General features: G+C 67.7%; 158 protein-coding genes, 2 tRNA genes and 4 pseudogenes (1 of these 164 running past the window's edge). 107 read left to right on the forward strand and 57 right to left on the reverse strand.

The window, feature by feature from the left end; genetic code table 11:
- Positions 1 to 678, reverse strand: partial view of a phosphoserine transaminase gene (gene serC, locus ABFT43_RS04135; protein WP_347959095.1) — the 5' portion only. 468 nt of this gene lie to the left of the window's left edge; the window shows 678 of its 1146 coding nt (coding positions 1–678); it begins with the start codon at positions 676 to 678; its stop codon lies off the left edge, out of view.
- Between the two features lie 267 nt (positions 679 to 945).
- On the opposite strand from serC, the gene ABFT43_RS04140 reads away from it, so the two are divergent.
- Positions 946 to 2364, forward strand: a complete 1419-nt coding sequence (locus ABFT43_RS04140) for an alpha/beta hydrolase (RefSeq protein WP_347959096.1) — start codon at positions 946 to 948, stop codon at positions 2362 to 2364.
- Positions 2365 to 2478: 114 nt separating this feature from the next.
- Here the strand turns inward: ABFT43_RS04140 and ABFT43_RS04145 are convergent, their stop codons facing one another.
- The 8 genes from ABFT43_RS04145 to ABFT43_RS04180 all read right to left on the reverse strand — a co-directional run bounded on the left by ABFT43_RS04145 (position 2479) and on the right by ABFT43_RS04180 (position 11491).
- Positions 2479 to 2664, reverse strand: coding sequence for a hypothetical protein (locus tag ABFT43_RS04145; RefSeq protein ID WP_347959097.1), 186 nt, complete (start codon positions 2662 to 2664; stop codon positions 2479 to 2481).
- 627 nt (positions 2665 to 3291) lie between these two features.
- On the reverse strand, positions 3292 to 4200 hold the full coding sequence (locus ABFT43_RS04150; RefSeq protein ID WP_347959098.1) for a hypothetical protein: 909 nt from the start codon (positions 4198 to 4200) through the stop codon (positions 3292 to 3294).
- Positions 4197 to 6617, reverse strand: coding sequence for a TPR repeat region-containing protein (locus ABFT43_RS04155; RefSeq protein WP_347959099.1), 2421 nt, complete (start codon positions 6615 to 6617; stop codon positions 4197 to 4199). The genes ABFT43_RS04150 and ABFT43_RS04155 overlap by 4 nt, the downstream gene beginning before the upstream one ends.
- Complete coding sequence (locus ABFT43_RS04160; protein ID WP_347959100.1) at positions 6614 to 6934, reverse strand: invasin; 321 nt, start codon at positions 6932 to 6934, stop codon at positions 6614 to 6616. The genes ABFT43_RS04155 and ABFT43_RS04160 overlap by 4 nt, the downstream gene beginning before the upstream one ends.
- Before the next feature lie 102 nt (positions 6935 to 7036).
- Complete coding sequence (locus ABFT43_RS04165) at positions 7037 to 7393, reverse strand: DUF6054 family protein (RefSeq protein WP_347959101.1); 357 nt, start codon at positions 7391 to 7393, stop codon at positions 7037 to 7039.
- 172 nt (positions 7394 to 7565) lie between these two features.
- The gene (locus tag ABFT43_RS04170; RefSeq protein WP_347959102.1) at positions 7566 to 8462 is read right to left on the reverse strand and encodes a hypothetical protein; all 897 of its coding nucleotides are present in this window, start codon (positions 8460 to 8462) and stop codon (positions 7566 to 7568) included.
- A 563-nt stretch (positions 8463 to 9025) separates the two neighbouring features.
- Positions 9026 to 9370, reverse strand: a complete 345-nt coding sequence (locus ABFT43_RS04175; RefSeq protein ID WP_347959103.1) for a DUF6054 family protein — start codon at positions 9368 to 9370, stop codon at positions 9026 to 9028.
- A gap of 993 nt (positions 9371 to 10363) precedes the next feature.
- Positions 10364 to 11491 (reverse strand): citrate synthase 2, encoded by a 1128-nt coding sequence (locus tag ABFT43_RS04180; RefSeq protein WP_347959104.1) that lies wholly within the window; start codon positions 11489 to 11491, stop codon positions 10364 to 10366.
- A 125-nt stretch (positions 11492 to 11616) separates the two neighbouring features.
- Between ABFT43_RS04180 and pdxH the strand changes: the two genes are divergently transcribed.
- Complete coding sequence (pdxH, locus tag ABFT43_RS04185) at positions 11617 to 12351, forward strand: pyridoxamine 5'-phosphate oxidase (RefSeq protein ID WP_347959105.1); 735 nt, start codon at positions 11617 to 11619, stop codon at positions 12349 to 12351.
- Between the two features lie 57 nt (positions 12352 to 12408).
- Here the strand turns inward: pdxH and ABFT43_RS04190 are convergent, their stop codons facing one another.
- A complete protein-coding gene (locus tag ABFT43_RS04190) occupies positions 12409 to 12870 on the reverse strand; it encodes a hypothetical protein (RefSeq protein ID WP_347959106.1) in 462 nt (153 codons plus the stop codon).
- 133 nt (positions 12871 to 13003) lie between these two features.
- Here ABFT43_RS04190 and ABFT43_RS04195 point away from each other — a divergent pair, with 133 nt between their 5' ends.
- Both ABFT43_RS04195 and ABFT43_RS04200 read left to right on the forward strand, forming a co-directional pair.
- A complete protein-coding gene (locus ABFT43_RS04195; protein WP_347959107.1) occupies positions 13004 to 14272 on the forward strand; it encodes an MFS transporter in 1269 nt (422 codons plus the stop codon).
- Between the two features lie 45 nt (positions 14273 to 14317).
- Positions 14318 to 15406 carry an isopenicillin N synthase family dioxygenase gene (locus ABFT43_RS04200; protein ID WP_347959108.1) on the forward strand — a complete coding sequence of 363 codons (1089 nt, stop codon included), beginning with the start codon at positions 14318 to 14320 and terminating at the stop codon, positions 15404 to 15406.
- Positions 15407 to 15434: 28 nt separating this feature from the next.
- On the opposite strand, the gene ABFT43_RS04205 is transcribed toward ABFT43_RS04200, so the two are convergent.
- Genes ABFT43_RS04205 through ABFT43_RS04230 form a run of 6 tightly spaced genes read right to left on the reverse strand, consistent with a single transcriptional unit; the run spans position 15435 to position 19259 of the window.
- Positions 15435 to 16559, reverse strand: a complete 1125-nt coding sequence (locus ABFT43_RS04205) for an oxygenase MpaB family protein (protein WP_347959109.1) — start codon at positions 16557 to 16559, stop codon at positions 15435 to 15437.
- 48 nt (positions 16560 to 16607) lie between these two features.
- Positions 16608 to 16877, reverse strand: coding sequence for a DUF4235 domain-containing protein (locus ABFT43_RS04210; RefSeq protein ID WP_347959110.1), 270 nt, complete (start codon positions 16875 to 16877; stop codon positions 16608 to 16610).
- A 28-nt stretch (positions 16878 to 16905) separates the two neighbouring features.
- Positions 16906 to 17163 carry a DUF3618 domain-containing protein gene (locus ABFT43_RS04215; RefSeq protein ID WP_347959111.1) on the reverse strand — a complete coding sequence of 86 codons (258 nt, stop codon included), beginning with the start codon at positions 17161 to 17163 and terminating at the stop codon, positions 16906 to 16908.
- Positions 17164 to 17559 carry a phage holin family protein gene (locus tag ABFT43_RS04220; RefSeq protein ID WP_347959112.1) on the reverse strand — a complete coding sequence of 132 codons (396 nt, stop codon included), beginning with the start codon at positions 17557 to 17559 and terminating at the stop codon, positions 17164 to 17166.
- Between the two features lie 60 nt (positions 17560 to 17619).
- The gene (locus tag ABFT43_RS04225) at positions 17620 to 18492 is read right to left on the reverse strand and encodes a 5-oxoprolinase subunit C family protein (RefSeq protein ID WP_347959113.1); all 873 of its coding nucleotides are present in this window, start codon (positions 18490 to 18492) and stop codon (positions 17620 to 17622) included.
- Positions 18489 to 19259, reverse strand: a complete 771-nt coding sequence (locus ABFT43_RS04230; RefSeq protein WP_347959114.1) for a 5-oxoprolinase subunit B family protein — start codon at positions 19257 to 19259, stop codon at positions 18489 to 18491. Before ABFT43_RS04230 ends, ABFT43_RS04225 begins: the two co-directional genes overlap by 4 nt.
- A gap of 76 nt (positions 19260 to 19335) precedes the next feature.
- Between ABFT43_RS04230 and ABFT43_RS04235 the strand changes: the two genes are divergently transcribed.
- The 4 genes from ABFT43_RS04235 to ABFT43_RS04250 all read left to right on the forward strand — a co-directional run bounded on the left by ABFT43_RS04235 (position 19336) and on the right by ABFT43_RS04250 (position 23420).
- Complete coding sequence (locus ABFT43_RS04235) at positions 19336 to 20286, forward strand: carbohydrate kinase family protein (RefSeq protein ID WP_347959115.1); 951 nt, start codon at positions 19336 to 19338, stop codon at positions 20284 to 20286.
- Positions 20287 to 20345: 59 nt separating this feature from the next.
- The gene (locus tag ABFT43_RS04240; protein ID WP_347959116.1) at positions 20346 to 21671 is read left to right on the forward strand and encodes a citrate synthase; all 1326 of its coding nucleotides are present in this window, start codon (positions 20346 to 20348) and stop codon (positions 21669 to 21671) included.
- A gap of 70 nt (positions 21672 to 21741) precedes the next feature.
- Positions 21742 to 22110 carry an FKBP-type peptidyl-prolyl cis-trans isomerase gene (locus ABFT43_RS04245; protein ID WP_347959117.1) on the forward strand — a complete coding sequence of 123 codons (369 nt, stop codon included), beginning with the start codon at positions 21742 to 21744 and terminating at the stop codon, positions 22108 to 22110.
- A gap of 14 nt (positions 22111 to 22124) precedes the next feature.
- Positions 22125 to 23420: a cryptochrome/photolyase family protein gene (locus ABFT43_RS04250; protein ID WP_347959118.1), complete on the forward strand. Its 1296-nt coding sequence runs from the start codon at positions 22125 to 22127 to the stop codon at positions 23418 to 23420.
- Positions 23421 to 23463: 43 nt separating this feature from the next.
- Here the strand turns inward: ABFT43_RS04250 and ABFT43_RS04255 are convergent, their stop codons facing one another.
- From ABFT43_RS04255 to ABFT43_RS04275, 5 genes are all read right to left on the reverse strand, one after another.
- Entirely contained in the window at positions 23464 to 24675 is a 1212-nt protein-coding gene (locus ABFT43_RS04255) for an ABC transporter permease (RefSeq protein WP_347959119.1), read from the reverse strand.
- A complete protein-coding gene (locus tag ABFT43_RS04260; protein ID WP_347959120.1) occupies positions 24672 to 25568 on the reverse strand; it encodes an ABC transporter ATP-binding protein in 897 nt (298 codons plus the stop codon). Before ABFT43_RS04260 ends, ABFT43_RS04255 begins: the two co-directional genes overlap by 4 nt.
- A complete protein-coding gene (locus ABFT43_RS04265; protein WP_347959121.1) occupies positions 25565 to 26182 on the reverse strand; it encodes a hypothetical protein in 618 nt (205 codons plus the stop codon). The genes ABFT43_RS04260 and ABFT43_RS04265 overlap by 4 nt, the downstream gene beginning before the upstream one ends.
- Positions 26179 to 26508, reverse strand: a complete 330-nt coding sequence (locus tag ABFT43_RS04270; RefSeq protein WP_347959122.1) for a helix-turn-helix transcriptional regulator — start codon at positions 26506 to 26508, stop codon at positions 26179 to 26181. Before ABFT43_RS04270 ends, ABFT43_RS04265 begins: the two co-directional genes overlap by 4 nt.
- 152 nt (positions 26509 to 26660) lie before the next feature.
- Positions 26661 to 27809 (reverse strand): NAD(P)-binding domain-containing protein, encoded by a 1149-nt coding sequence (locus tag ABFT43_RS04275; protein ID WP_347959123.1) that lies wholly within the window; start codon positions 27807 to 27809, stop codon positions 26661 to 26663.
- A 54-nt stretch (positions 27810 to 27863) separates the two neighbouring features.
- On the opposite strand from ABFT43_RS04275, the gene ABFT43_RS04280 reads away from it, so the two are divergent.
- On the forward strand, positions 27864 to 28595 hold the full coding sequence (locus ABFT43_RS04280) for an enoyl-CoA hydratase (protein WP_347959124.1): 732 nt from the start codon (positions 27864 to 27866) through the stop codon (positions 28593 to 28595).
- Between the two features lie 171 nt (positions 28596 to 28766).
- Positions 28767 to 29885: an XdhC family protein gene (locus tag ABFT43_RS04285; RefSeq protein ID WP_347959125.1), complete on the forward strand. Its 1119-nt coding sequence runs from the start codon at positions 28767 to 28769 to the stop codon at positions 29883 to 29885.
- A 75-nt stretch (positions 29886 to 29960) separates the two neighbouring features.
- On the opposite strand, the gene ABFT43_RS04290 is transcribed toward ABFT43_RS04285, so the two are convergent.
- Genes ABFT43_RS04290 through ABFT43_RS04300 form a run of 3 tightly spaced genes read right to left on the reverse strand, consistent with a single transcriptional unit; the run spans position 29961 to position 33182 of the window.
- Entirely contained in the window at positions 29961 to 31283 is a 1323-nt protein-coding gene (locus ABFT43_RS04290; RefSeq protein ID WP_347959271.1) for a D-arabinono-1,4-lactone oxidase, read from the reverse strand.
- Positions 31284 to 31291: 8 nt separating this feature from the next.
- Complete coding sequence (locus tag ABFT43_RS04295) at positions 31292 to 32584, reverse strand: type III PLP-dependent enzyme domain-containing protein (protein ID WP_347959126.1); 1293 nt, start codon at positions 32582 to 32584, stop codon at positions 31292 to 31294.
- On the reverse strand, positions 32568 to 33182 hold the full coding sequence (locus ABFT43_RS04300; RefSeq protein ID WP_347959272.1) for a TetR/AcrR family transcriptional regulator: 615 nt from the start codon (positions 33180 to 33182) through the stop codon (positions 32568 to 32570). The genes ABFT43_RS04295 and ABFT43_RS04300 overlap by 17 nt, the downstream gene beginning before the upstream one ends.
- Before the next feature lie 245 nt (positions 33183 to 33427).
- Between ABFT43_RS04300 and ABFT43_RS04305 the strand changes: the two genes are divergently transcribed.
- The 3 genes from ABFT43_RS04305 to ABFT43_RS04315 all read left to right on the forward strand — a co-directional run bounded on the left by ABFT43_RS04305 (position 33428) and on the right by ABFT43_RS04315 (position 37401).
- The gene (locus ABFT43_RS04305; protein ID WP_347959127.1) at positions 33428 to 34609 is read left to right on the forward strand and encodes an MBL fold metallo-hydrolase; all 1182 of its coding nucleotides are present in this window, start codon (positions 33428 to 33430) and stop codon (positions 34607 to 34609) included.
- Complete coding sequence (locus ABFT43_RS04310) at positions 34606 to 37104, forward strand: HAD-IC family P-type ATPase (protein WP_347959128.1); 2499 nt, start codon at positions 34606 to 34608, stop codon at positions 37102 to 37104. Before ABFT43_RS04305 ends, ABFT43_RS04310 begins: the two co-directional genes overlap by 4 nt.
- Before the next feature lie 72 nt (positions 37105 to 37176).
- Positions 37177 to 37401 carry an antitoxin gene (locus ABFT43_RS04315; RefSeq protein ID WP_347959129.1) on the forward strand — a complete coding sequence of 75 codons (225 nt, stop codon included), beginning with the start codon at positions 37177 to 37179 and terminating at the stop codon, positions 37399 to 37401.
- Between the two features lie 7 nt (positions 37402 to 37408).
- On the opposite strand, the gene ABFT43_RS04320 is transcribed toward ABFT43_RS04315, so the two are convergent.
- Positions 37409 to 38065 carry a DNA-3-methyladenine glycosylase gene (locus tag ABFT43_RS04320; protein WP_347959130.1) on the reverse strand — a complete coding sequence of 219 codons (657 nt, stop codon included), beginning with the start codon at positions 38063 to 38065 and terminating at the stop codon, positions 37409 to 37411.
- Between ABFT43_RS04320 and ABFT43_RS04325 the strand changes: the two genes are divergently transcribed.
- The 7 genes and pseudogenes from ABFT43_RS04325 to ABFT43_RS04360 all read left to right on the forward strand — a co-directional run bounded on the left by ABFT43_RS04325 (position 38043) and on the right by ABFT43_RS04360 (position 44847).
- A complete protein-coding gene (locus ABFT43_RS04325; protein ID WP_347959131.1) occupies positions 38043 to 38480 on the forward strand; it encodes a type II toxin-antitoxin system Rv0910 family toxin in 438 nt (145 codons plus the stop codon). The two genes, ABFT43_RS04320 and ABFT43_RS04325, sit on opposite strands and share 23 nt — an antisense overlap.
- Positions 38481 to 38591: 111 nt before the next feature.
- Entirely contained in the window at positions 38592 to 40610 is a 2019-nt protein-coding gene (locus ABFT43_RS04330; protein WP_347959132.1) for a substrate-binding domain-containing protein, read from the forward strand.
- 54 nt (positions 40611 to 40664) lie between these two features.
- Positions 40665 to 41228 carry an FMN-binding protein gene (locus ABFT43_RS04335; protein WP_457590094.1) on the forward strand — a complete coding sequence of 188 codons (564 nt, stop codon included), beginning with the start codon at positions 40665 to 40667 and terminating at the stop codon, positions 41226 to 41228.
- A gap of 22 nt (positions 41229 to 41250) precedes the next feature.
- Positions 41251 to 42138: an FAD:protein FMN transferase gene (locus ABFT43_RS04340; protein ID WP_347959134.1), complete on the forward strand. Its 888-nt coding sequence runs from the start codon at positions 41251 to 41253 to the stop codon at positions 42136 to 42138.
- A pseudogene (locus tag ABFT43_RS04345) lies at positions 42135 to 43702 on the forward strand (RnfABCDGE type electron transport complex subunit D). The gene ABFT43_RS04340 and the pseudogene ABFT43_RS04345 overlap by 4 nt, the downstream one beginning before the upstream one ends.
- A gap of 7 nt (positions 43703 to 43709) precedes the next feature.
- Positions 43710 to 44258 (forward strand): molybdenum cofactor biosysynthesis protein, encoded by a 549-nt coding sequence (locus ABFT43_RS04350; protein WP_347959135.1) that lies wholly within the window; start codon positions 43710 to 43712, stop codon positions 44256 to 44258.
- A gap of 385 nt (positions 44259 to 44643) precedes the next feature.
- Positions 44644 to 44847, forward strand: a complete 204-nt coding sequence (locus ABFT43_RS04360) for a hypothetical protein (protein ID WP_347959136.1) — start codon at positions 44644 to 44646, stop codon at positions 44845 to 44847.
- A 208-nt stretch (positions 44848 to 45055) separates the two neighbouring features.
- Here ABFT43_RS04360 and ABFT43_RS04365 read toward each other — a convergent pair whose 3' ends face one another.
- Positions 45056 to 45943 (reverse strand): proline dehydrogenase family protein, encoded by an 888-nt coding sequence (locus ABFT43_RS04365; protein WP_347959273.1) that lies wholly within the window; start codon positions 45941 to 45943, stop codon positions 45056 to 45058.
- Between the two features lie 61 nt (positions 45944 to 46004).
- Positions 46005 to 47651: an L-glutamate gamma-semialdehyde dehydrogenase gene (pruA, locus tag ABFT43_RS04370; protein WP_347959137.1), complete on the reverse strand. Its 1647-nt coding sequence runs from the start codon at positions 47649 to 47651 to the stop codon at positions 46005 to 46007.
- Between the two features lie 74 nt (positions 47652 to 47725).
- Between pruA and ABFT43_RS04375 the strand changes: the two genes are divergently transcribed.
- Positions 47726 to 49333 (forward strand): PucR family transcriptional regulator, encoded by a 1608-nt coding sequence (locus ABFT43_RS04375; RefSeq protein ID WP_347959138.1) that lies wholly within the window; start codon positions 47726 to 47728, stop codon positions 49331 to 49333.
- Positions 49334 to 49398: 65 nt separating this feature from the next.
- On the opposite strand, the gene ABFT43_RS04380 is transcribed toward ABFT43_RS04375, so the two are convergent.
- Together ABFT43_RS04380 and ABFT43_RS04385 are read right to left on the reverse strand one after the other, a co-directional pair.
- Positions 49399 to 51570, reverse strand: a complete 2172-nt coding sequence (locus ABFT43_RS04380; protein ID WP_347959139.1) for a glutamine synthetase III family protein — start codon at positions 51568 to 51570, stop codon at positions 49399 to 49401.
- A gap of 151 nt (positions 51571 to 51721) precedes the next feature.
- Positions 51722 to 52738: a LysR family transcriptional regulator gene (locus ABFT43_RS04385; RefSeq protein WP_347959140.1), complete on the reverse strand. Its 1017-nt coding sequence runs from the start codon at positions 52736 to 52738 to the stop codon at positions 51722 to 51724.
- 11 nt (positions 52739 to 52749) lie between these two features.
- Here ABFT43_RS04385 and ABFT43_RS04390 point away from each other — a divergent pair, with 11 nt between their 5' ends.
- Positions 52750 to 53526, forward strand: coding sequence for an SDR family oxidoreductase (locus tag ABFT43_RS04390; RefSeq protein WP_347959141.1), 777 nt, complete (start codon positions 52750 to 52752; stop codon positions 53524 to 53526).
- A 26-nt stretch (positions 53527 to 53552) separates the two neighbouring features.
- Positions 53553 to 53873: a nuclear transport factor 2 family protein gene (locus tag ABFT43_RS04395; RefSeq protein ID WP_347959274.1), complete on the forward strand. Its 321-nt coding sequence runs from the start codon at positions 53553 to 53555 to the stop codon at positions 53871 to 53873.
- Between the two features lie 62 nt (positions 53874 to 53935).
- Here ABFT43_RS04395 and ABFT43_RS04400 read toward each other — a convergent pair whose 3' ends face one another.
- Entirely contained in the window at positions 53936 to 55321 is a 1386-nt protein-coding gene (locus ABFT43_RS04400) for an MFS transporter (protein WP_347959142.1), read from the reverse strand.
- A gap of 147 nt (positions 55322 to 55468) precedes the next feature.
- Between ABFT43_RS04400 and ABFT43_RS04405 the strand changes: the two genes are divergently transcribed.
- A complete protein-coding gene (locus tag ABFT43_RS04405) occupies positions 55469 to 55912 on the forward strand; it encodes an SRPBCC family protein (RefSeq protein ID WP_347959143.1) in 444 nt (147 codons plus the stop codon).
- 81 nt (positions 55913 to 55993) lie between these two features.
- Here the strand turns inward: ABFT43_RS04405 and ABFT43_RS04410 are convergent, their stop codons facing one another.
- On the reverse strand, positions 55994 to 56686 hold the full coding sequence (locus ABFT43_RS04410; RefSeq protein ID WP_347959144.1) for a TetR/AcrR family transcriptional regulator: 693 nt from the start codon (positions 56684 to 56686) through the stop codon (positions 55994 to 55996).
- A 147-nt stretch (positions 56687 to 56833) separates the two neighbouring features.
- Here ABFT43_RS04410 and ABFT43_RS04415 point away from each other — a divergent pair, with 147 nt between their 5' ends.
- Positions 56834 to 58057, forward strand: a complete 1224-nt coding sequence (locus ABFT43_RS04415; protein ID WP_347959145.1) for an oxygenase MpaB family protein — start codon at positions 56834 to 56836, stop codon at positions 58055 to 58057.
- A gap of 9 nt (positions 58058 to 58066) precedes the next feature.
- Here ABFT43_RS04415 and ABFT43_RS04420 read toward each other — a convergent pair whose 3' ends face one another.
- A complete protein-coding gene (locus ABFT43_RS04420) occupies positions 58067 to 59449 on the reverse strand; it encodes an acyltransferase (RefSeq protein WP_347959275.1) in 1383 nt (460 codons plus the stop codon).
- Positions 59450 to 59826: 377 nt separating this feature from the next.
- Between ABFT43_RS04420 and ABFT43_RS04425 the strand changes: the two genes are divergently transcribed.
- Positions 59827 to 59902 (forward strand) — tRNA-Arg (locus ABFT43_RS04425).
- Positions 59903 to 59953: 51 nt separating this feature from the next.
- On the opposite strand, the gene ABFT43_RS04430 is transcribed toward ABFT43_RS04425, so the two are convergent.
- A complete protein-coding gene (locus ABFT43_RS04430) occupies positions 59954 to 60916 on the reverse strand; it encodes a GlxA family transcriptional regulator (protein ID WP_347959146.1) in 963 nt (320 codons plus the stop codon).
- Between the two features lie 82 nt (positions 60917 to 60998).
- Here ABFT43_RS04430 and ABFT43_RS04435 point away from each other — a divergent pair, with 82 nt between their 5' ends.
- Genes ABFT43_RS04435 through cobF form a run of 3 tightly spaced genes read left to right on the forward strand, consistent with a single transcriptional unit; the run spans position 60999 to position 62827 of the window.
- A complete protein-coding gene (locus ABFT43_RS04435) occupies positions 60999 to 61214 on the forward strand; it encodes a hypothetical protein (protein ID WP_347959147.1) in 216 nt (71 codons plus the stop codon).
- A gap of 45 nt (positions 61215 to 61259) precedes the next feature.
- Entirely contained in the window at positions 61260 to 62069 is an 810-nt protein-coding gene (locus ABFT43_RS04440) for an SDR family oxidoreductase (protein WP_347959148.1), read from the forward strand.
- A 2-nt stretch (positions 62070 to 62071) separates the two neighbouring features.
- Positions 62072 to 62827, forward strand: coding sequence for a precorrin-6A synthase (deacetylating) (gene cobF, locus ABFT43_RS04445; RefSeq protein ID WP_347959149.1), 756 nt, complete (start codon positions 62072 to 62074; stop codon positions 62825 to 62827).
- Positions 62828 to 62903: 76 nt separating this feature from the next.
- Here the strand turns inward: cobF and ABFT43_RS04450 are convergent, their stop codons facing one another.
- Both ABFT43_RS04450 and ABFT43_RS04455 read right to left on the reverse strand, forming a co-directional pair.
- Positions 62904 to 63653: an ABC transporter permease gene (locus ABFT43_RS04450; RefSeq protein WP_347959150.1), complete on the reverse strand. Its 750-nt coding sequence runs from the start codon at positions 63651 to 63653 to the stop codon at positions 62904 to 62906.
- Positions 63654 to 63663: 10 nt separating this feature from the next.
- Positions 63664 to 64404: a 3'(2'),5'-bisphosphate nucleotidase CysQ gene (locus tag ABFT43_RS04455; RefSeq protein WP_347959151.1), complete on the reverse strand. Its 741-nt coding sequence runs from the start codon at positions 64402 to 64404 to the stop codon at positions 63664 to 63666.
- A gap of 25 nt (positions 64405 to 64429) precedes the next feature.
- Here ABFT43_RS04455 and ABFT43_RS04460 point away from each other — a divergent pair, with 25 nt between their 5' ends.
- From ABFT43_RS04460 to ABFT43_RS04480, 5 genes are all read left to right on the forward strand, one after another.
- On the forward strand, positions 64430 to 65320 hold the full coding sequence (locus ABFT43_RS04460; RefSeq protein WP_347959152.1) for a DNA-formamidopyrimidine glycosylase family protein: 891 nt from the start codon (positions 64430 to 64432) through the stop codon (positions 65318 to 65320).
- Between the two features lie 40 nt (positions 65321 to 65360).
- Positions 65361 to 66104, forward strand: coding sequence for an SDR family oxidoreductase (locus ABFT43_RS04465; RefSeq protein ID WP_347959153.1), 744 nt, complete (start codon positions 65361 to 65363; stop codon positions 66102 to 66104).
- A gap of 80 nt (positions 66105 to 66184) precedes the next feature.
- The gene (locus ABFT43_RS04470; RefSeq protein WP_347959154.1) at positions 66185 to 66724 is read left to right on the forward strand and encodes a hypothetical protein; all 540 of its coding nucleotides are present in this window, start codon (positions 66185 to 66187) and stop codon (positions 66722 to 66724) included.
- Positions 66725 to 66744: 20 nt separating this feature from the next.
- A complete protein-coding gene (locus ABFT43_RS04475; RefSeq protein WP_347959155.1) occupies positions 66745 to 67278 on the forward strand; it encodes a hypothetical protein in 534 nt (177 codons plus the stop codon).
- Between the two features lie 218 nt (positions 67279 to 67496).
- Positions 67497 to 68336 carry a Mesocentin gene (locus tag ABFT43_RS04480; protein WP_347959156.1) on the forward strand — a complete coding sequence of 280 codons (840 nt, stop codon included), beginning with the start codon at positions 67497 to 67499 and terminating at the stop codon, positions 68334 to 68336.
- An 89-nt stretch (positions 68337 to 68425) separates the two neighbouring features.
- Here the strand turns inward: ABFT43_RS04480 and pgi are convergent, their stop codons facing one another.
- The 3 genes from pgi to ABFT43_RS04495 form a co-directional block, all read right to left on the reverse strand.
- Positions 68426 to 70123 carry a glucose-6-phosphate isomerase gene (gene pgi, locus ABFT43_RS04485; RefSeq protein WP_347959157.1) on the reverse strand — a complete coding sequence of 566 codons (1698 nt, stop codon included), beginning with the start codon at positions 70121 to 70123 and terminating at the stop codon, positions 68426 to 68428.
- A gap of 84 nt (positions 70124 to 70207) precedes the next feature.
- Positions 70208 to 70567, reverse strand: coding sequence for a chorismate mutase (locus ABFT43_RS04490; protein WP_347959158.1), 360 nt, complete (start codon positions 70565 to 70567; stop codon positions 70208 to 70210).
- A gap of 91 nt (positions 70568 to 70658) precedes the next feature.
- Complete coding sequence (locus ABFT43_RS04495; protein WP_347959159.1) at positions 70659 to 71516, reverse strand: PASTA domain-containing protein; 858 nt, start codon at positions 71514 to 71516, stop codon at positions 70659 to 70661.
- Between the two features lie 245 nt (positions 71517 to 71761).
- Between ABFT43_RS04495 and ABFT43_RS04500 the strand changes: the two genes are divergently transcribed.
- Positions 71762 to 73555: a hypothetical protein gene (locus tag ABFT43_RS04500; RefSeq protein ID WP_347959160.1), complete on the forward strand. Its 1794-nt coding sequence runs from the start codon at positions 71762 to 71764 to the stop codon at positions 73553 to 73555.
- Positions 73556 to 73573: 18 nt separating this feature from the next.
- On the opposite strand, the gene ABFT43_RS04505 is transcribed toward ABFT43_RS04500, so the two are convergent.
- Positions 73574 to 75130 (reverse strand): hypothetical protein, encoded by a 1557-nt coding sequence (locus tag ABFT43_RS04505; protein WP_347959161.1) that lies wholly within the window; start codon positions 75128 to 75130, stop codon positions 73574 to 73576.
- Between the two features lie 210 nt (positions 75131 to 75340).
- On the opposite strand from ABFT43_RS04505, the gene ABFT43_RS04510 reads away from it, so the two are divergent.
- Positions 75341 to 77854: a UvrD-helicase domain-containing protein gene (locus ABFT43_RS04510; protein WP_347959162.1), complete on the forward strand. Its 2514-nt coding sequence runs from the start codon at positions 75341 to 75343 to the stop codon at positions 77852 to 77854.
- 127 nt (positions 77855 to 77981) lie between these two features.
- On the opposite strand, the gene ABFT43_RS04515 is transcribed toward ABFT43_RS04510, so the two are convergent.
- Positions 77982 to 79127 (reverse strand): M23 family metallopeptidase, encoded by a 1146-nt coding sequence (locus ABFT43_RS04515; protein ID WP_347959163.1) that lies wholly within the window; start codon positions 79125 to 79127, stop codon positions 77982 to 77984.
- 446 nt (positions 79128 to 79573) lie between these two features.
- Between ABFT43_RS04515 and sucC the strand changes: the two genes are divergently transcribed.
- Positions 79574 to 80737 (forward strand): ADP-forming succinate--CoA ligase subunit beta, encoded by a 1164-nt coding sequence (gene sucC, locus ABFT43_RS04520; RefSeq protein WP_006898841.1) that lies wholly within the window; start codon positions 79574 to 79576, stop codon positions 80735 to 80737.
- 13 nt (positions 80738 to 80750) lie between these two features.
- Positions 80751 to 81653, forward strand: a complete 903-nt coding sequence (gene sucD / locus ABFT43_RS04525) for a succinate--CoA ligase subunit alpha (protein ID WP_347959164.1) — start codon at positions 80751 to 80753, stop codon at positions 81651 to 81653.
- 112 nt (positions 81654 to 81765) lie between these two features.
- Here sucD and ABFT43_RS04530 read toward each other — a convergent pair whose 3' ends face one another.
- Positions 81766 to 82839, reverse strand: coding sequence for a GmrSD restriction endonuclease domain-containing protein (locus ABFT43_RS04530; RefSeq protein ID WP_347959165.1), 1074 nt, complete (start codon positions 82837 to 82839; stop codon positions 81766 to 81768).
- A gap of 69 nt (positions 82840 to 82908) precedes the next feature.
- Positions 82909 to 83823, reverse strand: a complete 915-nt coding sequence (locus tag ABFT43_RS04535) for a phosphatase PAP2 family protein (RefSeq protein WP_347959166.1) — start codon at positions 83821 to 83823, stop codon at positions 82909 to 82911.
- 74 nt (positions 83824 to 83897) lie between these two features.
- Between ABFT43_RS04535 and ABFT43_RS04540 the strand changes: the two genes are divergently transcribed.
- The 7 genes from ABFT43_RS04540 (at position 83898) to ABFT43_RS04570 (ending at position 89753) form a co-directional block, all read left to right on the forward strand.
- The gene (locus tag ABFT43_RS04540) at positions 83898 to 85190 is read left to right on the forward strand and encodes a glycosyltransferase 87 family protein (RefSeq protein WP_347959167.1); all 1293 of its coding nucleotides are present in this window, start codon (positions 83898 to 83900) and stop codon (positions 85188 to 85190) included.
- 39 nt (positions 85191 to 85229) lie between these two features.
- Entirely contained in the window at positions 85230 to 85928 is a 699-nt protein-coding gene (locus ABFT43_RS04545; RefSeq protein ID WP_347959276.1) for a hypothetical protein, read from the forward strand.
- A complete protein-coding gene (locus ABFT43_RS04550) occupies positions 85925 to 86377 on the forward strand; it encodes an RDD family protein (RefSeq protein ID WP_347959168.1) in 453 nt (150 codons plus the stop codon). Before ABFT43_RS04545 ends, ABFT43_RS04550 begins: the two co-directional genes overlap by 4 nt.
- Before the next feature lie 140 nt (positions 86378 to 86517).
- Positions 86518 to 87987 (forward strand): carboxyl transferase domain-containing protein, encoded by a 1470-nt coding sequence (locus ABFT43_RS04555; RefSeq protein WP_347959169.1) that lies wholly within the window; start codon positions 86518 to 86520, stop codon positions 87985 to 87987.
- On the forward strand, positions 87984 to 88385 hold the full coding sequence (locus ABFT43_RS04560; protein WP_347959170.1) for an NUDIX hydrolase: 402 nt from the start codon (positions 87984 to 87986) through the stop codon (positions 88383 to 88385). The genes ABFT43_RS04555 and ABFT43_RS04560 overlap by 4 nt, the downstream gene beginning before the upstream one ends.
- Before the next feature lie 58 nt (positions 88386 to 88443).
- Entirely contained in the window at positions 88444 to 89070 is a 627-nt protein-coding gene (locus ABFT43_RS04565; RefSeq protein ID WP_347959171.1) for a nitroreductase family protein, read from the forward strand.
- 41 nt (positions 89071 to 89111) lie between these two features.
- On the forward strand, positions 89112 to 89753 hold the full coding sequence (locus ABFT43_RS04570; protein WP_347959172.1) for a TetR/AcrR family transcriptional regulator: 642 nt from the start codon (positions 89112 to 89114) through the stop codon (positions 89751 to 89753).
- Between the two features lie 16 nt (positions 89754 to 89769).
- On the opposite strand, the gene ABFT43_RS04575 is transcribed toward ABFT43_RS04570, so the two are convergent.
- Positions 89770 to 91413, reverse strand: a complete 1644-nt coding sequence (locus tag ABFT43_RS04575; RefSeq protein ID WP_347959173.1) for a class I adenylate-forming enzyme family protein — start codon at positions 91411 to 91413, stop codon at positions 89770 to 89772.
- A gap of 97 nt (positions 91414 to 91510) precedes the next feature.
- Between ABFT43_RS04575 and ABFT43_RS04580 the strand changes: the two genes are divergently transcribed.
- The 8 genes from ABFT43_RS04580 to ABFT43_RS04615 all read left to right on the forward strand — a co-directional run bounded on the left by ABFT43_RS04580 (position 91511) and on the right by ABFT43_RS04615 (position 101236).
- Complete coding sequence (locus tag ABFT43_RS04580) at positions 91511 to 92350, forward strand: TetR family transcriptional regulator (protein ID WP_347959174.1); 840 nt, start codon at positions 91511 to 91513, stop codon at positions 92348 to 92350.
- Positions 92351 to 92630: 280 nt separating this feature from the next.
- The gene (locus ABFT43_RS04585) at positions 92631 to 93605 is read left to right on the forward strand and encodes a cyclase family protein (protein WP_347959175.1); all 975 of its coding nucleotides are present in this window, start codon (positions 92631 to 92633) and stop codon (positions 93603 to 93605) included.
- Positions 93606 to 93626: 21 nt separating this feature from the next.
- Complete coding sequence (locus tag ABFT43_RS04590) at positions 93627 to 95288, forward strand: class I adenylate-forming enzyme family protein (protein ID WP_347959176.1); 1662 nt, start codon at positions 93627 to 93629, stop codon at positions 95286 to 95288.
- 96 nt (positions 95289 to 95384) lie between these two features.
- Positions 95385 to 96620, forward strand: a complete 1236-nt coding sequence (locus ABFT43_RS04595) for an acyl-CoA dehydrogenase family protein (protein ID WP_347959277.1) — start codon at positions 95385 to 95387, stop codon at positions 96618 to 96620.
- A gap of 94 nt (positions 96621 to 96714) precedes the next feature.
- Entirely contained in the window at positions 96715 to 97401 is a 687-nt protein-coding gene (locus ABFT43_RS04600) for a DUF5336 domain-containing protein (protein ID WP_347959177.1), read from the forward strand.
- The gene (locus ABFT43_RS04605) at positions 97382 to 98218 is read left to right on the forward strand and encodes a class I SAM-dependent methyltransferase (protein ID WP_347959178.1); all 837 of its coding nucleotides are present in this window, start codon (positions 97382 to 97384) and stop codon (positions 98216 to 98218) included. Before ABFT43_RS04600 ends, ABFT43_RS04605 begins: the two co-directional genes overlap by 20 nt.
- A gap of 153 nt (positions 98219 to 98371) precedes the next feature.
- Positions 98372 to 100336 (forward strand): NAD(P)/FAD-dependent oxidoreductase, encoded by a 1965-nt coding sequence (locus ABFT43_RS04610; protein ID WP_347959179.1) that lies wholly within the window; start codon positions 98372 to 98374, stop codon positions 100334 to 100336.
- A gap of 45 nt (positions 100337 to 100381) precedes the next feature.
- Positions 100382 to 101236 carry a VOC family protein gene (locus tag ABFT43_RS04615; RefSeq protein ID WP_347959180.1) on the forward strand — a complete coding sequence of 285 codons (855 nt, stop codon included), beginning with the start codon at positions 100382 to 100384 and terminating at the stop codon, positions 101234 to 101236.
- A 59-nt stretch (positions 101237 to 101295) separates the two neighbouring features.
- Here the strand turns inward: ABFT43_RS04615 and ABFT43_RS04620 are convergent, their stop codons facing one another.
- Positions 101296 to 104859 (reverse strand): indolepyruvate ferredoxin oxidoreductase family protein, encoded by a 3564-nt coding sequence (locus ABFT43_RS04620; RefSeq protein ID WP_347959181.1) that lies wholly within the window; start codon positions 104857 to 104859, stop codon positions 101296 to 101298.
- A 236-nt stretch (positions 104860 to 105095) separates the two neighbouring features.
- Between ABFT43_RS04620 and ABFT43_RS04625 the strand changes: the two genes are divergently transcribed.
- The 22 genes and pseudogenes from ABFT43_RS04625 to ABFT43_RS04730 all read left to right on the forward strand — a co-directional run bounded on the left by ABFT43_RS04625 (position 105096) and on the right by ABFT43_RS04730 (position 131468).
- Positions 105096 to 106676, forward strand: coding sequence for a carboxyl transferase domain-containing protein (locus ABFT43_RS04625; RefSeq protein ID WP_347959182.1), 1581 nt, complete (start codon positions 105096 to 105098; stop codon positions 106674 to 106676).
- 89 nt (positions 106677 to 106765) lie between these two features.
- Positions 106766 to 108787 (forward strand): acetyl/propionyl/methylcrotonyl-CoA carboxylase subunit alpha, encoded by a 2022-nt coding sequence (locus ABFT43_RS04630; RefSeq protein WP_347959183.1) that lies wholly within the window; start codon positions 106766 to 106768, stop codon positions 108785 to 108787.
- Positions 108788 to 108803: 16 nt separating this feature from the next.
- Positions 108804 to 109949, forward strand: coding sequence for an acyl-CoA dehydrogenase family protein (locus ABFT43_RS04635; protein ID WP_347959184.1), 1146 nt, complete (start codon positions 108804 to 108806; stop codon positions 109947 to 109949).
- Positions 109946 to 110464 carry a MaoC family dehydratase gene (locus ABFT43_RS04640; protein WP_347959185.1) on the forward strand — a complete coding sequence of 173 codons (519 nt, stop codon included), beginning with the start codon at positions 109946 to 109948 and terminating at the stop codon, positions 110462 to 110464. The genes ABFT43_RS04635 and ABFT43_RS04640 overlap by 4 nt, the downstream gene beginning before the upstream one ends.
- A 5-nt stretch (positions 110465 to 110469) precedes the next feature.
- On the forward strand, positions 110470 to 111381 hold the full coding sequence (locus ABFT43_RS04645; RefSeq protein WP_347959186.1) for an HpcH/HpaI aldolase/citrate lyase family protein: 912 nt from the start codon (positions 110470 to 110472) through the stop codon (positions 111379 to 111381).
- A gap of 127 nt (positions 111382 to 111508) precedes the next feature.
- A complete protein-coding gene (locus ABFT43_RS04650) occupies positions 111509 to 113164 on the forward strand; it encodes an AMP-binding protein (RefSeq protein WP_347959187.1) in 1656 nt (551 codons plus the stop codon).
- Positions 113161 to 115167: an acetoacetate--CoA ligase gene (locus tag ABFT43_RS04655; RefSeq protein ID WP_347959188.1), complete on the forward strand. Its 2007-nt coding sequence runs from the start codon at positions 113161 to 113163 to the stop codon at positions 115165 to 115167. Before ABFT43_RS04650 ends, ABFT43_RS04655 begins: the two co-directional genes overlap by 4 nt.
- Positions 115168 to 115464: 297 nt before the next feature.
- The gene (locus ABFT43_RS04660; protein ID WP_347959189.1) at positions 115465 to 116487 is read left to right on the forward strand and encodes a DUF5336 domain-containing protein; all 1023 of its coding nucleotides are present in this window, start codon (positions 115465 to 115467) and stop codon (positions 116485 to 116487) included.
- Positions 116488 to 116849: 362 nt separating this feature from the next.
- The gene (locus ABFT43_RS04665; RefSeq protein ID WP_347959190.1) at positions 116850 to 118520 is read left to right on the forward strand and encodes a cell division protein PerM; all 1671 of its coding nucleotides are present in this window, start codon (positions 116850 to 116852) and stop codon (positions 118518 to 118520) included.
- 80 nt (positions 118521 to 118600) lie between these two features.
- Positions 118601 to 119224, forward strand: a complete 624-nt coding sequence (gene purN / locus ABFT43_RS04670) for a phosphoribosylglycinamide formyltransferase (protein ID WP_347959191.1) — start codon at positions 118601 to 118603, stop codon at positions 119222 to 119224.
- On the forward strand, positions 119221 to 120792 hold the full coding sequence (purH, locus tag ABFT43_RS04675) for a bifunctional phosphoribosylaminoimidazolecarboxamide formyltransferase/IMP cyclohydrolase (RefSeq protein WP_347959192.1): 1572 nt from the start codon (positions 119221 to 119223) through the stop codon (positions 120790 to 120792). The genes purN and purH overlap by 4 nt, the downstream gene beginning before the upstream one ends.
- Entirely contained in the window at positions 120779 to 121522 is a 744-nt protein-coding gene (locus ABFT43_RS04680) for a sulfite exporter TauE/SafE family protein (protein WP_347959278.1), read from the forward strand. The genes purH and ABFT43_RS04680 overlap by 14 nt, the downstream gene beginning before the upstream one ends.
- Before the next feature lie 19 nt (positions 121523 to 121541).
- Positions 121542 to 122168, forward strand: coding sequence for a hypothetical protein (locus ABFT43_RS04685; protein ID WP_347959193.1), 627 nt, complete (start codon positions 121542 to 121544; stop codon positions 122166 to 122168).
- A gap of 147 nt (positions 122169 to 122315) precedes the next feature.
- On the forward strand, positions 122316 to 123185 hold the full coding sequence (locus ABFT43_RS04690; RefSeq protein WP_347959194.1) for an ABC transporter permease: 870 nt from the start codon (positions 122316 to 122318) through the stop codon (positions 123183 to 123185).
- Positions 123186 to 123191: 6 nt separating this feature from the next.
- Positions 123192 to 124244: a taurine ABC transporter substrate-binding protein gene (locus ABFT43_RS04695; protein WP_347959195.1), complete on the forward strand. Its 1053-nt coding sequence runs from the start codon at positions 123192 to 123194 to the stop codon at positions 124242 to 124244.
- The gene (locus tag ABFT43_RS04700; RefSeq protein ID WP_347959196.1) at positions 124225 to 125058 is read left to right on the forward strand and encodes an ABC transporter ATP-binding protein; all 834 of its coding nucleotides are present in this window, start codon (positions 124225 to 124227) and stop codon (positions 125056 to 125058) included. The genes ABFT43_RS04695 and ABFT43_RS04700 overlap by 20 nt, the downstream gene beginning before the upstream one ends.
- 274 nt (positions 125059 to 125332) lie before the next feature.
- On the forward strand, positions 125333 to 126250 hold the full coding sequence (locus tag ABFT43_RS04705; RefSeq protein ID WP_347959197.1) for a TauD/TfdA dioxygenase family protein: 918 nt from the start codon (positions 125333 to 125335) through the stop codon (positions 126248 to 126250).
- Positions 126251 to 126401: 151 nt separating this feature from the next.
- The gene (locus ABFT43_RS04710; RefSeq protein ID WP_347959198.1) at positions 126402 to 126782 is read left to right on the forward strand and encodes an ArsR/SmtB family transcription factor; all 381 of its coding nucleotides are present in this window, start codon (positions 126402 to 126404) and stop codon (positions 126780 to 126782) included.
- The gene (locus tag ABFT43_RS04715) at positions 126779 to 127273 is read left to right on the forward strand and encodes an SRPBCC domain-containing protein (RefSeq protein WP_347959199.1); all 495 of its coding nucleotides are present in this window, start codon (positions 126779 to 126781) and stop codon (positions 127271 to 127273) included. Before ABFT43_RS04710 ends, ABFT43_RS04715 begins: the two co-directional genes overlap by 4 nt.
- A gap of 4 nt (positions 127274 to 127277) precedes the next feature.
- Positions 127278 to 127850, forward strand: a pseudogene (locus ABFT43_RS04720) (maleylpyruvate isomerase N-terminal domain-containing protein).
- 140 nt (positions 127851 to 127990) lie between these two features.
- Positions 127991 to 129436: a sigma 54-interacting transcriptional regulator gene (locus tag ABFT43_RS04725; protein ID WP_347959200.1), complete on the forward strand. Its 1446-nt coding sequence runs from the start codon at positions 127991 to 127993 to the stop codon at positions 129434 to 129436.
- A 37-nt stretch (positions 129437 to 129473) separates the two neighbouring features.
- The gene (locus tag ABFT43_RS04730; RefSeq protein ID WP_347959201.1) at positions 129474 to 131468 is read left to right on the forward strand and encodes a vWA domain-containing protein; all 1995 of its coding nucleotides are present in this window, start codon (positions 129474 to 129476) and stop codon (positions 131466 to 131468) included.
- A gap of 34 nt (positions 131469 to 131502) precedes the next feature.
- On the opposite strand, the gene ABFT43_RS04735 is transcribed toward ABFT43_RS04730, so the two are convergent.
- Entirely contained in the window at positions 131503 to 132180 is a 678-nt protein-coding gene (locus ABFT43_RS04735) for a hypothetical protein (RefSeq protein ID WP_347959202.1), read from the reverse strand.
- Between the two features lie 169 nt (positions 132181 to 132349).
- Between ABFT43_RS04735 and ABFT43_RS04740 the strand changes: the two genes are divergently transcribed.
- Positions 132350 to 132994 (forward strand): DUF1707 SHOCT-like domain-containing protein, encoded by a 645-nt coding sequence (locus tag ABFT43_RS04740; protein ID WP_222113758.1) that lies wholly within the window; start codon positions 132350 to 132352, stop codon positions 132992 to 132994.
- 61 nt (positions 132995 to 133055) lie between these two features.
- Here ABFT43_RS04740 and ABFT43_RS04745 read toward each other — a convergent pair whose 3' ends face one another.
- A complete protein-coding gene (locus ABFT43_RS04745) occupies positions 133056 to 133991 on the reverse strand; it encodes an AEC family transporter (RefSeq protein WP_109237187.1) in 936 nt (311 codons plus the stop codon).
- A 60-nt stretch (positions 133992 to 134051) separates the two neighbouring features.
- Between ABFT43_RS04745 and ABFT43_RS04750 the strand changes: the two genes are divergently transcribed.
- A complete protein-coding gene (locus ABFT43_RS04750) occupies positions 134052 to 134753 on the forward strand; it encodes a DUF4190 domain-containing protein (protein WP_051997147.1) in 702 nt (233 codons plus the stop codon).
- 196 nt (positions 134754 to 134949) lie between these two features.
- Here the strand turns inward: ABFT43_RS04750 and ABFT43_RS04755 are convergent, their stop codons facing one another.
- A complete protein-coding gene (locus ABFT43_RS04755; RefSeq protein ID WP_230824639.1) occupies positions 134950 to 135120 on the reverse strand; it encodes a hypothetical protein in 171 nt (56 codons plus the stop codon).
- A 367-nt stretch (positions 135121 to 135487) separates the two neighbouring features.
- Here ABFT43_RS04755 and ABFT43_RS04760 point away from each other — a divergent pair, with 367 nt between their 5' ends.
- From ABFT43_RS04760 to ABFT43_RS04775, 4 genes are all read left to right on the forward strand, one after another.
- Positions 135488 to 135805, forward strand: a complete 318-nt coding sequence (locus tag ABFT43_RS04760; protein ID WP_230824640.1) for a DUF4190 domain-containing protein — start codon at positions 135488 to 135490, stop codon at positions 135803 to 135805.
- A 185-nt stretch (positions 135806 to 135990) separates the two neighbouring features.
- On the forward strand, positions 135991 to 136164 hold the full coding sequence (rpmF, locus tag ABFT43_RS04765; protein ID WP_006898886.1) for a 50S ribosomal protein L32: 174 nt from the start codon (positions 135991 to 135993) through the stop codon (positions 136162 to 136164).
- A 140-nt stretch (positions 136165 to 136304) separates the two neighbouring features.
- Positions 136305 to 136913: a trimeric intracellular cation channel family protein gene (locus tag ABFT43_RS04770; protein ID WP_347959203.1), complete on the forward strand. Its 609-nt coding sequence runs from the start codon at positions 136305 to 136307 to the stop codon at positions 136911 to 136913.
- 122 nt (positions 136914 to 137035) lie between these two features.
- Positions 137036 to 137962 (forward strand): hypothetical protein, encoded by a 927-nt coding sequence (locus ABFT43_RS04775; RefSeq protein ID WP_131735374.1) that lies wholly within the window; start codon positions 137036 to 137038, stop codon positions 137960 to 137962.
- A gap of 78 nt (positions 137963 to 138040) precedes the next feature.
- Here the strand turns inward: ABFT43_RS04775 and ABFT43_RS04780 are convergent, their stop codons facing one another.
- Positions 138041 to 138811 carry an SDR family oxidoreductase gene (locus ABFT43_RS04780; protein ID WP_347959204.1) on the reverse strand — a complete coding sequence of 257 codons (771 nt, stop codon included), beginning with the start codon at positions 138809 to 138811 and terminating at the stop codon, positions 138041 to 138043.
- 192 nt (positions 138812 to 139003) lie between these two features.
- Here ABFT43_RS04780 and ABFT43_RS04785 point away from each other — a divergent pair, with 192 nt between their 5' ends.
- From ABFT43_RS04785 to ABFT43_RS04795, 3 genes are read left to right on the forward strand one after another with little or no spacing between them, the layout of a single operon-like run.
- Entirely contained in the window at positions 139004 to 139927 is a 924-nt protein-coding gene (locus tag ABFT43_RS04785) for an AurF N-oxygenase family protein (protein WP_347959205.1), read from the forward strand.
- Complete coding sequence (locus tag ABFT43_RS04790) at positions 139927 to 141519, forward strand: FAD-dependent oxidoreductase (RefSeq protein WP_347959206.1); 1593 nt, start codon at positions 139927 to 139929, stop codon at positions 141517 to 141519. Before ABFT43_RS04785 ends, ABFT43_RS04790 begins: the two co-directional genes overlap by 1 nt.
- 55 nt (positions 141520 to 141574) lie before the next feature.
- A complete protein-coding gene (locus ABFT43_RS04795; RefSeq protein WP_347959207.1) occupies positions 141575 to 141919 on the forward strand; it encodes a DUF2834 domain-containing protein in 345 nt (114 codons plus the stop codon).
- A gap of 92 nt (positions 141920 to 142011) precedes the next feature.
- Here ABFT43_RS04795 and ABFT43_RS04800 read toward each other — a convergent pair whose 3' ends face one another.
- On the reverse strand, positions 142012 to 146184 hold the full coding sequence (locus ABFT43_RS04800; RefSeq protein ID WP_347959279.1) for a bifunctional nitrate reductase/sulfite reductase flavoprotein subunit alpha: 4173 nt from the start codon (positions 146182 to 146184) through the stop codon (positions 142012 to 142014).
- A gap of 252 nt (positions 146185 to 146436) precedes the next feature.
- Here ABFT43_RS04800 and ABFT43_RS04805 point away from each other — a divergent pair, with 252 nt between their 5' ends.
- From ABFT43_RS04805 to ABFT43_RS04835, 7 genes are all read left to right on the forward strand, one after another.
- On the forward strand, positions 146437 to 147123 hold the full coding sequence (locus ABFT43_RS04805; protein WP_347959208.1) for a response regulator transcription factor: 687 nt from the start codon (positions 146437 to 146439) through the stop codon (positions 147121 to 147123).
- A 14-nt stretch (positions 147124 to 147137) separates the two neighbouring features.
- Positions 147138 to 148658 carry a sensor histidine kinase gene (locus ABFT43_RS04810; protein WP_347959209.1) on the forward strand — a complete coding sequence of 507 codons (1521 nt, stop codon included), beginning with the start codon at positions 147138 to 147140 and terminating at the stop codon, positions 148656 to 148658.
- Positions 148659 to 148859: 201 nt separating this feature from the next.
- On the forward strand, positions 148860 to 150344 hold the full coding sequence (locus ABFT43_RS04815) for a S1C family serine protease (protein ID WP_347959210.1): 1485 nt from the start codon (positions 148860 to 148862) through the stop codon (positions 150342 to 150344).
- Between the two features lie 97 nt (positions 150345 to 150441).
- Entirely contained in the window at positions 150442 to 151110 is a 669-nt protein-coding gene (locus ABFT43_RS04820; protein WP_006898898.1) for a MogA/MoaB family molybdenum cofactor biosynthesis protein, read from the forward strand.
- 691 nt (positions 151111 to 151801) lie between these two features.
- Positions 151802 to 152449, forward strand: coding sequence for an MspA family porin (locus ABFT43_RS04825; RefSeq protein ID WP_347959211.1), 648 nt, complete (start codon positions 151802 to 151804; stop codon positions 152447 to 152449).
- Positions 152450 to 152519: 70 nt separating this feature from the next.
- A complete protein-coding gene (locus ABFT43_RS04830; protein WP_347959212.1) occupies positions 152520 to 153251 on the forward strand; it encodes an MspA family porin in 732 nt (243 codons plus the stop codon).
- A gap of 224 nt (positions 153252 to 153475) precedes the next feature.
- The gene (locus ABFT43_RS04835; RefSeq protein ID WP_347959213.1) at positions 153476 to 155182 is read left to right on the forward strand and encodes an ABC transporter ATP-binding protein; all 1707 of its coding nucleotides are present in this window, start codon (positions 153476 to 153478) and stop codon (positions 155180 to 155182) included.
- Between the two features lie 96 nt (positions 155183 to 155278).
- Here the strand turns inward: ABFT43_RS04835 and ABFT43_RS04840 are convergent, their stop codons facing one another.
- The 4 genes and pseudogenes from ABFT43_RS04840 to ABFT43_RS04855 form a co-directional block, all read right to left on the reverse strand.
- Positions 155279 to 155407, reverse strand: coding sequence for a hypothetical protein (locus ABFT43_RS04840; protein ID WP_258307039.1), 129 nt, complete (start codon positions 155405 to 155407; stop codon positions 155279 to 155281).
- 133 nt (positions 155408 to 155540) lie between these two features.
- Positions 155541 to 155987 (reverse strand): annotated as a pseudogene (locus ABFT43_RS04845) (large conductance mechanosensitive channel protein MscL); the annotation flags it as partial.
- Positions 155988 to 156636: 649 nt separating this feature from the next.
- Positions 156637 to 157428: a large conductance mechanosensitive channel protein MscL gene (mscL, locus tag ABFT43_RS04850; protein ID WP_222114246.1), complete on the reverse strand. Its 792-nt coding sequence runs from the start codon at positions 157426 to 157428 to the stop codon at positions 156637 to 156639.
- Between the two features lie 280 nt (positions 157429 to 157708).
- Positions 157709 to 158380 carry an SAF domain-containing protein gene (locus ABFT43_RS04855; RefSeq protein ID WP_347959214.1) on the reverse strand — a complete coding sequence of 224 codons (672 nt, stop codon included), beginning with the start codon at positions 158378 to 158380 and terminating at the stop codon, positions 157709 to 157711.
- Positions 158381 to 158635: 255 nt separating this feature from the next.
- Here ABFT43_RS04855 and nhaA point away from each other — a divergent pair, with 255 nt between their 5' ends.
- Complete coding sequence (gene nhaA / locus ABFT43_RS04860) at positions 158636 to 159907, forward strand: Na+/H+ antiporter NhaA (protein ID WP_260870757.1); 1272 nt, start codon at positions 158636 to 158638, stop codon at positions 159905 to 159907.
- Between the two features lie 81 nt (positions 159908 to 159988).
- Here nhaA and ABFT43_RS04865 read toward each other — a convergent pair whose 3' ends face one another.
- Positions 159989 to 161542: an alanine/glycine:cation symporter family protein gene (locus ABFT43_RS04865; RefSeq protein ID WP_347959215.1), complete on the reverse strand. Its 1554-nt coding sequence runs from the start codon at positions 161540 to 161542 to the stop codon at positions 159989 to 159991.
- A 225-nt stretch (positions 161543 to 161767) separates the two neighbouring features.
- Here ABFT43_RS04865 and ABFT43_RS04870 point away from each other — a divergent pair, with 225 nt between their 5' ends.
- Positions 161768 to 162073 (forward strand): FmdB family zinc ribbon protein, encoded by a 306-nt coding sequence (locus tag ABFT43_RS04870; RefSeq protein WP_168705368.1) that lies wholly within the window; start codon positions 161768 to 161770, stop codon positions 162071 to 162073.
- 72 nt (positions 162074 to 162145) lie between these two features.
- On the opposite strand, the gene ABFT43_RS04875 is transcribed toward ABFT43_RS04870, so the two are convergent.
- Positions 162146 to 162778, reverse strand: coding sequence for a 5-formyltetrahydrofolate cyclo-ligase (locus ABFT43_RS04875; protein ID WP_006898909.1), 633 nt, complete (start codon positions 162776 to 162778; stop codon positions 162146 to 162148).
- 153 nt (positions 162779 to 162931) lie between these two features.
- Here ABFT43_RS04875 and ABFT43_RS04880 point away from each other — a divergent pair, with 153 nt between their 5' ends.
- The 5 genes from ABFT43_RS04880 to sepX all read left to right on the forward strand — a co-directional run bounded on the left by ABFT43_RS04880 (position 162932) and on the right by sepX (position 168243).
- Entirely contained in the window at positions 162932 to 163876 is a 945-nt protein-coding gene (locus ABFT43_RS04880) for a UTP--glucose-1-phosphate uridylyltransferase (RefSeq protein WP_006898910.1), read from the forward strand.
- Between the two features lie 119 nt (positions 163877 to 163995).
- On the forward strand, positions 163996 to 165300 hold the full coding sequence (gene glp / locus ABFT43_RS04885) for a molybdotransferase-like divisome protein Glp (RefSeq protein ID WP_347959216.1): 1305 nt from the start codon (positions 163996 to 163998) through the stop codon (positions 165298 to 165300).
- Between the two features lie 124 nt (positions 165301 to 165424).
- Positions 165425 to 166081, forward strand: a complete 657-nt coding sequence (locus tag ABFT43_RS04890; RefSeq protein WP_109237172.1) for a GNAT family N-acetyltransferase — start codon at positions 165425 to 165427, stop codon at positions 166079 to 166081.
- 67 nt (positions 166082 to 166148) lie between these two features.
- Positions 166149 to 166799, forward strand: coding sequence for an SIMPL domain-containing protein (locus ABFT43_RS04895; RefSeq protein ID WP_347959217.1), 651 nt, complete (start codon positions 166149 to 166151; stop codon positions 166797 to 166799).
- A gap of 148 nt (positions 166800 to 166947) precedes the next feature.
- Positions 166948 to 168243 carry a divisome protein SepX/GlpR gene (gene sepX / locus ABFT43_RS04900; protein ID WP_347959218.1) on the forward strand — a complete coding sequence of 432 codons (1296 nt, stop codon included), beginning with the start codon at positions 166948 to 166950 and terminating at the stop codon, positions 168241 to 168243.
- A gap of 7 nt (positions 168244 to 168250) precedes the next feature.
- On the opposite strand, the gene ABFT43_RS04905 is transcribed toward sepX, so the two are convergent.
- Positions 168251 to 168997 carry a hypothetical protein gene (locus tag ABFT43_RS04905; RefSeq protein WP_131735094.1) on the reverse strand — a complete coding sequence of 249 codons (747 nt, stop codon included), beginning with the start codon at positions 168995 to 168997 and terminating at the stop codon, positions 168251 to 168253.
- Between the two features lie 90 nt (positions 168998 to 169087).
- Between ABFT43_RS04905 and ABFT43_RS04910 the strand changes: the two genes are divergently transcribed.
- A tRNA-Ala gene (locus ABFT43_RS04910) sits at positions 169088 to 169163 on the forward strand.
- Between the two features lie 199 nt (positions 169164 to 169362).
- Positions 169363 to 169842 (forward strand): hypothetical protein, encoded by a 480-nt coding sequence (locus ABFT43_RS04915; RefSeq protein WP_347959219.1) that lies wholly within the window; start codon positions 169363 to 169365, stop codon positions 169840 to 169842.
- 540 nt (positions 169843 to 170382) lie between these two features.
- On the opposite strand, the pseudogene ABFT43_RS22675 reads toward ABFT43_RS04915, so the two are convergent.
- Positions 170383 to 170724 (reverse strand): annotated as a pseudogene (locus ABFT43_RS22675) (ATP-binding protein); the annotation flags it as partial.
- A gap of 142 nt (positions 170725 to 170866) precedes the next feature.
- Between ABFT43_RS22675 and ABFT43_RS04920 the strand changes: the two are divergent.
- From ABFT43_RS04920 to ABFT43_RS04950, 7 genes are all read left to right on the forward strand, one after another.
- A complete protein-coding gene (locus tag ABFT43_RS04920; protein ID WP_347959220.1) occupies positions 170867 to 171067 on the forward strand; it encodes a helix-turn-helix domain-containing protein in 201 nt (66 codons plus the stop codon).
- Between the two features lie 89 nt (positions 171068 to 171156).
- Positions 171157 to 174753, forward strand: a complete 3597-nt coding sequence (locus tag ABFT43_RS04925) for a helicase-related protein (RefSeq protein WP_347959221.1) — start codon at positions 171157 to 171159, stop codon at positions 174751 to 174753.
- Positions 174750 to 177590 carry a DUF1156 domain-containing protein gene (locus ABFT43_RS04930; RefSeq protein ID WP_347959222.1) on the forward strand — a complete coding sequence of 947 codons (2841 nt, stop codon included), beginning with the start codon at positions 174750 to 174752 and terminating at the stop codon, positions 177588 to 177590. Before ABFT43_RS04925 ends, ABFT43_RS04930 begins: the two co-directional genes overlap by 4 nt.
- 3 nt (positions 177591 to 177593) lie before the next feature.
- Complete coding sequence (locus tag ABFT43_RS04935) at positions 177594 to 178712, forward strand: PDDEXK nuclease domain-containing protein (RefSeq protein WP_347959223.1); 1119 nt, start codon at positions 177594 to 177596, stop codon at positions 178710 to 178712.
- 61 nt (positions 178713 to 178773) lie between these two features.
- Complete coding sequence (locus ABFT43_RS04940) at positions 178774 to 182175, forward strand: Swt1 family HEPN domain-containing protein (RefSeq protein WP_347959224.1); 3402 nt, start codon at positions 178774 to 178776, stop codon at positions 182173 to 182175.
- A gap of 8 nt (positions 182176 to 182183) precedes the next feature.
- On the forward strand, positions 182184 to 183575 hold the full coding sequence (locus ABFT43_RS04945; RefSeq protein ID WP_347959225.1) for a Shedu immune nuclease family protein: 1392 nt from the start codon (positions 182184 to 182186) through the stop codon (positions 183573 to 183575).
- Between the two features lie 5 nt (positions 183576 to 183580).
- Positions 183581 to 184645 carry a DUF3644 domain-containing protein gene (locus ABFT43_RS04950; RefSeq protein ID WP_347959226.1) on the forward strand — a complete coding sequence of 355 codons (1065 nt, stop codon included), beginning with the start codon at positions 183581 to 183583 and terminating at the stop codon, positions 184643 to 184645.
- Positions 184646 to 185155: the final 510 nt, after the last annotated feature.

Below are 185155 nucleotides of genomic sequence, written 5' to 3' on the forward strand. Positions count from 1 at the left end.
GATGCGGGCCAGGGCGCGCGGGCTCATGATCGCGACCCACAGGCCGCCGTCGGAGGCGAAGCACTTCTGCGGCGCGAAGTAGTAGACGTCGGCGTCGGCGATGTCGACCGGCAGACCGCCCGCGCCCGACGTGGCGTCGATCGCGATCAGCGCGTCGTCGGAACCGGCGGGCCGCACGACGGGCACGGCGACACCGGTCGAGGTCTCGTTGTGCGCCCAGCCGATGAGGTCGCAGCCCCCGAAGTCCTCGGCGGTGAGGGCCGACGGATCGGGCGCGGTGCCCGGCTCGGTGGAGATGACGGCCGGCGAATCGAGGAACGGGGCCTTCTTGCTGACCGTCGCGAACTTCGACGAGAACTCGCCGTAGGTCAGGTGTAGCGAACGCTGCTTGATCAGGCCGAACGCGGCGGCGTCCCAGAAGGCGGTGGTGCCACCGTTGGAGATGACGACCTCGTAGCCCTCGGGCAGGGAGAACAGGTTGGCCAGACCCTCACGGATCGAACCGACGACGTTCTTCACCGGTGCCTGCCGGTGGCTGGTGCCGAACACCTTGGCTCCGGTGTCGACGAGGGACTGCAGCTGCTCGGGGCGCACCTTCGACGGTCCGCAACCGAAGCGGCCGTCCGACGGCAGCAGGTCGGCGGGCAAGGTGATAGATGCGGTCGCGGTATCGCTCATGGGCTTGATTCTAGGGATGTGGCGGACGCCACCCTGGGGCGACCTCGCGTTTCCGGCTCTGCCGAGCCGCGCGCGGCACACGTTCGGACGAAAATCGGGACCGATGTGATCGGAAATTTCGGTTCCGCCCGAATGATCGCGAATCGACAGGCATGCTCAGCACGATTCCGACAATGCGCTTTGGGTCTCGATTCTGTAAGGTTTGCGAATCATTGGGCAGCCCTGCGTGGGATCTCTGCTTTCTCCCCTCCCCCGGAAGGTTCGTTGATGGGTCTGGTTCTCGACCGGAGGGCGCCTGGGCGCCACTTGGCCGCGATCTCTGCATCGGTTGTCTGTGCCGCAACGGCGGGTCTGCTCGGCACCGCGCCCGCGCATGCCGTCGATCCCGATCGGCTGCGCGACGACGCAGGCTGCGTCTGGCGCAACGACGAGGAGCGCGCACGCAACATCCAGACGTGCACCTTCGAGTCGGACTCGCTCGGCCGCGAGGTGACTGTTCAGGTGCGTCCGTCGGACAACAAGCCGGGCGAGGCGGAGCAGGGCGTCTACTTCCTCGACGGCCTGGGCTCGAATCCGGAATACAGCACCTGGACCAATCCCGACGCCGGCCTCGACAAGTACGGGCCCGACGTCAATCTGGTGCTGCCCACCGGCGGCGCCGGGGAGTGGTCGACCAACTGGCAGAAGCCGCCGACCGGTCAGAAGGCCGCGCCGCAGTGGAAGACCTTCATCGGTGAGGAACTGCCGGACTACATCAGGGCCAACTTCGACGTCGAGTCGTCGAACAACGCGATCGTCGGCGTCTCGATGTCGGCGGGACCGGCGATGATCATCGCGCTGGACAACCCGGACGTCTACAGCGTCGTGCGTGCGTACTCGGGCTATTTCCCCACCGACAACCCGCTGGGTTGGATGGCGATCCCGTCGATCCAGAAGATGCGCGCCGACATCGAGAACGGCGAGACGGCGATGTGGGGCAAGCCGCAGAGCCCGGGCAACCAGTGGCGCGACAACGACGTGACCAAGCGTCTCGGCGAGTTCGGCGACTCCGGGCAGGTCGTCATCGTGTCGTCGGGTACCGGCATCCCCACGCCGCTCGAACTGCGCCGGGCCGGCGAGGTGTTCCAGGAGGAGCTGGAGGCGAATCCGAACAAGGCGCCGAAGCTGGTGCAGGATGCCGCCACGGCGCTCACCCTCGGTATCGCCCTCGAGGCCGGAGCCTTCGCGTCGACGGTTGCATTGCAGGCTGCCGCAACGAGTCTCGGTGTCCCGATCACCTTCGAGTACCGCAACGGCGGCCATAACTGGTATGCGTGGGGCGCCGACGCGCCGCAGGACGCCGGGGAGGTCGAGCGCGCACTGAAGAAGACCGGTCGGCACGCGAAGCCCGAGTCCGGGGATACCCCGGTGCGGGCCGGTCGGCACGCGAAGGCGGGCCGGCATGCGAAGATCGAGTCCGGCGCCGCGGGGCCGGCACCGGCGGGCGGAGTCGTCGCCGGTCGGCATGCGAAGGCGGAGGTGCCCGCGCCGCCGACCGCAGGCGAGAACGCGCCGGTGAGGGTGGACGGTGGCGCGACCCCGGCGCAGCAGTCGGTGCAGATCGAGGCGCCCGGCATGAAGGCCGACGCGCCGGCCCCGAATCTGCTCGACCCGTCGACCTGGCGCCTGCCGACCCTCCCGCACTGAGCGGACGCTCGCTGCGCCCGCGCGACCCGAGCATCCGCAGAATCGCGGGTCCGCCGACGGAATCGCGAGTTCTGACTCGCGATTCCGTGGGTGAGCCCGCGATCTGGTTGGCGCTCAGAAGTATTCGGCCTCGCGCAAGGTGTCGACGATCAGCCTGCGGAACCTGAACGGCTCGTTCAGGCCGTCCCAGGTCCACCGCACGACGATGCGCCTGGTGCGTCGGATCGCGTCCTCGCGTCGCTTCTCGGCGAAGACCGTCTCCGACGCAGACGATCCGAACTGCCCGGAATACTCGACCACCCCTCGAACTTGCCGACGAACCGGTCGTCCCAGCAGAAATCGCAGCGCGCGATGAAGCGGCCCGCGGCGTCGAGTACGGTGACCTGAAGGTCGGGAGCAGGTAGTCCGAGAGTGATCATCCTTGCACGACTGAGGGATTCGCCGACACTTTCCGTCCGGCCGTTGGCGATGGCGAGGGTGTGGCGCCGTCGTGCAACGCCCTTCATGCGGGTCGCCGACCTGGTGATTCTGGGGAGATCGGAAGCGTCGACCCCGAGTCGTAGTCCGCTGTCGAGAACGGCCACGGCCTGCTCGAACGTGCTGAGTCGAGCGATGTCGGGCGACCGTGCGGGCGGGTGTCGTGACGCGGACACCATCGATCACGGTGACGTGCTGGTCACCGTGCCGTCTGCCTGACGTCGCGCCAGGTGGTCGGCCCCGAGAGCGGCAGTGAGTTCGGAGCATCGCAAGACCGGGTTGTCGAAGGCCATGGCCCGATGGTGCCCGGATTCGGGGTCCGTTGGGCCGCAGAGGGTGTGGTTGTGGACGGCTCACTCCCCATCCACAGCGCCCGACCGGCCTCCGAACTCGCGGTTCGGCGGAAAATCGCGCGTTGTAGCTCGCGCTTCTCAGGTCGACGATGCGACTTCAGGGGATGGGTTCGGGCCAGAGTGGGTACTGGGGGAGTGTTGGGAATCCTTCGGGGCCGAGGGCTTTCGGTGTGAGTTCTCTGAGGGTGTCGTCGGGATTGTACGGGGTTTGCCCGGCGAAGGCCGGGATACGGGTGAGTGCCTCGGCGGCCCACCTGTTGCAGGTCGGGTCACTGATCATCGGTGTGGCCGGTGGTTTCGTGGTGGGCAGTTGAAATGGGGGGAACACCCAGGGGTAGAACACGTTGTATCGGGGTTCGCGGGTGCCCGTACCGGGTTGGGCGACGCGTGCGGCGTCGGCGCGTGGGTCGGCGACGTCGGCGGGTTTCTGTGCGACGATCTGTTTTCCTCTGGTCCCGTTGAGGACGTCGAACTCGGGGGTGCCGTCCAGGTGTGGGTGATCCGGATCGAGTCGCGCCCTGCCACTGCGGGTCTCGCACACGTGTGCAGAGATCGAGGTTTCTGTCGCCTCGATCGAGGCTATGTGCGCGTGGATGGTTCCCTGAAACGCATTGCCGCTTGGTAGTGGCCTGGGGTATGGGCGAACGCAATTGGCGGATGAGGTGATATCTGCATCGAGTGCGGCTTTTTCGGCACCGGGGTACACGGCGTTGGCGCCATATGGTGAGAGTGCACACGACTCGACCTGGGCGCGGATGATCTCTGCCGCACGAGAATGTAGATCGATACCGTCCTCGGCGGACCACACGAACGTGAAGGTGCCGGCTTCGGCGGGGATTCGGTAGTCGGACTGAACCAATACTGATTGGCTAGAACTGGCGGGGTGGTTCGACGCACGTGAGCTTTCCTGGTCAGCCTGGTCGGTGAGGCCGGTGCTACATGCGGGGATCGCGGCGAAGGTAACAAGCCCAGCAAGGACTGCTGCTCTGCCTTGCAGGATTGTCATTCGGTCTCCTGCAAGATTTTGTCTTGGTAGTCGTCCTTGTCTGTTGGGTTGAAGTGAAGGATTCCTTGCCCAATTCCCGCGGTAGTCCCGCTGTTGGTGTCGGCAACGAGTTGGTCATGCCGATGGAACCTCAGGTGCCTCGTGATATCGCTATAGATCTGTCCGGTATTGCCGTTATGTTCTGCCAGGATGGTTGGTAGCGGTTTCAGCTCTCCGTCCTCTCCATACCAGTTTTCGCGATCTGAAATCGGAGGCAGCTCGGAGCCTGCGAGTACACCATAGTAGAAGTGGAGTTTGTGCTCAGTAGAGCTTTCGACGGGGTAATTCAGGTTCACTGGAAGTTCCCCGGTGGGTTCAGGTGGCAGGAGCCATGGCGTGAGAGCGGTTCCGGCAGCGCCAGCGGCGACCCAGTAAGGGTTCGGAATAGCTGTTGCTGCGGCAGACGCCGACGAAACGATGTTTCGTATCCTGGTGTCGGCAGCATTGCGGTCCTGAGCGGCCTGGCTATGGTCGCCTTGAAGGTCGAATTCAGCCCCATGAAGCCCCGCTCTTCCGAGGGCTTGCAGATTTTCACTCAGTTCCGCTAGCGCGTGCGTGTCATTGAATTCTATTTTCATGCTTCCCGCCCCAGCGCGTGCGCCATTGGCGATCGATTGTTCGAGAATGTCTCGGTACAGCCTCGCGCCGGCTCCAACTTCGCCGTTGGGATCGGCTTCTGAGGGCTCGACGAAGGTGTTGTCGCTCGCGATCAGGGTGAACAGTCGTGCCGCCCGAGCCTGCTTCTCATCGTCGTGGTAGTCGAACGAGAGCCCTGGGTGTCCGTGCTCTGACGGGATACCGCCGGCGAGGATGTTGAGGTAGGGCTTGGCAGCCCTTCTCAGCGCATCAGCCAACTCTGGATTGATCTTTCCTATGGCGTCGTCGTTTCGGTTGGCGTCCATCAATGCTGCGAAGTTGTTGTCGCCGTCGGACGACTCGGTGGTTGTTGTGTAGTCGAAGAGACCTTTGAAGGCCCGGTCGGCCAGCTCTACTTTGGACGGGTCATCGGAACGCCCGTACTCGCCAACCCAATCCATCAACTTGCCTACCGACTCTCCGTCGTCCGTCCATTCGTACGTGAACAGGCGCCGGAGTGTCTCGTCCCGGTCATAGTTCGAGAGAGCGGTCCCGTCGGTGTACTCGCCGGAAAGCACCGCGGCAGAAGACAAGTGATTCCGTGCACCGACGTCGAACAGCTTCTCGATTGTGTTGTGGTAGCGCGCCAAGGAGGCGTCGCGGTTGTTGGGATCCCATTGCTCGGGATTCCTTGGATCGATGAATGCTGCGTCAGGGTACCGTGTGCCGTCGCCGTTTCGTGCGCTGATGGTTGCCGACTTGCGTTGTAGATCGGCGCCGAACCGCTCCCCGGCCGGCATCCCTCCAGTGCCGTCGTTCAATAGGCGTGCCATCCACACCGACGTTGGTGCATCCTTGGCGCTCCCCGAGCTTGGATCCCGGGCCCATTCGCGGAGCCAAGAAGGCAGGTACTCGTATCCGCTGTTGCGCCCGACATTTTCGTTGGAGAGAGTCAGGATTCCGCGCCCGATCGCCGACGACCAGGCATCTCCCTGCGGAGTCCCCATGTCTTTGAACTTGTCGTCGAGGTTGAGGAGCTGGTCGCCTGACAGGTTCTTGAAGAACATGTGAAGATACTCTTGAGCGCCTTGTGGCACATCGGAGAGCTTTTCCCCGTCGAGGAGGCGGCGGATCTGATCCTCTGTCAATCCTGCCGCTCGTAGGTTGTTGCCGACGAATTCGGCTTCCGAGTCGGTCCAACCGTCCTCACCGAGCAGAGCGTCGCGACGACCGTCCTGCGCACTGAGCGTTAGCTTCGCGGGTGCGGCTGTTGCGATCGCGGAGATCGCGACGCTGATTGCCGAAGCATGGTCGGAAACCACGGCGTAGAGTTCGTCGGCTTTCGACTTGACGAAGCCGGCGTTCGAGCGCTCCCTCTCGGCTATCTGTGCCGGTGTCAGGTTCTCGTCCTCTCCTCCTGATCCGGGACGGTACTTCATCGTCCACGCGGGATCATCGTCACTGACCAAGTAGCAGCGCTGAAGACTGGCAGCGAACAACGCGCCAGATACGACCTCTCTGTACGAATAGATCTCTTTGCCTGCCTTTTTCAAGGCTGTTTCCAGATCCTCGATTGCGGCAGAAACCTTCTTAGCCCATTCGTACTGATCGTTGGCACGAGCGTTCGCGGCCGACCGCGAAAGTCCCCGCCATGAGCTCAGCGGCAACCCGTCGACGGTTTGAGCAGCCGCTACCGAGTTGCTCCGAATCGCGTCGACGAGGAGCTTGACTGACACTTGCGTCAGGTCGAGCGGTCGCCAGGAGTCGATGACCCGCTTCGTAAGCGGGCCGGATCCGGTCATCGCGATTCCTCGATGGCTGGTAGCTGAGAGAGGTTGCGGATCTTCGCAGCGCTTTCCTCGTCGGCTTCGACAGCGATGGCACGTGCAGCTCGAATAGCAGACGCCAGTGTCTCCCATTGACCAGACACAGCGGTACGTGCTTGTTTCAGTTTGTCTGTGGCGTCGACGGTCACAACGGTAAGGAGCGAGTTCGGCATCGCGTCGGCGACTTGGGAAGTAATGTCTGAGGCGCCCGTGGACTCGATGAAATGAGACATGCCTTCCAACGCGCCCGCCACGGCGTCCATCGCCCCCGCGTTCACTGCGAAATCAGTCAACTGTTCCCCCGGCGTAGTTCCTTTGCGGTTTACTCCGAGCGCCACTCTACGAGGTCCGTGGTCTCTGGCCGCTTCGGTGTCCCCAGCTCAGGCCGATCGGTTTCACTCCTCAACACCCTGCCCGCCCCGCCACCTTCTCCACCCCTCGACGAAACGGTCCGGGAGCGCTTGCTTGCCGAGCGTGTTGATCTTCCAGAAGATCGCCTGGCTGCCGCCGGAGGTGATCGCGCAGAGGCTCGGGTGGTCACCGCGTCCGACCAGCGTCACGGTGAGGCTCAGCCGGTTGCTCCCGGCCGTGTTGTAGCGCTCGTACACGTGGGTGGCGCATCGGACGTCGCCGGCGTGGAACTCGGTGCCGTCCTCGAAGCTCGCCGATGCGCTGCCGGTGATGATCCCGAAGCGGATCGAGCGCAGCACCTCGTCGAAGTCGCCGGTGAAGGTGCGCTCGTACTCAGCCATCGAATCCCCGAAGGCCGCTTGACGACGTCACGCTATCGCGTCGATGTATATGGCGGGCACGGGCTCCGAGAATCGCGGTTCACCCGCAGAATCGCGATCTCCAGACGCATCCATCCCGTCAGGCTGTTCGTGAGACACCTGCCGGGGTGGGGAGAGGGGACCGCACGGTGTTTCAGTGTCGAGGTGGTTCGGGCCAGAGTGGGTACTGGGGGAGTGTTGGGAATCCTTCGGGGCCGAGGGCTTTCGGTGTGAGTTCTCTGAGGGTGTCGTCGGGATTGTACGGGGTTTGCCCGGCGAAGGCCGGGATACGGGTGAGTGCCTCGGCGGCCCACCTGTTGCAGGTCGGGTCACTGATCATCGGTGTGGCCGGTGGTTTCGTGGTGGGCAGTTGAAATGGGGGGAACACCCAGGGGTAGAACACGTTGTATCGGGGTTCGCGGGTGCCCGTACCGGGTTGGGCGACGCGTGCGGCGTCGGCGCGTGGGTCGGCGACGTCGGCGGGTTTCTGTGCGACGATCTGTTTTCCTCTGGTCCCGTTGAGGACGTCGAACTCGGGGGTGCCGTCCAGGTGTGGGTGATCCGGATCGAGTCGCGCCCTGCCACTGCGGGTCTCGCACACGTGTGCAGAGATCGAGGTTTCTGTCGCCTCGATCGAGGCTATGTGCGCGTGGATGGTTCCCTGAAACGCATTGCCGCTTGGTAGTGGCCTGGGGTATGGGCGAACGCAATTGGCGGATGAGGTGATATCTGCATCGAGTGCGGCTTTTTCGGCACCGGGGTACACGGCGTTGGCGCCATATGGTGAGAGTGCACACGACTCGACCTGGGCGCGGATGATCTCTGCCGCACGAGAATGTAGATCGATACCGTCCTCGGCGGACCACACGAACGTGAAGGTGCCGGCTTCGGCGGGGATTCGGTAGTCGGCAGGTACACGAACGGTTGGGTTTGTGGTGGTATGGGTGGCCGTTCCCAGGTTTGCGTCGCCGGCCGGGGATGGGCCGCATGCGGCGACAAAGGCAGCGACGAGAGCGCCCACTGCGGCTGCACGGATTCGCAGCTCTGTCATTCTGCCTCCTGCACACTCACTCCGGGTTGGCGTTCGCCTCTTCGTCGGGTCACCCGCTCACCGTAGGTCGACGTCGTCTCCCCGAAAAGTCCGGTCGTTGACGACACGCTAGCGCGTCCCGACGATCCGGCCGATTCGGAGTCCACAGGATCGCGGGCCAACCTGACGCGGCAAGACTCGCGAACGAGGAGTTGAGGACACGGAGGCCAGGTGCGGGCCGAAATGGGTACCGCAAGATCGTCCGAAACCTCGCTCGCCGCACGACTTCAACCGGGTACCCGCCCGTCTCGAACGGCGTCTGTCCAGAGAAGGCCGGGACCTGCCCGATCCTGGTCGCTGCCCACATCCTGCAGGCCTCTTGGGAAGGGAAGCTGCGGTGGCTTGGGGTTCGATAAGCCATCGCGACGAACTTCCGCAGAGAGAATGCTCTGGGTCCTCGTCGTGCTCGGAGATGGGGTCACCGGCTCAGTTCGGGTCCGTGTGCCACGCACGACATGACGATGATTCTGACGATGATCGCCATGGATCGCAGCGTCGGACCCTGATGCTGAGGAGAGTTCTTCTCATTTTGGCCGAGCCACCTTCTCCACCACCTCGACGAACCTGTCCAGGAACGCCTGCTCGCCGAGCGTGTTGATCTTCCAGAAGATCGCCTGGCTACCGCCAGAGGTGATCGCGCAGAGGCTCAGGTGGTCACCGCGACCGACCAGCGTCACGGTGAGGGTCAGCCGGTTGCTCCCGACCGTGCTGTAGCGCTCGTACACGTGGGTGGCGCATCGGACGTCGCCGGCGTGGAATTCGGTGCCGTCCTCGAAGCTCGCCGATGCGCTGCCGGTGATGATCCCGAAGTGGATCGCGCGCAGCACCTCGTCGAAATCGCCGGTGAGGGTGCGCTCGTACTTCGCCATGGAGTCTCCGACCTCGGTTGCCGACGTGTCACGGTATCCCGCTGACAATGAGCTGTCGATCGGCCCACCACGGGGGGCGGCTTCCCTAGGATGCGCTACTCGGAACCAGCATCTCTGGGCCGAAGGGCGGCACGAGCGGCTACGGTGCCGGCCAGGGCGGGTTCTGGGGAAGGATCGGGAAGAGCTCGGGCCGAAGTGGGTCGGCGCTCACAGTCAGCGTTTGGTCACTGATCTGCTGCTCCGCGTAAGCCGGGTGACTGCGTGCGATCTCGCGACCCTTGCGAAGGCATACTTGCAGCCGTGGGTCCCTGTGGACACTGCGGTGGATCACGTTCCAAGGCGCGAAAGCGTCGTATCGAGGAGCTCGGTCGACAGCGTTCTCATACCGATCCGTGACTGTGTCCTCTCTCGGATCAGTGCTGGCCGGGCGTCGAGTTGCGTCAACGGAGAAACCGAGGCCTCCCACGTACCCGCCGGCACGCGGGTCGTCGATCGCGCGAAGGAGCCCGAACTCATATTCGCAACCGACGGCATGGATCTCGGTGGCTGAGGATTCCAACGCGACCAGATGGATGTACTTCGTCCCGGTCTTGACCGTGAGATTCGAGATGGCTCCGGAGAACGTATGGGCCCCGGGAACACCTCGAGCGTTCTTTGCTGCCTGTTCGGCCCCGGGATAGTTTCTGGACGGCGGTACGCTGAGAATCGTCCCTGCTTCTGCGGTTGCTCGTACAACCTCGGCCGCTCGCGAAAGCAGATCGATGCCGGGTTCTGCTGACCAGACGACGTTGAAATTGCCGACGAGATCGCTCGGGAAACGGTAATCAGCAGCGGTGTCATGTTGATGGTGGCGCAACAGAATCTGATGGCGGTGCATTGGTATGCGAAGTCGGTTGGTCCTCCAGAGGTGAGCATGCGACACACGCTGTCGCCAGAAACCCGATGACTATTCTGCGAGCCCTGACCAGGCGCGCGCTCCCGCCGTACAAAACCCTAGAGTCCCGGCTTCACCACGTCGCCCCAGCCCTCGACGTCCTCGGGACGGCGCGGGGCCGGGCCGGTGTAGATCGCGGCCGGGCGGACCAGCTTGCCCAGGCGCTTCTGCTCCAGGATGTGCGCGCACCAGCCGGCGGTCCGGCCACATGTGAACATCGCGGGCATCATGTGCGGTGGGACCTCGGCGAAGTCCAGGATCACCGCGGCCCAGAACTCGACATTGGTCTCGATCGCGCGGTCGGGACGACGCTCACGCAACTCGGTCAGCGCGGCCTGCTCGAGCGCGGCGGCCACCTCGTAACGTGGCACACCGAGTTCCTGCGCAGTGCGTCGAAGCACCCGGGCCCGCGGGTCCTCCGCGCGGTACACGCGGTGGCCGAAGCCCATGAGCTTCTCCTTGCGGTCGAGGATGCCCTTCACCAATCCGCGTGCGTCACCAGTCTTTTCGACCTCCTCGATCATCGGTAGCACACGTGCCGGGGCACCGCCGTGCAGCGGTCCCGACATCGCGCCGATCGCACCCGACAGACACGCCGCCACGTCCGCGCCGGTCGATGCGATGACCCGCGCGGTGAACGTCGATGCGTTCATCCCGTGCTCGGCCGCGCTCACCCAGTAGGCGTCGATGGCCGCGACGTGCTTGGGATCGGGATCGCCCTTCCACCGGGTCATGAACCGCTCGGTGACGGTCGAACACTCGTCGATGACGTGCTGCGGCACCGCGGGCTGATGGATTCCGCGCGCCGACTGCGCGACATAGGACAACGCCATCACCGACGCCCGTGCGAGATTCTCCCGGGCGGTGGCGTCGTCGATGTCGAGCAACGGCTCGTAACCCCAGATCGGGGCGAGCATCGCCAGCGCGGCCTGCACGTCGACTCGGACGTCACCGGTGTGGATGGGCAGCGGGAACGGTTCGGCCGGCGGCAGTCCGTTGCCGAAGCGGCCGTCGACGAGCAGCGCCCACACATCGGCGAAGGTCACCTTGTTCTCGACCAGGTCCTCGATGTCGACGCCGCGATACCGCAGGTTGCCGCCGTTCTTGTCGGGCTCGGCGATCTCGGTGGTGAACGCCACCACGCCTTCGAGACCTGGGACGAAATCCTCGGGAACCGCGTTGGCCATGGCAACCACCTCACTGACAACCGTGTCGTGCAATTGTGTGCGTCGATCCAGATCGAACTGTAGATCAGCGCCGCGTTCGGCGTTGTGCCAGGGAGTGACAATGTCACCGGAGTAAATTCACGATCGTGTTGGACAAACCTCGGGACCCGATCGATCTGCCGAACATGCGTGTCGGTTATGGCGGTGGAATCCCACCGAACATCGGCGAGGGAGATCGTGCCGCCGGGGCCGACGGCATCCGGGAGAACCTCGACCCCAGTTGGATGCGCGGAGACCCGCCTTGGCTCGACCTGTTCGAGGTGTGGCTGCGCGAAGCCCTCGAGGCGCGCATCCCAGAACCCAACGCGATGGTGCTCGGCACCGCCGACGCCCGGGGCCGGCCGTCCACCCGGTCGGTTCTCTGCAAGGGGGTCGACGCCGGCGGCGTCGTGTTCTTCACCGGGTACAACTCCGACAAGGGCCGTCACCTCGCGGAGAATCCCTATGCGTCCGTGACGTTCCCGTGGATCGCGCTCGAACGCCAGGTCCACTTCCGCGGCCCGGTCGAACACGTCAGTCGGGAAGAGACCCAGGCGTATTGGGAGCTTCGCCCCCGCGGTTCACAGATCTCGGCAGCGGCATCGGATCAGTCCCGCCCGATCGGCACCCGCCTCGACCTCGAGCGCAGGGCCGCCGACGTCGCCGCCAGGTTCGGCGGGTTCGACGCCGGCGAGGAGATCCCGTGCCCGCCGGACTGGGGCGGCTACCGAATCCTGCCGGAGGAGGTCGAGTTCTGGCAGGGCCGCGCGAACCGGCTGCACAACCGGGTTCGGCTCACCCATGTCGACCACGAATGGCGGATCGAGCGGTTGCAGCCCTAGTTCGGCGATGGGCCGCGGAGGGCGAGACGTCTCGGGGCCGGGTGAGCGCCGGACGCGTCAGATGTGGAAGTCGACGCGCCCGGTGTCGATGGTGTCCATGCCGCACACCGCCTGGGCGAAGATCGGCGCCCGGTACACGTGGTGCCGAACGCGCACTCCGTTGACCCAGATCGAGCAGCCCGCGTAGCCGCCCCACGACGTGATGCCGGCTCCGATCTGCTGGTCCTTGCGCTGCGAGGTGAAGCCGACCGTCCGCGACCACACCCGCGTCCTCCGGTTGTGGTCGTGCAGTTTCATCCCGGGCCTGACCGGGTTGGAGCCGGCGGCCATCCGGTTGTTTCCGTCGACCCAGAAATAGCTGTACGTGTCCTGCTGATCCGAGACGAACTGGATGGTGATCCGGTCACCCGCCGTGGGCTTGCGCGGGCCGGCCTGCGCGCCTCCCACAGCGAGAGAACTCAGTCCCAGGACGACGGCCAGCGCCGTCGCCGCAACCGTCAGCCACCGTCGAACACCCATCACGCAAGTCCCCCTGTCGAGCGCTGTGCCGGGCGGTCGCCACGGCGCAGGTCACCATAGCCGCAGCCGACGACCGCGCACGCGAACCCATCCACGGGCGAGTGACGGCCGTCACGGCCATAACATCGTGGGGATGGCCCGCTTCCTCGCCGACACGACGCCGCTGCGCAACCACTACTTCCGGCGGCTGTGGCTGGCGAACATCATCACCGTCATCGGCGCCCAGCTCACCATCGTGGCGGTGCCCGCGCAGATCTACGAGGTCACCGGCAGCTCCGCATACGTCGGTCTGACAGGCGTTTTCGGGCTGGTGCCGCTCGTCGTGTTCGGACTGTGGGGCGGAGCTCTCGCCGACGTCTTCGACCGTCGGACACTTCTCGTCGTCACCACGGTGGGCCTCATCGTCTGTAGCGCACTGTTCTGGGCACAGGCTGCCGCGGGTGGCGACAACGTGTGGATCATCCTGGTCCTCTTCGCGATTCAGCAGGCGTTCTTCGCGGTGAACCAGCCGACGCGAACCGCGGTGCTGCCGCGCCTGCTCGACGCCAAGGATCTCCCGGCGGCGTTGTCGCTCAACATGACCGTCATGCAGGCCGGAGCCATCGCGGGCCCCCTCGTCGGTGGTGCGCTCATCCCGGTCCTCGGGTACTCGTGGCTCTACTTCGCCGACACGCTCTTCCTGCTCCCGACCCTCATCGCGGTCATCGGGTTGCCGTCGCTGCGCCCCGAGTCCGATGCCGCGCCGAAGGTCGCGGGCCTCCGCTCGGTCATCGAGGGCCTGCGCTACCTGACCGGCCACAAGATTCTCATGGCGTCCTTCCTCGTCGACCTCATCGCCATGATCTTCGGCATGCCGCGCGCCCTGTTCCCGCAGATGGCGCACGAGAACTTCGGCGGCCCGGAGGGCGGCGGTATCGCCTTCGCGTTGCTGTTCACCGCGATCTCGGCCGGCGCGGTGGTCGGCGGCGTATTCTCCGGCTGGGTGTCCCGCGTCGAGCGGCAGGGCCTGGCGGTCGTCGTCTGCATCCTCATCTGGGGCGTCGCGATCACCGGAACCGGTGTCGCCGTTTCGTTCGCCGACGGCACCGCGATGCCGATGCTCGTCGTCGCGGTGGTGCTGCTGATGATCGGCGGCGCCGCCGACATGGCATCGGCGGCCTTCCGCCAGACCATCCTGCTCGCCGCCGCCAACGACGAGGTGCGCGGACGCCTCCAGGGCGTGTTCATCGTGGTCGTCGCTGGTGGCCCGCGCATCGCCGACGTCGCCCACGGCACCGCCGCCGCCTCGATCGGGGTGGCCGCCGCGACCGCGTACGGCGGCGTCGCCGTGGTGATCGCGACGATCGTCGCGGCGCTGGTGATCCCCACCTTCGTGCAGTACCGCGCAGGTCAGCGCACCTAGACACATTCCGCGTGCAGCCAGCGGATTCGACGATTCGGTGTCACCATGGGTGCCATGACCGCCGCCTCAACCGGCTTTCATGTGCCGATCATCGACATCTCGCCGTATGTGCGCAACGGCGATCCGGCCGACAAGGCGGTCGTGGCGGCCCAGGTCGACGACGCCGCGAGCTCGGTCGGGTTCATGCAGATCGTCGGGCACGAGATCCCGTCGGCGGTGATCGAGGAGTTCACCGCGGTGATGGACGAGTTCTTCGCCCTGCCCCTCGAGGTCAAGAAGGCGTACTGCAGGCCCCAGGAGATCAATCGCGGTTACGCGCCCCCGAAGTCGGAGTCGCTGTCCCTCTCGCCGGGAAGCGAGGCCGCCGACCGGTTGAACGATTTCTTCGAGGCGTTCGACGTCGGCGTCGAGGCCGGTGAATACCCCGAACTCGACCTTCCCGAGGAGCACTACGCCCGCAACACCTGGCCGGACATCGAGCACTTCCAGGCCGCGGTGTCGGCCTACTTCACCGAGGCCCGGCGCGTCGCGCACACCCTGACCCGCATCTTCGCCGACGCCCTCGATCTACCCGCCGACTTCTTCGAGGGCTTCACCGACCACTCCCTCGACGTCCTACGGATGAACAACTACGCGCTGCCGCCCGGCGCGGCCGAGCTCGGGGATGGGAACGACGGGGAGCTCACCGGGATGGGGGAGCACACCGACGACGGGATCGTCACCGTCCTGTGGGCCGACCAGGTCAAGGGCCTGCAGGTCCTCGACAAGGAAGGTCGGTGGCACGACGTCACGCCCGCCGACGGCGCGCTGCTGATCAACCTCGGCGACCTGATGGCGCGCTGGACCAACGAACGCTGGATGTCGACACTGCACCGGGTGAAACCGCCGGTCGTCAACGGCACCGTCGAACGTCGACGTTCCGCCGCCTACTTCCACGACGGCAACATCGATGCCCGGATCTCGACCCTGCCGTCGTGTGTCGGTGCGGGAAGCCGGTATTCACCGATCACCGTCGGTGAGCACATCGGCGCCAAGCTCGCCGGCGCACGAGCGGGACGGCCGAATCCGCACGGTCGACGGGAGGCCGATCGGGTCCGTCAGGTGATGCGCCGCGGGGGAATGGGCCAGCAGTGACGACGCCGGGATCGTCCCGGCGTCGTGATCACTTGTCCGAGGTGAGCATGCCCGGATACGTGGCACGACGCGCCGCGGTCACCGGACAGTAGTGCATCGGGTTGTCGCGCTCGCTCTCCGGCGGCAGATTGCGCTTCGGGGTGTGCACGATCGGCGCGTCGATCGGCACCTTCCCGTTCACGCGATCCCACGCATCGCGCGGGCGCGGGTGGCGCAGATAGCGTTTCGGCACCAACTTGTGCATGACGACGTTGATGACCTTGCCCAGCAGGCGGAACCGGCGCTCGTCCTTGTCGGTCCACTTCAGGCCGAGGATCTCGCGGATCGGCTCGTCGTAGAAGCCGGTGGTCAGCCACATGAACAGCTTCTGGTTCTGCGGCACCAGGTATCTGTCCCAGATCTTCTTCGGGATGAAGCGAAGGAACGGGGGCGGCGGCAGCTGGGTGATGTCGAGCACCGTCCGCACCGACACATGGTCGCGAAGGACGTTGCGGCACATGTAATCCCAGTACTCGAGGAAGTCCTCGTAGGTCTCCGGGACGGGCCGCATCGACACGCCGTACTGCGCGTACCAGGCCTTGGACTCCTCGAACAACTGGCGCTTCTGGTCCTCGGTGAGGAAGGGGCCGAAGCGCTCACAGAGGCGGACGTTGCCGTACCAGAACGTGGCGTGCGCCCAATAGAAGACGTCCGGATCCAAGGCGTGATACCGCGACCCGTCCTCCATGACGCCCTTGACGTTCCGGCGATAGTCGCGGACCTCGAGGCCGGTCCGGGCGCCGGGGATCACCGAGTCGAACACGACGCCGCTGATCGGATACAGCGACCGCATCAGTCGTTGCCACCGCTCGCCGAAGAAGTCGGAATGATCCCACACGGCCGCACCGAGCTTGGGGTGCATGTTCTGGATCGAACCCGCCCACAGGCCCTGGAACATGCCGGTCCAGGTGCCCCAGATCTGCCAGGTCAGGGAATCCGGACCGAGTGGTTCGTACTCGTGCGCGGCCTTGACGCCCGTGCCGCCGAGCTCGGACTCGTCCTCGGAGTACTCGGCCGGGGCCGCGCCGACGGGGCAGTCGCCGTGGCCGGCGTGGGCCGGGGTTCCGGCATGTGCGGGACAGGCGCCCTGGGTGTCGTCCAGTAGCTCGGTCATGAGACGAAACTCTAGGTTTCGTCTCATCGGTGTGTCAACCGTCACGCATCAGGACGGGTCCTCGTGGGTGACGGCCTTGAAGCCGCGGGCGCCGGCGCGATCGACGGCCGCTTTCACGAGCCCGAAGATCAATCCCTGCAGGGCGGCCGCGGCGAGCACCTCGACGTTGCTGCGCTGCAGGTCCTTGGGGTCGGGTGCGTCGGGGTCGTCGGAGATCCGCTTCCAGATCTGGCCGAACACGGCGCCGGCGGCGACACCTCCCAGCACGCTCGTGGCGAGGGACAGCGGCTTGTAGACGGTCTTGGACACGGCGCTCATACGGGATCTCCTGTCGAGGGGGTGGGCTTCAGCGGCGTCGCCGTGCGACGACGATCGCGGCGGTGCCGACGACCGCGGCCACCGCGACACCGAACAGCGCGGTGCGGTTCTCGGCGGCCTTCGTCTTCGCCGAGCGCGCGGTCTCCGACGCCGCTGCGTTCACGCGCGCGGGGACGTCGAGCTTCGCGGCCAGCGCGTCGACGGTCTCGGCGAGTTCCTCGCGCTGCTGCTCGATGGGTGGGGGTGTCGCGGCGTCGTCGCGGCCGGGTTGCGTCTCGTCGTTCATCTACAGGTGCTCCTTCACGGTCGCGACGTCGCGCTGGACGCTCTCGACGGTGTGCTCGGGTGCGGGTGGGGCCGCCGATTTCGCGCGTTGCGCGCCGATCGCCGCGGCCGCGCCGCCGATGACGAGCAGGGCCGCGCCGACGATCACCGCCGCGAGCCAGGCCGGAACCGCGTTCGCCAGGCCCAGCACTGCGGCCGCGACCAGCGTGCCGAGCCCGAACAGCACCAGCAGGGTACCTGCGCCGGAGATGCCGGCACCGACTCCGATCCGGGTGCCCTTGTCCTTCATCTCCGCCACCGCGTGCTGGAGTTCGGTCTTCACCAGCGTCGCGGTCTGATGCTGCAGACGTTCGACGAGCTGGACGGTCGACAGGTCGTTCACTGACGGTTCGGTCACGTCTCGTACCTCCACATCGGGGACACGAGCCGCGTTCCCGAGGGGTGAGGGTCCCAAACGTCACCGCTTCCGGAACCGGATCTCCGTTCCCGGAACCAGTTGCGCCGCCAGATCGACCGATCCCGCGGTCAGCACCGCCACCACCGGGTATCCGCCGGTGACCGGGTGGTCGGCGAGGAACAGCACCGGCCTTCCGCTCGGCGGGACCTGTACCGACCCGTGTGCCACGCCCTCCGAGCGCAGCTCGCCCGCGTCGGGTCGATGACTCAGCAGCGGGTGCGACGAACCCACGGGCCGGTCGGTGCGCACGCCGACACGGTTGCTGTCGGCGCCGACGACCCACGTTCCCGCACACAGGTCTTCGGGATTGACGAGGTGATCCACCCGTGGGCCTTCGTGGATCTCCAGTTCGACGACCCGCGGGTGCCGCGTGTTCGGCGGGGCGGACTGGGTGGGCGGCCAATCCGCGCTATCTGTTCCGACCGGCAGGGTGGTGTGCACCGTCAATGGTGCAGGTCCCAGCCCCGACAACGTGTCCGTCGACCGCGACCCCAGCACCGGCGCGACATCGAATCCGCCACGAACGGCCACGTAGTTCCGCAGTCCCCATCGTGGTGGGTCGACCGACAACTCGTCGCCAAAGTGCAGCACGACCGCCGCGTCGAGGCCGACCGGGGCGCCGTTGACGCGCACCACGGCGTCGGCGCCGGTCACCACTGTCAGCAGTTCACCGTCGGCGCGCACCCGCAGCCCACCCAGCGTGGTCTCGATCGTCGCCGCCGATTCGCGGTTCCCCACAAGACGATTCGCCAACCGCAGTGCACCGCGGTCGGCGCCACCCGAACCCGGTACGCCGAGATGCGCATACCCGGGGCGGCCGAGGTCCTGGATCGTCGCGAGCGGACCGGTCGCGAGAACGGTCACCGACGTCATCGGGTCGCCGACCCCGAGTCCGCCGTGTCGGCATCCGCCGACCCCGAGTCCGCCGTGTCGGCATCCGCCGACCCCGAGTCCGCCGTGTCGGCGTCCGTTGACCCGGTACCTGTCGTGCCGGCTTCCACGAAGCGCACCACCCGGCCCGCGGACAGCAGGGCAGGAGGCTGCGCGTCCTCGTTCCACAGCCGAACGTCGGTGCGTCCCAACAGCTGCCAGCCGCCGGGGCTCGCCTTCGGGTAGACGGCGCTGTATCCGGCCGCGATCGCGACCGCGCCGGCCGGGACCCGTGTGCGTGCCTCCGCGCGGCGCCCCACCCGCTCGAACGGATGCGGCGACGCGTCGTCGGCCACCAGATAGCCGAAACCCGGTGCGAAACCCATGAACTGGACCCGCCACCGCGTCCCGCGGTGCAGGTCGATCACCTCCCGTGGTGAGATGCCCAGCGTGGCAGCGACATCGGAGAGGTCCTCGCCGTCGTAGACCACCGGGATCACGATCTCGTCGGCCTCCGCGTCGAACCGTCGCCCGCCGGAGGCCCGGCGCCGCAGCGCCCGCCGTATGCCCAGCTCGTCGACGCCGCACCCCGGTCCGGCCTGCACCAGCAGTGTGTGGGCGCTCGGGACCAGGTCGGTGATGTCGGAGAGTTCGCCGCGGTCGACGGCATCGCGCAGGGCGGCCGTGGCATCGAGGACGGCGGCCGACGGGGACTCGTCGGCCGAGAAGTCGAGCACGACCGCGTCGGGTCCCGCCGGCAACTCGCGCATGAGAAGAATCTACCGCCGTGGGGCCGTGACCCCGGATCGGGACAGGCAGCGCCGGTCGGGTGGCAGACTGATGCCCATGAGAGAGATCGTCGTGTGCGGCGAGGCACTCGTCGACGTCGTGCAACAGAAGCAGACGCCGGAGGCCGTGATCGACGGAACGCTCGCTCCGTTACAGCCGGTACTCGGCGGTGGTCCGTTCAACGTGGCGATCACTTTGGGACGCTTGGGTAGTGCCGTCTCATTGTTGTCCGCGATCTCCACCGACACCTACGGTGACGCGATCATCCGCGCACTGCAGGCCGCGGGCGTCGGCACCGCGCTGCTCCAGCGTCGGTCCGAGCCCACCTCGCTGGCCCTCGCGACCATCGCCGACGACGGGTCGGCACGCTACAGCTTTTATGTGGAGGGAACCGCGGACCGGAACGTCGACGATCCGGGAACGCTCCCGCCGACCGTCCGCGCGGTGACCTTCGGGACCCTCTCGCTCGTGCTCGAACCCGGTGCGAGCGTCTACGAGGACCTGATGAGGCGCTGCCACGACGAGGAGCGCCTCGTCGTGCTGGACCCGAACATCCGCTCGGCCGTGATCGCCGACGCCGACGCCTACCGGGAGCGTTTCCGCAGGTGGATGCCGTTCGTGGATGTACTCAAGCTCTCCGACGAGGACGCCGCCTGGCTGGGTCGAGGGCCCGGTGGCAGCACGGTCGGGGACTGGCTGGCCGACGGGGTCGCCGCGGTGATCACGACCGCCGGTTCGGCCGGGATCACGGTGACCACCGCCGACGAGGAGGTCACGGTACCGGCGCGCGGTGTCGAGGTCGCCGATACGATCGGTGCCGGCGACAGCGTCCTGGGCGGCCTCGTGCACCAGCTCGATCGGCTGGGAGCGCTGTCACCGAGTTCGGTTCGCTCACTGAGGATTAACCAATGGCGTGAGGTTGCCGAATTCGCAGCTCAGGTGGCTGCGATCACGGTCTCGCGCCCCGGTGCCGACCCTCCTTGGGCGGGCGAGCTGAGAAACGACTAGTTTGTACCTGTGTGTCCTACCGGACACTGAAAAAACTCTGATCTGAATAAGGGGTTCGTGTGTCTGCTGAAACAGTCCCAGCCGACCAGGCGTCCGACACGGCCTCAGCGACCTTCACCTACCCCGGTGGAAAGCTGGAGCTCCCGATCCTGAAGGCCACCGAGGGGACAGACTCGGTCGCTCTCGGCAAGTTCCTTGCCGAGACCAACCTCACCACCTTCGACGGTGGGTTCATGAACACCGCGTCGACCAAGTCGGCCATCACCTACATCGATGGTGAGAAGGGCATCCTCCGTTACCGGGGCATCCCCATCGAGCAGCTGGCGGAGAAGTCGACCTTCATCGAGGTGAGCTACCTGCTCATCTACGGTGAGCTCCCGACCCCGGCTCAGCTCGAGGACTTCACCACCAAGATCCAGCGGCACACGCTGCTGCACGAGGATCTCAAGCGCTTCTTCGACGGCTTTCCCCGCAACGCGCACCCGATGCCGGTGCTGTCGAGCGCGGTCAACGCCCTGTCGGCCTACTACCAGGACTCGCTCGATCCCAAGGACGACGAGCAGGTCGAGCTGTCGACCATCCGCCTGCTGGCGAAGCTGCCGACCATCGCCGCCTACGCCTACAAGAAGTCGGCCGGCCAGCCGTTCCTGTACCCGGACAACTCGCTGAGCCTGGTCGAGAACTTCCTGCGCATGACCTTCGGCTTCCCGGCCGAGCCCTACGAGGTCAACCCGGACGTCGCCAAGGCCCTCGACATGCTGTTCATCCTGCATGCCGATCACGAGCAGAACTGCTCGACCTCGACCGTCCGCCTGGTCGGCTCGTCGCAGGCGAACCTGTTCACCTCGATCTCGGGCGGCATCAACGCCTTGTGGGGCCCGCTGCACGGCGGCGCCAACCAGGCGGTTCTCGAGATGCTCGACGCCATCAAGGCCGACGGCGGCGACACCAAGAAGTTCATGGAGCGCGTCAAGAACAAGGAAGACGGCGTCAAGCTCATGGGCTTCGGCCACCGCGTCTACAAGAACTACGATCCGCGCGCCGCGATCGTGAAGAAGACCGCGGACCAGGTCCTCGAGACCCTCGGTGTCCAGGACGACCTGCTCGACATCGCCAAGGGCCTCGAAGAGGTCGCCCTCAACGACGACTACTTCATCGAGCGCAAGCTGTACCCGAACGTGGACTTCTACACCGGTGTCATCTACCGTGCGATGGGCTTCCCGACGCGCATGTTCACCGTGCTGTTCGCGTTGGGCCGCCTTCCGGGCTGGATCGCGCACTGGCGTGAGATGCACGAGGACCCGACCACCAAGATCGGCCGTCCGCGTCAGCTCTACACCGGTTACACCGAGCGCGACTACGTGCCGATGAGCGAGCGAGCCTGACCGTTCGCCTGTGTTCTCGGCTCGACCCGCCCGGAACATCGACTGACCGCCGACTCAAAGGAGAGTCTTAGTGACCAGCACTGAAAAGCCAGAGGTCGAGTTCCAGGCGGGTCCGCCGCCTACCGAGCTGACCGTCACCGACCTGGTCGTGGGTGAGGGTGCCGAAGCCGTGCGCGGCGGCATCGTCGACGTCCATTACGTGGGTGTCGACTACGAGACCGGCGAGGAGTTCGACTCGTCGTGGGATCGCGGCCAGTCGGCCAACTTCCCGCTGGACCGGCTCATCCCGGGCTGGCAGGAGGGCATCCCTGGCATGAAGGTCGGCGGCCGCCGTCAGCTCACGGTCCCGCCGGAGCTGGCCTACGGCCCCGCAGGCGCCGGCCATCGCCTCTCGGGACGGACCCTCGTGTTCGTGATCGACCTGCTCGGAGTGGGCTGACGGCCACCTGCCTGGTGTGGCTCAGGCGCGACCTGCGCCTGAGCGACCTACCGGCGCTGCAAGCGGCCAGAGGGACCGACGATTCGTCGGTCCTTCTCTGCTTTGTGGTGGACCCGCGCCTGGAGCGGTCGGCCGGGGAGCGGCGGCTGGCGTTCCTGTTCGAGTCGCTGGCCGAGGTCGAGCAGAAGCTCGACGGTCGGCTGCTCGTCGTGCGGGGCCGCCCCGAGGAGGAGGTGCCGCGGCTGGCGCGGATCGTCGACGCCGAGGCCGTGCACATCTCGGAGGACTTCACCCCGTTCGGCCGACGCCGCGACGAGGCGGTCGCCGACGCGCTGGGCGACATCCCACTGGTGGCGACCGGATCGCCTTATCTGGTGTCGCCCGGCCGCGTCACCAAGGACAACGGCGAACCGTACAAGGTGTTCACGCCGTACCACCGCCGCTGGCGCGACCACGGCTGGCGCAGACCCGCCGATTCCACGCTCTCGGAATCGGCGGTCGTCGATCCGTCCGACCTGGGGAGAACGGGCCGCATCAGGGTTCCGAAGGCGCCGGTCGGGTTGTCGTTCCCCGCGGGGGAGGACGCCGCGCTCGCACGGTGGGCGGAGTTCGTCGACAACGGTCTCGCCGATTACGACGAGACGCGCAACGATCCCGCCGCCGACGCGACCAGCCGGATGTCGGCGTACCTGAAGTACGGCAACATCCACCCCCGCACGCTCGCCGCGGATCTCGGCAGGGGCAGGGGAGCTCAGGCGTACCTGCGTGAACTCGCCTTCCGCGACTTCTATGCGGATGTCCTCTACCACTGGCCGCACAGCTTGTGGCACAACTGGAATCGGCAGTTCGACGACATCGAACTCGACACCGACGACGCGGCGCGCACACGCTTCGAGGCATGGAAGGCCGGCCGGACCGGTTTCCCGCTGGTGGACGCCGGGATGCGGCAACTCGACGAAACCGGCTGGATGCACAACCGGGTGCGGATGGTCACCGCGTCGTTCCTGGTGAAGGACCTGCACCTGCCGTGGTGGTGGGGTGCGGAGTACTTCCTGGAGCAACTCGTCGACGGTGACATGGCCTCGAACAATCACGGCTGGCAGTGGGCCGCGGGCACGGGAACCGATGCGGCGCCGTACTTCCGGGTGTTCAATCCGGAGGCGCAGGCCGAGAAGTTCGACCCGAAGGGTGAATACGTCCGCCGCTGGGTCGGCGATGTCGAGGCCGACGACTACCCGGCCCCGATCGTCGACCACAAGGCCGAGCGAGAAGAGGCGTTGCGGAGATTCGGTCAGATCCGCGATTCGTAGAGGAAGCGCGCGCCATGCGCCCACCTCCTCTACGAATCCGTTGTCACCTGGCCAGCTTCACGACCTCGCCCCAGCCGATCCGCGACCCGGTCCGCAGGATCGACCGCTGGTAGATCCGCGCGGTCACCCACGTCGCCGCGGCGGTCGCGAGGCCCATCAGCACGAAAGTGATCACGATCTGCACGATGTTCGTGTCGCCGGTCGCGATGCGGATCGGCATGAGCGCGGCGCTGAACGGCGGAACCCAGCTGAGCGTCTCGATCAGCGTCGAATTCAGCGCCTGCACACCGAAGATGCCCGCGTAGAGGACCGCGAGAGACAGCACGGTCAGCGGCGCCGACGACGAACTGAGCTCCTCCTGCCGCGAGACGATCGCGCCCGTCGCCGCGTAGAGCGACGCGAAGAACAGGAAGCCGAGCACGAACCACGCCAGCGACGCCGCGAACATGCCGACGGCCGCGCCGGGCACGGTGAGGATTCCGGTCGCCATCCCCGCGATCATCGCGGTCGCGCCGAGCAGCACCACCTGCCCCAGCACGACGGCGCCGATGCCGAGGATCTTGCCCCACATCAGGTGGAGGGGCTTGATCGTCGCGAGCAGCAACTCGACGACGCGGGAGGTCTTCTCCTCGACGACACCCACGGCGACCATGGTGCCGCCCATGGTGATCGCGAGCATCAGCAGGACGAACCCGACCATCGCGATCACGACTCGCTGGCCCTCGTCCGGGCGAGCGGCGTCGAGCTGGGTCACCGTGACGTCGACCGGGGGCAGGGACGCGACGTCGATCCCGCGCTCGGCGAGCGCGCGGGACAACCCGTCCTGGGCCACCGCCGTGCGGATCGGCCCCTCGACGGCGGGGTCGACACCGTCCTTGCCGATGATCACGTAGGAGTCGGTCGCCTCGCCGGGCACCAGTGCTGCCGCGACATCGCCGTCGGCGACGCGCTGGCGCGCTTCGGCAACAGTGTCCACGGATTCGATGTCGATACGGGTCCCGGCCGAATCGGCCACGGAGACGATGGATTCCGCCACCGACTGCGGTTGCGCCAGGACGGCGACCCTTTCGGCGGAGTCGCCGCCGGTGACGATCTTGATGATGATCGCGCCGGCGATCAGCACGACCATCAGCAGCCCGGTGCTGATCAGGAACGACCTCGTCTTCACGCGGGTGGTGATCTCGCGTTCGGCGACGAGCCGGATTGCCTGTGATGCGCTCGCGGCGGGGACGGTCGGTGTGTGCAGGGCGGTCATGCCGACACCACCTCTCGGAACAGTTCGGTCAGGGATGGGGCAGATGTGGCGAACCGGTGGACGGGGCCGTGTTCGAGGGCGGCCGCGAGGATCTGCTGGTCGTCGGCAGCCTCCGGGTCGATGAGAAGACGTGTGCTCTCGCCGTATTCGACGCCGCGCACACCGGGCAGGTTGTCCGCCCAGGCGATGTCGGTGCGCGGTCCGGCGATCTCGAGGGTGACGCCGCTGCGGGTGCGCAGGTCGTCGACGGTGCCGAGCGCACGCATCTCGCCCCGGGCGATGATCCCCACCCGATCACAGATCCGCTGGACGAGGTCGAGCTGATGGGACGAGAAGATCACCGGGACGCCCTCGGCCGCCTTCTCTTTCAGCACGTCGCTCATCACGTCGACGGCGACCGGGTCGAGGCCGGAGAACGGCTCGTCGAGTACGAGGACCTCCGGATCGTGCACGAGTGCGGCGGCGAGCTGGACACGCTGCTGGTTGCCGAGGCTGAGGTCGGCGACGTCGTCGTCGAAGCGGGAACCCACGCCGAGTCGATCGGTCCAGCGCCGTGCCGATTCCTCGGCGCTCGCGGTGGCCATGCCGTGGAGACGCGCGAGGAACGTGAGTTGTTCTCCCACTCTCATCTTCGGATAGAGGCCGCGTTCCTCGGGCATGTACCCGATCCGGCGTCGGAGGTCGAGGTCGATGTGGCGGTCGCCCAACCGGACTTCGCCCGCGTCGGCGGCGAGCACGCCGAGGATGATGCGCATCGTCGTCGATTTGCCGGCGCCGTTGCTGCCGACGAAACCGAAGATCTCCCCGGGATTGACGTGAAAGGTCATGTCCCGCAATGCGACCAGGTCCCCATAGCGCTTGTGGAGACCGTCGACGATCAATGGTGCGTTCATGGTTCGCGCTCCTCTCGGACGGCGTCGGCGGTGGTCGGTGAATCGTCGAACTCGTAGTCCTCGGGGTCGGGGGCGGACATCCACCAGGCGACGAGCATCGTCGGAACGCAGGCCGCGGTGAGGACGAGTGAGATGAGCAGGATCGCCGATCCGTAGACCCAGTCTCCCGGGACCTCGTCCTGCGTGCTCATGGCGATGAGGACCGCATAGGGGACGAACATCGTGACGTAGAGGACGAAGAACCCGAACGACCGCGCCGAATTCCGTTGTGCCAACTGGATCTCGTCGAGCGCGGTGACCGGTGCATCGGCGACCGACCCGGTGACGATGCGTAACGCCCCGAGGGTGAGCAGGACGGCGACGAGACCCAGGCCGAACGGCAGGATGAACCAGTTCGATCCGACGAAGGCGAGAGTCGAGCCGGCGATCACGACCGCGAGCGAGCACAGCAGCGCGATCACCAGGCGCCGGAAGGAGCGCTGGTTGCGCCACGACGTCAGCCGATGGGCGTGCCTGGCGTTGAATGCCTGGTGCCGACGACCCCGCCAATCCTCGTAGCGACGCCAGATCTGTGGTTTCGCTTCCTCCGGGAACGCCGAGTTCGGGTCGTTCATCGTTCACCTCCGTCGTCACTGGTGTCTGCGCCGGTGATTGATGCGTCGTCACCGGATACCCGTCGGTCGCGCCGATACAACTCCGCCGACATCGCGCCGAACGGCGTCCGGCTGAACACGGCCTCGACCGGCAGGTCGAAGACGTCGCAGATCCGGAACGCGAGGTCGAGGCTGGGGTAGTTGTCGCCCCGCTCGAGGGCGCCGACGGTCTGCACGTTGATGCCGACGAGTTTCGCGAGGTCGGCCCGTGACATCCCCCGTTCGGCGCGCAGGACGCCGATGCGGTTGTAGATGGGGAGCTTTTCCCCACGCCGTATTGGACTCACCTCACCCAGTGTTGGGAAAACACAACACTTTGTCAAAACACGGCTACGGGCCTGGTGTCACGAGATGTCGCCCGCGACACCAATCCGGCGCTGTGACCTCGGCTGATCTCGGTCACACGGATCGATGATGTCGGGCGCCTGCGCTTCGGTCGCTACCGAACCCCGAGCAGCTCCGCCGCCACCCGGGCGGCCTCGCGTCCGGCACGGTTGGCGCCGATCGTCGACGCAGAGGGGCCGTACCCCAGCAGCTGGACCCGCGGGTCCGCGTCGACGACGGTCGCAAGGCGTCCGGTCATGACGATCCCGCCGCCGGGGCCGCGCAGTCGCAGGGGAGCGAGGTGGTCGAGCGCGGAACGGAACCCGGTGTTCCAGAAGATCACGTCCACGTCGAGGCGTTCGGGGCCCTCGCCGTCGACGGTGCAGTCCCAGCACACGCCGGTCTCGGTGATGCGGGTGAACATCGGACGCCACTTCAGGATGCCGTCCCGCTGGGCGGCCGCGATCGTGGGCGTGAGCGCGAGCCCGGTCACCGACACCACCGATGTCGGGGGCAGGCCGGCGCGCACACGGCGTTCGACGCGGGCGACGGCCTCGCGCCCCTGCTCCGGCGTGAACGGCTCCGGGTTGAAGACCGGCTCGCGCCGCGAACACCAGAACGTCTCGACGCCCGGCGCCTGCCGTGCGATCTCGATGAGCAGCTGAATGGCCGAGATACCGGCGCCGACGACGAGGACACGCTTCCCGGCGAACTCGGCGGGCGTCTTGTAGTCGTGGGTGTGCAGTTGCCGGCCGCGGAAGTCTGCGGCCCCGGGGATGTGCGGGATGAACGGGCGGTCCCAGGTGCCGGTGGCATTGATGATGACATTCGCGGTGACGCTGCGGCCGTCGGCGAGCTCGGCGCGGAACCCGTCGCCGTCGCGGCGGACCGCGCGCACATGCACCGGTCGGTGCACGTTGAGTCCGAACTTCTCCTCGTAACGCCCGAAGTACTCGGGGACGGCGGTCGCGGCGGGGAGGTGGTCGCAGTTGAGCCCGAGCGCGTCGATGATTCCCCATCCCGGCAGGTCGTGCACCCGGTTCGCGGTGGCCAGGGTCAGCGTCGGCCACCGGAACTGCCACGCCCCGCCGGGCCCGGGCGCATGGTCGAGGACCTGGTAGCGCTCACCGAGATCGAAGCGGTGCAGGAAATACGCCGCCGACAGCGCGGCCTGTCCGCCACCGATGACCAGGACGTCCGAGTGGTCTTCGACCGCGGGTGGGGACGGGGTGGCGCCGGGTGCCGGAGAAGCGGTGTTCTGCACGTCACCACCCTGTCATGTCTGCCGGGGATCGGTGGATCGGTAGGCTTTGCCACCATGATTCACTCCACCACCGACGGCGCCGTCGTCACCATCGAGCTGGACCGGGTCGAGAAGCGCAACGCCCTCGACGAGGAGATGCTGACGGGCCTGGCCGACGCCTTCGAGACGGCGGTCGCCGACGGGGCACGCGCCATCGTGGTAACCGGACGCGGCACGGTGTTCAGCGCCGGCGCCGACCTGTCCGGTCCGGTCTACGACCCCGGCTTCCTCGAGAAGCTCGTCGGGACGCTGGAGCGGATCGAGCGCACGCCGGTGCCGGTCATCGCCGCACTGAACGGCGCGGCCATCGGCGGCGGGGTCCAGCTCGCCATGGCCGCCGACCTGCGCGTGATGGCGCCGGACGCGATCGCCGCCATCCCCGCCGCGAAAATCGGTGTGGCCGTGGACGAATGGACCATCCGCCGACTGGTGTCGCTGGTCGGCGCGGGGCAGGCCCGCGGCATGCTCATCGGTTGCGAACCGCTGAATGCAGACCGCGCCCACGCCCTGGGCTTCGCCAACCGCATCGGCGATCTCGCCGACGCCCAGCACTGGGCCGCGACCATCTCCGAACTCGCGCCGCTCACGTTGCAGCATTACAAGCTCGTCCTCAACGGCGACGGTGCCCGCGACCCCGCCCCCGCGGACCGTGTCGCCGCCATGCGCCGCGCCTGGGAGAGCGACGACATGGCCGAGGGCCGGGCAGCGCGCCAGGAGAAGCGTGCGCCCCGGTTCCTCGGGCACTGAGTTTCGGAAAACGCCGAGTTCCGGAAAAACGCCGAGTTCCGGACAGACGTCGGGTCCCGGAAACGCTGAGTTGCGGGAAGGGCTGGGGTCCGGGAAGGCCGGGTCCCGAAAGCACTGGGTCCCGGGGTCGCTGAGCAGCGGGTCCGGCCTCCCGCGTGCACACTGGAGTGCATGCGCGACATCTTGCCGGACCTCGTCGGACTCCTGGGCGGGGCCGGCGCGCGCCCGGTGGTGTTGTGCCGGGTCGTCGCGACCTCCGGCTCCGCGCCGCGCGGGGTCGGGGCGGCGATGCTCGTGACCTCCGACGGCGCGGTGATGGGCTCGGTGTCGGGCGGCTGCGTCGAGGGCGCGCTCGTACACACCGCGCGGCAGGTCCTCGACGACGGTGTCGCGGTCGTCGAGACGTTCGGGATCGACGATCCGGGCGATCCGGTGCCGGGCCTGACGTGTGGTGGTCGGATCGCTGTCCTCGTCGAACGGGTCGAACCCGTCGAGGAACGTCTCGCGCAGCTGCGTCGTCTCGGAGACGCCCTCCGCGCCGACGAGCCGGTCGCGCTCGCGACGACCCTCACGGAGCGGCCCGACTGGTACCTCGCCACCTCGGTCGCGCATCCGCCATGGCGTCGCCTCGACCGCGACGTCGCCGACCTGCTCGCCGTCGGACGAAGCGGCATCATCGGCGTCGACGACTGCGAGACAACCGATCCGGCGGCCACCGCCGAGGACCGTCCCCGCACCTTCGTGCAGACCTTCGCACCCGCCGCACGTCTGGTCCTGGTGGGCGCCAACGACTTCGTACGCTCCCTGAGCTCCCTCGGTGCCACCCTCGGCCTGCGGGTCACCGTCGTCGACGCCCGGCCGGTGTTCGCGACCCGCGAGCGGTTCCCCGACGCCGACGAGGTGATCGTCGACTGGCCGGATCGCTATCTGGCCGAACAGATCCGGGACGGGCGCATCGGCCCGACGACGGCGCTCTGCGTGTTGACCCACGACGCCAAGTTCGACGTCCCGACCCTGCGAACCGCCTTGCGGTCCGGCACTTTCGGGTTCATCGGCGCACTGGGTTCGCGGCGGACGGTCGCCGACCGCAACCGCCGTCTACGCGAGGAGGGCGTCGACGAGCGGCAACTCGCTCGGCTGCGGTCGCCGCTCGGTCTCGACCTGGGCGCGCATTCGCCGGCGGAGGTCGCGGTGTCGATCGCGGCGCAGATCGTCGCGGAGCGCCATCGCGCGAGCGCGATGCCGCTGCACGCGACCGATGGTCCGATCCATCAGCGACGGAATCCATAGCTGCACGTCGCGCTCAGCGCGACATCGAGCTGCACGTCGCGCTCAGCGCGACATCGAGCTGTGATTCCGCGCGCCTCAGTCGCCCAGTACTCGCCGCAGGTACTCGTTCGCGAACACTCGCGCAGGATCGAAACGGTCACGTACCGCGCGGAACTCGTCGAAGCGCGGGTACACGCTGCGCAGGTAGTCGGCGTCGCGGGTGTGCATCTTTCCCCAGTGCGGGCGTCCGCCGACCGCGGTCATGATCGCCTCGACGTCGGCGAAGTAGGCATCTGAGTCGGCCGGGTCGTCGCGGTGATAGCGGTGGACGGCGATGTACCCGCTGGTGCGGCCCGACGCCGTGGACAGCATGAGATCGTCGGCGGCCGCGGCGCGCACCTCGATCGGGAAGCTGACGTGGTACCGGCGCCGGTCCAGCATGGCCCGGATCTCGCGCAGGGTGTCGGGGATGTCCTCGAGCGGGATCGCGTACTCCATCTCGCGGAACCGCACATCCCGGTTCGAGACGAACACCTTCGTCGACTCGTCGGTCATCTCCCGCGGCGAGAGGCAGCGGCCGGCGACGGAATTGATCGTCGGAACCAGACCGGGTGCGCGTCTGCCGATCTCGCACAGCAGCCGGAACACCTTGTTGCTCAGTAGTTCGTCGTCGACGTAGCGGCGGATCCTCGACGGACCGGTGACCTCCGCGTCCGCGGGCAGCCGGGTGTTGGTCTTCGTCAGCGCGCAATCGGTGTGCGGGAACAGGTAGAACTCGTGGTGATCGGCCTCGGCGACCTGCTCGAGGAATCCGGCGATCGCCTCCGACGCCGACGCAGGGCCCTCGACGGCGTGCAGCTTGAAGTCGTCGACGCATTCGACGGTGATCTCGACGACGACGCCGAGCGCGCCGAGACCCAGTGCCGCGGCGGGGAAGTCGGGATCACCGGGTTCGACGTTGACGACCTCGCCCGCGCCGTTCACCAGCCTCACCCCGGCGATCTGGGTGGCGATGCCGCCGAAGGCCAGACCGGTGCCGTGGGTTCCGGTGGACGTCGCGCCCGCGATGGTCTGCCGGTCGACGTCACCGAGGTTGGCCATCGCCAGCCCGTGCGGCTTCAGCAGGCCCGGGATCTCGTACAGATGCGTGCCGGCCCGCAGCGTGACGCGCTTGCCGTCTACGCCGACGAGTCCACGCAGATTCGACAGCTCGAGCTGCACGTCGTCGGCGACGGCGATGGGGGAGAAGCTGTGTCCGGCGCCGACGGTCTTGACCGTGCCGCCACGCTCGACGGTCTCACGGACGATGTGCGCGACCTCGTCGGCACTCGACGGGGACAGCGTCCGGCTCGGCGTGGAGCTCGCGGTACCGCCCCAGTTCCGCCACCGGTCCGCCGGATCCGCCGTCGTCGCGCTCACAGGCCCGCTCACAGGAAGCACTTCTCCTCACCCCGGTATGTCGGAACGACCTCGGTCACGACCGCGCGCCCGGTGTCGTCGCGATCGATCACGGCGACCTGCCGCGCCCGCTCGCAGACCTCACCGGACTTGGTGTGCCGGAACCATACTCGATCGCCGACCGCGATGCCGGACGCGGCGGCGCCGCGCAGCGGGGTCTGCACCTCGCCGGCGGCCTCGGTGCCGATGTAGCCCAGACCGCTGGGCCACACCGGCTTCGGCAGCCGGTCCTCGGCCGGCGGACCCGAGGCGATCCATCCGCCGCCGGCGCAGGTGACGATGTCGCGCGCGGGGCGTCGCACCACGTCGAGCCCGAATGCCAGCGCCGGCGCGGGCCGAAAGTGCGCGTAACCGTCGAACAGGTGGCCGCCGAAGAGGCCGCTGCCCGCCGCGATGTCGGTCACCGACCGGTCGCGGGCGGTCTCCTCCAGCGACCCGGTGCCGCCGCCGTCGACGAACTCGAGGTCGGCGAGTTGCCGCAGCTCATCGATGATCTTCCCGCGCCGGCGACGCAACTCGGCCATCGACCGCCGCTGCATCAGCGAGACGACGGCGTTCATCGCCGCCTTGCCCGGCACGCCGTTTGCGACCCCGGCCACCTGTGCCTCGTACGACATGACGCCGACCAGTTCGAAACCGTCACGCGCGACGACCGTCCGGGCGAGCTCGAGGACGTCGCGCCGCGAGTGCACCGGCGACCGGCGTACCCCGATGTGGACACGACCGCCGAGTAGTCGATAGGACGCATCGAGGTCGATCGCGACGCGGACGGGGCGCCGGGATGCGGGTGGGGCGACGACATCGACGATATCGAGTTGATCCGAGGAATCCACCAGGAGCGTCACCCGCGACGTGGCGACCTCGTCGGACACGAACGCGCGCAACGCGTCCCGCCGCACCGTCGGATATCCGATCAGGATGTCGGGGATGTCGGTGGTGGTCGCCAACCAGTGCGCTTCGGCCAGGTCGTAGGCCAGCACACCGTGGAAGCCCGGGCGAGTCGCGAGATCGGCGATGACCGACCGCACGCGCAGCGACTTGCTCGCGATCCGGATCGGGACCCCGGAGGCCCGGCGCAGCAGGTCGGCGGCATTGTGTTCGAGCGCCGCGCGGTCGAGCGCGAGCACCGGGGCGTCGAGCCCGGCCTCGCGTACCGCCTGATCGATCGTCGCCCAGTACCCCTCGGGGTCGCGTACCCACAGGCCATCGCCGCGTGGATCGGCGGACGGGGCGTGGGTTCGACGGTCAGTCGAACGTGACATAGGTGGCCAGCTGATCGGCGACGGCCTCGATCAGCGAGTTGATCACCGACTCGTCCCCGGTGCTGAGATGGACCAGCGTGATGGAGTTGGTGGCGGCGATGACGAACGGTCCGAGCTCCTCCACCGGCCGGGTCCAGGAGACGGGGGCGCTGTCGGACACAGCTTTCAGTCCGGTCGCGGCGATCCGGTACAGGTGCTCGTACATGGATCGGCCCACGTCCTGCAGCTCCGGGTGGTTGTGCGCGTAGATCCCGAGCGCGATCGCGGCCTGCATCCGGCCCGGATCGGCCTTGAGCAGGTCGTAGAACGCGTGGAACTGTCGCTCCATGTTCTTCTTGATCAGGTCGAGCGTGGGGGTGGTGCCGTAGTCGGCGGCGGGGAGCACCGCGTGGAGCATGCGTTCGATGTCGACGGGAACCGCCTGTTCCATCACGGCGCACAACAGGGCAGTACGGCTTTCGAACGCGTAGTGGAAACTCGCGAGCGGCATCCCGGCGTGAGCGCAGATGCGGCGGGTGGTGGCACCCTCAACACCGTGATCGGCGATCACGCGGTACGCCGACTCGATGAGCGCACTACGACGCTGTTCGACGGACATCCGAGGCACGGGGGTCTACCTTTTCGGACGACATGCGCCGGCGCATGTGCGATGGACGGTTTCGCCGCAGCTTATCAGCGACATCAGGGGCATCTGCCCGGTTCACGCCCGAAAAGCCGGGCACCGTTCACCCGGCTCGTCATCGGGCCTGCGGGTCGATCTCACAACGGGCGTCCGAGGATGTGAGGGGACGGCGCCGATCGACGCCGCGCTTGCCGACCTTTGCCGAACGAACCCACTAGTGTGTGATCGTGACCTCGAACGCCGGACGAACCACCACGGACGCGACCTCGCGGGTACTCGGGAGGGTGACGTCGGCGGGCGCGATGATGGCCGACCTGGTCGTCGAGCGTCTCGCCGCGGGCGGCGTGACCCCCGCGCGTGCGGTCGGCGCGAGCAGAGAAGAGATCGCCCCACACATCCGGCGCTCGCCGTATCAGCGCGACGGGGTCTTCGACAATCCCGAACCGCAGAGTTCCGTGGACCCGGACCTCGCGGTTCTCTCCGACATGGCCCGACGCCCCGGCCGCCCGCGACGCCCTGTAATGGTCACGACGCCGCAGTTCGGCGCCCCGGCGCCGCTGTCGGTCACCTGGCTCGGTCACGCCACCGCGGTCATCGACATCGACGGCGCCCGCATCATCACCGACCCGGTCCTGAGCCGCCGGTGCTCCCCGAGCCAACTCGTCGGCCCGGCGCGCATGCATCCGGCGCCGATCGCCGCGCGCCGGTTGCCGCCCATCGACGTGGTACTCATCAGCCATGACCACTACGACCACCTCGACATGGACACCGTCATCACCCTGGCGGCCACCCAGCCCGACGCGGTGTTCGTGACGACGATCGGCGTCGGCGCACACCTCATCGCGTGGGGCATCCCCGAAGACCGCATCCGCCAGGCCGACTGGTGGGAGGACCTCGTCGTCAGCACGCCCGTCGGCGATCTCCGCCTCACCTGCGGACCGGCCCGGCACTTCTCCGGGCGATGGCTGGCGCGCAACCTCACCCAGTGGGGCAGCTGGGCCGTCGAAGGGCGTACCCACAAGGTCTTCTTCTCCGGCGACACCGGCCACACCGAACGTTTCGAGGACCTCGGCGCGAAGCTCGGCCCGTTCGACCTGACCCTCGTCGCCGTCGGCGCCTACGACGAGATGTGGCCCGACATCCACATCAACCCGGAGGAGGCGCTGTCGGTGCACCGGATGGTGTCGCCCGGCGCCGGGGCCGACTCGGTGATGATCCCGATCCACTGGGGGACGTTCAACCTCGCCCGCCACCCGTGGGGTGAGCCCGTCGCGCGGCTGCTGGCCTCCAGGCGCCACGGGGACCCGACTGTGCTGGTTCCGCAGCCCGGTGGTTCGATCGACCTCGAACACCGCACCGGAACCGGTGTGGCGCATCCGAGTTGGTGGGAGGTTTCGGCGTGAGCACCACGGCGGAGACGGTCGATCCCGGGCTGTCCGCGCAGGAGGTCGCCCAACGGGTCGCCGAGGGCAAGGTCAACACCCTGCCCGCGAAGTCGGGCCGCACCGTCGCCGACATCGTCCGCGCCAACGTCTTCACGCGCATCAACGCGATCCTGGGCATCCTGTTCGCGATCGTCGCGTTCACCGGGTCGTTCATCAACGGCCTGTTCGGCCTGCTCATCATCGCGAACTCGGGCATCGGCATCATCCAGGAGGTGCGCGCCAAGCGCACCCTCGACAAGCTCGCCATCGTCGGCCAGACCCGCCCGCGGGTGCGCCGCGAGGGCAAGGTCACCGAGATCGCGCCCGACGAGGTCGTGCTCGACGACATCATCGAGATCGGCGCCGGCGACCAGATCGTCGTCGACGGCGAGATCATCGAGGCCACCGCCCTCGACGTCGACGAGTCGCTGCTCACCGGTGAGGCCGACCCCATCGACAAGGATCCCGGCGACCCGGTGTTGTCCGGCAGCTTCGTCGTCGCCGGTGGCGGCGCCTACCGCGCCACCAAGGTCGGCGCCGACGCCTACGCCGCCCAGCTGGCCGCCGAGGCGTCGAAGTTCACCCTGGTCTCCTCCGAACTGCGCTCGGGCATCGACCAGATCCTCAAGGTCATCACGTGGCTGCTCATCCCGGCCGGCATCCTGACCATCGTCAACCAGCTGTTCATCAGCGAGAACGGCCTCAAGCAGGCCCTGCTCGGCATGGTCGCCGCACTCGTCCCGATGGTCCCCGAGGGCCTGGTGCTGATGACCTCGATCGCCTTCGCAGTCGGTGTGGTCCGCCTCGGCGCGCGGCAGTGCCTGGTCAACGAGCTCCCGGCGATCGAGGGCCTCGCCCGGGTCGACGTCGTGTGCGCCGACAAGACCGGCACGCTCACCGAGAACGGCATGCGCCTGTCCGAACTCCGCCTCGTCGGCGACGTGCCGGAGGAGACCGCCGCGCAGGTGCTCGCCGCGCTGGCCGCGCACGATCCGCGCCCGAACGCCAGCATGCTCGCGATCGCCGAGGCATACCCGTCGCCGCCGTCGTGGTCGGTGTCGGCGATCAAGCCGTTCACCTCGGCCACCAAGTGGAGCGGCATGTCGTTCACCGACGACGCCGGCAGCGATGCGGGCAACTGGATCGTCGGCGCCCCAGACGTGCTGCTCGACCCCGCCGGCGACACCGCGCAGCTCGCCTCCGACATCGGTGCCACCGGCCTGCGCGTGCTGCTGCTCGCCCGCACCGACGTCCCCGTCGACACCGAACCCGACCCCGGGGCGGTGGCACCGGGCGCGGTCGCCCCGGTCGCCCTGGTCGTCCTCGAACAGCGGGTGCGTCCCGACGCCCGCGACACCCTCGAGTTCTTCGAGCACCAGAACGTCGCGGTCAAGGTGATCTCCGGCGACAACGCCCGCTCGGTCGGCGCGGTCGCCGAATCCCTGGGACTCGGATCCGTCGACACGTCCGTCGACGCCCGCGAACTGCCCAGCGACACCGACGAACTCGCCGAGGTCGTGGAACACGGCGTCACCTTCGGCCGGGTGCGTCCGGACCAGAAGCGCGCCATGGTCAAGGCGTTGCAGTCGCGCGAGCACACGGTGGCGATGACCGGCGACGGCGTGAACGACGTTCTCGCGCTCAAGGATTCCGACATCGGGGTGGCCATGGGCTCGGGGAGCTCGGCGGCTCGCTCGGTGGCGCAGATCGTGTTGCTGGACAACAAGTTCGCCACCCTCCCGTATGTGGTCGGGGAGGGGCGCCGCGTCATCGGCAACATCGAACGCGTCTCCAACCTGTTCCTCACCAAGACCGTGTACGCGGTGCTGCTGGCGCTGTTCGTCGGTGTCGGCGGTGTGCTGGGCAAGCTGCTCGGCACCGAGCCGCTGAGCTACCCGTTCCAGCCGATCCACGTGACGATCTCGGCGTGGTTCACCATCGGCATCCCGGCGTTCATCCTGTCGCTGGCGCCCAACAACGAACGCGCCCGCCGCGGCTTCGTGCGGCGCGTGCTGCTGACCGCCGTGCCCAACGGCATCATCGTCGGCCTGTGCACCTTCGTCACCTACGTCATCGTCAACCCGGGCGGCCCCGGCGTGGAGGTCGGCGGTGACAGCGTCAACCTGTCGCCGGAGCAGACCCAGGCGGCCACCGCGTCGTTGATGACGCTGATCGCGGTCGCGGTCTACGTGCTCGCCGTCGTCGCCCGCCCCTACACCTGGTGGAAGGTGCTGCTCCTGGCCGTCTCCGCCGGCGCCTACGTGCTGATCTTCGCGTGGCCGTTCACCCAGGACCTGTTCGAACTCGACTCGTCCAACTGGGCCATGAACTCGGTGGCGCTGGTCTCGGCGGCGATCGGCATCGTGCTGGTGGAGGTGGTCTCGAGACTCGCCCCGCGCTGGATCGCCGCGCACGATCCGCACCATGTGCACCCGGCCGATGCCGAGTCGGCCACCGCGCCGACGGCTGCCTGAAACCGCATCTCACACGGCTAGACTCTCCGCGGGTGGCCGGAAGAAGTCCGGCCCGTCGACTCAGGAGACGTCATGGATCTCAAGGGACTCGTCAACAAGGCGCGCGACACGCTGCGCAGCAACCCGGATCTGATCGAGAAGGGCGGCGACGCCATCGACAAGGCCACCGGCAACAAGTACGCCCAGCATGTCGACAAGGCGCAGGACGCCGTTCGCAAGGCCGTCGGTGCCGAAGACAAGAAGGCCGAAGACCACAAGGCCCAAGCCGAGCAGCCGGAAGAGAAGAAGGACCAATAGCCGGTTGTCACCTACCGGCGCGCGGATGGCGCCGGTAGGACGACACCGTCGGGTGGCCGTCGACGAAGAAGCGCCACTGCCGGTCGGCGGCGAGTCGGACCCCCACGCGCGGTCCGGCGACCACCCTCAGGGCGTCCGGTCCGCGGCGCGTGGCGTCGAGCCGGACCGGGGCGGCGGGATCGGTCAGGTCGGTGTCGAGATCGGCCATCGTGATCCCCAGCGCGCGGCACAGGTTTCCGGGCCCACTGGCCAGACGGGCATCCGGCACCGGTGTCGACCGCGCCGCTCCGCGACGCTCCCGCGCGAGTTCCACACCATCGACGATCTCCCCGGCCCGCAGCAGGATCGCCGCTGCGGGGCCGATACCCTGCACGACGACGTTGGCGCAGTGATGGCCGTGAATCCGGTAGACGTACAGCCGTCCCGGCGGTCCGTACATGATCTCCGACCGCGCGGTCCGCGTGTAGGCGTGCGACGCCGGGTCGTCTGGACCGGCGTAGGCCTCGACCTCGGTGAGCATGATGGTCACCCCGTGACCCGTCAGGTGGGCGCCGAGCAGATCGCGGGCCTGGTCCGTGACCGCAGTGGAACGCGTCACCGGTTCCGTGGCGCCGGTCACGGGGACACTAGGCTCTTGGTCCATGGCGAAGACGAGTGACTCCATCGAGGTTGATCTGTCACCGGAAGATACCTGGGCCGCGGCGAGCGACCTGTCCCGGTATTCGGAATGGCTGGTGATCCACGAGGTGTGGCGCAGCCCGATCCCGGCGCCCGAGGATCTGCGCAAGGGCGTCGAGATCTCATCGATCGTCAAGGTCAAAGGCACCCGCGTGCGGTTCGACTGGGTCATCGAGAAGTTCGAACCCGTGTCGCACGTCCGTCTCAAGGGCAACGGAAAGGGCGGGGTGAAGGCGAAGCTCGACCTGGGCATCTCTCCCACGTCGCGGGGATCGGAAGTAACCTTCACTGTTGATCTGGGTGGACTGCCACTCATCGGGCCGGTGGGCAAGACCGCGGTGCTGGCCGTTTCGGGGGATCTGCGTAAATCGCTGGAGCGGTTTCGAGAGGTCTTTGCATGACGCTGCGCGTCATCGAGGTCTGCGGCTGACGCCTGCGTCGGCGGGGCCTCCCGGATGACGCGTGGCACGGCGGTGTGAGCACACCGCCGCACGAGGGGAACGAGAGTATCTATGGGGCGTCACAGCTCAGACGGCGATCGCGCCGGCAACGAGTGGAACCGGTCGGAGAAGAACCCGGCCCGCGACACCGGCGGATTCGGTGCTGCACCTGGCGGGCCCGGCCGCCGAGCCGCACGAGGCGACACCGGAGGCTTTAGGGCTCCGGGTGACAGTGGCGGGTTCCGTGCGCCGTCGGAAGACAGCGGTCGGCAGCCCACGGCCGGCGACACCGGTCCCCGGCCTCGTGCGGGTGACGCCGTCCGCCGTCCGGTTGAGGGTGACCCCGGACCGTCCGGCACCTCGTCGAACCGCCCCGCCGGAAGCGACTCGGGCGGCTTCCGTGCCGCGGGCGACTCGGGCGGTTTCCGTGCCGCGGGCGACTCGGGCGGCTTCCGTGCCGCCCCGAACGCCGGCGACGACGACTTCGGCTTCGATCACCGCGAGCCGCCCAGCGGCCGCAGCGGCGCGTGGCTGTGGGGGATCGCGGCGCTGGTCCTGGTCGCCGCGCTCGTCGCGGGCCTCGTGATCTGGCAGACGAGTTCGTCGGGTTGCGGTGACCGCGTGAAGGTGGCCGTCGCGTCCGACGCCGCGATGACCAACCCGCTACGCGAGGTCGCCCGACAGGCGTCGGCGGACTCCTGCTACGACTTCGACGTCCAGACCGCGGCAGGCGCCGACATGCCGGGGCTGATGACGCAGGGTGCGGCCGCCCCGGACCTGTGGGTCGCCGACTCCCAGGTTCAGGCTCGGCGCGTCACCACGCAGGTTCGCCGTGAACTCGACCTGGTCTCGCCGTCGATCGCGTCGACCCCGGCGGTCGTCGCCGGCACCGACGTCCCCGAGTTGCAGACCTGGGTCGACGTCATGAAGCTGCCCAACCTGCGAACCGGCAGCCCCGTCGACACCAGCACCGGCGACGCCCCGATCATCGGCGCGCTCGCCGCCGTCGACGCCGGTGAACTCTCCGAGGAGGAGTTCACCGAGGCGATGACGGTTCTGGCGATCCAGCAGAACAACGCGCGTCTCGCCAACGACAGCGAGGGCGCCCGGCTCAACCTCGCCAATCAGGAGGGCGTGCCGGTGGTCACCACCGAGCAGCAGTACGAGCTGTTCGTTCGCACTCACCCCGGCTCGCAGCTGAAGTCGGCCGTCCCGGCGTCGGGCACCGTGACGCTCGACTACCCGCTCGTGAACACCGCGTCCGCGGCGAAGCAGGAGGCCGCCGCCGAGGCAGGTGCGGCGCTGGCCGCCGCCCTCGACAGCGACGCGGGACGGAAGGCGTTGGCCGACGCGGGCTACCGCGATCCGGAGGGTAACGGCGTCGGTGAGCCGGTGAAGCGGCTCGAGTTGCGCGACCCCGCCTCGGTGGACAAGGCGCTGCGTCAGTGGCAGGTTCTCGGCGTGCCGATCCGCACCCTCGTCGTGCAGGACACCTCCGGATCGATGGAGGCCGCCGCGGGTGGCTCGACCCGAGCGGAACTGCTCATCGAGGCGTCGAAGACCGGTCTCAAGTTGTTCCCGAACAACACGATGGTCGGCGGCTGGGCGTTCTCCGTCGACAAGGGCGGCAACGGCCAGGACTGGGTGGAGATGGAGCCCATCAAGCGACTCGACGCCCCGTCGGGTCGCGGGACGCACCGTGACGCGTTGGTCAAGGCCGTCGAGACGGGCCTGTCCGATCTCGGCGGCGGCACCGGCCTGTACGACACGACGCTGGCGGCGTTCAAGCAGGTCCAGGAGACCTACGATCCGAACTACTCCAACAGCGTCATCGTGATGACCGACGGTCAGAACGAGGACCCGGACAGCATCAGCCTGCAGGAGTTGCTGGCCGAGTTGAAGCGACTCGAGGACCCGGCCCGTCCGGTCCTGGTCCTCACCATCGGCATCTCCGACGACGCGGACACCGACGCGCTCAAGCAGATCGCCGATGCGACCGGCGGCACCACCTACGTCGCGAAGACGCCTGCCGACATTCGCAACGTCTTCGTCGACGCCATCCAGGCACGCGTGGCGGCCGCGGGACGCTGACGCGCGGGCCGCGCCCGGCTCACGCTTGCGCAGGTCGTCGGGGACAATGGGCCGATGATCCGTGAAAAGAGCATCGATCCCGATCTGTCGGCATCTGAATCGTCGGTGTCTGAACCGTCCGTATCTGAACAATCGGGGGCGGCCCGGTCCGGACGCTCGGCCCTGCTGACCCGCACCGGCGGTGTGGTCGCGGCGATGGCGGCCGTCGGTCTGGTCGCCGGAGCGTGTTCGTCGGACGATTCCGACCCCGGTTCGACGACCGCCACCACGGACACGGCGGCGGCCTCACATCCGGCCGGACACGACCCGTCCCACGACGTCCACTACAAGGACGGTGTGTACACCGCGGAGGGCGGATACATCTCGCCCGGCGGGCCGCAGAAGGTCGGGGTCACCGTCACCCTGTCCAACAACATCATCAAGGCGGTGTCGGTCGACACCAGTCTGACCAAGGGTCCGTCGCTGGAATACCAGGGCAAGTTCGCCGGCGGCATCGCCGATGTCGTGGTGGGCAAGAACATCGACGAGATCGACGTGCACAAGGTGTCCGGCTCGTCGCTGACCTCCGGTGGGTTCAACGAGGCGATCGAGAAGATCAAGAAGGAAGCGGCCGGCTGAGCGCGGGCTCGACTCTCCCGTGGTGAAAACCCCTGGCACGTTTCACGACTGGGTATTCGAGGCGATCGGCACCCGGTGGACGATCACGACTCCGGCACCACTGCCCGACACCGCCGTCGCGTCGGTCGGCGCGGAGATCGAACGAATCGACCTGGCATGGTCCAGGTTTCGCGACGACTCGATGGTCGCCGCGATGGCGCGTACCGCCGGCCGGTATCCGATCGAGCCGTGCGATCGGCCGCTGCTCGACTGGTACCGACGGCTGTACGAGCTGACCGGCGGCGCCGTCACACCACTCGTCGGCGGAACCCTCGCAGCCGCCGGATACGACGCCGACTACACGTTGCGACCCGCGTCGTCGATCCCCGCGGCGCCGGCCTGGGACGACGTGATCGTCGGACACCACGAAGCACTCGACCTGCGTGAACCCGTGCTCGTCGACGTCGGCGCGGCCGGAAAGGGGTTCGCCGTCGACCGGGTCGCGGAGATCGTCGCCGGCTTCGTCGACGACTACATCGTCGATGCGGGCGGCGACATGGTCGTCTCCCCGCGGGAGACACCGGTGCGTGTCGCGTTGGAGCATCCGCTGGACCCCGTCAGGGCGATCGGGGTGGTCGCGCTCGACGGCGGCGCGATCTGTGCGTCGGCGTCGAACCGGCGGACATGGGCCGACTGGCACCACATCGTCGACCCGCGCACCGCGTCACCGGCGTGGGAGGTGCTGGCCACCTGGGTGATCGCGCCGACCGCGATGGAGGCCGACGGGCTGGCCACCGCGCTGTTCTTCGCCCCCGCGGCACACCTCCGTGGCCACTTCGACCATCACGCCGACGGATTCCACCACGTCACCATCCGACGCAACGGGAGTGTCGAGCACACGGCGGTCCCGGGATTGGAGCTGTTCCTGTGAAGACCGGTCTCGTGCGGGTTCTCGCGCCGATCGATGCGGCACGGCGGCAGCTGACGCCGTATCGGGCGGTGTTGTGCGGACTCGTCCTGCTGGCGGGGAGCGCGTTCATCGTGTCCGCAACCGACGGCGACTTCGGTTACGGGCCTGACGATCTCGCGGTATGGCTGGCGGTCGCGGTGGTCGCCGGGTTCGTCTCCACCTACGTGATCGCCGCACTGTTGCGGGTGCCGCCGAACTCCGATTCATGGCTCATCACCGCGCTGATCCTGTTCTTCGTGCTGCCCGGAGGTTCGGAGGACACCGCGATCGCGACGGTCGCGATCGGTGCGGCCATCGCGTCGGCGTCGAAGTACGTTCTCGCATGGCGTCGTCGGCTGATCGTGAACCCGGCGGTCGCCGGCGCGGTCGGGTGCTATGCGCTCGCGTACGCCGGGGTCGACGGAATCAGCTTCCCGTTCTGGTGGGTCGCGGCCGAACCGATGCTGATCCCGATGGTCGTCGTCGGGGTGCTCGTGGTGACCCTGATCCGGGACTGGCAGCTGGTCATCGCCTTCATCGCCGCGTCCCTGGTGACCATCGGAGTCGTCGAACTCGCACGCGGCGGACAGGATCTCGCGACATGGTTCGTGTCGAGCCCGTTGCTGTTCGTCGCCGCGGTCATGCTGCCCGAACCGCTCACGTCGCCCGCGACCCGGTCGCACCGCCTGATCTACGCGGCACTCGTCGGGGTGCTCATGCACTGCCAGTACACGGTGGAGGTGACCGAGTCGTACACGCTGGCCTTCGTTCCGGAGGTCGCGTTGTTGGTCGGTTGCCTCTACGCATTCGTGGTGCGCCTGGCCACCCGCACCGCGCGACGCGTGCGTTTGGATGTGACCAGCGAACCGCTCGCCGAGCGAACCCACGCGCTGCGCGGTGAACCCGCCGGGGGCGCACCGGTGTTCCGGGCGGGGCAGTGGTCGAGCGTGAGCGTGCCTCGGTGGTCGGCCCCGGTGTGGGTCGGTTCGCGGCGGGTGTTCTCCTTCGTGTCCGCGCCGAAGGAGTCTCCCGTCGAGTTCGGGTTCACCGTGTCCGGTGTGCCGTCGGCATTCAAGGCCGCGCTCATCGAGGGTCGCGTGCGGCGGGCCTGGGTCGACGAGATCGGTGGCGATTTCGTGTTGCCGCGCGGGTTCCCGGGCAAGGGCAGGGTGGTGCTGCTCGCGTCGGGCATCGGGATCACGCCGTTCGTGTCGATGGTGCGGTCACTCGACGCGCCGACCTCTCCGGGTTGACGCTGGTCCATGTCTTGCGTGCCACGGAGCGAACCGTCTACGACGACGAACTCGAGGCGGCGCGAGCGCGGTCGGCGCGGGTGGTGACCGTTGTCGAACCAGGCCTTGCCGACGGCATCGACGATCCCGTCCGCCTCGCCGAGCTGATCGCCCCCGACGGCGAGGGCGCGCATTACCACGTGTCGGGGCCGCCGGCGTTCGTCGAACGGACCTCGGCGACGATCCGTGCGCTCGACCCTGCGACGAGGTTGCGGCCGTGGCGGATTCACGCAGACACCTTCACCGGGTACTGAGGGCGCCATGACCTACGAAACCCGCTGCGAGGTCATGACCCTCGTCGTCTCCCCGAAGCACGCCTACTTCGGCCGCCCCAAGGACGGGCCCGCCGACGACGTGGAGACGTCGACCCCCGACACGGTGGAGATCGTGGCTGACAAGGGGATCCGCGGCGACCGCTTCTTCGGGGTCAAGGCCCACACGGAGGCCGCCGTGACCTTCCTGGCGCTCGAGGCCTGGGCTGCCGCAGCAGGCGACGCCGACCCTGTGCCGGCCCGGCGCAATGTCGTCGTGTGCGGCGTCGAACTCGATCCGTTGCGCGGTAGGGAGTTCGAACTCGACACCGGCGCCGGCCCGATCCGTTTTCGCGGTGGACGCCCCGCCCACCCATGCGCGTGGATGGACACCGTCGCCGGGGAAGGCGTGCGCAAGGCGCTCATCGGGCGCGGCGGTCTGCGGGCACAGCCGCTCACCTCCGGCACGCTGAGCATCGGGCCTGCGGTTTTCGTCACCGACGTCGAGCTCGACCCGGCCCGGGCCGCGGACCAGATACACCGGGCGCAACCGAGGTAGGGACTCGGCACTCGTCCCTGTGGCTCGCCGTGATCTGGTTGCTGTTCGTCCCGGTTTCCGGACACAACCGCAACGTGATCGTCCCGTACACGGTTTCGTGCACCGTGGGTCGAGACCTGCTGTGGTCGGTCGATCAGGACGCCGTCGTCGAACCGCGGGTGCGCCCACGCCCGCCGGAACCCGTGTCGAGGATGTTTACGGGCGGAGGTGCGTAGCCGTGTCCGCAGGCCGGCGACCGGGTCGGCCGGTGTATGTTCACCGGCACACGCCGGCAGGCAGATCGTGAGAGCCCAACTACCCTGCACGCCATACGTTCTGACAAACCCTTTACGTCTTTGAGCATGTCGACCGCGGCGCGTTTGGCGGTTGGGCTCAGAATCTTCACTTGGCGATCTCCCGCAGCGCGTCTTTCTCCAACTCGACAGGCGTCAACCGACCCGAGGCGGGCTTGGTCTGGGCACCGCCGCAGCTGGCCCGGTCGGTGGTGGAGGCCGTCATCGGAACCCACGCCGACCGGCACACGGGCACCACCGCCACCGTTCTTCCCGCCGGTAGCGTGCTGTTCTGGCGCGACGCTCATTTCCGTTGAGGGGGGAACGTGTCGGAGGGATCGGCCACACCGGCCGGCGACGAGCACCCCGGGCCCCACCCCGACCACGCACCATCACCGACGGCCACGTACCGCGCCCACGGAACCGGCCGGAAGACGAGCACGCCCGCCGGCGAACCGAGCGTGCCCGGAACATACGGGCACGCCGACACCGCGAAATCGGGTACGGTCCCGCGCCCTTCTGACGTCAGCCCGCGAGCGCCCGCAGGAAGAAGCCCAGGTTCGCCGGACGCTCCGCCAGGCGTCGGACGAAGTAGCCGTACCACTCGGTGCCATATGGGATGTACACCCGGACCCGTACGCCGGAATCCACCAGCCGACGCTGCTCGTCGGTCCGGATGCCGTAGAGCATCTGGTGTTCCCAACTGTCAGGGGTGCGATCGAACTCCGCGGCCAGGATCGCCGCCGCCTCGATCATCGTCGGATCGTGGGTGGCGACCATCGGATGGCCGTTTCCCTTCATCAGGATCCGCAGGCAGCGGAGATACGCCTCATCGACCTGCCGGCGGTCCTGATGGGCGACAGATGCCGGTTCGGCGTAGGCGCCCTTGCACAAGCGGATTCGCGCACCGGACGCCGCGAACTCGGTGCAGTCGTCTTCGGTGCGTCGCAGGTATGCCTGCAATACCGTCCCGACCTCGGGGAAGTCGCGTCGCAACGACCGCACGATGGCGAGCCGCTCGTCGACGGTGGTGTGGTCCTCGGCGTCGATGGTCACGAGCGCGCCTACCCGACGCGCTGCGACGGCGATCGTCCGCGCGTTCTCCTCGGCGATCTTCGCCCCGTGCTCGGGGAGTCGCTGTCCGAGCGCGGTGAGCTTCAGCGACACCTCCAATGAACCCGGCGGCCGTTCACCCAGCGACGGCATCGCGTCCAGCAGGGACACATACGCGGCGACGGCGGCGTCGGCCTGCGACTCGTCGGTGGTGTCCTCTCCGAGATGGTCGACCGAGACCGCGAGTCCGTCGTCGAGTTCCCGGCGCACCGCGGCCAGTACGTCGTCGAGCGTCTCGCCGGGCACGAACCGCCGGACCACCTTCTCGGTGACCGCCCAACGTTGCGACGCCTCTTTCATCCGGTTGCTGCGTGCGGCCGCCAGGATGCCCGGCCGCAGCAGCGTGTCGAAGGCACCCACCTCAGATCCCCGTGAAGTCGGTGCTCATGTGCGGATACCGCCAGTTGGTCGGCGGGGTGAACGTCTCCTTGATCGTGCGGGTCGACGTCCAGCGCAGCAGATTCTGCATGGACCCTGCCTTGTCGTTCGTGCCCGACGCCCGCGCGCCCCCGAACGGTTGCTGACCGACGACGGCCCCGGTCGGCTTGTCATTGATGTAGAAGTTGCCCGCCGCGTTGCGCAACCGGTCGGAGGCGACGGCGATCGCCGCGACGTCGGTCGCGAAGATCGCCCCGGTGAGCGCATACTTCGCGGTCGAATCGACAAGTCCCAGAACGGTGTCGAAGTCCTTGTCGTCGTAGACGTACACCGACAGGATCGGCCCGAAGTACTCGGTGGAGAACGCCTCGTCGGTGGGATCGTCGGCCAGCAGCACGGTGGGCTGCACGAAGTAGCCGACCGAGTCGTCGACCTGTCCGCCGACCGCGACGGTGATCCGTGGCGACGACTTCGCCCGACGCAGCGCGGCGATCTGCTTGTCGAAGGCCTTCCGGTCGATGAGCGCCCCGCCGAAGTTCGACAGGTCGCGAACGTCGCCGTAGGTGATCTCGGCCGTCTCGCCGAGGAAGTCGTCGCCCATCTTCTCCCACATCGACCGTGCGATGTAGGCGCGCGATGCGGCCGAACACTTCTGGCCTTGATACTCGAAGGCGCCGCGGATCAGGGCCGTCCGCAGGGCGAGGGGGTCGGCGGACGGGTGGGCGACGATGAAGTCCTTGCCGCCGGTCTCGCCGACGAGCCGCGGATAGTTGCGGTAGCGCTCGATGTTCGCGCCGACCTGCTGCCACAGGAACTTGAATGTCGCGGTGGACCCGGTGAAGTGGATGCCGGCCAGGTTTTCATCGGCCAGAACCACATCCGAGACGTCCTTGCCGTCGCCGTGGACCAGGTTGATCACCCCGGGAGGAAGGCCGGCGGCCTCGAGTAACGCCATCGTGTACTGAGCCGAATATGCTTGTGTCGGAGCGGGCTTCCACACCACCGTGTTTCCCATGAGCATCGGCGCGGTCGGCAGGTTCGCGGCGATGGCGGTGAAGTTGAACGGTGTGACCGCGTAGACGAAGCCGTCCAGCGGCCGGTACTCCAGGCGGTTCCAGACGCCGGGCGAGGACACCGGTTGCTCGGCGAGGATCTCCCGGGCGAAGTGGACGTTGAACCGCCAGAAGTCGGCGAGCTCGCACGGAGCGTCGATCTCGGCCTGCTGCACCGACTTCGACTGACCGAGCATGGTCGCTGCGGCGATCCGCTCGCGCCACGGGCCACAGAGGAGTTCGGCGGCACGCAGGATCACGGCGGCACGGTCGTCGAAGCTGGTGTGTGCCCAGTCGTCCCTGGCGGCCATCGCGGCGTCGACGGCTGCCCGGGCGTCGTCGTGCGTGGCGTTGGTGATGAAGCCGAGCACCTCACGGTGGGCATGCGGTTGCACGACGTCGATGTGCTCGCCGTGCCCGAGACGCAGGTGCCCGCCGATGATGTGTGGCAGTTCGCGCCTGCCCCTCTCGGACTGGGCGGTGAGTTCGTTGACGAGGCGTATGCGTTCCGGAGAACCGGGTGCGTAGCTGTGGACCGGCTCGTTGGCCGGGCGCGGGGGAGAGGTGATGGCGTCCATACCGCAAGGTTGATCCGGGCATCGGCGCCTCGGTATGGACGATTGGCAAAGCAAACCGCCGTATTCTTGTCTGTATGGACAAATCGTCGGGTGTGGCGCTCGGACGGCTCGTCCTGGCGCTCGACCGGACCATCGCGACGCTGGTCACCGCGCCGCGGGGCCTCGACGTCCCGGTGCGCTCGCTCGCCATGATCGACGTCGACGATGTCCGCTACGGCCTCGGCCACGCCGCCCGCTCGGCCGACGTCTACCTGCTGGTGGGCCTGTCCGACGAGATGGGCATCGAGCTGCTCAACGGACTCGGCGTCCACCGGCCGGTCGCAGTCCTCGGCAAGACGACGTCGACGCTGCTCGCGGACGTCGCCGAACGGCTCGGTGTCGCCGTCGTCGCGATCGACCCGCATGCCCGCTGGGAACGCATCTACAACCTCGTCGACCATGTTCTCGAGGCCACGCGTGCGGACGTCGGCAGCGGCGAGTCCATGGAGACCGGCACCACCGGCGATCTGTTCGAGCTCGCGGCCGAGGTCGCCCACCGCACCAACGGCCTCGTCAGCATCGAGGACGAACGCTCCCACGTGCTCGCCTACAGCTCCACCGGCGACGAGGCCGACGAACTCCGACGACTCTCGATCCTCGGTCGCGAGGGCCCGCCCGACATGCTCGCGTGGCTGCGCCGATGGGGCGTGATGGATGCGCTGCGTACCTCGACGAAGGTGGTGCCGGTCTCCGAGCGGGCTGACCTCGGTCTGCGTCCCCGTCGCGCGATCGCCATCCGGGCCCCGGGAAGTGGGGAGTTCCTCGGCGTCGTGTGGCTGCAGCAGGGGACCCGCCCGCTCGCCCCCGACACCGACGAGGTGCTCGTCGGCGCCGCGGCGGTCGCCGCCCGCGTGATCGCCCGACGCCGCACCGCGGGGACCGGCCATGACGAACTCGTCCGCCGTCTGCTGGGGGCACGAGGTGAGGGCATCGACGTCGAAGACCTTGCGACGCAACTACATCTGACACCGGCCGAACAGGTGGCGGTCGTCGGATTCGCGACGCGCGGCGACTCCGAGAATCCGTCGGCGCCGCTGGCCGTCAACCGCAGCCGCATCTCCGCACTCACATTGCACGCCAGCGCATTCAGTCCGCTGTCGGTGACGTCGACGATCGGCGACCGCGCCTATGCCGTGCTGCCCGGCGTCGCCGGCGACGCAGCGGTCGACTGGGCGCGGGTGTCGGTCGACGCGACGGACCGGCAGTTCGGTGTGCGCATCCGGGCGGTGGTCGCCGGGCCGGGAGCGCTCGCCTCGGTGCCGCAGCTGCGCGCACAGATCGATCGCGTCCTCGATGCGGCCACCCTCGAAGGCGAACTCATCGACGACGTCACCACGATCGGCGACTCCCGCACCGGTGTGCTGCTGGGTGAGATCGTCGCACTGCTGTCCGACAACCCAGACCTGGTCGATCCACGGGTGAACGAGCTCGCCGACCTCGATGCGCGCACCGGTAGCGAGTTCACCGTCTCGCTCCGCGCCTACCTCGACCGGTTCGGTGACGTGCGTGCCGCTGCGAAAGACCTTCACGTGCACCCGAACACGCTGCGTTACCGTATCCGTCGCATCGAAACCCTCACCGGCATGGACCTCGACGATCCGGCGACCCGGCTCGTCGTGGCGTTGTCTTTGCGGGTGCGGTAGCCCGCGCTGAAGACCGCCCCCGATTCCAGGGGCGGCCTTCAGACGCGGCAGTGGGAGACGCAGATCTACAGAATCGTCAGCATCTCGTTGTACGTCGGCAACGGCCACAGGTCGTCGGCGACGATGCCCTCGAGCGTGTCGGCGACCTCGCGTACGGTGGCCATCGCCGGGATGAGCACGTCGCGCGCGTACTTCGACTCCTCGTACGTGCTCTCGCCGGGCATCTCGGCGATGCCCTCGTCCAGGGTGGCGATCGCGGTCTGGAACTCGGCGATGAGCGCGGTGAGTTCCTCGAGCAGCGGCGTCGGGGCCTCGATCCCGGCCATCTTGAGTGACGCCGCGGTGCCGGCGAGTTCACCCTGGTACCGGATCGCGGCGGGCATGATGAGCGTCCTGGCGATCTCCGAGGTCTCCTTCGCCTCGACGAGCAGCGTCAGCGCGTAGTACTCGAGGATGACGTCCTCGCGCGCCTCGAGTTCCCGCTTCGACAGCACGCCGTACTTCTCGAAGATCTCCACGACCTCCGGCGCGGTGTACTCGACGACGGCGTCGACGGTGGTGCGCAGGTTCTTCAGGCCACGGGCGGCGGCCTCCTCCTGCCATTCGTCGGAGTAGCCGTTGCCGTTGAAGATCACCGCGCCGTGATCGACGACGATCTCCTGCAACACCTTCTGTACGGCGTCGTTCAGGCCGATTCCCTGGTCGAGCAGCGATTCGAGTTCGGTGGAGATGAAGTCGAGCGAGTCGGCCAGGATGGTGTTGATCGCGACCATCGGATCGGAGATCGACTGGTTGGAGCCGGGTGCACGGTACTCGAATCGGTTGCCGGTGAACGCGAACGGGCTGGTGCGGTTGCGGTCACCCGGGTCGGCCTTCAACGGCGGTAGGGTGTCGACGCCGAGCTCGAGGACGCCGGCGGTCTTCGATCCGGTCGCGCCGCCCTTGGCGATCTGCTCGAACACGTCCATCAGCTGATCGCCGAGGAAGATCGAGATGATCGCGGGCGGGGCCTCGTTGGCACCCAGACGGTGATCGTTCGACGCCGACGCAACCGCGGCGCGCAGCAGGCCGCCGTAGTCGTGGACGGCACGGATGATGGCGCCGCAGAAGGTCAGGAACTGCATGTTCTCGTGCGGCGTGTCACCGGGATTCAGCAGATTGCCCTGGTTGGAGTTGCCGAGCGAGAAGTTCACGTGCTTGCCCGACCCGTTCACACCCGAGAACGGCTTCTCGTGCAGCAGGCACTTCATGCCGTACCGTTCGGCGACGTTCTTCATCGTCGTCATCATCAGTTGCTGGTGATCGTGCGCGAGCACCGAACGCTCGAAGACCGGGGCGATCTCGAACTGGCCGGGAGCGACCTCGTTGTGGCGGGTCTTGGCCGGGATGCCCTGCTTGAACAGCTCGCGGTCGAGTTCGATCATGAACGACAGCACGCGATCCGGGATGGCGCCGAAATAGTGGTCGTCGAACTCCTGGCCCTTCGACGGCGGGGCGCCGAACAGTGTGCGGTTCGCGGTCATCAGATCCGGGCGGGCGTAGAAGAAGTGCTCGTCGATCAGGAAGTACTCCTGCTCGGCGCCGGCGTACGACACGACGGTGTCGACGTTCTCGTGACCGAACAGCTTGAGCAGGCGCATGGCCTGCTTGCTCATCGCCTGCTGGCTGCGCAGCAGCGGCGTCTTCTTGTCGAGGGCCTCGCCGGTCCAGGAGATGAAGATGGTGGGGATGCACAGCGTGTTGCCGTTGGGGTTCTCCAGGATGTAGGCGGGACTCGTGACGTCCCAGCCGGTGTAACCGCGGGCCTCGAAGGTGCCGCGCAGGCCGCCGTTGGGGAAGCTCGACGCATCGGGCTCGCCCTGCAAGAGGGTCTTGCCCGCGAACTCGGCCATCGACGTACCGGTCGAGTCGGGTTCGAGGAACGAGTCGTGCTTCTCGGCGGTGAGCCCGGTGAGCGGATAGAAGACGTGCGCGTAGTGGGTGGCGCCCTTCTCGATCGCCCAGTCCTTCATCGCGACAGCGACGTAGTCGGCGAGCGTCGGGTCGAGCGGGCAGCCGGTGTCGATGGTCGCCGAGACCGCCTTGAAGACATGCCCGGGGAGCCGCTTCCTCATCTCGGACAGACCGAAGACATTGCGGCCGAACGTATCTGCCAGAGGCTCGGTGAAGCCGGGGGCCGACACCTCATAAGACGTCACGGCCTCGATGGCCTGACGGCGGGACATGCTGCCACTCATGGTTACTCCTGGTGATTCTCGTCGACCTCCGGTGCAGGCTGGCGCGACGACGACGCTGGATGCCGCGGTTGCGAGCGTCTCGACGCTATGAGCTGGGTGTATGCGCCCCATTGCCCCTGTGTGACGTGGAGGAAAACTACGGTCTCGCGCGCTATGCGGGGCCGGCTCCCGGCCGCGTCCCGGAGCCCCTGGCCGAGCCCGAGTCCGGTCGGCCGCGCACGATCGCGTCTCGAACCGGTGAGTGGGTGTATGGCAACCACAGCGCTTGCACCGGGGCCAGTGGCGGATCGTCGAACGAGACGACGCGAACCGACCCACCGTGCAGGTCACCCGGAGGGTCGGTGACGAACGCGCAGGCTTCGGGGAATCGCGCAACTGCCGTGGCAGGCGGTGTGCCCTGGACCGGATTCACGATCAGAGTTGGTTCGAAACCTCCACGGCGGCAGAAGGATACGAGAAAGTCTGTGTAGAAGGACCGTCGCTCGGGTGCCCACACGACAATGGGCGTATCGATGAGGTCGAGGACCGAGATGGAATTGCGGTGCGCTAGGGGATGGTCGGCGACGACCGCGATTCTCAACTCGTGGTAGGCGAACACGGCCGAGACGAGATTCGCCGACGACTCGACGCCGCGACGGAGCGCGACGTCGATCTCGTTGGCGAACAACAGGTCACGGAGCTGACCAGGGAAGACCTGCCGCACTGTGATCGGCTGATGCGGCATCAGATCGATCGCGGGCGTGATGAGACGGTAGACCTCGTCGCCGGAGATGGCGGGCGAGTGCCCCACGACGAAGGGCGTGCTTTCGCCTTTCGCCGTCTCACGCACCCGGGTGAGCAGCGCGTGATTGCCCGCGAGTAGTGACTTGGCGCCGGAAAAGAGCGCGTTGCCGGCATCGGTCAGGTGGAGTTTGCGGCGGCGCCGGTCGAAGAGCGGAACGCCGACGTCGCGCTCGAGCTGGCGTATCGACGCGGACAAGGCCTGTTGTGTGAGGAACAGTCGAGCCGCGGCCGCGGACAAGGTGTCCGATTCGACCGCCACCACGAACTGATGGAGACGGCGGGTGTCGAGGAGTTCGGTCTCAGGAAGGGGCATGCATGTCCTCATACAAGTTGTGTTTGTGATAGCACCATAAAACATCGATTGATCTTTGTGTTTTGCCCGCAAAGACTGGGTGCATGACCACACAGGAGAAATCAGCAGGGATCACCCGGTTCGACGGGAAGGGTGCGCTCGTGGCCGGCGGCGCGAAGAACCTGGGGAGGCTGGTTGCGCTCGATCTCGCGCGCCGGGGAGCCGATGTGCTGATCCATTACAACAGTGACGCGACGAAGGCTGCTGCCGACGACACCGTCGCCGAGATCCGGGCCATGGGTGGGCAGGCCGCCGCCCACCAGGCAGATCTCACGACTGCATCTGCGGTCACCGATCTCTTCGACGCCGCAACCGCTGCGTTCGGTCGTCTCGACATCGCGGTCAACACCGTGGGCAAGGTCCTCCGCAAGCCGATCCTCGAGACGACCGAGGCGGACTACGACCTGATGTTCGACGTCAATGCGAAGGCCGCGTACTTCTTCATCAAGGAGGCAGGCGCGCATCTCGAGCGGGGTGGCAAGGTGATCACCATCGTGACGAGCCTGCTCGCCGCGTACACGGACGGTTACTCCACCTACGCGGGTGGCAAGAGTCCGGTCGAACACTTCAACCGCGCGGCGTCGAAGGAATTCGCCGACCGCGGAATATCGGTCAATGCGATCGGCCCCGGTCCGATGGACACGCCGTTCTTCTATCCACAGGAAACCCCCGAGCGTGTCGAGTTCCACAAGTCGCAGGCCATGGGCGGACAGTTGACCAAGATCGAGGACATCGCACCGATCGTCACGTTCCTGTGCACCGAGGGTTGGTGGATCACAGGTCAGACCCTGTTCGCCAACGGCGGCTACACCACACGCTGATTCCATTGCGACGCAAGGAGATGAAGATGGTCGATGTTCCTACACCTGTGCAGCGACTGCTCGATGCCGTCAACAGCGGTGACACGGATGCCTTTCTGGATGCGTTCGCCGTCAACGGTCGTGTTGACGACTGGGGCCGAGTGTTCCGTGGTCGTGACGAGATCCGGCGCTGGAGCGATGCGGAGCTGATCGGTAAGCGCGCGACGCTTGCGCCGCTCGGCGCGGTCGGTGATTCCGAATCGGTCACCCTGACCGCGACCGTGGGCGGCGACGGCTTCAACGGTCCCTCCACATTCACCTTCGCCATCGAGGGCGATCTGGTGACGGGCATGACCATCCGCGAATGAGTCCGCGTCCTACCGCAACAAGGCCTCCTCGTTGCGGTAGGACGCGCGGATTCACCGATGTCTCAGTCCGCGGACGGTCCGGCGGGCCGTACCGACCGCATCGCGATCCCCACGCCGATCACGGCGAGTCCGGCAAACCCGAAACACAGCAACCGGGTCGACGACACCGGATCGGAGCCGAGACTGACGAGCAGGCCGGCGGCCGCCGAGCCGACGGTGTTGGCGACCATCTGCACCGAGTTGACCCCGGCCGATGCGCGCGCGGCCTCGTCCTGGTCATTGGTGATGCCCATCGCGGACGTCGCGACGTGCGGGAAGGCCATGCCGATGCCCATGCCGGCGAGGAGCAGCAAGGCGTACCAGCCGAAGACCGCGACCGGGCCGTCGAGCGGCTGCACCAGGCCGTATCCGGCGAGTCCGGCCGCCAGGAACGCCGGTCCGGCGATGCGTGCCGCAGCCGCCGCACGACCGTGCGCCCAGGTGCTGCTGGCGATCTGCGCGATGGTCCACCCGGACGAGAGCGCCGCGGGCAGGAGTCCCGCGGTGAATGGCGTGAGTCCGCCGACCTGCTGGCCGAACAGCGGGAGGAACGCCTCGGTGGTGGACCCGATCGCCAACACCGCGATGGACAGGTAGATCCACTTGAGCGGATTCCCCGCGGTGTAGGTGAGGCGGGGGAGGAGCCCCGTGCCGCCGCGGCGGTCGACGGCGACGAAACCCGCCAGCGCGAGGATCGCCACCACGCCCAGCGAGACGATGGCCGTTGTCGAACCCGACACCGACGCCACCGACACCGCTGCCGCGACCACGGTCACCGCCGTGAGCGACGCCCACGGCAGCGGATGCCGGTCGCCGGACCCGCGACCCCGGGGCAGTGCCCGGGCCGCCAGGACGGCGATCGCCGCGGTGAGCGCACTGAGGAACCAGAACGACCCGCGCCACAGGCCCAGTTCGGCGAACAGGCCGCCGAGCGGCGGGCCCACCAGGTTGCCGACACCCCACATCGCCGAGATCACCGCGATCGCGCGCCCCCAGATCCGTTGCGGCAGCGCGATCTGCACGACCGCGAACGCCAGTCCGGTGAGCAGGCCACCGCCGAGGCCCTGCACCAGGCGGCCGACCAGGAGGACCGGCATCGTCGGGGAGAGCGCGCAGATCACCGATCCGGCGGTGAACGCGCTGAAGCCGATCAGGTACGCGCCGCGGGCGCCGAACTGGGCCAGTGAGCGCGTGACCAGCATCGACGCGACGACCGACGCGATGAGGAAGACGGTGACGACCCACGCGTAGAACTCCTCACCGCCGATGTCGGCAACCGTGCTCGGCAACGACGCGGAGGTCAGGAAGGTGTTGATCGCGAAGACGAGGATGCCGCCGGCGAACACGGAAACCGCTGCCCGGTGCTCTCGGGCGAGTAGTTCGGACCATCCGCCCGTTGACGTCGACATCGTCTGAAGGAATATCCGACCTGTCGCCCGGGTGGCAAATCGCGGTCGTGTCGGGCACCGACGATGCCGTGGCGAGGACATAGTCTCGTAATCCTCGGACACCGACCCGTAGGAGACGGGTCATGGCACTGCAGGACGGGGAGCAGCGTGGGAGTGGTACGCCACCAGGTGAAGGTCGATGCGCCGCGGGAGCGCGTCTTCGAGTACGTCGACGGCTATCAGAACGTGCCCGAATACCTCTTCGGGGTGAAGCGGTTCAGCCCGACCACCGATCGCACAAAGGGCCTCGGGTCGGTCTTCGAGGTGGCGATCGACGTCGGCCCGAAGACGCTGAAGAGTGTCGTCGAGTGCACGCAGTACATCGAGAACGAACTCATCGAACTCAAGGCCGTAAAGGGTTTCCGCGCGAACACCACGTGGCGGTTCGGCGACACCGGCGACGGTGGGACCGATCTGCAGGTGGAGTTCGACTACACGCTGCCGGGCGGTATCGCGGGCAAGCTCCTGGGCGGACTCGTCGAACCATTTGCCGCCCAGGCCATCAAACACACCGAGGCGACCATCGCCACGAAGGTCGCGCAGAACGACTGAGCAGCCGCGCCGGGCGAGGTTCGACACCCGACCGGCGAGGACTCACAGGACACCGCGCCGAGTCCCTCGACTCGGGACGCGTCAGCGCGGCGGTTCGAGCATCGGAACGAGGAAGCGTCGTGCGATGTCGGCGAGCTGGGCGTCGTCGGTGATGTCGACGACCCGGCTGGGGACGGTCAGGAATGATGCCGAGATGCGCACCATCATCTCCGCCACCAGCTCGACGTCGAGGTCCGAGGCGATGTTGCCGGCCGACTGTTCCCTGCGGAGCTGGGCCGCGACGAACTGCTGCACCACCGACAGCAGCAGGCCGTCGTCACCGATCATCGACTCGATCAGCATGCTCGACTCGGTGTGTGCCATCCCGCTGATGAGCGGGTTGCCCGCGATGGCCCGCAGCGACCCGACGAACCCGACGACCACCCGGTCGGCCACCGTCTTCGCCTTGGGGATGTCCGCGCGGAACCGGTCGAAGTAGCGGCGGAACTCGCGGAGCACCACCTCGTCGACGAGTGCGTCCTTGGTCGCGAACTTCCGGTACAGCGTCACCCGGGTGACGCCGGCCTGCTTGGCGACCTTCTCCATCGGGGTCCGCTGGATGCCCAGTCGGCAGAAGAGGTCGTAGGCGGCGTCGAGGAGACGTTCGGCGGTCGGGTCGTTCTCCGTGGTGGAGGGGTTGACCGACCCCAGGAACGCCCGGTGGATCACCGAACTCGACGACGACCCGAGCGGCATGCGCGACGGATCGGGGAGGTCGGCTGCTTGCGACGGCATTCGGCGTTTTCCCCTCTTCTGCGATCTCCCCCGGATTCCGCGACCCAAATCCGGGAAATTCCGTGTGCTTTGAGTCACACGATGGTACAGAGGATACAACGTTACGAAGTTTGTCACATTGATACATCAAGAGATGGGACGGGGACCATGGAAGCACTCAACAGACGGAAGCTGCTGAAGGCGGGCGGGGTGGTCGGCGCCGCCGGTGCGGTGGCCGCGGTCGCCCCGTCGACGCCGTGGACGTGGTCGCCGGCGAACTCGCTGCCGGGTCGCGGCACGGGCGCCGATCCGAGGCAGGTCTGGGACGACGAGGCCGATCCGGTGATCGCGAAGGTCATCGAGAGCGGGCAGGCGCCGAAGGTGAACCGGCTGCTGCGCACCTGGCACAAGAACTCGCAGCAGCTGCCCGCGGGCCTGCCGAAGGAGTTGCGGGATTTCATGGAACACGCACGGCGACTGCCGTCGTGGACCGACTGGTCGAAGCTGGACGCCGCGGTGAAATTTAATCAGAAGCGCGGTACCTACCTGGGCGTCATCTACGGCTTCGCCAGCGGCATGATGAGCACGCTCATCCCGCGGGAGGCGCGGTCGGTCTACTACTCGAAGGGCGGCTGGGATCTCAAGGACCGCATCACCAAGACCGCAAAGCTCGGCTACGACATCGGTTCGCTGAACGCCTATCAACCCGGCGGCGAGATGATCGTGACCTGTCTGAAGACCCGGATGGCGCATGCGGGTGTGCGGTACCTGCTGCCGCAGTTGCCGTACTGGAAGCACGCCGCCGACGAACCGGTGCCGATCAGTCAGGCCGACATCATGGTCACCTGGCACAGTCTGCCGACCACCGTCATGCGGAACTTCCGGACCTGGAAGGTGCCGGTCGCGCCCGACGAGTCGGAGGGATTCCTGCACTCGTGGCAGGTCACCGCCCACATGCTCGGTGTGCGCGACGAGTACATCCCGAACTCCTGGACGACCGCGGAGTCGCAGGCCAAGCAGGTGCTCGACCCGATCCTGCAGCCCACCCCGGAGGGGCGGAAGCTCGCCGACATGCTGCTCGACCTCGGCATGAACCTCGATCTGAGCCTGTTGTCGCGCGGTGTGCTCGGTGCGCTGACCCGGTTCGTGCTCGGGGATCAGGCGGCCGACTGGCTCCAGATCCCGCGCGAACCCGTGTGGAGTCCGCTCCTGGAGACCGCGTGGACGCCGTACGTACTGGTGCGTGAAGGGCTGCTCGACCTCGGTATGCCGCGCGAGGCGTACTGGGCGATCGACGAGTTCCTGCGACAGTTCGTGCTCTGGTACATGTCCGAGCTGCGGATGCCGATCAACATCGAGATCCCGGTGATGAACAACCCGAAATACAGGTGAGACAAGCGGTTACGCGTTCTCGGTCGACTTCTCGTCCGCGCCGGCCCGGTCCTGATCCGTCGTGTCCTCGAGCTTGGTGCTCTCGGAATTCATGCTCTCCGACTTCGCGCCCTGTGCCTTCTTCTTGGGTCGCAGGGGGATGCGGGGCCGGGCGACGAGGTACTTGCTGAACGGCAGCCGCAGCAGGATGTCGACGAACAGCAGCGACCCCGCGAGCACGACGACGATGAGCACGATGGACCGGACCACGGCCGAATGCGGGAACCACTCGAACAGGCCGCTGAGGAATCCGACGCGGCCGAGGACGTCGAGGACGAGCGGGTGTACGGCGAACACACCGAACGCGCGCAGCGTCGCCTTCGACACGAGTTCCGCCGCGGCCGGACGCCCCGACGCGCGCCGGTCGTCCCAGATGAGGCCGATGAGCCACAGCAGTACGAAACCGCCGATGTACCAGGGCAGGCTGGCCGGGTTCCAGGCGGTGTTGGCCTTCCACGGCACGTTGCCCGGCGAGGTCGCCAGCAGGTAGGCGGCCGCCGTGAACGCGGCGCAGCCGGCGGCGACGAGGAAAACGGTCGCCATGTGCTCGCGCAACCACCTGTCCACGACCTGCTGATGCTGCGCGGCGAGCACACCCATCGCGATGAAGAGCGCGTACATCGGGAGCGTCTTCCACAGGTGCTCGTAGGTGACGTCCCAGAAGCGGCCCTGCGGGCGCGGCAGATACTGGTAGATCGCGAACATCGTGATCTGGATCAGCGCGCCGATCGACAGCAGCGTCCATGGACGGTTGCGGCCGCGTTCGAAGATCCATGAGATCAACGGGAAGAACAGGTAGATCTGCATCGAGATCAGCAGGAAGTACAACTGATACTTGCCCTCGCCGACCAACAGATCGTGGGCGATGTCGGACAACCATTCACCCGCCGACGGGAAGCTCCGGTCGCGGATGACGAAGTAGTCCGTGATGGAGTAGATCAGCGTCCACGCCAGATACGGCCAGATCACCAGGCCGAAACGCCTGCGCCAGAACTGCAGCGGCGACATGTGGCGTCCTTGGGTGCTCAGCACCAGGACGTAGAGGGTCACCGCGACGAAGCCGTAGCGGGTCAGGTGGCAGAAGGTGCCGACCAGGTTCGCGCCGCGCACGTCGTCGGGGCCGCCGTTGATGGCGTTGACGCTGTGGGCCACGACCACGAAGGTGAACAGCACCACGCGGACGAAGTCGGCGGTGTAGGCGCGGGAACGCGTCTTCGGGGGTGGGGTCTTCTCGGTCCGGGTCTTCTCGGTTTGGGTCTTCGACGACGGGGCGGCCTCCGACGAGGTGGTCGTCACCTCCGACGAGGCGTCGGAATCGTCGTCGGCGGTGCGCGCCGAGCCTGCTGCGTGCACCAAGAAAGAACCCCTCCCCGGTTGATCAAAATGTTACCGATACGAAGTGTACGGACCGATCCTGGCATCGGCCTCATCGCCGGGGGTCGCACAGGGGCCACGGACACCGTCGGAATTGCCCGGTTACGTGCTGGTGCCGACTGTAGCCGAAGATCGGCGACCCGGCCGCGTGAGGCAGGTCTGCGCTGGTCACATGTCATCCGGGTGCTGTTCTCCGGCGCCCGGGTCGGGAGCGCAGCGGGGCTTGGTCGACCGGGCGCCCGCTGTGGAGGTGACGAGACTCATTTCACGTCCGTGATGTGCGGGAGTGGCGGGTGGGTGCGCCTGAGGCCTGTGATCCTGCCGTAGACTCTCCGGTGCCCCCACAGGGGCGCGATGCCTTCGTAGCTCAGGGGATAGAGCAACCCTCTCCTAAAGGGTAGGTCGTAGGTTCGAATCCTACCGAGGGCACCAATATGCGCTGACCTGCGATTTCATCGGGGTCGCAGCAGGCGCGACCGGCGGTCACGAGTTCGATGGCGCCTTGGCGAACCGGTGTCGATACACCAGCGGCGACACCCCCACCGATGCAGCGAAGTGGTGCCGCAGGAGCGTCGCCGACGCGAATCCGACCAGCCGTGCCACCTCCTCCACCGGCACGTCGGTCGATTCGAGGAGGTTCTTCGCGGCCAGCACCCGCTGTTCGGTCAGCCAGCGTCGCGGCGAGACCCCGACCTCGTCGACGAACCTCCGCGCGAACGTCCGGGTCGACATGTGCATGCGGACGGCCATGTCGTCGACGGTGATGTCGCGGTCCAGATGTTCGAGGAGCCAGGCCAGGAGGGCCCCGAAACCCTCGTCGGAACAGGTCGGCATCGGCATGTCGACGAACTGGCGCTGGCCGCCGTCGCGGTGCGGCGGCACCACCATCCGGCGCGCGATCTTGTTGGCGACGCCGGGGCCCCAGGCCTCGCGGACCAGGTGCAACGACGCGTCGATGCCGGCTGCGGTGCCGGCACTGGTGGTGACCGGGCCGTCGTCGACGAAGAGGACGTCGGTGTCGACCTTCGCCGCGGGGAACCGGCGGGCGAGCTCGTCGCCGTACCGCCAGTGGGTGGTGCAGCGACGTCCGTCGAGGAGTCCGGCGGCGCCCGCGACGAACGCTCCGGAGCACACGGTCAGTACGCGACCGCCGTTGTCGACGACGGCGCACACGGTCTCGAGGATCTCCTCGGGGTGGTCGCCGTCGGTCTTGCCGCCCGGGATGGCGACGAGATCGACGTCGCGGCACTCGGCGAGGGTGTGGGACACCTGGACCGAGATGCCGCGGCCGACGGGCAACGGTTGCGACGGATCAGGCGCCGCGACGCGGAAGTCGAACTCCGGGACACCGTCGTCGGAACGGTCCACCCCGAACACCTCGTAGACCACGCCGAACTCGAAGAGCGCAACGCTGTCGTGGAGAAGGACGCCGACGGATTTCAGCATTCAGCCAGTATGGCAGAAGATTTGCGCACATTGACGTTCATGCCACTGTTGGCAAAATTCCTGCGGGCGGAAAATTACTGCCATGATCATCGCAGCCCTCGTCCTCGCCGCCGCCGTCCTCGTAGCCGTGATCGGACTCGTCGTCCTGACCCGTCGGACCCCGCCGGGCCGCCGCACGCCTCTCCAGCGCCTCGTCGACTGGTGGACGCGCGATCCCCGGCTGCCCTACGGTCCCGACACCGACCGTGTCGCAGCGGAATTGAGCATCCTCACCCGTCGCTACGACCGACTCGTCTGACGCAGGTCCGGTGTGCCCGCCGAGGGCTGCGCTACGGTAGCGGGCGTGAGCTCACAGACCGTTCTCGTCACCGGCGCGACCAGCGGCATCGGCGCCGAGGTCGCCCGTCAGTTCGTCGCCCGCGGGCACCGCGTCTTCGGCACCACCCGCAACCCCGACACCGTGCGCGACCCGATCCCGGGCGTCACCTATGTCCGCCTCGACAACGCCGACTACGACTCGGCCATCGCGTGTGCCGAGACCGTCGGGGCCGTCGACATCCTCGTCAACAACGCCGGCGAGTCGCAGGCCGGCGCCCTCGAGGACACGTCGATGCAGGCGATCGAGGATCTGTTCCGCGTCAACGTCTTCGGGCCGATCGCCCTCACGAAGGCGGTGCTGCCCGGGATGCGGGAGCGGCGTCGCGGAACCGTCGTCATGGTCGGGTCGATGCTGTCGAGCTTCCCGGTCGCGTTCCGTTCCAACTACGCGGCCACCAAGTCGGCGCTGAAGGCCTTCGCCCTCGCGACCCGGCGTGAGGTGGCGCCGTACGGGATCCGCATGATCGCGGTCGAGCCGGGGACCATCGCGACCGGTATCGGCGACCGGCGCAGCATCCACATCGGCGAGAACTCGCCCTACCGTGCCGAGTACGAGACCCTGGCCGCGGCGACGCGTCGCAACGAGGACGCCGGCATCAGTGCCGAGTCGATGGCCCGACAGATCGTCGACGCCGCGCTCGCCGACCACCCGAAACCCTTCTATGCCCGGGGCAACAACGCCCCGCTGGTCTTCCTGCTGCGTCGCCTCGCGCCGCGTCAGCTCGTCCTGGACATGACCGCGCGCAAGCACGGCCTGCCGAAGGTGAAGATCTGACCGTGCGGATCACGTTGCGGGTCATCGGGATCGGCCCCGGAGGCCCGCGCCAGATCACCCTTCAGGCCGTCGACGCGATGGCCGACGTCGACGCCTTCCTCGTGCTGGAGAAGGGGGCGGCCAAGAGCGGTCTGCTGCAGGCCCGTCGTGAGATCCTCGACGCCCATGCGCGGCAGGGATATTCGCTCGTCGAGATTCCCGACCCGCCCCGTGACCGCGATCCCGTCGACTACGACGCCGAGGTCCGGCGCTGGCACGCGGCACGCGCGGATCTGATCGCCCGCGCATTGCGTGACGAGGTCGGTGACGGCGGGGTGGCCGCGTTCCTCGTGTGGGGCGACCCGGCGCTCTACGACAGCACGCTGCGCATCGTCGACGACCTCGCCGCGCGCACCGACCTCGACCTCGATGTCGAGGTGATCCCGGGCGTGACCAGCGCCAGCGCGCTGACCGCCGCACACGGCATCGTCGCCAACCGAGTCGGTGAACCGATCCACATCACCACCGGCCGGCGCCTCGCCGACACCCCGCCCGGTGCGGACCTCAACCAGATCGTCATGCTCGACGCCGATCTGAGCTTCCGGCGCACCGCCGATCCCGACGACCACATCTGGTGGGGTGCCTACGTCGGCACCGACGACGAGATCCTGATCAGCGGCCGCGTCGGTGACGTGACCGATCAGATCGTGAGGGCGCGTGCCGAGGCGCGCGAGCGGATCGGGTGGATCATGGACATCTACCTGCTCCGCAAGGGGTGATGGGAGGGCCCTCGATCTGCTGGTCGAACAAGCGTGGGCCCCAACAGAACTCGCATGCGACGCCGGTCCGTGGTTCTCACATCAGGTCCCGTGCCACCAACTCCACCGTCACCAGTGCTGCGATCGAGCTCACCGCAAGCAGGCCGATCAGCACGAACAGCTGCATGGCTGCCGCGGCCCACACGGACGCGCCGCCGAGGACCATGCCGACGAAGGCGCCGGGGATCGTCACCAGCCCGACCGCGCGGGTCTGATCGAGACCGGGGATGAGTGACGTCGCCGCGGCGGTCGCGCAGATCTCCAGTCGCGCGTCGCGGGGGAGCAGCCCCAACGACAGCGCGGCCTCGACCTCGCCTGCGCGGGTGGTCAGTTCATCGTGCGCCCGGCGCCCCGTCAGCGAGGTGGTGACCATGGCGTTGCCGAGCAGGATGCCGGCCGTCGGGATCACGGCGATCCCGCGGTCGGGGAGCACGCCCACGAGCACCAGTACCACGACCAGGATCAGCGTCGGTACCGCGACCGGTCCCGCACACCAGCCGATCGCCCGCACGTCGGGAAACACCTGCCGTATACGCCTGGCCGACGTGAACGCGGCCGCCGTCGCCATCACGAGCACGAACAGTGCCGACGCCCACAGATACTCGATGACCACCGCCAAGACGCCGGCCAACGCGGCCAGTTGGACGACGGCGCGCACCGACGCCACCAGGGTGTCGGTCGCGAGGCCGCTACGCCGGTTGACCAGTACGGCGACGACGGCGAGCAACACGATCGCGACCGCGAGGGCCGGACCGATGTTGACGACGGCGTCGCCGACTCCGTTCACACGGGCCAGTTCACCAGATCTGCTGCAGGGCCGCGAGCATGTCGTCGCGGATCTCGCTGCGGCAGATCACGAAGTCGGGCATGTAAGGGTGGCGGTTGTTGTAGACGATCTCCGAACCGTCGAGGCGACTGCAATGCAGGCCCGCGGCCAGCGCCACTCCCACCGGCGCGGCGTTGTCCCATTCGTACTGGCCGCCGGCGTGCACGTACGCATCGGCGTCGCCCCGGACGACGGCCATCGCCTTCGCTCCGGCCGAACCCACCGGCACCATCTGCAGACCGAGGCGGTTGGCCACGAAACTCGTCTCGTACGAGCCGCCCCAGCGAGAGGTCACCAGGCGCCGGGTCAGCGGACCGTCGGTCTTGGCGACGGTGTCGGCGCGGAACAACTCGCCGGTGGCGGGCAGCGACACCGCCGCCTCGATGACGGCGCCGTTCTCGGTCAGCGCGACGTGCACTGCCCAGTCGTCGGTGCCGTTCGCGAATTCCCTTGTGCCGTCCAGCGGGTCGATGATCCACACGCGCTGGGCGCTGGCGCGGTCGCCGACATCGGCGGCCTCCTCGGACAACACGGCGTCGCGGGGTCGGTGTGCGCGCAGCACGGTGGAGATCCACGCCTGCGCGAGCGCATCGCCGACGTCGCCGAGCAGACCGCCGCCGAGCAGGTCGCCGGACCGGATCCCGAGCAGGATCTCCCCGGCTCCCTGAGCGATCCGCGCGGCCAGTTCGGCGTCGGAAAGACGGGAACTCATCCTCTTACTAGAGCACACTGGAGGCATGCCCGAGCTCCCCGAGGTCGCCGCCATCGCCGACTATGTCGACGGTCGAGCGGCCGGACTCCCGATCCGGCGCGTCGATGTCGCATCCCTCTCGGTCCTGAAGACCGCCGACCCGCCGTACACCGCCCTGGCCGACCGGATCGTCGAATCCGTCAGCCGGATCGGGAAGTACCTGGTCATCAGCACCATCCCGGGTTCGGATGCCGCCGCGTCCGAACCGATGATCGCGATGGTCGTCCACCTCTCGCGTGCCGGCTGGCTGCGCTGGAGCGAGGACCTCTCACCCAAACCGCTGCGGCCCGGCGGCAGGTCGCCGATCGCGTTGCGGGTGCACTGCGGACTGCCCGGCGAGGGTTTCGACGTCACCGAGGCCGGCACCCAGAAGCGTCTGGCGGTGTGGCTGGTCCGCGACCCCTCCGAGGTCGATCGGATCGCGGGACTCGGCCCCGACGCCCTCGAGTTGACCGAGGAGCGCCTCGCCGAGATCCTGGCCTCGACGACCGGCCGCATCAAGAACGTGCTCACCGACCAGCGCGTGATCGCCGGCATCGGCAATGCCTACTCCGACGAGATCCTGCACACCGCACGGCTGTCGCCGTTCGCGTCGTCGAAAACCCTGAAGCCCGAACAGGTGAGCGCCCTCTATGACGCGATGCGGACCGTGCTCACCGACGCCACCGGTCGCCTCGAGGGCCAGGAGGTGGCGCGGCTGAAGTCCGAGAAGCGGACCGGGCTGCGCGTCCACGCGCGCACCGGCCTACCGTGCCCGGTGTGCGGTGACACCATCCGGGAGGTCTCGTTCGCCGACCGGTCGTTCCAGTACTGCCCGACCTGCCAGACGGGCGGAAAGGTGCTCGCCGACCGCCGCATGTCGCGGCTCCTCAAGTAGCGGCTTCCGGCGCAACTTACCGCCCGGTAGCCTGGGCGGCGTGACCCCACGGCAGAAGATCCTCATCACCGGTGCGAGTTCGGGACTCGGCGAGGGCATGGCACGTCGATTCGCGGCACAGGGGCGTGCCCTTGGCCTGGCGGCGCGCCGTCTCGAGAGGCTCGAGGCGCTCGCCGGCGAGCTCCGGCCGTCGGCCGCGCACGTGGCGGTGACCCCGCTCGACGTCACCGACCTCGACGCGGTGCCGCTCGCGTTCCACAAGCTCGCCGACGAGCTCGGCGGGCTGGACCGCGTCATCGTCAACGCAGGCCTCGGCAAGGGCGCCCCGCTGGGCACCGGCAAGGCCGCAGCCAACATCGAGACCGTCCAGACCAACCTCGTCGGCGCCCTCGCACAGGCCGAGGCCGCCCTCGAGATCTTCCGCGAACAGAACGCCGGGCACCTCGTGCTGATCAGTTCGATCTCCGGCGTCCGCGGGCTGCCGAAGGCGCAGGCCGCGTACTCGGCGTCGAAGGCCGGACTCACCGCGCTCGGGCAGGGGCTGCAGGCGGAATTCGCCGGCTCGCCCATCAAGGTGTCGGTGATCGCACCCGGCTACATCGACACCGACATCAACCGCGGCGTCGAGACCAAGCTCAAGGTCGACACCGACAAGGGCGTCGATGCCCTGGTGAAGGCGATCGAGGCGGAGAAGAACTGGGCGCCGGTCCCGCCGTGGCCGTGGACCCCCATCGCCGCGGCGTTGAGGTACCTTCCGCTGTCGCTGAGCCGCCGCCTGGTCTGATCCGAAGCCCGGCACGAGGGGTTTCATCCGCCCGAAGGACGTTTCGGTCGCAGCACGCCGACAACGGCTAGCGTGACGGGATGTTCTCGAATCGGGCACCGGCGCACCGCTTGTCCGCGGCACTGGTGTGTGCCGGCCTGTCCCTGCTGGGCGTGGTCGGTTGTGCAACCGATCCCGCGGGAGTCACGCGGAGCCAGACCACGTCGACGCCGACGTCGCCGACCGTCGCCAAGGTCGTGACCGCCGGCCCAGCCCGCGACATCGGGCCCGTCGCACGCCGATTCCCGATGCTCGCCGATGGTTCCGTCGACGGTTGGGCCGCCGGCACCGTCGGTGGCGCTCCGGGCGCACCGGACCGTGTCCCCGGCCCGACGACCCACTGGTTCGACGCGATCGTCGACGTCGGCACCGCACAGGTCGCGGCCTGGGCAGAGGCGTACGGCGCAGGCGCGGTGCCCGATCCCGGCACGGTCGCCACCGAACTCGCCCCTTTCGTTCCCGCCGGAGGCCTCCTGGGGAGTGCGAATCTCGACGCCGCGTTCTCGTCGGCACAGTGGACGGCGACCGTCTTTCTGTCACCGACGACAGGCCGCGTCGTCGTGCTCGGTATCCACGACTGACCTGCGTAAGGTGACTGTCCGTGGCGAAGAAGCAGGGGCAGATGGTGGCGTCGGGCGCGTTCCAGGTGTTCGGCAGCAAGCGCAGCGACCAGGTGAGCGAGTTGCTCGGCGAGGTCTTCGGGCGTGACGACGTCGAGGCGCTGGCCGCCGACTGGCGCGGCGTCGTCTACTTCACGCTGGCCGAGGACGAGACCATCGATCCCGAGACCGTGGTCGGATTCGATCCGTCCAGCGGCAGCTCCGGTGAGCTCGCCACCGTCGACGAGGTGCTCGAGGCGGTCCGGACCGGCGAGGTCGCCGATGCTGTCGACGTCGCCAGCTTCGACGCCTGGCGCACCGCGACCGGCACCCGCTCCCTCGACATGGGCTCCTGCGTCCCGCCCGCGCTCGTCGAGTTCCTCGGCGGCGATTCCTCCGAAAGGGTCGTCGAGCCGGAGGATCTCGTGACCTACGTGGCCACTTCCGCCGCCATCATGGGGCGCCTGGAGGAATTGGGGGTCGAGCCCGGCGACGAGATCCCCGATGAAGTTTTCGACGAGAGCTACTGGCAGTAGGCAGCAGCGCACCGAGACCACGCCGGGCGTAGCAGCGCCGGATGTGGCAGCACCGGACGAAGCATCACCGATGAAGCTGCGGTAGTCGGGAAACCGCACAGCAAGGAGCAATTCCTGGCACCGGTCGGACCAATTTTGCGTCGAAATGCCCTTGCGTCCGCCTTGTCCGTGTTTTGATACCTGCGATCTACCGTTTCGAGTGTTTCGGAGGTGTCGGGGTGAAACGGATCTGGGCGGCTCTGGCCGCCGTGTTCACTCTCTGTCTCGTCGTCGCCGGGTGTTCGGGTTCGGGTGGCTCGACCGACTCCGCGTCGTCGTCGAGTTCGTCGGTCAGCAACGTCGCGAAGACCGGAACATGGGACAAGGAGGGCAAGCCGGTCAACGGGGGTCCTGCGGGCGCCGACGGCTCCACCGGCAACAACCTGACCAAGGATTACTGCGCCCACAACGTCGATTCCAAGTGCCCCAGGGGAAGCTACCTGGGTGCGCACGTCGCCGCGCACGAGAAGAGCGGTTTCTGGGATGCGAACGGAAAGCCGGTGAACGGCGGTCCCACGGGCGCGGACGGCTCCACGGGTAACAACCTGACCCAGGAGTACTGCGCTCGCAACCAGGATCCCGCGTGCCCCAAGGGCAGCTACGTCGGTCCGAACGCGATCCGCAATCCCGACGGCAGCCACTCGTTCGTCAAGTGTGAGGGCACCGTCTGCACCAATCCCAATCACGGTGGCGGTGAGGGCACCGGCGCCTGGGACGCCAACGGCAAGCCGGTGAACGGCGGCCCGACCGGTGCGGACGGCTCGACGGGCAACAACCTGACCCACGAATACTGTGCGCAGAACGAGGATCCGGCCTGTCCGCACGGAACCTATGTGGGACCCAACGCGATCAAGAGCCCCGACGGCGCGAATCGGTACGTCCCGTGTGAGGGCACCGTCTGCACCAATCCGAACCACGGCGGGGGCGCGGCGTCCGACGACGACTCCGACGGCGACTCGGGCGACGACCCCGACGATGCCGATCAGGCCCCGCCGAGCACGGAGGCGGGTGGCAACTGAACCGGCCGGAACACGGTCGTGACGCATCGGCCGCGGCGAGTGTCGTACTCGCCGCGGCCGGTTCGTGTGGGCGGTCTCGATGCCGTTGGTCAGACAGTGCGTCCGCGGTGCCTGCGGTACCAGGCGACCAGCTCGTTGGTCGACGCGTCGTCGTCGGCGGTCGGCGCGTCGGGCTGGGTGATGGTGCCCAGCAGCGCCTTCGCCTGCGTCTTGCCGAGTTCCACGCCCCACTGGTCGAAGGGGTTGATGCCCCAGATCGAGCCCTCTACGAACACCTGGTGCTCGTAGAGCGCGATCAGCTGGCCCACCACCGACGGGGTCAGCTTGGGTGCGAGGATCGACGTGGTGGGCCGGTTGCCCGGCATCACCTTGTGTGGGACCACGTGCGGCGGAACGCCTTCGGCGGCGATCTCGTCGGCGGTCTTGCCGAACGCGAGGACCTTGGTCTGCGCGAAGAAATTGCTCATCAGCAGGTCGTGCATCGACCCCGAACCGTCGGGCGAGGACGGCAGGTCGTCGGTGGGTTCGGCGAAGCCGATGAAGTCGGCGGGCACGATCCGCGTGCCCTGGTGGAGTAGCTGGTAGAAGGCGTGCTGGCCGTTGGTCCCAGGTTCGCCCCAGAAGATCTCGCCGGTGTCGGTCGTGACATGGTGTCCGGCGGCGGTGACCGACTTGCCGTTGGACTCCATCGTCAGCTGCTGGAGGTAGGCGGCGAACCGGGCCAGGTCGTTGCTGTAGGGGAGCACCGCACGGGTGCCGATGTCCCAGAAGTTGTTGTACCAGAGGCCGATCAGGCCCAGGATCACCGGCGCGTTGCGCTCCAGCGGTTGGGTGCGGAAGTGTTCGTCGACGATCCGGAAGCCCTCGAGGAACTCGGCGAACCGCTCCTTGCCGATCGCGGCCATCACCGACAGGCCGATCGCCGAGTCGACCGAGTAGCGGCCACCGACCCAGTCCCAGAACCCGAACATGTGGGCGGTGTCGATCCCGAACTTCGCCACCTCGTCGGCATTGGTGCTGACTGCAACGAAATGCTTTGCCACCGCTTCGGTTTCGCCGCCGAGGGCGTCGAGGAGCCAAGTGCGGGCGGCGGCGGCATTGGTCAGTGTCTCGAGGGTGGTGAAGGTCTTCGAGGCGATGATGAACAGTGTGGTCTCGGGGTCGAGCCCGTCGAGGGTGGAGACCAGGTCGGCCGGGTCGACGTTGGAGACGAAGTGGCACTTGATGCCGCCGTCGACGTAGTGGCGAAGCGCTTGATACACCATCACCGGCCCCAGGTCGGAACCGCCGATGCCGATGTTCACGACATCGGTGATGCGTTTTCCGGTGTGGCCCTTCCATTCTCCGCTGCGGAGGCGGTCGGTGAACTCGCCCATCCGGTCGAGGACCTCGTGGACGTCGCCGACCACGTCCTGGCCGTCGACGACGAGCGTCGCGTCCTTGGGCAGCCGCAGCGCGGTGTGCAGGACCGCACGGTCCTCGGAGGTGTTGATATGGGCGCCGGCGAACATGTCGTCGCGCTTCTCCTCGAGCCCGACCTCGCGGGCGAGGCTCATCAGGAGTTCGAGGGTCTCCCGCAACACGCGGTGCTTGGAGTAGTCGATGTGCAGATCACCGACATCGACGGTCAGGTCGTGACCGCGCTCCGGGTCGATCGCGAACACCTCACGCAGATGCATCGCGTAGACATGCGGCTGATGGGCCGCGAGAGCTTGCCAGGACTGCGTCGCGGTGATGTCGCCGTGATCAGTGCCGGTGAAGTCGCTTCCGGGTGCCTGCGTGCTCATGACAATCAACCCTATGCGGTCGGAGTCCCCGTCGCGACGCTCGTCACACCCCTGGGCGCAACTTCACAAATCCGGCGCGGTCGGTCAGCGACCCAGCGGGCCACGGCCGAGGCGCAGCAGCAGCATCGCGAGGGTGTGGCCTTCCTGGCCGAGGTCGGCGAACCGTTCGAGGACCTTCACCTCACGGCTGTGCACCAGGCGCGGGCCGCCCGACGCCATCCGGGCCGCACCGATCTTCTTCGACACCGCGCTACGACGTTTCACCGCGGCGAGGATGACGGCGTCGAGACGGTCGATCTCGAGACGCAACTGCTCGATGTCGTCGGGGAGGTCGCCGACATCGGTGGTGAGGTCGTACTTCTCGAGGTCGATCGTGTTCTCGAACGACGTCCCCTCAGGCTGCTGGGATTCGTCGGATTCGGAACTGGGGCTGCGATCGGTCACGGGCCGATTTTGCCACGTCGCGGATGCACGGCGTCATGTGCCTGCGCACGTGCCCGGTTCCGACGGAGCAGCTTTTCGTGTGGACTCCTGTTCAGGCGGCGATGAACGGTGCCTCGACACCGGTTCCCGCGTAGATCACCCCGAGGGCGGCGTTGTACTTGGTGCGATTGTCGTCGTACAGCTGCCGGAACCGTCGCATCGTCGCCGCGTCGTCGGACCCGATGAGTGCGATGAGGGTCTGGGACGCCTTCTTGAATCCGACGACTGCTTCTTTGAGACGGTCGGTCGGGTCCTCCAGATGGTCTGGGTTGCCGACGTCGTCGAGGAGCCGTTTGTAGGTGTCCATGGTGTTGTTGAAACCGGTCGTGTACTCGATCACAGCACTGTCGGGTTCCGTGCTGACTTCTGCGGCAGCAGCAAATCGGGGGAGTTCGTCGATCGCGGCTTTCCCGATTCTCGCCGCCGGATCGATCGCATCGACGTACTCCTTGGTGACCCCGAGGTTCTTCTCTGCGCTCTCGGCGCGCTTGCGTTCCTCTACGGCCCTCGCCTCCGCGTGTTCCTGTTGCTCTTCAGCACGGCGTTCTCGTTCCTGCTGGGCCACAGCGGAGTCTGCGGGTACGAGCTCGAGGAATCGGTCATCGGAAGGCTTCGCGACGCGGAGCGTGATCTCGGTTGTCGGTGGCACCGTCACGTCGACAGGTTCCTGTGCGACGACCACCCAGTTCGATTCCTGCCAAACCGCCCGTTCCTCGACGGCATCGACCACCTTGATCTTCTGTGCGCCCGCGCGGGTCAGCGTGTTCTTGGCCTCATCGAGTCCGAGGTGGACCACGCTCGGGACGTCGAGCGGCCCTTCCGAACATCCGGCGGTGAGGATGCAGAGCCCTGTCAACAGGACCAGTACGGCGACCTGAAGCGAGTGCGGCTGACCGGCGCGGCGACGCATGACACCAACTTTCGAGACCTCGAGCGTGTCCGCTCGTAGACGGTGAACTGTTGCGTCTGCCTCGCTGGCGGAGAGTGAGTGTCCGCGGGATGACGGCGGGACGCTGACCAGAACGTACCGCAGCCGATGTCTTGTACACGGCGGTTGTTCGAGCATGTGTCTCGATCGACGGGCTATCCACCTCTGAGGTCGGGCGACAACCCTGCTGATGCGGTCTGTCGTCCGTTCCGTGGACACTGGAGCCCATGCTCAACGCACGGACGATGACGATGATCGCGGTGTCACTGATCGCCGGGCAGTTGCTGATCAGGGGGTGGGTGGTCGCCACGGGCGACTTCTACTGGGACGACCTGGTGCTGATCGCGCAGGCGTCGTCGAACCCGATCCTGTCCTGGGATCACCTGGGGCACAGCCACGACGGCCACTTCATGCCCGCCGCGTTCCTGGTGGCCGGGATCTCGACCTGGCTCAGCCCGCTGAACTGGGTGCTGCCGGCGATCACCCTGCTGTTGTTACAGGTCGTCGCCTCCTTCTGCGTGTGGCGGATGATCCGCGTCATCGCGCCCCGGGCACGGGCCGCCGCGATCGTGGCCCTGGCGTTCTACCTCTTCAGCCCGATGACGGTGCCGGCGTTCGCGTGGTGGTCGGCGGGACTCAACACACTGCCGATGCAGGTGGCGATGGCGTGGGTCGTCGCCGACGCCGTGCTCCTCGCGCGCGATGACGTCGACGGACCCCGACGTCGCGTCGTGTGGATTCGTTCGACCGTCGTCTTTCTCGTCGGGCTGGCGTTCTTCGAGAAGTCCTTGTTGATCCTGCCGGTCGCCTTCATCGCCGCGGTCCTGGCCGCAGGGGCGGATCGTCGGGCGGTCGGACGTGTCGTGCGTGGCGGACGAGAACTCTGGACGGCGACGTCCGTGCTGTTCGTCGTGTGGACCGCGATCTACTTCGCCACCGCGGACCCCGGTGACGGCGAGCACTCGATCGCGCAGACCGCCAGACTGGTGTGGGGTTCGGTGAACCGGGCGATCGTGCCCTCGCTGGTCGGCGGTCCGTGGGAGTGGGACCGCTGGACGCCGAGCCCGCCGGTCGGCTTCCCGGCGACGTGGATGATCGTCGCGGGCTGGACGGTGCTGGGGGCCGTCACCATCTGGGCCGTCCTCCGGCGCCGCGGCGGACCGGCGATCGTCGCGTTCGGGTTGATCTACGCGGTGGCCGCCCAGGTCCCGATCATGTGGAACCGGTCGAGCCCGGAGACCGCCCTCGTCCTCGCGCAGCACATGCGCTATCTCCCCGACACCGCGCTGGTGCTGACCATCGTGATCGCGTTGCTGGCGGGTGCCCCGTCGAGGATCGCCTCGCCTGCATCCGCGTCGCCGGCGCGGCAGGCAGCGGAAACACTGCTCGCGCCCGTCGCCGGCGCGCTGGTTCTCGTGTCGGCGGTCGTGTCGGTCGCGTCGTTCTCGGCGTCGTGGCGGGACAACCCGACCGGCGCCTACCTCGCCACGGCCGTCGCGGCCCTGCACGACCATGCCGACACGGCATTGCTCGACCAGTCGGTGCCGCTGGAGATCCTGCAACCGGTCGTGTACCCCGACAACCAGATCAGTCGCATCTTCGGCCGCGTCGAACCGCGACCCCGGTTCGCTGCCGGCACCGACCGTCTGCTCGTCCTGGACACGGCGGGCAACCTGGTTCCCGGCGGCGTCACGCAGCGCCGCCACATCGCCGAGGGGCGGGGGAGTTGCGCGCGACCAGAGGTCGACGGCCCGACCCGCCTGGCACTCGACGGCCCGCTGTTCCGCTGGCCGTGGACCATCGCGCTCGGTTACTGCGCCACCCGCGACGGCGAGATCGAGATGACACTCGACGACGGCGAGTCGGTGCGGGTCCCGGTGCGTGCGGGGTTGGGTGCGATGTACGTCCGGATCGACGGCGCGGGCGACGCCGTCACCGTGCGGCCGCTGACCGCCGGATTGCGGCTGCACACCGGCGCGGGCCGGGTCGGCGAGGCCGTCGAGGCGCGCTTCGCCGGATGACGGGTCCGGGGCGGCCGGTCAGTCGAGCTGGACCACCTCGATCTTGTCGTACTGTCCCGCGGACACCAGCAACAGGCGCAGGGCCAGCGCGGTCTCCGGTTCCTTGACCAGGTAGACGACGTCGGCGTCGCCGGCTGCCTTGACCTGCTCCTCCATCTGCTTCCTGAGGACCTCGGTGCCGTCCCAGCTCGGATCGAAGCGGCCGCCGACGATGTGCTCCTTGTAACCCGGACCGAACGTCACGTTGAGGCTGCCGTCGACACCGATCCCGTCGAAGAGGTAGTCCCCGCGCTTGACCGCGTAGTAGCTGGGCAGGCCGGTGATGGACGTGCCGTACGCCGCCTGCTCCGGGCCCTTGTTGCCCGTCCGCACGTAGATGACCTCGGAGTTGGTCTTCTTCTCGTTGTCGTCGATGTAGCGGTTCAACTGGGACTCGGTGTAGTCGAGGAAGCCCAGGTAGGTGACGTCCGACTTGGGGCGGATCGACGTGTCGGGCGGCAGGTTGGTCGCCGTGCACCTGGTGAGGGCGGTGCGGTTGAAATCCACCCGCACCACGGGTTTGCACTCGCCGCCGACCGCGCCGGCGGGCCGGTTGCCGACCTCGAAGTTCAGTGTGAACCCGTAGTTGAAGTGACCGGTCACATCGTTGACGTAGGTGTTGCCGTACACCGTGAAGTCGTAGGCGCATGCGACGGTGGTGCACTGCCCGACCAGCTTCGAGCTGATCACCGGCGGCTTGGGCGCCAGTCCCGGCGAGGGCACCGAGAGCAGGTCCCCGACCAGGCCGCGCTGGTTGGCGAACACCTTCTGGGCCTGATCGGCCGACTGCAGGTTGACCGATGTGTCGTAGTCGTAGGTGACCGCGCCGCGCGTCAGTTGGCCCTTGACGTGGGTGACGTTCTTGGAGCCCGGGTCGTAGGTGACCTCCCACTTGCCGATCTTCACCTTGTTGTCGCCGATGAACTCGATCGGCGGGTCGCTGGTCGGCCAGCGGCGCGCGTCGGGGGTGCCCTTGCTGGGTGAGGGCAGTTCGGCCCCGAGCTTCTGCTCGGAGTCGGCCTCGACGTTTGCGATGCGGGCCGCGAGGTTGTCCGGGCCCAGGGCGGTGCCGAGACCGGGGAGGCTCGTGTATCGCGTCGACGCCCACTTGTTGTCGAGCGGGTTCATGTCGAGGTTCAGCTTCTCGTCGGCGGTGAGCAGCTCGTTCCACAGGGCCAGGGGAGCACTGAGGAACGGATTGTTGCCGACCTGCCGGTACTCGCCCTTGTTGGGGCCGAGGGTGATGGTGCCCTCGGCGGTGTTCGACGAGGTGACGATGAGGTCCTCGAATTCGACCGTGCCCTCGCCGCGGGAGTTCTCGTACTTGTAGCCGAGCTTGCCGGTGTACTTCGCGGCCGGACTCGTCGCCATCTTGAACAGGACCTCGTCGAGGCTCTTCTGCGCGCGGAATGCCGCGGTCGGCTCGGCGGTGCCCGCCGAGCCGAAGGGGATGAAGGACACGATGAGTGAGACGACGAGGGCCAGGGCGCCCGCCCCGAGCGCGATCGCTGCGGGGACGATGGACGGTCGTTTCATTGCGTGGCCTCTTTCGGTCGTCGAGGCACGCTTCCGCAACGCACGGGCGCCCCCCGAGAGCCAGTGATACCGGGTCATCGTAGCCATGAGCGCCGACGCCACGGGTGTCGACGCTCCGGGCGGTCCCCCGATCGCACGACCGGCTCCGCGGGTGCCGTCGAGCACGGCGTGCGGGGCGGTGTCGGCCGGTGCGGGTAGCCTGAACTACCGATGAACAGCTCTTCACCCGCCCCTCTGCTCACCGGTCGCACCTCGTCCTCCTCATCGGGGGAATCCTCTGCCGACGACCGGGTCGAGCGCCTGCTCGACGGTCTCAACCCGCAGCAGCGCGCGGCGGTGCTGCATGCCGGTGCCCCGCTGCTGATCGTGGCCGGCGCCGGCTCCGGAAAGACGTCGGTCCTGACCCGGCGCATCGCCTACCTGCTCGCGGCGCGCGACGTCACGCCCGGCCAGATCCTGGCGATCACCTTCACCAACAAGGCCGCCGCGGAGATGCGTGAACGCGTCATCGACCTGGTCGGCCCGCGCGCGGCGTACATGTGGGTGTCGACGTTCCATTCCACCTGCGTCCGCATCCTGCGCGCGCAGTCGGGGCTGCTCGAGGGGATGAACTCCAACTTCTCCATCTACGACGCCGACGACTCGAAGCGGCTGTTGGGCATGATCATCCGCGACCTCGACCTGGACCCCAAGAAGTTCAGTCCGCGTGGCGTCGCGGTGGCGATCTCGAACTTCAAGAACGAGCTGGTCACGCCCGAGGGTGCCGCGGAGGCCGCCGGCGAGGACGACCTCGCCGCCAAGACCATCGCCCGCATCTTCGCCGAGTACCAGCGGCGGCTGCGCGGGGCGAACGCCTTCGACTTCGACGACCTGATCGGCGAGACCGTCGCCCTGCTGCACAATCACCCGCAGGTGGCCGAGTACTACCGGCGCCGGTTCCGCCACGTGCTCGTCGACGAGTACCAGGACACCAACCACGCCCAGTACGTCCTCATCCGCGAGCTGGTGGGCGAACAGACCACGGCGAGCGGGCTCGAGCCGTCCGAGCTGTGCGTGGTCGGTGACGCCGACCAGTCGATCTACGCGTTCCGCGGTGCGACGATCCGCAACATCGAGGAATTCGAGCGCGACTTCCCGAACGCCGAAACCGTTCTGCTCGAGCAGAATTACCGCTCGACGCAGACCATCCTGTCGGCGGCCAACGCGGTCATCGCCCGCAACCCCAACCGGCGCGAGAAGAAGCTGTGGACCGACTCCGGTGACGGCGACCCTATCATCGGCTACGTCGCCGACTCCGACCGTGACGAGTCGACGTTCATCGCCAAGGAGATCGAGGAACTCACCGACTACTCGATCGGCGGGTCGTCGAGCTACAAGTACTCCGACATCGCGGTCTTCTACCGCACCAACACCGGTTCGCGTGCGCTCGAAGAGGTGTTCGTCCGGCACGGCATCCCGTACAAGGTGGTCGGCGGCACCAAGTTCTACGAGCGCAAGGAGGTCCGCGACATCGTCGCGTACCTGCGAGTGGTCGCGAATCCCGACGACTCGGTGAGCCTGCGCCGCATTCTCAACACCCCGCGACGCGGCATCGGCGATCGTGCCGAGGCATGTGTCGCGGTGCACTCGGAAAACACCGGGCGCACCTTCTACGAGTCACTGATCGACGCCGCCGAGGGCAAGGTCGCGCTGCTCAACACGCGAGCGGTCAAACAGATCGCCGGGTTCGTCGAACTCATCGAGGGACTGCGCAACGACTTCCTCACGCATTTCGGCGAGTCCGACACCGCCGATGCCGACACCGTCGTCCTCGACGCCACCGAGGAGGCCGCCGACATCGGTGAGCTCGTCGACGCCATCGTCGAGCGCACCGGGTATCGTGCCGAACTCGAGGCGTCGAATGATCCGCAGGACGGTGCGCGCCTGGACAACATCAACGAACTCGTCGCCGTCGCACGGGAATTCAGCGCCGACGCCGCGCAGGCCGAGCTCGAGGCCGATGACGATGACGTCGAGGTCGACCGCGAGGGCGAACCCGAACCGGGATCGCTCGCCGCGTTCCTCGAGCGGGTCTCGCTCGTCGCCGACGCCGACCAGGTGCCCGACGAGGGCGAGGGCGTCGTCACGATGATGACGCTGCACACCGCAAAGGGCCTGGAGTTCCCGGTGGTGTTCGTGACCGGTTGGGAGGACGGGCATTTCCCGCACATGCGGGCACTCGGCGACCCCAACGAGCTCAGCGAGGAACGCCGCCTGGCCTACGTCGGCATCACCCGTGCCAAGCAACGCCTGTACCTCACCCGTGCGGTCACCCGCGCGTCGTGGGGGCAGCCGGTGTCGAATCCGGAATCGCGCTTTCTGCAGGAGATCCCGCAGCACCTCATCGACTGGCGCCGCCTGGAGCCGCGTCGCGGCGCGCGCGGATTCGGCGGCTCGACCGGTGGTGTCTTCGGTCGCGATGGAGCCTTCTCGGATTCGGGGTCGTCGTTCGGTTCGGCGTTCGGCAAGGGCCGGGCGTCGTACTCGTCGGACCCGGCCCGTGGCCGGAACAAGAAGGTGAACCTGGAGATCGGCGACCGCCACAATCATCCGAAGTACGGTCTCGGCAAGGTCGTCGCGAAGGAGGGGAGCGGTGCCACCGAACGCGTTGTCATCGACTACGGCGGCAGCGCCGGAAGGGTCACGCTGCTGACGGCCGGCGGCATCCCGGGGGAGAAGCTGTAAGCCTCGTTTTTCTGATCATCGCCGTGCGCCGGGAGTCGATGTCGCCCCGCGACATCGATCCGAAGGTGGGCCAGGGAACCGGGTCGGGTCGCCGACCCCTTCCACGGCTCGGGAGTGCGGAGTGGATCTAGCCGGTGTAACCGGTCATCCTGACGCCCTTGGACGCCAGCCACGGCACCGGATCGATCTTGGTGGTGCCGTTCTTCCACACCTCGAAGTGGAGGTGCGGGCCGAACGAGAAGCCCTCGTTGCCGACCAGGGCGATGACGTCGCCCGCGGTGACGTGCTGCCCCTCACGGACGAGCACGCCCGAGCCGGACATGTGGCCGTACATGGTGACGGTGCCGTCGTCGGCGCGGATCTGGACCCAGTGGCCGTAGCCGGAGGCCGGCTCGGCCTTGATGACGACGCCGTCGGTGACGGCGTGGATGGGGGTGCCCAGCGGGGCGGCCATGTCGATGCCGCCGTGCATGGTGCCCCAGCGCATCTCGAAGGCAGAGGTGAACGAATACTGGCCGAGCGGGATCGGCGAGGTGAAGAGCGGACGGCGGGCCAGCGCCTCGCGGCGGGCCTCGTCGGCGGCCATCTTCGCGCCGACGCTCAACTGCTGCCCGAAGACGTCCATCTGGTCGGTGGCCGGGGCGGCCGCCGCGACACCGGGACCGAGGTCGACGGGTGCGGTGGCGTCGTTGACGGCGGCGGCGTTCACCGGGGCGGTGTCGGTGGCCTCGTCGGTGCCGCTGCTGCCGACCTGGGAGACGGCGGCCACGGCGGCGCCGGCGGCCATCGCGAGGAGTGCGGCGCGACCGCCCTTGAGGGCGTTCGGCGGGGCCGCGACGCGATGCTTGCCGCCCTTGCGGGGACGACGGCCGGCGGGATTCGTGCGGAACGGGAGCGACTCGGACTCGCGGGCCGCGGAGAGATCGGCCTCGTCGTCATCGAGCATGTCGAGTTCGGCGCCCTCGACGTCGAACGGCTCGTCGTGCTCGTACCGGTCGAACTCGTGCTCGGGGATCAGGATGTCCTGGGTGATCTCCGAATGGGTGGGGCGGTAGTAGCCCTGCCACGTCGACGGAGTCCAGGCAGTGTCCTCGTCGGCTCGGGTGTCGGCGGCCTCGAAGGCGAACTCGTAGTCGCTGAGGTCGTAATCGGAGTCGGTGTCGACAGCCGGGATGATGGTGGTCATCTCCTCGGCCGTGACGTCATCGACCAACCCGCCCGATCGGACGCGGCCCGATCCGCGTGAGACACCCGGTCCCGCCAAATCGTCCACCTCATCTCTTCGCTGCCGCGGATTCGAAGTTATCGTCCGTAATCCTTTTGTGACCAACCGCTGAGAGCCGACGGTAACGAAATGATTGCGGCAAGTCCAACGATGGACCGACATGAACCGCCAAATTGTGACTCGGGTCACACGGTCTGCTGCGTTCGCCACGGTGTCGAATCTCGGATGCGTCAGCCTTGATCGGCCGACGGTCCGGCTCGTCGCCGCGATCGATTCTCCACCCCTCCGACGCGGCGTCGGGCACCGGGGTGGATGTGCGATGAACGCCGCAGGTGAGGCGTAGTGCGAGGTACCCGCGAGTAAGTTCGGACCGAGCGAGTGATCTGTCGCACAAGGACAGGGTGCGCGCGAGGCGGACTTCGGGCACAGGTTTAAAGTCCGATATGGCCCGCGTTACACCCTTGGGCGGGCAAATCTACGAGATGGTGAGCTGAATGGATCTCTTCGAATACCAGGCGAAGGAACTGTTCGCCAAGCACGGGGTTCCCACCACACCCGGTCGGGTGACCGATGATGCCGCCGATGCGCGGGCGATCGCCGAGGAAATCGGCAAGCCCGTCATGATCAAGGCGCAGGTCAAGACCGGTGGACGTGGCAAGGCCGGTGGCGTGAAGTACGCCGCCACCCCGGACGACGCGCAGTCCCATGCCTCCAACATCCTTGGTCTGGACATCAAGGGCCACATCGTCAAGAAGCTGCTGGTCGCCGAGGCCAGTGACATCGCGGAGGAGTACTACATCTCCTTCCTCCTCGATCGCGCCAACCGCACCTACCTGGCCATGTGCTCGGTCGAGGGCGGCATGGAGATCGAAGAGGTCGCCGCGACCAAGCCGGACCGCCTGGCCAAGGTCCCGGTCGACGCCGTCGACGGTGTCGACCTCGCCTTCGCGCGTGAGATCGCCCAGAAGGGTCACCTCCCGGAGGAGGTCCTCGACGCCGCGGCCGTGACCATCCAGAAGCTGTGGGAGGTCTTCGTCGCAGAGGACGCCCTCCTGGTCGAGGTCAACCCGCTCGTCCGCACCCCCGACAACCAGATCCTGGCCCTCGACGGCAAGGTCACCCTGGACGGCAACGCCGACTTCCGTCAGCCCGGCCACGCCGAGTTCGAGGACCGTGATGCCACCGATCCGCTGGAGCTCAAGGCCAAGGAGCACGACCTCAACTACGTCAAGCTCGACGGCGAGGTCGGTGTCATCGGCAACGGCGCGGGTCTGGTCATGTCGACCCTCGACGTCGTCGCGTACGCCGGTGAGAAGCACGGCGGCGTGAAGCCCGCCAACTTCCTCGACATCGGTGGTGGCGCCTCGGCCGAGGTCATGGCCGCCGGTCTCGACGTCATCCTCGGCGACGAGCAGGTCAAGAGCGTCTTCGTGAACGTCTTCGGTGGCATCACCGCGTGTGACGCGGTCGCCAACGGCATCGTCGGTGCCCTCGAGAAGCTGGGCTCGGAGGCCAACAAGCCGCTCGTCGTCCGCCTCGACGGCAACAAGGTCGACGAAGGTCGCAAGATCCTGGCCGATGCGAACCACCCGCTGGTCACGCTCGCCGAAACCATGGACTCGGGCGCCGACAAGGCCGCCGAGCTGGCGAGCAAGTAAGGGAGCCACGCCAATGTCGATCTTTCTGAACAAGGACAACAAGGTCATCGTCCAGGGCATCACCGGTGGTGAGGGCACCAAGCACACCGCCCTGATGCTGAAGGCCGGCACCAACATCGTCGGTGGCGTCAACGCCCGCAAGGCCGGCACCACCGTGTCGCACGTCGACGCCGACGGCAACACCGTCGAGTTGCCGGTGTTCGCCTCGGTCGAGGAGGCCATGAAGGAGACCGGGGCCGACACCTCGATCGCCTTCGTCCCACCGAAGTTCTCCAAGGACGCCATCATCGAGGCGATCGACGCGGAGATCCCGCTGCTGGTCGTCATCACCGAGGGCATCCCGGTGCAGGACACCGCCTACGCGTGGGCCTACAACCTGAAGAAGGGCGGCAAGACCCGCATCATCGGCCCGAACTGCCCCGGCATCATCACCCCGGGCGAGTCGCTGGTCGGCATCACGCCGAACAACATCACCGGCAAGGGCCCGATCGGTCTGGTGTCGAAGTCGGGCACCCTGACCTACCAGATGATGTACGAGCTGCGTGACCTCGGCTTCTCGACCGCCATCGGCATCGGCGGCGACCCGGTCATCGGCACCACCCACATCGACGCCATCGAGGCGTTCGAGAAGGACCCCGAGACCAAGCTGATCGTCATGATCGGCGAGATCGGTGGCGACGCCGAGGAGCGCGCGGCCGAGTACATCAAGGCCAACGTGACCAAGCCGGTCGTCGGCTACGTGGCCGGCTTCACCGCGCCGGAGGGCAAGACCATGGGTCACGCAGGTGCGATCGTGTCCGGTTCGTCGGGCACCGCGCAGGCCAAGAAGGAGGCTCTCGAGGCCGCGGGCGTCAAGGTCGGCAAGACGCCGTCGGAGACCGCCGCGCTGGCGCGTCAGCTCTTCGAGGCCCTGTAAGTCGTTCCGACACAGGTCTTTCGACACGAGAAAGCCCGAGCGGGTGAACCCGCTCGGGCTTTCTCGTGTTCTGGGGCCACCGTGTCCCGGAGGGATGGCAGAGGCCGGAGCCCTATGACTCGCAGGCCACCCCGTCGCCGTCACGGTCGAGCTTCGCGCGGTAGCCGGGCTGGCCCGCATACAGCGGCGCGGCTCCGGCGTCTTTGGCGGCCGAGCAGTTCGGGTAGTACACCGATCCGGCGTCCGGCGCGGCGGGTGCCGGTGCCTCGGTGGTGGGTGCGTAGAGACGCGGTGGCGTGTACGTCGGCGTCCCGGTCGGCTCCGGAGCGGGTGTGGCGGTTCGGGTGCGGGTGTCGGCACGGTCGGTCGTGGAGGTCGCCGACGACGCCGGGGTGGCCCCGCATGAGGTCAGGACCCGGGCGATCGCGTCCTTCTCGGCCTGCGTCACCCACAGCCCGTATGAAGCCTTCACCTCGACCTGACGGGACACATAGGTGCAGCGGTAACCCTTGTTCGGCGGCAACCAGGTGGCGGCGTCGCCGTCGCCCTTCTTCTGGTTGGTCGGGCCGTCGACGGCCTGCAGGTTGCGCGGGTCGTTGGCGAGGTCGGCGCGCCGCTGCGGCGAGAGCTGCTGGGCGCCCTTCTGCCACGCGTCGGACAGCGCCACGACGTGGTCGATCTGCACCGCGGACGACGTGTCCTGCCCGCGGACGAACCGGATCGTCTTGCCGGTGTACGGGTCCTGCAGCGTCCCCGACAGCACGACACACCCCCGGGTCCCGGGCTTGACCGTGATGTCGGTGAGATCGCGGCGCAGGATGTCGTTGCGGGTGTCGCAGCCGTTGTGGCCGCCCTCGACGTCCACGTCGTCGGACCAGCGCTGGCCGAAGAGGTCCCGGTCGTAACCGGTCTTGGGGGCACGGCCCTTCACGGGCAGTGCGTTCAGGGTCGCGAGGGCGCGTTCGGCGGTCTCGGACACCGCCTGGGTCGTGGCCGTCACCGGGGTGTCGGTCGTGGCGTGGGTGAACGTGTGCTGGGCGGTGGACGTGGTCTCCACCGGCGGTGTCGCGGCCGTCTGCACGAGGTCGGTGCATCCGCTGGCGGCGATCGTCAGGGCTGCGAGTGGGCCGGCCGCCAGCATCCATCTGGCCGCGCGGTCACGGCGTGGAACAGCAGTACTCGTCATGGTCGATCGAACCTCTCGAAGAAACACTCAGCATCATGACGCGCGCTTGTCTGGACGAGTCTCGGCCCTTTATCGCCCCGGCGTGGGTGTTGTTACACGACGCGGTTCCGGTGCTTTCGGGACCGGGTTCCTGCGCAGCATCTCCCGAAGTCGGGGCGTCCCGTAGATGACGACCGTGGCCACCGCGATGATCGCGAGCACCGCGACGATGTCGAGAATGTAGTGGTTTGCGGTGCCCACGACGACGAAGGACGTCACGAGCGGGTAGATGACGCCCAGCGCGCGGACGATCGGTCTCTCGGCGATGAGGAAGATCATCAGGCCCGACCAGATCGCCCAGCCGCAGTGCAGTGACGGCATGGCGGCGAACTCGTTGGTCATCGACTCGGGTCCGGGAGAGCCGGATTCGGCCCACCATCCCCACGAGGACGTGACGGCCATGACGTCGATGAAACCGGAGTACATGCGCGGCGGAGCCGTCGGATAGGTGTAGAAGCCGACCAGTGCGAGCAGGGTGGTCGCGGCGAGTACCAGGGTCGCCTTCCGGTACTCGTCCTGGTGCCGGATGTACAGCCAGACCACGACGCCGATCGTCACCCACCAGTGCAGGGTGTGGTACTCCAGCGCCGAGAGTGCGGACAGGACGTCGTTACCCGCGACCCACTCGTTGACCTTCTGCTCGATGTCGATGTGCAGCCACGACTCGAGGCGCATGATCTGCGAGCCGTGTTCGAAGGCCGGCCCGGCGTCCTTGCCGCCGGCATTGCGCACGGCCGAGTAGGCGTTGTAGACGCCGAGGACGACCGCGATCTCCAGGAGCAGGCGGAGGACGGCCGGCGCCGACGGCATGCGGGTGCCGCGGGAATCGGATGGCGTCTCGTGGGCGGTGGCGCCGAGCGGCGCGAGATCGTCGGTGTCCAGGGCGGGTCGGGCGGTGACGGTGCGCTCGCCCTCGACGGGCCCCCGCGAGGCAACCTTAGTCATGTATGTACCTTACATACATGCTCAGGGGCAGATTGTCGGCCCTCTGTCGGGACTGCGCGGGGTGGTATCCGCGGGTGCTGACACTGTTGCGGGGGCGCTGGGGGCACACGGTGGCGTATGCCGTCTTCTTCGTCACGGCGTCGATCATGTTCGCCGTGACCGAGCTGTCCACCCATCTGCTGTGGGCGGCCTGTGCGGCCATCGGGTACGGGGTGTCCCTGGCGACGAGCGTCGTCCCGGTGCCGAGGCGCGCCGAGCCGTGGCGTGCCCGGGCGGCATTCGTCATGGCGATGTGCGGTGCTCTGGTGGTGCCGCTGGCGTTGCTGCTCACCGGGCGGTACGGCGTGCAGAACGAGGTGACCATCATCGAGCAGTCCGCCGATGTGTTGTTGTCCACCGGGACACCATATGTTCACGACGCGTCGAGTCTCGACCAGATCAACCCGTATCTGCCCGGAATGGCGCTGTTCGGTGTACCCGCCGCGGTCGGGGGCATGGTCGGGGAAGGCGTGGGACACGCCTGGAGCGCGCTGACGGACCCGCGGATCTGGTGCCTGCTGGTGGCCGTCGTCAGCATCGCCACCGCACTGAGGCTGCACGGGGTGAGGTCGCTGCGGGCCCGTGCGGCGATGTGCCTGTCGCTGTTGTCGCCGACGGTGGCGCTCGAGATGTCCACCAGCGGAGTCGACATCCCCCTGGCCGGTCTGCTGGTGCTCGGCTTGGCCCTCGCCGGGGCCGCGAGGCCGAAGACGGCAGGCGTTGCCGTGGGCGCAGCGCTCGCGCTCAAGTGGGTGGCGGTGATCGCGGTGCCGGTGGCCGCGCTGCTGATCCTCGCCCGGGAGGGCCGACGTCGCGTCGTCGCATTCCTCGTCGCCTGCACGGTGACCTTCGGCGCCCTGCTCACCCCGGCGCTGGGATCCGTCGTCGACATGGTCGCGCAGGTCGTGAAGTTCCCCGCCGGCGTGGGTGTCGTGGCGACCCCGGCCCGCAGCCCGATGCCGGGTGTGCTGCTCGCGTCGACGGGCGGGGGAGGACGGCTGGGCGCCCTCGTGCTCCTCGCGATCGCGGCCGCGGCCATCGCGGTCCTCGTGATCCGCAGGCCGCCCGAGACCCTCGCCCGGGCCTACGTCTACGCCGGGCTCGGGTTCGTCGCCTTGTTCCTCCTGGCCCCGACCGGCCGGTTCGGCTACATGGTCATCCCGGTGATGCTGTTCGGCGCCGCGTACGCGACGTCGCAGTTCGGGAACCGGAAGGAGGGCGCGAACCCGCCCGCCGGCCTCGAGGGGCTCGCCCGCCGACTCGCCGGATACCGCGTCGCGGAACGGTCACGGCTCCTGTCGGCCCACGTGAAATCGGACACGGCGTGAGATGATCCCGCGGTGGACTCAGAGACGCGGCCGGGTGCGATGTCCCGTCTGGCGGGTGCATCGCTCCGTTTCGCGGGGGCGATCTTCGACGTCGCCGAAACCGCGCCGCTCGCCGGACCGGCGATCACATGGATGCGGACCCGCACCGTCGATCTCGTCGAGGCCACCCGCGTCCGCGTCGCCACCGCGGTCCGTGCCGTGCTCGGCGCGGTCATCCGAGAGGTCGTCGTCGTCCTCACCGAGACCGTCGATCTCACCGACCTCGTCCTGCACGAGGTCGACCTGGATCGGCTCGTCGCCGCGGTGCTCGAGGTCATCGACCTCGATGCCGTCATCGAGACCGTCGATCTCGATCGAGCTGTCGCACAGGTGGATCTGATGAAGGCCATCGATCTGGTCGACCTCGACGAGGTCATCCGGAAGGTCGATCTCGATGCGGTCGCCGACCTCATCGACATCGACGCCATCGCGGCCCGCATCGACATCGACGCCATCCTCGACCGCGTGGACCTCGTCGGTCTCGCCGAGGAGATCATCGACGGCGTCGACCTGCCCGACATCATCCGCGAGGCGAGCACGTCGGTCACCGCCGACGTGATGACCGACGTCCGCAGCACCAGCGAACGTGCCGACGACGCGGTCGCCAACGCGGTCAACCGATTCCTGCGCCGACGCAGCGCCGAGTCCGAGGCGACCGCAGCGATCGAGGGGTCGGACCGGGACGGAGCTGGCGAGTGACGGCCGTGCACCGGGCACATGCGGTGCAGGACCGGGACAAGACCGCCGGCATCGTCAGCCGGGGGATCGGGGCATTCCTCGACCTGCTCATCGTGTGGACGATCCTGGCCGCCTGCTATGCCGGCCTGTCGCTGATGAAATTCGCGGTCTCGGTCAGTGAATTCCACTTTCCTCACGTCGACACAATCTTCACGACAACGGGTTTCGTGGTCACCTCGGTGATCTACCTGGCCACCTGCTGGGAGGTCTCCGGTCGCACACCGGGTTCGGTGGTCATGGGGCTGCGCGTGGTCGACTCCAAGGGTGGGCGCCTGCGTCCGTCGGTTGCGGTCCTGCGGGCGCTCCTGTGCACCGTCTTCGCGGTCGGCCTGCTGTGGGTCGTGGTCGACCGCCGGCGCCGGTCGGTCGCCGACATCCTGCTGCGGACCCGCGTCATCTACTCCCGCTGACCTGCTCAGCCTGGCGAGCCCCTTCTCGACGTCCTTGCCGAGCCACTTTCGAAGAGCCCGAAGACGCCCGCGACACGGCTGAACAGGGTCTCATCGGTTCGTGCCGATGGTGCCGGTCGTTGGGGCGCTACGGTGGGGGAATGGGTCACAGGACGCGTCTGTCGGCGGTGCAGTTGCGGGACCTGATCGTCGACGACGGTACGTGGGAGTCGTGGGACACCGTGATCGCGCGTCCGGCGGCGACCTCCGACGGCGAGGACCGGGCGTATGCTGATGACCTCGCCCGCGCCCGTGAGCTCGCCGGGACCGACGAGGCCGTGATCACCGGCGCCGGACTGATCGGCGGCCGGCGCGCGGCGATCGTGCTGAGCGAGTTCGGATTCCTCGGCGGGTCGATCGGCCGGGACGCGGGCCGACGGATCGTCGACGCAATCGTGCGCGCGACCAGGGAGGGCCTGCCGCTGATCGCCTCGCCCGCGTCGGGCGGGACCCGGATGCAGGAGGGGACCGCGGCGTTCCTGCAGATGGTCGCGATCACCGGCGCGGTCACCGCGCACAAGGCCGCCGGACTACCGTATCTGGTCTACCTCCGCCATCCGACGACCGGCGGGGTGTTCGCATCGTGGGGCTCGCTCGGTCATGTCACGTGGGCACAGCCCGGGGCGCTGATCGGATTCCTCGGTCCGCGTGTGTACGAGGGCCTCTACGGCGAACCCTTCCCGGAGGGCGTACAGACGGCCGAGAACCTCGTGCGCACAACGGTTGTCGACGACGTGGTGGAACCCGTGGACCTCGGCGCGCGACTGGCGGCGGTGCTGCGGCTGCTTGCCATGCACGACCAGCTCGCGACCACGGACCCGGTGTCGCCCACCGGGCCGGCCCCGGTCGCGGAGTCCGCCGACGCCTGGGCGAGCGTGCTGGCCACGCGCGCGCCGCAACGCGCCGGGTTGGCCGAGTTCCTCGCACTGGAGGACTCCGCGCCGCTGTCGGATGCGGGACCACTCCGGTTCTCGCTGAGCAGCTTCGGCGGCCACGTCGCGCTGGTCGTCGGATACGACCGGGTCTCGCAGGAACGCGGGGAACTACCCGGCCCGCGGCATCTGCGCGAAGCACGCCGGGCCATCATGGCGGCCGGCGAGCTCGGGTTGCCCGTCGTCACGGTCATCGACACACCGGGTGCCGAACTGTCCGTGGTGGCCGAGGAGGGCGGTCTCGCCGCCCAGATCGCGCGCTGCACGGTCGAACTGATCAAGGCGCCGGTCCCGACGGTGTCGATCCTGCTCGGCCAGGGGGCGGGTGGCGCGGCCCTGGCGCTGTTCCCGGCCGACCTGCGGGTGGCCCGCGCCGACGCCTGGCTGTCGCCGTTGCCGCCGGAGGGTGCGAGCCTCATCGTCTACCGCGATCTCGATCACGCCGCCGAAATGGCCGCGCGCCAGGGAATTCTCGCCGGACGGCTCGCCGAGCAGCGGATGGTCGACGTCGTCGTGGACGCCGACTCCGATGCCGAGGCGCTGACCGGTGTCCGCGCGGCGGTCGCGCGGCACCTGTCGACGTCGCCCGTGCCGGACATCCCGGCGCGCACCCGGGTGCCCGTGGCAGAGGTCCGATGAGCCGCCGTATCGTCGCCGTCGGCGCCGTGCTCACCGACGAGCAGGGCCGAATCCTGTTGATCCAGCGGCGCAATCCGCCCGGGGCGGGGAAGTGGACGGTACCCGGGGGCAAGGTCGAGCCCGGCGAGTCCCTGCAGGCGGCGGTCGAGCGGGAGATGCTCGAGGAGACCGGACTCCACGTCGAGGTCGGCGAACTGCTGTGGACCGTCGACATCCCCACCGGCGTCGACGACGCGGTGTTCGAGGTGCACGACTTCGCCGCGCGGGTGCGGTCGGGCACCTTGCGCGCCGGTGACGACGCCGCCGACGCCGGATGGTTCGGCGTCGAGGAGATGGCGGACCTCCCGGTGACCCGCGGCCTGGTGGAGTACCTGCGCGCACACGGAGTCGTCGGGTGACGGGCACGGGGTCCCCCGACTGTGGTGCGCCCCGCCCGTGACGTGGAAGATTGGGGACATGACCGATCTGCTGCCGCTCGACCCCGACCAACTGCTCACGACGACACGATCGGTGCGCAAGCGCCTCGATCACGACCGTCCGGTTCCGCTCGACGTCGTCAAGGAGGCGCTCGAGATCGCGCTGCAGGCGCCCACCGGCAGCAACAGCCAGACCTGGCACTGGATCGTCGTCACCGATCCGGAGCTGAAGCAGAAGATCGCCGACTACTACGCGCAGTCCTTCGCCACGTACTACTCCGGGCAGAAGTTCCGCGACGAGACCGGCAAGCGCGTCGCATCGAGCGCCCAGTATCTCGCCGACACCATGGGCCGGGTCCCGGTGCTGGTCATCGGTGCCATCTACACCGGCGGCGATCTGCCGGAGGGCAACCAGGCGGGTGTGTGGGGATCGCTGTTGCCCGCCGCGTGGAGCTTCCAGCTCGCCCTGCGTGCCCGCGGACTCGGCTCCGCGTGGACAACGCTGCACCTGGCCTACGAGAAGGAGATCGCCGAGCTGCTCGGCATCCCCCGGGACAAGGGCATCCACCAGGGTGTCCTCCTGCCCGTGGCGTACACCAAGGGCACCGACTTCAAGCCCGCGCCGCGCAAGCCGCTCGACGACGTGCTGCACATCGATCGTTGGTGAGCCGCCATCGGTGATCGCCGGTCGGTAGAGTGCGGATCACGATGTCCGCGACGAGTGACACCCCCGAGGTCGAGGCGGCCGACGCCCCGCGCCCGCCGACGCGCCGCACGCAGGCGAAGGCGGCGCGCCGTGCCGAATTGTTGACCGCCGCCGCCCGGCAGATGGCCGAACGCGGCTTCGCCGGGGTGCGTCTGGAGGACATCGGGCGCGCGGTCGGGGTCAGCGGCCCGGCCATGTACCGGCACTTCGCGTCGAAGTCGGAACTGCTCGACGAGATGCTCGTCGACATCAGCCGGCGCCTGCACGACGGCGGTGTCGAGGTCGTCGAACGGGGCGCTCCGCCCGACGAAACGCTGTTGTCGCTCATCGGTTTCCACATCGACATGCTCGTCACCAAACCCGACCTGATCGTGGTGCAGGACCGCGACCTGTCTTCGACGACGCCGGAGGCCAACCACCGGGTGCGGTCGTTGCAGCGCCGCTACGTCGAACGCTGGGTCGATGTTCTCATCGGTGTGTACGAGCAGGAGGGACGCGCCCTCGACCGCGCCGAGGCACGCGTGCGGGTGCACGCGATGTTCGGCCTGCTCAACTCGTCCCCGCGGCTTCCGGAGTACGACGAGGCCGAACTCCGGCGCCTGCTCAGCGCGATGGCGCTGGCCGCGCTGCGGTGTCAGACGTGACCGGCGTCGTCCCGGCTCAGCGCAGCTTTCGGCGCAGTAGCTTGCCGGTCGCGGTGCGGGGGAGCGCGTTGACGAGTTCGACCTCACGCGGGTACTTGTACGCGGCCATCCGCTCGCGGCAGTAGTCGATGAGATCGGTAGGCGTGACCGCCGAGCCCGGGCGCAGGGCCACGTAGGCGCGTGTCGACTCACCGCGATAGTCGTCGGGAATCCCGATCACCGCGGCCTCGACGACCTCCGGATGTGTCTGCAGCACCTGCTCGATCTCGAACGGCCAGATCTTGTAGCCCGACGCGTTGATGAGGTCGTTGCTTCGGTCGATGACGTAGAACCACCCGTCGGCGTCCATGAATCCCACGTCGCCGGTGCGCATCTCGCCGTCGCGCAGCGCCGAGTCGGGATCGTCCTCCCGCCCCCAGTAGCCGGCCGCGATCTGCGGGCCGGTCGTGACCAGCTCTCCGAAAACGCCTGGTGGAACCGGATTCCCGGCGTCGTCGACAACCCGGGTCATGGTGTCGGGGACCGGCAGGCCGACCGAGAGCGCGCCGGTCTCGGGGTCGACCGGGGCGCGGACCCCGGGCGGCACCATGTGGGTCGGCGACGTGGACTCGGTCTGCCCGTAGACGTTGTGGATCATGCCCCCGAGTCGCGCCTCGAGACGATCGGCGACCTCCGGGAGGACCGGTGCGCCACCCGAATACCGCAGTCGCAGCGACGTCAGGTCCTCCGGTGACACGTCGGGATGGTCGGCCAGTGCGATGTAGGCGGTGATGGCGGCGACCGAGAACGCCGGACGCCACGTGCGGATGGCGTCGAGCACCAGTGCGGCGTCGAAGCGGTGTGTCAGGACGAGCGGCGACCGTGCCGAGAACGACAGCATCACCGAGCCGACCAGCCCGGTGACGTGGAAGATCGGCGACATGCACAGGATCGGCTCGCCGGGCTGCAGCCCGGTCCAGTCGCGGTACACCTGGGCGCTGAACGCCAGGTTGCGGTGCGTGAGCATGGCGCCCTTGGGCGGACCGGTCGTCCCGGCGGTCGGGGCCAGAACCGCGACGTCGCCGGGTCGCGGATCGTGCCGGTCCACGTCGCGTTCGCCCGAACCGATGACCTCGAGCAGGTCGAGCGTGCCCGCCGGACGTGTCCGGCGCACCCCGAAGACCCGCTGTACCTCTTCGTTGCCGGCGAAGTCGAGCGGGGAACAGGTCACGACCAGCTCGACCGACGGCGTCACCGCGATCTCGTCGGCGGCCTCCGCATGGACCTCTTCGAGCACGAGGAGGGCGCGCGGGGTGAAATCATCGAGCGCCCTGCGGAATTCGGGACGACGGTTGATCGGGCTGATGAGCGCGGCCACGCAGCCGGCCTTCCAGGCCGCGAGCATCCCGACGACGATGGCGGGCTCGTTCTGGACGGCGATCCCGACCCGATCGGCGGGATCGAGCCCGTGCTGTTGCAGCAGGTGGGCGAGCGCGTCGGAAGCGGCGTCGAGGTCGGCCCAGGAGAGGGTCGCGTCGAAGTAGCGGATCGCGGGGTCGTCGGGTGCATCGGCCACGGCGGCGGCGAACATCGCCAGGGGTGAGGCGAACTCCGGGTCGAGGTGATCGGGCAGGCCGGCGGGGTAGTGGGTCAGCCACGGTCGGGCGTCGTAGGCGTTCATGCGGGGATGCGTTCGCCGTGACGCAGGAGCTGCGACCGTTGGTTGTCCACATCGAAGAGTGTACGAAAAGCCTCGCGATGGCCCTATGGTGTTCAGCGTGGCCGAACAACCGACGACCCACTCCGGTGCGCTCGTGCGCGACCTGCGCAAGCAGGCAGGCGTCACGCTGCGCGGACTCGCCGGCGGCATCGGGGTGAGCGTCGGGACCATGAGCGCTATCGAGAACGGCAAGGTCGGACTGACCGTCGACCGGCTGCGCGACATCGCGCGATGTCTCGACGTGCCGGTCTCGCGACTGCTGGAACCGCGCCCGGAGCAGACACCGCCGGCCGACCCCGATCCGTCCGATTGGCGGGCGTTTCCGCCGCTCGAGCTCGATCCGGTGCTGCAGTCGGCCATCGAGGTGTTCACCGAACTCGGGTATCACGGCGCCACGATGCGGCTGATCGCGGCGGGGGCCGACATCAGCGTCGCCGGGATCTACCACCACTACCCGAGCAAACAACATCTGCTCGTCGCGCTGGTCGATCTCGCGCACTCGGACCTCCTCGGACGCCTCGACGCCGCGGGTTCGGGCGCAGATCCGGTGACCGCCTTCGCGAACATGGTCGAGGCGCTGACGCTCTTCCGCGTCGAACGCCACTCGCTCGCGCTCGTGCTGGCGACCGAGCTGGGGCGTCTCGAGGAACCCAACCGCTCCCGCCTCCGGGCATCGATGGCGCAGATCGAGCAGCGGCTGCTCGACACTGCGCGAAAAGCCGCGGAGCAGGGCGTTTTCTGTGATGGTGATCTTCCGGCGGCCGCGCGCGCCATCGTGACGATGTGCCTGGCCGTGCCCACGTGGATCGAGGACGCCGACGCGGCCGAGGGACGCCGGCTCGCGCGCGAGTACGCCGGCCTCGCCCTCGCCATGGTGGGTTGTCCGGCGGGTCGCTAGCGTCCTTCCGCGTGCCGGCGCCGGTCGCCGGGTCGTGTTCAGTCTTGTTCAGTATTCCTGAACCATCTCGATGACCTGCGTGTACGCACTTTGCTCCGACAAACATTGAGACATCGCAGAATTCGCACTTGACGGGCTCGCAGACGGGTGCGATGCTCGTCACAATGAACTCGCTGAGCGAGCGCTCGGAAAGTTCAGTGCAAGTTCAGTCCGCATGGTCGAGTCCCCGGATCCCCCCAGCCGTCGGCTGGCTCCGCCGGGACGAATCAAAGGAGATGAGATGACCGAGGTCGCTGCACCGTCCATGGCCGAGCTGCTCGGCGCCGACGCCCCGTCGAACTGGGGCAAGTGGGGTCCCGATGACGAGGTCGGTGCCCTGAACTACCTCGACGCGGGCGAGGTGCTGCGCGGCGTGCAGCACATCAAGTCGGGCGAGACCTTCACCTTGCAGATCGAGATGGGCCGCAAGGAGAGCCCCGGCGATCCCCTGTGGCCGGGCCGCGAGGGCATCTCGCGCACCAACATCCTCGACGAGGCGTCGTGGGACGGCGACGGGGCACCGCAGTTCCCGGGCGGCCTGCACTACGCCGACGACACCGCCAAGATCTTCCTGCAGGGCTCCACGCAGTACGACGCGCTGGGTCACGTCTGGTACGACGGCAAGCTCTGGAACGGCTACGACGCGCGCAGCACCGTCGACGCACTGGAGAAGGCGTCGGTGCTGCCGATCGCCGAGAAGGGTGTCGTGGGACGCGGTGTGCTCATCGACATGGCGCGCCACCGCGGCAAGGAGTACCTGGAGAAGGGTGAGACCTTCGATCACACCGACCTCGAGGAGGCCGCTGCCGCACAGGGTGTCACGATCGAGCCACACGACATCCTCATCATCCGCACCGGCTGGCTGAAGTACTGGTACGACCTGAACGACCCGGAGAAGTTCTACGACGGGTTCTGCGAGCCCGGGCTGACCTACTCGCGCGAACTCGTGGAGTGGTTCCAGGACAAGGAGATCCCGAACCTGGTCACCGACACGATCGCCAACGAGGTGACCACCGATCCGGTGTCGGGCGTGGCGCTTCCGCTGCACAACGCCCTCATGCGCAACCTCGGCGTCGTCTTCACCGAGATCGTCTGGCTCGAGGCGCTGGCCGAGGCCTGCGCGGCCGACAACCGGTGGAGCTTCCTGTACGTCGCGGCCCCGCTGAAGGTCGTCAGCGGCACCGGCGCGCCGGTGAACCCCGTCGTCATCCGCTGAGAAAGGCCTGACGAGGACAACATGAGCGTCTACGACGACAAGGTGTGGCTCAGGCACTACCGCGAGCAGGACCTCGCACCGCGCACCATCGAATTCGACACGGCCGTGGACATGTTCGCGGCCACCGTCGCGCGAGATCCCGACGCCGACATCATCCGGTACTTCGACGGGGCGATCACCGCCGGCGAACTCGACGAGCTGACCGACGCGTTCGCCGTCGGCATCCTGGATCTCGGTTTCACCCCGGGTGACCGGGCCGTGGTCTACGCACAGAACATCCCGCAGTTCGTCATCGCCCAGCTGGGCATTTGGAAGGCCGGCGGCATCGCCGTCTCGGCCAACCCGATGTACCGCAGCCGCGAACTCGCCGAGATCCTGGTCGATTCCGGTGCCACCGTGCTGGTCGCGATGCAGCAGCTTTACCGCGATGTCGCGCAGGAGGCCCTGCGCGACAACGACACCTCGGTGAAGACCGTGATCACGACGTCGGAGCTGGAGTACCAGAGCGCGAACAGCGGCACCCTGGCCGGCGCCGAGGTCATCGAATGCCCCGACACGGTCGACATGGCGACCCTGCTCGCGAAGTACCGCGGGCAGCGGCCGCCGAAGGCCGAACTGTCCGGTGACAGCGTCGCGTTCCTCACCTACACGTCGGGCACCACCGGCCCGCCCAAGGGCGCGATGACCACTCACCGCAACGTGGTCTTCAACGCGCAGACCTACCGCGACTGGGTCGGCATCACCTCGAGTGACGTGATCCTCGGTGTGGCACCGCTCTTCCACATCACGGGTCTCATCGCACATATCGCGCTGGCCGAGCTCACCGGCGCTCCGCTGGTGCTGATGTACCGCATGGATCCCAAGGACACCATCGCCACCATCGAGCGCGAGAAGGCGACCTTCACGGTCGGCTCGATCACGGTGTTCATCGCCCTGATGAACGTGCCGGACGTCGACCCGGGTGCACTGGCCAGCCTGACGAAGATCTACTCGGGGGGCGCCCCCATCCCGCCGAGCACGATCGCCGAGTTCCAGAATCGGTTCGGGCACTACATCCACAACGTGTACGGCCTGACCGAGACGACCTCTCCGTCGCATGCGGTGCCGTTCGGGGTCACCGCCCCGGCCGACGAGGAGACCGGCGCGACGTCGGTCGGCGTGCCCGTCTACGACACCGTCGTCCGGATCGTCGACGAGAAGGGCAACGACCTGCCCGCGGGCGAGGTCGGCGAGCTGGTCACCGCGGGCCCGCAGGTGGTCGCCGGGTACTGGAACAAGCCGGAGGCCACCGAGAAGGGCATCCCCAACGGTGTCCTGCACACCGGCGACGTCGGATACATGGACGCCGACGGATGGTTCTACATCGTCGACCGCAAGAAGGACCAGATCAACACCAGCGGGTTCAAGGTCTGGCCACGCGAGGTCGAGGACGTGCTCTATGAGCATCCCGCGGTGCGGGAGGCGGCCGTCATCGGCGTGCCCGACTCGTACCGCGGCGAGACCGTGAAGGCGTTCGTGAGCTTGCGCCCCGGCACCACCGCCGAGCCGCAGGAACTCATCGAGCACTGCAAGGAACGCATGGCGGCCTACAAGTACCCGCGTGAGGTCGTGGTGATGGACGACATCCCCAAGACCGCGACCGGAAAGCTGCTGCGGCGCGAACTGCGCACGGCCGGAAAGTGATTCGTCGTCCTCCCCATCGTCACGATAGTGGCGGTGGGGAGGACGACGTTCTGTGTAGGAGGAACGATCATGAGCTCAACCATCGCGGCCGGCGCCGTGATCCACCCGGATCTCACCCTCCGGGCACCCGCCGAGACCCTCGACCTCCGCCCGTCGGCGAGGGCCATCGAACTGCAGGAGAAACTCATCGCGTTCATGCACGAGGAGGTCTTCCCGGCCGAGGCGCGCTACGAACACGAGCGAGGCCTCGGCGGCCCCGACGACCACGACGTCCCGCCCGTCGTGGAGGAACTCAAGACCAAGGCGCGTGAACGCGGCCTGTGGAATCTCTTTCTGCCGTCGGAGTCCGGCATCGGCCAGCTCGACTACGCCGGGCTCGCCGAGATCTCCGGCTGGAGCCTGCATCTCGCGCCCGAGGCCATCAACGGGCAGGCCCCCGACACCGGCAACATGGAGCTGCTGCACCTGTTCGGCACCGACGAGCAGAAGCAGACCTGGCTGCAGCCGTTGCTCGACGGCACCATCCGGTCCGCGTTCTCGATGACCGAGAAGGACGTCGCCAGCTCCGACGCCACCAACATCGAGACCAGCATCGTGCGCGACGGAGACGAGTACGTCATCAACGGTCGCAAGTGGTGGACCAGCGGAGCAGCCGACCCGCGCTGCAGGATCCTCATTGTCATGGGCAAGACCGACCCGACGGCCGACACGCACCGTCAGCAGTCGATGGTGCTGGTGCCGATCGACACACCGGGAGTCACCGTCGTGCGCGACGTCCCGGTGTTCGGCCGGCACGACCAGCACGGCCACGTCGAGGTCGTCTACGACGACGTGCGGGTCCCGGTCGCGAACCTCCTCGGCGAGGAGGGTGCCGGATTCGCGATGGCACAGGCACGCCTCGGTCCGGGTCGTATCCATCACTGCATGCGCGCGCTGGGCGCGGCCGAACGCGCACTACATCACATGGTGGAGCGGGCGAAGGTGCGCGTCGCCTTCGGCAAGCCGCTCGCCGAGCAGGGTGTCGTGCAGCAGCAGATCGCCGAGTCGCGGATCGCCATCGACCAGGCCCGCCTGCTCTGCCGACTGGCCGCGAAGACGATCGACGAGCTCGGCAACAAGGCTGCGGCGCCGTACGTCTCGGCCGCCAAGGTGTCGGTGCCGCGGGTGGCACTCGACGTCATCGACCGTGCGATCCAGGTCCACGGCGGCGCCGGCGTCAGCGACGACGTGCCGCTGGCGATGATGTACGGCTGGCACCGCGCGATGCGCATCTTCGACGGCCCGGACGAAGTACACCTGCGGACGATCGCGAAGGGGGAGCTGCGGCGGTGACCCCACTGCATGAATGAATCTCCTCGCGACGGGTGCGCCGTCCCGGGCGTCGGCCTACGCTGATCCGCACGTCACGACATCCGAGGAGCTCGCCGTGAATCCAGCCGATCCCAGCCGGCAGGGCGGACAGTGGTCGCCGGCCCCACCCGGGCCACCGGAGAGCGGCGGATTCACGGCCGGCCACGCTGAGAACACGCAGTTCGTGGGCGGGCCACCCACCGGCGAACCCGGACCGCAGTGGGGTCCGCCGGCCCCCGCACCGTCCGACCGGTTCCCGACGGGAGGGTGGGGGCCGGCCCCGGGGACGGCGCCGCCGAGGCCCCGTCCGGAGCCCGCGGTGCTCGCGGCACTCGGCGCTGTGGTCGCCGGGATCGTCACCTACTTCATGGGTTTCGTGAGCTGGGTGACGGTCTCGGCCGCGTCGGAGGAGGAACTGGACCGCTGGGGACGGGAGTTCGAGGAGGGGCGGGGCGGTATCCCGGCGTTCTTCTCCTATGAGGTCGTGCTGAATCCCGGGAAGTTCTTCATCCTGCTCGGTGTGGTCGCGGTCGCGACCACCTTCGTGCTGTTTCCGCGATACCGGAAGGCGTTGCCGTTCCTGGCGGTCGTCGCGACCGCGGGCTGGCTCGCGCTGTTCGCGAGCGCCCTCGTCATGCCGCCCTTCCTCGATCTCGGCGCCGGTGCCATCGTGGGCCTGATCCTCGGGTTTCTGCAGGTTGCCCTGTTGGTGGTGGCGTCGTTCTTGTACGGTCTCAGACAGGATGACGCCCCTCCCCGATGAGGTATCGCCGGCGGTTCGCGACGACGATCCGCTGGTGGGCGCGCTCCGTCGTGCGGGATGTGTCTTCGCCGAGGACGAGGCCGCGCTGCTTCGTGAACATGCCTCGAACGCAATCGAACTCGATGCGCTGGGTGCGCGGCGGGTGTCCGGTGAGCCCCTCGAACACATCGTGGGCTGGGTGCAGTTCGGTGACCTGCGACTCAGCGTCGGACCCGGCGTGTTCGTGCCCAGGAAACGGTCCCTGCTGCTGGCCGAGCAGGCGGTAGGCGTAGTGGCGGGGTTCGCCGATCCCGTTGTCCTCGAGGCGTTCTGCGGCGTCGCGCCGATCGCGTCGACGATCGCCGCCGCGTTTCCCCGCGTGCGTCTGCATGCCGCCGACGTCGACGAGACCGCGCTGGAGCACGCGCGTCGTAACCTACCGGTCCACGCGCACGTCCACCGCGGGGCCGGACTCGATGCGGTGTGCGCAGACCTCCGTGGACGCGTCGACGTGATCGCCGCGGTGCCGCCGTACGTCCCCGACGACGCGTTCGGCCTCCTCGCGCCCGAGGCCCGCGATCACGAGCCGCGGCGGGCCCTCACCGGTGGCGCCGACGGACTCGACCAGGTCGCGGACCTCATCGGTGACGCACGGGAGTGGCTGTCGGCATCCGGCGTCCTGCTCGTCGAGATGAACGGCGCCCAGTTCGAGGCGCTCACCGCGCGGGGGCGCGTGCCCGGAGACCTGCACGCCGACCCGATACCAGGTGGGGACGGGCAGACCGTCGTCGCGAGGCTGCGCCACCGGGTCGGTTCGCCGCGGCACGCCCACGCCTGATCGCTCGCCGTTGCCCGCTCGGCCGGATCGTGGTGGATCTGTTGCGGGCCACCGGGCGGTCGTGCAGGATGATTGCACACAAAACTGTATTCATTGCGGCTCCCGACGGAACCGCCGGGCGCGTTCGCGCCCGACATGCCCCAGGAGAGGACAATGGCCACCACAGTTGCCCTCCATCCGCACCTGTTCACCCCTGGGCGGATCGGAACGCTGCAGATCGGGAACCGGATACTCAAGTCGCCGCAGAGCACGGCGACCTCGAATCCGGACGGCACCGTCACCGCGCGCACCGTCGAGCACTACAAGCGACTCGGCGAGGGCGGCGTCGGCCTGGTGATGATGGAATACAGCTTCATCGACTCCGACGCGAGCAAGGCGATCCACAACCAGCTGGGAAACGCCCATCGTGAGCACACGCCGGGTCTGGGTTGGGTGGTCGACGAGGTCCATGCGACCGGAGCCCGGATCGGATTGCAGATCGCCCACGGCGGCCGGCAGAAGTTCCTCGGCACCGCGCCCATCAAGTCGGCGACCGACTCGTCGTGGTCGGATGTGGAGGGGCAGTACGGCGTGGTGCCGACCCCGATGACCGTCGAGGAGATCGATGCGGTGGTCTCCGCATTCGGCGACGCCGCGGCGCGTGCGTACGCCGCCCGCTTCGACATCGTCGAGGTGCATGCCGGTCACGGTTACCTGATCACCAATTTCCTGTCGCCGCACACCAATTGGCGCGACGACGAGTACGGCGGAAGCTTCGACAACCGGGCACGGCTGCTACTGCGGATCGTCGACGACATCCGGGCCAAGGTTCCTCGCGACTTCCCGCTCAGCATCCGGTTGTCGGTCACCGACTACGAGCCGGACGGCATCCCCATCGAGGAGACCGTCGAGCTGTGCCGTCGCCTCGAAGAACACGGTGTCGACGTGCTGCATTGCTCGGGCGGGCACCACGCCGGCATGGAGTGGGAGGTCAGCCCCTGGTATCAGGTGCGGACCCCGCACCGTTGGGGGTGGGAGAAGATCAAGGCCGCGGTGTCCATCCCGGTGATCGCGTCCGGGTCGATCGTCTCCCCGGACACCGCCGAGGAGATCCTCGCGTCCGGGTCGGCGGACTTCGTGTCCCTCGGGCGGCCGCTGCTCGCCGATCCGGACTGGGCGCGCAAGGCGAAAGCCGGTCGGGTCCTGGAGATCACGCCGTGCATCCGGTGCAATGACGGTTGCCTGCACCGTGGTCTGAACAAGGGGCGGAGCGTCGGGTGCAGCGTGAACCCGAGCGTTGCCGAGGAAGGTCGGTTCCCGGTGACGCGGGCCGAGACGAGCAAGAAGATCGCCGTGATCGGCGGCGGCCCGGCGGGACTCCACGCCGCCGCCGTCCTGCACGATCGCGGGCACGACGTGACGCTCTTCGAGCCCGGTGAGCTCGGCGGTCTGTTGAACCACGCCCAGGGGTCGACGGTGAAGCAGGATCTCGCCGCGCTCGCCCGGCACCTGGTCCACGAGGTGTCCAGGCGCGACGTCCGGGTCGTCCCCGACGCGGCCGACGCACAGACGATCGCGTCGGGCGAATTCGACGCCGCCGTGGTGGCCACGGGTGCCCCGCCCGCCGAGCCCGGGTTCCCGATCGAAGGGACCATCCCGGTCATCACCGCCGCGCAGATGAGATCAGCCGACGCCCCGCGCGGCCGGGTGGTCATCGTGGGTGGCGGACTCCAGGGCTGCGAGGTGGCGTTGCGGATATCGGAGGCGGTCACCGCGTCGGGTGACGCCGTGGACCTGACGATCCTCGAGGCCGGGCCGGGCCTGCTCGCGGGTGACGAGGTCTTCACCGACAACGAGCGGCTTCCGCTGTTCCTGCGCGCCGCCGGTGTCTCGGTCAGGTGCGGGCACACCGTGGTCGGCGTCGACGACGAGGGTGTGCACGTCGAGACGGGCGTCGGAACGGAGACCGTCCCGGCCGACGCCGTCATCCTCGCGCTCGGCCGGCGCCTCCCGGACTCCACGCTCGCCGACGAAATCGAGGCGGCGGGTATCGAGGTCCGGGTCATCGGGTCGGCGCGTCAACCGGGGCGCGTGTTCGACGCCATCCACACGGCGTTCTTCACCGCTCGGTCCCTGTGACATGCGGGGCACTGTGAAATCTGTAAGCACCAAGAGAGGAAGAGAATGAAGATCCACGGGATCAGCTGGGTCGGATCGCGGACGTCGAACTACCAGGCGATGCGCGACTTCGCAGCCGACACACTCGGGTTGAAGGTCGACCGCGAGCAGCAGAACGCGGTGGTGTTCGGGCTGCCCGACGGTTCGGCGCTCGAGGTGTTCAAACCGACCGACAGCGACCACTCCTTCTTCGAGCACCCGGTCGCGGGCCTCATCGTCGACGACGTGCGCGAGGCGCGCGCCGAGCTGGAGGCCAAGGGCGTCGAGTTCATCGGCGAGGTCCACGACGGGGTCGAGGACTCGTGGGGCACCGCATGGTCGCACTTCCGGGCGCCCGACGGGCATGTGTACGTCCTGATCAGCCGGCCCGCGCTCACTGAGCAGAAGAAGCCGATCGAGACGAAGCGACGCTTTGACGAGCTCCGGATCTGCCTGAAGGTCAAGGACATCGACGAGGCCGTGCGGGTGTACCGCGAAGGCCTGGGTATGGAGATCGTCGACGAGTGGACGCACCCGGCGGGGCAGCGTGGTGTCCTCTTCGGAGTCGTTCCCGCCGCGGTCGAGTTGTTCGACGAGGCCCAATGGGAACTCGTCGACGACGCCGAGCTCGGACGGCAGGTCTCCGGCGATCACACGCTGCGCGTCGAGGTCCGGGACGTGGACGAGATCGAGTCTCTCGCAGAGATCCTCGCCGGGGTCGGTGTCTCGCGCGACGGGGAGGTCACCAAGACCCCGTGGGAGCAGAACTGCCTGCGGATGAGCACTGCCGAGGGCGAGCAGCTCACGCTGTTCACCCTGCCCGACGAGGAGCGCGTCATCCGTGAGGAGGCGCGTTCGGTGTTGTCGGTCCGCCAGGCCTGAGGCCTCGGCCCGGTGCACCGGGAACCCGATTCCCGGTACACCGGGTGACGGCGCCCGGGTCAGATCCCGAGTGTGCCCCGCCGCCGCGCGACCTCCGCGCGGTACCGCTCGACGTTGCGCATCTTCACGTTCTCGTAGCCGCGCACCATCTCGGGCAGCCCGGCGAGTTCCACCACGGCGGGCATCTCGGAGTCGCCGAGGCGGCCGTCCGCGATTCCGGCGAGCAGCGCGTCGACGAGCTCGCGGTACTCGACGATGAGCGCGCGCTCGGTGCGGCGGATCTCGTTGCGGCCGAACGGATCGAGCCGGGTCCCGCGCAGCTTCTTCATCTTCGCGAGTGTGCTAAGCGGCCGGTTCGCCCAGGGGCCGAGGGACATCTTCTCCCGCATGCCCATCCGGCGCAGCGTCGGCGGATGCAGCCGGATGGCGACCTCGGCGTCATCGCCGAACTGATCGGCCACCCGCGCCGCGAACGATGCGTCCTGGGTCAGCCGTGCCACCTCGTACTCGTCCTTGTAGGCCATCAGCTTGTAGAGGTTGCGCGCCACCGCGTCGGTGAACGCATCGTTTCCGACGCTGCGGTGCACCCGCTCGACGACGCCGAGATAGTCACGGGCATAACGCTCGTCGGCGTAGGCGATCAGCTCGTCGTAGCGGATGGCCACGGTCCGGGTCAGGTCCTCGGCGAGCCCGAGGCCGCCGGCCAAGCTCAGCGCGTGCCCACTCGGCTCGATCTCGGTGGTTGCGGCCCCGTGCAGCTCGGCGATGGTGGCCGACACGGCGTCCGGGTCGGCCACCGCCTGCCGTCCGCGCCGGAACGCCTGGATGTTCGCGTCGACGGCGACCCCGTTGAGCTCGATGGCCCGCTCGATCGACCGGGCCGTCACCGCGAGTGCGCCGGCCTGATGGGCGGCACCCACCATCAGCATGTTGGCGAATTGCTCGTCGCCGAACAGCGACGTCGACAGCGCACCGGGGTCGAGGTAGACCGCGCGCGCCACCCGGGCATCGATGGCCGAATGGATCGCGGTCTCGGCCGGGAAGCCAACCGAGGTGTCGATGACCATCAGGCCGGTCGGGATCTTCGTCGTCGACACCACCGCGACGGTCTTCTCCGGCGCCGCGACCTTCAGGTGGACCGGATCGGTGCCGACCAGCGGATCGCACACCAGATACAGGTCGCAGTCGTCGGTCGCGACCTTCGCCGCCTGCTCGACCGCGTGCGGGGCGATCTTGATGTCGCTGACCACCGCGCCCCCCTTCTGGGCCAGACCGGTCATGTCGACGGTGCGCGCGGCATGCCCGTCGAGCACGGCGGCGGTGGCGAGCACCTGGGACACCGTGACCACACCGGTCCCACCGATACCGGTGACGCGCAGGGAGAAGGTGTCGCGAACGGCGGGCACCGACGGCGCCGGCAGCTCCGAGTCGGGGATGTCGGCCGCGCGCCTGCGTGTGCGCGCGATCCCCGGCGTGACGTCGACGAACGACGGGCAGTCGCCCTTCAGGCACGAGTAGTCGAGGTTGCACGAGCTCTGGTCGATCTGCGTCTTGCGGCCGAACTCGGTCTCCACCGGATGCACCGACAGGCAGTTCGACTTCTCGCCGCAGTCGCCGCAACCCTCACAGATCCGTTCGTTGATCATCACCCGCGTGGTCGGGGTGGGCATGATGCCGCGCTTGCGCTTGCGCCGCTTCTCGGCGGCGCAGTGCTGGTCGTGCACGAGCACGGTCACCCCCGGGACCGCGGCGAGTTCGGCCTGCACGTCGAGCAGTTCGTCCCGGTGACGGACCTCGACCTGCTTGGGCAGGCCCAGCGCCTTCGTGCGCTTCGGGTCGTCGGAGGTGACGACGACCCGGGCGACGCCCTCATCGATGAGCAGGGAGGTCAGGCGCGGGAGATCCATCGCGCCGACCGGGTCCTGGCCGCCGGTCATGGCGACGGTGCCGTTGTAGAGCAGCTTGTAGGTGATGTTCTCGCCGGAGGCCACCGCGGCCCGCAGGGCGAGCGACCCGGAATGCGCGAATGTGCCGTCGCCGATGTTCTGCACGAAGTGGTCGGCGGTCACGAACGGGGCCATGCCGAGCCACTGCGCGCCCTCGCCGCCCATCTGGGTGCAGCCGGTGATGTCGCCGACCTGCCGCGGGTCCATCAGCAGCACCATGGCGTGGCACCCGATCCCGGCACCGACGAGGGTGTTCTCGGCGACCTTGGTGGAGCTGTTGTGCGGGCAGCCGGAACAGAAGTACGGCGTGCGCACGGCCAGTGGGAGCTCGATGCGCGTGCGGCGCTGCGCCTTCCGGTCGAGCCAGGCCTGCGCGGCGTCGACGTGATGGCGGGTGAGGCGGTTCGCGAGGCCACGGGTCACCGCGTCCACGTCGAGTTCGCCGAACCGGGAGAACAGGGTCGAGCCGTCCTCGTTGACCTTGCCGACGATGCGCGGCGCCCGCGGATGGCGGAACAGGATGTCACGCATCATCGTCTCGATGAAGTCGCGCTTCTCCTCGATCACGATGACCTCGTCGAGATCGCCGCGTGCGGTGTCGAACATGAAGCGGTTCAGGATGTCCCGCTCGATCGGGTACACCATGCCCAGCTTGAGGATGCGAATCCCGAGGCGGCGCAGGTCGGTCTCGCCGATCCCCATGAGGCGCAACGCTTCCCGGAGGTCGAGATAGGTCTTGCCTGCGGCGACGATGCCGATCCGGTCGTCGGGGCTCGACACCACGATGCGATTGATCCCGTTGAGCCGCGCGTACTCCAGGGCGCGGGGGATGCGGGTGGTGAGCTGGTTCTGTTCCAGCTCCATCAGACTCGCTCCCAGCAGCCGGCCGCTGGGGACGTGCGGACTGCGGCCGAGATCGCCGTAGGTCGGGACGTTGCGGTTCGGGTCGACCTGCGCGGTCGACGCGCCGTCGGCCACGTGCGCCGAGATCTTCAGCGAGGTCCACAGGCCGCTGACCCGGCTCATGATCGCCGCATGCACGCCGAGGTCGAGGATGTCCTGCGAGTCGGCGGGATAGAGGACCGGGATGTAGAGGTCGGCCAGCGCCATCTCGGAGGAGCAGGGCACGGTCGAGGACTTGGCGCCCGGGTCGTCGCCGACGACGGCGACCGCGCCCCCGTTCGGGTGGGTGCCGACCAGGTTGGCGTGCCGCAGCGCATCGGTCGCGCGGTCGAGGCCGGGGGCCTTTCCGTACCAGTACCCGACCACGCCGTCGCGGGCCGTGCCGTCGGCGGTCGGCGAGAGCTCGGCGACCTGCGCGGCGATCTGCGACCCCATCACGGAGGTCGCGGCGATCTCCTCGTTCAGGCCGGGGCGGTGGAGGATGTCGTATGGGGCGAGCAGCTCGCGGCGACGAGCGAGTTCGAGGTCGTAGCCGGCCAGGGGAGACCCCTCGTAACCGGAGATGTACGACGCGGTGGCGAGGTTCTGGAGGCGGTCGACGCGAGCGCGGTCGCGGACCATGCGCACCAGTGCCTGGATGCCGGTGAGGTAGATCGTGCCCGACTCGCGGACGTATCGGTCATCGAGCGAGAACCCGTCTGAAATCGGCTCTGGCCTGCGGGTATCGGGAACGGACACCTGCCGGGGGCGGGCGCGGTCGTCTGCGAGGGTCATGGGGTCACCTGGCCTTCTATGTGCGGTGGTCGACTCGGTCGTGCCGGGGGTCGACGCATCGGTTGTCGCGGCCCGGGGGGTGGTGGGCCTGAGACCACAGTACGAGACGATGGTGACGGGCGTCACGCGGATCACCGGTCCGTGTGAGGTCTGGGCCAAATCCGTCACCCGGCGTGACACGGACCACTCGATCACGTACGATCTCACTCGGTTAATCCCTACTAACTGAAGGGTCGATGGTGACCAGCACGCTCGACGGCTTCCGGGCCGTGCATCAGCAGAATCTGGATCTGCTCCGCCAACGCCTCGCGAAGGTCGCCGAGGGCGGCGGGGCAAAGGCGCGCGAGCGCCACGTCGCCCGCGGCAAGCTCCTCCCGCGCGACCGGGTGAACGGCCTGCTCGACGTCGGGTCGCCGTTCATCGAGGTCGCGCCGCTGGCGGCCTTCGGGATGTACGACGACAAGGCGCCCGCGGCGGGTGTCATCGCCGGGGTCGGCCGGGTGTCCGGCCGGGAGTGCATGATCGTCGCCAACGACGCCACGGTGTCGGGCGGCACGTACTACCCGATCACCGTCAAGAAGCACCTGCGCGCCCAGGAGATCGCGGCCGCCAACCGATTGCCCTGCATCTACCTGGTCGATTCCGGTGGCGCGATGCTGCTGCAACAGGACGAGGTGTTCCCCGATCGCGACCACTTCGGCCGCATCTTCTACAACCAGGCGAACATGAGCGCCGCGGGCATCCCGCAGATCGCGGCCGTGCTCGGGTCGTCCACGGCCGGCGGCGCGTACGTCCCCGCGATGAGCGACGAGACCGTCATCGTGCGTAACCAGGGCACCATCTTCCTCGCCGGCCCGCCGCTGGTGAAGGCCGCGACCGGCGAGGACGTCTCGGCCGAGGACCTCGGTGGCGGGGCCATGCACTCGTCGGTCTCCGGCGTCACCGACCATCTCGTCGACAACGACCAGCAGGCCCTCGCCAAGGTTCGCGAGATCGTCGCGACACTCGGCCCGCGGGAGGCGCCACAGTGGGAGACCATCCCGTCGCGCGACCCGCTCCGGCCCCAGACCGACATCTACGACGTGGTCCCGACGGATCCGCGCACCCCTTACGACGTGCGCGAGGTCATCGAGATCATGTGCGACGCGGGCGAGTACACCGAGTTCAAGGCGAACTACGGCACCAGCCTCGTCACCGTATTCGCGCACATCCATGGTCACCCGGTGGGCATCGTCGCCAACAACGGCGTGCTGTTCAGCGAATCCGCCCTCAAGGGGGCGCATTTCATCGAGCTGTGCGACCAGCGGAGGATTCCGCTGGTCTTCCTGCAGAACATCACCGGGTTCATGGTCGGCAAGGCCTACGAACAGGGCGGTATCGCCAAGCACGGCGCCAAGATGGTCAACGCGGTCGCATGTGCGCGTGTCCCGAAGTTCACCGTGATGATCGGCGGTTCCTTCGGTGCAGGCAACTACTCGATGTGCGGCCGCGCCTACTCGCCACGGTTCCTGTGGATGTGGCCCAATGCCCGCATCTCGGTCATGGGCGGTCCGCAGGCCGCCGACACCCTGGCGACGGTGCGCCGCAACCAGATCGAGCGGTCCGGCGAGACCTGGCCGGCCGCGGACGAGGAAGCGTTCAAGGCGCCGATCCGCGAGCAGTTCGAGCGTCAGTCCGACGCCTACTACTCGACCGCGCGCCTCTGGGACGACGGCATCGTCGACCCGGCCCAGACCCGCACCCTGCTCGGTCTCGCCCTCGAGGCGGCGCGCTACGCGCCGCTCACCGACCCGCGCTATGGCGTTTTCCGGATGTGAGCGCGATGGTGGAGGTACAGGCGCAGATCACCGAATCACGCGATCACGAGCTCTGCAGACACAACCCCGACTCACGAAGGACCCCGACTGTGAGCACCAGACCCATCCGCAGCGTCCTGGTGGCGAACCGCGGTGAGATCGCCTGCCGGGTGATCGACACGCTGCGCCGCATGGGAATCCGCAGCATCGCCGTCTATTCCGACGCCGACGCGCAGGCGCGCCACGTCCGCGAGGCCGACGTCGCGGTGCGCATCGGGCCCGCCGCGGCGGCCCGGAGCTACCTGGATATCGAGGCGGTCGTGGACGCCGCACGCAAGACCGGCGCCGACGCCGTCCACCCCGGATACGGATTCCTCTCGGAGAACCAGAAATTCGCTGCGGCGCTGGCGGAGGCGGGCATCGTGTTCATCGGCCCGCCCGCCGAGGCCATCGCGACGATGGGCGACAAGATCACCGCGCGTGCCGCCGTGACCGACCGCGATGTGCCGGTGGTCCCCGGCCTGTCACGGCCGGGGTTGTCCGACGACGACCTCATCGCCGCCGCACCCGACATCGGGTTCCCGGTGCTCATCAAGCCCAGCGCGGGCGGTGGCGGCAAGGGCATGCACCGCGTCGCCGACCCGGCCGAGCTGCCCGCGGCCCTGCAGCGGGCCCGTCGCGAGGCCGGCGCAGCGTTCGGCGACGATGCACTGTTCATCGAGCACTTCGTCGACACCCCACGACACATCGAGGTGCAGATCCTCGCCGACGAGCACGGCAACGTCGTCCATCTCGGCGAGCGTGAATGCTCCCTGCAGCGTCGGCATCAGAAGGTCATCGAGGAGGCGCCCTCGGCGTTGCTCGACGCCGACACCCGGGCCCGCATCGGCCGGGCGGCCTGCGACGCCGCCCGCTCGGTCGGTTACACCGGTGCGGGTACCGTCGAGTTCATCGTCTCGGCGCACAAGCCGGACGAGTTCTTCTTCATGGAGATGAACACCCGCCTGCAGGTCGAGCACCCGGTCACCGAGCTCGTCACCGGCATCGACCTGGTGGAGCAGCAGATTCGCGTCGCCCGCGGCGAGAAGCTCGGGTTCGCCCAGGACGACATCGCCCTGACCGGCCATGCGATCGAGGCCCGTGTCTACGCCGAGGATCCCGCCCGCGGCTTCCTGCCGACCGGCGGCACCATCGAGCACCTCGTGGAGCCCGACACCTCGCCGGGCAGCGGCGTCCGCGTCGACTCGGCGATGCTCGAGGGGTTGGAGGTCGGCAGCGACTACGATCCGATGCTCGCGAAGGTGATCGCGTACGGCAGCGACCGTGAGGAGGCCCTCGAACGCCTCGACCAGGCACTCGCGCACACGCGGGTGCTCGGCGTGGTCACCAACATCGACTTCTGCCGATTCGTGCTGCGGCAGCCGGCCGTCGCCGCCGCCGACCTCGACACCGAACTACTCGACCGGCTCGTCGCCGACTACGTCGTGCCGGATCCCTCACCCGAGGCGCAGGTCCTGGTCGGGCTCGCCCGCATCGGCACCCGCGACCCCGGCGACGTGTGGTCGTCGTCGGTCGGCTGGCGCATGGGCGAACCCGCCCCGGTGATCACCCGCCTGGTGGGCGGCGGTCACCATTCGACGGTGTCTATCCACGTCGAACACGCCGACGCGCGGTCGATCTCCGGAAAGGCGACGGTTGTCGCCGAGGAGGTCGAGGATGCCGAGCCGTGGACGGCCGACGTCGTCTATCTCCCCTCGGTGGACGGCCGCGGCGCCGACCGGCTGATCGTCGACGGTGTCAGCCAGTCGTGGTCGTCGACGCTCATCGGTGAATCATGGTGGATCTCAGGTCCTTCCGGCACATGGATGCTCGACCTCGCCCGCCCGATCCTCGACGAGGCCGCCGACGAGCGCGCCGGCGAGATCACCAGTCCGATGCCCGGCACCGTCGTCGCGGTGAGCGCGAACTCCGGCGACGACGTCTCCTCCGGCGCCCCGGTGGTCGTCGTCGAGGCCATGAAGATGGAACACACGCTCTCCGCCCCGATCAGCGGCACCGCCGAGGTGACGGTCGAGGTAGGGGACAAGGTCGACGCCGGGCAGGTCCTGGCCGTCATCACGCCGATCGACTAGAACGAGAAGGACTTTCATGGAACTCACCCAGGAATACCTCGACCTCAGGGAGTCGGTGCGCGACTTCGCGCAGAGTGTGGTGGCCCCGGTGGCCGCCAAACATGATGCCGAGCACAGCTTCCCGTACGAGGTCGTCGACCAGATGGGCAAGATGGGTCTGTTCGGCCTGCCGTTCCCCGAGGAGTACGGCGGCATGGGCGGCGACTACTTCGCCCTCGCGCTCGCGTTGGAGGAACTCGGCAAGGTCGATCAGTCGGTGGCCATCACCCTCGAGGCCGGTGTGAGCCTCGGCGCAATGCCGATCCACAAGTTCGGCACCGAGGAGCAGAAGCGCGAGTACCTGCCCGATCTCGTCTCCGGCCGGGCGCTGGCCGGTTTCGGTCTCACCGAGCCGGGCGCCGGTTCGGACGCGGGCGCCACCGCGACCACCGCCCGCGATGACGGCGACTCGTGGATCATCAACGGCAACAAGCAGTTCATCACCAACTCCGGCACCGACATCACCTCGCTGGTCACCGTCACCGCGGTCACCGGTGTGAAGGAGAACGGTAAGAAGGAGATCTCGACGATCATCGTGCCCTCGGGGACACCGGGATTCACCGCCGAACCGGCCTACAACAAGGTCGGCTGGAACGCCTCCGATACCCACCCGCTGACCTTCAGCGACGTCCGGGTTCCCAAGGAGAACCTCCTCGGCGAACGCGGCCGCGGCTACGCGAACTTCCTGTCGATCCTCGACGAGGGACGAATCGCGATCGCGGCGCTGGCCACCGGCGCCGCACAGGGCTGCGTCGACGAAAGCGTCAAGTACGCCAAGGAGCGGCAGTCGTTCGGCAAGCCGATCGGCGAGTACCAGTCGGTGTCCTTCGCCATCGCGCGCATGGAGGCGCGTGCACACACGGCGCGCCTGGCCTATTACGACGCGGCCGCGAAGATGCTGGCGGGCAAGCCGTTCAAGAAGGAGGCGTCGATCGCGAAGATGATCGCGAGCGAGGCCGCGATGGACAACGCGCGGATGGCGACCCAGATCCATGGCGGTTACGGCTTCATGAACGAGTACCCGGTCGCCCGCCACTACCGTGACTCGAAGATCCTCGAGATCGGTGAGGGAACCACCGAGGTCCAGCTGATGCTCATCGCACGGGAGTTGGGATTCAATTGAGCGCACAGGAGAACACCGACGTCACCGGTTCCGGTGAGGCGCGCCGGGTGATCCAGCGCGGACTCTGGTTCGAGGAGTTCGAAGAGGGCACGATCTACGAACACCGTCCCGGCCGCACCGTGACCGAGGCCGACAACGTGCTGTTCACGACGCTGACGATGAACACCCAGGCGCTCCATCTCGACGCCGCGTGGTCGGCGCAGCAGCCGGGCTTCGGCGGTCATCGCCTGATCAACTCGATGTTCACGCTCTCGACGATCGTCGGTCTGTCGGTGAGCCAGCTGACGCAGGGCACACTGGTGGCGAACCTGGGGTTCTCCGAGGTGGCCTTTCCCGCGCCGCTGTTCGCCGGCGACACGCTCTACGCAGAGACCGTGTGCACCGGTAAGCGCGAATCCAGGTCACGGCCAGGGGAGGGCGTGGTGAACTTGACCCACATCGGCCGCAATCAGCACGGCGAGGTCGTCGCGCGAGCCGCGCGGGCCACGCTGGTGCGCAAACAACCTACGGAGTGACGACGATGGTCTTCGATGCGAGCGCGGACAATTCGCTGGTCGGCGGCACCAATCTGGGTGACCCTCAACTGTCGAACGCCTGGCTCCCGCCCGGTCCCGCGCTGCTGTTCTGCCCCGCCGACCGGCCCGAGCGCTACCAGAAGGCGCTCGACCGCGCGGACGTGGTGATCCTCGACCTCGAGGACGCGGTGTCGCCGGACAACCGGCCCGCCGCACGGGAGGCGTTGGTCGCCAACCCGATCGACCCCGACCGCACCATCGTGCGCATCAATCCGGCCGGGACCGGTGACTACCGCCGCGACCTCGCGGCAGTCGCGGAGACGAACTACCGCGTCGTCATGCAGGCCAAGGCCGAGGACGTGTCGTCGATCCTGGACACCGCGCTGCAGACGATCGCGCTCATCGAGACCCCGCTCGGCGCGACCCGGGCCAACGACATCGCCGCGACGTCGAACTGCATCGGCCTCATGTGGGGTGCCGAGGATCTGGTCGCCGGACTCGGCGGCACGTCGAGCCGCTTCGGCCCCGACGAGCCGCGTGCGGGGGAGTACCGCGACGTGGCGTCCTGGGTCCGCTCGATGGTGCGCATCGCCGCGGCCGCCCACGGCAAATTCGCCATCGACTCCGTACATCTCGACATCGAGGACGTCGACGGGCTCATCGCAGAGGTGCGCGACGCGGTGGCCCTCGGCTACACCGCGACCGCGTGCATCCACCCGTCGCAGGTCGAGCACATCCGCGCCGGCTACCGGCCGTCCGACGAGTCCGTCGAATGGGCCCGGCGCGTCCTGGCCGGCGCCGCCGAGCACAACGGCGGGGTCTTCAGCCTCGACGGACAGATGATCGACGGCCCGGTGTTGCGCCAGGCCGAGGTCGTCCTCTCCCGGGTGCCCACAGCGGGCGCCGAAGGATCCTGAACTGCAGAGTCCTGAACTGCAGAGTCCTGAGCTGCAGAAGTCCTGAACTGCAGGAGTCCTGAACTGCAGAATCCTGAACCGCCGTTTCCCGACGTATTCCGAATTCCCCGACAGACCGGAGCACGAGATGAGCAAAGACGCTCCCGCCCTGAACCTCGCACACACCCGGGGGCCCGACCTCCCGCCCCTTCTCGAGGAGACGATCGGACAGACCCTCGCGCGCACCGTCGAGCAGTACGGTGAGCGGGTCGCCCTCATCGACGCCGTCGCGGGACGGCAATGGACCTACGCCGAATTCCATCGCGACGTCCGTGCGCTTGCCGCCGGACTGCTGCGTCTCGGTGTCACCCCGGGTGATCGGGTCGGGCTGTGGGCGCCGAACCGCTTCGAGTGGGTGCTGGCCCAGTACGCGACCGCCGAGATCGGCGCCATCCTGGTCAACATCAATCCCGCCTACCGTCAGAACGAGCTCGAATACGCGCTCACCCAGTCCGGCACCAGCGTCGTGCTCGCCGCAGAACGGTTCAAGGACTCCGGGTACGCGACGATGCTCGCGGAGGCGCGGCCGAAGTGTCCCGACGTGCGCAGCGTCGTGCTGTTCGAGTCGCCGGAGTGGGCGGAACTGACCGCGCCGGCGTCGGAGACCGAGCTCGCCCGCGTCGCCGAGATCGCCGCCTCGCTCTCGCCCGACGACGCGGTCAACATCCAGTACACCTCGGGTACAACGGGTTTCCCCAAGGGAGCGACCCTGTCGCACCGCAACATCGGCAACAACGGCTACCTGGTGGGCGAACTGCTCGGCTACACCGCCGACGACCGGATCTGTATCCCGGTGCCCTTCTACCACTGCTTCGGCATGGTGATGGGCAACCTCGCCGCCACGAGCCACGGTGCGGCCATGGTGATCCCGGGACCCGCCTTCGATCCGCAGGCCGCGCTCGACGCCGTCGAGAAGTTCCGCTGCACCAGCCTCTACGGTGTGCCGACGATGTTCATCGCCGAACTCGCGCTGCTCGACTCGATTCCGGAGGACCGACGTCCCGACCTGTCGTCGTTGCGGACCGGGATCATGGCCGGCTCGCCGTGTCCGGAACACACCATGCGCCAGGTCGTCGACCGTATGCACATGAGCGAGGTGTCGATCTGCTACGGAATGACCGAGACGTCGCCGGTGTCCACCCAGACCCGGGTCGACGACCCGCTCGAACTGCGCGTCGGCACCGTCGGGCGTGTGGGCCCGCATCTCGAGATCAAGGTCGTCGACCCGGTCACCGGAGAGACGCTGGGACGCAACGAGACCGGTGAGCTCTGCACTCGCGGCTACTCGGTGATGAAGGGCTACTGGAACGATCCGGAGAAGACCGCCGAGGCGATCGACCCCGATGGGTGGATGCACACCGGCGACCTCGCCGAGATGGACGACGCCGGCTACGTCCGGATCACCGGTCGTATCAAGGACATGGTCATCCGGGGCGGCGAGAACATCTATCCGCGCGAGATCGAGGAGTTCCTCTACACCCATCCCGACATCCTCGACGCGCAGGTCATCGGCGTGCCCGACGAGAAGTACGGCGAGGAGCTCATGGCCTGGGTCCGGTTGCGCGACCACGCCGACGATCTCACCGCCGAGGACGTCAGGGCCTTCGCCGAGGGCAAGATCGCGCGCCACAAGATCCCGCGATACGTCCACGTGGTCAAGGAATTCCCGATGACCGTCACCGGGAAGGTGCGCAAGGTCGCGATGCGCGAAGAGGCGATTCACCTGCTGGAGGACCTGCGATGACGGGTTCGGTCTCGCCCGGCGCGGGGGTGCTCACCTCCTCCGATGCCGCGATCGAACGGTTCCGGCGTCACGTCGAGGGCCGATTCGGCGTCACCGCGACCGATTACGACGCGCTGTGGTCGTGGTCGGTACGTGAGCCGGCGAAGTTCTGGCGTGCGGTCTGGGAGTTCTTCGATCTCGACGCGCTCGCGGTCGAACCGCTCGCCGCCGGGGACGACGCCGTCCTCGCCGAGGCCCGGATGCCCGGGGCGCGCTGGTTCCCCGGCGTCAGACTCAACTACGTGGCACAGATCCTGCGGCACAACGATCTTCCCGGTGCGGCGATCGTCGGACTCGACGAGACCGGTGCGCGCTCGGAGATCGCGTGGTCGGAACTGCCCGGACAGATCGCCGCGATGGCCGCCACCCTGCGGCGGCAGGGCGTCGGTCCCGGTGACGTGGTCGCCGCCTATCTCCCGGACATCCCCGAGGCGGTCGTCGCGTTCCTCGCCACCGCGAGCCTCGGCGCGATCTGGTCGGGCTGCGGCCAGGACTACGCCCCGCAGGGGGCGGCGGGGCGGCTCGGACAGCTCCACCCGAAGGTGCTGTTCAGCGCCGCGGGATATCGATACGGCGGCAAGGACGTCGACAAGCGGGCCGACTCCGCCGAACTCGCCGGGCTGTTGCCGGACCTCGTCGCGCACATCATCGTCGACGGCGCGGTCGCGGCGTCGAAGGGGGAGGGGCCCGAGGTCATCTCCTACGCCGATGCGCTCGCCACGGAGGTCGGTGACTTCGCCCCGGTGCCCGTCGAATTCGACCATCCGCTCTGGGTCCTGTTCAGCTCCGGCACCACCGGACGGCCGAAGGGTATCGTCCACGGGCACGGCGGCGTGGTCGTCGAACATCTGAAAGCCACTGCGTTGCACGGTGATCTGTCCTCCGGCGACGTGTTCTTCTGGCAGACGGCACTCAGCTGGATGATGTGGAACTACCAGGTGGCCGGGCTGCTGTGCGGGTCGCGGATCGTCTGCTACAGCGGGTCGCCGCTGTACCCGGACGCCGACCGGCTGTGGCAGATCGTCGAGGCCGAGAAGGTCACCTACTTCGGCACGTCCCCGGGACAGCTGCAGGCTTCGCGCAAGGCGGGCCTGGAACCCGGTGCCCAGCATGATCTCTCGGCGCTGCGCACGCTCGGCAGCACCGGGTCCGCGCTCGCCCCGGACCTGTTCGTCTGGGTCGACGACCACGTGAAGCAGGGCCTGCCCATCTCGTCGATAAGCGGCGGCACCGACATCGTGTCGGCGTTCGCGGGCGGATCGACCGGCGTCCCGGTCGTCCCGGGTGAACTGTCGGTGCGCTATCTCGGTGTCTCGCTCGAGAGCTGGTCCCCCGACGGACGGCCGCAGGTGGGGGAGGTCGGTGAACTCGTCGTCACCGAACCCATGCCGTCGATGCCGGTGTTCTTCTGGGACGACCCGGACGGCGCGCGCTATCGGGCGGCGTACTTCGAACATCGGTGGGAGGGACCGACCTCCCATCCCGATGGTCCGGTGTGGCGGCACGGCGACTGGGTCACCGTCACCGAACGCGGATCGCTCGTCATCCACGGCCGCAGCGACGCGACGCTCAACCGCCATGGAATCCGCATGGGTTCGGCCGACATCTATGAGGTGGTCGAATCCCTCGACGAGATCGCCGAGGCCTTCGTGCTCGGCGTCGACGGGCCGGACGGCAAGTACTGGATGCCACTGTTCGTGACACTGGTGCCGGGCGCCGTGCTCGACGACGACCTTACCGATCGCATCGCCGTGGCGATCCGCGACCGGTTGTCGAAACGCCATGTGCCCGACGAGGTCATCGAGGCGCCCGGGATCCCGCACACCCGGACCGGCAAGAAGCTGGAGGTCCCGGTCACCGCGATCCTGGCCGGCCGCAAGGAGGTCAACATCGATCCCAGGTCGGTCGACGACCACTCGCTGATCGACTGGTATGCCGAGCTGGGTCGGGCGCATCGCTGGTAGCCGCCACCCGTCGCCCCGAAGCTCCTGGTGGCGTTCGCCGTCAACACAACTCCGTTCGTCGTCGACGAACTGTGCACAACGTCGGTGACAACGCGTGGGACATATGTACGGTGGTCATCGCTGTGCATACAGCGATGACGAATCGTGCATACGACCCGACGGTCAGATGTACTACCGTGGGCCGGGAGTCACGCATCGGGGAGGTGCGGGCAGCCGCATGCCGGTTGCCGTGGCGTGACCGACGCCCCGACCCGAGCCAGATGACCTGAACACGACGAGCCTGACCAGGAGATCGCCATGACGTACCCATCGGGGGGCTACGGGCAGCAGCCCGAGTCCGGCCAGTCCTACGGCCAGCACGGCCAGCAGGGCTACGGCCAGCAGTACCAGCAGGGCTACGGCCAGAATCCCCAGCAGTCCTACGGCCAGCAGAATTACGGCCAGCAGAACTACGGCCAGAACTACGGCCAGAACTACGGACAGTACGGATACGGCCAGCCGGTCAAGCCGCCGAGCCAGGGGCTGCCGGCCATCACCCCGAAGGTCCTCGCGGGCGTCGTAGGTGCCCTTGGTCTCGTGATGCTGTTCTGCGGCTACCTGCCCGCGGCGACGCTCGGCGACGAGTCGGTGAAGATCTTCCAGACCGAATACGTGGCGCCGTACGCACTCGTCGCGGTCGCCGGCTTCCTGGCGCTGTTCTCGCTCGTCCCTAACGTCAAGTCCCCGTCCGCGATCGTCGCGGCGCTGAGCGTGCCGGCCTTCTTCATCGCGCTGTTCCTGCTGATCGAGGTCGAATACGACACCGGTTCCGGCGCGATCGTCCTGCTGATCTTCGCGCTGCTGTCGGCGCTGCTCGGTATCGCGTGGCTGCTCGTCGACGCGGGCATCCTCAAGGTCGCCCCGGCCGCGGGCGCCGCGACCGCCGCCGTGTCGACGTCGGCCACCGCCGATGCCCCGGCCGCGCAGCAGTCGACCGGCACCGCGCAGGCGGGCGCCTACGGCACCGCACAGGGCCAGGCCCAGCAGTACGGTCAGCAGCAGTCCTCGGCGAGCTACGACCCGTCCACGTATTCACAGGCGCAGTCCGGCCAGGCCTCGGCGTACGGCTACGGCGGCTACACCCCGGGCCAGTACTCGGCCGGTGCGGCGACCCCGTCCGAGGGCGCCTCGGCATCCGGCGGACAGGCATCGGGTACCTCCGCGAGCGGTGCCTCGGCGTCCGAGTCCGGTGCCTCGTCGTCCGGTGCCTCCGCGTCGGAGGCGGACAACGCCACCACGGTGTTCCAGAAGCCCGAGCCGCCCCGGTCCAGCGGCAGCTGAGAATCGACGCCCTCCGGCGGCGGCCGGCCATCGACACCGTCCGGCGGCGGCCGGCCATCGACACCGTCCGGCGGCCGCCGGCCATCGACACCGTCCGGCGGCCGCCGGTAGTCGATACCGTCCGGCGGCAGCCGGGAATCGATTCGATTCGGTGACAGCAGGCTCTTCACGATGCCCCGTCGACATCCGTCGGCGGGGCATCGCCGTGTCTGTGTCCGAGTGTCTGGGCCCGGATGCCTGTGTCTTGATGTCTGTGTCCGGGTGTCGGGACCGAACCCGGTGGCGTGACCTGAGACGCTTTCCGCGGCTGTGCCCGGCGCGTCTACGACGACGCGACGGCCGCTCGTGTCAGGCTCATGACGATGCCCACTTTCAGGCCGGATTCGACCGCGGAGAACCTGGCGTCGCAGCTGCGCGCACTGCGGCGGTCCCGTCGTGCGCAGCGCACCGCCGCGGAGGGATCGGCGCGGCAACTCGCCGTCGTGGCATTCACAGTGCCGGCGCTCGCGCTGGTCACCCTGATCGTCGTCATGCTCACCGTCCTGCTGATGGCCGGCAGCGGCCTGACCGGTCTGCCGAGCGCCATCGCGTCGAGTTGGCTGGCCATCCACCAGGTTCCGGTCACGATCGCCGGCGTGACCATCGGCGTGCTGCCGTTGCTGCCGACCGTCGTCGTCGCGGTCGGCACCGCTCGCCTGACGGCCCGCGCGGTCGGCGGGACCACCGCCCCGGCCGCGCGCTCGCCGCACGACGTCTTCGACATCGGCGCGGTGGTGTTCTCGGCCGTGATCGGTCCGGTACTCATCACCGCGATGTCGCTGGCGATCGTGATGGACGGTGGCTCGGTGCTACCGGTGCAGACGCCGAACGCGCTGATCGCCTTCGCCTACACGATCGGCATCCACGCGGGTGCGGCGCTGGCCGGTGTCGTGTGGACGCGACGGCAGGATTTCGCCGCCCGATGGGGGATGTCGTACGCCGACCGGCGCGGCTTCAAATACGGCGTCGTGGCCGTGCTGGGCCTGATGGTCGCCGGCGGTGTGCTCGTGTGCCTGCGCATGCTGATGGCGCACACCCGCATCGGTGAGCTGATCGAGACCGGATACGACTTCGACGGCTACCTCGGCCTGACCATGCTGTCGCTGATGTACCTGCCGAACCTGATGGTCGCCGCCACCGCGATCCTCGTCGGCTCCGACGTCCAGCTGGGCGCGATGGCCGTCGACCTGGTCACCGTGCGCGGGGGAGCGGTGCCACCGGTGCCGGCGCTGGCCGTGCTCCCGGACGGTACCGGGGCAGGACAGTGGGGACTGCTCGGATTGGCCGCCCCCGCGGCCGTGGCGGTGTTCGTCGGGTGGCGGTGCCGTGACCTCAATCCCATCGCCCACGTGCGATCGATCGGCGTGGCCGCGGCGGTCGCCGCATCGGCGATGGTGATCGCGACCGGGACCGCGGGCGGCGAGCTCGGCGAGTTCGGCGACGCGGCGATCACCGTGTCGGCCGCCGGCGTGTACACACTCGGCTGGATTGCGGTGACCGGCATCGTCGTCGCATTCGTCTACGCCTTCCTGCCGTCGACCCGGGCGGCCCGCGCCGCCGTCGGCGACGAGTACTTCGACTCCGATGCCGATCTCGGCTTCGAGGACGAGTACGTCATCATCGCCGACCTCGACGACGAGGAGGAATACCTCGAGTTCCTCGGTGACGATGCCGTCGAGGATGAGTATGCCGTCGAGGATGAACACGAGGACGGAACCGCAGCGGGCCACGACCACCCCGGCCGCGACGAGCCGGGCCACGATGACGCGGGGTACGACGAGGACCTCGGCGGATCCGGGTACGAGACCGCCTACGTCGGCGACGAGGCCGACGAGGCGGCCGACTTCGAACCCGTTGTCGACGTCGCGGCCGACGCCGACACCCACGTTCCCCGGAATCAGGTCGTCATCGATCCCGCCGATCCCGCCGATCTCACCGACGATGTCGACTACGACCTCTACCCGGGAACACCGGGTGCGGGCCGGCGACGCTGAGACCCGCATGGACACCGGGACCGGACCCGGGCGCAGACCCGGCGCGTGCCGCTCGACGTGCTGCTATTAGGCTCGCAGTCGTGACAAGAGGGACCGCGTCGGAACGCACGCCACTCGTGGTGATGGCGTCGGGTACCGGTTCCCTGCTCGAATCGCTGATCGCCCGCGCCGAGTCCGACGACGCGCCGTTCGAGATCGCCGCGATCGTCGTCGACCGGACCTGCCGCGCGCAGGATATCGCGCAGCGCAACGACATCCCCCTCATCACCTGCCGCCTGGCCGACCACCCGGATCGTGCCGCCTGGGATCGGGCCCTCACCGACGCGGTCGCCGCCGTCGACCCCGGGTGGGTCGTCACCGCCGGGTTCATGAAGATCCTCGGCCCGGCGTTCCTCGGCCGCTTCGGCGGGCGCATCGTCAACTCGCACCCGGCGCTGCTGCCCGCCTTCCCGGGGGCGCACGGCGTGACCGACGCCCTCGACTACGGCGTCAAGGTCACCGGCGCGACCGTTCACCTCGTGGACGAGGGCGTCGACACCGGCCCCATCCTCGCGCAGCAGGTGGTGTCGGTTCAGGACGACGACACCGCCGACACCCTGCACGAACGGATCAAGACTGTCGAGCGAGTGTTGCTCGCCGACGTGGTGACCGCCCTGGTCACCCGAGGAGTAGTCATCGATGGACGAAAGGCCCGCATCCCGTGAACGCACAGCCCGCTGACAGCGCCCGCCGACCCATCCGGCGCGCACTGGTGAGTGTCTACGACAAGAGCGGCCTGGCCGATCTCGCGACCGCACTCCAGGCCGCCGGTGTGGAGATCGTCTCGACGGGGTCGACCGCCAAGACCATCGCCGACGCCGGTGTGCCGGTGGTCGAGGTCTCGACGCTGACCGGATTCCCCGAGTGCCTCGACGGCCGGGTCAAGACCCTCCACCCGAAGGTCCACGCGGGCATCCTCGCCGACACCCGCAAGGACGACCATGTCGCGCAGCTCGCCGAACTCGGCGTCGCTGCCTTCGATCTCGTCGTCGTGAACCTCTACCCGTTCACCGCGACCGTCGCGTCCGGAGCCACCCCCGACGAGTGCATCGGGCAGATCGACATCGGTGGTCCGTCGATGGTGCGCGGCGCCGCCAAGAACCACCCGTCGGTGGCCGTCGTGACGAGCCCGGCCGACTACGGCCTGGTGACCGAGGCGCTGCAGGCCGGCGGCTTCACGCTCGCCGATCGGAAGAAGCTGGCCGCCAAAGCGTTCCGCCACACCGCCGACTACGACGTGGCCGTCGCATCGTGGATGTCGAGCGTGGTGGCGCCCGAGGACGATTCGCAGTTCCCGAGCTGGACCGGCGCCACCTGGACCCGGTCGGCGGTGCTGCGCTACGGCGAGAACCCACACCAGGCCGCGGCTCTCTACGTCGGGAATGCGAGCGTCGGCGGTGTCTCCACCGCCGAGCAGCTGCACGGCAAGGAGATGAGCTACAACAACTACACCGACGCCGACGCCGCCTGGCGCGCCGCGTACGACTTCGACGCCCCTGCGGTCGCGATCATCAAGCACGCGAACCCGTGCGGCATCGCGGTCGGCGCCGACATCGCCGAAGCGCACCGCAAGGCGCACGCCTGCGACCCGGTGTCCGCATACGGCGGCGTGATCGCCGCGAACCGCGAGATCACCGTCGAGATGGCCGAGCAGGTCGCCGAGATCTTCACCGAGGTCATCATCGCGCCGGGCTTCGCCGACGGAGCGCTCTCGGTGCTGACCCGCAAGAAGAACATCCGCGTGCTGGTGGCGACCCCGCCGTCGGCGGGCGTCGAGACCAAGCCGGTCTCCGGTGGTCTGCTGATGCAGGAGCGCGACGTCCTCGACGCCGAGGGCGACAACCCGGAGAACTGGACCCTCGTCGCCGGGCCGCCGGCCGACAACCAGACTCTCGCCGACCTCGAGTTCGCCTGGCGCGCTTGCCGTTCTGTCAAATCGAACGCCATCCTGCTGGCCTCGGACGGCGCGTCGGTCGGTGTCGGCATGGGGCAGGTCAACCGCGTCGACTCCGCGCACCTGGCCGTGCAGCGCGCCGGTGACCGGGCCGCCGGAAGCGTCGGTGCGTCGGACGCGTTCTTCCCGTTCCCGGACGGCCTGCAGGTCCTGCTGAACGCCGGTGTGAAGGCCGTCGTGCAGCCGGGCGGGTCGATCCGTGACAAAGAGGTCATCGAGGCTGCCGAGGAGGCGGGCGTGACGCTCTACCTCACCGGGGCACGCCATTTCGCTCACTGATCTCGCCCTACTACTCCTTGCGGGGTTCGGTGCGGGGCTGATCGGGTACATCACCGGACTGGCGTCGGTGGTGAGCTATCCCGCGCTCCTCGCGGTGGGACTTCCGCCGATCGCGGCGAACGTGACCAACACGGTTGCGCTCGTCGCGGTCGGGGTCGGAAGCACCGCGCAGTCCGGGAGAGTCCTCCTCGACGGTGACCGGCGACGGCTGATCGTCGGGGTGATCGCGGCGCTCGTCGGCGGAACCGTCGGCGCCGCACTACTTCTCGTCACGCCCGCGGAGGCGTTCGAGGCTATCGTCCCGTTCCTCGTCGGCATCGCCGCGATCGCGCTGCTCGTACAACCGGTTCTACGGCGGTGGGCCACCGGCCGCGTCGAGCATCCGGCGGTGTTCCTCCTCGGGCTGTTCCTGATCTGCATCTACGGCGGATACTTCGGCGCCGGTGCGGGCATCATGATCCTCGCGCTGATGCTCGTGGTCACCAGCGAGCCGCTGTGGCGTGCGGCGCTGAGCAAGTCGCTGTTCCTCGGCATCGCCAACGCCATCGCCGCCGTCGGGTTCATGATCTTCGGTCCCGTGCACTGGTGGGCCGCGCTCGCCATGGCCATCGGCTGTCTGCTCGGTGGCTGGTGCGGTCCGCCGGTGGTCAAACGGCTGCCCGCGGGCCCGTTGCGGGTCGTCGTGGGACTGTGCGGCCTCGGCCTGGCGGTGTGGCTGGCGGTGAACTGAGCGACGTATCGTCGACACCATGCTCGACAACGTCGCCGCCGCGACCTATCCGCACCTGCAGGTGTTCGGTTTCGACTACGACGGCTCCGGATACTCGGTGGAGGTGGTCGATTACACCGATCGGGAGGTGACGAGCGTGGTCGACGACGCCGACCACTACTTCACCGACACCGGAAAGCTGTGGTCGCTCGCGCTGGTGGCCGAGCAGGCTTCGGGCGAAACGAACCTGACCTGGCTGTCGGGGTACGACTACCGGGAGGCGCCTGCGAACACCGCGGAGCGGCGTCGACGGGCCGACATGCAACTGCGGTATTTGATGTCGCGATCCCGGCGTCATGAGCCCGTAGTGCTTCCCGACGGCCTGCGGTTGATCCGGATGTTTCCCGAGTGGGGTGGGGCGGGACCGCTGTGGGAGAGCTTCACCGAGAACTATCCCGCCGAGCCGGAGAAGCTCGGACTCTCCGCGTCGCTGGCAAGAGACCTCGAGGAGTGGAACGACGACTGGGCAGCCGGCGGGCCCGGCAACCAGCTCGAGGACCCGATGCCCTGGCTGGAGCGGGGACGTGAGCTGTTCGATCGGGTGCAACACGAACTCCGCGGTGTCGCCGAGGTGACCACCAGACTGGACTTCGACCGGGTGGGCTGAGCAGACCGCGGCCGTAGCCGCCGGTCGTCGGTCGCGCGTTGCGCGGTATGAAAGCACACCGCCGCCGCAGATCCCGCGCTGCGACGCTTTTCCGTCACTGCGGCGATAACTCTGGTTCTGGACATCCCGGGCCTCTAGACATGCACGGTGACCTTGTTCGTGGACATCGTTCCCGAGGACGCGCCGGGGTGCCGTGCGGAACGGAAATCGTCTGGCCGATCGCCGCGTCTGCGATCGGCCCTCACCCGTGTCGGGCTGCCGCTGCTGTCAGTGGTGGTGTTCGCCGCCGTCTGGCAACTCGTTGCGGTGAGCGGGATCTGGAGTGAGACCTTCGTCCCACGTCTGGGGACGGTGTGGGATGCCTTCGTCGACATGTCGACCACGCACAACGGGATTCGCGGATACGCCGACTACTACTGGTGGGAACACCTGTACATGACGCTGCGCCGCGTGTTCGCCGGTGTGGTGATCGGCGTGGTCCTCGGGGTCGCGCTGGGCCTGGCGATGGGCACCGTGGGCTGGTTGCGTCGTCTCCTCGAACCCTGGCTGACGTTCCTGCGCGCGCTGCCGCCGCTGGCGTACTTCTTCCTGCTGGTCATCTGGCTCGGCATCGACGAGGCGCCCAAGATCACCCTCCTCGCGCTCGCGGCTCTGCCGCCGGCCGCGGTGGCGACGACCGCTGCGGTGAGCGCCGCGCCGGTGGCGCTGATCGAGGTGGCACGAGCGCTGGGTGCACGGCGGTCGGAGGTCATCCGCGACGTCGTCGTGCCGTCGGCGTTGCCGGAGACCTTCACCGGCATCAGGCTTTCGGTCGGTATCGCCTACTCGTCGGTGGTGGCGGCCGAACTCTTCAACGGCATCCCCGGAATCGGTGGCGTGGTCAAGGACGCCAGCAACTACAACAACACTCCCGTCGTCCTGGTCGGCATCATCGCCATCGGTCTGTCCGGACTGATCATCGACGGGCTTCTTCGAACAGTCGAGCACCGAGTGGTGCCGTGGCGCGGAAAGGTCTGACACGCAATGAGAATCACACGTAGGGGAGTGCGTTCGGTGAGCACCCTGCTCGGCGCGCTGGCAGCAGTGGTGCTGGTGCTCGCCGGCTGCTCGGTGGGCGACTCCGGCGACAGCAGCAAGCCGACGATCCGGCTGGCCTACCAGTCGTTCCCGAGTGGCGATCTGATCGTCAAGAACAACCGCTGGCTCGAAGAGGCCCTGCCGGACTACAACATCAAGTGGACCAAGTTCGACTCGGGCGCCGACATCAACACCGCCTTCGTCGCCGACGAGATCGACTTCGGCGCCATCGGTTCCAGCCCGGTGGCGCGCGGGCTCTCCGAGCCGTTGAACATCCCCTACCAGGTCGTCTTCGTCCTGGACGTAGCCGGCGACAACGAGGCACTCGTCGCCCGCAACGGCACCGGCATCGCCACCGTCGCCGACCTGAAGGGCAAGCGCGTGGCCACCGCCTTCGCGTCGACGGCACACTACAGCCTGCTCGCCGCCCTGAACCAGGCCGGGGTCGACCCGAAGGAGGTCGACCTGATCGACCTGCAGCCGCAGGCCTCGCTGGCCGCCTGGCAGCGTGGCGATGTCGACGCGGTCTACACCTGGCTGCCTACGCTGGACGAGCTGCGCAAGGACGGCACGACGATCATCGCCAGCCGTCAGCTCGCCACCGCGGGCAAGCCGACGCTCGACCTCGGCGTGGTGTCGACGAAGTTCGCCGACGCCCATCCCGAGGTGGTCGACACCTGGCGCAAGGTCCAGGCACGCGCACTGACCCTGATCAAGGACGATCCGCAGGCTACCGCGGAAGCCGTTGCCGCGCAGCTGAACACCACTCCGGAAGATGCCGCCAACCAGTTGAAGCAGGGCACGTTCCTCACCGTCGCGGAGCTGACCTCGCCGACCTGGCTCGGCACCGAGGGCAACCCGGGCAACCTTGCGGAGAACCTGCACAGCGCCGCCGAGTTCCTCGCCGAACAGCAGCAGATCCCGTCGGCGCCGCCGCTGAAGACCTTCCAGGATGCGATCTACACCGAGGGATTGCCGGGTGTCGTCGAACAGCAGTAGCACGGTCGTCGAGACCGATCACGGCGTCGAGCCGGCCGGTGGCGCGGCCGGTTCGATCAGCCTGCGCCACGTGACCAAGACATACGGTTCCGGGGCCGACGCGGTCACCGCGGTCGGTCCGGTCGATCTCGAGGTTCCGCCGGGTGAGTTCCTCGTGCTGGTGGGCGCGTCGGGATGCGGGAAGTCGACGCTGCTCCGGCTGGTGGGGGGTTTCGAACCCGCGACCTCCGGGCAGGTCGAGGTCTCCGGACAATCGCCGGTCCCGGGCGTCACCGCGGGTGTGGTCTTCCAGCAGCCGCGGCTGTTCCCGTGGCGGACCGTCGGCGGCAACGTCGACCTCGCGCTCAAGTACGCGCGCGTACCCGAACCCGAACGCGCAGCACGCCGGGAGGAGCTCCTGCACCGCGTGGGACTCGACGACACGGCCGGCCGTCGGATCTGGGAGATCTCGGGCGGCCAGCAGCAGCGAGTCGCCATCGCACGCGCGCTGGCCGCGGAGACGTCGTTGCTGTTGCTCGACGAACCGTTCGCGGCCCTGGACGCACTGACCAGGGAACGGCTGCAGGAGGATCTGCGCGCGGTGAGTGCGGATCTGGGACGTACCAATGTGTTCGTCACCCACAGTGCGGACGAGGCTGCGTTTCTCGGGAGTCGGATCGTTGTGCTCACCCGGCGGCCGGGGCGCGTTGCCCTCGACATCGCCTCACCGCTGCCGCGGACCGGGGTGACACCCGAGGAGCTGCGCGCATCCCCCGAGTATGCCGCTCTGCGGGCAGAGGTGGGCGCCGCGGTCAAGGAGGCCGCTCTGGCCTGACCGACACCTGCGGTGTTTTTCTCAGGCTGAATCCAACCCTGTTCGTGGTGCCGGGCGGGGGACTACACAGAACGGGTGTCTGTTCTCGCATCTCCCGTCCGGTATCCCGACTGCTCGCCGAGCGTGCCGTCGTGTACCGGGCCGGCGGCCGGAACAGCCTCGAGAATCCTGACGACGATCCACTCGATGAACTTCTCCGACGGTTCCCATCACGGGTCCCCGCCGGCGGCGGCTCTTGTCCGCCCCGTCCGCCGTTCATCGAGAAGGACTCATCATGACCACCGCACGTCCCACCTCTGACGTCCGCACCGCTGCGTCTGCCACCCTATCGTCGGGCATCGTCGCCTCCGGCGTCGAGCTCGACATCGACGAGTTCGGTCCGAACTTCGGTGCCGAGATCCGCGGCATCGACGTCGCGCAAGCCACCGACGACCAGGTGCGCGCCATTCGTCAGGCTCTCATCGAGTACAAGGTCGTCGTCCTGCGCGGTCAGGACCTCGACGATGCCTCGCACATCGAGTTCGGAAACCGGCTGGGGGAGCTGACCACCGGTCATCCGGTCTGGGACAGCGGGGACGTCCCGGACGAGGTGTACGAACTCGACAGCGCCGACAACGGATTCGCCGACGTGTGGCACACGGACGTCACCTTCATGCGGCGCCCGCCGATGGGTTCCATCTTGCGGCCGGTGGTGTTGCCCCGCAACGGCGGTGACACCAATTGGGCCGACGCCGAACTCGCGTACGCGTCGTTGTCCGAACCGGTGCAGCGGCTCGTGGACGGCCTGACCGCTGTCCACGACGGTAACCGCGAGTTCGGGTACTACCTGCGCCACAAGCGTAAGGGGCGTGGAAACAGCTGGGATGGAAGGGAAGTGACGGAACTCGTGCCGGTGAGCCACCCCGTCGTCCGCGTCCATCCGGAGACCGGTCGCAAGGCGCTGTTCGTCAACCCGGGCTTCACGTCGCACATCGAGGGCGTCTCCGAGTTCGAGAGCCGGGCCATCCTCGACATGCTCTACGCGCACATCACCAAGCCCGAGCACGTCGTCCGACACCGCTGGCGTCCGGGTGACCTGGTGCTCTGGGACAACCGCAACACCCTGCATTACGCGAACCGCGACTACGGCGACAACCGCCGGGTGATGCACCGCATCACGCTCCGGGGCGACGTGCCCGTCGGACCGGCGTAGGGCGACCGCACTGATCCGTATCGCGTTGTGACCGGCAACCGGGCGCAACGCCATACGGATTTTTTCGCCTCCGATATTCAACCAAGGGGTTGACAAAGGATCCGGACGGGCCCAGTCTCGTATTCAACCGAACGGTTGAGGAGGACATCGGATGGCAGACGAGCTCTCGAAGGCATTCGCCGCACTGGCGGACCCCACCCGGCGCGACATCGTCGCCCGACTGGCGGTCTCCGATGCGACGGTGAGCGAGCTCGCCGCGCCCTACGACGTCAGCATCCAGGCGGTGTCCAAGCACCTGAAGGTGCTCGAGGACGCCGGCCTGGTGAGCCGAACCCGGGAGGCCCAGAAACGTCCGGTCCATCTGGAAGCAGAGGTGTTCGACCTCATGACCAAGTGGATCGAGCGGTACCGCAAGCGGGCGGAGGAGCGCTACCAGCGCCTCGACGCACTGCTCGCCGAGATGAACGACGGACCCGCGGCATCCGAGCCCGGAGACGACATCGACACACCCCAGGGAGGAAAGGCGTCATGAGCACCACCACAACCCGCTACCCCGAAGCCGCGATCGAGGCCGACAAGGAGGTCCCGATCATCCGGATCACCCGCGACTTCCGCGCCACGCCGGCCCAGCTGATGAAGGCGCACACCGACCCGGAACTGTTCGTCCGCTGGAACGGGCCCGAGACGGTCTCCAGCCGGATCGTCGAATGGGACGTCCGCGACGGCGGCAGTTGGCGTTACATCTCGACCCACGAGGGGCAGGACCACGAGTTCCGCGGCTGCTTCCACACCGTCGGCGAGGACAAGATCGTGCAGACCTTCACGTGGATGGGCATGCCCGACCAGGTCTCGTTGGAGACGCTGTGGTTCGAGGACCTCGGCGACGGCACCACCCGGCTCCACGCGCAGTCGCTGTGCGACAACTTCGCCGACCGCGACGCGTGGCTGGCGTCGGGCATGGAGGTCGGCGTCAACGAAGGCTACGCCGCACTCGACAAGCTCCTCGAGTCGGGAGAGCTGTAGGGCCATGTCGTTGTCGGAACTCGATGCCGCCGCAACGGTATCGCGAGGTCGATGCCGGATTCGCCGGAATCGTCGCGCGGGTCTCCGATTGGGGTGCACCGACGCCCGTCGACGGGTGGGTCGCGCGCGACGTCGTCGCCCATCTCGTCGACTGGTCCACGGGATTCCTCGGGGCGGCGGCATCACCCTTCCCGTGGGACCCTCGGTCGCCGACGACCCGGTGGCCGCCTGGACGGCGCACACCGCGGCGGTCCGGGAACTGCTCGACGGCCCGACGGCCGACGAGGCGTTCACCCACCCGATGGTCGGCGACCACCGTCTCGCCGACGCGATCGACCGCTTCTACACCGCGGACGTCTACATGCACACCTGGGACCTCGCGCGGTCGCAGGGCATCATTCCCGACCTCGATGCCGAATATGCGCAGCTGTTGCTTGACGGCATGACACCGATCGAGGACGTGCTGCGGGGATCCGGTCAGTACGGACCCGCGGTCGAGGTGTCCGCGGACGCCGGGGCCGTGGCCCGGCTGATGGGTTTCATCGGCCGCGACCCGGGCTGGACCCCGCCCGCCTGACCGCAGGTCGAGCGGGTACGCCACGCGCGCGGATCACGAATCGCGACGCAGGTCACCCGCCGACCCGTTCACGCCGAGACGGAGGTGGACCGGACCGCCCAGCGCGAGATCGCGACGCGTCACCCCATGCTCGGAGTAGCGTGGATCACGTGCCAGAGGACAATCTCACCACCCATGGTTCACAGACGACCGAAACCCGCCATCCCTCGCCCCGCACCCTGGGCGAACTGCGCGCCAGCGGCCACGTGTTCCGCAGCGTGCGTGACGAGATCCGCCACAACCTGCTGACGGCGCTCCGCGAGGGCCGCGATCCCTGGCCGGGAATCGTCGGCTTCGAGTCCACCGTCATCCCGCAGCTCGAACGCGCGCTCATCGCCGGCCACGACGTCGTGATGCTCGGCGAGCGCGGTCAGGGCAAGACCCGCATCCTGCGGACCCTCGTCGGACTCCTCGACGAATGGACACCGGTCATCGCGGGTTCCGAACTCGGCGAACACCCCTACGAGCCGATCACCCCGGCGTCGATCCGCAAGGCCGCCAACCTGCTCGACGACCTGCCCATCGAATGGCGTCACCGTTCGCAGCGCTACAGCGAGAAGCTCGCCACCCCCGACACCTCGGTCGCCGACCTCGTCGGCGACATCGACCCGATGAAGGTGGCCGAGGGCCGCAGCCTCGGCGACCCGGAGACCATCCACTTCGGTCTCATCCCGCGCGCGCACCGCGGCATCGTCGCGATCAACGAGCTGCCCGACCTCGCCGAGCGCATCCAGGTCGCGATGCTCAACGTGATGGAGGAGCGCGACATCCAGGTCCGCGGGTACACCCTGCGGCTCCCGCTCGACGTGCTGGTGATGGCGTCGGCCAACCCGGAGGATTACACCAACCGCGGGCGCATCATCACCCCGCTGAAGGACCGCTTCGGCGCCGAGATCCGCACGCACTACCCGCTCGAACTCGACGACGAGGTGGCCGTCATCGAGCAGGAGGCCGACCTCACCGCGACCGTCCCGACCTTCATCACCGAGATCCTCGCGCGCTTCACCCGCTACACGCGCGACCACCCGTCGATCGACCAGCGCTCCGGTGTGTCCGCGCGCTTCTCGATCGCGGCCGCCGAGACCGTCGCAGCCGCGGCACTGCATCGTGCCGCGGTGACCGGCGAGGAGCAGCCGGTCGCGCGCGTCGTCGACCTCGAATCGGTGGTCGAGGTGCTGCGCGGCAAGGTCGAGTTCGAGTCCGGCGAAGAGGGCCGCGAACTGGAGATACTCGAACATCTCATGCGCAAGTCGGTCGCCGACACGGTGCGCGCCCACCTGGGTGGCATCGACATGGCGCCGCTCGTCCATGCGCTGGAGAACGGCGAACCCGTCGTCACCGGCGACCGCATCACCGCGGCCGAGTTCCTGGCGTCGATCCCGTCGCCGGAGACCACGTCGGGGGTGCTCGACGAGATCGCCGGGCGCCTCGAGGCCGAGGCCGACGGGGAGCGGGCCAGCGCCGTCGAGCTCGCGCTGGAGGGCCTCTACCTCGCTCGCCGTATCGGCAAGGAGGCCGACGAGGCCGGCCAGACGATCTACGGCTGAGCGGGCCCGGGCCGAGCGACCACCTGAGGGAGAACAAATGGCGCGCAAGACCTTCCATCGTTCGCGCTATCAGCGATACACCGGCGGACCCGACCCGCTGGCGCCGCCGGTCGACCTGCGTGAGGCGCTGGAACGCATCGGCGACGACGTCATGGCCGGCGCGTCGCCGCAGCGCGCCCTCCGCGAGTTGTTGCGCCGTGGCACCCCGAACATGCGGGGGCTCGACAAGCTGCGCGAGCAGGTCAACCGGCGTCGCCAGGAGTTGTTGAAGAAGCGCAACCTCGACGGCACGTTCGCCGAGATCCGCGAGCTGCTCGACCGCGCGATCCTCGAGGAGCGCAAGCAGCTCGCCCGTGACCTCGACGACGACGCGCGGTTCGCCGAGATGCAGATCGGCAGCCTTCCCCCGTCGACCGCGCAGGCCGTCGAGGAACTGGCGAACTACGACTGGCGCAGCCCTCAGGCGCGGGCCGACTACGAGAAGATCAAGGACCTGCTCGGCCGAGAGCTGCTCGACCAGCGGTTCGCCGGGATGAAGCAGGCTCTCGAAGGTGCGACCGAGGCCGATCGGCAACGGGTTTCGGACATGCTCGCCGATCTCAACGAGTTGCTCGAGGCCCACAACCGTGGTGAGGACACCTCGGAGCAGTTCTCCGAGTTCATGGACAAGCACGGGGAGTTCTTCCCGGAGAACCCGCGCGACACCGAGGAGCTCATCGACTCGCTGGCCCGTCGCGCCGCCGCCGCGCAGCAGTTCTACAACTCGCTGACCCCCGAGCAGCAGGCCGAACTCGATCAGCTCGCCCAGCAGGCGTTCGGTTCCCCGGAGCTGATGAACCAACTGGCACAGATGGATTCGCAACTCCGGATGGCCCGCCCCGGCCTGGACTGGGACAACGCCCAGTCGTTCTCCGGGGACCAACCGATGGGACTCGGAGAGGGTGCCGCGGCGCTGCGGGACATCTCCGAACTCGAGGCGCTGAGCGAGCAGTTGTCGCAGCAGTACGCCGGTGCGCAGATGGAGGACATCGACCTCGACGCGCTCGCCCGGCAGCTCGGCGAGGAGGCGGCCGTCGACGCACGGATGCTCGCCGAACTCGAGAAGGCGCTGTCCGAGCAGGGATTCTTCGACCGCACGCCCGACGGCCAACTGCGGTTGAGTCCCAAGGCGATGCGCCAGCTGGGTCAGTCGATCTTCCGTGACATCGCCGAACAGTTGTCGGGGCGTCGCGGGGATCGGCAGACACGGCAGACCGGTCTGCTCGGCGAACCCACCGGCGCCAGTCGTGAGTGGGAATTCGGCGACACCGACCCGTGGGATGTCACGCGCACGGTGTCGAATGCCGTGTTGCGCACCGTGTCCGAGACCCGGGAGCCCGCCCTCGCCACCTCGGAGATGACGCGGTCAGGGGTGCGCATCGACGTGCGCGATGTCGAGGTCGTGGAGACCGAGAGCCGGACCCAGGCAGCCGTCGTGCTGCTCGTCGACACCTCGTTCTCGATGGAGATGGAGGGTCGCTGGACGCCGATGAAGCGCACCGCGATCGCGCTGAACCACCTGATCTCGACGCGGTTCCGCACCGACGAGTTGCACCTCATCGCATTCGGCCGGTACGCGCGGTCCATCGACATCGCCGAGCTGACCGGGCTGCAGCCGCGCATGGAGCAGGGCACCAACCTGCACCACGCACTCCTGCTGGCGCAGCGGCATCTTCGCCGGTTCCCGAATGCGCAACCGGTCGTGCTCATCGTCACCGACGGCGAGCCGACCGCACATCTGGACCCGAGCGGCGAGCCGTTCTTCTTCTATCCGCCGCACCCGCAGACCATCGCCCTGACCGTGCGCGAACTCGACCACATCTCGCGGATCGGCGCGCAGGTCACGTTCTTCCGGCTCGGCGACGCCCCGGGGCTGGCCCACTTCATGGACCAGATCGCGCGGCGGATCGGCGGTCGGGTGGTCGCGCCCGACCTCGACGGCCTCGGCGCCGCGGTGGTCGGGGACTACCTGCGATCGCGGGGTCGGCGCTGACGCGGGTGACCGGCGCCGGGCGCCGCGCCGACCCTCAGGCGGTGCGCGGCTTGCGGCCGGCGATGATCCACAGCACGACGCCGATCAGGAAGAGCAGTCCACCGAGGCCGCCGCCGAGGAAGGCGAGCGCGATTCCGCCGCCGAGACTCAGGATCCCGCCGACGTCGACCGAGGCGACGACGACGCGGTCGGTGCATTCGAACGTGTACGTGCCGCCCTGGACCACCTCGAAGGACGCGAACGACTCCACGTGGTTGCCGTCATGGTCGAATTCGGCGGTCAGGCTGCCGTTTCGGACGGGCTCGGCCGGGCCGTCGATGTTGCACGACGGGGCGCGGCCGTCTTCGGTGAAGAGCGTGAAAGTGTCGCCGGCGTCGTAGGCATGCCGGGCGGTCGGTTCGACGACGAACGAGTCGTTCACGATGTTCCCGGCCCCGGTCGCGGCCAGGATGCCGCCGACGACGATCGAGACCACCAGGATCGCGAGGCCGACGAAGGTGAGGCCCTTGCCCCAGCGTCGCATCCCGGAGCGGTCCTTCGGCTGGGGCGGGGGAGGCGGGTGGCCGCCCGGTGGGTAGCCGCCTTGGGGATACCCGCCCTGGGGATATCCGCCCTGGGGGTAAGCGCCTTGCGGGTAGGCGCCCTGCGGGTACTGGCCGGGGGACGGGGGTCCGGGCTGGTACGGCTGTCCGGGATCAAACGGTTGGCCCACGATCGCCTCCGGTTCTCTGTGCGTGGTCGTCGTTCTCCGACAGGTCGGATTATGCCTCCGCGGCGGGCATCTCGGGGTGCGACCGGGGGATTCCTCAGGGTCGGCGCGGCGATTCGGCAGCCGAAATCAGGGTGGTCCCGTCGCGCATACGCCACTAGGGTCGGTGTACGTGGACACCTCCGGCGATCTCCCCGCCCCCGACGATCGTCGAGCACGGTTGCGTGCGGCCGACGTGGATCGGGAACTGGTACACGAAATCCTCTCCGCAGCCATGGCCCACGGCAGCCTGACGCCGGCCGAGTACGAAGAGCGGGCCGGAAAGGCCGTCGTGGCAAAGACGTTCGCCGATCTCGACGCCCTCACCGACGACCTGCCCATCGCGCAACTGGGTGTCGCCATCCCGGCGCCGTCGCTTGCGCCCGGGCCACGCGTCACCGGTGCCGTCGGGGCGGACGCCGTGCGCCACCGGCTGGCGATCATGTCCGAGAGCGAGCTGACGGGGACGGCGGTGGTCGCCGACGAGTTGACCGCGACCGCGATCATGGGCGGGGTGAAGCTCGACCTGCGCGAGGTCGAGTTCGCCAGCCCGGTGCTCACCATCCGCGCCGTCGCGATCATGGGCGGCGTCGAGATCCTCGCGCCCGAGGACGTGACCGCGGAGATCGGGGGCCTCGGGATCATGGGCGGTTTCGGCGGCAGGTCGCAGCGCTCCACCCGGCCGGGGGCGCCGGTGATCCGGGTGACGGGCCTCGCGCTCATGGGCGGCGTCGAGCTGAAGATCCCCAAGCGCAAGGCCCTCGACGACCACGACTGAGGGTTGCGACGGCCGAGACCTCGCCGCCACGAGCGCCGGACGGGGCCGAGAGCCGGCGGCCTCAGGCCAGCAACAGGGCGATGGCCGCGATCACCGGGATGGACGCGATCGTGGTGATCAGCCCGGTGTCGCGGGCCAGGATCTGACCCCGCCGGTAGCGGGTGGCGTAGACGAACACGTTCTGGGCGGTCGGCAGGGCCGCGATCACCACCTGTGCGAACAGATCGTGGCCGGTCTGGCCGAATCCCCAGCGCGCGATCGCGTACACGGCCAGCGGCATCGCGACCATCTTCAGCACCGAGGCGAGGAGGATGTCGCGGCGCGGGCTCTCGCCCTTCTTGAAGATCTGCACACCGGTCAGCGACATGCCGAACGCGAGCAGCGCGGTCGGCACCGATGCGTCGCCGAGCATCTTCAGCGGTGACATCACGGCAGCCGGCGGCATCAGGCCGAGCAGCGACACGACGAGTCCGGCGATGCCCCCGACGACGATCGGATTGGTGAGCGGCGCAATCAGCGAGTCCTTGACGACCGAGCGGCCGGACTCCCGTTCGAGGGCGGTGAGGTCGAGCGCCAGCAGCGCCATCGGCGACAGGATCAGGATCTGGAACAGCAGCAGCGGCGCCACGAACGACGCGTCGTCGAGCACGAAGATGGCGATCGGCAGCCCCAGGTTGACGCTGTTGACATACGACGACGACAACGCGCCGATGACCAGCTCGGGAATCCCGCGTCGGAGCGTCAGTTTCGCGATGACGAGATAGGCGGTCGCGATGATCAGGGCGCCGCCGCCGGCGATGACCAGCGTCGAGGAGAAGACGACCGAGAGATCGGACGTCACCAGGGAGTGGAACAACAGCGCCGGGGTGAAGACGAAGAACACCAGACGCGAGAGGACCTCGTGGGCGCGGTCTCCGATGACCCGTGTCCGGCCGAGGAGGTAACCCACCCCGACTACTATGAAGATCACCGTGAAGCCGGAGATGACGCCAGACACCGCTCGAGTCTATTCATCAGGGTGAACCACGGAATTGTCGGACCTAAGAAGGGGTAACGGGTGTCACAACCACCGGAGCAGGGATCGGGCAACGACCAGGACGATTGGGGCACGGTTCCGAGCTCGGGGTCTTCGAGCGGCGATCACGGTGTGAATCTGAGCAAGGGCGGCCAGACCCCGCCGGACCCCACGTCCCCGGAGTACGCCCCGACCCAGTTCGGCCAGGCGTACCAGCCGCCCGCCGATCCGCAGGGCCAGGACCCGTACGGCCAGAGTCCATACGGACAGAACGCCTACGAGCAGAATCCGTATGGGCAGCCGTCGCCGGATCCCTACGCGCAGAATCCGTACGGTCAGAGCCCGTACGGGGCGGCGCCGGGCTCGGCCTACGGCGATCCCTACCAGCCGGGACCCGCCTACGGATCGGCGGCGTACGGCGGCGCGAATCCCTACCAGGCAGGCGCCTACCCCGGTTATGCCGCGCCGCCCTCCACGAACGGAAAGGCGATCGCGTCGTTGGTCTGCGGGATCGCCGGCCTGGTGTGCTGTGGGTTGATCACCGGGATCGTCGCCGTGGTCCTCGGTGTGATGGCCCGTCGTGAGGTGAGGGATTCGTCCGGTCGGGAGACCGGGGACGGCCTCGCGCTCGGCGGGATCATCACGGGAACGATCGCGATCGTCTGGTCGCTGGTGTTCATCGTCCTCTACGCGGTGGGTATCGGCGCGGCGATCCTCGACGACAGCAGCACTTCCACCTTCTGAACGATTTCACGCCGATCCTGCCCCTGACCGGGAGATTCTCCGCCCGGTCGGGGGCAGTTCTCATTAGTCTGTGACGAGCGCCGCCGATGACGCCGCGCCCACAGTCGTCGCGCCGCGACGACGCCAGCACGTGAAAGGCACCGAAGATGTCGAACCCGCCCGGAGATGGGGAGTCGCACGAGCCGACCTCCGCACCTCAGTCACCGCCGGAATCCGCCTCCGGCCAGTCGTCTCCCGCCGAAGCCGGTGACGCGGCCCGTCCGGCCCCGATGACGTCGACGCCCGGCGCCGGGCCCGAGGGCACCGAGGTCGCCGAATCCCACAGTCCGGCCGACGCGACCACCCGGATCATCAAGACCGGTCCCACCGTCGGTGGGTCGGGCGAGGCTTCGCCCGAGCCGTTCGGTGCCGCCGGAGAGCCTCCTGCCCCGGGTGGGCCTGCCCCCTCCGGGTACGACTCGACGCGAGTGATCTCCACGCCGCCCGCGGGGCCGGGTGGGGCGCCGCAGTCTCAGGGGCAGCCGCCGCAGGGGGCACCCGGGTACGGGGCACCTCAGGGATACGGCGCGCCGGGCGCCGGCCCGCAGGGGTACGGCGCCGCCGGCCACGGCCACGCGGGGGCGCCCGGTCCGGACGCCTCGGGCCAGGCGGGCTCTCCGCAAGGACCAGGACAGTTCGGTCAGGGCGGACCCGGGTCTGCCCAGCATGGGTACGGACAGCCCTACCCTGCGGGGGTGCAGCCCGCGCCGCCCGTCGACCCGGCGGGCTTCGGCGACCCCTACGCCGGGGCGTCGGCGCCGAAGACCAACTCGCTCGCCATCTTCGCGCTGGTGGCGTCGTTGCTGGGGCTCTTCTGCGGTGTCGGCGGCCTGGCCGGTCTGATCATGGGCATCTTCGCGCGCCGGCAGATCGACGCCTCGAACGGTCGGGAGACCGGCGGCGGGCTCGCGCTGGCCGCGATCATCATCGGCGCGATCGTCGTCGTCTGGGCGCTGTTCTGGCTGGTGATGATCGGCACCGGCGCCGTGGACGTCGATTTCTCCAGTTCGTAGGCTCTCGACGGCCACCCCGGGGCGGCCCGCAGGCCTCCATTTTGGAGTTGGGCGCCGCCAACAGGTAGTCTGATCGGGTTGTGTGCCGCGCCCGCGTGGCTGTCAGGCGCACTGACTCGGGTCGACCCGGTGACGCGCGAACGTGCCGACGACCACGCAGACCACAGTAGGAGAAGGGCTCAACCATGGCTGTACCGAAGCGCCGGATGTCGCGGGCGAACACCCGTAGCCGTCGTTCGCAGTGGAAGGCGGACAACCCCGCACTGCAGGAAGAGAAGATCAACGGCGTCCCCGTGCGGATCCCGCGTCGTCTCGTGAAGGCTGCTCGCGCAGGCATCATCGACCTGGATCGCCGCTAGTCTTCTCTCGCTGCCGGAAACGGCACAGCGATCGTTCTACGACGGCCGCCCTCGGATGACCCGGGGGCGGCCGTTCGTGTGCCCTGCATGTGCTTGTCTGTCGTATTGCTGTGGTCGGGTCGTCGTGAGGAGGCTGTGACGTGCTGCTCGACGTCCTGAACTTCGCGGGCATCGCGGTGTTCGCCGCGTCCGGCGCGATCGTGGGTGTCCGCAAGGACTTCGACATGTGGGGCATCATCACCGTCGGCGTGCTGACCGGCGTCGGCGGCGGTGTGCTGCGCGACGTCCTGCTCGGGATCACGCCGCCCACCTCGGTGCAGGGCTACGGCAACGCCCTGACCGCGGCGATCGCGAGCCTGCTCGTCTTCCAGTTCCATCCGGCGTTCACCAAACTGCGCCGTTCGATCCTCGTTCTCGACGCCTTCGGCATGGGCTTGTTCGCGGCGTCGAGCGCGAGTCTGGCCGTCGAGGTGGGCGTCAGTTCCTTCGCCGCCGCGACCGTCGGACTCCTCACCGCGATCGGTGGCGGCGTCCTGCGCGACGTGATCTCCAACGAGGTCCCGCTGCTGCTGCAACCCGCCGACCTCTACGCCGTTCCCGCCCTTCTCGGCGCCACCGTCGTCGCGCTGGGGCTGCACCACACCTCGCTGCCGCAGTGGGTCTGGCTCGTCGTCGGGTCGATCCTCGCGACGGGTCTGCGACTGCTCGGCCTCAAGTTCAAGTGGCGGTTGCCGACCGCGCGTCGCTGAGACCTCCCGCAAACCCACCCCCTTCGGACACAATCTCACCCTGCGCTGGTGGTGGATCTGTCCATAAGTGGTGGATTTGCGGAAAGGTGGGTCCGAAGCCGCATCTCGTGCGTCTGAATCTCATGGAGATTCCTGCCGATGAGCACGGCCTGATCCGGCGCGCCGACACAGTCGGAACGCACACGACCGAGAAGACGCTCCAGCGGGGCGTCACCAGAAAAGACCTGTACCGCCTGTGGCCAGGGGCCATGGCCGACTACGCGAAGGTCTCCGACCTCGACGCGGTCGAGAAGCATCGGCTCACCGTCATCGCGGCAGCCGGGGCCGGCCGACCGGGCCGACTCTTCAGTCATGTCTCGGCGGCAGCCGTGCACCGGCTTTCGATGCTCCGCCCTGATCTCGGCAAAGTACACGTCACGTCCCCGAAGGTCGGCAAACAGACAGCGCGGGTTCGGCGTCACCAGGCCGTCGTCGACGAGAAGGACATCGTGGTCGTCGACGGCGTGAAGGTCACCACCCTGGAGCGCACCGCGTGCGATGTGGCCAGGCTCGGCAACAGTCGTCAGGCCCTCGTGGTGCTCGACGCCGCGTTGCGGCGAGACGCCGACATCCAACGCATGAACGAGATCCTCGAGTCGTGCAGGCGGTTCAAGGGGGTCGAGATGCTGCGGCGAATGCTGCCCCACGCCAGCGCCTCCTCCGAGTCGGTCGGTGAATCCCTGAGTCGCGCGGTCATGCTCGAGTTCCCGGACCTGCCGGTGCCGCGCCAACAGGTGGAGATCAGGAATGACGCAGGCGTGATCGTGGCGCGCGTGGACTTCCTGCTGGCCGACCGGGTCGTCGGCGAGTTCGACGGCATGATCAAGTACAACGGCGCCGTCGGGGACGCCCCGGCATGGCGGGTCGTGGTCGACGAGAAGCTCCGCGAGGACAGGCTGCGTGCGCTCGGCTATACCGTGGTGCGCTGGACGTGGGATGACCTGCGGGACAAGGCCGCCTTCTACCTGATGCTGAAGCGCGCACTTCGATCCGCTGGGGTCGACCGATGACAAACCCACCCGTTCTGGGCAGATCCACCACCGGTTGCGGGTGAGATCCTGTCCGAGAAGGATGGGTTTGCCGAGCGACTACTGTGCGATGAACTTGTTGACGGTGCGGTTGAGGAAGTTCGGGATGAACTTCGCGGCGTTGCCCAGCACCAGGGTCTGGGTGCCGACGGAGTAGCTGGTGCGGTGCAGCAGCTTGTCCTGGAGCGTCGGGTGCACCGATTCCCAGACCTTGTCGGCGACCTGCTCGGGGGTGATGCGGATGCCGAGGGTCTTGGTCGACTTCGCACCGCCGGTGGCCAGTGCGGTCTTGGCCCACAGCGGCCAGATGCTGACGACGCGGATGTCGTCGTGCTCCCACTCGAGTTCGAGGGCCTCGGTGAGGCCGGCGACGAAGAACTTGGTGGCCGAGTAGACGGCGATACCGGGCTGGCCGTAGATCGCCGACGCCGACGCGATGTTCACCAGGTGCGCGCCGGGCGTCTTCTTCAGGTACGGGTGTGCGGCGCGGGCGCCGAGCGCGACGCCGAGTGCATCGATGTCGATCTGGCGGCGGATCTGGTCCGGGGTGATCTCGTCGATGCGGCCCTCGTGCAGGATTCCGGCGTTGTTGTCCAACACGTCGAGGGTGCCGCCGGTGTGCGAGGTGAACTCCGCGAGTGCGGCGTCCCACTGCCCGGGGTCGCGGACGTCGAGGGTGCCGGTGATCCAGTCGGGATGGTCGGCGGAGACCTTCGCGAGGGCCTCGGTGTCGACGTCGTAGACACCGACCGTCCACCCTTCGCGTCCGAACCGCTCGGCGGTGGCGAGGCCGATCCCGGCTGCACCGCCGGTGATGAAGATGGAAGACATGCGAACCCCCAGGTGAGATCGTGTGACGGTGATGTGGCTCTGACCTGCGACGACATTGCCGCGCGCCAAACTTACTCGTCAGTATATTGGTCGTTTCGTTTACTGGGTCACACCCCGGTGCTATCTTGACAACAGACATTGTCATTACATCGATCATTGTCATGGTCGACGGCGACCGGGAGGCGAGCTCGCATGACTGCTGCGATGGAACGAACCGACAACGTGATCAGCATGCGCGACGAGGGCACCGAAGAGGTGTCGGCGAGGTTGCTGGCGTCGGCGGCGCGACTCTCGCGCAACGCGATGACCGAGATCGACTGGTCCGAGCCGATGGACCCGACCAAGTACGGGTGCAGCCCCGAGTGGTCGTCGCTGTACGGCACCGACTACTGGGAGGAACTCACCGAGGAGCAGCGCATCTCGGTGACGCGCCACGAGTTCGCCTCGATCATGAACATCGGCATCTGGTTCGAGATGATCCTGCAGGAGATGGTCATCCGAGACCAGTACCTCGGCAACTACCACGGCTCCGAGTTCCAGTTCGCGCTCACCGAGATCGCCGACGAGTGCCGGCATTCACTGATGTTCGCGAAGGCATCGGAGAAGATGGTCGGCACGTCGTACCGTCCGTCGAAGAAGGTCGCGCGCCTCGGCAAGATCTTCATGCAGACCGCAAAGAACGAGGTCGCATATGCGGGAATCCTTGTCGCCGAAGAGGTTCTGGACGTGTTCCAACGCGGCTGCATGCGCGACGACCGGGTGCTCGACTTCATCCGCACGGTCAACGAGATCCACGTCCTCGAGGAATCGCGCCACATGAAGTTCGCGCGCGAGGAAGTGCGTGAGTCGCTCAAGGGGGTCGGCTGGGCGCGACGTCAGTTCAGCGCGCTGTCCGTGGCGATCGGCGCCTACTTCATCGTCACGAGCCTGGTGCAGCCGAAGGCCTTTGCCGACGCGGGCCTCGACGTCGAGCGTGCCGTGCGCGAGATGCGGCACAACTCGCACTTCCACTCGATGATCCGCAGCAGCTGCACCCATCTCATGGAGTTCCTCGACGAGGTCGGCCTGCTCACCAAGCCCGCGATGCGCTACTACCGGAAAGCCCATATGCTCTGATGTTCGTCATCACCCAATCCTGTTGCAGCGACGCGGGTTGCGTGTCGGTCTGCCCGGTCAACTGCATCCATCCGACGCCCGAGGAACGAGGCTTCGGCAGTTCGGACATCCTCCACATCGATCCGGAGGCCTGCATCGACTGCGGCGCCTGTGCGGACGCCTGCCCGGTCGATGCGATCTACCCGGCCGACAAGCTCGGTGAGCGCGACAAGGTGTTCATCGAGATCAACGCCGACTACTACAAGAACAACCCGGACATCAAGTCCGGCTGGTCACCGGTCACGTATCCGGAGATCCCGAAACTGCCTGCGGACCTTCGGGTTGCGCTCGTGGGCACCGGGCCGTCGGGGGGTTACGCCCTGCGCACCCTGCTGGATCGCACCGAGGCCCGCATCACCGTCATCGACAAGCTCCCGACACCCGGCGGCCTCGTCCGCGCGGGTGTCGCGCCCGACCACCCGGGGACCAAGGGGGTGTTGCGCGGCTTCGACCTGCTCTACCGCGACCCTCGCGTGACGATGCTGACCAATGTCACCGTCGGCGACGGCCCCCGCGACGTCACCCCGGGAGAGCTGGCCGAGCACTTCGACGCGGTGTTCTACGCCATCGGCGCGAGTGAGTCACGGCGCCTGGGCATCCCGGGGGAGGACATCCCCGGATCGACGTCGGCCACCGATCTCGTGGCCTGGTACAACGGCGTTCCCGGCGTCGACGAGGGACCGCCGTTGCGGCGGGGGACACCCGACGACCCGGCGACCGGTCGCGCGGTCGTGGTCGGAACCGGAAACGTCGCCCTCGACGTCGCCCGAATCCTCGTCTCGCCGCCGGAGTTGTTGGCCACCACCGACATCGCCGACCGCGCGCTGAACATCCTGCGTGAGCAGAATGTGCACGAGGTCGTGGTGCTCGGACGCCGCGACCAGGCGTCTGCTGCCTACACCGCCGCGGAATACCGTGCGCTGTCGGAGATCCCGGGCGTCGACGTCGAGGTGCACGACGGGCTTGACGCCGAGCTCCCGGCCTTCGGCGAACCCGCCGATCCGAACCGTCGACGCATCGTGTTCCTCTTCCACAGCACGCCCGAGGAGATCCACGGTGACCCGCAGGTCGAGGCGATCACCGTCCGCACCGGCGAGGGACGCCATCGCATCGCCACCGACCTCGTCGTTCGGTCCATCGGCTACCGATCCACGCCGATCCCGGGTCTCGCCTTCGACGACGAGCGCGGGGTATTCCGCAACGACGACGGCCGGTTGCTCGACGAGAACGGCGAGATCGTACCGGGCGGCTACGTACTGGGCTGGGCCAAGCGCGGCCCGAGCGGCGGCATCGGCACCAACCGGCAGTGCGCCATCGCGACCGTCGAGGATTTCATCGCCGACGCCGCGGCAGGCCGGCTGCGGCGCACCCGACGCGAGTCATCGGAGTTCCCGGCGCTGGTGCGCAAGCGCGTGCGGACCGTCATCGGGTACCGCGGCGTGCGCGCCATCGACCGCGCCGAGCGCCGGCGTGGGCGCGAGCAGGGCCGTCCGCGTGTGAAGTTCACCCGGGTCGCCGAGATGGTCGGCGCGGCGGGATGGCGAAAACTCTGATCACCGTTCGGTTCTCGTGTCACGATCGGTGACGCATTCGACACCAGGAGGATCGATGGCAGCACCGCACCAGAAGTGGCGCGAGCGTTCGCTGTTCGCCGTGTTCGTGACCGCGCTGATCTCGCAGAACGCGATCGCGATCCCGTACGTGCAGCGCAACGGGCCGTCGTCGGCGAAGGACTTCTTCGTCGGCGACATCATGAAGACGACTCCCGGCCGCTTCGCGATGGTCGATCTGTTGTTCGTGGTGATCGGCTTTCATCTCTGGGCGTACGGCGAGGCGCGGCGGCTGCGGATCATCGGCTGGTGGTGGGCGACGCTCGTGCTCACCTTCGGCGTCGGCATCGGCACCGCGATCCCGTTCTTCTTCTACGCGCGGGAACGGGCGCAACGCAGCTGAAACGTGCGCCAAGATCACAGGCTGGACCACAGAATCGCGAGTTCCGGCTCGCGATTCTGCCGCGAACCTGCGATTTCGGGGGGAGTGCGAGTTCAGTACACGTCGCGCACGTACCGCTTGTCCGCGGCGAGGGCCTTCACGTACGCCTCGGCGCTCGACGGTGATCGCCGGCCGTATTGCGCGACGATGCCCTTCAGCGTCGCGTCGACGTCCTTTGCCATCCGTGTCGCGTCTCCGCAGACATAGACGTGGGCGCCCTCGTGGAGCCACTCGTACAGCTCCTCGCCGTGTTGGCGCATGCGGTCCTGCACATAGATCTTGCGGTCCTGGTCGCGGGAGAACGCGACGTCGAGGCGGGTCAGCACGCCGTCGCCGAGCATGGTGGTCAGTTCGTCCCGGTAGTAGAAGTCCGTGGCCGAGTGCTGCTCACCGAAGAACAGCCAGTTCTTCCCGGTGTGGCCCAGGGCCTCCCGTTCGCGCAGGAAAGCGCGGAACGGGGCGATGCCGGTACCGGGGCCGATCATGATCATCGGGGTGTCGGGATCGGCAGGCGGACGGAAGTGCGTGGCGGAGGTGACGAACACCCCGACCTCGGTGTCCTCGGCATGGTCGGCGAGGAAGGTCGAGCACACGCCGCCGCGCTGGATCCCGTTGCGGTTGTAGCGCACCGCCGCGACCGTCAACTGCACCTCGTCCGGGCTTTCCAGGGGGCTCGACGAGATCGAATACGACCGCGGGGCAAGCGGCTTGAGGACGGTCATCCACTCCTCGAGGTCGGCGCGGATCGGATGATCGACGAGCACGTCCACGGACTGTCGTCCCCAGGACCACTCGTTGAAGACCCCCTTGTTGCCGGGCGCGACAAGCCGCTCGAGCTCGTCCGATCGCGATCGCTCACCGATGAACCGCACCAGATCCGTTGTGATACGCGCGAATTCGAGCCGCTCCCGCAGCGCCCGGTACAGCGGTATCGAGTCCCCGCCGACGGTGACGGTCCGGCTGCCGTCGAGCCCGGTGCGGTCGAGGAACTCCTCGATCAGCGCCGGGTTGTTCAGCGGCCACACGCCCAGCGCATCACCGGCCTTGTAGGTCAGGGCGTCGGCCGGGAGTCGGAAGCCCAGGTTGCGCACGTCCTTCTGTGACCCCGGTGAGTTCAGCTTCACATTCCGAACCAGCCTGGTGACCAGTGGGTTCTTCCGCGAGTAGGCCGATGCGGTGCGCACGGACGGAGCGGCCGCCGAATCCGCGGGTTCGCTCACGACGGTCACACGGTCCCCGGTCACCCCGGTCGCGGGCGCGGCGTTTCTCATGCTGATCTTGCGGATGACCTCGGCGAGCCAACCGCCGGCCCTCTCCTCGAAGTCGGGCTCGCACTCGACCCGGTCCAGGAGCCGTCGACCTCCGAGCTCGCCGATCCGTTCGTCGAGCTTGCGGCCGTGACCGCAGAAATCGTCGTAGTTCGAATCGCCCAGGGCGAGCACCGCGAAGTCGACGCCGGACAGGTCCGGGGCGTCGGCCGAGTTGAGCGCGTCCCAGAACGCGGAGCCGTTGTCCGGAGGGTCGCCGTCACCGGTGGTCGATGTCACGAACAGCGTGGTGCCCCGCAGCGTGCTCACGTCGACCTCGTCCATGGCCTTCGCGGCGACCCGGAGGCCGATGGCCTTCATTTGCTCGGCGGTTTCCGTGGCCAGCTCCTCGGCGTTGCCCATCTGCGACGCCCACAACACGGTGATCGTGTCGGCGGACGCCTCGGCGTCCCCTGGATCGGCGGGTGCGTCACTCGAGCGGGTCTCAGGCGCCGCAGCGGTCTCCGACCGGGTTGCCACAGCGGTCTCCGACCGGGTTGCCACAGCGGTCTCCGACCGGGAGAACATCCCGGCCAGCAACCCCGACACCCACAGCCGGACGTCGGGTCGAAGCGGCGCATCGTCCGGGACCGACGGCACACCGGCCGTCTCCGGCGCCGCGGACGCCCCCGTCGCGAGTCCCGCCAGGTACAGGCGCTCGGACGAGGTGAGCTCCGGCGTGGCGACATCAGAAACACCGAGCGCCGCGGCCAATCCCGTCTCCGCGGAGACGGGCATCCTCGGCGCGGCGCGCTCGCTGCTCGCCACCTTGGTGAGGGTCACGGCGCACACCTTGAACTCCGGTTGCCGGGACAGCGGGTCGATCGCGTCGGAGGTGGCCGCGTTGATCGCGAGGTGCTCCCCGAAGACGTCGTTCCAGTGGAACGGCACGAAACAGTTGCCGGGACGCACCCGGTCCGACACCTTCGCCGGCAGCACCGCCCGGCCCCGTCGCGACGCCACCTCCACCTTGTCCTTCGACGAGATGCCGAGAACCTGCGCGTCGAGGGGGTGGATCTCGACGAACGGCTCCGGGTTGAGCTTGTTCAGCTTGGCGACCCGGCCGGTCTTCGTCATCGTGTGCCATTGGTGGGGGAGGCGGCCGGTGTTCAGCAGGAAGGGGTAGTCGGCGTCGGGCATCTCCGCGGGATCGATGTGTGGCCGGGCGAAGAACTGTGCACGGCGGTTGGCCGTCGCGAACGCCAGCCGGGGAACCGAACCGTCCTCGAGGCGGTGCAGCGTCTGGCTCCTGCCGTCGTTGAGATAGCGGATCGGGTTGCGCGCACCGGACTCCCCGAGGTCGGTTGCGTCGTCGTCGAGCGGTGGGCACGGCCACTGCATCGGCGTCCTGCGCAGCCGCTCGTAGGTGATGCCGCGCAGGTCGTAACCCGTTGCGGGATTGGCGAACTGCTTGATCTCGGTGAAGATCTCCTCCGCGCTGGAGTAATCGAACGCATCGGCGTAACCCATCTCCGACGCGATTCGTGCGATGATCTGCCAGTCCGGGATCGCCTGTCCCGGCGCGTCGAGTGCGGGTTCGAACAGCGTCAGGGTGCGTTCGGAGTTCACCATGATGCCGGAGGACTCCGACCACAACGCCGCGGGCAGCACCACGTCGGCGTACTGGTTGGTCTCGGTGTCGGCGAACGCGTCCTGGGTGATGACCAGTTCGGCGCGTTCGAGTCCCTGGATGACGGTCTTCCGATTCGCCACCGATGCAACGGGATTGGTGCATATGATCCACGCGGCCTTGATCTCGCCGTCGGCCATCCGACGGAACATGTCGACGGTGCCGCCGCCGACCTCGGTGCGCAGCGTCCCGGCCGGCAGGTCCCACACCTTCTCGACGAACGCGCGATCCGCCTCCGACAGCACCGACCGCTGTCCCGGCAGCCCGGGTCCCATGTAGCCCATTTCGCGGCCGCCCATCGCGTTCGGCTGGCCGGTCAGCGAGAACGGGCCACTGCCCAGCCGGCAGATCGCGCCGGTCGCGAGATGAAGATTGATGAGCGCGTTGGTGTTCCACGTTCCGTGTGTCGACTGGTTGAGTCCCATCGTCCAGCAGCTCATCCAGTTGTCGGCCTCACCGATCATCCGTGCAGCGGCCCGCAGGTCCTCGGCGGGTATGCCGGTGATGTTCTCGACGACCGCGGGTGGATACTGCGCCGCGAACTCCGGCATCTGCTCGAAACCATCGGTGTAGGACGCGATGAACTCGTCGTCGGTGTGACCGCCGGCGATCAGCAGGTTCAACAGCCCGTTCAGGAGGGCGAGGTCGGTGCCGGGCCTGATCTGCAGGAACAGGTCGGCCTTCTCGGCCGTGGCGGTGCGTCGCGGATCGACGACGATCAGCTTGGCGCCGGCCTTGACCCGGTCCATCATCCGCAAGAAGAGGATCGGGTGGCAGTCGGCCATGTTCGAGCCGATGACCAGGAAGACGTCGGCGTGGTCGAAGTCCTGATAGGAACCGGGCGGCCCGTCGGAACCCAGCGACAGCTTGTATCCGGTGCCCGCACTGGCCATGCACAACCGCGAGTTCGACTCGATCTGGTTGGTGCCGATGAACCCCTTGGCCAGCTTGTTCGACAGGTACTGCGCCTCGAGCGACATCTGCCCGGACACGTACAGGGCGACCGCGTCGGGTCCGTGCTCGTCGATGATCGACCGCAACCGGCGGGCGGTGCCGGTGATGACGGTGTCGAGATCGCCGCGGCGTGGTTCGCCGCCGCGATCGTCGCGGACCAGCGGAGCGTCGAGGCGACCACCGGCGGCGAGCATGTCGGCCGTCGTCGAGCCCTTGGTGCACAGCCTGCCGAAGTTGGTCGGGTGGTCGGCCCGGCCGACGGTCTTGGTGATGCCGGAGTCGTCGACCTTCAGCTCCATGCCGCAACCCACACCGCAGTAGGCACACAGGGACATGACCGACCGGGAGACCGGTCGGGACATGGCAGGGCGCATCGGGGGAGAGACTGTCACGATCTCCAGCGTCGAAGGCGGATGTTTCCCCACCCGTAGGTGGGGGTTACGCAGCCGTCAACTTGATCTCACAGAGGGAGATCGCGACTGTGAAGGCGGGAAAATCCCAGCTCGCAGCCGATTCCGGGACCTGATGAGCCCGATATGCGGTGTTGCTCAGGTGGATCTCAGCCGAGGTGGATAAGACTGTATGCCATGCGCATCCTCGTGGTTGATGACGACCGGGCGGTCCGGGAGTCGTTGCGACGGTCGCTGACGTTCAACGGCTACACGGTCGAGACCGCGAACGACGGCATCGAGGCACTGGAGAAGATCCTCGCCGACCGACCCGACGTCGTCATCCTCGACGTGATGATGCCGCGTCTGGACGGACTGGAGGTGTGTCGACGGCTGCGTTCGGCCGGCGACGACCTGCCGATCCTGGTGCTGACCGCACGCGACTCGGTGTCCGAGCGGGTCAGCGGCCTAGACGCCGGCGCCGACGACTACCTGCCCAAGCCCTTCGCGCTCGAGGAACTGCTCGCACGGCTGCGTGCGTTGCTGCGCCGCGCCGCGCCCGACGACGAGGCGGAGTCGGAGGCCCTCACCTTCGCCGACCTGTCGCTGGACCCGGTGACCCGCGACGTCAGCCGCGGCGACCGCGCGATCAGCCTCACCCGCACCGAATTCGCCCTGCTCGAGATGCTGATGTCCAACCCGCGCCGAGTGCTCTCGCGCAGCCGCATCCTCGAAGAGGTGTGGGGCTATGATTTCCCGACCTCGGGCAACGCGCTCGAGGTGTACGTCGGCTACCTGCGCCGCAAGACCGAGGCCGCGGGCGAACCGCGTCTCATCCACACCGTGCGCGGCGTCGGATACGTCCTGCGGGAGACACCGCCCTAGTGGTCGGCACGAACGTGTCCCCCTCACCGTCCCCCTCGGGCTCGGCGTTCGCGCGGTGGCGCGACCGCGTCGCGCGGGCTCTCGCCGCCCGCGACAGCGCGTCGGGGGAGAAGGAGATGCGTGCGCCGATGCCGCTCACCCGGGCGGTGTCGCTGCGTGCCCGCGTCACCCTGCTCTCGGCCACGGTCGTGCTGGTGTCGGTCAGCCTGATGGCGGCCGCGGCGTACTTCGTCGTCTACCGCGCGATGTACAACGAGGTCGACCAGCAGTTGGAGAGCCGCGCCGACGGCATGGCCGCACTCGCCCGCGCCGGCGTACTGCGTGACCAGCCCGAACAGTTGGTGGCCGGAACGGTGTTCTCCACCAACATCTCGGTCGCGCTGGTGACGCCGAGCGGGCAGACCTACCTCATCGGCCAGGTGCCGTTCGAGGATCCCGAACGCAACATCGTGCGGGCGCCCTCGGTCCCCGGGGCGAATCTGCAGAGCCTGCGCACGACGCACAACCAGCGGGTTCTCACGCGCAAACTCGACGACGGCAACACACTGGTGCTCGCGCAGAGTCTCGTCCAGACCGACCGGGTGCTCAAACGCCTGGCCTGGGTGCTGCTCGTCGTCGGTTGTGGCGGAGTCGCCTTGGCGGCGTTGGCCGGGACCACGGTCGCACGTGCGGGTCTGCGCCCGGTGGCCAGACTCAACCGGGCGGTGGAACGGGTCGCGCGCACCAACGACCTCACGCCGATCCCGGTGACCGGGAACGACGAGTTGGCCAACCTCACCGCGAGTTTCAACGCGATGCTGCGCGCGCTGGCCGAGTCCCGCGACCGCCAGGCCCGCCTCGTCGCCGACGCCGGGCACGAACTGAGAACCCCGTTGACCTCCCTGCGGACCAACCTCGAGCTGCTCATCGCGGTGAGTCGTCCCGGTGCGCCTGCGGTACCCGAGGAGGACATGGCCGACCTGCGCGCCGACGTCATGGCGCAGATCGAGGAATTGTCCACGCTGGTGGGGGATCTCGTCGACCTCGCCCGCGAGGACGCGCCCGAGGTGGTGTACGAGGAGGTCGAGCTCACCGAGATCATCGAGCAGGCGCTGGAGCGGGTTCGGCGCCGGCGCAACGACGTGGAGTTCGAGGTCGACCTGACGCCCTGGTACGTCTTCGGCGAGCAGCACGGCCTGTCGCGGGCGGTGCTCAACATCCTGGACAACGCCGCCAAGTGGAGTCCGCCGGGCAAGACGGTGAAGGTCGCGCTGACGCAGGTCGGCATGTCGACCGCGGAATTCACCGTCGCCGACTCGGGTCCCGGAATCCCCGAGGAGGACCGCGGTCTGGTGTTCGAGCGCTTCTACCGGTCCACCCAGTCGAGGTCGATGCCGGGGTCCGGGCTCGGGCTCGCGATCGTGCGTCAGGTGGTGGAGCGCCACGATGGCCACGTCGAGGCCGACGAGTCGCCGACCGGAGGCGCGCTCATCCGAATGACACTGCCGGGCCGGGCAACTCCCGCGGAACCATCTCCACAGGTGATTCGTCAGTAATGGTGAGGCGCCTGCACCGGCAGGTCACCGTCGGCGGGCGGCGGCCCCGGGGGGGCTGTGTGATCAACCGGTGTGACCTGGTGGGCGATCACATAGGGTTGATCAGAGGCGCTGATCGGGTAAGCCGACTGCCCGGCCGCGGCCGGGCAGTGTGACGAGCGCCGGCGGTGGCCGGCGAGGACGAACGAGGAAGAGACTCAGATGACGACTGGCGGTTCGCAGGGTGGCGGTCCGTACGGGGGCAATCAGTACGAGGGCAACCAGTACGGGGGTAACCAGCACGGTGCCGATCAGCCCGCAGCCCAACACCATGGACCGACGCATCAGCCCGGACCGGCCTCCGGATCGTTTCCCACGCAGAGCGGTGGGCCCGGGTTCTCCGGCAGTGGTGCCCCGACCGCGGCCTACGGCGCGCACGGCACCAGTCAGTTCCCCCAGGCACCCTATGGGCAGCCCGGTGGCACCTATGGTCAACCCGGTCCGGCGGCGTTCGGTTCGCAGCTCGGTGGTCAGCAGGGATTCGGCGGCCCCGGCGACGACCTGACGTCCCAGCCGCCGAAGAAGAGCGGTAACGGCGGCAAGCTCGCCGCCGTCGGTGTGGGAGCGCTCGTCCTCGCCCTCGTGGCCGGCGGTGTCGGAGGCGCGGTTGGCTACAACCTCGCCGACGGTTCGGGAGGATCGTCGAGCAGCATCACCGCCGGTCCTCTCGGCGGCGACCCGAAGGCCAACGGCGACTCCGAACCCGTCCAGGCGCCGGCCGGCTCGGTGCAGGAGGTCGCGGCGAAGGTGCTGCCGTCCGTCGTGTCGATCGAGGTGGCCTCGGGTGGTGCGCTCGGTTCCGGCTCGGGCGTCGTGCTCACCAAGGACGGCGTCATCATGACCAACAACCACGTGGTCAGCGCCGGCGGCAACGCCCCGGCGTCGAAGGTCTTGGTGAGCTTCTCCGATGGCTCGTTCGCGCAGGCCCGCGTGCTCGGCGCCGACCCCATCTCCGACATCGCGGTCCTCAAGGTCGAGCGCGACGACCTGACGCCGATCACCGTCGGCAACTCCAACAACCTCGCCGTGGGCCAGGACGTCATCGCCGTCGGTTCGCCGCTGGGTCTCGCCGGCACCGTCACGACCGGCATCATCTCGGCGCTCAACCGGCCGGTCCTCACCTCGCGCGATCCCGGCACCAACACCACCTCGGTGATCGACGCGATCCAGACCGACGCGGCGATCAACCCCGGCAACTCGGGCGGCGCACTGGTGAACGCCAAGGGCGCCCTGATCGGCATCAACACCGCCATCGCCACCCTCGGCGGCGGCCAGGACCAGTCCGGCGGCAGCATCGGGCTGGGCTTCGCCATCCCGATCGACCAGGCGATCCGCGTCGCCAAGCAGCTCGAGACCACCGGAAAGGCCAGCCACGCCAACATCGGGGTCTCGGTGCGGCCCAGCAGCGATGCCGCGACCCCGGGCGCTCTCGTGACCGACGTGACGCAGGGCGGACCCGCGGCCACGGCCGGCATTCCCAAGAACGCGGTCATCACCAAGGTCGACGACCGGCCGATCCAGTCCGGCGACGCACTCGTGGCGGCGGTCCGCTCGCATGCGCCGGGCGACACCGTGTCGGTCACCTACGTCGACGGCGGACAGACCAAGACCGTGCAGGTGAAGCTGGGCACCCTCGAGGTGAGGTGACGCACGACCGACAGGCCGCCCGTCTTCGCAGAACAACTGAACACGCGACATGATCGCCCGTCGATCGGGCGGCACACCGACACAGAAAGGTCCTGTCATGTCTGACACCGGATCCCCGGTCACCGGAAACACCGGCCTCCCCGGCGATGAAGCGGAGACCGAAGCGTCCCTGGACGTGCGACTGGCAGGCGATCCGGGCCAGGTGGACCCGGCCGACGTGGTCGCCGCCGACGCCGCCGCACGGGAGTTCGTGGCCCGCCACGAGAAGGCGTCTCGGAGTCCGGAGGGCGAGGAGATCGGACGGGCCCTGGTCGTGTTGGTCGACGACGAGGCGGCTCACGGTGACGACCAGCGTCATCTGGGCCCGCTCGTGGGCGAGTTGCTCGCCGAGGCCGGATTCCACGTCGACGCGGCGGTCGTCGTCTCCAGCGACGAGGTGGAGATCCGCAACGCGCTCAACACCGCGGTGATCGGGGGAGTGGACCTGGTGATCTCCGTCGGCGGCGTGGGAGTCGGTGCCCGCGACGTGACCCCGGAGGCCACCGAACCGCTCCTGGACCGCAGGCTCCGCGGCATCGAGGAGGCCGTGCGGAGCTCGGGACTGGCCGCAGGCGCGACCGACGGCGGCCTTTCACGCGGCCTGGCGGGAATATCCGGGCAGACCCTGGTGGTGAATCTCGCGGATTCGCGTGCGGCCGTGCGAGACGGAATGGCCACCGTCGCACCGCTCGCACGGTATGTGATCGAGTCGATCAGCGAATTCTGATGGTGGAGTGGGCGTCACGGCCCGGTCCGATTTCCCGGACCGGATTGGACCGCCAAAATGGGACGATCGTCCGACAGAAGGGCGGGGAGGGCAGGCATGTCCGCCGATTCTGACGACAACACCGAAACCGCGATGAACAGCGGAGACGACGCCGCTGCGCGCCGGGCCGCCCGGCGTCGGAGGCTCGATGCGATCTTCGGGGACGACCTTCCCGAAGTCACCCGAGATGAGTGTGGGCAAGATCACAAAGGGGTTTCTCAGGATTGGTTGGAGGCCCAGCGACCCCCTCATTACGAGTGAGCAGTGCCGCCCGCACCCATGAACATCAGGGTGTTTATCTGCCGTTAACTTTCCGGCGGCGATAGATAGCGAATTGCTGATTTGTCATCCCGCGTTTTCGCATTGTGACACGGCTGAGTCCAGCTGTTGCCCGTCCTGAGATCACTCCGATAACGTTCGCCTCGACAACGCGCGGCGCCCCAGTGACGGGGAGTCGAGTGGAGTCCTGCGAACTGTCGCGAGTGGCAACGCAGCAGCGACCAGGAATTCGATGGATTCTGAGCGTCCGCTGAGACGAGCGTGAGTGCTTGCTGAGCGGGTACTCTCTGGAAACCCATCGACGTCGAGGGTCACGACTGTGGGTGTGAACGCACACCGCGGGGTATTAGCCGAATCCTGTGAGAGGGAACGAATGAGCAAGTTCAGCAAGCGTGGGCTGCGTCGCGCCGCCGGCGCGGTCGCGATCGCCTCGGCCGCAGTCATGGGCGTGGCCGGTATGGGTGCGGGTGACGCCGCGGCGGGGAAGCTCGCCAACGGCTACAAGAAGGTCACCGGCGTCGACGGCGAGACAGTGCAGAGCTGGCGGACAAATGAGAGCGCCTACCCGATCCCTACTGTCGCGAATGTTCCGACGTCGCGCGGATTTGTCCTCTCGGGCACCTACACCGCGAAGGCGAGCAAGGGTGTGGGTGGCAACCTGGCGGTTACCTACCTTGTGGGCTGTCAGGTGAACCTCGACGGACTCGAGCTCGGCCTTGGAGGCTCTATCGACTTCATCGCGCAGAGTGGCGGCCTGAGCGGCTCCCTGAATCTGCCCCTCAGCCCGGGCCAGGTCGCGGAAGTCAGTATCACCGACAAGGACCTGTCCGACTCGGGTGTCGCCAGCATTCAGCTTTCACAGCTTTCGTTCACGCTGAACAAGTGCGGTGGTTTCGCTTCCGTCCGTTCGGTGACGAAGGTTATTGCAGCCAAGGGTTACAGCACTGACGAAGGTACGGTCAGCGGCAAGGGCACCTTGCTCCAGTCCACCCTGTACGGCCAGCCCTTCAGCATCAACTGACCGGGCGCAGATAACAAGCACTTCCTGACGTATCTGCCCTGAGCAGATTGATATTCCACGAAGGGGAATCATGAAGAAGAACATCACGCGTCGCGTGGTTGCGGCGGCAGGTATCGCCGGAGCCGCGGCGATGGGACTAACCAGCCTTAGCGCTGGCGGGGCGACCGCAGGACCGCTGCCTGGTGGCAAGATCACCAAGACACTCGTCGACGGCACGCCGGTGACTGTGCAGTTGTTCGATGAGTACGTCAACGTCCAGCGTGCGATCAGCAACGTTCCGACCTCGCGCGAGGCGTGGCTGTCGGGCAAGGTGCGCGTCACCGTCGGAGGTAAGGCCGAAGGCGGTGTGGTTAAGGTCGGGTTCGATGTCGGGTGTCAGGTCAACTTTGGGGCTGGGGCTGGAGCTGAGGGCGGCTACGCATACAGTCCGCCAAGCAGCGGGAACAGTGGTACCTACACAGATCCCAGTGGAGGTACAGGAACGTGGCAAACGCCCCCCAGTCAGGGAGGTTGGAGCCCGAGTGGAGGTGCAAATGGCTCGGTCAGCCTTGGTCCCGGCCAGGTTGAGCGCGTCTGGTTGGTGAACACGACTTCGGGCACGGACACAGCCTACAGCGACTACAAGGTCAACACTTACACCTTCAAGGGTAGCAAGGGTGGAGTGGTCTACAGCCAGGAGAAGTTGGGCGTGAACTCGTGCGCCGGCCACGCATCCGCGAAGGCCGTTGTGCAGGTAACCGTGAGCACAGATTCCGTTAAGGGCGTCGTCGTGCTTAACGGGAAGCCTTTCAGCCTCGGCTGATCGATTCGCTGACACAGCAACTCCACCGCGGGGTGGGAATCCGACTCGGATTCCCACCCCGCGGTGTTTGCGTCGGCGGTGTCTCGTGGCGGGCCCGGCAGCTGTCCGGCTGCTGACGATGTTCTGTGAGGGTCCTGTGATCGGCCCTCGCACAAGGGGTTTCCCAAGCTCGGCGGGTTAGCCTTGGCGGCGACGGTGAGGATGCCGTCGCTGGGAGACGTCTGATGGAACAACCGGGCTCGTTGTCGCTGTGCGCGGCCGTGCGTCGTTTCCGCCCGCTGCTCACCGGCTTGAGGTGGCGACTCGTCGCCGCGATCCTCTGCTATCTGGTCCACGTCGCGACCACGGTCGTCACCGTCGCCGTGTTCGCCCACATCGTCGACGACGTCCTCATCACCGGCGATCTGTCGGCCCTGCTCGATCCGCTGCTGGTGTGGATCGCCGCGTCCCTCATCGGTGCGGCGGCCTCGTACGCGGGAGCGGTGCTGACCGGCGGGGTCACCGAGAAACTGCTTCTCCGGCTGCGCGACCGGTTGTACGTGCACACGCAACGGCTCGCACCGCATGCGCGACATCGATTCGGCACGGGAGATCTCGTGTCCCGCAACACCTCCGACGTGGAAGCGGTCGACAGTCTGCTGTCCTCCGGGGTCGTCACCGCCGCCGTCGCCGTCGTGAGCCTGATCGTCTATGCCGTCGCGGCTTTCGTGACCCAGTGGCAGCTCGCCCTGGCTGCCGCGATCCTCGCACCCCTGCTGTGGCTGATCGCCCGCCGTTTCGGCGTCATCGTCAAGCGTGCGTCGCGCCGGGAACGATCGTCGGCCGGCCGGATCAGTTCCCTGGTCGCCGAGGGCGTCGCCAATGCGTTCGCCATCCAGGCCGCCGGTCAGCTCGATTGGGACCGGCGCAGGGTGGGGCGGCAGAGTCGACGATGGCGCGATGCCCGGATGTCGGAGATCCGTGCCGACGCCGCCTTCTCCGAGGCCGTCACCGTCGTCGAGGTGCTGTGCATGATCGCGGTGATCGTCCTCGGAGCCTGGCAGATATCATCCGGCACAGCGGAACTGGGCACCCTCATCGCGCTGACCGGCTATCTCGGCTACCTGTACCCGCAGATCCAGACGCTGGGCGGACTCGTCGTCGACGTCACTGCGGCGACCGCGAGCGCCGAACGCGTCGCGCAGGTGCTGGATGCGCCGGTCGGCGTGGCCGAGACGCTCGACGGAGATGACGTGCCGCCGGGTCCGGTGGCGTCGGCGGTGAGCCTGACCCTGAACGGCGTCTCGTTCGCCTACCCGCAGACGGATTCGACGGTGCTCGACGACGTGCAGCTGGACATCGACGCCGGCGATCTCGTTGCCATCACCGGACCCAGCGGCGCCGGCAAGAGCACGTTGACGTACCTGCTGCTGCGGTTCTACGACCCCGACGCGGGCGCGATACTCCTGAACGGCAACGACATCCGGACCATGGACACCCCGACCCTGCGCGCACACATGTCCGTGCTCCATCAGCGGCCGGCACTGATGAGCGGCACGATCGCCGAGAACATCGCGTTCGGAAGCACCGACGTCACCCGCGAGCAGATCGTCGCCGCCGCGGACCTGGCCGGCGCGACACCGTTCATCCGACGCCTCCCCGGAGGCTTCGACGCCGCGGTCGTCGAACGCGGAGACAATCTCTCCGGTGGACAACAGCAGCGAGTGGCATTGGCCCGAGCGTTCTTGCGAGACGCGCCCCTGCTGATCCTCGACGAGCCGACCACCGGGCTGGACGCCGAGACCGTCGACGAGGTGCTGGAACCGCTCGCGAAGCTGGCGTCCTCCCGCACGACGGTGATGATCACCCACGATCCGCGTGTCCTGGCGATCGCGGACCGGCGGATCGAATTGCGCGACGGACGATTTCACACCGTGGCGCGGATCGCTTGAGCGAAGCCGAGCCGTCGCTTTCCGGCACGACTCGGCATCCGGTGAAATGCAACGAGCCCCTGCCGCGCGAGGCGGCAGGGGCTCGTTGTCCACGTGTCAGCTACCGAAGAACCAGGGGAGCCGCTGGGGACGGGCCTGGGGGCGCGGCGGCTGCTTGCGCTGCTGCGGGCCGGGCCGGCCGCCGTTGGGCTGCTGCGGCTTGCGGTTCTGGGGCTTGTTCGGCATTCGTCCATCCTTGCATCGAGTGACGCGCCGGGGCATCGGCTCCGGCGGGTCGCAACGTCTCTGTGCGACGAATCCCAAAGTAGGAGCGCAACCTTGGGGTACGGATGGTGCGCGCTGTCAGCTTCCTGCGAGCTCAGCGCGAGTGGCGTCCCGGAGCGTTCGGACCGTCACCCGGGAACTGTTCGCCCGGGTACTGCTCACCGGGGTACTGCTCGCCCGGGTACTGGGAACCGGGCGGCGGGTAGTTACCGGGGGTGGGTAGTTGCCGGGGGGCGGGTAGTTGCCCGGGGCCGGCTGGGGTGTCGGGTACGGCTGGCCTCCCGGACCGCCGGGCTGACCCTGCGGCGAGCCGAACAGGGGCGACGACTGCGGTCCCGACTGGGAGGGACCCTGCTGGGACGGCTGACCCGGCTGCGGGGGAGCCGAGATGCGCTGCGTCGTACCGGCACCCGACGGCGACTCGTACGGCGCGAGCGGACCCGACTGGGGTGCGTACGCCTCGCCGGCCGGCGCGCCCTTTCACACCGTGGCGCGGATCGCTTGAGCGAAGCCGAGCCGTCGCTTTCCCGGCACGACTCGGCATCCGGTGAAATGCAACGAGCCCCTGCCGCGCGAGGCGGCAGGGGCTCGTTGTCCACGTGACGTCGTCCCTGGCCGGACCCCGGCGTCGACCTGGGCGCGGTGGACCCACAGCCGAAGCGTCTCAACGTTCATCCCCAACAGCCCCCCGACGTGCCGCAACGCGGCGGTCTCGTGCCGGTGCTCGGGGCGGACCTCGGCGACCATCCGGACCGCTCGTTCACGCATCTCGTTCGTATACCTGGCCATCGTTCCCATCCTGACTGATCAAGCGGAACGAAACCCAGCGCGATTCAGAGGCGACGAAGCCACGGGCGCGGCTGCGGGACTCCTGCAGGGCGAGACGGGGTCGCCGGACAAATGACAAATCGTCTTGGCGCCATGTCTCGGCCGCGGTGGCTCCGTGGGAACGTCGACGACGGTGTCCGCTCACACGAGTTGCATTGCGGCATCGGAGCGAATGTCGTGAACGCCTGCCCGCTCCTACGAGTCGGTGAAGTAGCGGCTGGGCAGCAGATTCGATGGATCGTCGTGCGTACGACCGCCTCTACGACGGCACGTGCGCCTTCGATATAAGCCGTCCAGAGCCCAACACGCACACAACAATTCGGCCCCTGCCGCGATGGCAGGGGCCGAATGTCGTTCGTATGTCAGCGGGAATGGCGTCCCGGGGAGTCCGGGTTCTCGCCGGGGAAGTCACCCGGGTACTGCTCGCCGGGGTACTGCGACCCGGGCGGCGGGTAGTTGCCCGGCTGCGGGTAGTTGCCGGGCGGCGGGTAGTTCCCGGGCGCCGGCTGCGGCGTCGGATAGGGCTGGCCGCCCTGTCCCGGACCGGGGTGCGGAGACTGGTACAGCGGGGAGGCCTGCGGCTGCGACGGCGGGCCCTGGGGGGCCTGCTCCTGCGGCGGTGCCGAGATGCGCTGCGTCGTACCGGCTCCGCCCGGTGCCTCATACGGCGCCTGGCCGCCCGACGGCGAACCGTAGTTCTCGACGGCGGGAGCGGAAGGCTCGCTGAGGTGGTCGGGCAGGTCGCTCTCGGCTTCGGCCTTGGCCTTCGACGTGCTCTCGGGATCGAGCAGGTCGCGGATCTCGGTGAGGAGCGCGACCTCGGTGACCTCTGCCTTCTTGCCGAAACCACCCAGCTCGGCGAGCTTGTTGTACGGCAGGATGATGATGAAGTAGACGACCGCGGCGATGATCAGGAAGTTGATGCACGCGGTGATGACGCTGCCGATGTTGACGAAGGTCGAGGCGTTGTCGGTGATCTGGAAGCCGAGTCCCTCTGCCGCGTCGCTACCGACCGGGATGGCGTTGATGATCGGCTGGACGATGCCGTCGGTGAAGGCGGTGACGATCGCGGTGAACGCCGCGCCGACGATGACCGCTGTCGCCAGCTCGACGACGTTGCCCTTCAGTATGAAGTCCTTGAATCCCTTGAGCACGGTGTGCGGCCCCTCCTTAGGTGTTCCCGCTCTTGTTCGGCGATTCCATGTGGTCGGTGCGAAACCCGACATTTGTTGTGCGAACGCGTACCACCCTATCCACGATCGCGAACGGGGCGATCCATTTGGTTCACATCCCCACAGGTGTCGCGGACGAAACATGTTTCTGCGACTCTGGTTTCTGCAGGGTCGTCGGTGGCGATTTCGGGCGAACCGGGCAGATGAGGCGCAGCTCTCGGCTGCGTCGAGCGCGCTCCTCAGGGCCGGAATGGTTGTCGTCTCAGTGCAAGACAACCGCCAGCGCGGAGTCCAGACCCGCTGCCGCGACCCGGTGCGCTGACGCCGCATCCATGGCCAGGAGCACCGGAGACACGGTCGACCGTCCGCCGAGCGTGCCGTCGGGCGACCCGCCGTCGGCGTGGAGGGCGACAACCGCGCGTCGGGCGAGGACGTCGGCCGAATCGGTCAGGACGTCGACGACGTCGCCGGGACGAAGCAGCGCGGTCACCGCCTGGTCCGAGAGCCGAACCGGCACAAGACGGGCGTCGGCGTCACCGGTGAGGTCGGCGGGCAGCCGCGACGACAGCAGACGCGTGTCGGTGAGGATCTCCCCGGCCCGCACCCGACCGGTGACCGTGCGGCCGGCGGCGAGACCGGTGTCGGTGATCGCGCCGGACGGGACCGTCGCACGGGCCACGCCCAGGGGTCGGAAGTCGCCGGACCCGACCACATGCCCGGGAACGAGGTCGTGAGCGGCGACGAGCACGACGGCTTCGCCGTCATCCCCGGCCCCGGTGACCGCCACGACGCAGGCGGCGCCGACCAGAGTCACCGCCAGCCCGCGCCGGAGCGCGAGGCTGCGCGTCCAGCCCGGGCGGAGCGCGAGGCGAACTCGGTCACGGATTCGCGGGGCGAGCGGGTCAGGGGTGTGGAACGCGCGAAAATCGGGCATACGCGCACGGTAGGGCCGAGGCCCGGCCGGGGCCTCGGCGTTGCCTCCGTGTCCACAGCGGGAGACCCGAGCGATGAACTTGTCCACAGGTACGGGGCGAGCCATCGGGCGGGACCTCCGTTACTGTTGCCACGGAACAGAAAGCAAGGGTGTGCCGGGAAGACTGGTCGGCCGCCGTCTCGAACGCGGGCGGTGTCACATGGACGCGGGAGGCGTCCCCCGGAACCGAGGAGTTCGATGACCGAACAACCGCCGATGACGACCGGCGCCGAATCGGCCACCGACGACGAGTCCATGCTCTCGCGGCGCGAGCGGTTCAGAAAGCTCGCCGCCCTCGACACCACCAGTGGTGCGTTGCTCCTCGTGGCAGCGCTCGTCGCCGTCGTCTGGGCGAATTCGCCGTGGCGGGAGACGTACTCGTCGTTCCTCCACACCGAGATCGGACCCGAGTCGCTCCACCTGCGCATGTCGCTGGCGCACTGGGCGGCCGACGGACTGCTCGTGATCTTCTTCTTCGTGGTCGGGGTCGAGCTCAAGCACGAGTTCGTCGCCGGTGGTTTGCGCGACCTCAAACTCGCCGGCGTGCCCATCGCCGCCGCGATCGGCGGCATGATCACCCCGGCGTTGTTCTATGTGCTCGTGGTCGCGATCGGGGATCCGGAGGGACTCCGCGGGTGGGCGATCCCCACCGCAACCGACATCGCGTTCGCGCTGGCGGTTCTCGCGATCTTCGGTCGCGGACTCCCGGTGCCTCTGCGGACGTTCCTGCTGACCCTCGCCGTCGTCGACGACCTGCTGGGCATCATCGTGATCGCGACCTTCTACACCGACGAGATCGACTTCGCGATGCTCGGCGCCGCACTCGCGGTCATCGTGGTCTTCGGCGTGCTCGTCCGTCAACAGCGCAAGCTGTGGCCCCTGCTCATCCCGCTGGGCGTGGTGGCCTGGGCGCTGATGCACGCGTCGGGCGTGCACGCCACCGTGGCCGGCGTGCTGCTCGGCTTCACCGTGCCGGCGATCGCCATCCGGGGCGAGAGCCGACCCCGGACCGAGTGGTTCGACGACGCGGTCCGTCCGTACTCGGCGGCCGTCGCGCTGCCGATCTTCGCCTTCGCCTCCGCAGGCGTGACGGTCATCGGGGGAGAGGGCTCGATCGTCCAGCCGGTCTCCATCGGCATCGCGCTCGGCCTGGTCGTCGGGAAACTGATCGGCGTGCTGGGCTCTACGTGGCTCATGACGAGGCTGACCCCGCTCCGGCTGCCCGACGCGATCGGCATCCGAGACCTGCTGCCCATCGGCATGCTCACCGGCGTCGGGTTCACCGTCGCGCTCCTGATCGCCGAACTCAGCTTCGAGGGCGGCTCCGACGACCACGCCGCGGCCGCCAAGGCGGCGATCCTGTTCGGTTCGCTCGTGTCCGCGACGCTCGCCGCGGTCCTGCTGCGCTGGGATGCGCGCCAGGCCCGCGACAACGACATGAACCGCGACAACATCCCGGACATGAACCGCGACTACATCGGCGGCTGAGAGATCCACGACGAGAGGCCCCGGGACCGTCGTGTCCCGGGGCCTCTCGTCGCCTGGGCTACTGCCCGCCGAGGCGGCCGCTCACTTCTCGAGCACTTCCTCCTTCGGCCGTCGGCTCTCGTCCGGGTCGTAGGTCTCCCAGAACGTGGCCCCGACGATCCCGAGCGCGACCGGGTCGAAGACCGGGTCCTTGCCCTGCTTCTTCTGGCGCTCGTAGTCCCGGAGCGCCTTGAACGCCGGTTGCTGCAGGACCAGGATGCCCAGGATGTTGAGCCAGGCCATCAGGCCCACGCCGATGTCGCCGAGCGTCCAGGCCTCCTCGGCGGTGGACACGGCGCCATAGGCAACCGAGACCAGGATCGCCGCCTGCAGGATCAGCGTGAGGTTCGCGCCGAGGGTGCTGCGCAGCGGGCGGACGTAGATGGTCGAGGCCTTGCCCATGAGGAACCGCAGGTTGGTCTCGGCCATGTAGTAGTACGCGATGATCGTCGTCAGGCAGAAGAAGGCCAGCGACACCGCCACGAACGTCGAGCCCGCGCCGCTCCACATGCTGTCGAAACCGATCTGCACGAACGACGGGCCGACCGGGATGTCGGCCTCGGTGAGCAGACCGCCCTCGCCGAGGACCGGGTTGGAGGCGCTCTCGCCCTCGAAGACCCGGTACGCCCCCGTCGTGATGATCAGGAATCCGGTGGCCGAGCAGACGAACAGCGTGTCGATGTAGACGGCGAACGCCTGCACGAAACCCTGCTTGGCGGGATGGGAGACCTCGGCGGCGGCCGCGGCGTGCGGGCCGGTTCCCTGGCCCGCCTCGTTGGAGTAGATGCCGCGCTTGACGCCCCACATGATCGCGGAGCCGATGATCGAGCCGAACACCGCGTCGGCGCCGAACGCGCTGGCGAAGATCAGGCGGAACACCTCGGGGACCTGCGAGACATTGGTGAAGACGACGATCAGCGCGAACACGATGTAGAGCACAGCCATGAACGGCACGACGATCGAGGCGAAGGCGGCGATGCGCTTGACGCCGCCGATGATGACGAACGCCAGGATGATGACGATGCCGATCGCCACGGCCCAGTCGGCGATGCCCCACGCCTGGCTCATCGCGACGGTCATGGAGTTCGACTGGATGCCGGGCAGGAGGACGCCGCAGGCCAGCACCGTCACCGCGGCGAACACGAATCCGTAGATCCTGAAGAACGGTGCCGCCTTGGTGTGCGCGAACGCCTGGCTGAAGTAGTACGCCGGGCCGCCCCGGTACTCGTTGGTCAGCCGGTCACGCGTCTTGTAGATCTGGCCGAGCGTGCACTCGACGAACGAGGTCGACGCGCCGAGGAACGCCACCAACCACATCCAGAACATCGCGCCGGGGCCGCCGAACGCGATGGCGGTGGCCACGCCGGCGATGTTGCCGGTGCCGACGCGCCCGGCGATCGAGATCATCAGCGCCTGGAACGAGGAGACCCCGTCCGGGGAACTGTGGCCGCGGACCATCACGCGGATCATCTCCGGGATGTGGCGAAGCTGGAGTAGGCGGGACCTCACGGAGAAGAACACGCCCGCGCCGAGGCACAGGTACACCAGTGGATCGCTCCAGATGATGTCGTTGAGTTTGGCGAGGAAATCGGTCATCTCACTCCCGGCGGGTGGCTCTGACGATGAGCGGGCCACTGGCTGGACCCCGACGCGCAGAACACTCTGCCCGACGACGGGCGGATGCACACCCCGATGTCCGAAAGATTCGTTTTGGAAATGATCGTCGTGCCCGGCGTTCCCGCGGGCCCGCTTAGCACTCGGAATGCCTGAGTGCCAAGATCGGTTACACTTGTCAGCGTTTACTGACTTTCGGAGGTTCAGGTGCCCACCTACTCGTATGCCTGCACGGAGTGCGACAACAAGTTCGACATCGTCCAGTCGTTCTCCGACGACTCCCTGACCGAGTGCCCGCAGTGCGCCGGTCGTCTGCGCAAGCTGTTCAACTCGGTCGGCATCGTGTTCAAGGGGAGCGGTTTCTACCGCACCGACTCGCGTTCGGGCTCGTCCTCGGCCGACACCGCGTCGTCCTCGTCGTCGGACAGCTCCTCGAGCAGCTCGTCGTCGAGCAGCAGCTCGGACTCCTCGAGCTCGGGCAAGACCGACTCGAAGGCCGCGACCCCGGCCTGATCGCCGGGACGCACGACTTCACCAGCACGAAGACCTGGGACGCCGCGCGCGGACCAGGTCTTCGTGCTGTCGTCAGTCGGTGCTGTCGTCGGTTCGGGGAGCGGCCAGCTCGCGGAACCCGCCGCCCGGGGTGAGGACCCAGCCCACCGGGACGTCGTGCGCGTCGGACGGCAGCGAGTCGACGAGCTCGTCGTCGTAGACCACCGCGACGAGCTCCGCAGAGAGCCCGGCGATGCTCCGGTCGTAGTACCCCGCACCGCGGCCGAGTCGTATCCCGGTCCGGTCGACGGCCAGCGCCGGGATGAAGATGACCGACGCCGCGCGGATCGCGGCGGTGCCCAGTCGCGTCCCGGTCGGCTCGAGCAGTCCCCAGCGGCGGGTCTCGAGCGAGCGCGGACCCGTGTACCGGGCCCAGTCGAGCGGGGCGGGATCGCCCTCGGGCACCACCGGGAGCAGCACCGTGACGCCGCGGTCGAGCAGAGCGTCGAGCATCGCGGTCGGGGCCACCCCGGAACCGGCGGGCACCGACCCCGGTTCGGTCCCCACCGGCACGTACGCGGCGACCGTCACGTCGTATTCGAGCCGGAACGGGCAGGTGTGGATCCACTCGGCGAGGTCGAGGGCCGCACGTTCTCGATCGGACGCGGGCATCGCGGCCCGTCGGCTCGCGGCCTCCTGCCGACGCTGGTCCTTGTGAGTGGGCACGACACGGCCGTCCTTCCCGGGTGAGTGGCTCGCCACCGGCGCGGTCAGTTCGCCCGAACAATATCGAACGGCGCGTCGCGACGGGGCTCGGGACGCGGCCCGTCGCCCGTCGCCCGTCCGGCCACCGCGCCCGGCCTGTCCTAGGGTGGATACATGAGTGTGACGAACAGAGATGACTTCAGCGAGTACGAAGGCGTGCCCAACACTCCGCCGATACCGCGTACCGCGGTGGTTCCGGCGGCGGGGCTCGGGACGCGGTTCCTCCCCGTCACCAAGACGGTGCCCAAGGAGTTGCTGCCCGTCGTCGACACCCCGGGCATCGAGCTGGTCGCCGAGGAGGCGAAGTCAGCCGGAGCCGAACGCCTGCTGATCGTCACCTCCCCGGGCAAGGACGGCGTCGTCGCACACTTCGTCAACGATCTGGTCCTGGAGAACACCCTCGCCAAGCGCGGCAAGGAGGCGATGCTGGCCAAGGTCCGCAAGGCGCCGAACCTGCTCGACGTGAAGTCGGTCGTGCAGGAGAAGCCGCTCGGGCTCGGCCACGCCGTCGGCTGCGTCGAGGAGTACCTCGACGACGACGAGGACGCGGTCGCCGTCCTGCTGCCCGACGACCTGGTCCTGCCCGGCGGGGTCCTCGAGGTGATGGCCCGCACCCGGCAGCGTCGCGGCGGGTCGGTGCTGTGCGCGATCGAGGTCCCCGAGGACAGCATCAGCGCATACGGCGTCTTCGACGTCGAGCCGCTACCCGACGCGAACAACCCCAACGTCATGCGCCTCAAGGGCATGGTCGAGAAGCCGGCGCCGGAGGACGCGCCGTCGAATCTCGCCGCGGCCGGCCGCTACATCCTCGACCGCAAGATCTTCGACGCGCTGCGCCGGATCAAGCCCGGTGCGGGCGGCGAGCTCCAGCTGACCGACGCCATCGCGCTCCTCATCGAGGAGGGCGAGCCGGTCCACGTCGTCGTGCATCGCGGCACCCGCCACGATCTCGGCAACCCCGGCGGCTACCTCAAGGCGTGCGTCGACTTCGCGCTCGACCGCGACGACTACGGTCCCGACCTGCGCGAGTGGCTGGAAAAGCGGCTCGCCGAGGGCTGATCACACTCATCGGCCCCGCGCGCCTCGACCGATCGGGCGCGCGGGGCCGATACCGTTTGTCTGTTGTACCGAGCATCGTTTCGGAAGATGTGTGCAGATGAGACGGGAAGAGCGGTGAGATGCGGTCGGTCGAAGATCATCTGGCGCTCGTGACCGCGGCCGCGGTGGCGCCGCGTCCGGTGCGCGTCGCGATCTCCGAGGCGCAGGGGTTGATGTGTGCGGAGGAGGTCGTCACCGAGCATCCGATGCCGGGGTTCGACCAGGCCGCGATCGACGGGTACGCGGTGCGGGCCGTGGACGTGGCCCTCGCCGGCGTCCTGGCCCCCGAGGATCTCGAGGACTTCGATCCGGGTGGCGCCGAACTCGTCGACCTCGAGGCCGGCGAGCCGATGATCGTGTCGCTGCCGGTCGTCGGGGAGGTGGCGCCCGGCTCGCGGACGCCCACCCGGCTGCAGCCGCGCCAGGCCGTCCGCGTGGAGACCGGGGCACCGATGCCGACCCTCGCCGACGCGGTGGTCCCGCTGCGCTGGACCGACGGCGGAGACCAACGGGTCAAGATCGGGCACGGCGTCGAGAGCGGCAGCTACGTGCGCCGCGTCGGTGACGACGTGCAGCCCGGCGACGTCGCGGTCCGGGCGGGCTCGATCATCGGACCTGCACAGGTCGGCCTGCTGGCCGCGGTGGGACAGTCGCGTGTGCTGGTCCACCCGCGGCCCCGGCTGTCGGTGATCTCGGTCGGCAGCGAACTCGTCGACATCGACCGCACCCCGGGACCGGGACAGATCTACGACGTCAACAGCTACGCCCTCGCCGCCGCGGCACGTGACGCCGGCGCCGACGTCAACCGCGTCGGCATCGCCGAACGCGACGCGTCGAGGATGCGCGAGGTGGTCGAGGCCCAGCTGATCCGCTCGGAGATCGTGGTGATCTGCGGCGCGGTCGGCGGCTCGGCGTCGAAGGCGATCGCCGACGCCCTCGCCGACCTCGGTGAACTCGAGATCGTCCGGGTGGCCATGCATCCCGGCTCGGTGCAGGGGTTCGGGCGGCTCGGCCGCGACGAGGTGCCGACCTTCCTGCTGCCGTCGAACCCCGTCAGCGCCCTGGTGACCTTCGAGGTCATGGTCCGGCCGCTGATCCGCATCGCCCTGGGCAAGCGCCAGCCGATGCGGCGGGTGATCAGGGCCCGCACGATCGGCCCGATCGCCTCGGTGCGCGGGCGCAAGGGGTACCTGCGCGGACAGCTCATGCGTGACGAGCGCACGGGGGAGTACCTGGTGCAGGTGCTCGGCGCGTCGCCGACCGGATCGTCGCATCTGCTCGCCGAACTCGCCGAGGCGAACTGTCTGATCATGGTCGAACCCTACGTCGAGGAGCTCGGCACCGGCGACGAGGTCGAGGTCGCATTCCTCGCACAGCGCGGCTGACGCATCCGGTCGCTACCGCACACGGGGCGGCGGCGCCGCGCTGACCTGCGAAGAGGCGAGACGGACGTCTCACTTTTCACGTCCTGTGACGGGGAACAAACCCCCAGGCCCTAGACTGCTCTTCGTGTTCAGGTGGCTGAGTGGCGCGACAGGCAGCCCGGGCTGGCCGGCGACGCTGGGACCCCTGGGAACCAGTGCGGGAGCGGTCACGTTGCGGCCGGTCAAGATACGCGACGCCAGGACGTGGAGCGAGTTGCGGATCCGCAACCAGAACTCACTGCTGCCATGGGAACCGACCGGCGTCGGCAGCTGGGCCGAACGGCATCAGCCGTCGTCGTGGCCGCCGTTGTTCGCAGTGCTCAAGTCGGAGGCCAAACGCGGCACGATCCTGCCCTTCGTCATCGAGCTCGACGGTCGGTACGTGGGCCAGCTGACGGTCGGGAACATCCAGCGCGGCGCGGTGCGCACGGCGTGGATCGGCTACTGGGTCGACGAAGCGCACTCGGGCAAGGGCATCGCCACCGCCGCGGTCGCCCTCGGCGTCGACCACTGCTTCGGCCCGGTCGGGCTGCACCGCCTCGACGCCACCGTGCAACCGGCCAACGAGGCGTCGCAGAAAGTGCTGAAGCACATCGGTTTCCGGCAGGAAGGACTGCTGGTCCGGTACATGGACGTCAACAAGCGCTGGCGTGATCACCTCCTGTTCGCGCTCACCGCGGAGGAGGTCGTGGGGTCGGCGGTCGAGGCGCTCGTCCGGTCGGGCCGGGCGACGTTCGTGTAGCCCGCGCCGCCGCCGCGAAGGTGCGATCCCGGTTCGTGTGTCGGGACTCTCGCATAGGCTCGCCGACGTGAGTGATCTGGAGATAGTGGTCCGCGGCCGTGCCCGCGGCAAGTATTCGCCAGAGCGCGGCGTCGTCGACCTCGCCGTGCACCTGGAGGGGCCGGACAAGGCGAGCGTGTACGCCGAGGCCGTGCGACTGCACTCGGACATCACGCGTGCGCTCGCCCGACTCGAGTCGGCGGGCGCGGTGAGCCGGTGGACCGCCGAGTCGGTGCGGATCTACTCCTACCGGCCCTACTCCGAACACGGGGAGCGACGAGATCCGGTGTACAACACCCGTCTTCGCATCGACGCCGAGTTCGTCGACTTCGAGAAGCTGTCGGAGTTCCTCGACGAGTGGTCGAGCGTGGAAGGCGTCGTGGTCGGCGGGGTCGACTGGGACGTCACCGAGGAGAGACGGCGCGACCACGAGCGCGAGTTGCGCCGAGAAGCGGTCGAGGACGCGATCGCCAAGGCGCAGGCCTACTCCGACGCCGTCGGCAGGGGTCCGGTCACCGCGGTCCTGCTGTCGGATCCGGAGATGTCCGATCACGTGCCCTCGACGGGCGGGCGGATGTTCGCGGCCGCAGTCCCCGGCGCGCCGGCGCCGTCACTCGAGTTGCGCGCCGACGACATCGAGATCCGCGTCGCCGTCGACGCGCGGTTCCGCGCCGAGTGACGCCGCCGTTGCGCGCGGCGCGCTGAGAGCGCGGTGTGAATCCGCAACGACATCGTCGCGCTACGGCGCGTCGGCGCGGAACTGGGTCTTTCGGGCCCTAGATTGTGTTGTGGCCTCGTGTGACCAGAGTGAATGAAGGGAGAGTCGCATGCCCAACTCCGTTTTGTGGGTTTGTCTCGTCGCGGTTTGGCTCTTCGTCCTGGTCCCGATGGTCATCAAGGGGCGTCCGCAGATCCTGAAGTCGACTGATGCGGTGAAGAAGACTCGGTTGCTGCACCGTGGAGGTTCGCGGGCGCAGACCGCTGCCGGCGCGCGTCGCCGCTCGTCGGCACGCCACCCGCACGATCCGAACTGGAAGCCGTCGCGCAAGGCGTCCAGCACCACCGCGGCCGCGGTCCTCGAGCCCGATGAGGACACCGCCGACGAGAACACCAAGGTCGAGATCGTCGAGATGGACGGCGTCGAGACCGAGGTGGAGGTCGTCGAGGTCGCCACGACGATACAGCGCGTCGTCGATGCCGATGTCGAGAAGCCGACCATCGAACCCGACGACGCCGATCTCGAGGGCGGTGCGACCGAAGAGGCGGCCGGCGACTTCGATCTCGAGGCAGACGCCGACGAGGAGGTCGAGTCCGAGGTCGCCGAGACCGATTCGGAGGACGTCGGCCACGACGCCGATGCCGAAGACGATGCCGATTACGACGCGGACGCCGACCACGACGACACCGAGGTCGACGATCACGACGATTCGAACCTCGACGACGACGCCGAGTACGACGACGCCGAGTACGACGACACCGAGTACGACGACACCGAGTACGACGGCGCCGAGTACGACGAGGACGCCGAATACGAGGCGACCGACGAGCTCGACGAGGACGAGGACGACGACTACGCCCGTGGAGCCCGTCCGTCGGACGAGGCCGCAGAGGTGGAGGACGAGGTCGTCGAGGAGGCCGCACCGGTCCACCGCACCGCACGTCCCGAACGTCGCGCGAGCCGCAGCATCTACTCGTCGGAGAAGGAACGCGAGCTCAAATACCGTGAGCGCCAGCGGGTCACGCTGAGCCTTTTCGTGCTCCTGATCCTGGCTCTGATCTCCGGCTTCGTCTTCAGCACGGTCGGTTGGGTCGCCGCCGGCCTCGCCGCGGTGGCCCTGGTCGGCTACCTGACCTACCTGCGCCGGGCCGTGAAGGTCGAACAGCAGATCCGCGCCCAGCGACTCGCACGCGCCAAGCGGGCGGCGCTCGCCGAGGAGGAGCGTCGTCGACGCGCCGCCGCGGTGCCGGAGTTCGCCGCCGCGCCGCCGCCCGAGCGTCTGCGTCGTCCCGGCGGGGTCGTCGTGCTCGAGATCGACGACGAGGACCCGGTGTTCGACCACCTGCCACCGTTCCAGCGGCGCCGGATGGAGCGCGAGGACATCGAGTACCGCCGGGTCGGCTGACCCGGTCTCAGGACCTCGCGGCCGTCGTCAGTCCCCGCGCCTGCAACCACTTCTCGCCGAGCTTCGCCGCGTGCGAGAGCGCCAGGCGCTCACCGACGTACGTCGCCGGTGCCCCGATGAGCGGGATGTAGCCCAGCATCCGGAACAGGGCGAACGGCTGCGGGCGCTTCTGGAACTCGTCGTCGACGGCGCGCAGCAGCTTCGCGGCCTCCCAGATGCCACCCAGGAGCGACTTTCTCCGCTCCTCGGGTTCGGCGGGCAACGCCTCTGCGGACTCGCCGTCGAGGTCCTTCGGGGTGATGTCGCGACCACACAGGACGGCCGCCAGCAGGGCGACCTGACGGTCGCGGTCGGTGACGCCGTACTCGCGGGCGATCGCGACGAGAACCATGGCCTGGTTGGCGAATCCGAGATACGGGGTGATCGGGAGCCGCTTGGCCCACACCCCGAAGACCCCGGGGAAGGCGACCGCGCCGGTGTTGAGGGCGCCGATGCGGGTGACCCACCAGCTCGCCCGCTTGTGGATCGGCCGCCGGCTCCAACCCTGGGTGCCCGGCCAGTCCGCGGCGTCGAGCAACTGTGCGGCGGCGTGCTGTGCCTGCTGGAGGCGTGAGTCGGGGTGGTCGTGGTCGTGGAAGGTGTGGTCCTTCAAGCCCAGCGGGTCGCGCTCGGCGAGCACGTCGAGGACGGGGTTGATCACCCCCACGACGTTGTCGAGAACGCCGGCCAACTGCTGATCAGACATCTGAGGCACGGGCCCAGCCTAGCCATCACTTGGGCGTTTGGGATTCGGGGCGGTGGGGCTGCTAAAGTGTCTCCCGGTTGATCGTTCGACGATCCTCCAGGGGCTATGGCGCAGTTGGTAGCGCGACTCGTTCGCATCGAGTAGGTCAGGGGTTCGATTCCCCTTAGCTCCACCACGAGGTGCCTGATCCGGTCGTGCTCCTTGTTCTTGGCGGCAAGGTGGAGGTCGGTTCGGCCTGTCTTGCCGTCCCAGCGACGAACCGTCTCGACATCCTTCGTCGGCAGGCCGCCGAGCTTGAGGTGATTGCGCAGGAGTTCCGTCAAGCTTCGCTCGGTGCTCATGAGGTGGTACGACTCGCCGAAGACCCATAGCTCGTGTTCGAGCACCTTGTGAAGATGGTCACGTTCGCCCACCTTCCCGGAGTCATCTGGATCGAAGAGCAGATGCTCCAGCGCGACGAGGAACTTGTGGCGGCTCGCGACGACGTTGGCAGAACGGATGATTGCCGACAGCGTGGTCTCGCTGAGCAATTTCGTGAGGGTCTCGCGGTCGGCTTCGTTGAGAGCGACGACCTCGTGCAGGATCGTTGTCAGCTTCCCCGGATCGTGACGAATCGCGTCGCGAAGGAGCTCGAGCGTCAACTGCGCTTGCTTCCTGGTCTTCGAGATGTGGGGAACGAGTGTGCCGGAAACCACATCGAACACGGCCCGCTCTGCGCGCTCCGTCTCGTTCGCCGGCTCGCTCTTGTACGGGTACACCCCCGTTTCCTTCCGGTGCTCAACCTGTTCCCGACGTCGTTCGCGACGGCGCGCGTTGAAGTGGGCGCGGATTGCCTCCCGCGCGGCTGTCCATAGTTCCCCGACGGCGTCGGGTGCCATGTCGCCGAGCCCGAGTGCAGCGAGCTCATCGATGCCGAGCTTGTTCCATGTCACGTAGGCGGAATAGGTGAACTGGTTCTCGAAAGGTGTCCCGGATGTCTCGTATGGGAAGTGATCAGCATCAGGACCGAAGGAGACGGCTCGATGCTTGCCCGACCGCCACTCGATGATCCGCAGGACGGCTTCGTTCTCTCCGTTCTCTCCGAAAGGAAGCGGCGATGTCGTGTCATTGACCACTTCTTGCGATGGGTCGAGCGCGGAACCGTCGTAAGTGATCGTCAGCGACTGGTCGTTGAGAAGAAGCGGCGCGAAGTGCGATCGCAGGGTCGGGAGCACGTCGTCTGCTTCGAGCGCGCTCAGCGACCGCTGTTCGTCGTTGTGCGCCGTGACGACCGTACCCGTTGAGTCGGAGGTTGAAGGCGTGGCTTCCCAGCGGAACCGGTCGCGACTGCTCCGGTTCCCGGTGATCGTGATCTGTTCGCGCTGCCCGATCGTGTTGTCGCTGATGCTGACCCAGCTCACCCGAGAGCCAAGTGCGAAGGCGCGTAGTCGTCCCTCGCCGAGCTTGCCATGAAGGTACCTCTTGCCGTTCTTGGACTTCTCGCTCAACGATTTCCAGGAGCCTCCGATGCGGCCGAACGTCGAGGCCACTTCGTCGGAGCTGATGCCGTGTCCGTCGTCTTCGACGCGTACCTGATCGATGGCATCCATCGAGCTGCGCTCCATCGTGACGACGACGTTCGTCGCCTCGGCGTCGACTGCGTTCCAGATCAGTTCGATGATCGCGCGTACGGGGTCGCCCTCGTGAGCGAGACGTGCGACGTGGTCGTCGCTGGCGGTGAGCACGAGGTCTTCCATGAGGCAAGGCTACGGAAGAACACCGACAAGCACCCGTCTCCACGCCACACTCAGCCGAGTTCTTCCGTGTAGACCGGAGCTACCCCGAGTAGGATCGGATCAACCCGGTCATACCCGGTCGATCCCACCCTGGAGGACTTGAGTGCCTGAGCCTTGGCTGTCTGCGGACGACATCGCCGCCCACCTCGGGGTCACCAAAGACACCGTCTACACCTGGATCGCCGAGAAGGCCATGCCCGCCCACAAGGTCGGACGCCTCTGGAAGTTTCAAGCCAGCGAGATCGACGACTGGGTGCGACGAGGTGGGGCGGCCGCCGACTCCGAACCCTCCCCGCCGGGGTGAGCGCGTCGCTCACTTCGGGCCGCCGCTGACACTTTGTCGGTGGCACCCCATATCCTGATCCACTGCCCAAAATCGGAAGGAGGCACCTCGTGACAGAAGCGACGACAGACGCAACGTTAACGCTCGCGACGTTGCGCGCGGGCCAGCGCCTCCGCGGCCTGGTGCCTGGGCAGACGGTAACCCTGATCGCCATCGACCCTATCGACGCCGAGCTGTTCGAGGTCTTCTACCGTGACGACTCCGGTCGCAGCGGCGCTCGCGCGATCACCGACGCGGACGCGGCACGCTTCGAGGTCGCGGGCGACTTCGACTCGGCGCCTGCATTTGACGCGGACCCGGATGAGTTCCGCCTCGCGGCCGAGGCCCTGCGGATCAAGTACGCGGCACTGTATGACCCGATGGTCGCGGTCAACAGCTCGGACGTTGACCCGCTGCCGCACCAGATTCGCGCCGTCTACGAGGAACTGCTGCCGCGCATCCCGCTGAGGTTCCTGCTGGCCGACGACCCGGGCGCGGGCAAGACGATCATGGCCGGGCTGTACCTCAAGGAACTGATCCTGCGCTCGGACTGCGAGCGCGCGATCATCGTCGCTCCCGGCGGGCTGGTCGAGCAGTGGCGCGAAGAACTGTCGCAGAAGTTCGACCTGCGCTTCGAAGTGTTCAGCCGACAGATGGTCGATGATGCCCAGGGTCGCAACGTCTTCGCCGAGCACCCGTTCCTGATCGCTCGCATGGACCAGCTCTCCCGCAGCGAAGACCTGACCGAGCAGCTCGGCGAGGTGACCTGGGATGTCGCGGTCGTTGACGAGGCCCATCGCATGTCGGCCCACTACTCGTCCTGGGCGGGCGAGGTCGATGAGACCAAGCGTTTTAAGCTCGGCCGCCTCCTGTCGGAGACCGCGCACAACTTCCTGCTGATGACCGCGACCCCGCACGCGGGCAAGGAAGAGGACTTCCAGCTGTTCATGTCGCTGCTGGATCGCGACCGCTTCGAGGGCCAGTACCGGCAAGGCGTCCACCGCACCGACACCCATGGCCTGATGCGCCGCATGGTGAAGGAAGACCTGCTTACCTTCGAGGGCAAGCCGCTGTTTCCCGAACGCAGGGCATACACCGTCGAGTACGAGCTGAGCCCCGCCGAACGCGACCTCTACGAACAGGTCACCGACTACGTTCGCACTGAGATGGGGCGTGCTGAGCGGATCGCCCAGGCCGGTGACAAGAAGCGCGGCAACAATGTCGGGTTTGCGCTCACCGTGCTGCAGCGTCGCTTGGCTTCAAGCCCCGAAGCGATTCTGCGGTCCCTGGAACGACGCCAGCAGCGCCTCGACGCGAAACTGCGCGAGATGCAGCGCATCACCGACGACGCACGCTTCAGCACCTCCATCGCCTCACACATCCACGAATGGACCACGGCCAAGACCCCGCTCGATTTCGGAAGCGACGCACTACCCGCGTTCTCGGTCGACGACTTCGACGACTTCGACGAAGAGACAACTGACGAGGAACGCGCCCAGTTTGAGGAACAGGCAGATCAGGTTGTCGATCTCGCCACGGCCGCGCAGACGATTCCCGAGCTGCAAGCTGAGATCGCGATCCTCGAAGACCTCATCAAGGTCGCTCGGCGCGTCCGGCTGCAAGACGATGACAAGAAGTGGGTGCAGCTGCGCACCATCCTCGACGAGCAGCTCCTGACCCACGACGGCTCCGGCGACGCGCGCAAGATCATCATCTTCACCGAGCACCGCGACACGCTTGACTACCTGCAATCCAAGATCACCGCCCAGTTCGGCCGCGCCGATTCGGTCATCACGATCCACGGCGGCACCCGCCGCGAAGACCGCAAGCTCGCACGCGAACGCTTCACCCACAACCCCGACACTGTGGTTCTCCTCGCCACCGACGCCGCAGGTGAAGGGTTGAACCTTCAACGTGCGCACCTGATGGTGAACTACGACCTGCCGTGGAACCCGAACCGCATCGAGCAGCGTTTCGGCCGCATCCACCGCATCGGCCAGCGCGAGGTCTGCCACCTGTGGAACATGGTTGCCAAAGACACCCGCGAGGGCGACGTGTTCACCCGGCTGCTAGCGAAGATCGACCAGATGTCGATCGCCTACAACGGCAACCTGTTCAACGTGCTCGGCGACGCCGACGCCTTCCAGGAGCGGTCGCTGCGTGACCTGCTGATCGAGGCGATCCGTTACGGCGACCAGCCCCAGGTGAAGGCCAAGCTCGACCGGATCATCGACGCCGGCGTCTCCCACGGCCTGGACGAGATGCTTGCTGAGCGTGCACTCCACCCCGAGATGTTCTCCGCGCTCAACCTCGACGAAGTCCGGGCACGGATGGAGAAGGCCCGCGAACGGCGTCTCCAGCCCGGTTACATTGCCGCGTTCTTTATCCCAGCGTTCGAGCGGCTCGGCGGGCGCATCCGCAAGCGAGAGCAGGGACGCTACGAGATCACCCGCGTCCCGGCCCGCGTGATCGACACCGCGCGTCGCCTCAACAGGTGGGCACCCGTCACCGAGCAGTATGAGCGCATCACCTTCGAACTCTCACGCATGCGCCCCGACGGTCTCGCCGCCGCTTCCCTCATCGCACCGGGCCACCCGCTGCTGCATGCCGTGATCGAGGCCACGATCGACGACCTGGGCCCGACACTTAAACAGGGCACGGTGCTGGTCGATCGGCGCACTAAGCAGACAGATGCGCCGATGCTGATGTTCAGCGTCGAGCAGCGCATCGAGAACACGGCAGGCGACACGGTCTCCCACCACTTCGACTACCCGCTGCTGGAGCAGCATGGCGCCGTCACGGTTTCTGCGGCACCTCCCTACCTCGACTACGACAGGCCTGAACCTGAGGAAGCTGAAGCGATCGCTGCGATCGCTGGCAGTGACTGGGCGCGGCAGAACCACGAGCGGGTGGTGCGCGCTTGGGCGTACCGTGAAGGACTGCAGCCACGCATGCACGAGATCAAGGCTCGTCTCGATGCCGAGACGGCCCGTACTCGCGCACAGGTGAAGGATCGGCTGCTGGCAGAGATCAACCATTGGGATCGAGAACACAACCGTCTCGAAGCACTCGAACGAGGAGGCACTGTCGGGCGTCTGCGCGCCGAGACTGCGCTCGTCCGCGCACGACAGCTTGATGAGCGACTGAGCCGCCGGCTCAAACAGCTCGATGAGGCCAGCAACCTTGTTGCCGTGCCCGCTGTGATCCGTGGCGCCGCGCTCGTCATCCCTAGCACGCTTCTCGCGACCGACGCCGAGCCTGAAGCGCAGACCTTCGCCCACCAGACCGAGGAAGTTGAGCGTCGAGCAGTCGAAGCCGTGCTCGCCGCCGAGCGAGCACTCGGCCGCGAACCGGTGGAGATGCCGCGCAACAACCCCGGCTACGACGTCCAGTCCACCGATAGCGCTGGCTTCGTCTACTACATCGAGGTCAAGGGCCGCATCGAAGGTTCCGATACTTTCACGATCACCACGAACGAGGTCACCTTCGCTCAGACCCAGGGTGACCGGCACCGGCTCGCTCTGGTCGAGGTTTCGGTCGACGGCGCTGCACGAGACCAGCTGCGTTACGTGCGCAATGCCTTCAGCCATATCGAACCATCGGCGACAACCCGCTCCTACAACGAGGTCTGGCACGACTATTGGGAGCGCGGAGGGCCACCGCGATGACCCAGCTCCGTCACGACCGGGCCATCGACCATCAGACCACCGCCAGCGAGAGAAGCACCGTGACTACTGCCCCCAAGAAGAAGCTCATCGAGGTCTCGTTGCCGCTTGAGGCGATCAACGCAGAAGCGTCACGAGAGAAGTCAATCCGGCACGGGCACCCTTCGACGCTGCACCTGTACTGGGCGCGTCGGCCGCTCGCGGCTGCCCGTGCTGTCTTGTTCGCGCAGCTCGTGGATGATCCGTCGTCTCGGCCTGAAGAGTTTCCCACCGTCGAAGCACAAGACGCTGAGCGTGCAAGGCTGCATGCGCTACTTGAGAAGCTCGTCGTGTGGGAGAACAGCAACGACGAGAAGCTGCTCGCGCAGGCTCGCGAGGAGATCCGCAAGAGCAACAACGGCGAGCTGCCGGCCGTGCTTGACCCGTTCGCGGGTGGCGGTGCAATCCCGCTTGAAGCGCAGCGCCTGGGCCTTGAAGCCCACGCCAGCGACCTGAACCCGCTGGCAGTGCTCATCAATAAGGCGCTCATCGAGATACCGCCGAAGTTTGCAGGCATGCCACCGGTCTTCCCAGGGGCGGCGAGCTCGAACATGACCGGATGGCATCGCGCCGAAGGTCTCGCCGAAGATGTCCGACGGTATGGCACCTGGATGCGTGACGAGGCCGAACGGAGAATCGGCCACCTCTACCCGAAGGTGAAGGCTGAAGGCGGCACTGAACACCCGGTCATCGCGTGGATCTGGGCCCGCACCGTGAAGAGCCCCAACCCCGCAAACCCGATCGAGGTACCCCTCGTGCGCTCGTGGTGGCTGAGCAAGAAGAAGGGCAAGGAAGCCTGGGTACACGCGTCAGTGGTGGACGGCGAAGTGCACTACGAGGTGCGCCACGACGCAAATGGGCCCACGGGCGACGAGGACGGCACGGTCGGACGGCAAGGCGGCATAGCTATTAGTGATGGCACGCCGATGTCCCTGAACTACATCCGGGAACAGGGCCGCGCCGGGAAAATGGGTGTGCACCTCATTGCTGTGGTTGGCGAGGCATCAAGAGGACGTGTGTATGTGTCGCCAACACGTGAGCATGTTCAGCTGGCAGCAGTTACAAAACCTCTCGACGTCCCTGAGGGAGATTTACCGAAGAACCCGAGAGACTTCAAGACACCGAACTACGGTTTGACCACTTGGGCGGACCTGTTCACGAATCGGCAGTTGGTGGCGCTCACCACGCTGAGCGACCTCGTCGCAGAAGCCCGCGAGAAGGCGCTCGCGGACGCACTGGCTGCCGGCCTCCCGCACAGCGACCGCCTCGAAAACGGCGGCACCGGCGCCGAAGCCTACGCAGACGCTGTCGCTACCTACCTTGCACTTGGTGTGAGCCGGACAGCGGATCGTTCTTCGTCACTTGCTTCTTGGGACTCGTCAAACCCAAAGGTCCGCAATACCTTTGGTAGACAGGCGCTGCCCATGGTTTGGGACTTCGCGGAAAGCAATGTGCTCTCGACCTCTACAGGAAGTATGCAGAGCCAATTTGACTACATATGCAAGGCAATCGCGCACACTCCAGCCAAGACATTTGGTGCCGCAGACCAATTGGATGCAGCAAGTCGAGACTACTCGGGCATGGTGGTTTCAACGGACCCGCCCTACTACGACAACATTGGGTACTCTGACCTGTCGGACTTCTTCTACGTTTGGCTCCGCAGGTCGCTCGGATCAATTCAGTCGAAAACCGTTGGCACCATGCTCACACCAAAGGCCGAGGAGCTCGTAGCCAATCCGTATCGACATGATGGAAAGGCTGGCGCCGAGAAGTTCTTTATTGAGGGATTCAACTCGGTCTTTGCGCGCGTGCGTTCGGGAGCAGTCCCTGATGTACCAATGACCGTTTATTATGCTTACAAGCAGCAGGAAGCGAAGTCTGACGGAACTTCATCCACTGGCTGGCACACACTTCTCGATGGCCTCATCGAAGCAGGATGGGAGATCACCGCCACGTGGCCCATGCGCACAGAAACCGGTAATCGACTGATTGCGAGTGGGACTAACGCTCTCGCGTCCTCCATCGTGCTGGCGTGCCGTCCGCGACCCACGGACGCTCCCGCCACAACGCGCCGCTCGTTCGTCGCGGCGCTCAAGTCCGAGCTGCCCGAGGCGTTGCGGACGCTCATGCAGGGTGCGATCGCGCCAGTAGACCTCGCCCAGGCGGCGATCGGCCCTGGCATCTCCGTCTTCTCCCGCTACTCCCGGGTGCGTGAGGCAGACGGCTCCGACATGAGCGTGAAAGATGCGCTCCTCCTCATCAATGCGACACTTGACGAAGTGCTCGGAGAACAGGAGTCCGACTTCGACCCCGACACACGCTTCGCCGTCAAGTGGTATCGGCAGTACGGCTGGACGCAGGAAAGCTCCGGCATCGCCGACCAGCTCGCCCGATCCTCAGACACCTCCATCAGCACGCTCGAGCGTGGCGGCATCTTCGAGGCCAAAGGCGGCAAGGCACGCCTGCTGTCCCCATCTCAGCTCGAAAGCGCCTGGGACCCCGCAGCCGACGAACACGTCAGCGTGTGGGAGGCGACAGTACGCCTCGCCTCGGCGATGGCAAAAGACGGCGCCGACAAAGTGGCGGAGCTACTGCCCGCAGTACAGACACGCGTGAACCTAGATGCGGTAAAGGAACTGGGCTTCCTGCTGTTCCACGAAGCCGAGAAGAAGAAGGACACGAAGGACGCCATTCTCTTCAACGGCTTGGTGAGCGCCTGGGGTGACGTGAACGAGCAGGCGCGCAAGTACGCCGCGACGCCACGCTCGTCACAGCAGGCGTTCGACTTCGACGAGGACTAGCTCATGCCAGGTAGTCGAGATCACGCACAACGCGGCGACGCAGCAGCGCGCCGCTCTAGCGCTGACTTGACTCCGTTCCGTGACTTCGCGGAGTCGGTCAGCGCCGAGGGCGGCGCACTCGTAGAGCAGGTGTCGGCTCTGATCGACCAGGCGCAGGCGTTCGCGACCGCGCTGGTGAACGCCACCTTGACACTGCGGAACTGGTACATCGGTCGACTGATCGACGTGGCCGTGCTGCGCGAAGGACGCGCCGGGCACGACCAGGAACTTGTTGCATCACTGGCGCAACAACTGACCTCACGGTACGGCCGAGGCTACGACCGAACGAACCTGTATCGGATGGTGCGGTTCTCCCAGCAGTTCACCGAACCCGAACTTGTTGCGTCACTGGCGCAACACGTCAGTTGGACCCACTTCCGCGAACTGCTGCCGCTCGCAACCGACGACGCACGAGCCTTCTACGTGAAGGAGATCATCGACCGCCACCTCAGCGTCCGTGAGCTGCGTCACGCGATCTCCCGCAAAGCATTCGAACGCCGCGAGATCGCCGACTCGCAAATTCCCGAAGGCTCCGCAGTCCCACTGGATACCTTCCGCGACCCGATGCTGCTGGACATGCTCGGGATGGCCGACACCTTCTTGGAGCGCGACCTCGAAGCGGCTCTGCGCCACGACATGGAGGCGTTCCTGTTGGAGGTCGGTCGCGGATGGGCGTTCGTCGAACGCCAGAAGCGCATGACCTTCGACGGAGACGACTACTACCTCGACCTGCTGTTCTACTCCCGTCCACTGCGTCGGCTGATCGCGGTGGAGCTGAAAGTCGGCAAGTTCAAGCCGAGCTACCAGGGGCAGATGAACTTCTACCTGAAGTGGCTGGACCGGCACGAGCGCCAGGCAGACGAGAATCCGCCCATCGGCCTCATCCTGTGTACCGAGGCGAGCCGTGACCAGATCGAGCTGCTCGAACTACACAAGGACGGGATCGTGGTCACCGAAGACTGGACGACCCTGCCACCGAAGGCGGAGCTCCAAGCCCGAATCCAAGCGGTCTACCGGGAGGCACAGGAGCGGATCGCGCGGAGACAGCTCACCGCAGCGGCGGAAGAAGACAGTGATGAGTAGGAATCGGCTGGCGCTGGATGCCGCCTCGTCGGCAGTCAGTAGCGGGTCCTAGGAGACAACGATGGCGATGAACAACCGAGATCGCGTAGGCAAAGCGTTCGACCTGCTCTCTGAAGGGCTCCTCGACGTGGTCGATGACGTCATGACGCGGGCTTACCAGACTGCTGACTGGCCGGCCGCATGGGCGAAGGAGGACGCGCAGCGACGAGGCGGGCCGCTGCGCACACTGACCAAGCACGACGTTCAGGTGCAGCTCCGTGCGATCACCGAGCAGGGCTACCACTTCAAAGACGTGCTCTCCCGTGCCCAGCAGGGCTTCGCATCCGAGCTGCGCGAGACCCGGAACCTGTGGGCACACAACGAGCCCTTCAGCTCCGATGACGCATCGCGTGCGCTCGATACGATCGAGCGTCTGCTGCACGCGGTCGGCGCGGTCGATTCTGCCGAGGATGTGCGGAAACTTCGCGTCGATCTCCAGCGCACGGTGTTCGAGGACCAGACCCGCAAGCAGGTGAAGCGTACGAAGGTGTCGCTCGAACCTGGATCCGGGCTGCGTCCGTGGCGTGAGGTGATCAGGCCCCACGATGACGTGGCGCGCGGCGCGTTCACCGCCTCGGAGTTCGCAGCCGACCTTCATCTGGTGCACACCGGTCAGGCGACGAGCCCCGAGTATGGCGATCCGGTCGAGTTCTTCACCCGCACCTACCTCACCGAAGGCTTGCGTGACCTGCTGTCGCGGGCGCTGCGCCGCCTGAACGGTGAGGCAGGCGCGAGCCCAGTGGTGAACCTCCAGACCAACTTCGGCGGCGGCAAGACCCACTCGATGCTGGCGCTCTATCACCTGTTCAGCGGCACTCCGGTCAAGGACTTCCCGCAGGAGCTTCAGGAACTCATCGCTGAGAATGGCAACCCCGACCTCGGCTCGCTCGATGTCCGACGGGTCGCGCTCGTCGGCACCTACCTGAAGGCCGGCTCGCCAATCATCAAGGATGACGGCACCGAGGTTCGCACGCTCTGGGGCGAACTGGCCTGGCAGCTCGGCGGGCGTGAAGCCTACGACCTGATCGCCGAGGACGATCGCGCCGGCACCAACCCCGGCGAGGCGCTGCGCACACTGATCGTGCGCTACTCGCCGTCGCTGATCCTGATCGACGAGTGGGTGGCGTACGCGCGCCAGCTCGTTACCGACAAGGAACTGCCGTCCGGGTCGTTCGAGACGCAGTTCACCTTCGCTCAGTCGCTGACCGAGATCGTGCGCTCCGTGCCGGGCGTGATGCTCGTGGTCTCGATCCCGGCATCCGACACCGGCAACGAAGGGCGCGGCAGCGACATCGAGATCGGTGGCGCGAACGGGCAGCTCGCTCTCGAACGCCTCCAGAACGTGATCCGCCGTGTCGCGGACCAGTGGCGGCCGTCGAGCAAGGACGAGTCGTTCGAGATCGTCCGCCGCCGACTGTTCCAGGCTCCGAACGCCGAAGGACTCACGACCATAGCGGCCGTGGCACGCAGCTTCACGAACCTCTACCGCAACAACACTGCGCTGTTCCCGCGCGAAGCGGCGTCGCCGAACGACGAGTATGAGAAGCGCATCCGCGCCTCGTACCCGCTGCATCCCGAGCTGCTGGACCGCTTGTATGAGGACTGGTCGACCCTGGAGCGGTTCCAGCGCACCCGTGGCGTGTTGAAGCTCGTTTCGTCGATCGTGCACGAGCTGTGGGCATCGAACGATGCCTCGCCGCTGATCCTGCCGGGCAACGTGCCGCTGGATGCGACGACCGTGAACACGGACCTGACGCAGTACCTCGAAGATCAGTGGAAGCCGATCATCGACTCCGACATTGACGGCCCTGGATCGACCGCGCAGCAGATCGACCTCGACCGCCCTAACCTCGGCCAGCGGTTCATCACCCAGCGCATCGCACGCACGATCTTCATGGGCGCCGCCCCCAGGATCAAGAGCACCCGCAAAGGGCTCGACAAGCAGTACCTCTGGCTCGGCACCGCAGTTCCCGGTGACACGCTCGGTAACTTCGGCAGCGCCGTCGAGCTACTTGCTCAACGCTCCACCTACTTCTACGAAGAACAGGGGCACTACTGGTTCGACACCCAGCCCTCGGTCACCAAGACCGCGAACGACTACGCCGAGCGGCTCCGCGAGGATGTCGAGACGGTCTGGAACGAGATCACTCGCCGCCTCCAAGGCGAAGAGCGCGTGCGCGGTGTGTTCGATCGGGTCCACATCGCGCCATCCTCGTCCGCCGACATCCCGGACCTTGAGGACACGCGCCTGGTGATCGCCCACCCTCGACACGCACGCCGCAAGCAGGACGGCGCCGACTCGGCTGCGCACGCCTGGGTTCGCGACGCTATCGAGAGCAAGGGCGCGAGCCAGCGCATCCACCGCAACACGCTGATCTTCCTGCTCGCCGACAAGAGCGAGCTGGAGAGCCTCGAAGCCGCAACCCGCAGCTACCTCGGCTGGAAGCGAGTGCAGGCAACCAGCGACAGCCTCAACCTCTCCGCACAGCAGCGCAAGCAGACCGACGACTGGGTAGCTCGGCTCGATCAGACCGTCTCGGATCGCATCGGCGATACCTTCGTCTGGGCCGTCTACCCGGAGCAGTTCGACCCGACCAAGCCGTTCGAGCTGATCGCCGACAGGGTGCCCGACTCCGGCGGTCGATCGCTGGCCGAGCGCGTCAGCGCCAAGCTCGGACGTGAGGACCAGCTCGTCACCGACTTCGGCGCCCCCATTCTCGGGGCCACCCTGCACAACGAGCTCGGCGCGCTGTGGCGAGATGTCGGCGAGATCACCGTCGGCGAGTTGTGGGGCTACTTCACCCGCTACATCTACCTACCACGCCTCGTCCGGCGCGAAGTGCTCGATACCGCTATCGAACAGTCGCTCTCGGCGGTGCTCGTCGACAACGAACGGTTCGCCATCGCATCAGGGAAAGACCCCGAAACCGGTCGCTATCGCGGCCTGCTCGTGGCACCGAACCCGAACACACGGATTCAGGTCACCGACAGCACCCTGCTCATCGAAACCGAGCGCGCCCAGAAGCAGGCCGAGGCTGACCGGATCGCAGCTACACGCGAGGCTGCGATGAACACCTCCACAACTGACGGCGAGTCCGCTCCCGTCGGGCCGGTTGACTTCGTGTGGACGGGCAGCTCGTCCGCCGAGGGCGATGAGCCGTCCGAGGCCGAGCCTGCACTGGAGGCAGTCCTTTCCCGGTTCTTCGGATCGGTGAAGATCGACCCCGACCGTTACGCCCGCGACATCGGCAACGTGACCCGCGAGGTGATCGACCGCCTTGCTGGGGCAGGCGCTTGGCTTGAGATCACCATCGACATCCAGGCCACTAAGCCGGAGGGTTTCGACGAGGCCGAGGTTCGCACCATCGGCGAGAACGCCCGCGTCCTCAAGTTCGACCCCAGCTCCGGCTTCGAGAAGAGCTGAGGGTAGCGGTGGCGCGATTCGGAAACGACCAGACGAACATCGGTCACCTTGACGTCCGCACGGCGAATGAGGATGGCCGGGTTGAGGCCTTCTTCGTTCCGGCCGAGCTACCGCATGAAGAGTCGCCGGCGCACCGGCGTCTGGCTGATGGTGTGAAGCTCGTCGAGTTCGACGCCGGGGCGGGAATCCTGAAGATTCACCCCATCAACACGCTCTCAAACCACAGCGACTACCTTGGCCCGAAGTACGACCAGGTGCAGACGCTTTCCCTGGAAACGTCGTTGCTGGATGAGTACTACGAGGGCTCCGATTTGGAGTCAATCTTTGAGACGCTACCGCCCGGATTCGTCAAGGACTTCGCCTACGGCCTCGGGTTGCTCAAGGATTGCAACCGGTTGATTCGGTTGATCGAAGCCAACACTCCTTGCACAGAGATCATCTTCACCGACGGCAACAGTGCCGCCATCGACGGGACAGAGTTCCACCTCGGCCTATCGCGCTTCGCTGCGATCTGGGCCGAGATCGGTCGAATCAACGACCGAGGAAATCGTGCGGCGGGTCGAGTCAAGGACGTCTTCGTACACAACAACCTCGCTACGACACTTGGTCTCGCCAGCGCAGAGTTCTCGCTTGGGCGACACCCGGACTCGCGCGTGATCGCGAAGGCCGCCAACGGGATCGAAGAACTCAGTAGCGTAGAACGTGATGCTTTGGTCGAAGCGGTCGCGTCCGAGTCGGCAGCGATAGCAGCGGAATCACCCCAGAAGTTTCAGAAACTCAAACGAGACATCGATCTCGTCAGTCTTGACCACCTCATCGAGGCGTACGCAGAGGCTTTGGAACAGGGCAGGGCCGAGCCGTACTGGCAGGCCTTTTTCGACGACAACGCCTTCGCGCTGCAACAGGTCTTCGGAGCCCCGATGGTCAGTGTGCGCTCCGGAGCAACGGTAGGCGGTCGCGGCCTGTCGGGAAGCGGCGACAAAATCGCGGACTACATGTTCAAAAACTCGCTCACGAACAACGTCGCTCTGGTGGAGATCAAGAAGCCAACCACGCAGCTGCTGGAGGCTCGTGAGTACCGACAGGGTGTGTTCGGTCCATCGAAGGAACTCAACGGCGCAGTCTCCCAGGTGCTCGATCAGGCGTACAACCTGACGAAGAACCTCACCGGACTGAAGGAGAGCTCGCGTCAGTGGGACTTGGAGTCCTACGCAATCTCCTGCTTTGTGGTTGCCGGACGCACACCCCCTGCCAGCGATCCGGCAAGACAAAAGTCATTCGAGCTGTATCGCGCGAACTCCCGCAGCGTGACCATCGTGACCTACGACGAGATTCTTGAGCGACTGAGACTCCTCCGTGACTTCCTCACACCGGTCTCACCCGAGGCCGAGGAGGTCTGATCGAGATGGCACGTCCGCCCGCATGGAGGCACACGCTCGACGAGGCTCGGCGACAGGCCCTCGTCGCGATCGACTTCTACAACCGTCCCGGCGATCGGAGGAGCTTCAGCGACTTCATCGTCCACATCCACCTCGCCTGGCAGAACCTACTTCACGCCGACCGAATGCGCCGCAAGGCGGAAATCTTCTATCGTGAGTCGGGCGGCCGACGCCACTTCAAGAGGAACCCGGACGGTTCCAAGAAGACCTGGGACCTGAGCCAGTGCCTCAAGCACGAGTTCAAGGACAACGATCCAATCAGAGCGAACATCGAGTTCTTCGTCGGGCTTCGGAACCACGTGGAGCACCGCTTCCAAGACTCAGTCCTGGTAGCAACAGCTGCAGAGGCGCACGCCTGCATCATCAACTTCGAGGCAGAACTGATCCGGAGATTCGGCACAAGCGAGACTCTGGGTTCAGAGCTGAAGTTCCCGGTCTTCGTGCAGTCGCTGAGCCCAACGAGATACGAGGAACAACGCAATCTCCGTCGAGGTCTGCCAACTAGCGTCTCCACGTTCATCACTGAGTTCCAGGGCGGCTTACCAGATGACGTGCGAAGCGATGAGCGCTATGCCTACCGGCTCTTGTTGCTTCCCATGAAGGGACCCAAGACGGAAGCAGACCTCGCTCTGAACTTCGTACGGCAAGATGAACTCAGCGAGGAGGAACTTCAAGCTCTTCTCGGCCAGGAAGGTAGCGTCATCGTCGCGGAGAAGTACCGTGAGGCGATCTACGGCGATGAGATGCTCCCCAAGGCCGCCGCCGCCGCGGTAGAGGAGCGCATCGCCTTCAAGTTCAGCGTCAACGACTTCACGCGTATCCGCAAGGAATGGCAGATCGGGCCAGCCAAGAGTGGCGACAAGGAACAGTTGCCAAAATCGGACGGCTACTGCCTCTACTCACCTGCCTTCAAGCAGTTCGTCTATCGGCCAAAGCTTGTGGAACGGATGGCCGATGCGGTGGATACCGCAGAGAAGTACCAAGCTCTGCTGAGCCGTCCGCCTACCGTGAAACTGCCGGCGCAGACGTGAGGACTGCAACGGTGACTTCGTGTGTGGGGCTTTCGTCAGTCTTTCGTAGCCCGCGTCTTCGCCCACACCGTGCCCCGGTGAACTCCGAACCGGCGGGCCAGTGCGTTCACGCTCACGCCCTGCGCGCGGACTGTTCGCATAGCGTCTACTTCGGTGTCGGTGAGGCGTGTTCGAGGTCGTTTCGTTGGTTCCACCGACGCGTCGATCAGCGGGTCGTCGACCTCGCCCTTGGGCCCGGCATCCCTACCGACGCCTTGATCCCATGCGGAAACAAGCCTCTCGACCCGTGGTCGCCTGTTCCCGTAGTGCTCCATTGCGTCCACCGGAGAGAACCCCGGGTTGCCACGCGACCCGGGGTTCTCTGTGTCTTGGGGTTCAGTGCGTCTCGGGGGGTGTCCCTATGGTTTCGTCAAGCGGGGGCAGCAGCGGGGGTGCGGTAGAAGGTCTTGTTCTTGAGCATGGCGTAGAGGACGTCGCAGCGACGGCGTGCCAGACAGATCAACGCGGCAT

This window comes from Gordonia aurantiaca, from assembly GCF_039939235.1.
Lineage (GTDB): Bacteria > Actinomycetota > Actinomycetes > Mycobacteriales > Mycobacteriaceae > Gordonia.

Coding starts and splice junctions, on each gene's coding strand:
- ABFT43_RS04140 (WP_347959096.1), top strand. CDS start 946: ATGGGTCTGGTTCTCGACCGGAGGGCGCCTGGGCGCCACTTGGCCGCG.
- ABFT43_RS04150 (WP_347959098.1), bottom strand. CDS start 4,200: ATGACAATCCTGCAAGGCAGAGCAGCAGTCCTTGCTGGGCTTGTTACC.
- ABFT43_RS04155 (WP_347959099.1), bottom strand. CDS start 6,617: ATGACCGGATCCGGCCCGCTTACGAAGCGGGTCATCGACTCCTGGCGA.
- ABFT43_RS04165 (WP_347959101.1), bottom strand. CDS start 7,393: ATGGCTGAGTACGAGCGCACCTTCACCGGCGACTTCGACGAGGTGCTG.
- ABFT43_RS04170 (WP_347959102.1), bottom strand. CDS start 8,462: ATGACAGAGCTGCGAATCCGTGCAGCCGCAGTGGGCGCTCTCGTCGCT.
- ABFT43_RS04175 (WP_347959103.1), bottom strand. CDS start 9,370: ATGGCGAAGTACGAGCGCACCCTCACCGGCGATTTCGACGAGGTGCTG.
- ABFT43_RS04180 (WP_347959104.1), bottom strand. CDS start 11,491: ATGGCCAACGCGGTTCCCGAGGATTTCGTCCCAGGTCTCGAAGGCGTG.
- ABFT43_RS04190 (WP_347959106.1), bottom strand. CDS start 12,870: ATGGGTGTTCGACGGTGGCTGACGGTTGCGGCGACGGCGCTGGCCGTC.
- ABFT43_RS04195 (WP_347959107.1), top strand. CDS start 13,004: ATGGCCCGCTTCCTCGCCGACACGACGCCGCTGCGCAACCACTACTTC.
- ABFT43_RS04200 (WP_347959108.1), top strand. CDS start 14,318: ATGGGTGCCATGACCGCCGCCTCAACCGGCTTTCATGTGCCGATCATC.
- ABFT43_RS04205 (WP_347959109.1), bottom strand. CDS start 16,559: ATGACCGAGCTACTGGACGACACCCAGGGCGCCTGTCCCGCACATGCC.
- ABFT43_RS04210 (WP_347959110.1), bottom strand. CDS start 16,877: ATGAGCGCCGTGTCCAAGACCGTCTACAAGCCGCTGTCCCTCGCCACG.
- ABFT43_RS04215 (WP_347959111.1), bottom strand. CDS start 17,163: ATGAACGACGAGACGCAACCCGGCCGCGACGACGCCGCGACACCCCCA.
- ABFT43_RS04225 (WP_347959113.1), bottom strand. CDS start 18,492: ATGACGTCGGTGACCGTTCTCGCGACCGGTCCGCTCGCGACGATCCAG.
- ABFT43_RS04230 (WP_347959114.1), bottom strand. CDS start 19,259: ATGCGCGAGTTGCCGGCGGGACCCGACGCGGTCGTGCTCGACTTCTCG.
- ABFT43_RS04235 (WP_347959115.1), top strand. CDS start 19,336: ATGAGAGAGATCGTCGTGTGCGGCGAGGCACTCGTCGACGTCGTGCAA.
- ABFT43_RS04255 (WP_347959119.1), bottom strand. CDS start 24,675: ATGACCGCCCTGCACACACCGACCGTCCCCGCCGCGAGCGCATCACAG.
- ABFT43_RS04260 (WP_347959120.1), bottom strand. CDS start 25,568: ATGAACGCACCATTGATCGTCGACGGTCTCCACAAGCGCTATGGGGAC.
- ABFT43_RS04265 (WP_347959121.1), bottom strand. CDS start 26,182: ATGAACGACCCGAACTCGGCGTTCCCGGAGGAAGCGAAACCACAGATC.
- ABFT43_RS04280 (WP_347959124.1), top strand. CDS start 27,864: ATGATTCACTCCACCACCGACGGCGCCGTCGTCACCATCGAGCTGGAC.
- ABFT43_RS04285 (WP_347959125.1), top strand. CDS start 28,767: ATGCGCGACATCTTGCCGGACCTCGTCGGACTCCTGGGCGGGGCCGGC.
- ABFT43_RS04295 (WP_347959126.1), bottom strand. CDS start 32,584: ATGTCACGTTCGACTGACCGTCGAACCCACGCCCCGTCCGCCGATCCA.
- ABFT43_RS04300 (WP_347959272.1), bottom strand. CDS start 33,182: ATGTCCGTCGAACAGCGTCGTAGTGCGCTCATCGAGTCGGCGTACCGC.
- ABFT43_RS04315 (WP_347959129.1), top strand. CDS start 37,177: ATGGATCTCAAGGGACTCGTCAACAAGGCGCGCGACACGCTGCGCAGC.
- ABFT43_RS04325 (WP_347959131.1), top strand. CDS start 38,043: ATGGCGAAGACGAGTGACTCCATCGAGGTTGATCTGTCACCGGAAGAT.
- ABFT43_RS04320 (WP_347959130.1), bottom strand. CDS start 38,065: ATGGAGTCACTCGTCTTCGCCATGGACCAAGAGCCTAGTGTCCCCGTG.
- ABFT43_RS04330 (WP_347959132.1), top strand. CDS start 38,592: ATGGGGCGTCACAGCTCAGACGGCGATCGCGCCGGCAACGAGTGGAAC.
- ABFT43_RS04335 (WP_457590094.1), top strand. CDS start 40,665: ATGATCCGTGAAAAGAGCATCGATCCCGATCTGTCGGCATCTGAATCG.
- ABFT43_RS04350 (WP_347959135.1), top strand. CDS start 43,710: ATGACCTACGAAACCCGCTGCGAGGTCATGACCCTCGTCGTCTCCCCG.
- ABFT43_RS04365 (WP_347959273.1), bottom strand. CDS start 45,943: ATGAAAGAGGCGTCGCAACGTTGGGCGGTCACCGAGAAGGTGGTCCGG.
- pruA (WP_347959137.1), bottom strand. CDS start 47,651: ATGGACGCCATCACCTCTCCCCCGCGCCCGGCCAACGAGCCGGTCCAC.
- ABFT43_RS04375 (WP_347959138.1), top strand. CDS start 47,726: ATGGACAAATCGTCGGGTGTGGCGCTCGGACGGCTCGTCCTGGCGCTC.
- ABFT43_RS04380 (WP_347959139.1), bottom strand. CDS start 51,570: ATGAGTGGCAGCATGTCCCGCCGTCAGGCCATCGAGGCCGTGACGTCT.
- ABFT43_RS04390 (WP_347959141.1), top strand. CDS start 52,750: ATGACCACACAGGAGAAATCAGCAGGGATCACCCGGTTCGACGGGAAG.
- ABFT43_RS04395 (WP_347959274.1), top strand. CDS start 53,553: ATGGTCGATGTTCCTACACCTGTGCAGCGACTGCTCGATGCCGTCAAC.
- ABFT43_RS04400 (WP_347959142.1), bottom strand. CDS start 55,321: ATGTCGACGTCAACGGGCGGATGGTCCGAACTACTCGCCCGAGAGCAC.
- ABFT43_RS04410 (WP_347959144.1), bottom strand. CDS start 56,686: ATGCCGTCGCAAGCAGCCGACCTCCCCGATCCGTCGCGCATGCCGCTC.
- ABFT43_RS04415 (WP_347959145.1), top strand. CDS start 56,834: ATGGAAGCACTCAACAGACGGAAGCTGCTGAAGGCGGGCGGGGTGGTC.
- ABFT43_RS04430 (WP_347959146.1), bottom strand. CDS start 60,916: ATGCTGAAATCCGTCGGCGTCCTTCTCCACGACAGCGTTGCGCTCTTC.
- ABFT43_RS04435 (WP_347959147.1), top strand. CDS start 60,999: ATGATCATCGCAGCCCTCGTCCTCGCCGCCGCCGTCCTCGTAGCCGTG.
- ABFT43_RS04455 (WP_347959151.1), bottom strand. CDS start 64,404: ATGAGTTCCCGTCTTTCCGACGCCGAACTGGCCGCGCGGATCGCTCAG.
- ABFT43_RS04460 (WP_347959152.1), top strand. CDS start 64,430: ATGCCCGAGCTCCCCGAGGTCGCCGCCATCGCCGACTATGTCGACGGT.
- ABFT43_RS04470 (WP_347959154.1), top strand. CDS start 66,185: ATGTTCTCGAATCGGGCACCGGCGCACCGCTTGTCCGCGGCACTGGTG.
- pgi (WP_347959157.1), bottom strand. CDS start 70,123: ATGAGCACGCAGGCACCCGGAAGCGACTTCACCGGCACTGATCACGGC.
- ABFT43_RS04495 (WP_347959159.1), bottom strand. CDS start 71,516: ATGCGTCGCCGCGCCGGTCAGCCGCACTCGCTTCAGGTCGCCGTACTG.
- ABFT43_RS04500 (WP_347959160.1), top strand. CDS start 71,762: ATGCTCAACGCACGGACGATGACGATGATCGCGGTGTCACTGATCGCC.
- ABFT43_RS04505 (WP_347959161.1), bottom strand. CDS start 75,130: ATGAAACGACCGTCCATCGTCCCCGCAGCGATCGCGCTCGGGGCGGGC.
- ABFT43_RS04510 (WP_347959162.1), top strand. CDS start 75,341: ATGAACAGCTCTTCACCCGCCCCTCTGCTCACCGGTCGCACCTCGTCC.
- sucC (WP_006898841.1), top strand. CDS start 79,574: ATGGATCTCTTCGAATACCAGGCGAAGGAACTGTTCGCCAAGCACGGG.
- sucD (WP_347959164.1), top strand. CDS start 80,751: ATGTCGATCTTTCTGAACAAGGACAACAAGGTCATCGTCCAGGGCATC.
- ABFT43_RS04530 (WP_347959165.1), bottom strand. CDS start 82,839: ATGACGAGTACTGCTGTTCCACGCCGTGACCGCGCGGCCAGATGGATG.
- ABFT43_RS04535 (WP_347959166.1), bottom strand. CDS start 83,823: ATGACTAAGGTTGCCTCGCGGGGGCCCGTCGAGGGCGAGCGCACCGTC.
- ABFT43_RS04545 (WP_347959276.1), top strand. CDS start 85,230: ATGTCCCGTCTGGCGGGTGCATCGCTCCGTTTCGCGGGGGCGATCTTC.
- ABFT43_RS04555 (WP_347959169.1), top strand. CDS start 86,518: ATGGGTCACAGGACGCGTCTGTCGGCGGTGCAGTTGCGGGACCTGATC.
- ABFT43_RS04560 (WP_347959170.1), top strand. CDS start 87,984: ATGAGCCGCCGTATCGTCGCCGTCGGCGCCGTGCTCACCGACGAGCAG.
- ABFT43_RS04565 (WP_347959171.1), top strand. CDS start 88,444: ATGACCGATCTGCTGCCGCTCGACCCCGACCAACTGCTCACGACGACA.
- ABFT43_RS04570 (WP_347959172.1), top strand. CDS start 89,112: ATGTCCGCGACGAGTGACACCCCCGAGGTCGAGGCGGCCGACGCCCCG.
- ABFT43_RS04575 (WP_347959173.1), bottom strand. CDS start 91,413: ATGAACGCCTACGACGCCCGACCGTGGCTGACCCACTACCCCGCCGGC.
- ABFT43_RS04585 (WP_347959175.1), top strand. CDS start 92,631: ATGACCGAGGTCGCTGCACCGTCCATGGCCGAGCTGCTCGGCGCCGAC.
- ABFT43_RS04590 (WP_347959176.1), top strand. CDS start 93,627: ATGAGCGTCTACGACGACAAGGTGTGGCTCAGGCACTACCGCGAGCAG.
- ABFT43_RS04605 (WP_347959178.1), top strand. CDS start 97,382: ATGACGCCCCTCCCCGATGAGGTATCGCCGGCGGTTCGCGACGACGAT.
- ABFT43_RS04610 (WP_347959179.1), top strand. CDS start 98,372: ATGGCCACCACAGTTGCCCTCCATCCGCACCTGTTCACCCCTGGGCGG.
- ABFT43_RS04615 (WP_347959180.1), top strand. CDS start 100,382: ATGAAGATCCACGGGATCAGCTGGGTCGGATCGCGGACGTCGAACTAC.
- ABFT43_RS04620 (WP_347959181.1), bottom strand. CDS start 104,859: ATGACCCTCGCAGACGACCGCGCCCGCCCCCGGCAGGTGTCCGTTCCC.
- ABFT43_RS04625 (WP_347959182.1), top strand. CDS start 105,096: ATGGTGACCAGCACGCTCGACGGCTTCCGGGCCGTGCATCAGCAGAAT.
- ABFT43_RS04635 (WP_347959184.1), top strand. CDS start 108,804: ATGGAACTCACCCAGGAATACCTCGACCTCAGGGAGTCGGTGCGCGAC.
- ABFT43_RS04645 (WP_347959186.1), top strand. CDS start 110,470: ATGGTCTTCGATGCGAGCGCGGACAATTCGCTGGTCGGCGGCACCAAT.
- ABFT43_RS04650 (WP_347959187.1), top strand. CDS start 111,509: ATGAGCAAAGACGCTCCCGCCCTGAACCTCGCACACACCCGGGGGCCC.
- ABFT43_RS04655 (WP_347959188.1), top strand. CDS start 113,161: ATGACGGGTTCGGTCTCGCCCGGCGCGGGGGTGCTCACCTCCTCCGAT.
- ABFT43_RS04660 (WP_347959189.1), top strand. CDS start 115,465: ATGACGTACCCATCGGGGGGCTACGGGCAGCAGCCCGAGTCCGGCCAG.
- ABFT43_RS04665 (WP_347959190.1), top strand. CDS start 116,850: ATGCCCACTTTCAGGCCGGATTCGACCGCGGAGAACCTGGCGTCGCAG.
- ABFT43_RS04685 (WP_347959193.1), top strand. CDS start 121,542: ATGCTCGACAACGTCGCCGCCGCGACCTATCCGCACCTGCAGGTGTTC.
- ABFT43_RS04695 (WP_347959195.1), top strand. CDS start 123,192: ATGAGAATCACACGTAGGGGAGTGCGTTCGGTGAGCACCCTGCTCGGC.
- ABFT43_RS04705 (WP_347959197.1), top strand. CDS start 125,333: ATGACCACCGCACGTCCCACCTCTGACGTCCGCACCGCTGCGTCTGCC.
- ABFT43_RS04710 (WP_347959198.1), top strand. CDS start 126,402: ATGGCAGACGAGCTCTCGAAGGCATTCGCCGCACTGGCGGACCCCACC.
- ABFT43_RS04715 (WP_347959199.1), top strand. CDS start 126,779: ATGAGCACCACCACAACCCGCTACCCCGAAGCCGCGATCGAGGCCGAC.
- ABFT43_RS04730 (WP_347959201.1), top strand. CDS start 129,474: ATGGCGCGCAAGACCTTCCATCGTTCGCGCTATCAGCGATACACCGGC.
- rpmF (WP_006898886.1), top strand. CDS start 135,991: ATGGCTGTACCGAAGCGCCGGATGTCGCGGGCGAACACCCGTAGCCGT.
- ABFT43_RS04775 (WP_131735374.1), top strand. CDS start 137,036: ATGGAGATTCCTGCCGATGAGCACGGCCTGATCCGGCGCGCCGACACA.
- ABFT43_RS04780 (WP_347959204.1), bottom strand. CDS start 138,811: ATGTCTTCCATCTTCATCACCGGCGGTGCAGCCGGGATCGGCCTCGCC.
- ABFT43_RS04785 (WP_347959205.1), top strand. CDS start 139,004: ATGACTGCTGCGATGGAACGAACCGACAACGTGATCAGCATGCGCGAC.
- ABFT43_RS04790 (WP_347959206.1), top strand. CDS start 139,927: ATGTTCGTCATCACCCAATCCTGTTGCAGCGACGCGGGTTGCGTGTCG.
- ABFT43_RS04795 (WP_347959207.1), top strand. CDS start 141,575: ATGGCAGCACCGCACCAGAAGTGGCGCGAGCGTTCGCTGTTCGCCGTG.
- ABFT43_RS04800 (WP_347959279.1), bottom strand. CDS start 146,184: ATGTCCCTGTGTGCCTACTGCGGTGTGGGTTGCGGCATGGAGCTGAAG.
- ABFT43_RS04805 (WP_347959208.1), top strand. CDS start 146,437: ATGCGCATCCTCGTGGTTGATGACGACCGGGCGGTCCGGGAGTCGTTG.
- ABFT43_RS04815 (WP_347959210.1), top strand. CDS start 148,860: ATGACGACTGGCGGTTCGCAGGGTGGCGGTCCGTACGGGGGCAATCAG.
- ABFT43_RS04820 (WP_006898898.1), top strand. CDS start 150,442: ATGTCTGACACCGGATCCCCGGTCACCGGAAACACCGGCCTCCCCGGC.
- ABFT43_RS04825 (WP_347959211.1), top strand. CDS start 151,802: ATGAGCAAGTTCAGCAAGCGTGGGCTGCGTCGCGCCGCCGGCGCGGTC.
- ABFT43_RS04830 (WP_347959212.1), top strand. CDS start 152,520: ATGAAGAAGAACATCACGCGTCGCGTGGTTGCGGCGGCAGGTATCGCC.
- ABFT43_RS04835 (WP_347959213.1), top strand. CDS start 153,476: ATGGAACAACCGGGCTCGTTGTCGCTGTGCGCGGCCGTGCGTCGTTTC.
- ABFT43_RS04840 (WP_258307039.1), bottom strand. CDS start 155,407: ATGCCGAACAAGCCCCAGAACCGCAAGCCGCAGCAGCCCAACGGCGGC.
- ABFT43_RS04855 (WP_347959214.1), bottom strand. CDS start 158,380: ATGCCCGATTTTCGCGCGTTCCACACCCCTGACCCGCTCGCCCCGCGA.
- nhaA (WP_260870757.1), top strand. CDS start 158,636: ATGACGACCGGCGCCGAATCGGCCACCGACGACGAGTCCATGCTCTCG.
- ABFT43_RS04865 (WP_347959215.1), bottom strand. CDS start 161,542: ATGACCGATTTCCTCGCCAAACTCAACGACATCATCTGGAGCGATCCA.
- ABFT43_RS04880 (WP_006898910.1), top strand. CDS start 162,932: ATGAGTGTGACGAACAGAGATGACTTCAGCGAGTACGAAGGCGTGCCC.
- glp (WP_347959216.1), top strand. CDS start 163,996: ATGCGGTCGGTCGAAGATCATCTGGCGCTCGTGACCGCGGCCGCGGTG.
- sepX (WP_347959218.1), top strand. CDS start 166,948: ATGCCCAACTCCGTTTTGTGGGTTTGTCTCGTCGCGGTTTGGCTCTTC.
- ABFT43_RS04930 (WP_347959222.1), top strand. CDS start 174,750: ATGACCCAGCTCCGTCACGACCGGGCCATCGACCATCAGACCACCGCC.
- ABFT43_RS04935 (WP_347959223.1), top strand. CDS start 177,594: ATGCCAGGTAGTCGAGATCACGCACAACGCGGCGACGCAGCAGCGCGC.
- ABFT43_RS04940 (WP_347959224.1), top strand. CDS start 178,774: ATGGCGATGAACAACCGAGATCGCGTAGGCAAAGCGTTCGACCTGCTC.
- ABFT43_RS04950 (WP_347959226.1), top strand. CDS start 183,581: ATGGCACGTCCGCCCGCATGGAGGCACACGCTCGACGAGGCTCGGCGA.